This is a genomic window from Corynebacterium segmentosum, assembly GCF_900637825.1.
GTDB lineage: Bacteria > Actinomycetota > Actinomycetes > Mycobacteriales > Mycobacteriaceae > Corynebacterium > Corynebacterium accolens.
The window spans coordinates 1,267,104-1,497,789 of record NZ_LR134408.1 but is presented as its reverse complement, the minus strand read 5'-3'; the positions used below and the strand labels follow the sequence as shown (position 1 = coordinate 1,497,789).

211 protein-coding genes, 7 tRNA genes and 2 pseudogenes (1 of these 220 running past the window's edge) are annotated in these 230,686 nt (G+C 59.5%); 150 read left to right on the top strand and 70 right to left on the bottom strand.

The window, feature by feature from the left end; all coding sequences use genetic code 11:
• The 4 genes in view from EL217_RS07190 to EL217_RS07175 are tightly spaced (at most 59 nt apart) and all read left to right on the top strand, a layout consistent with a single transcriptional unit that may run on beyond the window.
• Positions 1-1,081: the 3' portion of a sensor histidine kinase gene (locus EL217_RS07190; RefSeq protein ID WP_126319274.1), read on the top strand. The gene continues 101 nt to the left of window position 1, outside the view; only the last 1,081 of its 1,182 coding nucleotides appear in the window; the start codon falls outside the window, past its left edge; its stop codon occupies positions 1,079-1,081.
• On the top strand, positions 1,074-1,835 hold the full coding sequence (locus tag EL217_RS07185; protein WP_126319272.1) for a response regulator: 762 nt from the start codon (positions 1,074-1,076) through the stop codon (positions 1,833-1,835). The genes EL217_RS07190 and EL217_RS07185 overlap by 8 nt, the downstream gene beginning before the upstream one ends.
• A gap of 59 nt (positions 1,836-1,894) precedes the next feature.
• Positions 1,895-2,794, top strand: a complete 900-nt coding sequence (locus EL217_RS07180; RefSeq protein WP_126319270.1) for an ABC transporter ATP-binding protein — start codon at positions 1,895-1,897, stop codon at positions 2,792-2,794.
• A gap of 38 nt (positions 2,795-2,832) precedes the next feature.
• A complete protein-coding gene (locus EL217_RS07175) occupies positions 2,833-3,570 on the top strand; it encodes an ABC transporter permease (protein WP_126319268.1) in 738 nt (245 codons plus the stop codon).
• Between the two features lie 22 nt (positions 3,571-3,592).
• Here the strand turns inward: EL217_RS07175 and yaaA are convergent, their stop codons facing one another.
• On the bottom strand, positions 3,593-4,315 hold the full coding sequence (gene yaaA / locus EL217_RS07170) for a peroxide stress protein YaaA (protein WP_126319265.1): 723 nt from the start codon (positions 4,313-4,315) through the stop codon (positions 3,593-3,595).
• Between the two features lie 30 nt (positions 4,316-4,345).
• Here yaaA and EL217_RS07165 point away from each other — a divergent pair, with 30 nt between their 5' ends.
• A complete protein-coding gene (locus EL217_RS07165) occupies positions 4,346-6,115 on the top strand; it encodes a proline--tRNA ligase (RefSeq protein ID WP_039885997.1) in 1,770 nt (589 codons plus the stop codon).
• Positions 6,116-6,174: 59 nt separating this feature from the next.
• Positions 6,175-6,537, top strand: a complete 363-nt coding sequence (locus EL217_RS07160; protein WP_005283569.1) for a hypothetical protein — start codon at positions 6,175-6,177, stop codon at positions 6,535-6,537.
• Between the two features lie 127 nt (positions 6,538-6,664).
• On the opposite strand, the gene EL217_RS07155 is transcribed toward EL217_RS07160, so the two are convergent.
• Both EL217_RS07155 and EL217_RS07150 read right to left on the bottom strand, forming a co-directional pair.
• Entirely contained in the window at positions 6,665-6,994 is a 330-nt protein-coding gene (locus EL217_RS07155) for a transglycosylase family protein (protein ID WP_005278755.1), read from the bottom strand.
• Between the two features lie 177 nt (positions 6,995-7,171).
• Complete coding sequence (locus EL217_RS07150) at positions 7,172-8,020, bottom strand: DUF4439 domain-containing protein (RefSeq protein ID WP_232018222.1); 849 nt, start codon at positions 8,018-8,020, stop codon at positions 7,172-7,174.
• A gap of 38 nt (positions 8,021-8,058) precedes the next feature.
• Here EL217_RS07150 and rimP point away from each other — a divergent pair, with 38 nt between their 5' ends.
• The 9 genes from rimP to EL217_RS07105 all read left to right on the top strand — a co-directional run bounded on the left by rimP (position 8,059) and on the right by EL217_RS07105 (position 17,554).
• The gene (gene rimP / locus EL217_RS07145; RefSeq protein ID WP_034658273.1) at positions 8,059-8,598 is read left to right on the top strand and encodes a ribosome maturation factor RimP; all 540 of its coding nucleotides are present in this window, start codon (positions 8,059-8,061) and stop codon (positions 8,596-8,598) included.
• Positions 8,599-8,621: 23 nt separating this feature from the next.
• Positions 8,622-9,638 (top strand): transcription termination factor NusA, encoded by a 1,017-nt coding sequence (nusA, locus tag EL217_RS07140; protein WP_005278763.1) that lies wholly within the window; start codon positions 8,622-8,624, stop codon positions 9,636-9,638.
• An 84-nt stretch (positions 9,639-9,722) separates the two neighbouring features.
• Entirely contained in the window at positions 9,723-10,085 is a 363-nt protein-coding gene (locus EL217_RS07135; RefSeq protein ID WP_005278765.1) for a YlxR family protein, read from the top strand.
• 107 nt (positions 10,086-10,192) lie between these two features.
• A complete protein-coding gene (infB, locus tag EL217_RS07130) occupies positions 10,193-13,063 on the top strand; it encodes a translation initiation factor IF-2 (protein WP_126319263.1) in 2,871 nt (956 codons plus the stop codon).
• Positions 13,064-13,284: 221 nt separating this feature from the next.
• On the top strand, positions 13,285-13,728 hold the full coding sequence (gene rbfA, locus EL217_RS07125) for a 30S ribosome-binding factor RbfA (RefSeq protein ID WP_005278773.1): 444 nt from the start codon (positions 13,285-13,287) through the stop codon (positions 13,726-13,728).
• Positions 13,729-14,697, top strand: coding sequence for a DHH family phosphoesterase (locus tag EL217_RS07120; RefSeq protein ID WP_126319261.1), 969 nt, complete (start codon positions 13,729-13,731; stop codon positions 14,695-14,697).
• Entirely contained in the window at positions 14,687-15,997 is a 1,311-nt protein-coding gene (locus EL217_RS07115) for an MATE family efflux transporter (RefSeq protein WP_023017326.1), read from the top strand. Before EL217_RS07120 ends, EL217_RS07115 begins: the two co-directional genes overlap by 11 nt.
• 76 nt (positions 15,998-16,073) lie before the next feature.
• Positions 16,074-16,880 carry a metallophosphoesterase family protein gene (locus tag EL217_RS07110; protein WP_005278781.1) on the top strand — a complete coding sequence of 269 codons (807 nt, stop codon included), beginning with the start codon at positions 16,074-16,076 and terminating at the stop codon, positions 16,878-16,880.
• Positions 16,880-17,554 (top strand): 4'-phosphopantetheinyl transferase family protein, encoded by a 675-nt coding sequence (locus tag EL217_RS07105; RefSeq protein WP_023030580.1) that lies wholly within the window; start codon positions 16,880-16,882, stop codon positions 17,552-17,554. Before EL217_RS07110 ends, EL217_RS07105 begins: the two co-directional genes overlap by 1 nt.
• A gap of 47 nt (positions 17,555-17,601) precedes the next feature.
• On the opposite strand, the gene truB is transcribed toward EL217_RS07105, so the two are convergent.
• Positions 17,602-18,495, bottom strand: a complete 894-nt coding sequence (gene truB / locus EL217_RS07100) for a tRNA pseudouridine(55) synthase TruB (RefSeq protein ID WP_023022829.1) — start codon at positions 18,493-18,495, stop codon at positions 17,602-17,604.
• 23 nt (positions 18,496-18,518) lie between these two features.
• Between truB and EL217_RS07095 the strand changes: the two genes are divergently transcribed.
• The 4 genes from EL217_RS07095 (at position 18,519) to EL217_RS07080 (ending at position 23,362) form a co-directional block, all read left to right on the top strand.
• Entirely contained in the window at positions 18,519-19,541 is a 1,023-nt protein-coding gene (locus tag EL217_RS07095) for a bifunctional riboflavin kinase/FAD synthetase (RefSeq protein WP_126319259.1), read from the top strand.
• Complete coding sequence (locus EL217_RS07090; RefSeq protein WP_126319257.1) at positions 19,542-20,483, top strand: nucleoside hydrolase; 942 nt, start codon at positions 19,542-19,544, stop codon at positions 20,481-20,483.
• A gap of 149 nt (positions 20,484-20,632) precedes the next feature.
• Entirely contained in the window at positions 20,633-20,902 is a 270-nt protein-coding gene (gene rpsO / locus EL217_RS07085; RefSeq protein ID WP_005278802.1) for a 30S ribosomal protein S15, read from the top strand.
• A 213-nt stretch (positions 20,903-21,115) separates the two neighbouring features.
• The gene (locus EL217_RS07080; protein WP_126319255.1) at positions 21,116-23,362 is read left to right on the top strand and encodes a polyribonucleotide nucleotidyltransferase; all 2,247 of its coding nucleotides are present in this window, start codon (positions 21,116-21,118) and stop codon (positions 23,360-23,362) included.
• 86 nt (positions 23,363-23,448) lie between these two features.
• Here the strand turns inward: EL217_RS07080 and EL217_RS07075 are convergent, their stop codons facing one another.
• A complete protein-coding gene (locus EL217_RS07075; protein ID WP_023028899.1) occupies positions 23,449-24,180 on the bottom strand; it encodes an AMIN-like domain-containing (lipo)protein in 732 nt (243 codons plus the stop codon).
• Positions 24,181-24,297: 117 nt separating this feature from the next.
• Positions 24,298-24,687 carry a VOC family protein gene (locus tag EL217_RS07070; RefSeq protein WP_005278808.1) on the bottom strand — a complete coding sequence of 130 codons (390 nt, stop codon included), beginning with the start codon at positions 24,685-24,687 and terminating at the stop codon, positions 24,298-24,300.
• Between the two features lie 124 nt (positions 24,688-24,811).
• Between EL217_RS07070 and dapB the strand changes: the two genes are divergently transcribed.
• The 7 genes from dapB to EL217_RS07035 all read left to right on the top strand — a co-directional run bounded on the left by dapB (position 24,812) and on the right by EL217_RS07035 (position 34,893).
• Positions 24,812-25,558 carry a 4-hydroxy-tetrahydrodipicolinate reductase gene (gene dapB, locus EL217_RS07065; RefSeq protein WP_005283518.1) on the top strand — a complete coding sequence of 249 codons (747 nt, stop codon included), beginning with the start codon at positions 24,812-24,814 and terminating at the stop codon, positions 25,556-25,558.
• 4 nt (positions 25,559-25,562) lie between these two features.
• Positions 25,563-26,309 (top strand): FAD-dependent thymidylate synthase, encoded by a 747-nt coding sequence (gene thyX, locus EL217_RS07060; RefSeq protein WP_023022818.1) that lies wholly within the window; start codon positions 25,563-25,565, stop codon positions 26,307-26,309.
• Between the two features lie 54 nt (positions 26,310-26,363).
• Complete coding sequence (dapA, locus tag EL217_RS07055; RefSeq protein WP_126319253.1) at positions 26,364-27,272, top strand: 4-hydroxy-tetrahydrodipicolinate synthase; 909 nt, start codon at positions 26,364-26,366, stop codon at positions 27,270-27,272.
• Positions 27,273-27,274: 2 nt separating this feature from the next.
• The gene (locus EL217_RS07050; protein WP_172596719.1) at positions 27,275-29,419 is read left to right on the top strand and encodes a ribonuclease J; all 2,145 of its coding nucleotides are present in this window, start codon (positions 27,275-27,277) and stop codon (positions 29,417-29,419) included.
• A 65-nt stretch (positions 29,420-29,484) separates the two neighbouring features.
• Positions 29,485-30,123 (top strand): TIGR03085 family metal-binding protein, encoded by a 639-nt coding sequence (locus EL217_RS07045; RefSeq protein WP_126320045.1) that lies wholly within the window; start codon positions 29,485-29,487, stop codon positions 30,121-30,123.
• A gap of 272 nt (positions 30,124-30,395) precedes the next feature.
• A complete protein-coding gene (locus EL217_RS07040) occupies positions 30,396-33,602 on the top strand; it encodes a DNA translocase FtsK 4TM domain-containing protein (protein WP_420026262.1) in 3,207 nt (1,068 codons plus the stop codon).
• A 169-nt stretch (positions 33,603-33,771) separates the two neighbouring features.
• The gene (locus EL217_RS07035; protein ID WP_126319249.1) at positions 33,772-34,893 is read left to right on the top strand and encodes a TerC family protein; all 1,122 of its coding nucleotides are present in this window, start codon (positions 33,772-33,774) and stop codon (positions 34,891-34,893) included.
• Positions 34,894-34,903: 10 nt separating this feature from the next.
• On the opposite strand, the gene EL217_RS07030 is transcribed toward EL217_RS07035, so the two are convergent.
• Positions 34,904-35,194, bottom strand: coding sequence for a YciI family protein (locus tag EL217_RS07030; RefSeq protein ID WP_126319247.1), 291 nt, complete (start codon positions 35,192-35,194; stop codon positions 34,904-34,906).
• Positions 35,195-35,253: 59 nt separating this feature from the next.
• On the opposite strand from EL217_RS07030, the gene pgsA (EL217_RS07025) reads away from it, so the two are divergent.
• From pgsA (EL217_RS07025) to EL217_RS07010, 4 genes are all read left to right on the top strand, one after another.
• On the top strand, positions 35,254-35,838 hold the full coding sequence (gene pgsA, locus EL217_RS07025; RefSeq protein WP_005278833.1) for a CDP-diacylglycerol--glycerol-3-phosphate 3-phosphatidyltransferase: 585 nt from the start codon (positions 35,254-35,256) through the stop codon (positions 35,836-35,838).
• A gap of 5 nt (positions 35,839-35,843) precedes the next feature.
• Complete coding sequence (locus EL217_RS07020) at positions 35,844-36,359, top strand: nicotinamide-nucleotide amidohydrolase family protein (RefSeq protein ID WP_126319245.1); 516 nt, start codon at positions 35,844-35,846, stop codon at positions 36,357-36,359.
• Positions 36,360-36,367: 8 nt separating this feature from the next.
• The gene (locus tag EL217_RS07015) at positions 36,368-36,745 is read left to right on the top strand and encodes a helix-turn-helix domain-containing protein (RefSeq protein ID WP_126319243.1); all 378 of its coding nucleotides are present in this window, start codon (positions 36,368-36,370) and stop codon (positions 36,743-36,745) included.
• A gap of 133 nt (positions 36,746-36,878) precedes the next feature.
• Entirely contained in the window at positions 36,879-37,736 is an 858-nt protein-coding gene (locus EL217_RS07010) for a PspA/IM30 family protein (protein WP_126319241.1), read from the top strand.
• Between the two features lie 124 nt (positions 37,737-37,860).
• On the opposite strand, the gene EL217_RS07005 is transcribed toward EL217_RS07010, so the two are convergent.
• The 3 genes from EL217_RS07005 to EL217_RS06995 form a co-directional block, all read right to left on the bottom strand.
• Complete coding sequence (locus tag EL217_RS07005; protein WP_232018410.1) at positions 37,861-38,418, bottom strand: energy-coupling factor transporter transmembrane component T family protein; 558 nt, start codon at positions 38,416-38,418, stop codon at positions 37,861-37,863.
• A 79-nt stretch (positions 38,419-38,497) separates the two neighbouring features.
• The gene (locus tag EL217_RS07000) at positions 38,498-39,190 is read right to left on the bottom strand and encodes an energy-coupling factor ABC transporter ATP-binding protein (RefSeq protein ID WP_126319237.1); all 693 of its coding nucleotides are present in this window, start codon (positions 39,188-39,190) and stop codon (positions 38,498-38,500) included.
• A complete protein-coding gene (locus EL217_RS06995; protein WP_023017346.1) occupies positions 39,190-39,753 on the bottom strand; it encodes a biotin transporter BioY in 564 nt (187 codons plus the stop codon). The genes EL217_RS07000 and EL217_RS06995 overlap by 1 nt, the downstream gene beginning before the upstream one ends.
• Before the next feature lie 130 nt (positions 39,754-39,883).
• Between EL217_RS06995 and EL217_RS06990 the strand changes: the two genes are divergently transcribed.
• The 5 genes from EL217_RS06990 (at position 39,884) to EL217_RS06970 (ending at position 44,414) form a co-directional block, all read left to right on the top strand.
• Positions 39,884-40,099: a DUF3046 domain-containing protein gene (locus EL217_RS06990; protein WP_023017347.1), complete on the top strand. Its 216-nt coding sequence runs from the start codon at positions 39,884-39,886 to the stop codon at positions 40,097-40,099.
• Positions 40,100-40,279: 180 nt separating this feature from the next.
• Positions 40,280-41,416: a recombinase RecA gene (recA, locus tag EL217_RS06985; RefSeq protein ID WP_005283473.1), complete on the top strand. Its 1,137-nt coding sequence runs from the start codon at positions 40,280-40,282 to the stop codon at positions 41,414-41,416.
• Between the two features lie 39 nt (positions 41,417-41,455).
• A complete protein-coding gene (gene recX, locus EL217_RS06980) occupies positions 41,456-42,055 on the top strand; it encodes a recombination regulator RecX (RefSeq protein ID WP_126319235.1) in 600 nt (199 codons plus the stop codon).
• A 240-nt stretch (positions 42,056-42,295) separates the two neighbouring features.
• Positions 42,296-43,765 (top strand): tRNA (N6-isopentenyl adenosine(37)-C2)-methylthiotransferase MiaB, encoded by a 1,470-nt coding sequence (miaB, locus tag EL217_RS06975; RefSeq protein ID WP_232018409.1) that lies wholly within the window; start codon positions 42,296-42,298, stop codon positions 43,763-43,765.
• Positions 43,766-43,787: 22 nt separating this feature from the next.
• Complete coding sequence (locus tag EL217_RS06970; RefSeq protein ID WP_126319231.1) at positions 43,788-44,414, top strand: hypothetical protein; 627 nt, start codon at positions 43,788-43,790, stop codon at positions 44,412-44,414.
• Here EL217_RS06970 and EL217_RS06965 read toward each other — a convergent pair.
• Complete coding sequence (locus tag EL217_RS06965) at positions 44,411-45,511, bottom strand: GNAT family N-acetyltransferase (protein ID WP_126319229.1); 1,101 nt, start codon at positions 45,509-45,511, stop codon at positions 44,411-44,413. The genes EL217_RS06970 and EL217_RS06965 overlap by 4 nt on opposite strands.
• Positions 45,511-46,815, bottom strand: coding sequence for a DUF349 domain-containing protein (locus EL217_RS06960; protein WP_005278868.1), 1,305 nt, complete (start codon positions 46,813-46,815; stop codon positions 45,511-45,513). Before EL217_RS06960 ends, EL217_RS06965 begins: the two co-directional genes overlap by 1 nt.
• Before the next feature lie 136 nt (positions 46,816-46,951).
• Here EL217_RS06960 and EL217_RS06955 point away from each other — a divergent pair, with 136 nt between their 5' ends.
• The 3 genes from EL217_RS06955 to dapF are packed head-to-tail and all read left to right on the top strand — an operon-like array spanning position 46,952 to position 49,309.
• On the top strand, positions 46,952-47,572 hold the full coding sequence (locus tag EL217_RS06955) for a hypothetical protein (protein ID WP_126319227.1): 621 nt from the start codon (positions 46,952-46,954) through the stop codon (positions 47,570-47,572).
• Positions 47,554-48,453, top strand: a complete 900-nt coding sequence (miaA, locus tag EL217_RS06950) for a tRNA (adenosine(37)-N6)-dimethylallyltransferase MiaA (protein WP_126319225.1) — start codon at positions 47,554-47,556, stop codon at positions 48,451-48,453. The genes EL217_RS06955 and miaA overlap by 19 nt, the downstream gene beginning before the upstream one ends.
• Before the next feature lie 10 nt (positions 48,454-48,463).
• The gene (gene dapF / locus EL217_RS06945; RefSeq protein WP_126319223.1) at positions 48,464-49,309 is read left to right on the top strand and encodes a diaminopimelate epimerase; all 846 of its coding nucleotides are present in this window, start codon (positions 48,464-48,466) and stop codon (positions 49,307-49,309) included.
• Between the two features lie 5 nt (positions 49,310-49,314).
• Here the strand turns inward: dapF and EL217_RS06940 are convergent, their stop codons facing one another.
• Together EL217_RS06940 and EL217_RS06935 are read right to left on the bottom strand one after the other, a co-directional pair.
• On the bottom strand, positions 49,315-49,863 hold the full coding sequence (locus EL217_RS06940; protein ID WP_023017356.1) for a hypothetical protein: 549 nt from the start codon (positions 49,861-49,863) through the stop codon (positions 49,315-49,317).
• Positions 49,864-49,875: 12 nt separating this feature from the next.
• Positions 49,876-50,685, bottom strand: a complete 810-nt coding sequence (locus EL217_RS06935) for a hypothetical protein (RefSeq protein ID WP_023028880.1) — start codon at positions 50,683-50,685, stop codon at positions 49,876-49,878.
• Positions 50,686-50,760: 75 nt separating this feature from the next.
• Here EL217_RS06935 and hflX point away from each other — a divergent pair, with 75 nt between their 5' ends.
• The 3 genes from hflX (at position 50,761) to EL217_RS06920 (ending at position 54,740) form a co-directional block, all read left to right on the top strand.
• Positions 50,761-52,269: a GTPase HflX gene (hflX, locus tag EL217_RS06930; protein WP_126319221.1), complete on the top strand. Its 1,509-nt coding sequence runs from the start codon at positions 50,761-50,763 to the stop codon at positions 52,267-52,269.
• A 32-nt stretch (positions 52,270-52,301) separates the two neighbouring features.
• Entirely contained in the window at positions 52,302-53,582 is a 1,281-nt protein-coding gene (locus tag EL217_RS06925) for a uracil-xanthine permease family protein (protein WP_005283439.1), read from the top strand.
• A gap of 126 nt (positions 53,583-53,708) precedes the next feature.
• Positions 53,709-54,740, top strand: a complete 1,032-nt coding sequence (locus EL217_RS06920; protein WP_023030608.1) for an HNH endonuclease signature motif containing protein — start codon at positions 53,709-53,711, stop codon at positions 54,738-54,740.
• A 222-nt stretch (positions 54,741-54,962) separates the two neighbouring features.
• Here EL217_RS06920 and EL217_RS11350 read toward each other — a convergent pair whose 3' ends face one another.
• The 3 genes and pseudogenes from EL217_RS11350 to EL217_RS06910 form a co-directional block, all read right to left on the bottom strand.
• On the bottom strand, positions 54,963-55,235 hold the full coding sequence (locus EL217_RS11350; protein ID WP_005278890.1) for an HPr family phosphocarrier protein: 273 nt from the start codon (positions 55,233-55,235) through the stop codon (positions 54,963-54,965).
• Between the two features lie 111 nt (positions 55,236-55,346).
• A pseudogene (locus tag EL217_RS06915) lies at positions 55,347-57,386 on the bottom strand (PTS fructose transporter subunit IIABC); the annotation flags it as partial.
• Positions 57,387-57,404: 18 nt separating this feature from the next.
• Positions 57,405-58,367: a 1-phosphofructokinase family hexose kinase gene (locus EL217_RS06910; protein WP_126319219.1), complete on the bottom strand. Its 963-nt coding sequence runs from the start codon at positions 58,365-58,367 to the stop codon at positions 57,405-57,407.
• A gap of 209 nt (positions 58,368-58,576) precedes the next feature.
• Between EL217_RS06910 and ptsP the strand changes: the two genes are divergently transcribed.
• On the top strand, positions 58,577-60,265 hold the full coding sequence (gene ptsP / locus EL217_RS06905; RefSeq protein WP_126319217.1) for a phosphoenolpyruvate--protein phosphotransferase: 1,689 nt from the start codon (positions 58,577-58,579) through the stop codon (positions 60,263-60,265).
• A 69-nt stretch (positions 60,266-60,334) separates the two neighbouring features.
• Here the strand turns inward: ptsP and EL217_RS06900 are convergent, their stop codons facing one another.
• Positions 60,335-61,117: a DeoR/GlpR family DNA-binding transcription regulator gene (locus EL217_RS06900; RefSeq protein WP_005278900.1), complete on the bottom strand. Its 783-nt coding sequence runs from the start codon at positions 61,115-61,117 to the stop codon at positions 60,335-60,337.
• A gap of 483 nt (positions 61,118-61,600) precedes the next feature.
• A complete protein-coding gene (gene lexA, locus EL217_RS06895) occupies positions 61,601-62,311 on the bottom strand; it encodes a transcriptional repressor LexA (RefSeq protein WP_005278903.1) in 711 nt (236 codons plus the stop codon).
• 253 nt (positions 62,312-62,564) lie between these two features.
• Here lexA and EL217_RS06890 point away from each other — a divergent pair, with 253 nt between their 5' ends.
• Complete coding sequence (locus EL217_RS06890; protein ID WP_023017362.1) at positions 62,565-62,969, top strand: hypothetical protein; 405 nt, start codon at positions 62,565-62,567, stop codon at positions 62,967-62,969.
• A gap of 207 nt (positions 62,970-63,176) precedes the next feature.
• Entirely contained in the window at positions 63,177-63,635 is a 459-nt protein-coding gene (nrdR, locus tag EL217_RS06885) for a transcriptional regulator NrdR (RefSeq protein WP_023017363.1), read from the top strand.
• Between the two features lie 192 nt (positions 63,636-63,827).
• Here nrdR and hrpA read toward each other — a convergent pair whose 3' ends face one another.
• Positions 63,828-67,730: an ATP-dependent RNA helicase HrpA gene (hrpA, locus tag EL217_RS06880; protein ID WP_126319215.1), complete on the bottom strand. Its 3,903-nt coding sequence runs from the start codon at positions 67,728-67,730 to the stop codon at positions 63,828-63,830.
• A gap of 121 nt (positions 67,731-67,851) precedes the next feature.
• On the opposite strand from hrpA, the gene EL217_RS06875 reads away from it, so the two are divergent.
• Positions 67,852-68,769 carry a hypothetical protein gene (locus EL217_RS06875; protein WP_126319213.1) on the top strand — a complete coding sequence of 306 codons (918 nt, stop codon included), beginning with the start codon at positions 67,852-67,854 and terminating at the stop codon, positions 68,767-68,769.
• Between the two features lie 109 nt (positions 68,770-68,878).
• Here EL217_RS06875 and EL217_RS06870 read toward each other — a convergent pair whose 3' ends face one another.
• Positions 68,879-69,826: a hydrogen peroxide-inducible genes activator gene (locus EL217_RS06870; protein ID WP_126319211.1), complete on the bottom strand. Its 948-nt coding sequence runs from the start codon at positions 69,824-69,826 to the stop codon at positions 68,879-68,881.
• Between the two features lie 162 nt (positions 69,827-69,988).
• Between EL217_RS06870 and EL217_RS06865 the strand changes: the two genes are divergently transcribed.
• Both EL217_RS06865 and EL217_RS06860 read left to right on the top strand, forming a co-directional pair.
• On the top strand, positions 69,989-70,582 hold the full coding sequence (locus EL217_RS06865; RefSeq protein WP_023017366.1) for a peroxiredoxin: 594 nt from the start codon (positions 69,989-69,991) through the stop codon (positions 70,580-70,582).
• Between the two features lie 102 nt (positions 70,583-70,684).
• A complete protein-coding gene (locus EL217_RS06860; protein ID WP_126319209.1) occupies positions 70,685-71,209 on the top strand; it encodes a carboxymuconolactone decarboxylase family protein in 525 nt (174 codons plus the stop codon).
• Positions 71,210-71,333: 124 nt separating this feature from the next.
• Here EL217_RS06860 and EL217_RS06855 read toward each other — a convergent pair whose 3' ends face one another.
• Entirely contained in the window at positions 71,334-73,877 is a 2,544-nt protein-coding gene (locus EL217_RS06855; protein WP_126319207.1) for a DEAD/DEAH box helicase, read from the bottom strand.
• A 34-nt stretch (positions 73,878-73,911) separates the two neighbouring features.
• Positions 73,912-74,922, bottom strand: coding sequence for a PAC2 family protein (locus EL217_RS06850; protein WP_126319205.1), 1,011 nt, complete (start codon positions 74,920-74,922; stop codon positions 73,912-73,914).
• Positions 74,923-75,182: 260 nt separating this feature from the next.
• Between EL217_RS06850 and EL217_RS06845 the strand changes: the two genes are divergently transcribed.
• Entirely contained in the window at positions 75,183-76,268 is a 1,086-nt protein-coding gene (locus EL217_RS06845) for a DUF4192 domain-containing protein (RefSeq protein WP_232018221.1), read from the top strand.
• Between the two features lie 9 nt (positions 76,269-76,277).
• Here the strand turns inward: EL217_RS06845 and galE are convergent, their stop codons facing one another.
• From galE to EL217_RS06800, 9 genes are all read right to left on the bottom strand, one after another.
• The gene (gene galE, locus EL217_RS06840) at positions 76,278-77,261 is read right to left on the bottom strand and encodes a UDP-glucose 4-epimerase GalE (RefSeq protein WP_005278922.1); all 984 of its coding nucleotides are present in this window, start codon (positions 77,259-77,261) and stop codon (positions 76,278-76,280) included.
• Positions 77,262-77,264: 3 nt separating this feature from the next.
• Entirely contained in the window at positions 77,265-77,942 is a 678-nt protein-coding gene (locus tag EL217_RS06835; RefSeq protein WP_126319201.1) for a metal-dependent transcriptional regulator, read from the bottom strand.
• Between the two features lie 234 nt (positions 77,943-78,176).
• Positions 78,177-79,190, bottom strand: coding sequence for a sigma-70 family RNA polymerase sigma factor (locus EL217_RS06830; RefSeq protein WP_005278926.1), 1,014 nt, complete (start codon positions 79,188-79,190; stop codon positions 78,177-78,179).
• Positions 79,191-79,383: 193 nt separating this feature from the next.
• The gene (locus EL217_RS06825; RefSeq protein ID WP_232018220.1) at positions 79,384-80,136 is read right to left on the bottom strand and encodes a helix-turn-helix transcriptional regulator; all 753 of its coding nucleotides are present in this window, start codon (positions 80,134-80,136) and stop codon (positions 79,384-79,386) included.
• A 140-nt stretch (positions 80,137-80,276) separates the two neighbouring features.
• Complete coding sequence (locus EL217_RS06820; protein WP_126319199.1) at positions 80,277-81,650, bottom strand: L-serine ammonia-lyase; 1,374 nt, start codon at positions 81,648-81,650, stop codon at positions 80,277-80,279.
• Between the two features lie 37 nt (positions 81,651-81,687).
• Positions 81,688-83,082, bottom strand: coding sequence for an HAAAP family serine/threonine permease (locus tag EL217_RS06815; RefSeq protein ID WP_005278931.1), 1,395 nt, complete (start codon positions 83,080-83,082; stop codon positions 81,688-81,690).
• Between the two features lie 360 nt (positions 83,083-83,442).
• Positions 83,443-83,886: a D-aminoacyl-tRNA deacylase gene (dtd, locus tag EL217_RS06810; RefSeq protein ID WP_126319197.1), complete on the bottom strand. Its 444-nt coding sequence runs from the start codon at positions 83,884-83,886 to the stop codon at positions 83,443-83,445.
• Between the two features lie 35 nt (positions 83,887-83,921).
• Positions 83,922-85,505, bottom strand: a complete 1,584-nt coding sequence (locus tag EL217_RS06805; RefSeq protein ID WP_126319195.1) for a DUF7059 domain-containing protein — start codon at positions 85,503-85,505, stop codon at positions 83,922-83,924.
• Positions 85,506-85,544: 39 nt separating this feature from the next.
• Positions 85,545-85,928, bottom strand: a complete 384-nt coding sequence (locus EL217_RS06800) for a DUF3099 domain-containing protein (protein ID WP_023017374.1) — start codon at positions 85,926-85,928, stop codon at positions 85,545-85,547.
• 138 nt (positions 85,929-86,066) lie between these two features.
• Between EL217_RS06800 and EL217_RS06795 the strand changes: the two genes are divergently transcribed.
• Positions 86,067-86,318 (top strand): DUF3039 domain-containing protein, encoded by a 252-nt coding sequence (locus EL217_RS06795; protein WP_005278940.1) that lies wholly within the window; start codon positions 86,067-86,069, stop codon positions 86,316-86,318.
• Entirely contained in the window at positions 86,315-88,078 is a 1,764-nt protein-coding gene (locus EL217_RS06790; RefSeq protein WP_126319193.1) for a DEAD/DEAH box helicase, read from the top strand. The genes EL217_RS06795 and EL217_RS06790 overlap by 4 nt, the downstream gene beginning before the upstream one ends.
• A gap of 145 nt (positions 88,079-88,223) precedes the next feature.
• On the opposite strand, the gene EL217_RS06785 is transcribed toward EL217_RS06790, so the two are convergent.
• Together EL217_RS06785 and ppgK are read right to left on the bottom strand one after the other, a co-directional pair.
• Positions 88,224-89,642 carry an RNA polymerase sigma factor gene (locus tag EL217_RS06785; RefSeq protein WP_126319191.1) on the bottom strand — a complete coding sequence of 473 codons (1,419 nt, stop codon included), beginning with the start codon at positions 89,640-89,642 and terminating at the stop codon, positions 88,224-88,226.
• A 197-nt stretch (positions 89,643-89,839) separates the two neighbouring features.
• Positions 89,840-90,598, bottom strand: coding sequence for a polyphosphate--glucose phosphotransferase (ppgK, locus tag EL217_RS06780; RefSeq protein ID WP_126319190.1), 759 nt, complete (start codon positions 90,596-90,598; stop codon positions 89,840-89,842).
• Here ppgK and EL217_RS06775 point away from each other — a divergent pair.
• Together EL217_RS06775 and EL217_RS06770 are read left to right on the top strand one after the other, a co-directional pair.
• On the top strand, positions 90,597-91,484 hold the full coding sequence (locus EL217_RS06775) for an inositol monophosphatase family protein (protein WP_126319188.1): 888 nt from the start codon (positions 90,597-90,599) through the stop codon (positions 91,482-91,484). The two genes, ppgK and EL217_RS06775, sit on opposite strands and share 2 nt — an antisense overlap.
• Positions 91,485-91,595: 111 nt before the next feature.
• Positions 91,596-91,886: a DUF4193 domain-containing protein gene (locus tag EL217_RS06770; RefSeq protein ID WP_005278945.1), complete on the top strand. Its 291-nt coding sequence runs from the start codon at positions 91,596-91,598 to the stop codon at positions 91,884-91,886.
• Between the two features lie 191 nt (positions 91,887-92,077).
• Here EL217_RS06770 and EL217_RS06765 read toward each other — a convergent pair whose 3' ends face one another.
• Both EL217_RS06765 and EL217_RS06760 read right to left on the bottom strand, forming a co-directional pair.
• Positions 92,078-92,320 carry a cell division protein FtsW gene (locus EL217_RS06765; RefSeq protein ID WP_126319186.1) on the bottom strand — a complete coding sequence of 81 codons (243 nt, stop codon included), beginning with the start codon at positions 92,318-92,320 and terminating at the stop codon, positions 92,078-92,080.
• A gap of 274 nt (positions 92,321-92,594) precedes the next feature.
• Positions 92,595-93,056 carry a DUF3093 domain-containing protein gene (locus tag EL217_RS06760; protein WP_005278947.1) on the bottom strand — a complete coding sequence of 154 codons (462 nt, stop codon included), beginning with the start codon at positions 93,054-93,056 and terminating at the stop codon, positions 92,595-92,597.
• Positions 93,057-93,240: 184 nt separating this feature from the next.
• Between EL217_RS06760 and dut the strand changes: the two genes are divergently transcribed.
• The 5 genes from dut (at position 93,241) to dxs (ending at position 98,610) form a co-directional block, all read left to right on the top strand.
• Positions 93,241-93,633 carry a dUTP diphosphatase gene (gene dut / locus EL217_RS06755; protein ID WP_005278948.1) on the top strand — a complete coding sequence of 131 codons (393 nt, stop codon included), beginning with the start codon at positions 93,241-93,243 and terminating at the stop codon, positions 93,631-93,633.
• A gap of 14 nt (positions 93,634-93,647) precedes the next feature.
• Positions 93,648-94,619 (top strand): DUF3710 domain-containing protein, encoded by a 972-nt coding sequence (locus EL217_RS06750; protein ID WP_005278949.1) that lies wholly within the window; start codon positions 93,648-93,650, stop codon positions 94,617-94,619.
• Between the two features lie 29 nt (positions 94,620-94,648).
• Positions 94,649-95,356, top strand: a complete 708-nt coding sequence (locus tag EL217_RS06745; RefSeq protein WP_126320044.1) for a DUF3159 domain-containing protein — start codon at positions 94,649-94,651, stop codon at positions 95,354-95,356.
• On the top strand, positions 95,349-96,605 hold the full coding sequence (locus EL217_RS06740) for a class I SAM-dependent RNA methyltransferase (protein ID WP_126319184.1): 1,257 nt from the start codon (positions 95,349-95,351) through the stop codon (positions 96,603-96,605). Before EL217_RS06745 ends, EL217_RS06740 begins: the two co-directional genes overlap by 8 nt.
• 106 nt (positions 96,606-96,711) lie before the next feature.
• Positions 96,712-98,610: a 1-deoxy-D-xylulose-5-phosphate synthase gene (gene dxs, locus EL217_RS06735; protein WP_126319182.1), complete on the top strand. Its 1,899-nt coding sequence runs from the start codon at positions 96,712-96,714 to the stop codon at positions 98,608-98,610.
• Here the strand turns inward: dxs and EL217_RS06730 are convergent.
• Together EL217_RS06730 and EL217_RS06725 are read right to left on the bottom strand one after the other, a co-directional pair.
• Complete coding sequence (locus tag EL217_RS06730) at positions 98,607-99,827, bottom strand: HRDC domain-containing protein (RefSeq protein WP_126319181.1); 1,221 nt, start codon at positions 99,825-99,827, stop codon at positions 98,607-98,609. The two genes, dxs and EL217_RS06730, sit on opposite strands and share 4 nt — an antisense overlap.
• Before the next feature lies 1 nt (position 99,828).
• Entirely contained in the window at positions 99,829-100,503 is a 675-nt protein-coding gene (locus EL217_RS06725; RefSeq protein WP_023022634.1) for a DUF3000 domain-containing protein, read from the bottom strand.
• Positions 100,504-100,653: 150 nt separating this feature from the next.
• On the opposite strand from EL217_RS06725, the gene hemQ reads away from it, so the two are divergent.
• The gene (gene hemQ, locus EL217_RS06720; RefSeq protein WP_023017388.1) at positions 100,654-101,355 is read left to right on the top strand and encodes a hydrogen peroxide-dependent heme synthase; all 702 of its coding nucleotides are present in this window, start codon (positions 100,654-100,656) and stop codon (positions 101,353-101,355) included.
• 91 nt (positions 101,356-101,446) lie between these two features.
• Here hemQ and msrB read toward each other — a convergent pair whose 3' ends face one another.
• From msrB to EL217_RS06695, 5 genes are all read right to left on the bottom strand, one after another.
• Positions 101,447-101,863: a peptide-methionine (R)-S-oxide reductase MsrB gene (gene msrB / locus EL217_RS06715; RefSeq protein WP_005283348.1), complete on the bottom strand. Its 417-nt coding sequence runs from the start codon at positions 101,861-101,863 to the stop codon at positions 101,447-101,449.
• Between the two features lie 10 nt (positions 101,864-101,873).
• Positions 101,874-103,025: a glycosyltransferase family 87 protein gene (locus EL217_RS06710; RefSeq protein ID WP_126319179.1), complete on the bottom strand. Its 1,152-nt coding sequence runs from the start codon at positions 103,023-103,025 to the stop codon at positions 101,874-101,876.
• Between the two features lie 6 nt (positions 103,026-103,031).
• Positions 103,032-103,730: a pyrimidine reductase family protein gene (locus EL217_RS06705; protein ID WP_126319177.1), complete on the bottom strand. Its 699-nt coding sequence runs from the start codon at positions 103,728-103,730 to the stop codon at positions 103,032-103,034.
• 45 nt (positions 103,731-103,775) lie between these two features.
• On the bottom strand, positions 103,776-104,678 hold the full coding sequence (locus EL217_RS06700) for a DMT family transporter (protein WP_126319175.1): 903 nt from the start codon (positions 104,676-104,678) through the stop codon (positions 103,776-103,778).
• A gap of 88 nt (positions 104,679-104,766) precedes the next feature.
• Positions 104,767-104,841: transfer RNA gene (locus tag EL217_RS06695), tRNA-Val, on the bottom strand.
• A 256-nt stretch (positions 104,842-105,097) separates the two neighbouring features.
• Between EL217_RS06695 and EL217_RS06690 the strand changes: the two genes are divergently transcribed.
• The 15 genes from EL217_RS06690 to EL217_RS06620 all read left to right on the top strand — a co-directional run bounded on the left by EL217_RS06690 (position 105,098) and on the right by EL217_RS06620 (position 114,293).
• Positions 105,098-105,173 (top strand) — tRNA-Gly (locus EL217_RS06690).
• A 53-nt stretch (positions 105,174-105,226) separates the two neighbouring features.
• A tRNA-Val gene (locus EL217_RS06685) sits at positions 105,227-105,298 on the top strand.
• Between the two features lie 38 nt (positions 105,299-105,336).
• A tRNA-Gly gene (locus EL217_RS06680) sits at positions 105,337-105,412 on the top strand.
• Positions 105,413-105,442: 30 nt separating this feature from the next.
• A tRNA-Cys gene (locus EL217_RS06675) sits at positions 105,443-105,513 on the top strand.
• A 27-nt stretch (positions 105,514-105,540) separates the two neighbouring features.
• Positions 105,541-105,612, top strand: a tRNA-Val gene (locus tag EL217_RS06670).
• A gap of 43 nt (positions 105,613-105,655) precedes the next feature.
• Positions 105,656-105,731: transfer RNA gene (locus EL217_RS06665), tRNA-Gly, on the top strand.
• Between the two features lie 187 nt (positions 105,732-105,918).
• A complete protein-coding gene (locus EL217_RS06660; protein ID WP_023017392.1) occupies positions 105,919-106,527 on the top strand; it encodes a copper resistance CopC family protein in 609 nt (202 codons plus the stop codon).
• Positions 106,527-107,213, top strand: a complete 687-nt coding sequence (locus EL217_RS06655) for a copper chaperone PCu(A)C (RefSeq protein WP_023017393.1) — start codon at positions 106,527-106,529, stop codon at positions 107,211-107,213. Before EL217_RS06660 ends, EL217_RS06655 begins: the two co-directional genes overlap by 1 nt.
• Positions 107,214-107,215: 2 nt before the next feature.
• On the top strand, positions 107,216-108,442 hold the full coding sequence (locus EL217_RS06650; RefSeq protein WP_126319173.1) for a Dyp-type peroxidase: 1,227 nt from the start codon (positions 107,216-107,218) through the stop codon (positions 108,440-108,442).
• Between the two features lie 77 nt (positions 108,443-108,519).
• Entirely contained in the window at positions 108,520-110,583 is a 2,064-nt protein-coding gene (gene thrS / locus EL217_RS06645; RefSeq protein WP_126319171.1) for a threonine--tRNA ligase, read from the top strand.
• Positions 110,570-111,139: an HIT family protein gene (locus EL217_RS06640; protein WP_126319169.1), complete on the top strand. Its 570-nt coding sequence runs from the start codon at positions 110,570-110,572 to the stop codon at positions 111,137-111,139. The genes thrS and EL217_RS06640 overlap by 14 nt, the downstream gene beginning before the upstream one ends.
• Positions 111,132-111,740 carry a phosphatidylinositol phosphate synthase gene (gene pgsA, locus EL217_RS06635; protein ID WP_005278979.1) on the top strand — a complete coding sequence of 203 codons (609 nt, stop codon included), beginning with the start codon at positions 111,132-111,134 and terminating at the stop codon, positions 111,738-111,740. The genes EL217_RS06640 and pgsA (EL217_RS06635) overlap by 8 nt, the downstream gene beginning before the upstream one ends.
• A gap of 86 nt (positions 111,741-111,826) precedes the next feature.
• On the top strand, positions 111,827-112,729 hold the full coding sequence (locus tag EL217_RS06630; RefSeq protein ID WP_126319167.1) for a phosphatidylinositol mannoside acyltransferase: 903 nt from the start codon (positions 111,827-111,829) through the stop codon (positions 112,727-112,729).
• Entirely contained in the window at positions 112,729-113,832 is a 1,104-nt protein-coding gene (locus EL217_RS06625) for a glycosyltransferase family 4 protein (RefSeq protein WP_126319165.1), read from the top strand. The genes EL217_RS06630 and EL217_RS06625 overlap by 1 nt, the downstream gene beginning before the upstream one ends.
• Positions 113,832-114,293 carry a hypothetical protein gene (locus EL217_RS06620; RefSeq protein ID WP_034658282.1) on the top strand — a complete coding sequence of 154 codons (462 nt, stop codon included), beginning with the start codon at positions 113,832-113,834 and terminating at the stop codon, positions 114,291-114,293. Before EL217_RS06625 ends, EL217_RS06620 begins: the two co-directional genes overlap by 1 nt.
• A gap of 4 nt (positions 114,294-114,297) precedes the next feature.
• Here EL217_RS06620 and EL217_RS06615 read toward each other — a convergent pair whose 3' ends face one another.
• On the bottom strand, positions 114,298-115,695 hold the full coding sequence (locus tag EL217_RS06615) for a DUF2029 domain-containing protein (protein WP_126319163.1): 1,398 nt from the start codon (positions 115,693-115,695) through the stop codon (positions 114,298-114,300).
• Positions 115,696-115,837: 142 nt separating this feature from the next.
• Here EL217_RS06615 and EL217_RS06610 point away from each other — a divergent pair, with 142 nt between their 5' ends.
• From EL217_RS06610 to EL217_RS06555, 12 genes are all read left to right on the top strand, one after another.
• Positions 115,838-116,716 carry an acyl-CoA thioesterase gene (locus EL217_RS06610; RefSeq protein WP_084538535.1) on the top strand — a complete coding sequence of 293 codons (879 nt, stop codon included), beginning with the start codon at positions 115,838-115,840 and terminating at the stop codon, positions 116,714-116,716.
• 92 nt (positions 116,717-116,808) lie between these two features.
• Entirely contained in the window at positions 116,809-117,564 is a 756-nt protein-coding gene (locus tag EL217_RS06605) for a YebC/PmpR family DNA-binding transcriptional regulator (protein WP_023030649.1), read from the top strand.
• Between the two features lie 188 nt (positions 117,565-117,752).
• Positions 117,753-118,325, top strand: a complete 573-nt coding sequence (gene ruvC / locus EL217_RS06600; protein ID WP_005283305.1) for a crossover junction endodeoxyribonuclease RuvC — start codon at positions 117,753-117,755, stop codon at positions 118,323-118,325.
• Between the two features lie 82 nt (positions 118,326-118,407).
• Positions 118,408-119,016, top strand: coding sequence for a Holliday junction branch migration protein RuvA (gene ruvA, locus EL217_RS06595; protein ID WP_126319161.1), 609 nt, complete (start codon positions 118,408-118,410; stop codon positions 119,014-119,016).
• Positions 119,017-119,052: 36 nt separating this feature from the next.
• Positions 119,053-120,132 (top strand): Holliday junction branch migration DNA helicase RuvB, encoded by a 1,080-nt coding sequence (gene ruvB / locus EL217_RS06590; RefSeq protein ID WP_005278995.1) that lies wholly within the window; start codon positions 119,053-119,055, stop codon positions 120,130-120,132.
• An 89-nt stretch (positions 120,133-120,221) separates the two neighbouring features.
• Positions 120,222-120,596: a preprotein translocase subunit YajC gene (gene yajC, locus EL217_RS06585; RefSeq protein ID WP_005283298.1), complete on the top strand. Its 375-nt coding sequence runs from the start codon at positions 120,222-120,224 to the stop codon at positions 120,594-120,596.
• 281 nt (positions 120,597-120,877) lie between these two features.
• Positions 120,878-122,761 carry a protein translocase subunit SecD gene (gene secD, locus EL217_RS06580; protein ID WP_005278998.1) on the top strand — a complete coding sequence of 628 codons (1,884 nt, stop codon included), beginning with the start codon at positions 120,878-120,880 and terminating at the stop codon, positions 122,759-122,761.
• A 2-nt stretch (positions 122,762-122,763) separates the two neighbouring features.
• Complete coding sequence (gene secF, locus EL217_RS06575; protein WP_023030653.1) at positions 122,764-123,936, top strand: protein translocase subunit SecF; 1,173 nt, start codon at positions 122,764-122,766, stop codon at positions 123,934-123,936.
• A gap of 64 nt (positions 123,937-124,000) precedes the next feature.
• The gene (locus tag EL217_RS06570) at positions 124,001-125,752 is read left to right on the top strand and encodes an ABC transporter substrate-binding protein (protein WP_126319159.1); all 1,752 of its coding nucleotides are present in this window, start codon (positions 124,001-124,003) and stop codon (positions 125,750-125,752) included.
• Between the two features lie 51 nt (positions 125,753-125,803).
• Entirely contained in the window at positions 125,804-126,349 is a 546-nt protein-coding gene (locus EL217_RS06565) for an adenine phosphoribosyltransferase (protein ID WP_023017406.1), read from the top strand.
• An 85-nt stretch (positions 126,350-126,434) separates the two neighbouring features.
• Complete coding sequence (locus tag EL217_RS06560; protein ID WP_126319157.1) at positions 126,435-128,729, top strand: RelA/SpoT family protein; 2,295 nt, start codon at positions 126,435-126,437, stop codon at positions 128,727-128,729.
• Positions 128,730-128,922: 193 nt separating this feature from the next.
• Positions 128,923-131,022: a bifunctional metallophosphatase/5'-nucleotidase gene (locus EL217_RS06555; protein WP_126319155.1), complete on the top strand. Its 2,100-nt coding sequence runs from the start codon at positions 128,923-128,925 to the stop codon at positions 131,020-131,022.
• A 204-nt stretch (positions 131,023-131,226) separates the two neighbouring features.
• On the opposite strand, the gene EL217_RS06550 is transcribed toward EL217_RS06555, so the two are convergent.
• Positions 131,227-132,435, bottom strand: a complete 1,209-nt coding sequence (locus tag EL217_RS06550; protein WP_126318860.1) for an IS110 family transposase — start codon at positions 132,433-132,435, stop codon at positions 131,227-131,229.
• 396 nt (positions 132,436-132,831) lie between these two features.
• Here EL217_RS06550 and EL217_RS06545 point away from each other — a divergent pair, with 396 nt between their 5' ends.
• On the top strand, positions 132,832-133,404 hold the full coding sequence (locus EL217_RS06545) for a DUF421 domain-containing protein (RefSeq protein WP_420026250.1): 573 nt from the start codon (positions 132,832-132,834) through the stop codon (positions 133,402-133,404).
• Between the two features lie 134 nt (positions 133,405-133,538).
• Here EL217_RS06545 and EL217_RS06540 read toward each other — a convergent pair whose 3' ends face one another.
• Both EL217_RS06540 and EL217_RS06535 read right to left on the bottom strand, forming a co-directional pair.
• Positions 133,539-133,889, bottom strand: coding sequence for a hypothetical protein (locus EL217_RS06540; RefSeq protein ID WP_126319151.1), 351 nt, complete (start codon positions 133,887-133,889; stop codon positions 133,539-133,541).
• 358 nt (positions 133,890-134,247) lie between these two features.
• Positions 134,248-135,129 (bottom strand): peptidylprolyl isomerase, encoded by an 882-nt coding sequence (locus tag EL217_RS06535; protein ID WP_023017413.1) that lies wholly within the window; start codon positions 135,127-135,129, stop codon positions 134,248-134,250.
• Positions 135,130-135,285: 156 nt separating this feature from the next.
• On the opposite strand from EL217_RS06535, the gene tpx reads away from it, so the two are divergent.
• From tpx to hisS, 3 genes are all read left to right on the top strand, one after another.
• Positions 135,286-135,783: a thiol peroxidase gene (gene tpx, locus EL217_RS06530; RefSeq protein WP_005279015.1), complete on the top strand. Its 498-nt coding sequence runs from the start codon at positions 135,286-135,288 to the stop codon at positions 135,781-135,783.
• A 166-nt stretch (positions 135,784-135,949) separates the two neighbouring features.
• The gene (locus tag EL217_RS06525) at positions 135,950-136,585 is read left to right on the top strand and encodes an MBL fold metallo-hydrolase (protein WP_126319149.1); all 636 of its coding nucleotides are present in this window, start codon (positions 135,950-135,952) and stop codon (positions 136,583-136,585) included.
• A 5-nt stretch (positions 136,586-136,590) separates the two neighbouring features.
• On the top strand, positions 136,591-137,874 hold the full coding sequence (hisS, locus tag EL217_RS06520) for a histidine--tRNA ligase (protein WP_023030665.1): 1,284 nt from the start codon (positions 136,591-136,593) through the stop codon (positions 137,872-137,874).
• Positions 137,875-137,938: 64 nt separating this feature from the next.
• Here the strand turns inward: hisS and EL217_RS06515 are convergent, their stop codons facing one another.
• The 4 genes from EL217_RS06515 to EL217_RS06500 form a co-directional block, all read right to left on the bottom strand.
• Positions 137,939-139,348: an L-serine ammonia-lyase gene (locus EL217_RS06515; RefSeq protein WP_126319147.1), complete on the bottom strand. Its 1,410-nt coding sequence runs from the start codon at positions 139,346-139,348 to the stop codon at positions 137,939-137,941.
• 168 nt (positions 139,349-139,516) lie between these two features.
• On the bottom strand, positions 139,517-140,185 hold the full coding sequence (locus EL217_RS06510; RefSeq protein WP_126319145.1) for an FMN reductase: 669 nt from the start codon (positions 140,183-140,185) through the stop codon (positions 139,517-139,519).
• 3 nt (positions 140,186-140,188) lie between these two features.
• Complete coding sequence (locus EL217_RS06505; protein WP_126319143.1) at positions 140,189-141,301, bottom strand: LLM class flavin-dependent oxidoreductase; 1,113 nt, start codon at positions 141,299-141,301, stop codon at positions 140,189-140,191.
• A gap of 105 nt (positions 141,302-141,406) precedes the next feature.
• Entirely contained in the window at positions 141,407-142,288 is an 882-nt protein-coding gene (locus tag EL217_RS06500) for a neutral zinc metallopeptidase (RefSeq protein ID WP_126319141.1), read from the bottom strand.
• A gap of 241 nt (positions 142,289-142,529) precedes the next feature.
• Here EL217_RS06500 and aspS point away from each other — a divergent pair, with 241 nt between their 5' ends.
• The 16 genes from aspS to EL217_RS06420 all read left to right on the top strand — a co-directional run bounded on the left by aspS (position 142,530) and on the right by EL217_RS06420 (position 159,956).
• Positions 142,530-144,356 (top strand): aspartate--tRNA ligase, encoded by a 1,827-nt coding sequence (gene aspS / locus EL217_RS06495; RefSeq protein ID WP_126319139.1) that lies wholly within the window; start codon positions 142,530-142,532, stop codon positions 144,354-144,356.
• A gap of 125 nt (positions 144,357-144,481) precedes the next feature.
• Positions 144,482-145,696 carry a phosphotransferase family protein gene (locus EL217_RS06490; RefSeq protein ID WP_126319137.1) on the top strand — a complete coding sequence of 405 codons (1,215 nt, stop codon included), beginning with the start codon at positions 144,482-144,484 and terminating at the stop codon, positions 145,694-145,696.
• 31 nt (positions 145,697-145,727) lie between these two features.
• Positions 145,728-147,113, top strand: coding sequence for a replication-associated recombination protein A (locus EL217_RS06485; protein ID WP_023017422.1), 1,386 nt, complete (start codon positions 145,728-145,730; stop codon positions 147,111-147,113).
• A gap of 127 nt (positions 147,114-147,240) precedes the next feature.
• Positions 147,241-149,925 carry an alanine--tRNA ligase gene (gene alaS / locus EL217_RS06480; protein WP_126319135.1) on the top strand — a complete coding sequence of 895 codons (2,685 nt, stop codon included), beginning with the start codon at positions 147,241-147,243 and terminating at the stop codon, positions 149,923-149,925.
• A 9-nt stretch (positions 149,926-149,934) separates the two neighbouring features.
• Entirely contained in the window at positions 149,935-150,486 is a 552-nt protein-coding gene (ruvX, locus tag EL217_RS06475; protein ID WP_005283223.1) for a Holliday junction resolvase RuvX, read from the top strand.
• Between the two features lie 37 nt (positions 150,487-150,523).
• Entirely contained in the window at positions 150,524-151,717 is a 1,194-nt protein-coding gene (gene mltG, locus EL217_RS06470; RefSeq protein ID WP_005283219.1) for an endolytic transglycosylase MltG, read from the top strand.
• A 35-nt stretch (positions 151,718-151,752) separates the two neighbouring features.
• On the top strand, positions 151,753-152,571 hold the full coding sequence (locus EL217_RS06465; RefSeq protein WP_126319133.1) for a shikimate dehydrogenase: 819 nt from the start codon (positions 151,753-151,755) through the stop codon (positions 152,569-152,571).
• 71 nt (positions 152,572-152,642) lie between these two features.
• Positions 152,643-153,083, top strand: a complete 441-nt coding sequence (locus EL217_RS06460) for an A24 family peptidase (protein WP_126319131.1) — start codon at positions 152,643-152,645, stop codon at positions 153,081-153,083.
• A 21-nt stretch (positions 153,084-153,104) separates the two neighbouring features.
• Complete coding sequence (gene aroC, locus EL217_RS06455; protein ID WP_126319129.1) at positions 153,105-154,316, top strand: chorismate synthase; 1,212 nt, start codon at positions 153,105-153,107, stop codon at positions 154,314-154,316.
• Positions 154,317-154,856 (top strand): shikimate kinase, encoded by a 540-nt coding sequence (locus EL217_RS06450; RefSeq protein WP_126319127.1) that lies wholly within the window; start codon positions 154,317-154,319, stop codon positions 154,854-154,856.
• A 63-nt stretch (positions 154,857-154,919) separates the two neighbouring features.
• Positions 154,920-155,990 carry a 3-dehydroquinate synthase gene (gene aroB / locus EL217_RS06445; RefSeq protein WP_126319125.1) on the top strand — a complete coding sequence of 357 codons (1,071 nt, stop codon included), beginning with the start codon at positions 154,920-154,922 and terminating at the stop codon, positions 155,988-155,990.
• Positions 155,991-155,992: 2 nt separating this feature from the next.
• On the top strand, positions 155,993-156,421 hold the full coding sequence (gene aroQ / locus EL217_RS06440) for a type II 3-dehydroquinate dehydratase (RefSeq protein ID WP_126319123.1): 429 nt from the start codon (positions 155,993-155,995) through the stop codon (positions 156,419-156,421).
• Positions 156,422-156,556: 135 nt separating this feature from the next.
• Positions 156,557-157,663, top strand: coding sequence for a M24 family metallopeptidase (locus EL217_RS06435; protein ID WP_126319121.1), 1,107 nt, complete (start codon positions 156,557-156,559; stop codon positions 157,661-157,663).
• Positions 157,664-157,804: 141 nt separating this feature from the next.
• Positions 157,805-158,368, top strand: a complete 564-nt coding sequence (gene efp / locus EL217_RS06430; RefSeq protein WP_005283196.1) for an elongation factor P — start codon at positions 157,805-157,807, stop codon at positions 158,366-158,368.
• A 36-nt stretch (positions 158,369-158,404) separates the two neighbouring features.
• Positions 158,405-159,016, top strand: coding sequence for a transcription antitermination factor NusB (gene nusB, locus EL217_RS06425; RefSeq protein ID WP_420026261.1), 612 nt, complete (start codon positions 158,405-158,407; stop codon positions 159,014-159,016).
• An 85-nt stretch (positions 159,017-159,101) separates the two neighbouring features.
• Positions 159,102-159,956 carry a PPK2 family polyphosphate kinase gene (locus tag EL217_RS06420; RefSeq protein ID WP_126319118.1) on the top strand — a complete coding sequence of 285 codons (855 nt, stop codon included), beginning with the start codon at positions 159,102-159,104 and terminating at the stop codon, positions 159,954-159,956.
• A 100-nt stretch (positions 159,957-160,056) separates the two neighbouring features.
• Here the strand turns inward: EL217_RS06420 and EL217_RS06415 are convergent, their stop codons facing one another.
• From EL217_RS06415 to EL217_RS06405, 3 genes are all read right to left on the bottom strand, one after another.
• Complete coding sequence (locus tag EL217_RS06415) at positions 160,057-160,578, bottom strand: YbjN domain-containing protein (RefSeq protein ID WP_005283188.1); 522 nt, start codon at positions 160,576-160,578, stop codon at positions 160,057-160,059.
• Positions 160,571-161,062 (bottom strand): YbjN domain-containing protein, encoded by a 492-nt coding sequence (locus tag EL217_RS06410; RefSeq protein WP_005283185.1) that lies wholly within the window; start codon positions 161,060-161,062, stop codon positions 160,571-160,573. The genes EL217_RS06415 and EL217_RS06410 overlap by 8 nt, the downstream gene beginning before the upstream one ends.
• A gap of 74 nt (positions 161,063-161,136) precedes the next feature.
• The gene (locus tag EL217_RS06405) at positions 161,137-162,489 is read right to left on the bottom strand and encodes a TIGR01777 family oxidoreductase (protein ID WP_126319116.1); all 1,353 of its coding nucleotides are present in this window, start codon (positions 162,487-162,489) and stop codon (positions 161,137-161,139) included.
• A 145-nt stretch (positions 162,490-162,634) separates the two neighbouring features.
• On the opposite strand from EL217_RS06405, the gene pyrR reads away from it, so the two are divergent.
• The 25 genes from pyrR to whiA all read left to right on the top strand — a co-directional run bounded on the left by pyrR (position 162,635) and on the right by whiA (position 190,278).
• Positions 162,635-163,243, top strand: coding sequence for a bifunctional pyr operon transcriptional regulator/uracil phosphoribosyltransferase PyrR (pyrR, locus tag EL217_RS06400; RefSeq protein ID WP_126319114.1), 609 nt, complete (start codon positions 162,635-162,637; stop codon positions 163,241-163,243).
• On the top strand, positions 163,240-164,196 hold the full coding sequence (locus tag EL217_RS06395; RefSeq protein ID WP_005279061.1) for an aspartate carbamoyltransferase catalytic subunit: 957 nt from the start codon (positions 163,240-163,242) through the stop codon (positions 164,194-164,196). The genes pyrR and EL217_RS06395 overlap by 4 nt, the downstream gene beginning before the upstream one ends.
• Before the next feature lie 36 nt (positions 164,197-164,232).
• Positions 164,233-165,573 (top strand): dihydroorotase, encoded by a 1,341-nt coding sequence (locus EL217_RS06390; protein ID WP_126319112.1) that lies wholly within the window; start codon positions 164,233-164,235, stop codon positions 165,571-165,573.
• A 42-nt stretch (positions 165,574-165,615) separates the two neighbouring features.
• Positions 165,616-166,776, top strand: coding sequence for a glutamine-hydrolyzing carbamoyl-phosphate synthase small subunit (carA, locus tag EL217_RS06385; protein WP_023030688.1), 1,161 nt, complete (start codon positions 165,616-165,618; stop codon positions 166,774-166,776).
• Between the two features lie 25 nt (positions 166,777-166,801).
• Entirely contained in the window at positions 166,802-170,143 is a 3,342-nt protein-coding gene (gene carB / locus EL217_RS06380) for a carbamoyl-phosphate synthase large subunit (protein ID WP_023030689.1), read from the top strand.
• Complete coding sequence (gene pyrF, locus EL217_RS06375) at positions 170,127-170,966, top strand: orotidine-5'-phosphate decarboxylase (protein ID WP_126319110.1); 840 nt, start codon at positions 170,127-170,129, stop codon at positions 170,964-170,966. The genes carB and pyrF overlap by 17 nt, the downstream gene beginning before the upstream one ends.
• A gap of 259 nt (positions 170,967-171,225) precedes the next feature.
• Positions 171,226-171,549, top strand: a complete 324-nt coding sequence (gene mihF / locus EL217_RS06370; RefSeq protein WP_023017443.1) for an integration host factor, actinobacterial type — start codon at positions 171,226-171,228, stop codon at positions 171,547-171,549.
• Positions 171,550-171,557: 8 nt separating this feature from the next.
• Positions 171,558-172,127: a guanylate kinase gene (gene gmk / locus EL217_RS06365; RefSeq protein ID WP_005283138.1), complete on the top strand. Its 570-nt coding sequence runs from the start codon at positions 171,558-171,560 to the stop codon at positions 172,125-172,127.
• 40 nt (positions 172,128-172,167) lie between these two features.
• Positions 172,168-172,470, top strand: a complete 303-nt coding sequence (gene rpoZ, locus EL217_RS06360; RefSeq protein WP_005279075.1) for a DNA-directed RNA polymerase subunit omega — start codon at positions 172,168-172,170, stop codon at positions 172,468-172,470.
• Positions 172,471-172,606: 136 nt separating this feature from the next.
• On the top strand, positions 172,607-173,860 hold the full coding sequence (gene coaBC, locus EL217_RS06355) for a bifunctional phosphopantothenoylcysteine decarboxylase/phosphopantothenate--cysteine ligase CoaBC (RefSeq protein ID WP_126319108.1): 1,254 nt from the start codon (positions 172,607-172,609) through the stop codon (positions 173,858-173,860).
• Positions 173,861-173,957: 97 nt separating this feature from the next.
• The gene (gene metK, locus EL217_RS06350) at positions 173,958-175,190 is read left to right on the top strand and encodes a methionine adenosyltransferase (RefSeq protein WP_005283131.1); all 1,233 of its coding nucleotides are present in this window, start codon (positions 173,958-173,960) and stop codon (positions 175,188-175,190) included.
• A gap of 11 nt (positions 175,191-175,201) precedes the next feature.
• Positions 175,202-177,232 (top strand): primosomal protein N', encoded by a 2,031-nt coding sequence (locus EL217_RS06345; RefSeq protein ID WP_126319106.1) that lies wholly within the window; start codon positions 175,202-175,204, stop codon positions 177,230-177,232.
• A 52-nt stretch (positions 177,233-177,284) separates the two neighbouring features.
• The gene (def, locus tag EL217_RS06340; protein ID WP_126319104.1) at positions 177,285-177,800 is read left to right on the top strand and encodes a peptide deformylase; all 516 of its coding nucleotides are present in this window, start codon (positions 177,285-177,287) and stop codon (positions 177,798-177,800) included.
• A gap of 75 nt (positions 177,801-177,875) precedes the next feature.
• Complete coding sequence (gene fmt / locus EL217_RS06335) at positions 177,876-178,817, top strand: methionyl-tRNA formyltransferase (RefSeq protein WP_005279087.1); 942 nt, start codon at positions 177,876-177,878, stop codon at positions 178,815-178,817.
• Complete coding sequence (locus EL217_RS06330; protein ID WP_172596718.1) at positions 178,814-180,439, top strand: RsmB/NOP family class I SAM-dependent RNA methyltransferase; 1,626 nt, start codon at positions 178,814-178,816, stop codon at positions 180,437-180,439. The genes fmt and EL217_RS06330 overlap by 4 nt, the downstream gene beginning before the upstream one ends.
• Positions 180,440-180,449: 10 nt before the next feature.
• A complete protein-coding gene (rpe, locus tag EL217_RS06325; protein WP_232018217.1) occupies positions 180,450-181,118 on the top strand; it encodes a ribulose-phosphate 3-epimerase in 669 nt (222 codons plus the stop codon).
• 11 nt (positions 181,119-181,129) lie between these two features.
• Positions 181,130-182,152 (top strand): bifunctional diaminohydroxyphosphoribosylaminopyrimidine deaminase/5-amino-6-(5-phosphoribosylamino)uracil reductase RibD, encoded by a 1,023-nt coding sequence (gene ribD, locus EL217_RS06320; protein ID WP_232018215.1) that lies wholly within the window; start codon positions 181,130-181,132, stop codon positions 182,150-182,152.
• A 38-nt stretch (positions 182,153-182,190) separates the two neighbouring features.
• Positions 182,191-182,805 (top strand): riboflavin synthase, encoded by a 615-nt coding sequence (locus EL217_RS06315; protein WP_126319098.1) that lies wholly within the window; start codon positions 182,191-182,193, stop codon positions 182,803-182,805.
• Between the two features lie 11 nt (positions 182,806-182,816).
• The gene (locus tag EL217_RS06310) at positions 182,817-184,094 is read left to right on the top strand and encodes a bifunctional 3,4-dihydroxy-2-butanone-4-phosphate synthase/GTP cyclohydrolase II (RefSeq protein WP_126319096.1); all 1,278 of its coding nucleotides are present in this window, start codon (positions 182,817-182,819) and stop codon (positions 184,092-184,094) included.
• Positions 184,091-184,564 carry a 6,7-dimethyl-8-ribityllumazine synthase gene (gene ribH, locus EL217_RS06305; RefSeq protein WP_023030700.1) on the top strand — a complete coding sequence of 158 codons (474 nt, stop codon included), beginning with the start codon at positions 184,091-184,093 and terminating at the stop codon, positions 184,562-184,564. The genes EL217_RS06310 and ribH overlap by 4 nt, the downstream gene beginning before the upstream one ends.
• A gap of 32 nt (positions 184,565-184,596) precedes the next feature.
• Complete coding sequence (locus EL217_RS06300) at positions 184,597-185,145, top strand: PH domain-containing protein (protein ID WP_005279101.1); 549 nt, start codon at positions 184,597-184,599, stop codon at positions 185,143-185,145.
• 3 nt (positions 185,146-185,148) lie between these two features.
• Entirely contained in the window at positions 185,149-187,218 is a 2,070-nt protein-coding gene (uvrC, locus tag EL217_RS06295) for an excinuclease ABC subunit UvrC (RefSeq protein ID WP_126319094.1), read from the top strand.
• A 44-nt stretch (positions 187,219-187,262) separates the two neighbouring features.
• On the top strand, positions 187,263-188,144 hold the full coding sequence (gene rapZ / locus EL217_RS06290) for an RNase adapter RapZ (RefSeq protein WP_172596749.1): 882 nt from the start codon (positions 187,263-187,265) through the stop codon (positions 188,142-188,144).
• Positions 188,145-188,167: 23 nt separating this feature from the next.
• A complete protein-coding gene (locus EL217_RS06285) occupies positions 188,168-189,145 on the top strand; it encodes a gluconeogenesis factor YvcK family protein (RefSeq protein ID WP_023017457.1) in 978 nt (325 codons plus the stop codon).
• A gap of 155 nt (positions 189,146-189,300) precedes the next feature.
• A complete protein-coding gene (gene whiA / locus EL217_RS06280; RefSeq protein ID WP_084538544.1) occupies positions 189,301-190,278 on the top strand; it encodes a DNA-binding protein WhiA in 978 nt (325 codons plus the stop codon).
• Positions 190,279-190,454: 176 nt separating this feature from the next.
• Here whiA and EL217_RS06275 read toward each other — a convergent pair whose 3' ends face one another.
• The gene (locus EL217_RS06275) at positions 190,455-192,101 is read right to left on the bottom strand and encodes an L-lactate permease (protein ID WP_005279111.1); all 1,647 of its coding nucleotides are present in this window, start codon (positions 192,099-192,101) and stop codon (positions 190,455-190,457) included.
• Positions 192,102-192,646: 545 nt separating this feature from the next.
• On the opposite strand from EL217_RS06275, the gene gap reads away from it, so the two are divergent.
• The 4 genes from gap (at position 192,647) to secG (ending at position 196,265) form a co-directional block, all read left to right on the top strand.
• Positions 192,647-193,654 carry a type I glyceraldehyde-3-phosphate dehydrogenase gene (gap, locus tag EL217_RS06270; protein ID WP_023028837.1) on the top strand — a complete coding sequence of 336 codons (1,008 nt, stop codon included), beginning with the start codon at positions 192,647-192,649 and terminating at the stop codon, positions 193,652-193,654.
• A 129-nt stretch (positions 193,655-193,783) separates the two neighbouring features.
• Positions 193,784-195,001, top strand: coding sequence for a phosphoglycerate kinase (locus EL217_RS06265; protein ID WP_126319092.1), 1,218 nt, complete (start codon positions 193,784-193,786; stop codon positions 194,999-195,001).
• Positions 195,002-195,047: 46 nt separating this feature from the next.
• Positions 195,048-195,830, top strand: coding sequence for a triose-phosphate isomerase (gene tpiA / locus EL217_RS06260; RefSeq protein ID WP_126319090.1), 783 nt, complete (start codon positions 195,048-195,050; stop codon positions 195,828-195,830).
• 198 nt (positions 195,831-196,028) lie between these two features.
• Complete coding sequence (secG, locus tag EL217_RS06255) at positions 196,029-196,265, top strand: preprotein translocase subunit SecG (RefSeq protein WP_005279116.1); 237 nt, start codon at positions 196,029-196,031, stop codon at positions 196,263-196,265.
• 123 nt (positions 196,266-196,388) lie between these two features.
• Here the strand turns inward: secG and pgl are convergent, their stop codons facing one another.
• The 5 genes from pgl to tkt all read right to left on the bottom strand — a co-directional run bounded on the left by pgl (position 196,389) and on the right by tkt (position 202,972).
• Positions 196,389-197,150, bottom strand: coding sequence for a 6-phosphogluconolactonase (gene pgl, locus EL217_RS06250; protein WP_126319087.1), 762 nt, complete (start codon positions 197,148-197,150; stop codon positions 196,389-196,391).
• Positions 197,151-197,197: 47 nt separating this feature from the next.
• Positions 197,198-198,133 carry a glucose-6-phosphate dehydrogenase assembly protein OpcA gene (locus tag EL217_RS06245; RefSeq protein ID WP_005279118.1) on the bottom strand — a complete coding sequence of 312 codons (936 nt, stop codon included), beginning with the start codon at positions 198,131-198,133 and terminating at the stop codon, positions 197,198-197,200.
• A gap of 14 nt (positions 198,134-198,147) precedes the next feature.
• Positions 198,148-199,680, bottom strand: coding sequence for a glucose-6-phosphate dehydrogenase (gene zwf, locus EL217_RS06240; RefSeq protein WP_126319085.1), 1,533 nt, complete (start codon positions 199,678-199,680; stop codon positions 198,148-198,150).
• A gap of 99 nt (positions 199,681-199,779) precedes the next feature.
• Positions 199,780-200,868: a transaldolase gene (gene tal / locus EL217_RS06235; RefSeq protein ID WP_023030708.1), complete on the bottom strand. Its 1,089-nt coding sequence runs from the start codon at positions 200,866-200,868 to the stop codon at positions 199,780-199,782.
• A gap of 31 nt (positions 200,869-200,899) precedes the next feature.
• Positions 200,900-202,972 carry a transketolase gene (gene tkt / locus EL217_RS06230; protein ID WP_172596747.1) on the bottom strand — a complete coding sequence of 691 codons (2,073 nt, stop codon included), beginning with the start codon at positions 202,970-202,972 and terminating at the stop codon, positions 200,900-200,902.
• Between the two features lie 364 nt (positions 202,973-203,336).
• On the opposite strand from tkt, the gene EL217_RS06225 reads away from it, so the two are divergent.
• Entirely contained in the window at positions 203,337-204,281 is a 945-nt protein-coding gene (locus EL217_RS06225; RefSeq protein WP_005279123.1) for a heme o synthase, read from the top strand.
• Positions 204,282-204,334: 53 nt separating this feature from the next.
• Here the strand turns inward: EL217_RS06225 and EL217_RS06220 are convergent, their stop codons facing one another.
• The 5 genes from EL217_RS06220 to mptB all read right to left on the bottom strand — a co-directional run bounded on the left by EL217_RS06220 (position 204,335) and on the right by mptB (position 209,970).
• Positions 204,335-205,303 (bottom strand): quinone oxidoreductase family protein, encoded by a 969-nt coding sequence (locus EL217_RS06220; protein ID WP_126319081.1) that lies wholly within the window; start codon positions 205,301-205,303, stop codon positions 204,335-204,337.
• Between the two features lie 57 nt (positions 205,304-205,360).
• Positions 205,361-206,389, bottom strand: a complete 1,029-nt coding sequence (locus EL217_RS06215; protein WP_126319079.1) for a COX15/CtaA family protein — start codon at positions 206,387-206,389, stop codon at positions 205,361-205,363.
• Positions 206,390-206,459: 70 nt separating this feature from the next.
• Positions 206,460-207,224, bottom strand: coding sequence for an ABC transporter permease (locus EL217_RS06210; RefSeq protein WP_005279129.1), 765 nt, complete (start codon positions 207,222-207,224; stop codon positions 206,460-206,462).
• Positions 207,225-207,309: 85 nt separating this feature from the next.
• Positions 207,310-208,239, bottom strand: a complete 930-nt coding sequence (locus EL217_RS06205) for an ABC transporter ATP-binding protein (RefSeq protein ID WP_126319077.1) — start codon at positions 208,237-208,239, stop codon at positions 207,310-207,312.
• Between the two features lie 6 nt (positions 208,240-208,245).
• Positions 208,246-209,970 (bottom strand): polyprenol phosphomannose-dependent alpha 1,6 mannosyltransferase MptB, encoded by a 1,725-nt coding sequence (gene mptB, locus EL217_RS06200; RefSeq protein WP_126319075.1) that lies wholly within the window; start codon positions 209,968-209,970, stop codon positions 208,246-208,248.
• A 215-nt stretch (positions 209,971-210,185) separates the two neighbouring features.
• Between mptB and EL217_RS06195 the strand changes: the two genes are divergently transcribed.
• The 9 genes from EL217_RS06195 (at position 210,186) to EL217_RS06155 (ending at position 219,516) form a co-directional block, all read left to right on the top strand.
• The gene (locus EL217_RS06195) at positions 210,186-210,923 is read left to right on the top strand and encodes a helix-turn-helix transcriptional regulator (protein WP_005279134.1); all 738 of its coding nucleotides are present in this window, start codon (positions 210,186-210,188) and stop codon (positions 210,921-210,923) included.
• The gene (sufB, locus tag EL217_RS06190; protein WP_023022420.1) at positions 210,920-212,359 is read left to right on the top strand and encodes a Fe-S cluster assembly protein SufB; all 1,440 of its coding nucleotides are present in this window, start codon (positions 210,920-210,922) and stop codon (positions 212,357-212,359) included. The genes EL217_RS06195 and sufB overlap by 4 nt, the downstream gene beginning before the upstream one ends.
• 4 nt (positions 212,360-212,363) lie before the next feature.
• Complete coding sequence (sufD, locus tag EL217_RS06185; RefSeq protein WP_126319073.1) at positions 212,364-213,518, top strand: Fe-S cluster assembly protein SufD; 1,155 nt, start codon at positions 212,364-212,366, stop codon at positions 213,516-213,518.
• A gap of 29 nt (positions 213,519-213,547) precedes the next feature.
• On the top strand, positions 213,548-214,306 hold the full coding sequence (sufC, locus tag EL217_RS06180; RefSeq protein ID WP_005279139.1) for a Fe-S cluster assembly ATPase SufC: 759 nt from the start codon (positions 213,548-213,550) through the stop codon (positions 214,304-214,306).
• Between the two features lie 46 nt (positions 214,307-214,352).
• Positions 214,353-215,597: a cysteine desulfurase gene (locus EL217_RS06175; RefSeq protein WP_126319072.1), complete on the top strand. Its 1,245-nt coding sequence runs from the start codon at positions 214,353-214,355 to the stop codon at positions 215,595-215,597.
• Complete coding sequence (sufU, locus tag EL217_RS06170; RefSeq protein WP_005279143.1) at positions 215,597-216,049, top strand: Fe-S cluster assembly sulfur transfer protein SufU; 453 nt, start codon at positions 215,597-215,599, stop codon at positions 216,047-216,049. Before EL217_RS06175 ends, sufU begins: the two co-directional genes overlap by 1 nt.
• The gene (locus EL217_RS06165) at positions 216,050-216,457 is read left to right on the top strand and encodes a metal-sulfur cluster assembly factor (protein WP_005279145.1); all 408 of its coding nucleotides are present in this window, start codon (positions 216,050-216,052) and stop codon (positions 216,455-216,457) included.
• Positions 216,458-216,550: 93 nt separating this feature from the next.
• Positions 216,551-218,182: an ABC-F family ATP-binding cassette domain-containing protein gene (locus EL217_RS06160; protein WP_023030716.1), complete on the top strand. Its 1,632-nt coding sequence runs from the start codon at positions 216,551-216,553 to the stop codon at positions 218,180-218,182.
• Positions 218,183-218,187: 5 nt separating this feature from the next.
• Positions 218,188-219,516: a DUF2254 domain-containing protein gene (locus EL217_RS06155; protein ID WP_126319071.1), complete on the top strand. Its 1,329-nt coding sequence runs from the start codon at positions 218,188-218,190 to the stop codon at positions 219,514-219,516.
• 61 nt (positions 219,517-219,577) lie between these two features.
• Here EL217_RS06155 and EL217_RS06150 read toward each other — a convergent pair whose 3' ends face one another.
• Positions 219,578-220,942, bottom strand: coding sequence for a PFL family protein (locus EL217_RS06150; RefSeq protein WP_023017471.1), 1,365 nt, complete (start codon positions 220,940-220,942; stop codon positions 219,578-219,580).
• 1 nt (position 220,943) lies between these two features.
• Positions 220,944-221,213, bottom strand: a complete 270-nt coding sequence (locus EL217_RS06145; RefSeq protein WP_034654051.1) for an ACT domain-containing protein — start codon at positions 221,211-221,213, stop codon at positions 220,944-220,946.
• A gap of 115 nt (positions 221,214-221,328) precedes the next feature.
• Here EL217_RS06145 and EL217_RS06140 point away from each other — a divergent pair, with 115 nt between their 5' ends.
• From EL217_RS06140 to EL217_RS06120, 5 genes are all read left to right on the top strand, one after another.
• The gene (locus EL217_RS06140) at positions 221,329-221,997 is read left to right on the top strand and encodes an NAD(P)-binding oxidoreductase (RefSeq protein ID WP_126319070.1); all 669 of its coding nucleotides are present in this window, start codon (positions 221,329-221,331) and stop codon (positions 221,995-221,997) included.
• 18 nt (positions 221,998-222,015) lie between these two features.
• On the top strand, positions 222,016-222,993 hold the full coding sequence (locus EL217_RS06135; protein WP_126319068.1) for a nucleoside hydrolase: 978 nt from the start codon (positions 222,016-222,018) through the stop codon (positions 222,991-222,993).
• A 123-nt stretch (positions 222,994-223,116) separates the two neighbouring features.
• A complete protein-coding gene (locus EL217_RS06130; protein WP_126319066.1) occupies positions 223,117-223,863 on the top strand; it encodes an ECF transporter S component in 747 nt (248 codons plus the stop codon).
• Positions 223,863-224,555 carry an energy-coupling factor transporter transmembrane component T family protein gene (locus tag EL217_RS06125; RefSeq protein ID WP_232018213.1) on the top strand — a complete coding sequence of 231 codons (693 nt, stop codon included), beginning with the start codon at positions 223,863-223,865 and terminating at the stop codon, positions 224,553-224,555. Before EL217_RS06130 ends, EL217_RS06125 begins: the two co-directional genes overlap by 1 nt.
• Positions 224,546-225,700 carry an ATP-binding cassette domain-containing protein gene (locus tag EL217_RS06120; protein ID WP_126319064.1) on the top strand — a complete coding sequence of 385 codons (1,155 nt, stop codon included), beginning with the start codon at positions 224,546-224,548 and terminating at the stop codon, positions 225,698-225,700. The genes EL217_RS06125 and EL217_RS06120 overlap by 10 nt, the downstream gene beginning before the upstream one ends.
• Before the next feature lie 205 nt (positions 225,701-225,905).
• On the opposite strand, the pseudogene EL217_RS06115 reads toward EL217_RS06120, so the two are convergent.
• The 3 genes and pseudogenes from EL217_RS06115 to can form a co-directional block, all read right to left on the bottom strand.
• Positions 225,906-226,043: pseudogene (locus tag EL217_RS06115) on the bottom strand (IS110 family transposase); the annotation flags it as partial.
• Positions 226,044-226,123: 80 nt separating this feature from the next.
• The gene (locus EL217_RS06110) at positions 226,124-226,699 is read right to left on the bottom strand and encodes a TetR/AcrR family transcriptional regulator (RefSeq protein ID WP_005279159.1); all 576 of its coding nucleotides are present in this window, start codon (positions 226,697-226,699) and stop codon (positions 226,124-226,126) included.
• Positions 226,700-226,893: 194 nt separating this feature from the next.
• Positions 226,894-229,710, bottom strand: a complete 2,817-nt coding sequence (gene can / locus EL217_RS06105; RefSeq protein ID WP_023017477.1) for an aconitate hydratase — start codon at positions 229,708-229,710, stop codon at positions 226,894-226,896.
• 374 nt (positions 229,711-230,084) lie between these two features.
• Here can and EL217_RS06100 point away from each other — a divergent pair, with 374 nt between their 5' ends.
• On the top strand, positions 230,085-230,558 hold the full coding sequence (locus EL217_RS06100) for a DUF6676 family protein (protein WP_126319063.1): 474 nt from the start codon (positions 230,085-230,087) through the stop codon (positions 230,556-230,558).
• The last annotated feature ends 128 nt before the right edge of the window (positions 230,559-230,686 follow it).

The window sequence follows — 230,686 nt, the reverse complement described above, 5'->3', positions numbered from 1 at the left end:
CTTTTTGCACACCGATTCACCCTTCCAGGCCATCGTGGCGGTCTTGTACACCGTCGGCATCCCGCTGGCGCTGTGGCTGCATCCCAAGCTGCAAGAAAAGTCCATTTTCTTCATCGCCGGCACCATGACGCTGTGCATTTTCACGCCCTTGGCCTCCCTGGAGAACTTCCACGCCCCGATTTTCGCCTACACGGCTTTTCTCATCGGCACGCACTCGCGCAAGCGCTTGCGCTATATCTGGCTTGCCTGGATTGCCCTGGGCTCGCTGGCGGGAACCACCGCAAGCCTATTTGGGGAAAAGGTCTTCGCGGGCAGCGATATCGGCTTGGGCGATGCGACCATGAGCCCGCTGCTTGTCTATGCTGGCACGGTCCTGCTCGGCTGGCCGGTCCTCGGCTTTTTCTACCTGCTCGGCACCAATAACCGGAAGCGCCGGGAGGGCCAACAGCTGCTCATCGAGCGCGCGGAGATGGCCGGCGCCGTGGAGCGCAATCGCATCGCCCGCGAGATGCATGACATCGTCGCCCACAATCTCGCCGGCGTCATCGCGCTTGCCGATGGCGCCCGGTTCGCCGCCGCCAAAGACCCCAAGGTAGCAACGGAGGCACTCGATACCATCGCCTCTACTTCCCGCGAATCCTTAAAACAGATGCGCAGCCTGCTTTCCGTCTTGCGCGAAGAAGACGCGCGCGGGGAAACCAAGGCCCCAGGCACCTCAGACATCGCAGGTCTGTTTTCGGAAGCCCGGCGCGCCGGCTTCGATATCACCGTCTACGGCATGGAAAAGCTACCCGCCGATAGCGATGAGCTCTATCAATTCACCATCTACCGCATCGTGCAGGAGATGCTGACCAATATGCTCAAATACTCCAGCCAGAATAGGGGTACCCTGCGCTTTCGCAGCGATAAGTCGGGGCTCACCATCGAAGGGCACAACCCCATGGCGCAGCCGGACGAGGACCACAGCCCAGGCTATGGGCTCATCGGGATGAAAGAGCGCGTAAAGGCCTATGGTGGCAGTGTGTCCACCAAGACCGAGGATGGAACGTTTGCAATCACCGTGGAGGTACCGCATGTCTAATCCGGAACAGGAACTTGAGCCCATTCGCATTGCGCTTGTTGATGACCAACCGCTCCTGCGCGCCGGGTTCGCCATGCTGATCGGCTCGCAGGAGGATATGAGCGTGGCCTGGCAGGCCTCCGATGGCGATGAGGTACTGGACCTAGCCCGGCAAGAGCCCGTCGATATCATCCTCATGGACGTGCAGATGGCGCGGGTCAACGGCATTGCGGCCACGGAGGAAGTGCTCCCTGAATTCCCGGATACCAAGGTCATCATGTTGACCACCTTTGATGATCACAACTTTGTCCACGGTGCAATCTCTGCAGGGGCATCGGGATTTTTGCTCAAAGACGTCGAGCCCGAAGAGCTGCTCTCAGCCATTCGCACCGTGCACTCGGGCGAGGCCGTGCTTTCGCCGCGCATTACCGCCCAGGTGCTCCAACAAGTCCGCAGCGAGGAGGGTGGGGATAGCGGGAAGGAGCACTCGGCTTCGCATAGCGCCGCGGCAGCGCAGCCCGGTGCCACCACCGCTACGGCCCCGCCGTCCGCGGAACTTACCCCGCGCGAGATGGATATTTTAAGGCTCATGGCGCTGGGGTATTCCAATACCGAAATATCCGAAGAGGAATTTGTCTCCATGGCCACGGTCAAGACCCACGTGCGCCACGTGCTGACCAAGACTGGGTCCCGCGACCGCGTCCAAGCCGTGCTGTATGCCTATACCCATGGGGTGGTCACCGTAGAAGAACTGCTTTCTCATCCCCAGGGATGAACGACTAAATCCGCCTCGAGGATGGTTACTTCGCGCCGGGAAAGCGACACGATAAAACCATGCTCACAGTCACACAGCTTTCCAAGAAATACGGTTCCTTTACAGCAGTAGACAACCTTTCCTTCGAGGTTCCCGATGGCCAAGTCACCGGGTTCTTAGGGCCCAATGGGTCCGGCAAATCCACCACGATGCGCAGGTGCGTGGGGCTAGAAAATCCCACCTCCGGCACCGCCACATTCGATGGCACCCCATTTCGCGAACTACCCGATCCCGCCTCCACAGTAGGCACCTTGCTTGATGCCAACTGGTTCCACCCCGGCCGCAGTGCTCGCGCGCACCTGGGCTATATGGCAGCACTCCAGGGAGTATCGATGAACCACGTCGATGACACCCTGGAGCGAGTCGGGCTCGGAAAGGTGGCGAAAAAGCGCATCGGGGGCTATTCGCTTGGCATGAAGCAGCGCCTGGGCCTCGCCTGCGCCATGATGGGACAGCCCAAGCACTTGCTTCTCGATGAACCCGTCAACGGCCTGGACCCTGAAGGCGTGCACTGGATGCGCGACCGCATCCGGGAATTCGCCGCCGGGGGATGCGCCGTGCTGGTGTCGTCCCACCTGCTTTCAGAAATGCAGCTCACGGCGGACCGCCTAGTGGTCATCGGCAAGGGCAAGCTCGTTGGTGAAGGAACGGTAGAAGAATTCGTCAATGCCTCCGGTGCTACCACCGTGGAGGTCGTGGTGGACCAGCCAGAAAAGCTGGCCCGCCTGCTGCACGATTCGCAGGCAGAGACCTCCTTTGATGGGGAGGTTCTGCGCATTACCGGCTTAGACCGCGACGAGGTCGGCCAATTGTGCTTTGACCACCGCATTCGCATCAGCAGCCTTGAGGTCAAGCATCCCTCCTTGGAAGATGCCTTCCTCGGTGCTACCGCAGACCACCTGGATTACCGCTCCGCATAACCCCCCGTTATCCGTTATCGAAAGGCAGAGTACGAGCCATGAACACCATCGTTTCTGAATCCCGCAAGATATTTTCCCTGCGCTCAACGTGGGTCTACCTCGCTATCATCACCGTTGGGCTAACAGCCGCCAACGTGCTGATGGGGGCTATCCGCACTGACGACAGCGCCCTCCAATCCTCCGACCTAGCCATCGGCGCCATCTTCGCCGTGGTCATCATGATCTTTTCCTCGGCCACGCTCGTCGGCGGCGACCTCCAAAAAGGCACCGTCGCCTGGAGCTACCTATCTACCAACCGGCGCATGCGGGTGCTCTCGAGCCAAATACTCGTCATCACCGTGGCCAACGTCGCCGCGGCGGCCCTGGCGGGCATACTCGGAATGTTATTTAACGCTGCGCTCGGCAGCTCGTATGACTTCTCTAGCTTCGTCCACTACCCGGATAATGCGGTGTTCCTTTTCACCTTCGTGGAATACATCGTCTACACCCTGCTCGCTACCGGCCTGGCATATATCCTGCGCAGCGGGACCTTTGCGGCCATGCTGCTGATAATCGAGTACTTCGTCATCGAAAGCGTGCTGACCTCGCTGGACATGGGCTGGGCCAAATACATCTTGCAGATTCTGCCCGATGCCAACCTGCGTACCTTTTTCCAAGGCCAAGACACCTTCGGCCTTATGGCCCCGCAATGGGCATCCGGCGTCATTGTCTTGGCCATGGTGGTGGCGGTCCTCGGCGGGGCCGCAGCCGTTCAGCGCCGCCGCGCCGTAGTTTAGGCTCCCCGCAGGCGCTCGCGCCTTATGGGGATACGACGAGGGTGAGCTCCCGTGAGCCGTGCGGTGGCTCCTCCACCGTCATCCCGGCCGCGCGGGCGATAGCGGCGACATCGGCGGCGCTGAAGGCATCGGCAGGCGAGAACGCCAGCTCCCGGGCCAGCAGGCCCTTGTAGTGCTTGTTAAAGTGGCTGACCACCTTGCGCGAGCCACCTGGTTGCACGCTTTCTACCCGCACCGTCACCGCCGAAGGCAGCCGGCCCAATTGCTGGTAGGTGCCCGAGCGGAGATCCACAACCAGCTCGTCGATGTTTTCTAGCGCCTGCGTTATCTGCTTGCCCCAAAAAGACTTCATGGTGTGACCGTCCAGCTTGGAACCGCCCGATAAGCGGTAATGGGGGATGGGGTCGTCCGCGCGCAGGAGGCCGAAGAGGGCATCGCCAATAGCAAGGCGGCTCCACGAGGGAAGGGTGGACGCCGAAAGTGCATCAAAAAGCACGCCAGTATAGCGCTCCACCGCTGGCATGGTGGGGGTGGTAAATAGCTGGCTGTTGGATTCGGCCTCACCGCGCAGCTTCTCCGAGAGCTTCAGCGCCACCATCGCCTCATCAATGGGAAGAGACTGCAGCTCAGCGGCGATTTCGCGCCGGGTATCGGTAAGTTCCGGAAAAGATAGGTTGGCAAAATCAAGCGGCTTTCCGGTGCCGCCATGGGCCTTGGTTTCTGAAGGAGGGAGGACAATGAGCATATAGCTAGGGTAGCGATGTATATTTTGACCATGATTACCCGCCTTTCTGAACTATTTCTCCGCACCCTTCGCGAGGACCCAGCCGATGCCGAGGTCCCCAGCCACAAGCTGCTGGTGCGTGCCGGTTACGTGCGCCGCGTCGCGCCGGGCATCTACACCTGGCTGCCGTTGGGTCTGCGCACCCTGCGCAAGATCGAAGACGTAGTACGCCAAGAAATGGACGCCATTGGCGGGCAAGAGATGCTTTTCCCGGCCCTGCTGCCGCGCGAGCCCTATGAAAAGACCAACCGGTGGGTGGAATACGGCCCCAACCTATTCCGGCTGCAGGACCGCAAGAATGCGGACTTGCTGCTCGGGCCAACACACGAGGAAATGTTCGCCAACGCCGTCAAGGACATGTATTCCTCGTACAAGGATTTCCCGGTCACCTTGTATCAGATTCAGACGAAGTACCGCGATGAGGAACGCCCCCGCGCCGGGGTGCTGCGCGGGCGCGAGTTCGTGATGAAGGATTCCTACTCCTTCGATATGAACGATGAGGGGCTCGATTCCTCCTACGCCCGCCACCGCAAGGCGTATCAGAATGTTTTTGACCGCTTAGAAATCGATTACGCCATTTGTAAGGCCACCTCTGGCGCGATGGGCGGGTCCGCCTCCGAGGAGTTCTTGGCGCTTTCTGAGGTGGGCGAAGACCTCTTCGTGCGCTCCACCGAGGGCGATTATGCGGCCAATGTAGAGGCGGTCGTGACCCAAGCGCCCCCAGAAAAAGATATTGCGGGCCAGCCCGCGGCGAAGGAGTACCGTACCCCGGATGCCGCCACCATTGAAGCGCTTGTGCACTGGGCGAAGACCGAGGACATCGCCGTCGACGGCCATGAGGTCCGAGCCGCCGATATCCTTAAATGCGTCATGGTGGAGGTAACCCACCCGGCGCTTGAGGACGCTGAAGAGAAGAAGGAATTAGCGGCCGTGCTGATTCCGGGCGATCGCGAACTAGATCCCAAGCGCCTTGAGGCAGCCTTAGAGCCTGCGGAATTCACCCTGGCCAGTGATAAGATTTTTGCGCAATACGATTTCTTGGAGCAGGGCTTTGTGGGCCCGCGCGCGCTGAACTCGAACGGCGTGAAGGTCTTTGCAGATCCCCGCGTGGTGAAGGGCTCTTCCTGGATCACCGGTGCCGATGCGCAAAACTGCTACGTCGTGGGCTGCGTGGCCGGCCGCGATTTCCACGTCGATGAGTTCGTGGAAGCAGCAGAGGTGAAAGAGGGCGATCCCGCACCGGATAACCAGGGCACCTTGGCCTTGCAGCGCGGCATCGAGCTGGGTCATATCTTCCAGTTGGGCCGCAAGTACACCGAGGCCTTTGACGTGCAAATCCTCGATGAAAACGGCAAGCGCGCCATCCCCACGATGGGCTCTTATGGCATCGGCATCTCCCGCATGCTGGCCGTGCTGGCAGAACAACGCCACGATGATAAGGGCCTGAATTGGCCGGTGGCGGTAGCGCCGTACCAGGTGCACGTGGCGGTGGCGAATAAGGATGCCGCGGCCATGGAGGCCGGCGATAAGCTGGTAGAAGAGCTATCCCAGGCGGGCCTTGAGGTGCTTTTCGATGACCGCCCCAAGGTCTCCCCGGGCGTGAAGTTCAAGGACGCAGAGCTACTCGGCATGCCGTTTGTGGCCATCGTGGGCCGCGCCTTCAAAGACGGCATCATCGAGCTGCGCATCCGCGGCCAAGAAACGCTGGAGGTACCTGCGGATGAGATCGTGGACAAACTCCTCGAGTTGGTGCGGGCCTAGCTTAAAGCACCGCGCTAAAGCCCGGCGCCTATAAGCACCGGCAGGGTAGCGTGGGAAGCATGAGACTTAATAAAAACGTGCTCCCCACAGCCCTTATCACGATGGGCACGCTGCATTTCCTGCGCGCCAAAACCTTCGAATCCATTGTGCCGCCACAGCTGCCGGGCTCGCCGCGGTTGTATAACTTCGCCTCCGGCGCCTGGGAGATAGCTACCGGTTATTTGCTCACCGATCGCGCCACCCGCGAATCCGGCGGCGCCTCTGCCGCGGCGCTATTTCTTGCCGTGTGGCCGGCGAATATGTATCACGCCTGGATCGAGCGCGATGCGCGATGGCCGAAGAAGCTCTATCACATCATTCGTCTGCCGCTGCAGATTCCGTTGATTCGCTACGCATGGAAGATCGCGCAGGGTAGGGCATAAAATCTAAAAAGAACCGACTTCCCAATTTTCCCAGGGAATAGATCCCAAGTGGAAAATGGGGGAGTCGGTTGCTTGCGCGATGCTGCGCTCAAGGCGGCATCACGCTACCGCTGTATAAGGAAGCCGATTAGCCGGCCACGGGGCCGCCGCAATTAGGCCATGCGCCAGCTCCCTGGGTGGCAAGGACGTTTTCAGCGATTTCAATCTGCTGTTCCTTGGTGGCTTGGTCAGCGGTGGGCGCGTACTGGGTGCCGCCGCTACCGGCCCAGGTTTGCTGCGAGAACTGCAGTCCGCCGTGGTAGCCGTTGCCGGTGTTGATGTGCCAGTCACCGCCGGATTCGCACGCGGCGACCTGGTCCCACGCGCTTTCCGGGGCGGCGTTGGCGGCAGGGGCGGCAATGCCCGCGATGCCCAACGTAGCTGCTGCCATAGTGAGCAAGGTCTTCTTAGTACGCATTGAGAAAGCACTCCTTCTCATTGTTTTGGCTCGTGGAATCTCCAACAAGCACGTAATCCACCAAATTACGTAGGGTCCGGAGGCATTAGCAATGAATATCGTCCTATAATTCGCTGATTTTTCACTGCCCGCCGGCCAGTGAATCTTCAGGCTGGGGATGTAAGGCAACGCTGGGCGCTATGCGGCCTGGGATTCGGCGGCGATGCCGATAAGCCAGTTCAGCCACTCCTGGTTTGGGCTTTCCTCTTGCGCCGCGGCCACTGCGGCAGCGTGCCACTTATCCGCGTCCTGCTCCATCAAGGTATCCAGGAATGCGGCAGCGGAATCCGCATCGCTGGGAAGCGTTGTTCCACCGGAGGAATAGGCAGGCTCCGGTTGCGGAACCTCACCGTTTTGGCTCAGCGCCTCTTGCAGTTGGTCGATGCGGTGGTGATGGAGGCTTAAGAGCTTATCGATGCGCCCCTCGGCAGCAGGATCGCTATAGGCCCGCGCGAAATCCAAGCCAAAGACCTGCTCGTATTCCCACTGCAGCAAATCGGTGGCGCTTTCGCGCTGGGGTTGGGAGAGCGTGGGGATATCGGGGGCATCGCCAGGCAGCCAGGCATTGAGCGTAATGGCCTGTTGGGTAACTATCGGCCGCGACTCAGAACTGACCTCATCGGCGGCTTCCGTGGTGGCCGAGGCGGCCTCCTCTAGCACCTGGGAGGAATCTGTGGCAGGAGGTGCCTGCGTGGGCCGTTCCACCTCACAGCTGTGCGGGACATTGCCTTGGTCATCGGTGCCGCAGAGGCGCGCAATTTCCGCAAACAGCGCATCGGCCTGGGAGCTGCGCATATCCGCGGCTTCATCGTCGACCCCTTGGAGGGCGAGTCCATCGCTCGCGGCGGCCACGGCGAGGCGCTCGAGTGCGTCTTCTGGGCGCGGGCCAAAATAGTCGACGACGGAATCGACTGCGGAACAACCCGCAAGCGCGGGCAGGGTGGCAGTCGAGGCTACACAGGTTAAAGCAATACGTCGGCGGTTCACCCAAAAGACTGTACCTCGAAGGACGTAGGCTAGTGGGCATGGCTTTCCCAGATGCACAACAATTAACTGATTTGCTCCAACCTCGCCTTGCAGCCCGCGGGCTCGACGTGGAGGATATTAAAACCACCAAGGCGGGAAAGAAATCACAGGTCATCATCCGCATCGATGGTGATAAGCGGCCTAGCTCCGATGTCTTGGAAGAGGTCTCCGACGATATCTCGGCCTTCTTCGATGAGAAAGAGGAAACGGGTGAGCTGAATTTTGGCGCCGGATATACCTTGGAGGTCTCCACCCCAGGCGTGGATCTGCCGCTGACCGCACCGCGCCACTGGCGCCGCAATCAGGGGCGGAAGGTGACCTTTAATCGCGGCGATGACAAGAGCCACACCGCGCGCATCGGTGCGCTCAACGCGGCCGAAGATGCCGTTGTCCTTATCACCTCTGAGAAAAACGAGGTGCATACAGAAGTGGAGCGATTGGAAAACATTGCCCACGCAGTGGTAGAAATTGAATTTGCACAGCCATCACAGCGTGAGCTAGACGCCGTGCACCAGCCATTTGCAGAAGCCGAGAGCTAACCGGCAATCGAGAGGACAGACAAGTGAATATTGATCTTGAGGCACTTCGCACCATCGAATCCGAACGACAGGTCCCCGTCAATGACCTGTTGGAGGCGATTGCGAGTGCCTTGTTGTATTCCTACCTGGATTACCGCGAATCCACCGCGGAGGGTAAGGCCGAAGGCACCAAGTCCCGGGTAGACATCGATACCACCACCGGTGCCGTCAGCGTCATCGTTACTGAGCGTGACCCCGAAACCGGGGAAGTAACCAGTGAGTACGATGACACCCCGGATAACTTTGGCCGCGTGGGTGCACGCGCCGTACGCGAAGCCATTTTGCGCAAGCTGCGCGAGGCCGAAGCCGAGCGCACCTTTGATTCCTATTCGGAGCTTAGCGGGCGCGTTGTCAGTGGCATCGTCCAGCGCGATGCGCATGCCAATGCCCGCGGCATCGTCGTGGTCCAGCTCGGCTCTGAACTGGAATCGCAGGACGGCATCCTGCTTCCCGCAGAACAAATCCCCGGGGAAAAGCTGCAGCACGGTGACCGCATCAAGGCTTATGTGGTGGGGGTAAACCGCAATGGCGCCAATGTGCAGATCAACTTGTCCAGGACCCACCCGGAGCTGGTGCGCGGTCTTTTTGAACTGGAAGTTCCGGAAGTTGCGGATGGCAGCGTGGAAATGATCGCCATTGCCCGCGAAGCTGGGCACCGCTCGAAGGTCGCCGTCATCGGTCATGCGAAGGGCCTGAACGCCAAGGGTGCGTGCATCGGCCCGCGCGGCCAGCGCGTGAATAACATCATGCGCCAGCTGGGTGGGGAAAAAATCGACATCATCGATTACAGCGAGGATCCCACCGTGTATGTGGGCAATGCTTTGGCCCCCTCGAAGGTGATCAAGGTGACCGTGCTCGATAGTGAAGAGCAGGTGGCGCGCGTCATCGTCCCTGACTATCAGCTATCCCTTGCCATTGGTAAGGAAGGCCAGAACGCGCGCCTAGCCGCCCGATTGACCGGATGGAAGATCGATATTCATTCAGACGCGGACGCGAATTAAGGAATTGCGGATATATAGCGTAGGCTAGTAAACGGCCCAGATGCAGAAAGGGACATGAAGACGCAGCGAAAGTTAAGGAGTTCGATGTCGCAGACTCAACGGCTTCGTACTTGCATCGCTACGCGTCAACGCATGCCCGATACGGAGTTGCTGCGGGTGGTCATTGATGCCAATGATCCCCACGGCAGCCGTGCGGTGGCGGATCCATTCCGGCGGCTTCCCGGCCGCGGCGCATGGATTAGCCCCACGCTTTCTGCACTCGAGCTAGCTGAGCGCAAACATGCTTTCAAGCGCGCGCTCCGCACGTCCGCATCCGTGGACACAGGTCAGGTACGTAGGTACTTGGAAGCACAGTGCGAAAATGTACAGGGCGAAAAAGTACCGTGTGCGGAACAACCTGCACAAGATTCGTACACACCAGAGTTAAAAAGGAAGACCGAACACTGATGAGCGCACAACGATGAAGCATCAGCGATGAAAGTCCAGAACGTTTAACTAGGAGTCAGGCCAGTTTTTCGCGGCCTTGGCTCCTAGGCGATACCAAGAGGAGACAAGTGCCCGGAAAGCTACGTGTTCACGAGTTGGCAAAACAGCTCGGAGTAACCAGCAAGGAACTGCTCGCCACCCTGAAGGAACAAGGCGAGTTCGTTAAAACCGCATCCTCGACCATCGAACCACCGGTGGTCAAGAAGATGCGTGCTCACTATGAAGCACAGTCCGGTGGCGATGCCACCGAAGGCAAGGCAGACAAAGCTGAGAAGGCTGCCAAGCCCGCTAAGCCCGGCCAGGGCAACGCCAAGAAGCCGGCATCGTCTGCGCCGAAGCCAGGTCAAGGTGCACAGGGCGGCGCGAAATCCGCTGCGCCGAAGCCCGGCGCCCCTAAGCCAGGTACACAGGCACCGAAGCCATCCGACGCTGCGCCGAAGCCCGGCGCAGGGTCCGCTAAGGCTGCCCCCAAGCCAGGTCAGGCAGCACCAAAGCCAGGCGCTGCCGCTGGAAAGACAGCGCCAAAGCCTGGCCAAGGTGCACCGAAGCCAGGCCAGAACGCGGGTCAAGGCGATGCCAAGAAGTCGGGCGAGCGCCCGACCCCAGGCAACGCCATGCCGCGACCGATGCCTAAGCCCGGCGGATCCCGCCGCGTGGCCAATAACCCATTTTCCACGGGTGGCGGGGACAACCGCCCAGGCCCACGCCCCGGTGGCTCTAAGGGCCAGCGCGGCAACCGCCCCGGCGATAACCGTGGTGGAAAGCGCGGCGGCCGCAACGAAGGCGGTAATAACCGTCAGGGCCAGGATCAGAACCAAGGCCAGGGTGGCGGCGGTGGACGTCGTCCATCGCCTGCCATGATGCCTTCGCATCCGAACCCAGCCTCGATGCCGTCCAAGGCACCGAGCGGTGGCGGACGCGGTGGCCGCGGTCGCGGTGGCCACGGCGGACCTGGTGGTCCAGGTGGCCCAGGTGGCGGTCGTCCCGGCGGCTTCCGCGGTGGACGCGGTGGGCGTCGCGGCGGTACCGCCGGTGCATTCGGCCGTCCAGGTGGCGCACCACGCAAGGGCAAGAAGTCGAAGCGGCAAAAGCGCCATGAGTTTGAAGAGCAGCAGAAGCACGTCGTAGGCGGCGTCCGCTTGCCAGATGGCAAGGGGCAGACCGTCCGCCTGCGCCGCGGCGCTTCGCTGTCTGACTTCGCGGAGAAGATCGGTGCCGATCCAGCAGCATTGGTGCAGGCACTGTTCAACCTGGGTGAGATGGTCACCGCAACCGCATCCGTATCGGAAGATACGCTGCAGCTGCTCGGTGACGAGATCAACTACAAGGTAGAGGTCGTCTCCCCAGAAGACGAGGACCGCGAGCTGCTCGAGTCCTTCGACCTGCAATTCGGCGAGGACGAAGGCGGCGAAGAGGCCCTCGAACATCGCCCTCCAGTCGTCTCCGTCATGGGCCACGTTGACCACGGTAAGACCCGCCTGTTGGATACCATCCGTAAGACCAATGAGGCAGCCGGCGAGGCCGGCGGTATTACCCAGGGAATCGGTGCTTACCAGACCACGGTTGACGTGGATGGCGAGCGCACCATTACCTTCCTGGATACCCCTGGTCACGAGGCCTTTACCGCCATGCGTGCCCGCGGTGCGAAGTCCACCGACTTGGCCATCTTGGTTGTCGCCGCCGATGACGGCGTCATGCCACAGACGGTTGAGGCCATCAACCACGCCAAGGCTGCCGATATCCCGGTTGTCGTGGCCGTGAACAAGGTGGATAAGCCGGAGGCCCAGCCGGAAAAGATCCGTGGCCAGCTCACGGAGTATGGCTTGGTGCCTGAAGAGTACGGCGGCGACACGATGTTCGTGGATATCTCTGCTAAGCAGGGCCAGAACATCGACCAGCTGCTGGAGTCTGTCATCCTGACTGCCGATGCCGCCCTCGAGCTCACGGCTAACCCAGAGATGGATGCCCAGGGCGTGGCCATCGAGGCCCACTTGGACCGCGGTCGCGGCCCGGTGGCTACGGTCATCGTTCAGCGCGGTACGCTGCACGTCGGCGATTCCATCGTGGTAGGCGATGCGCATGGTCGCGTGCGCCGCATGCTCGATGAGTTTGGCGAGGACGTTAAGGAAGCCGGTCCTTCCCGCCCGGTACAGGTACAAGGCCTGTCCGGCGTGCCGGGTGCTGGCGATAACCTGCTCGTGGTCGATGATGACCGTGTGGCCCGCCAGATTGCCAACCAGCGCGATGCTCGTAAGCGTTCTGCTTTGCAGGCAAAGCAGCGCAAGCGCGTGTCCCTGGAGGATCTGGACAAGGTATTGCAGGAGACTTCGACCCTCAACCTCATCCTCAAGGGCGACAATGCCGGCTCCGTCGAGGCGCTGGAAGATGCCCTGTTGGATATCAAGACCGAGGACGAAGTCGAGCTCAACATCATCGACCGCGGTGTTGGTGCCGTAACGGAGACCAATATTTCCTTGGCCGCCGCTTCCGATGCCGTCATCATTGCCTTCAACGTTCGCGCGGAGGGCAAGGCCACGGAAATCGCCACCCAAGAGGGCGTGGATATCCGCTACTACACGGTTATCTACAAGGCCATCGAGGAAGTCGAGGCCGCTCTCAAGGGCATGCTCAAGCCGATTTACGAGGAACGCGACACCGGTGCGGCCGAAATCCGCGCCCTGTTCAAGTCCTCCTCGGTGGGTACCATCGCAGGCTGTATGGTCACCGATGGCAAGGTTGTCCGTAACGGCAAGGTTCGCTTGCTCCGCGATAACAACGTCATTACTACCGATGCCAAGATCGAGTCCCTGCGTCACGAGAAGGACGACGCGACCGAGATCAAGGCCGGCTATGAGTGCGGTATGGTGCTGTCCTACCCGGATATCCAGGTAGGCGATATCATCCAGGCTTATGAAGAAGTCGAGGTACCGCGCGACTAGTCGCTGCTAGTTACGGCCCGCTGTACGTGCCCGCCTTGAGGGCCTTTCTCCACGGAGTTTGGCCATTAGGTGAGGCAGGTATCACGGGCCGTTTCGCGTTTTCGCGTGCGGGATTTTCAAGCGGTTTCCATTGGGTGCGGTGAGTTACTAAACTGGTAGTTTCTGATACCGCGACACGGTAATTTAGGAATAAATTTTTCCCCTTTAGCTTGGAGGTTCTCATGGTCGATCACGCACGTGCGGCGCGGCTAGCAAAACGAATTCAGGAAATCGTGGCTAGCGCGATTGAGCTGCAGATTAAGGATCGCCGCCTGGAGATGGTCACCGTGACCGACGCCCGCGTCACCGGTGATTTGCACGACGCTACCGTCTTTTACACGGTGCGCGGCCACGATATCGAGGCAGAACCCGATTATGACCAGGCTGAGGAAGCACTCAAGCGCGCGAAGGGGCAGTTGCGCAAGATCGTTGGCGATCAGCTCTCCGTGCGCTTTACCCCAACCCTGACTTTTGAGCTCGATACCGTCCCAGAGGCCTCCGCGCACATGGAAGAGCTTTTGGCGCGCGCTCGGGCTCGCGATGAAGAGCTAGCGAAGCTGAAGGAAAATGCCCAGCCCGCGGGTGAGGCCAACCCATATAAGACCTCCGATGAAGACGAGGCTTAAGTGACCCGCAAGGAATATCAGGACGCAGTCGATGCCATCTCCGGCGCGCAAAGCATCTGTATTATCACCCACTTGCGCCCGGATGCCGATGCCATTGGTTCGGCCACGGCACTGCTCTTAGCCATGCAGCAAAGCGGGAAGGATGCCTGCGCGGTCATCGGCCAGGATAAGGACTTTGCGCCTAACCTTTACTCCATTCCAGGAGCGGATCAGGTCAAGGTTACCCGAGAGCTACCGCAGGGCTATGACGTTTATGTCACCGTGGATTGCGGGTCGATCGACCGCACCGGCCTATTTTCCGCAGACATCGCCGAGCTGGCGGCGGCAGGGCGCGTGTTGTGCATCGATCACCACTCATCCAATCCTGGATTTGGCTCCGTGAACTTGGTTGATTCAGAGTGCGAGTCCACCACGGTGGCCATCTTGACCATCCTGGACATGCTGTCGGTGCAGATAGAAAACACCATCGCGCATTGCCTGTACGTCGGCCTTTTGACCGATACGGGTAGTTTCCGGTGGGGCAGGCCCGCCATGCACGATGTGGCCACCCGTTTGATGCACTATGGCCTGGACACCAAGCAGATCGCCACGGATTTACTCGATGCCACGACCCCTGATGATCTGCAGATGGTCGGCCGCGTGCTCGCGGGACTGCGCATTGAACATGCCGGTGAGCTGGGCATAGGTATCCTCATCGCGGGCCTAGCCGATATCGAAGGTCATTCGGACTCCGCAGTGGAATCCCTGGTGGATTTCGTGCGCGCCCTTGAGGGCACGCAGTTGGGCGTGGTCTTTAAGGAGCAGTCGGCCGGGATTTGGGCGGTATCGCTGCGTTCGACGGCGATTAATTGCGCAGAACTTGCAGCCCAATTTGGCGGCGGCGGGCATGTTCCGGCTGCCGGGTACATGACACAGGGAAGCGAAGAAGCCATCGTTGCGGAGCTGGTGAGTGCCATCGATGAGCACTAGGCAGTCAACCCCCACGACAGTAAGCGCACGCGAGGTCTTTGGCCTCGCGTTTCCTGCGCTTGGCGTCCTGGCCGCGATGCCGCTCTACCTCCTGCTCGATACCGCAGTGGTGGGGCGCTTGGGTGCCCAGGAACTGGCTTCGCTCGCCGCGGCAACCACGATCCATACCGTGGTGACCACGCAGCTGACCTTCTTGTCCTACGGCACTACGGCCCGCTCGTCCCGCCTGTTTGGCGCTGGAAAGCGCGCCGAGGCTGTAGCGGAAGGCGTGCAAGCTACCTATGTGGCTTTAGGCGTCGGCGGGCTTTTGGCCATTATTATGTGGATCTTCGGCGGCGTATTTGCCCAGTGGCTTACCGGAGATCCCACTACGGCGGCCGGCACCGCGCTGTGGCTGCGGATTGCCGCGCTGGCCATTCCCGTAACACTGGTGGAAATGGCCGGAAATGGCTGGATGCGCGGCGTACAAAATACCAAGAAGCCGCTCTATTTCACCCTCGCCGGAATGATTCCCGGCGCCATTGCTGTACCCGCATTCGTGTACTGGTGGGGCCTTGCCGGTTCTGCCATCGCCACCGTAATGGGAATGAGCATTATCGCGAGCCTCTTCGTGCGCGAGCTGTATAAACAGCACGAAGGCTCGTGGGCATTTCGTTGGCACATCGTGCGCGAACAGCTCATCTTGGGCCGCGATCTGATCTTGCGCTCCGCCAGCTTCCAGGTGGCCTTTCTTACCGCCACGGCCGTGGTGTCCCGCGTGGGCACTGCGGCCTTGGGTGGCCACCAAATCATGATGCAGCTGTGGAATTTCATGTCGCTGATTTTGGACTCCCTGGCTATTGCCGCCCAGGCCTTGACCGGCGCAGCTTTGGGCGCTGGTTCGGCGCGCCACGCGCGCAGCGTGGGAAGCAAGGTAGTGATGTATTCCACCATCTTTTCCGCCTTCCTCGCCTTGGTTTTCGCCGCCGGGGCCGGGGTCATCCCGCGCGTGTTTACCTCCTCGCAGGAGGTCATTGATGCCATGAGCCAACCGTGGTGGATCCTCGTTGGCATGGTCATCGCCGGCGGCGTGGTCTTTGCCCTCGACGGTGTTTTGCTGGGAGCAGGGGACGCGGCATTCCTGCGCAGCCTGACTATCGCCTCGGTTCTTCTGGGATTTTTGCCCGGCGTGCTCCTCGCTCATGCCATGGGCACGGGCCTTACCGGTGTGTGGTGCGGCTTGGCCGCGTTCATTTCCTTCCGCCTGATTGGCGTGGTCTACCGCTTCTATTCTATGAAATGGGCTGTAATAGCAGAGTAGTACCTGCGCTACAGTGGCTGTAGCGAGTAATAACAGCACTTTAGAAGATGAATGAGGAAGGCGGGTGGGAGCGGCAATGCCAACGTTATGGGCAGTAGCAGACCTGCACGGCGCGATCAGTGACAACTTTGCGCGCATTGCAGAGCTAGCCCCACCAGATCCCGCAGATTGGCTCATTGTGGCAGGCGATGTTGCAGAGCGCAGCGAGCTTATCGTGCGCATCTTGCGGGACTTGGCCGCGCGCTATGACACCGTTATTTGGGCGCCGGGCAATCACGAGTTATTTTCCCGTTCCCAAGACCAGTACAAGGGGCGCGAAAAATACGATCACCTGGTTGCCGCCTGCCGGGAGATCGGCGTTATCACCCCGGAGGACCCTTACCCGGTCTTTAACGGAATAACGATCGTGCCACTTTTTACCCTGTATGACTACAGCTTCCGCCCACCGGGGACCTCGGTGGAAGAAGCGGTGCAGCAGGCGCGCGCCAAAAAGCTTGTCATGACCGATGAGGTAGCTATCGCCCCTTTTGTAGACGTGCGCGCGTGGTGTTGGGACCGCTTGGCGTATTCCATTAAGCGTTTATCCCGAGTGCAGGGCCCAACCATCTTGATCAACCACTGGCCATTGGTGCAAGAGCCCACGATGGTGCTGCGCTTCCCGGAAATCGCCCTGTGGAGCGGCTCGCGCCATACGCGTTCGTGGCCGCGTCGATACAAGGCAGAGGCAGTCATTTACGGCCACCTGCACATGCCCTCAAAGATGAATGTGGATGGGGTAGACCATATCGAAGTCTCCCTAGGTTACCCGCGCGAATGGCGTAACCAGCCGCACCGTATTGCCTGGCCATACCCAGTTACCTCAACCTTTGGGGAGGTGAATTAATGCTTTATCCCGACCTATTCCCAGAAACTACCCGTTATTGCTATGTGCGTACGGATGCCCGCGAGTCCGATCTGCTCAACTATGAGCATCTTGACCCTAAAGAACAGTCCATAGTCTCGCACGCGGTTGATATCCGGAAATCCGAATTTGGCGATGCCCGCTGGTGTGCGCACCAGGCCCTGCGCGAGCTGGGCTTTACAGGCTCGAACCCGATCCTGCGCGGGGAGCGGGGCATGCCGCTGTGGCCCGAAGGATTTATTGGATCCATGACGCATACGGAGGGCCTGCGCGCAGCGGTGGTGGCCTCCACCATGGATTTTCGCTCCATTGGCCTTGATGCGGAGCCGGCGCAGCGCCTGCCCGATCACGTCTTGACCATGATCGCTCGGGCCGGGGAAATGCCGCAGCTGCCGCGCCTAGAAAAGGCGGGGGTGCACTGCCCAGACCGCCTGCTGTTTTGCGCCAAGGAGGCGACCTATAAGGCGTGGTTTCCCATGACACATCGGTGGCTCGATTTCGATCAAGCAGAGATCGATATCCGCGAGGATGGCACCTTCATTTCCTATATCCTAGCCCGCCCCACGCCAGTGCCGTTTATCACCGGGAAGTGGATTCTAGAGGGCGGTTATGTCGTGGTTTCTACGCTGGTTCCGGCCCTTGATTTTTCAGCCTGAACAGAAACCCGCTCAGATCTCCTCGAGCAATGCCCTCAGCCACCGACTTAGAGGGTGGACGGCCGCGCCACAAAGACCGTGGCCAGCCTTTTGCCCTTCTCCTTAATGAGCGCGATGGCCTGGCCATTGGGGGCTACCGCCGCATGAACCCCGGACAGCCCGCGCGGCTCTAACCATTTGCCCATCGCTAAAGCGGCGGCCTCGTCCTCGGTGACGGGCAGGACGGGGAAACTGCGCTTGAGCGCCTCATCGAGGCTCAAGGATAGGCTGGGGTTTTCGGCAAGATCGTCGAGCATGTGGGCATCGGCAAGCGCAAAGGGCCCCACCGTAGTGCGGCGCAGGGCGGTTAAATGCCCGCCGACGCCCAGGGCCTCGCCCATATCGCGCGCCAAGGAGCGGATATAGGTGCCGGAGGAACACTCCACGGATACATCGAGGTCAATAAAATCGCCCTCGGCGCGCAGGTCATGAATATCAAAGCTGTGGACGGTGACCGGGCGGGTCGGGATATCTACCTCTTTGCCCTCCCGCACCAATTCATGCGCCCTTTTGCCTTTGATCTTGATGGCGGACACCGCGGCGGGCTTTTGCATAATCTCGCCGGTCAATGCGGCAACTTCGGCCTCGATGGCGGAACGGTGCAGTGCGGCCGCAGGCTTGCCCCAGCGAAATTCGCCCTCGGCATCATCGGTGGTGGTAGAAGCGCCGAGGCGGATGGTAGCTGAATAAGACTTGGTGGAGGCGACCATGTGCGCGAGGAATTTGGTGCCGCGTTCGATGCCGAGGACCAGCACCCCTGTCGCCATGGGATCCAGGGTGCCGGCATGGCCGACCTTTTTAGTGTGAAAATACCTGCGTAGGCGGTTAACAACATCGTGAGAGGTCATGCCGGCAGGCTTATCAACGATGACAAGTCCGGAATGTGCGAGCGCATCAGTCATAGGGTACAAGTCTATGCTCTACGATGGATTTCGTGGATATTTGTTACGGAATCGATGACATCCCCGCGGATGTGGGGCCGACCTCGGTAACCATTGGCGTCTTCGATGGCTTGCACCGCGGCCACCAACAGCTCGTTTCTGCCTGCGTGGAGCATGCGCGGGCGAATAATCAGGTCCCCGTCATGGTGACCTTTGACCCGCACCCGGTCTCGGTTTTCTTGCCGGAGCGCGCCCCGGTGTCCGTGGTGAGCTTCGAGCGCAGGCTGGAGCTCGCGGAAGAAATGGGCATCGAGATGGTGCTTGTCATTGACTTCACCAAGGAGCTTGAGGGCGTGGAACCGCGGCCCTATGTGCGCGACCTCTTGGTGGGAAAACTCCATGCGCAGCACGTGGTGGTGGGGGAGAACTTTACCTTCGGCGCTGGTGCCAGCGGCACCGCGGAAGCCATGCGGCAGCTGGGCGAGGAGTTTGGATTCAGCGTCGATATCATCCCGCTGCTGGATGAAGACGGCGTTCAGATTTGTTCCACCTATATTCGCCAGAGCCTGTCCCGGGGCGCAATAGAATCGGCGAATTGGGCGCTTGGCCGGCACTTTACGGTGACCGGACCCGTGGTGTGCGGTGCGGGGCGCGGCGGCAAGGAGCTGGGCTTTCCTACGGCCAACCAGTATTTCCCGGATACCGTTGCCATTCCCGCGGACGGTGTCTATGCCGGTTGGTTCATTGTGCATTCTGATTCGCCCCTCGATGGGGATATGCAGCCCGAAGTAGCCTATGCTGCGGCGATTTCCGTCGGTACGAATCCCACTTTTGGTGATGAAGAGCGGTCCGTGGAGTCTTTTGTCTTGGACCGCGATGCCGATCTTTATGGCTATGAGGCAACTGTGAAATTCGTGGGCCACCTGCGCGATATGGTGAAGTTCCATTCCGTCGATGAGCTTTTGGAAGCCATGGCCCAAGACGTCGCAGCCGCCCGCACGGTGCTGGCTGCCGATGCCCGTGCGCAGGGCTGCGATAGCGAAGACTATTTCTTAAAGGAGAAGTAAATGAAGGCCATCCTCGATCTTGATACCGGCATTGATGATGCTTTGGCCTTGGCTTATGCCCTGGCCCACCCCGATCTTGAGCTCATTGGAGTGACCTGCACTTATGGCAACGTCACGGTGCCGCTGGCGGTGCGCAATACCCTGGCGCTGCTGGAATTGCTAGATAGGCCCGATATCCCGGTCTTTGCCGGCCCCAGCCCGGACGGTTTCCAGCCCAGCGAGATTTCCTCGTTCATTCACGGCCAGAATGGCGTGGGCGAGGTCGCGCTTACCCCGTCCGATAAGACCGAGGACGCCCAGTCGGCCACGGATTTCCTCTTGCAGGCCGTGCGCGATTACGGTGATGACCTGGTCATTATTCCCACAGGTCCGTCGACGACCATCGCCCAGGCTATGCTTGCCGATGCCACCTTTGCCGCCAACGCCCACATCGTCATGATGGGCGGGGCGCTGACCGTTCCTGGCAACGTCTCCGCGTGGGCAGAGGCCAATATTTCCCAAGACCCGGATGCCACCGATTACCTCTTCCGACACAGCCAAGATGTCATCATGGTCGGCCTTGATGTCACCTTGCGCACCCTCTTGACGGAAAAAGAAACCGCGCGCTGGCGGGCAACCGGAACGACCGCGGGCGAGGTTTTCGCCGATATGGTGGATTACTACATTCGCGCTTATGCCACCACGGCTCCTCACCTGGGCGGTTGCGGCCTGCACGATCCGCTGGCCGTGGCGGTAGCCGCAGATCCGTCGTTGGTAGAGGTCATCGAAACCAATATGAAAACGGATACGCAAGGCCCCACCCGCGGGCGCACCATTGCCGATGAAACCCGGCTGAGCCAGGAACCTACCGCGAAGGTGGCCGTGGGCGTGGACAACGAGCGCTTTGTCCGTGAATTCGTGGACCGCCTCGAGGAACTTTTCCGCACGGTGGGCGCCAAGTAGTGCAGCGTTTTGATTTGCCACGCTAATTGGCTGTAAGATGACCAGTTGGCTTAGCGACTGTGGTTCACGACAGTTGCGGCACGCGGAGCTCGCCACGGCGGCGCTGCGCGTTGAAGAATAGTGTGGACTGAAATAAAGGAGAAATACTCATGGCATTGACCACTGAGAAGAAGGCCGAAATCCTCAAGGAGTACGGCCTGCACGAGACCGACACCGGTTCCCCCGAGGCACAGGTTGCCCTGCTGACCTCCCGCATCAACACTTTGACGGAGCACCTGAAGTTCCACAAGCACGATCACCACTCCCGTCGTGGTCTGCTGCTGATGGTTGGTCGTCGTCGTGGCCTGCTGAAGTACTTGGCAGAAAACAACGTGGATCGTTACCGTGATCTGATTTCCCGCCTGGGCCTGCGCCGCTAATTGCGACGCGGCTGCAGCCGAATTTTTCCCCTTGCCCTGCGGCAAGGGGAATTAGTGGTTTTATACCCTCTTAATCCTTGTAGGGAGCAGGGGCGATTGCGGTTGCCGTAGCTCAGAAGTGCGGAATCTCTGTTAGAATTTTCACCGTTGTCAAAAACAATGTGGAAAAGGCGGCACCGACGATCGCCTAAAACATTCAAGGAGAATTACTAGATGAGCGTTCAGAACTCCGTAGAGTTCAATATCGATGAAGAATTCGGTATTACCGAAGCTATCGCCGTCCTCGACAACGGGGACTTTGGCACCCGCACGGTACGTTTCGAAACCGGCCAGCTGGCCCGCCAAGCAGATGGTTCCGTAACTACGTACCTCGATGATGACACGATGCTGCTGGCCACCACGACTGCCTCGAACCAGCCGCGCGAGAACTTTGACTTCTTCCCACTTACCGTGGACGTGGAAGAGCGCATGTACGCAGCCGGCAAGATCCCCGGCTCCTTCTTCCGCCGCGAGGGGCGTCCCTCCACCGAGGCCATCTTGGCCTGCCGCCTCATCGACCGCCCGCTGCGCCCCACCTTTGTCAAGGGCCTGCGCAACGAAGTGCAGGTGGTCATCACCGTCCTGTCGCAGGACCCAGAAGAGTACTACGACGTCGTAGCCATCAACGGCGCGTCCGCAGCAACCCAGCTTTCCGGCCTGCCGGTCTCCGGCGCCGTCGGCGGCGTGCGCATGGCGCTCATCGCTGATGACAAGCACCCAGAAGGCCAGTGGGTGGCGTTCCCGAACCACGAGCAGCACGAGCGCGCGCTGTTTGAAATGGTGGTCGCAGGCCGCATCGTTACTAAGGGCCGTAAAGAAGACGTCGCCATCATGATGGTGGAAGCTGGCGCCGGCACCAACGTTGCTGAGCGCATTGCCGATGGCGCCCCGGCACCGCAAGAAGCCGCCGTTGCCGAGGGCCTCGAGGCAGCCAAGCCGTTCATTAAGACCCTGTGTGAGGCCCAGAACGGCCTGGCAGAGCGCACCGCCAAGGAGACCCAGGAGTTCCCGCTCTTCCCAGCGTATGAAGACGATGTCTTCGCCGCCGTGGAAAAGGCCGCTTCCAAGAAGCTGGAGAGCTTGCTGACGATCCCGGGCAAGCAGGAGCGCGACGAGGCCACGAACGAACACATGGAGCAGGTCGAACAAGACCTGCTGCCGCAGTTTGCTGACCTGGAAGAGGCAGTGGCCTCCAAGCAGATTCGCGCTGCTTATAACGAGGTCATGAAGAAGATCGTGCGCCGCAAGATCTTGACCGATGGCTTCCGCATCGATGGCCGCGGGCTAACCGATATCCGCGACCTGTCCGTTGAAGTTGACTTGGTACCACGCGCGCACGGTTCTTCCTTGTTCGAGCGCGGTGAGACGCAGATCCTCGGTGTCACCACCCTGGATATGTTGAAGATGGAGCAGCAGATCGACTCGCTTACTCCTATCGAGTCCAAGCGTTACATGCACCACTACAACTTCCCGCCATTTTCTACCGGTGAGACCGGCCGCGTGGGCTCACCCAAGCGCCGCGAAATCGGCCACGGTGCGCTCGCCGAGCGCGCCCTGCTTCCGGTCATCCCGTCGCGCGAGGATTTCCCGTATGCCATCCGCCAGGTCTCTGAGGCACTCGGCTCCAATGGTTCCACCTCCATGGGCTCAGTCTGCGCATCCACCCTGTCCCTCTACAACGCGGGTGTTCCGCTCAAGGCGCCGGTAGCCGGCATCGCCATGGGCTTGGTCTCCGGTGAGGTCAAGGGCAAGGAAAAGTTCGTGGCACTGACCGATATCCTCGGCGCCGAAGATGTCTTCGGCGACATGGACTTCAAGGTTGCAGGTACCTCCGAATTCATCACTGCGTTGCAGCTGGACACGAAGCTGGACGGCATTCCTTCTAAGGTCTTGGCCCAGGCGCTCGAACAGGCCCGCGATGCCCGCGCGACCATTCTGGAAACCATGGCTGAGGTCATCGATTCCCCAGATGAGATGTCTGGCCTAGCCCCGAAGATCACCTCGGTGAAGATTCCGGTCAACAAGATCGGTGAGCTCATCGGCCCTAAGGGCAAGACCATCAACCAGATCACCGAAGATACCGGTGCTGATGTCTCGATTGAGGACGATGGCACGGTCTACATCTCTGCAGTTACTGGCGAGGCCGCAGACGCTGCGATCGAAAAGGTTAACTCCATTGCCAACCCGCAGTTGCCCAAGGTGGGCGAGCGCTTTCTCGGCACGGTAGTCAAGACCGTTCCATTCGGCGCCTTCGTTTCCTTGACCCCAGGCCGCGATGGATTGATCCACATCTCCAACCTGGGTGGGGACGAGCGCATCGAGAAGGTCGAAGATGTCGTAAACGTTGGCGATAAGGTACAGGTAGAAATCGCGGATATTGATAACCGCGGCAAGATCTCCTTGGTGCCAGTAGAGGACTAATCCCTCAGACGCTCTTTAGAGCAGTGGCCCTGTTTCCCGGATATGGTGGGAAACAGGGCCATTTTCTATGCCTGCGCCGTGATCACTTAGTTTTGGAAATCAAGCACGAGGCGTTTGGGGTTCTGCAAGAAGGTCACGGAATAAGGCGTTTGCTTCTTTAACCCGATGACCAACTGCGTTTGCGCCTCGAAGGTGGTGGTGTAGTTGATCTCTTGCACGACACCGGCACCTGGGGTGATGCCAGAATCCATGAACCTTTGCTCTAACTCTGGTGTTGATGGCCACGGGGTGCCCTCGATACCAAGATTGAGGAATGTAGCGCCTTTGACCTCGACCGGAAGTCCCGATGCCTGGTGGGCGGGCTGATCCGTATAGGTAGTAAACCACCCGGCTTCGCCGTCACCTTCAAGATCAACCACGACGCGGGTAAAAGAGTCATGCGCGGCTACCCGTATCCCAGTGGGAACGAGGCCACCCAGGCCAGGAGGCAGGTGGCGCTGATCCTCGAGGGAGGGCGTGCCCATGCCGCCGAAAGCAGGTTTTGGATCATTGCCCTGCGCGTGTTGCTGATGATGGCTTAACGGGGCAGTGTCTTCTACCGTCTTGGTTGGGTCATCGGCGGTGTTCGTTGTGGAAGGCTCTGATTTCTTTGCCGAAGACGTGGTCGATTCCGCCGTGGAGCTGGTGGATTCCTGCTGCGTAGCGAATGAGGCATCGGCGGCCTCGTCATCGCTGGGGTTAGCGCAAGCAGCCAGCGAGAGCATGCAGCTCATGCCGGCGCCAGCAGCGATAACGCGGGTGAGAGTAGATCGAGACATTGTGACCACTTCCTAGGTTGTCTACCTTGTTGTCTCTTTCAATTCTACCGGTACACAAGTGGCCCAACTGGGGAAGTGATGCAATTGTTGTACAAGGGAAACTAGCGAAGGTGTGGCCTAACGCTTCAATTGGACGAGCTGGATGAGGTTACCCACGGTATCGTCAAAGACTGCGATAATGGAGGGGCCAACGTCGGTGGGCTCCATGGTAAAGTCCACGCCCTTGTCCTTTAGCTCAGCGTATTCTTTTTCCACATCCTGCGATAAGAATTGGGTGACCGGGATATTATCCGCCTTCAGCGCCTCGGTGTACGTCTTAGCGGCAGGGTGGCCCTTGGGCTCAAGGAGCAGTTCAACGCTGCCATCGCCGTCCGCGTTGGTGACCGTAAGCCACCGGAAATCGCCGTGTGTGACGTCATCTTTTACCCGGAAACCTAGGACATCGACATAAAAATCGTGGGCGCGAGCAACGTCATCTACTGGAACGGACGCAATATAAATCTGCATGACGCCCAGTCTAGCAGTGGTATTTTTGCCGTTCGGACGCCCGCCCGCCCCGGATGGGCGAGCGCGATAGGATGGGAAAGAAACAAAGGATTTACTCAAAGTCGTTAAGAAAGTGAGACCCGCAATGGCGATCAAAGTAGGAGTCTTGGGAGCGCAAGGGCGCGTCGGCAAGGCGATTGTTGAAGGCGTTAATGCCGAAGATGACTTAGAGCTCGTAGCGGAAATTAGCCGCGGGGATGACCTGCAGCAATTGGTTGATAATCACGCAGAGGTCATCGTAGATTTCACCCAGCCTGATTCAGTGATGGGGAACCTGGAGTTTTGCATCGCGAACGGCATTCACTGCGTGGTGGGCACCACTGGCTTTGATAAAGAGCGCTTGGACCAGGTGGAGCAGTGGACCCGCCAAGAGGGTGCTGGAAACGTGCTGATCGCACCGAATTTCGCCATCTCTGCCGTGATGACCATGGTGCTTGCCAAGCAGGCAGCGAAGTTCTTCGAGACCGCAGAGGTCGTGGAGTTTCACCACCCCACTAAGCTGGATGCGCCTTCCGGTACCGCCATCCACACCGCAGAGGCCATTGCTCAGGCGCGCCGCGATGCCGAATTGGGCGAGATGCCGGATGCGACGGAAAAGTCCCTCGAGGGCGCGCGTGGTGCGAATGTAGACGGAATCCCAGTACATGCCGTGCGTACCCGCGGCATGGTGGCCCACGAAGAGGTTATTTTCGGTGCGCAGGGGCAATCCCTGACCATCCGCCAGGATTCCTACGACCGTTCCTCCTTTACTCCTGGCGTTTTGGTCGGCGTGCGCGAGATTGCGCAGCACCCGGGATTGGTCGTCGGGCTAGACAAGTACCTGGGGCTGTAACGGTATGGCCACTGCGAGTGAGCTAAAAATCCAGCTCATTGCCGCCACCGAGTTTCACCCGCCGCAGGGAACGCAGTGGCGTGCCGATGAGACGGCGACCGATGGCGAGGCCCTCGTCGAATTCGCGGGACGGGCGTGTTATGAGTCTTTTGACAAACCCAACCCGCGGACCGCGACGAACTCCGCCTACCTGCACCACATTATGGAGGTAGGACATACTGCGTTGTTGGAACACGCCACGGCAACGATGTACATTACGGGGCTCTCGCGCTCAGCCAGCCATGAATTGGTGCGCCACCGGCACTTTTCCTTTTCGCAGCTATCCCAGCGCTTTGTGCATCCCAATGAGATGCACGTAGCGCTGCCCAAGCTGGTGGAAGAAGATGAACAATTGCGCCGGTTGGTCATGCAGGCCGTGGATGACACCCGTTTTGTCTACGATGAGCTGCTCGAGGCCTTGGAAGAAAAGCTGGATGAGCCGAATGCGCTGCTGCGAAAGAAGCAGGCGCGGCAGGCGGCGCGCGCGGTTTTGCCCAATGCGACGGAAACGAGGCTCGTCGTTACCGGCAATTACCGCGCGTGGCGCCACTTCATTGGGGCGCGGGCGGCCGAGCACGCTGATACGGAATTGCGCGAAGTGGCGGTAGAGTGCTTGAAGCATTTGCAAGACCAAGCACCAGCGCTTTTCGATGACTTCCATATCACCACGTTGGCCGATGGAACGCAGATGGCCGCAAGCCCTTACGCTTAACACGCGCCACCCCGATGCGGCCAAAAGGTGCCCTAGCGGGTAACCTTGACGGCTATGAGCACAGGTATGACAGCAAAGACTGGCGTTGACACCTTCGGTCGCATTGGCGTCGCCATGGTCACTCCGTTTGATCGTGACGGTGCGCTGGATGTAGAAGCGGGTCGCCGCCTGGCAGCTCATCTCGTAGACAACGGCGTGGATTCACTCATCTTGGGTGGAACGACGGGCGAGTCTCCTACCACGTCCTTGGACGAAAAGTTGGAGCTGCTCAAGGCCGTAAAAGAGGAAGTGGGAGACCGCGTCCGGATCTGTGCGGGCGCCGGAACGAATAACACCGCAACCTCGATCGAGGTTGCCCAAGCGTCCGCCGCCGCAGGAGCCGATAGCTTGCTCGTGGTGACTCCGTATTATTCCAAGCCCTCCCAACAGGGCGTCTACGAGCATTTTGCCGCAGTTGCTGATTCAACGGATCTGCCGATTTGCGTCTATGACATCCCTGGCCGCTCGGGCATCCCAGTGGCGTCGGATACGCTCCGCCGCCTTGCGGAATTGCCGACTATCCAAGCCGTGAAAGACGCCAAGGGCGATCTTTCCGCGGCCGCAGAACTCATCCAAGAAACCGACTTGGCGTGGTACTCCGGTGATGATCCGATTAACCTGCCGTGGCTATCCCTCGGCGCTTCGGGTTTCATCTCCGTCATCGGCCACGCTGCACCTCGTGCCTTGGTAGAACTCTATGAAGCTTTCGATGCGGGCGATTTGGCCCGCGCGCAAGAAATAAATTACTCAACGCTTCTTCCACTGACCCGCGCTCAGGCGCGGTTGGGCGGAGCGACATTTGCAAAGGAAGCTCTGCGCCTGCAGGGCTTTGAAGTTGGCGATCCCCGCCTTCCTGTTACCGCCGCGAGCGAGGAGGAACGCGAGGTACTTCGCCGTGATTTGGAACAATCTGGAGTCCTTTAAGAATGACTGAACCCCGTAACCGTTCCCGCAAGGTCACCCGCAAGGCGGGTCCACCTTCGGAAACTGAGACCGCCTCCAATGAGGCGGCTTCGCCCGTATTTCAGGCCCCTGCCAATAACGCCGGCACTGCCGGAAATGAGGAGCAGGGCAACTCTGGCAAGAATAACTCTGCCGATAATAAGAACGACGGCGATAACAACGGCCGCCGCTCGCGTTCCCGTGGCGGCCGCGGCCGTGGCCGTGGCGGAAACGGCAATAATGGCAATGGCCAAGGTGGCAATAACCACGGCGGCAATAACAAGAACAACAGCGGTGGCAACGGAAAGAACGGCAATGGCAAGGGCCGTGGCCGCAATAACAATAACCGCGGCCGCCGCAACGTGCCGAAGTCGATGCAGGGCGCTGATTTGACCAAGCGCCTGCCGGAACCGCCTAAGCAGGCGAAGGATACCCTGCGCATCTACGCCTTGGGCGGTATCTCCGAAATCGGCCGCAACATGACCGTCTTTGAATACGGCGATGAGCTGCTCATCATTGACTGCGGCGTGCTCTTCCCGTCGTCTGGCGAGCCTGGCGTGGACCTCATCCTGCCGGACTTCGGGCCGATTGAAAAAAAGATCGACAAGGTCAAGGCCCTCGTGGTCACCCACGCCCACGAAGACCACATCGGTGCCATCCCGTGGCTGCTGAAGCTGCGCCCGGATATCCCCATCGTGGCCTCCCGTTTCACCATCGCGCTCATTGCGGCCAAGTGTAAGGAACACCGCCAGAAGCCGAAGTTCGTTGAGGTCAACGAAAAGTCTGACGTGACCTACGGCTGCTTCCGCGTTCGCTTCTGGGCGGTTAACCACTCCGTGCCGGATGCGCTCGGCATCATGCTAGGCACCCCGGCCGGGAATATCATCCACACCGGTGATATCAAGCTGGACCAAACCCCGTTGGATAACCGTCCGACCGACCTTCCGGCGCTGTCTCGTTACGGCGACGAGGGCGTTGACCTCATGCTGTGCGATTCCACCAACGCCACCGTGCCGGGCGTATCCGCCTCCGAGGGCGATATCCCAGCCAACTTCAAGCGCTTGGTGGCTAATGCGAAGCAGCGCGTCATCTTGGCCTCCTTCGCCTCGAACGTCTACCGCGTGCAGGCTGCCATCGATGCTGCCGTGGCCAATGGCCGCAAGGTGGCCTTCAATGGCCGATCGATGATGCGCAATATGGAGATCGCGGAAAAGATGGGCTTTTTGAAGGTCCCTCGCGGCACCATCATCCCCATCGATGAGGCCGCGAAGATGGCCCCGCACAAGACCATGCTCATTACCACCGGTACGCAAGGTGAGCCAATGGCTGCGCTGTCCCGCATGGCCCGCCGCGAGCACCGCCAGATTACGGTGCGCGATGGCGATACCATCATCTTCTCTTCCTCGCTCATCCCGGGCAACGAAGAGGCCGTCTTCGGCGTTATCAATATGCTGTCCCAGATTGGTGCCAACGTCATCACCAACCAGGACGTCAAGGTCCACGCATCTGGCCACGGCTACTCCGGCGAGCTGCTCTTCCTGTACAACGCGGCGCGCCCGCGCAATGCCATGCCGGTCCACGGCGAGTGGCGCCACCTGCGCGCCAATAAGGAATTGGCGATTTCCACCGGCGTGGCCCGCGACCGGACGGTCTTGGCGCAAAACGGCGTTGTGGTGGATCTGCGCAAGGGCCGCGCGGAGGTCGTCGGGCAGCTGCAGGTTGGCCACCTCTACGTCGATGGCGTGTCCATGGGCGATGTCGATGCCGATACCTTGGCAGACCGCACCAACCTGGGCGCCGGCGGCGTGGTATCCATTACCTGCGTGATTGATAACCGCACTTCCCGCCTGCTCGAGCACCCAACCGTGGCAACCACCGGTTTCTCCGATGATGACCGGGGTGTTGTGCCCGAGGTTGCGGAGATGGTGGAAAACACCATGAATGATCTCGCCGCAGAGGGCGAGAATGACACCTACCGGATGGTGCAAAAGCTGCGCCGCAAGGTCTCCAAGCTCATGGATTCCAAGTACAAGCGCGAGCCGGTCATTTTGCCCACCATCGTGCCGACGAATTCAGGCACGCTGCTTGCTGATGACGCCGATGTCGACGCCAGCCGCGAGTCCCTGTAGGTTCTGCTACAAAAGGATTTAATTCCGGCATAGTTTCTGTGCCCCAGCATTTCGATGTCCTCGGTATGCTGGGGCACATGTCGTTTTCATCTTCCGAACGCGCCAAGATGGTCGCGCTTTTTCATCAGCTAGGTCCAGACGCCCCCACGCTGTGTGAGGGTTGGACCACGCGTGACTTAGTTGCCCACCTGTGGGTGCGGGAAAACCGTCCCGATGCCGCAGCGGGCATGTTCCTTTCGGTCCTGCAGCCCCACTTGGAAAAGGAATCCGCCAAGGTTGCCCGCCGCGATTTCGATGAGCTTGTCGATGCCTGGGGGAGGGGGCCGGCAAAGTTTAACCCCGCACGTTTTCTCGATGCCCAGCAAAATTTGGGCGAACATTTCATCCACCACGAGGATATCCGCCGCGCCAATGGCCAGACCGAACCCCGTGATTTTTCTGTGGCCGTGCAGAAGAAGCTGCACCGTTTTTTGAAGATCTGGGCCAAATTGAGCCTGCGTAAATCCACCCAGCCGGTGATCCTGCAGCCGGACGGGATGCAGCGCATCGTCGTGGCAGACAAGCACGGGGTAGCCGATCGCGGCGATCGCGTGGTCCGCGTAAGCGGAGAGGTTGGCGAACTCCTGCTGTGGGCGTACGGGCGCGATGTCGTGCAGGTCGCCATCAATGGCGACGAGTCAGCCATCAAGATGTCAACCCTGTAGGCTAGAAAAAGCCGCTTTTGCGGCCTGTGCTGCACCTTTTTAGCCCGAACTCGGGACATTTCTCGGTTAACTAGTTCTGCCACGCGTGTGGCGTATGTGATTTGTGGGGTTTTCCGGTTAAGGTAAATGACATGTCTGTCAAAAATGCCTCCTCTCGCGGATCGCGCCGGAACCAGACGCGAGCATCAAAAAGCGCGCCTGGCCGGAAAGCGAACCGGTCGCGGCCGTCTGGCCGCAGCCAGTCCAGCGCCGGTGTGCCAGAGACGCTGGAGATGACCTCGTCTGGGCGCGCGGCAGGAACGACGCAAGAGCGTACGGGGAGCGCATTTCGGGCCGTCGGCAAGGGGCTTGGCTCTGCATTTGGTGCCACCGCGCGCGGAATGGGCAATGTTGCCCGCGGCCTAGGCAATGGCCTTGCGGGCCTGAAGCCGAGCCAGGATGTAACTGCTGACGGCACGGAGGATTTCGAGAGAACAAGGGAGCCACAGGAAATTTCTGATAGCGCCGGGAAAAAGAAGAAAAGTAAGGTAACTCGCGCGCGCGATATCGCAGCCGAGGAGGAGGCACAGGCTGCCGAGGAGGCGGCGACTCCTTCTCAGGGCGGGTTGCGAGTCAATAATCCGGATGCGGTTGCCCTGGTGCTCATCGGCGTAGCCATCGTCCTCGCCGCCACCGTATGGTTTGGCGTCGCCGGCCAGGTGGGCGCCTGGGTGGGCAACCTGGTGCGCTACGTCATCGGCGCCGGCGCGTGGGTGCTTCCCATTGCGCTCGTCGCGCTGGCCATTTCGCTCATGATGGAAATGGATGGTCCATCCGGGCGCATTAATCCGCGCATTGCGGGCGGCACGACGATCATCGTGCTGGCGATGCTGAGCCTCATCCACATCTTTGCCGGTAATCCGCCGCTCGGATTTACCACCGATACCGCGGGCGGGGCCGGCGGTATCGTCGGCTTTGCAATCGGCGGGATTCTGGATGCCGCGTTTACCTCGTATGTTGCAGTACCCCTGCTCTTCCTCGTCATCATTTACGGCGCGCTGCTGGTTACGGGTATTACCATCCGCGAGGCCTATGAACTCGTAGCTGATTCGCTGCGTTCGGCCTTTTCCCGCTTTGGCGGCAGCGATGCGGACTATGAGGACGCAGACGAGGACGATCTCTACGGCCACGTGTCTGGCGATATCGACGATATTGCACATGGCCGCGAGCGCTCCGAGCGTCCTGCGCCGAAGCGTCGCGGCACGTCCGCCCTGCGCAAGACCGGCAGCTCCTATCCGGTGCAGTCGCTTGACGATGCCCCCGCAGACGACCACACCGTCGCCTTCAACACCCCAGTCCGTGCGGGTTATGAGCCCGTAGACCGCAGCGACGAAGAACTGGGATACGGCACGGATTCCAGCATGGGGGATACCGATGCCTTCCCGGCAGTAGATGACGCCGAATACGCAGACGACACGGAATCCGCCCAACCTGCGCTGCCAGAAAGCGAACCCACCCGCGTCTTGGGTTCTGCCACTGGTGGTTCTTCCGCCGGCCGCAAGAAGGGCGATGCAGCTTCACGCGTTGGTCGCGCCGCGGGTACCGCTGGTGCTGCTGCTTCTGGGGCGGCCGGGGCTGCTGGTGCCGCGGGCAAGGCCAAGGGTGCCGCTGCCGCTGGTGCCGCTGGAGCCGCCGCAAGTGCTGCCAAGGCCGGCTCCGATGCCGTGTCTTCGGCGCACGAGGAAGCCCGGCGCCTATTCCGCGAGCGCTCTGGGCGCGATGCGGCCACCGGCGCAAAGGTGGAATCCACCGCGGCGGCGGAACAGCCTGCCACACAGCCCCAAGCGCCCGCGCCTGCGCAATTTGGCAACGACAACTATGCGGTGCCCTCTACCGATCTGCTAACCCCAGGCACGCCTGCGAAGGAACGCACCGAGATCAATGACCGCATCATCGAGGCCATTACCGATGTCTTCGAAGAGTTCAACGTCAATGCTCAGGTAACTGGCTTTAGCCGTGGCCCCACGGTGACCCGCTATGAGATTGAGCTTGGACCAGGCGTTAAGGTTTCGAAGATTACGAACCTGCAATCCAACCTGGCCTATGCCGTGGCTACCGATAACCTGCGCTTGCTCACCCCGATTCCGGGCAAGTCCGCAGTGGGTATTGAGGTTCCTAACCCAGACCGCGAAATGGTCCACCTGCGCGAGGTCTTGGACGCGCCCAACATGACGTCTTCCCCGGACCCAATGTTGATTGGCCTGGGCAAGGATATCGAGGGCGAATACACGTCCTTTTCCGTGCAGAAGATGCCGCACCTGCTGGTTGCCGGCGCTACCGGTTCCGGTAAGTCCGCGTTCGTGAACTCCATGCTGGTCTCGCTGCTTACCCGCGCCACCCCGGAGCAGGTACGCCTGATCCTTGTCGATCCAAAGATGGTGGAGCTCACGCCGTATGAGGGCATCCCGCACCTGATTACGCCCATCATTACCCAGCCGAAGAAGGCCGCCGCGGCCCTCCAGTGGCTGGTGGAAGAGATGGAGCAGCGGTACATGGATATGAAGGCCGCGCGCGTGCGCAAGATCGAGGACTATAACCGCAAGGTAGTCTCCGGCGAATACCAGGCACCGGCAGGTTCCGAGCGCGAGGTCCGGCCGTACCCTTATATCGTCTGCGTCGTCGACGAGCTGGCGGACTTGATGATGACCGCCCCGAAGGAGATCGAGGACTCCATCGTCCGCATCACCCAGAAGGCCCGCGCTGCCGGCATTCACTTGGTGCTGGCCACCCAGCGCCCGTCCGTCGATGTGGTCACCGGCCTCATCAAGACCAACGTGCCTTCCCGCTTGGCCTTTGCCACCTCGTCCTTGACCGACTCCCGTGTCATCTTGGACCAAGGCGGTGCGGAAAAGCTCATCGGCATGGGCGATGGTCTATTTATCCCGCAGGGCAAGCGCCCAGTGCGCATGCAGGGTGCATTCGTTTCCGATGACGAGGTCATGGATGTCGTCGAGGCCGCTAAATCCCAGGCCGCCCCGAACTACACCGAGGGCGTGACCGAGGAAAAGCAGTCTGAGGCGAAGAAGGAGATCGACGATGACATTGGCAAGGACATGGATGACCTCCTCGAGGCCGTCGAGCTGGTGGTCACCGCCCAGTTGGGTTCCACCTCGATGCTGCAGCGCAAGCTGCGCATTGGCTTTGCCAAGGCCGGCCGCCTGATGGACCTGATGGAATCGCGCGGCGTCGTCGGGCCATCGGAAGGCTCCAAGGCTCGCGAGGTGCTGGTCAAGCCAGAAGAGCTCGACACCATCCTGTGGATGATTAAGGGTGCCGACCCTGCCGATGCCCCCAAGGAAATCCAGGACGAGATGAACCAGGAAGAAGACGATGATGCTGGTGATTTCGCAGATTCCGCTCTTTCCGATGCCCCCGACTCGCCCGATTCCGATACGCGGACGGTGCAAGCGACCTATAACCCATCGTCCGGGGCCTTCTAAGTAGTGTAAGATGGTCACGGTCTTGGAGGGGAGTACCCCACATTCGGCATAGATCGTCAACACGGTAGCTGTGCGCTCCCGGTCGTGTCGGCCCAGCGAGGAATATCCGCTGGGCGGGGGAGACCTCCGGTCACTTTCTTAAAGTAAATTCGACCGGAGGGATCTCGCGATGAACGTCCCATTGTGGGTGTGGCTGGTTACCGGTGCGGTGATTTTAGCCTTTTTTATATTCGACTTTTATTCTCACGTGCGCAGTCCACATGAGCCCACCCTGAAAGAGTCGGGCCTGTGGACCCTTTTCTATATTTGCGTCGCCGTAGTTTTTGGCGGCGTCGTGTGGGCCGTGTGGGGCCACGAGCACGGCATCCAATTCTTTACCGGTTATGTCACTGAGCAGGCGCTTTCCGTGGATAACCTCTTCGTATTTGCGCTTATCATGGGATCCTTTAAAATCCCGCGCAAGTACCAGCAAAAGGTGCTGCTCATCGGCATCATCATCGCCCTCGTCTTCCGCCTCGTATTCATCCTGTTGGGCGCGGCGGTTATCGCGGCGTGGTCCGATATCTTCTATCTCTTTGCCATCTTCCTGCTCTACACCGCCATCAAGTTGGTCATCGATGAGATTCGGGACGCGCCGGAGACCAACCCGAACGATATGGCCATCATCAAGCTCGTGCGCAAGGCGGTAGATGTTACCCCGCAGTACCACGGGGATAAGCTCACCCACCGCGTGGACGATGGCTCTAAGAAGGGCAAGTTCGCCTTCACGCCGTTATTCGTCGCGCTGGTATCCATTGGGCTTATCGATGTCATGTTTGCCTTCGACTCCATCCCGGCAATCTACGGCATTACCTCAGAGGCGTTTTTGGTCTTTACCACCAACGCATTCGCGTTGATGGGCCTGCGCCAAATGTACTTTCTTATCGATGGCCTCTTGGACCGCCTCGTCTACCTGCCTTATGGCCTGGGCATCATCTTGGGCTTCATCGGCGTCAAGCTGCTTTTCCACGCGTTGCACGAGAATAACCTGCCGTTTATCAATGGCGGCGACAACATTGAATCCGTGCCAGAAATCTCCACGATCGGCTCGCTGGTGGTTATCGTTGGAGTCTTGGTCATCACGGTTCTTGCATCGGTTATCAAGAACATGCGCGATAAAACCCAAGGCGTAGTGGCTGTATCCCACAACCACTACGACTGGGACGAGGAAGGAAATAAGATCGTGCGTAATACGCGCGGCGATTACCTGGGCAGGGCCGAGGATCTGTCCAAGGAAGACCTACCCAACTAGGGGAGAGAGCCTAGAAGCGGGCTTTAACCGGATTCCACTCGCGGAAGCTGCGGCCCTGGAGGCAGCCTTCTTGATAGAAGGGATCATCGTTCATCAGCTGGATGACATCGGCTACCTCGGTGTCATCATTGTTAAAGCGCACAATGATGAGCGCGCCGCCTTGGGAATCCGTGAACGGTCCCGAGGCCACGATGGTGCCCTCATCAAATAGTTTCCCGGTGAACTCGCGGTGGGCCGGGCGGACCTTCGCTATCTCTGGGTTGGCCGGGTTGTATTCATAATTGACTGCAAAATATTTCATACCGGACAGTATAAATTCTCGGGGGAGTGTGCCGCGAGACCATAACCTTAGCGGGTAGTATGTATAGGGTGAATCAACCCGGAGCACAGTCAGCGCAGTCCTCGGAAGTGAATCCGCAGGTCTCTAATTGGAATCTGCCAAATTTCCTCACCTGCCTGCGTATCGTTTTCATTCCGGTCTTTGCATGGCTGGTCATCGGCGGCCACCAGTGGTGGTCTTTTGGCGTCTTCGCCGCCTTAATGCTCACGGATAAGCTCGATGGCGATATTGCCCGCGCCCGCGGGTTGATTACCGATTTTGGCAAGATTGCCGACCCCATTGCTGATAAAGCGCTCATGACCACAGCGCTTGTCTGCCTCAATATCGTCGATCAGCTTTCGGTCTGGGTCACCGTCATTATTCTGATCCGGGAATTCGGCATCACCATCTGGCGCATGGCCTTGCTGCGCCGCGGAAAAGTTGTCCCAGCCTCTAAAGGCGGCAAGCTAAAGACCGTCCTGCAGTCCTTCGCCGTGGGCTTATACTTGTGGCCGCTTCCCTCGTGGATGGATATTCCTACCTCCTTCATCATGTGGATGGCCGTCGTGGTTACGGTCGTTACCGGCGTGCAGTATCTCATCGATGGACAAAAGCAAAATAGCTAAACGCAATGACCTTTACAGAATCTGACCTCGTTGCCTTATTAACAGAGCGCCACGAAACCGTGGCTTTTTGCGAGTCGCTGACTGCCGGCTTAGCCAGCGCTACTATCGCTTCGGTGCCAGGCGCGTCTGCCGTCTTGCGCGGTGGCCTTATCACCTATGCCACCGAGGTGAAATCTCACTTTCTGGACAAACCAGTCTCAGAGATCGAGCGCGTAGGCGTCGTCTCTGGCGAAACTGCAGTTGATATGGCTCGCGCCGCTGCTGCGGAAACCGGGGCGGATTGGGGTTTAGGGCTTACCGGCGTCGCTGGGCCCGATAAACAAGAAGGAAAAGAACCCGGCACGGTATTTTTAGGAATCTATTCCGCCGGGCGCATAGCGCAGTCTTTTTGCTTGCGTGACTTGGGCACTGAACGAAACCAAATTAGAAAGGCCACGGTAGGAGTTGCGATCGCCCAACTTGGTGCGATCATCAAAAATTTTCCTACCAGTGGGGAACAAATTTCATCGAAGGAGCGTTAAAACTTACGATGAACATTTCTACAGCAGTCCTCGACAACTCGGCGCAGACTGCCGCGGAACCTGCGGCAGCGGCACCATCGGCGCCACAACCTGCCCGTGCCCCCGAGCCACTTTTGCGTGAAGCATTGGGCTTGACTCTGCGCGCATTCCGCGCGGATAAGTCAGTTACCCTGCGCGAATTGGCTAGCGTCGCCCGCGTGTCACCGGGCTACTTGTCAGAGCTCGAGCGAGGCCGCAAGGAAGTTTCTTCTGAGCTATTGGCCTCCGTGTGCCATGCGCTCGACGCGTCTGTGTCTGACGTCTTGATCGAGGCTGCCGGTTATATGGCTCTGCCGTCGATGGATGAAGAGCTCGCGCATACCGCGCCGGCTGCTTCTGAGCTTTAACGCGTGCGGGATTCTGAAAAGAATAGCCGCGGTGGATACCTGCGATTAGTAGCGGCAGAGCCCTAGGCGTTGGGTTACTATGAACACGACAACGCGACGCATTACCACATTCCCTAGAAAGGTCTAGAGCATAATGGCGAATCCATTTGTTAAGGGTTGGAAGTACCTGATGGCACTGTTCGATAATAAAATCGAAGAGAATGCCGATCCGAAAATTCAGATTGAGCAGGCCATCGAAGATGCCCAACGTCAGCACCAAGAGCTTTCGCAGCAGGCCGCGGCGGTCATTGGCAATCAGCGCCAGCTGGAGATGCAACTTAACCGTCGCCTAGCCGAGGTCGAAAAGCTGCAGGGCAATACCCGCCAGGCGCTCGAGCTTGCGGATAAGGCACGCGCCAATGGTGATGAAAACAAGGCCGTGGAGTACGAGAACGCCGCCGAGGCCTTTGCCGCTCAGCTGGTGACCGCAGAGGAGTCCGTGGAGGACACGAAGAAGCTTCACGACCAGGCGTTGCAACAAGCTGAGCAAGCGAAGCGCGCTGTTGAGCGCAATAATGCCGCCCTGCGCCAGAAGGTTGATGAGCGTTCGAAGCTGCTATCGCAGCTGGAGCAGGCAAAGATGCAGGAAAAGGTTTCCGAGTCTTTGAACTCCATGAACGAGCTTTCTGCAGGCGGCAACACGCCTTCGCTCGATGCCGTGCGCGATAAGATTGAGCGCCGTTACTCCAAGGCTCTGGGCCAAGCGGAGTTGGCGGAAAATTCCGTCGAAAACCGTATGGCCGAGGTGCAGCAGGCGGGCATCCAGATGGCCGGCCACTCCCGCTTGGAGCAGATCCGTAGCGAGATGAACTCCACGAAGTCCGTAGAATCTAACCGCACCCAGGCCATCGAGGGCAATAAGGCCTCTGGCTCTGCTGCGGATCAGGCAGCGCAGCCGACCTCGAATGATGATGCCGTCCAGGCTCGCTTGCGAGAGCTGCGTGGAGAGTAACTTCCTCATCCCGCGCTTGTCGTAGCGCTAATTGAAAAATAGCCTCCGATCTTTCCTTTGCCGCGTTTAGCGGTGGGGAAGTCGGAGGCTTTGTGGCGCTAGCAGTGTATGTGCCTAAGTTTTCTTAGTCACCGACGCCGCGGGCCTGAAGGGCTTCGCCAATGGCCCGAGCGCGCCGAATTGAGCGAATGATGACGGGCGTGACAAAGGCCGAGGGGGAGAAGCCAGCGCCGCGAGCCTTGCGGGCATCGAGAACCTCGTAGACCGTTTCGAACATGAGGGGGATGAGGCGGATAGTCAGGGACATCGCCAAGCTGATGTTTTCTACCGGGACGCCGAAACGATTCAGTGGCTGGAGGGATTCTTCCAGCGACTCCATGATGGCGTCGACGGTCGAAGTGAGCGTCAGCAAAAAGGCCAAAATCATGGCCGCCAAGATATTGAGGAACATCACCGCGGCGTAGTCAAAATCCTTGGCCCACCATTGGAAACCTGCTAGGGGAATGAGTATGACCAGGGGCGGCCAGAGTTGGCTCCAAGCAATTCGTGGGGGGATGCGGGCGATGATATAGGTTAGCGCTGCGGCGATCACCGCACCGCCTGCCCACGGCAGAGAGTTGAAAAAGATGCTGGTAACCAGGATAAATACCAGCAAGATGAGTATCTTCCAGCTGGGCTTCATCCGGTGGATTACCGTCGTGCCCGGAACGTACACGGAAAGCGGAATATTGGTTCTGCGTCGGGTCATTGGAGGTGGCTTTCTAGAGTGGCCGCTGCGCCATGAGATCTCTGTAAAAATCGATGACCTCCTGGGGAGCACCATCGGCGGCAACCTTATGGTCATCGATGCAAATGACACGGTCGAAATCCATGAGGAATTCCAGATCGTGAGTAACCACGATGAGCTGCTGGTCAAGCTGCGCGAACTCGCGCTTAATGCGGTCGCGATTGCGAAGGTCCAGCAGCGTCGTTGGCTCATCGGCGATGATGAGCACCGGGTCGATGACCAGCACTGCGGCTAAGGCGAGCAATTGCTTTTGTCCACCAGAAAGAGTGTGCGGGGAGCGCTCGGCGAAATCTAAAAGCCCGAATCGTTCCAAGGCAGCGTCTACGCGGGCATTGCGCTCGTCCTTAGGCAGCTTGAAGCGGCGCAGGGAAAAAGCGATGTCATCGCGCACATTAGGCATGACGATCTGATTTTCGGCGTCGGAAAAGACGAACCCCACCTTTTCGCGCACCTTTTTGCCCTGCTCGCTGGGATTGATGCCGTCGACGGTGACGGCGCCCGCGGTGGGCTCACCCAGGCCATTGATAAGCCGAGTCAAAGTGGACTTTCCGCCGCCATTTTGACCGATGACGCCGATCCGCTGCTCGCTTAAAGTGAGGTTGATGTCATCGAGAACCACCGTCTCATCAAAAGCTACCGTGACCGAGGAAAAGTCGATGGTGGGCACTAGGAGGCCTTTCTACCCATCAGGTCGGGGAATGCGGAGTGAACGCCAACGGCGATGATAACCGCTACGATGAGCTTTGCGGTGTCAACGAGGACGAACGGGCCTTGCGCCGCGATGGCCGGGCCGACCTCCAACCCGGAGCGAAGCATCAAGCCGATCGCGCCACAGGTGTATTGCACGAGAAGGCCTACGATGGCGGCGATAGCGAAAACCACGGTCATGCCGCCCTTTCCGCGCGGGGCGCGGTAGGCAATGGCGCCGGCTGCGATGGGGGAGAGCACATAACCGATGATGTATCCCACGGTGGGGCCGGCAAGCGCGCGGAGCGTGGTGCCGCCGCCTGCCAATACGGGCAATGCCAAACCGATAAAGAGGAATAGCAAGCCAACGTAGCCGCCGCGTTTTCCGCCCAAGATGAGGCCGGACAAAATGAGCGCGGCGTTTTGCAAGACGATGGGGACGCCGGCGGTGCCTACGGGGATAGAAACGAAGGCTAAAACGATAACGAGGGCGGTAAATACCGCTACATAGGCAATGGTGGTTGCCACGGAGTTCTTCTGCATGGGAAAAGATTAGCACCTTGGAGAAAAACGCTGTAGACACACCAATTTGAACGTCGTTCAAGGAGGCTAATTCTGGGGTCCTGGTAAAAGTTTTGGAAATATTTCCGTGGTGGTGGGTAGGATTGCGCGCATGCGATTGACGGAGTACCACCAACTGGTTGTGGATGAATTTGGCGAATCAAAAGGGGCGTGGATTAGCCATTCGCATGTTTTATCAGAGCTCAATGGAACGCCGGATGAGCTTATCGAACGTGGCGTCGATCCCCGTCGTGTCTGGATAGGGCTGTGCAATGACTTTGATGTCCCTCAAGAACGACGTCTCGGCGTAGATTACCCATCCTTATAGGCCCAAGAGAGCCTGAAAAGGCGTGTCCATTTTCGATATTCGAACAGATGTATGTACTCTAGTTGGGGTGTCGGTGTGGGCGACTACAGTGGGATTGCGTTGAGGGCGGAACCATTTAGGGTTCTGCAGCAGTCTAATTAAGTGTTCACGCAGCGTCGTACGAGATAAGGATTTATAACAATGGCAACGAAAAAGAAATCATCCTCCGCCGCAACCAAGGGAGATGACCGCCAGAAGGCGCTAGATGCAGCGATGGCCATGATCGAAAAGGATTATGGCAAGGGCGCCGTTATGCGCTTGGGTGATGATGACCGCCCTCCCATCAAGGCCATTTCTTCCGGCAACACGGCAATCGACGTGGCGCTGGGCATCGGTGGCTTCCCGCGCGGGCGAATTGTGGAAATCTATGGCCCAGAGTCTTCCGGTAAGACGACGGTGGCGTTGCATGCCATCGCCTCGGCACAAAAAGATGGCGGCATTGCAGCGTTTATCGATGCCGAGCACGCCCTCGACCCCCAATATGCACGCCTGCTAGGCGTCGACACCGATAACCTCCTCGTGTCCCAGCCAGATACCGGTGAGCAGGCCCTAGAAATCGCGGACATGCTGGTGCGCTCCGGCGCCATCGACATTATCGTCGTGGACTCCGTGGCAGCTCTGACCCCTAAGGCGGAAATCGAAGGCGAGATGGGCGATAGCCACGTCGGCCTGCAAGCCCGCCTGATGTCCCAGGCCTTGCGCAAGATGACCGGTGCGCTATACAACTCCGGCACCACCGCAATCTTCATCAACCAGCTGCGCGAAAAGATCGGCGTGATGTTCGGTTCCCCGGAGACCACCACCGGTGGTAAAGCGCTGAAGTTCTACTCCTCCGTGCGCTGCGATATCCGCCGTATCCAGACGCTGAAGGATGGCCAGGATGCCATTGGTAACCGCACGAAGCTCAAGGTGGTAAAGAATAAGGTTTCCCCGCCGTTCAAGATCGCCGAGTTCGACATCATGTACGGCGAGGGCATTTCTCGCGAGTCCTCCATCATCGATCTCGGCGTAGAAAACGGTTTCATCCGCAAGTCCGGCTCCTGGTTTACCTATGAGGGCGACCAGCTGGGTCAAGGTAAGGAGAAGGCTCGTTCCTTCTTGAAGGATAACCCTGACCTTGCCAATGAGATCGAAAAGAAGATCTTCCAAAAACTCGGCATTGGGGAAGAGGCGGCAAATGGTGAAGAAGCTACCGCCATGGATGTCCCCGGTTCCGATGATCCATTGACGGATGAATCCGTAGATTTGGTCCCGAACGTCGACTTCGATGACGATTAAGCCTGTCCACCAACACTCCCACCGCTTAACACCCGCGCTATGAATCAACCCGCCCCTGAAAAGCTAGAGCAACTCCGCCAGGCCCTTGAAGCCTATGAAAAAGGAGAAGCCGGGGGCGGGCTTTTTGATCGGGAGGCCGAAGAGGCAAAGTCAAAGGTTCGGTCCCGCGCATTGGGCTTGCTTGACCAGCGTTCGCGGTCCCGCCAGGAATTGTATGACCGTTTGGTTCAGGCCGAATTCGCCCCTGAGGTGGTTGATGAGGTCCTCGATGACTTGGCCCATGCGGGCCTCATTGACGACGCCGCCTTCGCCGCCGAATGGGTGCGGCAGCGGCATAAGCGGCGAGGAAAATCGCGCAGCGTCCTCGACCGCGAGCTTCGGGAAAAGGGCATAAGCCAAGAAGACAGAGACGAAGCCCTTGCCCAAATTGACTCCGCCGATGAAGAGGCGATGGCCCGCGCCTTGGCGGAAAAGAAGGCGCGCAGCGTGAAATCCGTTCCTGCGGATAGGAAGGAACGGGAAAAGGCCTTGCGCAGGATCGTGGGAGTATTGGCGCGCCGTGGATTCAACGAGGGGATGTCTTTGAACATTGCCATTAGCGCCCTCGAGGAACGGTGCGAGGAGCTGTCTTCTCCTTAAATCCGGCGGATGGGGCTTAGTGCCTTGTTGGCTCCAACCTTGTGACTCGCACACGCGCCCCACCCACCGCGGGCCCGCGCCCCGACGCGCCGCACTATGCGCCCATTCTGGCCCACTTGCTGTCACGGGCGCCGAGCAGCGACGGTTATGAGTTGTTCTGGGTGATGGCTAGACTATGCCGACGTGGAGCAGACAATTCCTGAAACCCGTACCTATGAAGTCCGAACCTTCGGCTGCCAGATGAATGTGCACGATTCCGAGCGCATTTCCGGCCTGCTGGAGGAAGCTGGCTACGCGGCCGCAGACGAGGCCACGGAGCCGGATCTCATCGTCTTTAACACGTGCGCAGTCCGCGAAAACGCCGACAAGCGCCTCTACGGCACGCTGGGCGCATTGAAGAAGACGAAGGAGAACCATCCCGGCATGCAAATCGCTGTGGGCGGTTGCCTTGCACAAAAGGATAAGGACACCGTCCTCGACAATGCGCCGTGGGTTGATGCCGTCTTCGGAACCCACAATATGGCAGCGTTGCCCACCCTCCTCGAGCGCGCCCGCCATAACGAGGAAGCTCAGGTAGAAATCGTCGATTCGCTAGAGGCATTCCCCTCGGTATTGCCCGCTAAGCGCGAATCCGCCTACGCGGGTTGGGTATCGGTGTCCGTGGGCTGCAATAACACCTGCACCTTCTGCATCGTTCCCTCCCTGCGCGGTAAGGAAGAGGACCGCCGGCCGGGCGATATTCTGGCCGAGGTACAGGCGCTGGTGGATCAGGGAGTTTCTGAGGTCACCCTCTTGGGCCAAAACGTCAACGCCTATGGCGTGAATTTCGCCGATCCAGAAATGCCGCGCGATCGCTTTGCTTTCTCGAAGCTGCTGCGCGAAGTGGGCAAGATCGACGGCCTCGAGCGCCTGCGGTTTACCTCCCCGCACCCGGCGGAATTTACCTCGGATGTCATCGACGCCATGGCGGAAACCCCGGCGGTGTGCCCGCAGTTGCACATGCCGCTGCAGTCCGGCTCGGATAAGGTCTTGAAGGACATGCGCCGTTCCTACCGCACGAAGAAGTTCCTGCGCATCCTCGATGAGGTCCGCGAGAAGATTCCGAATGCTGCGATTACCACCGATATTATCGTCGGTTTCCCGGGCGAGACCGAAGAGGATTTCCAGGACACCATGGACTTGGTCCGCCGCGCCCGCTTTGCCTCGGCATTTACCTTCCAGTATTCCCCGCGCCCGGGCACCCCTGCGGCGGAGATGGACAACCAGGTCCCCAAGGAAGTCGTCCAGGACCGCTTCGAGCGGCTCGTTGCGCTGCAAGATAGCATCCAGGCAGAAGAGAACCAGAAGTTCGTGGGCACTGAGGTGGAGCTCTTGGTCCAGGCTGAGGGCGGACGCAAGAACGATGAGACCCACCGCATGTCGGGTCGAGCTCGGGATGGGCGCCTCGTGCACTTTAGCCCCATTGATGCCAACGGCGCGGATATCTCGGCCGAGATTCGCCCCGGCGACGTCGTGCGCACCAAGGTCACGGGTGCAGGCTCGTTCTTCTTGCTTGCCGATGCCGCAGTAGCCACCCACACCCGCACCAAGGCCGGCGACATGTCGGCTTCGGGCCAAACCCCCACTACCGCTCCCATCGGGGTGGGCTTGGGGCTGCCGGGCATCGGCAAGCCTGCTGGCGCTGCCGCAGCGGATTCTTGCGGCTGCTAACCGGGGAGTAGGCTAGGGTGCCATGAGAGAGCGAAATACCACCACCGCCGCCCAGGAGGCGGCACAGGCGGAGCGCCGAGCAGCACAAACCATGGATCTGCGTGGGCAGAAAGTGACGCTGTGGATCGCTGTGGCGGCCTATATTGTCTACCTCATCGTTCCTTATGCCGGCTCCGCCCACGGGTGGCAGGCCTTAAGCTTTGGCACCACCGAGGATGGGGTGAAGATCTCGCTGATGGAGACCGTCTCCGCGTGGCTCGCGCTACTTGGCGTGGGCGTGCTGACGACGGCAACCCTGCTGACCCGCCGCGCCACGCTCGGTCTGATTGCGTGGATGATGGTGACGGTTTCTTTCTTCGTTAACCTGTGGGGCTTTTGGTACCGCGGCTCCACCGCGGACGGCCCGGCCATTGGCATGTGGGTGGGCATGCTGGCGACCTTCCTGGCCTTCTTGGGCTTTAGTCTCGTCGCCCTGCGCCGCAGCCCGGAACAACGCGCGGCAGAAGAAAAGGTTCGCGCCTCGGCGGGCCAGCTGGATGAGGTAGGCAAATTCCAGTCCGATATTGCGTCCCCGCAGCCGCAGGAATTGCTTGTCGATGACCGCCGGAAAAAGGCCGCCGAGCGCCACCGCCACCAGCAGGAGGGCTAAAGGTGCAGCTCCCAGGCTGAAGATTGGGAGATTTCCCGCGCCCCGAGCCGTGCGTATAGCGCGTTCATAGCTGCGTCACCGGCGGCGACGGAACAATAGCAGCGGCGCACCTGCGGCCACGCTCGGTTGACCTCGTGCAGGGCGGTGAGTTTTGCTAATTGTGCTAAGCCTTGCCGGCGGTGGTCGCGGTCGGTGACGGTGAGGGTCCATTCGCAGACCTCCGGATCCGCGGCCTCGTGCCGCGCCAGCTCGGTAAGCGCCACGATGTCCCCAGCATTATCGATGAGCGCCACGAGCAGCGTATGCCCGCGCCGCGAGCGCAGGCGTTGGTGCGCTTCTTCCAACCGCTGCCGGGACCACACGATGGGCTCGGTGGATAAGGTGCCGGTATCGGCATCCGCCGAGGCGACCGTTAAAAGGCGCATGACATCGTCGATATGTGCCTCCGGAATGGCATAGTCCTGCCAAACCGCGGCCGAAAGCCCGGGCGGAAAGAGGGCGGCAGCCGGGTGCTCTGGAATATCGATGGCCAATTGCCGCTCGCTATGGCGCCGCGTAAAGCCCAGGGATTGGTAGACCGCCGCCATCGCGTCGTACTCCGGCGAAGTCTCCGGCGGGTGCAGCAGGCCTACGTGCGCGACGCTGCGTCCGAGCTGTTGGGTGATTTTTAAGGCGGTATCTCCCATCCAGGTAGCCACCTTGTGCCCCTCGGCATCAAGGGGGTCACCGGGCAGCGGGAGGTCGCACAGGACGCACTCGATTTCCGCGGCATTGCGCTCTTCTAAAAGTGGCAGGCTGATGTGGATAAATCCCACGTAGTCCAGCTCGGGGCTCGGTGCGGTAGCGGGAATTTGGGGCAGACCGAGCTCGGAGACGGGCCCGAGCGTCGCCGGGCCATCGACCACCGCGAAAAGGTAAGTCTGCGATTCGCCCGAACCCTGCAGGCGGTGCACCACGCGGCTAGGCGAGGTCGAGGCCGCCGCATCCCCGCTTGCTTCCTGCGCCGCCAGGTTTGCCCAGAAAACAAAGGAACGGATACAATCCGCCGGTTCAGCCTCGGCTACCTGGGTCGGGCGCGCAATCTGAACGAGGTGCACTATTTATCGTTGACGGCATTGGCAGCGGCATCGGCAAATTCCTGCCATTGCTCCGCCTGCGCGCGCAGCTCCGCGGCCTTCTTCTCCTTGCCCTTAGCCTCCGCAGCCGCGGACTGGGCCTTGAAGTCTTCCACCTTGGCCTGGAATTGGGCCACGCGAGCCTGCGCTTCAGGGTCGGTGCGCCGCCATTCGGATTCTTCCGCTTGGGTGACGCGCTTTTCTAGCTGCTCAATTTTGGATTCGTACTCGCGCACCTGGTTGCGGGGCACGAAGCCGATTTCCTCCCACTTTTCCTGCAGTTCGCGCAGCTTAGCCTTGGCCTTGTCCATGCTTTGCGATGGGTCAATCAGGCTATCGTATTCCGCAAGCAGCGCGTCCTTTGCCTTGGCGTTTTCGGCGAACTCGCGGTCTCGCTCGTCGTTGACCGCATTGCGGGCATCAAAGAAGCGGTCCTGCGCCGCGCGGAACTTCGCCCACAGCTGGTCATCGACCTCGCGCGGGGCGCGGCCGGCCGCCTTCCACTCCGCCATCAGATCGCGGTAGGCGCGGGCGGTAGGGCCCCAATCGGTGGAGTCCTGGATGGCCTCGGCGCGCTCGACGAGTTCTTCTTTCTTCTTTCGCGCGGCCGCGCGGGCGCGATCGAGATCCGCAAAGTGCGAACCGCGGCGCCGATTAAAGGAATCGCGGGCGCGCGAATAGCGCTTCCACAGGCCGTCATCGGTCTTCTTATCGATGCCCTTAATCTGCTTCCACTCTTCCAAAATGGCGCGGATGCGGTCGCCGGCGGCCTTCCACTCGGTGGAATTCTCGGCAATCTCTTCAGCCTCGGCGGCGAGCTTTTCCTTCGCCGCAATCGCATCCTGCCGGCGCTTTTCCCGCTCCGCCTGCGCCTGTTCCCCGGCCACAACGGAGTGATCAATAACCGCCGCGAGGCGGCGATCCAGCGCCGCGATATCGCCAATGACCGCAGCGGTAGGCAGGGTCTCGCGGAGTTCGGCGGCGGTCTGCTTGATTCCTGCGGCCTCGCTGGGGTTGGCGCGCAGGCGAGCCTCTAGGAGCTCGATCTCGGTGGCTAGGTCATCATACCGGGCGCCGAAGTGCTCGAGGCCCTCTTGCGCAGAGCCTGCCTGCCATTCCCCAATCTTGCGCTCGCCCTCGGGGGCGGACACGAAGACGGACCCATCGGCATCGACGCGCCCCCACTTGGCCGGATCGTTCTTGCTCGGAGATTGCACGGGCACGGGCTTGGCTGTGGGGCGGGGGCCCTTCTTGGGCATGGAACCTGGGGTAGGGGTGGGAGACATGGAAAGCCCTCCTAGACATATATCGCCGCGCGTCACGGCTGCCGGATGAAATCACTGGTTACATTACCGTGAAAAATCGCTGTGTGCCTAGAATCTATTTAATTACCTCCTCTTGGGTAGATAGTATGGAGGAATAATGTTCAATCTCATGGTTATGCCCGCCTCGCCGGCGCTGACAGTCGAGCTAGCTCCCAACGATGCCGCCTCGCGGGCGCTGCTGGCAGCGGCGCGCACGCTGGCGGTTGAAGCCGCTGCCGCCGGCATGGAGGAGGCAGAAATTATCGGATCCCGCTCCTCCCGGTGGCATACCCGCCACACGGGAAGTCTGCGCGCCTGGGGAGCCCACCAGGTACACGTGGGCGCGGGAGACTACCTGCCAGAAATCATGGCCCACTACGTCCTGTCTACGGTCCCACAGATAACGGTGCGCGATAGCCGCGACCGCCTAGGCACGCCAGACCCAAAGGTACTTAGCATCGTGGTTGCGGACGGCAGCGCGGGCCTTACTGAGAGGGCACCGCTGGCGCTTATCCCCGGCGCGCAGGAGGCGCATCGGTGGTGCGAGGAGGTGTTGATGGGGGCATCGGCAAGCAGCGAGGCTGAGTGGCTGAAGCAACGCGGCGTGGAAGAGCCGGCGCTCTGGCTGGAGCTTGCCGGCTGCACGCCCAAGCGCGCGCAGGTCCGGGCGACGGACGCCACCCTCGGGGTAGGCCGCTACGTGGCAGGTTGGGAGGTAACATGCGCCCCATCGCAGTAGTTGGCCCCACCGCATCCGGCAAATCCGCGCTCGGGCTGGCCCTTGCCCATGAACTAGATGGGGAAGTGGTCAATGTCGATTCCATGCAGCTATACCGCGGCATGGATATCGGGACCGCGAAGCTTTCCCCCGCAGAGCGCGAGGGCATTCCGCACCACCAGCTCGATGTCTGGGACGTGACGGAGACTGCTTCCGTGGCGCGCTATCAGCAGGCGGCCTTGCGCGATATCGAGGACATCATGTCCCGCGGCAAGACTCCGATCCTCGTCGGCGGATCCATGCTCTATGCCCAGGCGTTGGTGGATGACTGGCAATTCCCGCCCACCGATCCGCAGGTGCGGGCCAAATACGAGGCCCGCCGCGCCGATATCGGAACCGACGCACTCCACGCGGAGCTCGCGCGCGTCGATCCGGCAGCCGCCGCCATCATCGAGGATAAAGACCCCCGCCGCACCGTCAGGGCGCTCGAGGTCATCGAGCTGACCGGCAAGCCCTTTAAAGCCAGCCAGCCGCCGAAGAACGGCCCGCCCCGGTGGGGGACCAGGTTGCTGGGGCTGCGCACGGATAGCGAGTGGTTGAACCCGCGCATCGAAAAGCGCACGCACCTCATGTTTGAGCAAGGTCTTGTCGAGGAAGTCGAGCGCCTGCAGGATAAGGGGCTTGTGGCCGATTCCACCGCGGGCCGCGCGATTGGCTATGTGCAGGTTCTACAAGCCCAGCGCGGCGAACTGACCTGGGAGGACGCCGTGGAGCGCACGATTACTGGCACCCGCCGGTACGTGCGCCGCCAGCGTTCCTGGTTTAACCGCGATAAGCGCATTACCTGGCTCGATGCCGCAGGCGATACCACCGCCCGAGCTTTGTACGTGCTTGGGCGCTAGGGTAGAGGCTATGAAATTTGCCAAAGGCCATGGAACCGAAAATGACTTCGTCATCGTAGAAGACTTCGACGCCGAGGCGCCGCTCTCACCAGAGCGCGTGGCGGCGCTGTGTGACCGCCGGGCGGGCATCGGCGGCGATGGCCTATTGCGCGTTGTGCGCGCCGGCGCCCTCGTGGACGCGGGCGAGTTGGCGGCACTTCCGGACGGGGTGGATTCCGCCGACTGGTTTATGGATTACCGCAACGCCGATGGGTCCGTGGCGGAAATGTGCGGCAATGGCACCCGCGTCTTTGCCCACTGGCTGCGCTCGCACGACTTGGTGGGCAAGGACGCATTCACCATCGGCACTCGGGCGGGTGCCAAGCAGGTGACGGTGCATTCCTGTAACGCTACCGCCGCGAGCGTCACCGTGGAGATGGGCCCCGCGCGCGTGACCGGAGTATCTACCGCGTCCGTGGGCGGTGAGTCCTACGCCGGCCTCGGGGTGGATATGGGTAACCCGCACCTCGCGGCCGTCATCCCAGGCCTGGAACCGGAAGCATTGGCCGCCAAGGACCTCACGGCGCCTGTCTACGACGAGTCCTTCTTTCCCGGCGGGGTGAATTTTGAGCTGGTGACCCCGCTGCGGGAGGGGCACGTGCATATGCGCGTCTTCGAGCGCGGGGTTGGGGAGACGCAGTCGTGCGGTACGGGCACGGTCGCGGCAGCTACCGCCGCGCTTGCCGATGCCGCCCAAGCCCTCGGCACCGTCCACGTCCACGTTCCCGGCGGCGAGGTCACCGTCGAGGTCTATGACGGCGGCACGCGCTTGACGGGCCCGTCCGCCATCGTCGCGACGGGTGAAACGAGCCTGTAAGGGCCTTAGTTTTCGTCGTCGATTTGCCGCGTGCGGTAATCCGGGCCGAGCCGGAAGGCCGCGCGGCGGGCCGCCAGCCACGATTCTTTCAGCTCGCGGGCGCGCTCATCGGTGACGCGGAGGAGGGCTTCCAAGTCCTGCGTGCGCATGCCGTGGGCGTGGATACGGATGTTGAGGCGGCGGAGGAAGCGGCGCGCCCCAGCCAATTCGTAGTGGAACGCATCGATGGCGGGGTGGGAACAGTCGAGGTCCAGCAGTGCTGGCCGGTACAGCGTTCGATCCGCCAGCGACTCGGCCTCCGTGGAGGTTTCGAATTCTTCGAATTCGGCGATGACGTCCTGGATATCGTCCGCCGAAAGCGAAATGGAGCTGCGCAGGGCCTTTCTTTCCGCGGTATCGGGGCGCGTGCGCAGCATGAACCAGCCCGCGCCCACCAGCATGGCGGCGATGATGAGTCCGGGCAGTTTTAGCGTTACAACGATCGCGATCGCGCAAAGGACCAGGAGGATAAAGACAAGTGTCCTCCGGTTTTGTGGATCGCTAAGGAAAGGCATGGCCTAAAAAATCTAGTGCCCGCCGCAGCCGCAACCGCCGGATCCACAACCGCATCCGCCATCGCCGCAGCCGCCGGACGGCATGTCAATAGCGGCGGTGAGCAGGGCCGTACCGGAGATCACGGAATCCTTGGCCGGCAATTCGCCACTGTCCGCCGGCAGGCAGAGATCGAAGGGGAAAAGCCCGTCCATGACGAGGTGCGCGAATTTCTCGCCGGTGAGTTCATTGGTGCGCCACTCGGCTTCCATCACCCGGGCGGCAAAGGTAGCCGCCGGCGTGGGGGCCTGTGCGCCGGAGCCAGAGGCGATGACGCGGGCGCCCTCGGATTCAAAGAGGGCGGGGTATTCGCCGTGTTCGGCCTCGTAGGCAGCCGGGGACTCGTAGGTAGTGATATCAAGGCCCATGGCGGTCAGCGATACCTGCTGCCATTCCTGCCGCGGTTCTTCTGCCAACAGTGGCCCCTGCGCGAGGTTCGCCGTGACCTGGGCCAGCGGTGTGCCGAAGGGATCGATGATGTCCATGATCGCTAGAACGTCATTGAACATCTCCACGTGGGCAAAACCCTGCGTGACCGCATCGAAGCCGATAAAGGTGGCGTAGGGCTCTACCGCCAAGATATTAAGCTGGGCGCCCGAGGGGTCGCCGTATTGAATGAGCTGGCCACCGCGGACCTCGCCGGTAACGGCAAGGCGGTCCGTGGCGATGGCTGCCTCGACCGCGTCCTGCCAGCGTTCGAAATCCAGGCCGATCGCCTGCATTTCGGTATTCTTCTTCTGGGTAGTAGTCGTTGGCCTAGGCTGCGTCGTTTCCATAGCCACCATTGTATCGCTTTGTCCAGTAAGCCCGGAAACCGCAATTCCCGTTTTGCGGCCTAACGTGCCAAAATAGATAGCAATATGAACAAATTTTCCCCGCAGAATTCTGATAGCTCGGCGAGCAAGGACGAACTTCTCGCCCAGGCCTTCCGCGACCACGCGGACACCCCGCAGGAAACCACGCCCACCAGCGGCGATCTAGATTTGGCCGAGCGCAACGCCTTCCGCCGCGTTACCCGCGAGACCTCCATCCGCGCCGAGGACACCACCGATGGCTACGAGGTGGAATACCGAAAACTGCGCCTCGAGCGCGTCATCCTCGTGGGCGTGTGGACCGAAGGCACCGTAGCGGAGGTTGAGGCCACGATGGATGAGCTGGCCGCCCTGACCGAGACCGCCGGTGCCGACGTAGTCGAAATGATTTACCAAAAGCGCGATAAACCGGATTCTGGTACTTTCATCGGCTCGGGCAAGGTAAAAGAGCTCCACGATATCGTCGAGGCCACCGGGGCCGATACCGTCGTGTGCGATGGTGAGCTGAACCCCGGCCAGCTCACAGCATTAGAGCGCGCGCTCAATACCAAGGTCATCGACCGCACCATGCTCATCTTGGACATCTTTGCCCAACACGCAAAGTCCAAGGAGGGCAAGGCGCAGGTCTCGCTGGCGCAGCTGGAATACCTCTATACCCACACCCGCGGTTGGGGCGGCAACCTTTCGCGCCAGGCCGGCGGCCGCGCCGGTTCCAATGGCGGCGTCGGCCTGCGCGGTCCCGGTGAAACCAAGATCGAGACCGACCGCCGGCGCATCCGCACCGAAATGGCGCGCCTGCGCAAGGAACTGCGCGGGATGAAAACCGCCCGCGAGGTCAAGCGCTCCAGGCGCCAGTCCTCCACGATCGCCCAGATCGCCATCGCCGGCTACACCAACGCCGGCAAATCTTCGCTCATTAATGCCATGACGAACGCGGGCGTGCTTGTGGAAGACGCACTTTTTGCCACCTTGGATCCCACCACGCGCCGCGCCTCGCTTGCCGATGGCCGCCAGGTCGTCTTCACCGATACCGTCGGCTTCGTTCGCCACCTGCCTACCCAGCTGGTGGAGGCCTTCAAGTCCACCCTGGAAGAGGTGCTCGCCGCCGATATCATGCTGCATGTCGTGGACGGATCGGACCCGTTCCCGCTCAAGCAAATCGAGGCGGTCAATAAGGTCATCTACGATATCGTCAGCGAGACTGGTGAGCAGGCCCCGCCGGAAATCATCGTGATCAATAAGATCGACCAGGCCGATCCGCTTGTGCTCGCGGAGCTGCGCCACGTCCTGGATCATGAGGACGTCGTCTATGTTTCGGCGCGCACGGGGGAGGGCATCGACGAGCTGAGCGCGCGCGTGGAGCTCTTCCTCAACTCCCGCGATAGCCACGTTAATCTGCAGGTTCCCTTCACCCGCGGCGATGTCGTCTCGCGCGTGCACGCCGAGGGCACGGTGCGCAGCGAGGAATACACCGAGGACGGCACGCTTGTCGATGTCCGCCTGCCCGCCACCACCGCCCGCGAGCTCGCCGAATTCATCGTGGAGGAAGATTCCTAAAATTCGTGCTCCATGGGCCATAATGGTGGTTCGTGAGCATACTAGGTTGGACCGTCCACGGCGACGGTAAGAAGATTGCACCAGGCGCCGTGGTCGCGCCCGAGGAACGACTAAGTTGGGGCCGAACCATTGGCATCGGCATGCAGCACGTGGTGGCGATGTTCGGTGCTACGCTGCTGGTGCCCACCCTGACCGGCTTTCCGGTCAATACCACGCTGCTATTTTCCGGCATCGGCACCATCCTCTTCCTGCTGATTACGCGCAATCGCCTGCCGTCCTACCTGGGGTCGTCGTTCGCCTTCATCGCCCCGCTGACCGCCTCGCAGCAATACGGGATTGCGGCGCAGGCCGGATCCATTCTGGTGACCGGTTTGGTGCTGGTGGCGGTCGGATTCGTGGTCAAGGCTGCCGGCAGGCGGGTGCTCGATGCGGTGATGCCGCCGGCGGTTACCGGCGCCATCGTCGCGCTCATCGGGCTTAATTTGGCGCCGAATGCGGCCGAGAACTTCGCCAGCCAGCCCTTGGTCGCAGGCATCACGCTGCTGGTTATTCTCCTAGCCACCGTCGCCGGGCGCGGCATGGTTTCGCGCCTGTCCATCCTCATCGGCGTGGTCGTCGGCTGGGTTTTCGCTGCCCTGACCGGTAATTTGGGCGAGGATGCCAAGGCTGCCATCGATGCCGCACCGTGGGTAGGCCTGCCCGAATTCCACGCCCCAGAGTTCCATCTTTCCGCGATCGCCGTGGCCTTGCCGGTGCTCGTGGTGCTGATTGCGGAAAACGTCGGCCACGTCAAAGCCGTCTCCGAGATGACCAACCGCGACTTGGACGACCTCGCCGGCGATGCCCTGATTGCCGATGGCCTCGCCTCCTCCCTCGCCGGTGGCTTCGGCGGCTCCGGTACCACGACCTACGCTGAGAATATCGGCGTTATGGCCGCCACGCGCGTCTATTCCACCGCCGCGTATTGGGTTGCGGCCCTAACCGCCATCCTATTGGCCTTCGTCCCGAAGTTCGGCGCGCTGATTTTCACCATCCCCACCGGCGTGCTCGGCGGGGCCACCCTCGTGCTCTATGGTCTTATCGGCATGCTGGGCGTGCGCATCTGGATGGATAATGAGGTCAACTTCAATAACCCGGTGAACCTGACGGCGGCTGCGGTGGCTTTGATCGCGGGCATCGGCAACCTGACCCTGACCGTGGGTGGGGTGAGCCTGGAGGGCATCGCCTGGGGCTCTGTCGGCATCATCGTTGCATATCCCATCATGCGGCGCCTGTACGAAAGCGTGGGCGAAGGCCACGACGCCAAGTACTAAATTCTGTGGATAACTTTGTTGACCCTGCCGCGAAATAGCGCCTTGGTGGCAAGGTTCGCCGCGTAATCCACAGGCCTTCGTGCGTGCGGTCGCCGTTGCACCGGGTTGTGCGCTGTACTAGGCGGCATGAACGCACTCGACCGTTATTTAACTGCGCTGGGCCAAGGGATGGACATCATCGCCGCCGCTCAGGGCTTAAGCGAGCGCGACTTGGTGCAGCGTGGCGCCAGCGACGTCGCCGCGCGCGAGGTGGTGCATCTTTGCGATGTCTATTTTGGCCGCTGTGCCTTTAGCGCCAAGCAACGCACGGCGCGCTCGACGACGCACCCGCTCGACGTGCTCAGCCTCATCGAAAAGTTCGCGCTGCGCGCTCGCACCCAGCGCGATGCCTGGGTCGTACGCTCCGAGTTATGCGAGTTCCGCGGAAGCGCCACGGCATTGCGCAAGCGGGCGCGCGCCCTCTTGCGGGAGCTGCAACCGCCCCGCACTCCCAAGAAAGGCGTGCGGATCACCCGCCGGCCGCGCGGACCGTGGTCGTTGACCATCACCGGGGAATCCGCCGACGTCGCCGATATGCACTCTGCTCTTGATAACGAGCGCCCACTGGAGTCCGTTAAATCCATCTTCTTCGGCGGGAAGTCCGGAGCGCGCACCACTGCGACTACGCAGGTGGTTATCACCTTGGACGAGCTCGACCGCATCGTCGATGGCGATGGTGAGGAAATAACCCTGCAGCTCACCAATGGCTCGCGCATCAGCGGCGCTGACCTCGCGAGTCGCGTCTTAAGCGATCACGGATACATCACGCTTGTGCATCCCGTTGAGGGGCCGGTCAACTTATACCGCACGTCCCGGTTTGCCAATGCGAAGCAGCGCTTGATGGCGGCCGCCGTCAATCCTGTATGCCCCTGGGAAAAGTGCAATTATCCTGCCGATGAGTGCCAGATCCACCACCTAGACAGCTGGCAGCACGGTGGCAATACCAATGCCGCTAACCTCGCGACCTGCTGCCCGTACCATAACGGCGTCAACGATGATGACCCGCAGGCCCCGCCGCGGCGCGGGCGATTGGCCCGAATACAAGGAAAGGTCCGCTGGCTTCCGCCGTGGGCCACGAACCCCGGCAGCCCGAACGAAAACGACCGGCCGCCATCCTAAGAATCCGGGCCAAGAGAATTAGCGCAAAAGGATTCGCGCGCCCGCACCGATCCACAGGTTCAGGGTCAAAAACCCTAGCGACTGCGCTAATGCGCCGCACGAGCGAGCTGAATAGCTGGCGCAATGGGCACTGGGAAACGGCCTATGGATCGCAAAAGCTCCCCGCCAACAAGGCGAGGAGCCTACTAGTCGTGTTTAAACGCTAGTTATGAGCAGCAGCGCTTAGGAAGCGTCGAGATCCTGCTCGATGAGGCCGGCGATCTTCTCAACGGCTTCTTCGTTATCAGAGGTAACTGTGACCTCGTCGCCCTGCTCGGCACCGAGGGCCATGATCATCAGGGAAGAAGCGGCGTCGGTTTCGTTATCGTCATCTTCTTCACCAACGAGGCTCAGGAAGATGTCCTCGTCGTATTCGCCAGCGGCGTCAGCGATGATGGAGGCAGGACGTGCGTGCAGTCCTACAGAGGAGCCAACCTTTACAGTCTTGGAAGCCATGGAAATTATCCTTTCTGTAGTTAATTTATCGTGATCCAGTGTACGAGCGTTTGATTTATGCCGCCACGTTCTGGGAAGCGGTTTTGGACCCTGGAGCGGCCTTTTGGGCAGCTCCTGGACGGTCTTATTAGGCCAGAATTGCTTCATGGCCAAGACCGCGACGGTAGATACCGCCACGCCGGCAAGGATGGCTACCAGGTAGGCCCAGAACGGGTCGATAGCAAAGGCAACGAAGATACCACCGTGCGGGGCGCGCGACTCGACCGACAGCGCCATGGAGATAGCACCCGTCACGGCGCCACCGGCCATCATGGAAGGGATGACGCGGAACGGATCGGCTGCGGCGAAGGGGATGGCGCCTTCGGAGACGAAGGACAAGCCGAGTAACCAAGCGGACTTACCGTTTTCCTGCTCGGCAGGGGTAAATAGCGACTTGCGGATGAAGGTTGCCAAGGACAGCGCGATGGGCGGAACCATGCCGGCGGCCATAACAGCGGCCATGATTTGCATGGAGGCTGCGTCGCCGGTGGACAACCCGGCGGTGGCAAAGAGGTATGCGGCCTTGTTGACCGGGCCGCCCAGGTCGACGCACATCATCAGGCCCAAGATGATGCCGAGCACTACGGCAGAAGAGCCAGACATGGAAGACAGCCAATCTTGCAGGCCCTCCATCAGCGCGGCCAGTGGGGCGCCCAAGAGCAGGTACATCGACAGGCCAACGACGAGGGAAGTCAAAAGCGGAATGATGACCACCGGCATAAGGGAACCGAGCCAGCGTGGGACCTTCCAATTGCCAATCCACAGTGCGATAAAGCCTGCCAACAAACCGGTGACCAAGCCACCGATAAAGCCCGCGTCGAGGGTCACGGCGATAGCACCGCCGACAAAGCCCGGCGCAATACCAGGGCGCCCGGCCAGGGCGTAGGCGATGTATCCAGATAACGCGGCAACAATAAAGCCCATTGCAGCCTGGCCGATGGCAAAGAGCACTGCGCCTATATAGAGCCCGAACCCGGAGTTCTCGAACGACATGGTCTCGCCGTCGACGGTAATCTCATTTCCCGGCAGGTTGGACAGGGAATAATCCGTGGAAAGCGCCTGCCAGCCATTGGCCATATCGGCGCCGCCGAAGAGGAATCCGAGGGCCAAGAGAAGGCCGCCGGCGGCAACGAACGGCACCATGTAGGACACACCGGTCATAATCGCCTGCTGGATGCGCTTGCCCCAACCCAGCGATTTTCCTTCCTCTTCGGCGGAGGAGGAAGAGGCGGTGCCAGAGACCTTTCGGGCATTCGGGTTCTTCGCCGCCGCGATGGCTTCATCGAGCATCTTGCCGGGTTCGTTGATGGCGCGCTTGACGCCGGATTCGATGACGGGTTTGCCCGCGAAGCGCTCGCGGTCGCGCACTCCGACGTCCGTGGCGAAGATGACCGCATCGGCAGCGTCGATGGTGGACTGCGAGACCGATTCATTATTGGACGAGCCCTGGGTTTCGACGGTGAGATCGACGTCGTCGCGCTCGCCGGCGGTTTGGGTGAGGGCATCGGCAGCCATGTAGGTGTGTGCGATGCCGGTTGGGCAGGCGGTGATGGCAACGATGCGGGTAGCTTGTGCCGAAGCACCTGCGCTTGCCGATGCCCCTTCCGCAGCCCCAGCTGCAGCCTCCGCGGTGTCCTGCTTTTTCTTCTTCGTTTTTTCCGCGTTGACGACAGCGAGGATTTCCTTGACAATTTCTTCCTTCGTCGACGCGGTGCGCAGGGCCTCTAAAAAGTCCTTGCGCACGAGGGCGCGGGCGAGCTTGGAAAGAATCTGCAAGTGGGCTTTGCCACCGCCGGCGGGTGCGGCGATGAGGAAGACCAACTGGGCGTCGCCGTCTGGGCCGGAAAAATCTACGCCGCGGGTAAGGCGGGCGAAAGCTAGGGTCGGTTCGGTGACGGCCTCGGAACGGCAGTGGGGGATGGCCACGCCGCCGGGCACGCCGGTGCCGGCCTTGGCCTCGCGGTCGATGGCGGGCTGGGCGAGGCCTGCGACCTCGGTTGCGCGTCCGGTGTCGTGCACCAAGGTGGCAAGGTTGGTGATAACGGAGTCGACGCTATTGCCAAAGTCGGCGTCAAGCGCGACAAGTTCTGTGGTGATGAGATCGGATGCCATGATGGAAGGCTCCTTTAGCTATAGAGCAGAGATGGAGGTATGGGCGGTATCGAGTTCTTCGGGGCGGGGGAATTGGGTGCCGGGCTTTGCGGCCGCAGCGGTGCCATAAGCCACCGAGAGCGCGAGGGAGTCTGCTGGTCCGTGCCCCTGCGTGCGCCCCAGGAGGTATCCGGCCAATGCGGCATCACCTGCGCCAACCGTGGATTTCACCGTGGCGGGAGGCGGGGTGGCAGCCCATGCGCCTTCTGCGTTTACCAGCACGGCACCGGCGCCGCCGAGGGTGACAAGGACTTCCTTGATGCCGCGACCCACGACATCCCTTGCAGCCTCCACGACCGGGCTATAATCCCCGGCCGCAGCGGCGCGCTCGAGGGCGAGGCCGTCCTGGCCGGTCAGCTGCCCCAGTTCGAAACCGTTGGGTTTGATGAGATCCGGGGCGGCGGTAGCGAGCTGCTTGGCGATGGCCTTCATCGGAGCATCAGAGGTGTCCACGGCGATGCGCGCCTGCGGGGCGGCAGTGCGGATCTCCTTGATGAGCTCGGTATACCAGCCAGTATCAACGCCCTTGGGCAGCGATCCGGCAAGGGCTACCCAATCGGCGGATTGGGCGTGGTGAGTAAGGGTGGAAATGAGGTGGTTTTGGGTGGCATCGGAAAGCAGCGGGCCAGGGCCGTTGACCTTGGTGGTCGTGCCATCTGGCTCGGTGATGGTGGTATTGACGCGGACGCCACCGTCCATGTCCACGTGGGCGTAGGGGAGGTGGACCTCCTGGATGAGGTTGATGAACGGATCGGCCGCGCGGGCGGGGAAGAGGGCGAGGGTTTCTTTCCCGGCGAGGTGCACGGCGTGGGCAACGTTGACGCCTTTGCCACCGGCAACCTGGGTAACACTGGCGGCGCGGTGGACATCGCCTGAGGTCAGTTGCTGATTGAGCGCCAGGGTGGCGTCAATGCTTGGGTTTGGGGTGAGCGTGAGGATCATCGAGAACTTATCCCTTTCGCAGAGTGCGTATATTGGGGGCCACACGCAGTCGGTCCGGTTGAAACTCGCGCTTAAGCCCGCCGTAAATGTTTATTCTTGCCCGATTGTGTTGGAAAGTCAATAGAAACCGTGTGGCATACATTGCATTTCTGTTGGATTTGTGATGATCTGGAAATAAATAAGCCGCTATCTTCGAAGGAAGTATCGCCATGGAAAATACGCTTCAGTCCACTGTTAAAGGAACCGGCGTTGTCGCTGGAGTTGCCTATGCAGAAGCCGTATGGGTGCGCCCCCGCCCGGACCTGCCCACTGAAGGAAGTATTGACCAAGAGGCCAGCAGCGAAGCCGAATACGATCGCTTCCTCGAGGCAGTCGATGTCGTCGCCAGCCGCTTGGAAAACCGCGCCGCAGCCGCCGAGGGCCAAGCCTCGGAAGTGCTGACCGCAACCGCCGGCATGGTCAAGGACCGCGGGTGGCACAAGGCCGTGCGCAAAAACATCCGTTCCGGCAAGAATGCCGAGTTCGCTACGGTGGGAGCCACGGATAAGTTCGTCACCATGTTTGAGGCGGCCGGCGGCGTCATGGCCGAGCGCACCACCGATCTGAAGGACGTGCGCGACCGCGTCATCGCCCAGCTGCGCGGCGAGCAGGAGCCTGGTTTGCCCATGGTGGAGGGCCAAGCGGTGCTTTTTGCCGATGACCTCGCGCCCGCCGATACCGCCACCCTGGATACCGCGCATATTCGCGCGCTCGTTACCGAGCTGGGCGGGCCCACCAGCCACACCGCGATCATCGCCCGCCAGCTCGATATTCCGTGCATCGTCGCCGTGGGAAATAAGCTGCGGGAGATTGACAGCGGCACGCTGGTCTTCGTCGACGGTGCGCTTGGAACCGTGACGCTGGGCGCGGACGAGGAAGAATCCACTAAGGCGGTCGCGGAATACCGCGAGCGCGCCGCCCGCGTGGCCGAATGGACTGGGCCGGCGCAAACCAAGGATGGCCACCGCGTGCAGCTGTTGGCTAACGTGGCCGATGGCAACGCCGCCCGCATCGCTTCCGACTCGCAGGCAGAGGGCATTGGCCTCTACCGCACGGAGTTGTCGTTCCTGTCCGCGAGCGAGGAGTCTTCCGTTGACGAGCAGACAAAAATCTACAAGAAGGTCTTTAACGCCTACCCCAATTCCAAGGTCGTGGTGCGCACCTTGGATGCTGGCTCCGATAAGCCGATTTCTTATGCCACGTTGTCCTCTGAGGAGAACCCTGCGCTGGGTGTGCGCGGTCTGCGCATTGCCCGCGATAACGAGTCCCTGTTGACGCGCCAGTTGGACGCCATCGCCCAGGCCGCGGAGTCCCGCGGCGACGATGCCGAAACCTGGGTCATGGCACCGATGGTGGCGACGTCGAAGGAAGCCCAGTGGTTTGCGGAGCTGTGCCGGGAGCGCGGCCTGACCGCGGGCGCGATGATTGAGGTGCCCGCAGCAGCGCTGATGGCAGATAAGATCATGCCGCATCTGGACTTCGTATCCATCGGCACCAATGACCTCACCCAGTACACGATGGCCGCTGACCGCCTGTCACCGCAGCTTGCGTACCTCACCGACCCCTGGCAGCCGGCCGTGCTGCGGCTTATCCAGCACACCTGCATTGCGGGGCACGAATACAACGTACCGGTTGGCGTGTGCGGCGAGGCCGCGGCCGATCCGCTATTGGCCTGCGTATTGACCGGCCTAGGCGTCAACTCCTTGTCTGCTGCATCGACCGCAGTCGCCGGCGTTGGTGCCCAATTGGCCGAGCTGACCTTTGACCAGTGCCAACAGCTTGCCGATGCCGCCCTCAACTCCGAAGGCCCATCCGCCGCCCGCGCCGCAGCGATGGAGCAGATAGAAAAGTTCAACTAACGGCAAAAGGTTTCGCCCTCCCTGCCTAGATGTCAACGTAGGGAGGGCGAAGTCGTGCGCATGCTGGAGCTATTCGCTGGCGAGCACGACATCGATCTCTCGCTCGCGCAGGGCATCGACGAAGGATTCCGGCGCGCCGGAATCGGTGATGACGACATCGATATCTGCAATGGAGGCGAAGCTCACCAGGTAGTCGTTGCCCAATTTGCTGGAATCACACATGACCACGACCTTGTGGGCATTCGTGACGAAGGCGGATTTGATGGCTGCTTCTTGGGAATCGGCTGTCGACAAGCCGTGATCGAGGGTCAACGCATTGGTACCGATGAAGGCGACATCGGCGCGCATGAGCGCCATGGTGCGCAGGGCGGTATCGCCGACGACGGCCTGGGTGATAGCGCGTACGGTCCCGCCGAGAAGCTGGACATCGGGAACGCCGCTATTGGCTAGCGACAGTGCGATGGGCAGGCTATTGGAGACGATATTGAACTGCGCCTGCGGGTATTGCTGGCTAATGAGCTCGGCAAAGGTATTAATCGTGGTGCCGGCGTCCAGGAATATGCTGCCGCCGCCAGGGGGAAGGAAGTCGAGCGCGGCGTGCGCGATGGCGGCCTTGGCCCCAGATGCGGAACGCTGGCGGGTATCGAGGGTGAGCTCCGCGGTCTGGAAGGCTTGCGAAGCCACGGCGCCGCCGTGAACGCGGTGGACAACGCCCTCACGATCCAGTACGGCTAGGTCGCGCCGAATGGTTTCAGCAGTCACCTCGAAACGCTCTGATAAATCGGTTACGTTAACGCGACCCTCAACTGCAGTTTGGGACGCGATCTGGCGGCGTCGCTCCTCTGCGTACACGGACCCTCCTTGCTCCTCGCCTTCGGCCGGGCGGTTACTCCATCTGCGAATGCAGGCGCTCGGTGAAAGCTAACTGATGTGGGATTTCTCCCTCCATTGTGTCAAAATTCGGCGGTAATCGGACGAAAACAAAAATTAAGGTGTGCGCTGTTGTCTGGTTTGGGATAAAAGCCGCAGGTCAGTCAGCTTTATTTGCCCTAGTTGAAAGCCAACCCTAGTAGCGCTTAACTTACGGATCCGTTATTTCGGGGGTGCTTTCTCAATAAACCCCGCGCGCTTAAGTTGGCTTTTTGGGGCGCGATTGCGAGGCAGAAAGGCGTGGAATGCGTTAAAACTCGTATGGCCCTGCTCCCTATGCGGGGAACAGGGCAGCGTACGAAGTGCAAAGAGCGGGTTTCAAGAAAGCGGGCGCAGAGTGTCGGCGGCGACAACAACCGCAGGCGAACACCCGCGTGCGGCTTGGTTAAAGTAGCTGGCCGGGGCCTAGAGTTTGCGGAAGACGGATACTACCTTGCCCATAATTTCCGCATCATCGCCGTTGATGGGCGGATAGGCATCGTTGTGCGGAAGGAGCCATACGCCAGAGGAATCGCGGTGGAATTCCTTGACGGTGGCCTCGGAGCCATCGAGAAGCGCGGCGACAAACTCGCCTTCCTCAGCCACCGATTGCGACCGGATGATGACCCAGTCGCCGTTGAGGATGCCGGCATCCTGCATGGAATCGCCCACGACCTGCAGCATATAAAGCTCTCCTCCGCCGACGACCTCGTCTGGCATGGGGAAATACGTGTCGATATTTTCCTCTGCAGTGATTGGTGCACCGGCGGCGATGCGGCCAACGACGGGAATATAAGCTACGGCGGCAGACTCTTCAGGGCCGCGGGCAGAGGTATCGGGGACGTCCTTAGCCTTGCGGCCCGGCTTCTTTTCGGCGTCGTCAGTGTTGAGGTGGCGTACGTCGACCGCGCGGGGTTTATTGGGATCGCGGCGCAAGAAGCCCTTTTCCTCCAGTTGCTTGAGCTGATAGGCCACGGACGAGGTGGATTGCAGGCCGGCGGCGTCACCAATTTCGCGGATGCTGGGCGGGTAACCGCGGAGCATCACTGCATCGCTGATGACGTTAAGGATGCGGCGTTGCCTTTCGGAAAGGGAGGCGTAATCGTTCTTTGCGGTGCTTGCTTTCTTGCGGCCCATGTGCGGCTCCTAGCTAAGGGGTCTGAGGTTCTGCGTTCGTAGCTTGAAAAGGGACTGGGTGACACCTGCGTGCCATAACTCATTTGTAGCACGAAAAGTACAAGCGTTCGAGATTTACGCGAAAAACTGGACAGGTTTTCGAAGTGGTGCTATAAATCGAACATAGAAACAATCTCGAACACAGGAGCGACATTGAGCTCTTGTTGTGTCAAGGGGCCGCTTTAGACTTACGGCGGTCGTCGAAAGGAAAGCAATGTCTCAACTACTTCACTCTCGCAATAACATGGTCAAACAGCGCGCGGCACGTCCACAGATCGTCCCTTCAGCGGCTATTTGGGATATTGATGATCAAAGCTGGGGCGTGCAGCATTCTCCTTCCGAAAAGGGGGAAATCAGGACTTTAAATTCCGTATATCGAACGAACCGTGAAGGTTATTCGAATACGTGGACTGATGAACGTTCCTTACCTGATTTCGCGAACAGGCCGATGGAAGAAGACGATGCGCATAGTTCGCGCAAGAATTACCTCCTCGGTGCAGTATTTGGTGCTGCCGTATTTTTCGGCACGGTTGCCGGCGGGCTGATGGGTACGAGCGCTGAAACGCCGACTGATCCTGGCGCTTCGGTACAGCAAGTAGAAGCAGCGATCGGACAGTAGTGCTGCGTGTACAAAAGCAGGCACTTCGGGGGTTTAAGGCTTAGAGCCTTTTAGGCAGCAGCTTGTCTTCCCGGCCGCAGATAAGGCCCGCTTGCTTCACGGAGACAGGCACTCGAGTAGGAGGAGTCTGGCGCAATGGTGTCAGGTTTTTGGCTTGGCCGTGGGAGGTAAACTAAACCGAGAAGCTAAATTAGCGAAAGGACTAGTGTGTACTGCCCGTTTTGCCATAACGAACAATCCCGCGTTATTGACTCGCGCGTGGTTGATGCCGGCGCATCGATACGGCGCCGGCGGGAGTGTGCTTCCTGTAAGGGACGCTTCACCACTGTGGAAAAGGCCGTACTGCTGGTTGTTAAGAGAAATGGCCTCGCTGAGCCATTTAGCCGGGATAAACTCATTCGGGGGGTTAGGCGCGCATGCCAGGGTCGCGACGTTAGCGATGATGCCTTAAAAAAGTTGGCCCAAGAGGTTGAGGAAACGGTGCGGGGGCACGGGTCCTCGCAGGTAAACGCCAACGAAATCGGGCTAGCGATTCTCGAGCCACTGCGTGACCTAGACGAGGTCGCATATCTGCGCTTCGCCTCGGTGTATAAATCATTCGAGAGCGCGGATGACTTTGAATCGGAGATTCGTTTGATGCGGCGCCGCGATCGCGGGGACCTTTAAACTGCGCAGTGTAGGACGATTTCTCAGCAGTTATACAACCGTTCTTGCGCAGGATCGAAGCAGCCTTAACTGGCATTTTGTGCGCATGATTTCGCTAGGGCCAGCCCAATGTTCACGCCGCCGGCGGCCGAGTAAGCAGATTTTTAGCTTAAGTATGGCCGGCCGGGCGGCGGGAACGTGAGGTTGGGGAGACTAGCGCAGCTTGTCCACCGCTTTTTGAATCCTCCGCAGGGATACTGCGTGGGCTGTGCCGAGGCGTTGGGCAAAGAGCGAGACCCGCAATTCCTCGATCATCCAGTGGATGTCCTTGACCTCGCGTGTCTTTTCGCGACCCGCGGGAAGGTTGCGCAGCCGGTTTGCCAGGTAGGCCTTGGCATTATCGACCTCGGCCTGGCGGTCGGCATCGCGATCCGGATCGAGCGAGAGGTCTTCCAAGCGGATCCGCATTGCCTGGATGTAGCGGGGAAGGTGTCGCAGGTGTGCGGATCCGTGCACGGTGATGGCATTCGGCGGAAGGAGGAAAGCGAATTGCTTTTCCATATCGTCGATGGCGGGACCGTCCCAGTGGGAAAGCTCGGCGCGGAGATTGGAATACTCAGCTAAGCCAGGTGCGATCGAGACTATTGATTGCCGCACGCGGCCGGGGACCTGCGGTTTCACGGAGTCCTTGAGCTCGGTAAACACCTCTGGCGAGCGCACGGGGCCGCCAGCTTCGAGCATGAGGTCGCGGATCGCCGCGACGCGGGCGTCATTGACCAGGCCGTCGGCGCCGCCATGCGGATAAGAATCCACGGCGACGCGCTGCTGCAAGGGAAGCCCCTTGACCATTTGCGCGGTCGAGACGGAAATTTCGCGCATCAAAAGCGTGAGGGTGGTAGTGACCATGGCGGCATCGGCAGCTGCCTTGGTGGGATGAACCTTAAGCTCAACGCCTTCCTTGGTGGCCACCAACGCTGGGTAAGCGGTGACCTCGTGGCCATCGACGGTGGTGGTGATGGTCTCGTCAACGGTGCCGAGGGTATCGTCGGTCCACTCGCTGACCGCGGTGGATTCTGCGGTGCGGCTTACCCGTGAGACGGACGATTTAATGTGGCCGGCCTGGCGCTCGCGCAGGGCGGCAAGGTCCCTATCGGAATCGATGATGGTGCCACTCTTGTCGATGGCCGCGTAGTTCATCCGCAAATGGTCCGGCAGCTTGTCCGGTTGGAAGTCGGAGGCGTTGATGCCGTGCCCGCCGAGCTCGCGCAGGACATCGGCAAGCTGCTGGGTAAGGGGGCCTTCGAAGGGAATGAGGCGTTCCATGGCGCGCTCGGCAAATTCCGGGGCGGGCACGACGGTGCGCCGCAGGGCCTTGGGAAGGGAACGAATAAGCTCGTTGACGAGCTCGAATCGCAGGCCGGGAACGAGCCAATCGAAGCCTTCGATATCGAGGCCGGCAAGCATGGGAACGGGCACCATGACGGTGACGCCATCAAGGGGATCGCCGGGTTCGAATTTATAAGTCAGCTCGTAATCGATGGAGCCTTTGCGCCAGTGATCGGGGAAGGAGACTTCGGTGACGTCGTGGGAGTCATCGACAAGCGTGGCTGGATCGAAATTCAGCAGATCGGGTTCCTGGCGGCGCTTTTTCTTCCACCAGGAATCGAAATGACGGCCCGTGGTGACCTTGGCGGGAATGCGCTGGTCATAGAAATCAAAGAGGGTATCCTCATCCACGATGAGGCCGCGGCGGCGGGCCTTTTCCTCGTATTCGGCCGCCTCATCAAGGGCCTGCGCGTTTGCCTTGAGGAAGTGATGATGCGCATTCCACTCGCCGGCGATAAGCGCATTGCGGATGAACATATCGCGCGCCGCGACGGGGTCCACGCGGTGATATGGCACGGTACGGTCCGCGACGATGGGCACGCCGTAGAGCGTGGACTTCTGGTGCGCGATGGCGGCCGCGCGCTTGCGGGACCACGTGGGATCGGAATAGTTGTGTTTGAGCAGGTCCGCGCCGAGCTCTTCCACCCACGCCGGATCGATGGCGGCAACGTCGCGTGCCCAAAGCCGAGAGGTTTCGACGAGCTCTGCCGCCATGACGAACTCGGGTGGCTTTTTGGCCAAGGCGGAGCCTGGAAAGACAAGGAAGCGGGTATTGCGCGCGCCGTGGAACTCCTTGGAATTGCCGTCGCGGGCGCCGATATTGGACAGCAGGCCAGATAGCAGCGCGATGTGAATATCGTCGGCGCGGCGTTCGGTGCCTTCTTGGTAATCCCACCCCAGCTGCTTGGAGACGTCTTTGAGCTGGCGGACCAGGTCGAACCACTCGCGGATGCGCATGTAGTGGAGGAACTCCTGCTTCATGCGCTTGCGGAACCTATTGCCCGATTGCTCATTGCGGGTCTGTTTGATGTAATCCCACAACTTCAGCATGGACAAAAAGTCAGAGGTTTTGTCTTTAAAGCGCGCGTGCGCCTGATCGGCTTGCGCTTGGTACTCCAGCGGGCGTTCGCGCACGTCTTGGATGGTCATGGCGGCAACGATGACGATGACATCGTGGAGGCAGCCGTTGGTATGGGCCTCGATAAGCATGCGCGCCATGCGCGGATCGAGTGGGATGCGGGCCAAGTTGCGGCCGGTTTCGGTCAGCGCCGGTTTCTCGTGCTTGTCCTGGAGCGCACCGAGCTCGTGGAGGAGGTTGAGGCCATCGCGAATGGCCTTGAACTCGGGTGGCTGGAGGAAAGGGAATTGCTCGATATCGCCGAGCTTGAGCGAGACCATCTGCAAAATGACGCTGGCGAGGTTGGTGCGCAGGATTTCCGGGTCAGTAAATTCCGGGCGGCTTTGAAAGTCCTGCTCGCTATAGAGGCGGATAGCGATGCCATCGGCGACGCGGCCGCACCTACCCGAGCGCTGATTAGCAGAGGCCTGCGAAATGGGCTCGATAGGCAGGCGCTGCACCTTGGTTCGCGTGGAATAGCGCGAGATACGCGCGGTGCCGGTATCCACGACGTAGCGGATTCCGGGTACGGTCAGCGAGGTTTCGGCGATATTGGTGGCCAAAACGATGCGCCTTCCGCGGTGATTGCTAAATACGCGGTGCTGTTCCTGGTTGGATAGGCGCCCGAAGAGGGGCGCGACCTCGACGTTTTTCCATTTTTTGGCCTCGATTGTTTCCATGGCATCGCGGATATCGCGCTCGCCCGGGAAAAAGCAGAGGATATCGCCGTCGCCTTCTGCCATGAGCTCCTCGATGGCCTCGGTTAAGCCATCGAGCGGGTCTTGATCCACCAGCTTTCCACCCGCCTCGAATTCGAGGGGGCGGTAACGAATCTCCACCGGGTAGGTGCGTCCGGATACCTCGATGATGGGGGCAGGAGTGCCATCGGGTTCGGCGAAGTGCTCGGCGAAACTTTCCGGATCAATCGTCGCGGAGGTGATAATCACCTTGAGCTCGGGCCGCTTGGGAAGAATCCGCTTGAGATACCCCAAGAGGAAGTCAATATTCAGTGAGCGCTCGTGCGCCTCATCGATGATGATGGTGTCGTATTTATTAAGGAAGCGATCGCGCTGCATTTCTGCTAGCAGAATGCCGTCCGTCATAAGTTTCACCGCGGTGGTATCAGAGACTTTGTCATCGAAGCGGATGGCGTAGCCTACAGATTCCCCGATGTCTTGGTCGAGCTCGGAGGCGATGCGCTCGGCGACGGTCCGTGCGGCAATGCGGCGCGGCTGGGTGTGGCCGATAAGTCCCCGGCGACCCCGGCCGATGTCGAGGCAGATCTTGGGGATCTGCGTGGTCTTACCAGAGCCGGTTTCGCCGGCAATGATGACGACCTGGTTTTCTTCAATGGCGGCGGCAATATCGTCCTTGCGGCCACTGACGGGCAAGGAATCGGGATAGGTGAGTTGGGGCACGGCGGCATCGACAAGCGCAAGGCGGTCTGCGGCAGCCTGGATATCCTGGCCGATTTCGCGCAGGGCCTTGGGGGCGCGTGCCTTCGATAGGCGGCGCCGGAAGCTGCGGGCCTCGGCGATGGTGACGTTGTCTAATGCTGCAAAAAATTCATCGCGGCTAGGGGCCTGCGATGTCGTGGTTTCATGCTGTGTCATGGCTAATTTATGAGCTTACCCCGGTTACGTGGAGTGGAAAAAGTTGCTATTGTGAAAATACTTATCGCAACGATACTTTTCTCGTTGCGCCCAACCCGAATACAGAAGGAAGGCACCGCTGATGAACGACGATAAATCCGGTGGAAATGACGATTTTCCGCGCTATGAACCGACTAACCACCCAGAGGACCAGCCAAGCTACGGCAACCTGCCCTCCTATGGCGGTAGCCACGAGAGCTCCGGTAATCAAGGATATGCGGGCTACCAAGCACAGGACAACACCGTAAACAACGGCGGGTTTACCGGAAAACCCTCGGCCATCGATTCTATTTCGTGGGCCTTTCGTACGGTATTTAAGAATTGGAAATTGTGGATCCTCGGTAGCTTGCTCGTTGGCGTGATTGCCATCGCTTTCTCCATCGTGGGCGCGGCCGTTGCTCCATCAGAGGGTGCGGAGGCCTTCGGTGGAGGAGCCATTGTGCAGATCGTGTCCTATGTGTTCGTGGCCGTCATTAGCCTGATGGCGCTGCGACTGGCGCTATTCCAAATCGATGATCCGCGCACTGGGTGGAACTATGTGGGCAAGAATGTGCGGTGGTGGCAGCCGCTGGCGATCATGATCATCATCGGCATTATTACCTGGTTAGTAATGTTCATCTTCGTTGGTGGTTCATTCTTCCTTAGCCCTGATATGGGGACCGGTGCCACAGAGGAAGAGGCGTTGGAATCCATGGCAGGCCTTTTCGGAGTTGTGGCTTTATTGACTCTCATCGGCCTGTTTATTCAGCCGCTTTATATGTTGATGCAGTGGTTTGCGGCCGATGGCGACGGAGTTGGCCAAGCCATCAAGAACGGTTTTAAGGCCGGTAAAGGAAACTACGGCCAGCTTTTGCTGCTAACGGTGCTTAACATGCTGATTATAATTGGCGGCTTCATCGTATTCCTTGTTGGGTTGATTGTTGCTGTACCGGTTACCTTACTGTCTACGGCTTATTTGTTCCGCCAGTGTGCAGGCCGCGCAGTCGACCAACCTGCGTAATGGCTTTGCCATTGTTTACGGCCACCGAGGCACTGCTTCGGTGGCCTTAAACTTATGTGGCGGGAGTAATTGAGCCGAGGGGCCGTGGGGAATCGAAGACGCTTAAGTTTTAGCCCTCCAGCGAGCGGGCGAGGGCATTTTCATAAGCGGCGGTAATCAGGGTGCCGAATTCGCGGAACTCTTCACTGCGTGCGGCAGAGGAGCGGAAGACGAGGCCGACTTCGCGTTCTGCGGTGACATCGGGGGCAAAGTAGGCCACTCCGAGGTTCTTGCCGTGGCATTCGGTGGCCAACGCGGACTTGGGTACGAGGGTACAGCCGAGCCCACCCATGACCAGTTGCATAATAGTGGTCAATGATGAGGCGCGCGTGACGGAATTTGTTGCCTCTGCAGGGTTGACGTGGGCATGCCGGCAGAGATCGACGACTTGGTCGCGGAGACAGGGGCCATCGTCAAGCAGCAGCAGGTCCAAGTCCCGCAGCTCTGCAACTTGCACGTCTGTACGCCCGGCAATGGGGTGATCGGGCGGGCTGACGATGGCGAAGTCCTCGGTGTACAGCGAGCTGTCGACCATGCCCGTGGCCTCCGAAGGCAGGGCGAGGATGGCTAAATCGAGGTTGCCGTTGCGCAGGCGCGCGATAAGGTGCTGGGTTTGCTCTTCCACAAAGCGCGGCTCAAGCTCCGGGTAGGTCTCTGTAATCATCGCCAGTAAGTCTGGGAGGATATACGGGGCGATAGTCGGGATAACGCCAATGGTAAGCGGGCCAGACAGAGTGCCATGGGCGCCCCGGGCATGTGCGAGGAAGGTATCGGCGGCCTCAAGGGTGGATTTGGCGTAGGGCAAAAGGGTTTCGCCGGCTGAGGTTACAATGACCTTGCGGGTGGAGCGCTCGATGAGCTGGACGCCGAGCCCCTGCTCGAGCGCCACGAGGCCCTGGGAGAGGGAAGGCTGAGAGATCTCCAGCTTGGCGGCAGCGGTGCCGAAGTGCTTGTTTTCCGCCACGGTGACAAACGTACGCAGCTGGGCAAGTGTTGGTCGATACTCTTTATTATGCATGCCTATCACTCTAACATTTATCTATAGGATTAGCTATTGACGTGACCGGAATTAATGGTATTGTCTTTGGTGTTGGGCCGGAGAGGGTCCGGCCCGTGGTCCTCGGCACAGGACTGTCGGAAACTTGAAAAAGATTACCCTTTTAAGAAGGAGTTGAAGAACATGCCTATCATGACCGTTGGCGAAAAGTTCCCAGAATTCGACCTCACCGCCCTGACCGGCGGCGACCTGCACAACGTTAACGCTAGCCAGCCAGAGGACTACTTTGAGCAGGTTTCCTTGGACAAGTATGAGGGCAAGTGGAAGGTCGTCTTCTTCTACCCCAAGGACTTCACCTTCGTGTGCCCGACCGAAATCGCTGCCTTTGGCAAGCTGGACGAAGAGTTCCAGGACCGCGACACCCAGGTACTGGGCGGCTCCACCGATAACGAGTTCGCTCACTTCAACTGGCGCGCAACCCACCCGGACCTGAAGGACGTTCCGTTCCCGATGTTCTCCGACGTGCGCCACGACCTGATCCGCGCACTGGGCGTAGAAAACGCCGACGGCGTTGCCGATCGCGCAACCTTCATCATCGACCCAGATGGCGTCATCCAGTTCGTCTCCGTTACCCCGGACGCTGTGGGCCGCAACGTTGACGAGGTCCTGCGTGTCCTCGACGCCCTGCAGTCCGAAGAGGTCTGCGCCTGCAACTGGGAGAAGAACGACCCAACCAAGAACATCGACAAGATGGACGTCGTCCAGTCCCAGCTTTAAGCCTTAGTTATGAGTGAATGCTTTCCCTGCCGCTCAGGCAGGGAAGCAGGCACCTTACTTGCAATTTAAGTTACTGAGAAAAGATTTAGAAGGAGAAAGACTGTGTCTATCGAGAACTTGAAGTCAGCACTGCCTGAGTACGCCAAGGATCAGAAGCTCAACCTCGGCGCGTTGACCCGCACCACCGAGCTGGATGAAGAGCAGCTGTGGGGCACCCTGTTGGCTTCGGCGGCAGCTACCCGCAATGACACCGTGATTTCTGAAATCGCGGAAGAGGCGCAAGAGCACCTCTCTGAGGAAGCTATCAACGCCGCTTACGGCGCTGCCACCGTCATGGCAATGAACAACGTTGCCTACCGCGCCAAGAGCTGGTTGGGCGATGACTACGCACAGGTCAAGTTCGGCCTGCGGATGAACTTCATCTCCAAGCCTGGCGTGGAAGACGCTAACTTCGAGCTGTGGAATATCGCCGTGTCCGCTATCAACGGCTGCGAGCACTGCTTGGGCGCACACACCCAGAAGCTCAACGATACTGGCGCGACCAAGGAGCAGGTCTGGGAGGCCATCAAGGTTGCTTCTGTCATTCAGGCAGTCGCACAGGCCGTCCAGATTGAGGCTGCACGCTAAAAGCGCTGCTTAATTAGCCTTTGGAATAAGCCACCCCCGCGCGCTGCTTCCCTCGGTGTCCCCCATAGGACGCCGGGTACAGCGCAGGGGGTGGCTTTTATCGTTTTAGCTAACCCGCGTGTGATTAATACTCGACGCGCAACTCTGACAGGCGGACTTCGCCGGCTTCATCGGAGGCGTCCAGATCAACCGTGGCGACAAATTGATAGGCGCGATCTCCTGCTGGGTCCTTGATAATTTGCCGCACGGGCCAGCTGCGGGAGCTGGATTCTTCCAACCGGAAGTACTCGGGTCCGCGCGCCTCAGGGCCGGTATCAATGTCGTCGTATTCGTCAAAGTAGTCATCCAAGACGGCGCCAAAATCGGGGACCTCGTCCAGATAATCCAATACCTCGGCCAGGCGGTCTTCTTCCTCCAGCGCGAAGAGCTGCGCGAGGCGGAACATGTAATTGCGTACCATGATGCCAAAGGCGCGTCGGTTAGCGGTAAGCGCAGTAGGATCTTCGACGCCGAAGGCCAGCTCGCGGTCGAGCGTATCTTGATCGATGGGGGAGTCTTCGCCGGCCATCTGCGCCCATTCATCGACAAGCGAAGAATCCACCTGGCGGATGAGCTCGCCTAACCAGACGATGATGTCTTCAATTTGGGGCGTCGTGTATTCATCGGGGATGGACTGTTTAAGGGTGCGCCAGGCATCGGTGAGATAGCGGAGGATAACGCCCTCAGAGCGGGCTAAGCCGTAAGTGGCCACCAAGTCCGAGAAGGTCATGGCGTTTTCCACCATGTCGCGCACCACGGATTTGGGCCGCAGCTCGAATTCCTTTACCCACGCATTGGTCTCCGCGAAGGTATCGTAGGCCTGCTCGAGTAGCTCCTCTAGAGGCTTGGGCCAGGTAATATCCTCCACGATATTCATGCGGTCGGTGTAGTCCACCCCGTCCGCCTTGAGCGCGGCAATTTCTTCCCCGCGCCGCTTCTTCTGCTGGGCCTGTAGCACCTGCCGGGGATCATCGAGGATCGCCTCAAAGATAGAGATTACGTCAAGGTGATAGCTGTCTGCCTCTGGGTCCAACAGGGAGAGCGCGGCCAAGGCAAAGGGCCCGAGAGGCTGGTTCAGGGCAAAGTCGCGCGGCAATTCCCGCACGAGGTGGTAGGGGCGGCCGTAGATATCCAGCCCCTTGGTGGATTTTTGGACCACGCCGGAATCCACCAATCCGCGGAAGAGGTCGAGGGCGGTGAGGATATCCTTGTTTTGCTTGCTGCGGGGATCGTGATTATCGCGCAAGAGGTGGCGCATATGCGCATAGCCGTCGCCGTGGCGGGCTAAGACATTCAGCAGCATCGAATTCGACACCCGGAATTGCGAGGTCAACTGCTCCGGTTCTGCTTCTGTGAGCCGCGCAAAGGTCTTCTCGGACCAAGAGACTTCGCCCTCGCGTGCGGATTTCTTCTTCAGCTTTTTCAGCCGCTTCGGGTCATCGCCAATGCGCCTGCGGGCCTTTGCATTTTCAATCTCGTGCTCGGGGGCCTCGACGACGACGGTGCCTTCCGTGTCATAGCCCGCGCGCCCAGCGCGTCCTGCGATCTGGTGGAATTCGCGGGATTTCAAGATGCGCTGGCGTTGCCCATCAAACTTGGCCAGGCCGGTCATCAATACGGTGCGGATGGGCACGTTGATGCCCACGCCCAAGGTATCGGTGCCGCAAATAACCTTGAGGAGGCCGCGCTGCGCGAGGCGCTCCACAAGTCGTCGGTACTTGGGCAGCATTCCCGCATGGTGAATGCCAATGCCCTTGCGAAGCAACTTTGAGAGGTCCTTACCAAAGGCAGTGGTAAAGCGGAAGCCGCCGATTTCTTCAGCGATGTCCTCTTTTTCCTCTTTGTTAATGATGCCAGACAGCGAGGTCAGGGCTTGGGCCCGCTCGGCGGCCTCGCGCTGGGAAAAGTGCACGACATAAATGGGCGCCTTATTATCGGCAAGCAGTTCTTCGATGGTTTCGTGCACCGCGCTAAAAACATACGAGAAATCCAGCGGCACCGGGCGGGTGGACCCGGCCACGAGGCTGGTCTCTCGCCCCGTGCGGCGGGTGAGATCCTCCTGCAGCCAGTCGGTATCACCGAGCGTGGCGGACATTAAGAGGAATTGCGCCTTGGGCAGCTCCAAGAGCGGCACCTGCCAGGCCCAGCCGCGATCTGGATCGGAGTAGTAGTGGAATTCGTCCATGACCACTTGGTCGATATTGGCCTCGGCGCCATCGCGAAGCGCGATATTGGCAACGATCTCAGCGGTGGCGGCGATGATGGGGGCATTGCCGTTTACGGTGGCATCGCCAGTCATCATGCCCACGTTCTCTGCGCCGAAGATTTCACACAGCGCAAAGAACTTCTCGCTTACCAGCGCCTTAATAGGCGCGGTATAAAAACTCCGCTGCCCGCGGGCGAGGGCGATGAAATGTGCGGCGTTGGCCACCATGGACTTGCCCGAACCCGTAGGGGTCGCGAGGATGACATTATCTCCGGCCAAGATGCCGAGCGAGGCCTCCTCCTGCGCGGGATATAGATTGATTCCCTTGCTGGTGGTCCACGAGTTAAAAGTATCCCAAATGGCCTCATCAATGAGGGACTCGGGGACTTCCGTTAAATCTGGCAGCTGTTGAGATAAGTTCACCCCCACCACCTTAGCGGCGATGGGGGCGGGTTCGTTAGATATCGTCGCCTAAGTCTCTGTCATCGTCAGAGTCTTCGCGGTCATCAATATCAGTATGGATAATCTCCTCGCTATCGGACTCATCGAGCGAGGCGAGGAAGGCCTCGAATTCTTCGCTGATTTCCTCAGCGCTGGGCACGGCTTCCTCGCCCGGCATGATGGCCTGCGGGTGCTCTTCGCGGTAGCGGTCCATGAAGGCATCGTATTGCTGCTCCAATTGCTGGACCACGCCCTCAATCTCTTCCGAGCCATTGACCTGCTCATCCAGCTGGCCCTCGACGCGGGAAATATCCGCCTCGATGCTGCCCAGCGGAATATTCAGTTGAGCAGCCTTAGCCACGGAATCGAGGAGCTCCAGCGTTGCCTGCGGGTACGGGGACGCAGCCAAATAGTGCGGCACGTGCGCGGTATAGCCCGCCACCGTCCGGCCCTTATCCGCTAGGGCCTTTTCTATATAGAGCGCCGCGGCGCCAGGAACCATCATGGTCGAATCCATCTTGACCATGCTGTCCGTCAGGCGGGAGGCGGTACCGTGCGCGGTGACCACGGTGGGGCGAGTGTGCGGCACGGGCATCGGCGCGGCGTAGAGCATGATGGTGTCTTCAATATCGAATTTCTCCACCAGCTTGACCACCGCCGTGGTAAATGCTTCCCAGCGCATATCCGGCTCTGGGCCAGACAGAAGAAGGAAGGACTTGCCGGAATTATCCCGGAGCACCTTCAAGCCCAAATCCATGGGTTCAACCTCGAGGGCCCGGTCATTATCGATGGTGACGGCGGGGCGGCGGGAGCGATAATCGATGAGCTCATCAGAGTTAAAGGAGGCTAGCTGGCGGTTTTCCAGCGCGGCCTTGAGGTGATCGGCGCTCGACTCAACGGCCTGGCCCGCATCGGCATAGCCGTGCATGGCAACAATCATGGTGGGGCCTTTTCCTTCACCGGAATTGTCCTTGACCACCGGAGCGGGGTACTCCAATTCGTACATGCTGCGCTCTTCTTCGTGCATGATGTGTTACCTCCTTGGTCTCTTAATCTAGATCAACGACCGCCAGGACCGCACTATTCCCACACGCACTCAGGTCAGTGTTCGCGGAGTAGTTAAATAACCCATTATGCCCTAACGAAGCAACCTGCGCTAGGCCCGGTGCGGTGGGCCTGTGCATAACTGCTTGCCGATGCCCCCTTCCACCCACCTTATCCACAGATTTCGGACCTCTGCCTGTTGTGGGCTTTCGGTACTTGCCGCAGGCCCCGAAGCTAGGAGTCATGAAGATCACAACACCACAACAGCCCATCCGTACACCCGGCGATATCCTTGCCAATATTCCAGGAATCCTTGGATTCTTCCCAGCAGAATCCATTGTCCTCATCTCCATCGAACCAACCTCAGCAGGCCGCACCATGGGGCCAGTTGCACGCATAGACCTGTCCGATGTCCCCGACGCCCTCCCAGAGATCATGAGCGCCTTTCATTGCGGTAATCCGGAAGTCGTTCTCGGCTTTATCATCTCCCAACGCGAGGAAGTAGAGCTCTGGGAGATGATCGAGGCGCTCTACCACTTCGAAGATGACAAGGGCACCGGAATCGATGCCTGCTGGCTTGTGGAAGAAATCGCTACGTCCACCGCCTACGACCTCGTCTTTGGCTTTGGCACCGGCAATGGCAAGGGCCCTATGCACGCTTGGACCGAAGGAACCATTCCCGCTATTTCCACCAGTTCCTCTATGCGCGCCTGCGTAGAAAACGGTACCTTGCCGGAGCTTTCCCGCGATGAGCTGGTCCAGCAATTTGCCCCGCACAACCCGTACTTCGGGCACGAAGAAATCGTGTCCATGCAGCGCTGCGCCGAGGAATTGTCCCGGCAAACGCGTGCCGGCCACGGGTATGGCTCAACGAATCCAACCCGGGTGGTCCAGCACCTCATCGCGGATGCGCAGTACGTATTAAGCGAGGTAGAAACCTTGGAAGAGACCCTGGATAACGAAGAATTACTCTGCGTGGGGGCAATGTGGATGTCAACGACGTGGATGCGCGACTTGGTCATCCGAGACCTCGTCGAATCCCCGCACGCGGCCGGTACCTTGCTCCTAGCCACGGCGCGCACCTTTGGCGGCACCATCCGCTATAACGCCTTGGCGCTGTTTGCAGCGACCCAGGTGGCGCAGAAATTCGGGCTTTACGCCGGTCCGGCGCTGACCGTCGCCATCGATGAGGCACCGGGCCACAATTTAAGCCAGCTCATCGCTCAGGCCTATCGCAGCGGAATGGGGGAACGCCTCATTACCAGCCTAAGCCGTGGTTGCGACGCGGCGCGGGAAGCAGCGGGGATTGATGCCGATGGCTTTGTGTAGCCCCGCGCTTTAGCGCCGCGCCGAATGCGCCCGGTCGCCCAGCTGGCGCGTGAAATTCCACGCGTCGGTCACGATGGTTTCCAAGTCAGTGCGCTGGGGATTCCAGTCCAGCTCCCGCTTGATCTTGTCTGAGGATGCAATCAGCGTGGCTGGGTCTCCGGCACGACGCGGGGCGATCTCCGCCGGAATCTCGTGGCCGGTGACTTTCCGGCACATCTCGATGACTTGCTTGACAGAGTATCCCTCGCCGGAACCCAAGTTATAGATCCGGTGGGTGCCGGGAGCATTGCTGTGGAGGGCAAGCACGTGGGCATCGGCAAGATCGCGGATGTGGATGTAGTCGCGCACCGGCGTGCCATCCGGGGTATCCCAATCCGTGCCAAACATGAAAATCTTATCGCGGTGCCCCAGAGCAACCTGCAGGACAATGGGGATGAGGTGGGTTTCAATCTCGCGGTTTTCGCCGATGGAGCCGTAGGCACCGGCGACGTTGAAATAGCGCAGAGACGTTGCCGCGAGCCCAAAGGCCTGTGCAAAAGAGGTAATCATGTAGTCGATAGCTAATTTGCTAGCGCCATAGGGGTTCGTGGGCTGGGTCGGCATGTCCTCAGTAATAGGGACCTGCTCCGGTTCGCCGTAGGTGGCTGCGGTGGAAGAAAAGACGAGGCTTTTGACATCGTTATTGCGCATGGCGTTGAGCAAGCGCAGCGTGGTCACGACGTTGTGCTGCCAATATTCGTCCGGCTTTTCCACGGATTCACCGACCAGCGAGCGGGCGGCGAAGTGGAGGACCCCCTCAAAGCCGCCTTCGCCCAGTACCTCTGCCGCCTTGTCTGCCACATCGCCTTCTACCACGCGGGCTGCGGGCGGCACGGCATCCCTATTACCCGTGGAAAAGTTATCGATGATGGTGACATCGTGGCCCTGCTCTACGAGGACTGCGGAACACACGCTGCCGACATAGCCGGCACCGCCAGTAACCAAAAGCTTCATGGCCTAGACCTCCACGCGCACGGCGTGTGCGAGATCATCTGCCAAGGTGATGACCTTACCCGAGGGAGTGGTAAGCGAAATCGTGCCGCCATTATTGACCACGGTGACCTCGGTACCGATGCGGATGCCAGCCTCTGCGAGTTCCCGGAAGGTGGCCTCATCCACCTGCAGGATCTCGTTAATCTGGATAATCTTTGCGGACTTCTTTTCGCCATCGGGGAGATCGATAGCCCGCGTCCCAATCGATGGCTCGGGGACCTGGAAACCCAGTTCCGCTAGCGCCGGAATGGGGTTGCCAAAAGGCGAGCGGCTGGGGTCATCGAGGACCGATACCATGCGCTTTTCCACCTCTTCGCTCATCACGTGCTCCCAGCGGCAGGCCTCATCGTGGACCTTGCTGATATCGAGCCCGAGGACATCAGTAAGCAAACGCTCCGCGAGTCGGTGCTTGCGCATCACTGCCGTGGCCAATTCGCGTCCCTTTTCGGTTAGATCCAAGCTCCTGTCCGAACGAACGTGGAGGAGGCCATCGCGCTCCATGCGAGCAACGGTTTGGGATACGGTAGGTCCGGACTGCTCTAGGCGTTCCGCAATCCGGGCGCGCAGGGGAGTGATGCCTTCTTCTTCCAATTCATAAATGGTCCGAAGGTACATCTCAGTAGTATCAACGAGGTCCCTCACGTGGGCATACCTTTCTTTGAAAACAGTAATGCGTGCCGTGCGCAAAGCAGACAGCGCTTTTTACATTCTGTATCCAGACTAGCTTAAGTTGCCCTAAGTTTGCTGGAGAGATTTTAAGGAGACGAGTTCGTACTCGCCGCTTGCATAGAGAATGCGACCTCGAAAGTACACTGGAAAAATTCTCGGCGGCACAGTCGAGGTCGCGATTAAATAAGGTTCAGGAGGCGAAAAGTTTTACAGCGCGTACTCGCGCAGGCGGTCGGCGCGGTTGCCATCGCGCAACTTTGCCATGACCTCACGCTCGATTTGGCGTACGCGTTCGCGGGAGAGCCCGAACCGGCGACCAATCTGGTCGAGGGTGCGTGGCACGCCGTCATCCAAGCCGTAGCGCAGGCGAATGACGTCCTGCTCGCGCTTTTCTAGCGTATCGATGACACCGCGAATATCGGAGTGGCGCATGGAGGCCACGACGGCGGTCTCAGCATCGGTAGCCTCAGCATCCTCGATGAAGTCACCCAATGGGGCTTCCTCGTCGGTGCCGACGGGCATATCGAGCGAGACGGGATCGCGGGACTGGCGCAGCAGCATCTCGATCTTGTTCTCATCAATGCCGGATTCCTCAGACAGTTCCTCATTGGTCGCCTCGCGGCCCAAGGACTGATACATCTCACGCTTGATGCGGGAAAGCTTATTGACCTGTTCCACCAGGTGGACCGGCAGGCGGATGGTGCGCGATTGGTCGGCCATGCCGCGGGTAATGGCCTGGCGGATCCACCACGTCGCGTAGGTGGAGAACTTAAAGCCCTTGGCGTAATCGAACTTTTCCATGGCGCGGATAAGGCCCAGGTTTCCCTCTTGGATGAGGTCCAAAAGCGGCATTCCGCGGCCGGTGTAGCGCTTGGCCAGGGAGACTACGAGACGAAGGTTCGCCTCCAGCAGGTGGGAGCGGGCCTTCTTGCCTTCGCGAGCCAAGATCTTCAGGTCGCGCTTTTCTGCGCGCGTTAGCTTCTCTGCATTATTGAGCTTGTATTCTGCATACAGGCCTACCTCGATGGTTTGCGCGAGTTCAACCTCATCCTCTGCGCTGAGCAGGTCGGTCTTACCGATTCCGTTGAGGTAGACGCGTACCAAGTCCGCGGAGGGATTGTCATTGGTTTGATTGCGGCGAGACCCGCGGTCTACTTCCTGTTCCTCATCAGTAGTGGCAGTCGAAGTGCCATTGGCGGTGTTGGCAGATGGATTCGTCATCTTTTCAGCCTCCTGAAATTGTCGCCTGTTTCAAAAAGTACAACGGTGTGAGGACGCATTTAGTTCCCGCCCATCCTGAACTGTTTAAAACAGCGACGTGCCGGCCGCTTTGGTCCACCTTTTTGGGGGCGTCGGCAAGCGCAGGCGCCACGTGGATGCAGTAAAACCGCTACATCCACGTGGCGGGGTAGTCTTAGCCGCGGACCTGTACGAGGTAGCGATAGACCGTGGGCTCAGATACGCCGAGCCGGGTGGCCGCCGCGGCGATGCCGCCTTTGAGGAGGAAGAAGCCAGCATCCTCGAGGGAAGCGATGACCTCTAGCCGTTCGTGGCGCTGCATCGACTCGACCGGGGTGGAGTGCGTGGAAATCGCGGAATCCAGCATGGAGTCCAAGAGGTGCTCGACGTTGGAGCGCAGCGATTCGCTGTAGGGCGCCTCCGGCTCTTTCTGCGCGGGCGCTTCTGGGGCGGGAGTGCGCTGCGGTGCGGTGGTGCCGGGGTAGCCGCCGAAGGCCTTTGCCTTATCGATGGCCGGCTCGGTACCGCCTATCAACGCGTTAGCGGCATCGCGGATCTGGATAAGCTCGGATAATTCCACATTGATACAAAGCATGCCGCGCATATGGCCGGTGGTATCGCGCAGGAAATAGCTCGAGGAGCGGCAGACTTTTCCCTCGCTATTGACCGCGCGGTATCCGGTCATCATAGGAACGGCCGCGGCGTCGCCCTGTTTCATGAACCAGAGCGCAAAGTCTGTGACCGGGCCGCCTAGTTCGCGGCCGGAGATGTGTCCATTGGCAATGGCGATGATGGATTTATCGGGTACATCGAGATCATGGAGCACGATTTCGGTGTTGGGGCCCATGGCCTGACCGAGGAAATCGACGAGTGGTATGTACTGCTCGAGGAAGTTTTCTTCGGGGGCATGGCTGCTAGAAAGATTCATCAGCTGAAGCATGTCCTTATAATTCCTGTCAGATTATTGATAAGGTACCACAAAGTAACGACAAAGAAGGCGAGTACCCGGCCGTGCCCAAGTACTCGCCTCCTTTAAAGGCGCTCTTTCCGGAGCCTAGGTTGCCGGCATTAACCACATACCGGAATGGGCGGGTGCACCGCTAGGGCTAGGCCGCCCTGTGAGGTCTCCCGGTATTTGGCGTTGATGTCCTTACCGGTGTTGTACATGGTCCAGATGACCTCATCGAGGCTGACACACGGCTTGCTTTCGCGGTCCAGGGCCATGCGTGCGCTGGTAATGGCGTCTACCGCAGCTACGGCGTTGCGCTCGATGCAGGGGACTTGCACCTGGCCTAGGACTGGGTCACACGTCAGGCCCAATTTGTGTTCCATACCGATTTCGGCAGCCACGCACACCTGTTCCGGTGTCGCCTCCATCAGTTGGGCCAGCCCGGCTGCTGCCATGGAGCAGGCGACGCCAATTTCTCCTTGGCAGCCAACTTCCGCACCGGAAATGGAGGCGTTCATCTTGTAGAGCGCGGCAATGTGGTTGCAGGCGAAGATATAGTCCGCGAACATGCTCGGGGTGACTGGCTCGACGAATTCATCGAAATAGGCCAGCACCGCAGGCACGACGCCGCATGCGCCGTTGGTGGGTGCGGTGACGACGCGGCCACAGGCGGCATTTTCCTCCGAAATGGCTAGGGCAAACATGTTTACCCAGCTCAAAATGTTGAGGCCATCGTGGGGGTCGGATTGCTCCAGCCTGCGCTTCAGGGCGGCGGCGCGGCGCGGTACGAGCAGGGCGCCGGGGAGCGGGCCATCGGTGGTGGAGCCGCGCTTGATGCCGGTGTACATGACATCGCGGACCTTGCGCAGGTGCTCGTCGATGTCCTCATCGCTGTGCAGCGCCCTTTCATTGGCCCGACCGAGCTCCGGCAGCGTCATATTATTCGTTTCGCACAGCGCCAGTAGTTCTTCCGCGCTGGAATAAGCGAATGGTACATCGACGGTATCTTGGGTGCGCATGGCGAAGTCTTCTTGCTTGACGATGAACCCGCCGCCTACCGAGTAGTAGGTCTTGTGCAGGATGTCTTCCTTGCCGGCGAAGGCGATAAGGCACATGCCGTTTTCGTGCATGGGGAGGTATTCATCGTGGAAGTAAAAGCCGCCGTCCTTGGGGAAGCTCACCGTGTGGGTGCCGCCGAGAAGGAGCGTTTCGCTTTGGTTGACCTCTTTCATGAAGGCGGAGATGCCGTCGATATCGACCGTTTCTGGTTCTTCGCCGGCCAGGCCCAACAGGATGGCCTTATCGGTGGAGTGGCCCACACCGGTCAAGGAGAGGGAGCCGTAGACGTTGGCCTGGACGCGGGTGACCTTATCCATGAGGCCTTTTTCTTTGAGTTCGTCGACGAAGGCCTTGCCGGCTTTCATTGGCCCAAGCGTGTGTGAGCTTGAGGGGCCGATGCCGATCTTGAACATATCGAAGATGCTGATGAACATGGTTTTCTCCTGGAAAATCCTGAGAGGCAAGTGCTGCTTAGAAAGCCTGCACGATGGAGTAGATGATGGTGGCCAGGGCAACAAGGCCCATGATGAAGACGAAGTAGTTGGAGGCTTTGCCCTTGAAGCGGGCGAGTGCTGGGACCTTGTGGATGGCAATCATCGGGATAAGGAACAGCATGATGGCGATGGTCGGGCCGCAGAGCGTCTCGATCATGCCGAGGATGGAAGGATCCGCCCAGGCAACGAGCCATGCGGTTACCAGCATGAAGACGAGCGTGATGGTGTCGAGCTTGTGGCTGGATTCTGCATCATCTTTATTGGCATTTTTGCTGCCTTTGACCAGGAGGCCTTCAAAGCCTTCTGCAGCGCCGAGGTAGTGGCCCAAGAAGGACTTGGCTACGGCAATCATGGCGATGATGGGGGCAATCCACTGGATGAGGGGGTTGTCAAAGTGGTTGGCCAGGTAAGACAGGATGGTGATGTTTTGTTCCTTAGCCTCGGCCATATCTGCAGGAGAAAGGCTGAGCGCGCAGGAGAAGACGAAGAACATCACGACGACGACCATGAGGATTTCCGCGCGGAGCAAGATCTTGCGGGACTTGTATTCCGCGTACTTGCCGTAGGTTTGGCGGCGGTCGACGGCGAAGGAAGAAATCATGGGCGAATGGTTAAAGGAGAAGACCATGACCGGGACCAAGAGCATCAAGGTAATGCCCATGCTGTGGCCGGAGGCTTCGCGCGCGACGCTGAGGTCGAAGCTGTCAAAGAGTGCGGTATTCCACTTGGGGATGAGGTATAGCGAGAGTAGTACCAGGATGCCGATGAATGGGTAGACCAAGTAGGACATGACGTGGACGACCACGTTTTTACCCATGCGCACGACGAGGATGAGGCCGCCGACGAGAACCAGCGAGGTAAGCCAGCGATCTGGAGGGGTGATACCTAGCTGGTGATCCAGGAAGGAGTTCACCGTGTTGGTGATGGTTACCGAGTACACCAAGAGGATGGGGTAGACGGAGAGGAAGTAGAGGATATTCATCAACACGCCGGCTTTAACGCCGAAGTGTTCTTCCACGACGTCGGTGAGATCGCCGTCTGGCTTTGAGCTGGAGAGGACCAGGCGGGTCATGCCGCGGTGGGCCCAGTAGGTCATCGGCAAGGCGACGACGGTCATGATAAGAAGCGGGATGATGCCGCCGATGCCCGCGTTGATGGGAAGGAAGAGCACGCCGGCACCAATGGCGGTGCCGAATAGGGAGAGCATCCATACGGTGTCTTCCTTGTTCCACGCTGGGGCGCCTTCTTGGCCCGCAAATGGCGTTTCTATGCCGTCAGCGGGTGGCTTTTCTTCTGCGGGTAGTTGTTCCGGAATTTGCGCGTCGTGTTCCGGGTGTTCGACTTGTCCGTGGCGCAAGAGCTTGTGGGACATTTTCTCTCCTCCTCTGCATGGGGTTGACCGAAGCTTGAGGGCTCCTGTCACCCTGGAGTGAGAAAAGATTTTCTCTCACCAGCGTGCGAGGGAAAGGGACTGAAATTATTTTTTCAGCTTGTATCCAGCCCATTCGCTTCGTTACACGTTAAGTATAAGCCCGCGATGATGCCACGTGATAATAATTTATTGTATTCCGGGTAGGTTAATTATCACTCTGAAAAAGCTTGCGCGACACCCAGAGATATGCATTGTTGAACAAAGTTGCCCATTGTGCGATCTAGCTCATAGATAATTCTGGGTGTGAGTGGGTGCTCGCGCAGGTAGACGCCGGATGAAGAGAAAATGCAGGAGAGGAAATTAGGTCTCGACCAAAACCGTAAATGGGCCTTCGTTGACGGAAGACACGCGCATCATAGCCCCGAATTGGCCTGATTCGACCGCGATATTGCGCTCGCGGAGGCGCTCGATGATGTACTCGATGACCGGCTCGGCCTCTTCTCCCGGTGCAGCATCGGCCCACGATGGGCGCCGCCCCTTGGCGGTGCGACCATACAGCGTGAACTGGCTGACCACCAAGACTGGGGCTCCGGCATCTGCAACCGATACTTCACCGTCTAGGATGCGCAGCTCCGCTATCTTGCGGGCCATCTTTTCTGCACGCGGTTTCCAATCGGCTAAATCCTCCCGGGAGACACCGACGAGGGCTAAAAGCCCGCCCGTCTCCGGGCAGTCGATGGCGCCGACGGTCTCGCCCGCAACGGTGACAGCTGCTTCGGATACGCGGGTTAGTACTGCGCGCATGCCTGTACCTTCCTTTCCTGGCTATTCAGTGCTCTTCAGTGCTCTTCAGTGTGGGCAGCCGGGGAAGCATCATCCTCGAGCAGCAGATCGGCGGGGATGAGCAGGCCGTGGCGAACCATATCGATGATGGCGGGAAGCGCGGCCGCGGTCAGTTCTGCCTCATCGAAGCCGTGCGCCACCGCATACAGGCCAACGGTCTCTCCAAGGTTGAGCCCATGGGGAGATAAGCCAGCTACGATTGCTGCCAAGTGTTCATCGACTTCGTGGCTCCACCGGGGCCCATCGGTACGCGTCAAGCGGATAACCGCCCGGCTAAATCCTTGTTTATTATCGGTATCGGCCACGCTGACTTCTTCCTTGGCCACTTGAGGGCGCACCTGGAAGTGCTTTCCCTCCAACTCACCAGGAACCAAGTCGCGCAGCCATGCCACGCGGGCGAAGTATTCCTCCACCTCGGGTCCCAATGGGTCACTAAAGTGCTGCGGCATTTCCTCGGCCAAGATATCGGAGGGCGCGTCTTCGGCAATTTTTTGAATGGCGACGAACCCAAACCCGATACCTGTGACATCGTGGTGGTGGAAATGATCCAGCCAGGGCTTTGAGCGCGCCTTGCCCTCATCGCTGCGCACATCCAGCGATTCGTCCTTGAGCCAGGTGGATACGTAGAGGGAAGGATCGGCGACATCCCGCTGAATGATCCAGGCAGCCACGCCCTTATCCGGCAGCCACGAGGCCACGCGCTGCTGCCAAGTCTGCCCACCGGTATGCACCCAGGCGGCGAGCAAATGCGCGGTTCCGCCCGGGGTGAGGTGATCCACTGCCTGGGATACCACCAATTCGCTAGCCCCATCCAAGTTCAGGCCAGAATCGCGGTAGACATGGCCCACCTCAGGGAGGCCAACGACGAATGGTGGGTTGGCAACAATGCGGTCAAAGGTGCGCCCCGCAACGGGCTCGAACCACGAGCCCTCAACTAGCTCTACCTCTGTACTAGTCCCTGAGGCAGCGACGGTGGCGCCGGCCAAATCAAGCGCGCGCCGGTGGACATCTGTCGCGGTAATGCTGTGTGCGCACTTGAGCTGACCAAGCAACTGCACTCCCGAACCTGTGCCCAGATCGAGCACCGTTGATACCGGGCTTACCGGCGTCGATTGCAAAAGCGAGAGGCTTGCCGCCCCGACGCCCAAGACGTGATCCGCGCCGGGGACGTGGTCCACCAGCGAGGCATCGACATCGGAAAAGACGAGGCGGTTGGAGCCGACGATGATATGGGGCCGGATATCGAGGGCAATGTAGATGCTGCCGCGATCATCGGAAAGTGCCACGCCGGCATCCAGGAGCTTGGCGGCAAGGCGGGCCCCGAGGGCATCGGCAAGCAGCGTGGCCGGCAGATGCTCATGCAGCAGGAAGAAGCGGATGAGCGTATCCAGCTGGGAATTACCGGCGGTGCCGCGCGCCACCGCGGCAGGCTCACCGCGGTAGAGGGCCTCCGTAAGCTCCGGACCCAAATGCCCAGCTAAACCATCGGTAGTAAAACTGGCCTGCGAAAAAGCCTCCGCTAGCTCCGGGGCAAGATCGCGCAGCGCGGCGGCATCGAAATGAGGGCCAAAGGACGTCATGCTGGGAGAAGATCCTTTCCAGTCGTGCTGATGATGTGGCTAGTCGGAGGCTGCATCGTCATGGTCAATAACGGAATGCTGAGATTCGATTGCTTTGGAGCCACCGCGGGAAATCTGTTGGTTCTGATACTGCGAATATAGCTGACGATTCATCGCGGGTTTATAGACATTCTTATCCCGCTTGTCCTTCTTCTCACCGCGGCTATTGCCAATGACCACGGCAATCCACGGCAAAGGAAAGGTCACGCCCACGATAATCGCCGCGAGCAACCACCAATGCATGTACAAAAAGACCCCGGCAATGAGCAGGGACGGCACGCGCAGGAATTGGAAAAATCCGTACCACAGCTCCCGGCGCCTGCGATCTTGTGCGGGCGAGAGCTTGGCATCCGTGATGAGAAAACGTTCCTTTTTGCCAAACACTTAAATTACGCACCTCCCTGGAGCGCGGCGCGTAACCCTACAACAGGGGAGAGGAGAGCCGGCATTGGAGTGCGTAGAGTGTGCATGTTCTCCAAGGGTAGACGCATGACTCGCAAAGTTCGATGCTGATGCGGCAAAATGGGGTGCGTGACTACGACTACGAAGACAATTGAACGGCCAGATATTCGTGAAGACACTTCGACGACGGATAATGACACGCCGAAGTTCTTCCACTACGTCAAAAAGGATCAGATTCTCGATTCCGCGGTCAACGGAAAATACGTCGTTGCTCTGTGCGGTGAGACCTTCCCGGTAACCAAACAGGCAAAGCCGGGCTCGCCGGTATGCCCCGATTGCGAACGCGTTTTTAAGGGTCTTCGCCGCAAGTGAGGACGTTTAAGAAGACGAACCTCCGCGCGTGGCAGCAATCAGCCCTCGATAAATTCCTCGCCACCAAGCCACAAGATTTTATGGCCGTGGCGACCCCAGGTGCGGGTAAAACCACCTTTGCTCTGCGCATCGCGACGGAGCTTATGGAAGACCGCACGGTAGAACGCGTCATCGTCGTGGTGCCTACCGAGCACCTGAAGACGCAGTGGTCTGCCGCCGCCGCGCGGGTGGGCTTGGCCTTGGATCCTGCCTTCACGAACTCCTCTGCGGTCAACCCCAGCATGGACGGCATCGTGGTGACCTATGCCCAAGTGGGCATGCACCCCTTCAAGCACCGCGCCGTTGCCTCCGCGCGGCGCACCTTGGTGATCTTGGACGAGATCCACCACGCCGGCGATGCCAAAAGCTGGGGCGATGGCGTCAAGGAAGCCTACGACGACGTCAACCACCGCCTCGCGCTGACCGGTACGCCGTTTCGCTCCGATGAATCGCCCATCCCCTTTGTGCGCTATGAGGACGATGGGGAAGGCCACAAGGTCTCGCGCGCCGACCACACTTACGATTACGGCGATGCGCTTGCCGATGGCGTCGTGCGCCCCGTCGTCTTCCTGTCCTACTCCGGTGAGGCTCGCTGGCGGGACTCCGCCGGGGAGGAGCACTCCGCGCGACTGGGTGACATCATGAACGTGGAACAAACCGCGCGCGCCTGGCGCACCGCGCTCGACCCCAAGGGCGAATGGATCCCCGCCGTGCTGCAGGCGGCGCATACCCGCTTGATGCAGATGCGGCGCAATATGCCGGATGCCGGCGGGCTCGTGCTCGCTTCCGATACCACCACCGCCCGCGCCTACGCGAAAATCCTCAAGCAACTCTCCAATACCCCAGTCTCGGTTATTTTGTCCGATGACCCAGGTTCCTCGGACCGCATTCAAGAATTTGCGGACTCCACCGATGAATGGATGGTTGCCGTACGCATGGTGTCTGAGGGCGTCGACGTGCCCCGCCTCGCGGTCGGAGTCTACGCCACGTCCGCGTCGACCCCCTTGTTCTTCGCCCAGGCAATCGGCCGCTTTGTGCGCTCCCGCATGCCTGGCGAAACCGCCTCGGTCTTCCTTCCCTCCGTTCCCGTGCTGCTCGGCCTTGCAGAGCACATGGAAAAATCCCGCGATCACGTCCTCGGCAAAGAAAAGACGGAGAAAGAAGGCTGGGACGACGAGCTACTCGAGCAGGCAAACCAGAAAAAGACCGAACCGGACATGCTGGAAAAGTCCTACGAGTCTTTAGGCGCCGAAGCCGAATTTTCTGGCCTGCTCTATAACGGCTCGCAGTTTAATACCGGCGATATGACCTCTGATGAGGAAGCCGATTTCCTCGGCATCCCCGGGCTCCTCGATGCCGACCAGGTCAAAGACCTCCTGCGCAAGAAACAATCCGAGGAAATGGACCGCCGCGAGGCCGAGGAAAAGGCGCGCCGGGCCGCCGAGGCAGAAGAGGCCCACCGCCGCAAGATTTACGGCATGGGTCATGCGCCTGCCGCGAAGCAGCAAGAGTCCGATGGCGCAGAGGATACCGGCGTGGTGGATGAGCTCGGCGCGCTGCGCAAGGAGCTCAACACGGTGGTCTCCATTGCCGCGCAGAGCTCCGGCCGGCCGCACGGTGCCATCCACACCGAGGTCCGCAAGGCCTGCGGCGGACCGCCCACCGCGTTGTGTAGCGCGGACCAATTGCGCGAGCGCATCAACTACTTGCGCAAGTGGTAGCAAGCCTCCTTATCGCCGGTTGGCTGTCGGCCGGCTTGCTGGCGCTGCGCTTCTTTCGCGACGCCAGCCCCGCAGGAGGGAAAGGCACATAAAAGGCCGCACCACCGTGGTGCGGCCTTAATGCTGTGCGAGGCGGGCGAGTTATCTAGTCGAGGTAATCGCGCAATACCTGCGAACGAGAGGGGTGACGCAGCTTTGACATCGTCTTGGACTCGATCTGACGGATGCGCTCGCGGGTAACTCCGTAGACCTGGCCGATCTCGTCTAAAGTGCGCGGCATGCCATCGGTAAGCCCGAAGCGCAGGCGCACGACGCCAGCTTCGCGCTCGGACAACGTGGTCAGCACGTCCTGGAGCTGGTCCTGCAGCAAGGTGAAGGACACGGCATCGACGGCGATGACGGCCTCAGAGTCCTCGATGAAGTCACCCAACTGAGAATCGCCCTCATCACCGATGGTCTGGTCCAGCGAGATGGGCTCACGCGCATACTGCTGAATCTCCATCACCTTTTCTTCGGTGATGTCCATTTCCTTCGCGAGCTCCTGTGGGGTGGGCTCGCGGCCCAAGTCCTGGAGCAGCTCGCGCTGGATGCGGCCCAGCTTGTTGATGACCTCCACCATGTGTACCGGGATGCGGATGGTGCGGGCCTGGTCTGCCATGGCGCGGGTAATGGCCTGGCGGATCCACCACGTGGCATAGGTAGAGAACTTGTAGCCCTTGGTGTAGTCGAACTTTTCTACCGCACGGATAAGGCCCAAGTTGCCTTCCTGGATAAGGTCCAAGAACGCCATGCCGCGGCCGGTGTAGCGCTTGGCCAAGGAGACCACAAGGCGAAGGTTGGCCTCCAACAGGTGGTTCTTAGCCTTGCGCCCGTCCCTTGCGATGCTACGCAGGTCGCGCTTTTCCATGGGGGAGAGCTTGGCAGCCTTATCGCCCTCCGCGCGAGCCTTTTCCATCTCATCCATGCGGTGCTGTGCGTACAGGCCAGCCTCAATGCGCTTTGCCAACGAGACCTCCTGCTCAGCATTCAGCAGGGCAACCTTACCGATCTGCTTGAGGTACGCACGCACGGAGTCGGCGGAGGCGGTCAGCTGAGCATCCTTGCGTGCCTGGCGCAGGGCGACGGATTCTTCCTCATCCCAGACAGAGGACGTATCTTCTACTTCGTCCTCGTCTTCTTCTTCGCCCAACTCTTCCTGAATATCGTCTTCATCGAGGTCAGTGGGGGCATCGAATTCGTCCTCTTCGATGTCCTCATGAGTTGGGTCGAAGTCGACGTCATCCGCAGGGGCATCTTGCTCAACGGAATCGAGCTGATCCTCTGCGTCCTCAGCCTCCGACGGCGGTTTCTCCGCGAAGTTTGCAGGGGAGTCTTGCGGTTCCGCCGCAGAGGCTCGCACGGTCTTCTTGACAGCTTTCTTGGCTGATTTCTTCGCCGACTTCTTGGCGGTTTTCTTCGCCGTTTTCTTTGCCGTCTTTTTGGCGGTCTTCTTTGCAGGAGTAGATGCCTCGACAGACTTATCGTCCTCGCCGAGTGCCTGGTCTGAAGAATCAGTGGCTGCCACGTACGCCCTTTCGACTTACTACTTGATGGGAATAGCTCACCGCACCCGCACAGGGTGGCTATAGCATTAAGAAATGCTAGCGGGTGTAGGCCTTATGCAGGTCAGACACGCCCGAGAGCCATGCAATTTTGGATCGACCGCCCAGTATAGGCGATTTTTGCACAATGCCGGTAGATAGGGTTAATGCAACGGCGATTTTATGGCTCTAGGCCTTCTAATACCGCCATCGCTGCACCTACAATACCCGCACGATTTTGCAACTGTGCAGGCATAACGGGGGTATCAATGGTTAAGTGGGGTCCCCATTTGTGGAATTTGCGAGATATGCCACCCCCGATCAGGAATGCTTGCGGGTTAAATAATTTCTCGTATTCTTGCAGCACTCGATTGAGCCGAGGCGCCCACTCCTTGTACTTCAGCCCTTCGCGTTCCTTGGCGGCGGAGGACGCGATCACCTCGGCTTCGTTAGTTCCCACCGTGAGGTGGCCAAGCTCGGTATTGGGGAAGAGCTGCCCGTTGAGGAAGAAAGCCGATCCGATACCGGTTCCCAGCGTCAAAAAGATGACTGGCCCGGTTTTAGCCAACTCGTTTCCATACGCGACTTCCGCAAGTCCTGCGGCATCGGCATCATTTAAGACCACAAAGTCAACGTCTAGATAACGCGAAAACAACTCGGTGGTATCTACTCCGATCCACTCAGGTGAGATATTGGCAGCAGAGTGCACCGTGTGCTTGGACACTACCGAGGGCAACGTGATGCCGACGGGCTTGTCCCACTCTTTTTCGCGCACAATTTGGGCTACTACCGTGGCTACCTCATGTGGCGTAGACGGCTGTGGGGTAGGGATCTTTAGCCGCGGACCCACGAATTCACCGTTTTTGAGGTCGACTTCTGCGCCCTTAATGCCGGAGCCGCCGATATCGATGCCAAATGAGTGGCCAGTATGAGTAGTCATGCTCGCAAGTGTAGAAGAAGGCACAATGGTTGGCATGGATCATGACATAGATTTTCTGCAGTTGCGAGATTTTGCGGAATCTACCGCACTGCGTGCGGCTGAACTTATTCGCGCGCGCCGTGCGGACTTGGTTGCTGGCGACGGTATTGCGGCACATACTCAGACGAAATCGAGCGCCGTCGACCCGGTGACGGAGGTCGACACCGCCACTGAGGAATTCATTACGCGCACGCTTAAGGAAAGCCGCCCTGGCGATGGCTTATTAGGTGAGGAAGGCGCGAGCTTCGACGGGACAACCGGGGTCAGGTGGATCGTGGACCCCATCGACGGCACGGTCAATTTCCTTTACGGCATTCCGGACTACGCAGTCTCCATCGGTGCGGAATACGATGGCCGCCTGGTAGCGGGTGCAGTGGTCAATGTGGCGCGGAGGCAGGTGTATTCCGCAGCGGCAGGCGAGGGTGCCACGGTTACCACTGCGGATGGCACGCGGTCCTTGCTACGGTGCGGTGAACAAGATGACCCCGCCCTTTCCTTGGTTGCGACGGGATTTGGCTATGGCGCACAGCGGCGCAAGCAACAGGCGGAACTGCTGACCAAGTTGCTGCCGCAGGTCCGCGATATCCGCCGCATCGGCGCAGCCGCCCTTGATTTGTGCCGCGTGGCCGAGGGGAGCGTAGATGCCTATTTCGAGCACGGCATTAACGCTTGGGATTTTGCCGCCGGTGCTCTCATCGCCCGCGAGGCAGGAGCTAAAGTCCACCATCCAGGGCTGGACAAGGGGTCCGCCGATGGTGAATTAACCTGGGCTGCGGGGGTGAATTTGGCACCCGCATTTGAGGAACTTTTGGCAGCACATGGTGCTAAGGAAGCGATGCGGGGGTGAAGGATCTAAGAATTTCTTAGCAGCAGGATGACATATCGGTGTTTGTCCTTTACTATGCGCGATCGATAAACAACTATTCCTAAAGCAACTCGACTTATAGGGGCGTGCAGTATGGCCACCGATTATGACGCACCGCGCCGCGGTGCAGAAGACGAACTTGAAACTGACTCTTTAGAGGGACTGAAAGCAGCTGAACCCGAAAGCAATGGCATGGATGACGATGGCGAAATCGTCGAAGCATTCCAGCCGCCATCAGTTGACCTCACCGGCGAGGAACTCAACGTACAGGTCGTTCCCCGCCAAGAAGACGAATTTACCTGCGGATCCTGCTTTTTGGTCCAGTCCAATAAGCGTTACTCGCACGAAGAAGATGGCATGCCCATCTGTAAGGATTGTGCCTAAACAGCCAGTATTGGCCTAGCTAGCCGTTACTGCGCACAACCCAAATAAAGATTCACCCCGCCGCAGTTTGCACAGGCAAACGTGGCGGGGTGTGAAGTTTTCCTTGTTTAGCAGACACCTACTGTGCGCGGGAGCTAACTCCCCGGGGCCTCTACTTTCGGGGGCAGGCCCCCTCAGTTATCCAGCTATATCTAAGGCTGTTCGTCTTTGCCCTTTTCATCCGGTTCGCTTCCTTGCTTTTGCCGTTTCTCCCATAGGTATCGACGAACCAAGAAGATGGGCAGTACTAGAACGAGGTAAAAAGCCATGTACCCCACTACGTGAAGGACGATGCCGTCAGAGCTCACTGCGCTCCAAGAGACTCCTTCCACGTTGGATGAGGACACTCCCCGCCAACCGGTTACTTGGCTGACATAAAATTCAGCGATGACCATTAGCGGCAGTAGCACAAAGGAGAACCACCAAGGAGGTATCCAGGGTTTCCCATCTTTTTGAGTTCTGCCTAAAGCTCCTCCGAAACCCATTGTGATCTCTTCCTAGTCCAACTTTTCACTGACGGTACAAGAACCCGCGTAAGGTGCGACCGAAAGTCTGCTTTAATGCTGTCATGCGGGCTTGCTCGGGGGGATGCAGTAGCACGGAAAACACCAACGGCACTCTCACAGGTGATGCCTTCTAAAAAGCAGCGACCCCTAGAATCTACGAATTTTACGCGTGCTGCTCTGGCAGGAAGGCGCGGAGCAGTTGGTCTGGATCTTTCGAGGCAATGAGCCAATATGGGGTGTCATCTTCCGGATCATTGAGGACCATCATGGCGTGCTCGTCAATCCAGGCATGAGAGACCAAGAATGCGGCCGGATCGAATTGCGGGCCCAGTGCGTTATGGCGCGCAGACTTTGGAACGGTAATCGAACGAGAGACAACCTCATTGGGTAGCTGTGCGTCTTTGACGAGCAGCCACCGCGTGCCATCTTCATCTTGTTCTACTTGCACAACGGTCCCAGACCACGTGATGAGCACCCAGATAGCGATGGCTCCGAGCAGGACCGCGGGAATGATGGTCCACCACACAGAGCGGTTGAGTCCGGCCGTAGCTGAGGTTAAAGCCACAACGATTGCTGCAAAAATCCAGAAGTACCACGGCACCCATTGGCGTTCGCGATACAACACTTTCGGGTCAGCGGGTTGAGGAGCAGAAATATCAGACACGTCTAGGCAGTCTAGTCCACTCCAGGCGCAGAATGAACCGGCTGGGGCAGGTAGGATTGGCTAAGTGACTGATTCGAATTCGCTACCGCAGGAACTAACGCCAGTAGGAGACGTCAAAATTAAGCGCCTCGATAAAGGGCTGCCGATGCCATTTCGGGCCCATCGGGGTGACGCCGGCGCCGATCTTTATGCTGCCGAGGCGCTTACCCTCCAACCTGGCGAACGCGCCCTCGTTGGCACCGGTATAGCCATGGCCTTGCCGCTGGGCACCGTCGGCTTAATCCATCCGAGGTCTGGCCTAGCAGCTAAACACGGGCTGTCCATTGTCAATACGCCGGGTACCGTGGATGCTGACTACCGCGGGGAGATCAAGGTGTGCCTGATCAACCACGATTCCCACACCCCGATCGAGATCGAGCGCGGCATGCGCATCGCTCAACTCGTGGTACAGCGTGTAGAACTAATGGATTTTAGCGAAGTAGAAGACTTGGATGAGACCGACCGCGGTACCGGCGGCTACGGATCAACCGGGGTATAGAAAGGTTTAAACACATGGGTATTTGGCCATTTGGCAAAAAGAAAAACGATGACAACCGGAAGGAAGAGCCGGAGGCCTCACGGCAATCGCAGCCGCAAGAGCCTGCCGCTGATTCCGCAGGATCGGCTTCGGCTGAATCGAATTCCTTTGCATCCGTAAAAGATACGGCTGCCGATGCCGCCGCAGCTTCGGGACAGGTGCCAACGGAGTTTGCCCACGACGCCGTAAATGGCGAAACCGGCCCCTTCGATGGCGATTCCGTCAATATCGAAGACTTTGACTTTTCTGATTCTTCCATCGGCATCCTTGACCTTGGCTCGATGCGCATTCCGCTGCCCAAGGATTCCCAGGTCCAGGTAGAAATGGGCGAACAAGGCCCGAAGATGCTGCACATTGTAACCAAGGCGGGCCGTATTACTCCCGTTGCCTTCGCAGCTCCACGCAAGCCTGGCCAGTGGGCTGAATCCGTGGAAGAAATCAAGGAAGGCATGAGCCGCGATGGGCTATCCGTCACCACGGAGCAAGGCCCTTGGGGGCTGGAAATCGTTGGCAAAAATGACAACGGCCAACTGCGCGTCATTGGCGCCGAGGGCCCGCGGTGGATGCTGCGCTTAACTCTTGCAGCACCTACCGGCCTTGAAGAAGATTTAGCGCAGATCGCGCGCGATGTAGCATCGCGAACCTTTGTCTACCGCGGTGAAGATCCCATTTTGGCGGGCAATGCACTGCCGGTCATCATGCCCAAGCAGCTGGTGGAGCAGGTCAAACAAGCCATGGAAAAGCGTCAGCAGGACCAATCAGGCGCAAATTCCCAGGGGCAGGCGGCCCAAGGTCACCCAGAAAACGGGGTAGGAGGCCCCGATCCCGCAGCTGAGGCGGAAGCCGAACAGCAACTGCGCGATTTGGGCGCGCAGCCACCCAAGGGGGACAATGAATCTCCCGCACATGACAAAGACAAGGGGTCTAACCCCGATACCGATAAGTAAGTAAAGCAGAACGCTACGTGAGTAACTCTTTGCCGGAGCCGCAGGCTCCTCAGCTAAGCGACGACCAGGACCGCGATACTGAGCCAACTTTGTTGGAACAAATGGGAGGCCTTCCCGGCCTCGTCGCGGCCACGTTGCCCATTGTCGTCCTTATTCCAGTTAATAGCCTTTATGGCCTCACCCCAGCGCTGATCTCCGCGCTGGGTGTGGCGGTAGTGATCGCCATATGGCGCATCGTTCGCAAACAGACCATTCAGCCGGCCATCTCTGGCCTTATCGGGGTGGCCATTTGCGCCGCCATCGCCTGGTTTACCGGCGATGCCAAAGGCTACTTCCTATACGGCATTTGGATGTCACTGGCCCTGTTTATCGCCGCGTCGCTATCAATTCTCTTCCGGTGGCCGGCCGTTGGCGTTATCTGGAAGGGCTTGAACGGCGATGATATGGCCTGGCAGAAGGTAAAGCTTGCGCGCAGGGCCTATTCCATTGCCACCGCCGGGTGGGCCGTTATCTTCTTAGCGCGGTTTATCATCCAGCGGGCGATTTATGATGCCGGGGAGACGACCGCCTTGGGCATTACCAGGATCGTCATGGGCTGGCCCTTGACGCTATTGGTGACCGCATTGACCGTGTGGATGGTGCGCCGCGCAGATGCCGCGGTAGAAGCGGCAGAAAATGCCGGGCTTGCCACAAGTTCAGATCGCAGTACACAAGAGTTTGAGGCAGAAAATGAATGAGTCCGCTCTATCTCGCGGAGACACCCTGGAGGTCACCATTGACCGCATGGCCCATGGTGGACTTGGCATCGGCCACGCCTCAGACGGGCGCGTCGTCTTCGTTCCCCGGGCTTTTCCGGGGGACACGGTTCGCGCAACCGCCGGTAAGGTGAAAAAGTCCTTTATCAAGGGCGAACTCGATAGCATCGTGACTGCGGGTGAGCTGCGCGTACCCAGTAGTTGCCCCGCCGCGGAGCTTGGTGCTGGGTGCTGCGATTTTGCAGAGTTGGATCCCGCAGCGGAACTAGACATCAAGATGGACGTTCTCCGCGAACAGCTGCGCCGTAGCGGCATAGAAGGGCTCGAGTCCCTCGCTATTGAACAACACGACCTGCCGCCCGTACGGGGCTGGCGGACGAGGGTCAGGTTGGGCATCGACAAGCAAGGCCGCGCCGGATTGCGGAAGTACCGCTCGAATGAGCTGGTGACTTCTGTCGGTTGTACCCAACTAGCAGATGGCTTGATTGATGGTTTGGTAGGCGACGGCGCGCGGCGTTTTACCCCGGGGGCCGAAATCGTCGCGGTTCTCGATGGCGCGGGTAACCGGCATGTGGTGGAAACGCGCAAGGCACCGCGGGGCAGGCGCGTGGAGACCATTCGCGAGGTCATCGAGGGCTCTGGCACCGTGGTCGAATACGTCAATGGCCGCGAGTTTTCCTTCCCTGCCACGGCCTTTTGGCAAGCGCATGTTGCGGCGCCGGAGATTTATAGCGCTGCGGCGGGGCAGTGGCTGGCCGGCCGGAATTACCAGCAGAAGATTGCCTGGGATTTGTACGGCGGCGTCGGTTTATTCGCGCCCGCGCTATCAGAAGCCACCGGCGGAAAAGTCATTTCCGTGGACTATTCGCCCGCGGCAACGGCGACTACGCAGCCGGGGTTGCGTGATATCGATATTGCAGTCAAATCCGCGAAGGTAGAACAGGTTGCTGCGCAATTGCCCCAACCTGGTGCCGTGGTGCTCGATCCGCCGCGAACCGGGGCGGGCGAGCAGGTTATCCGCGCCGTGGCGGAGGCAAAGCCGCAGGCCGTGGTTCATGTGGGCTGCGATCCCGCAACCTTTGCCCGCGATCTATCCCTGTGGCACAGCGCTGGGTACAAGCCTGAGAAAATGGCGCTAATCAATGCCTTTCCTGGCACCCATCACTTTGAGGTTATCGCTCTTATTACCCCAGATAAGGAAGCAGATAAGCCGGCGCAGAGTTCCGTTTAACGCGAAAATACCTCGCCTGAAGTAATGAGCCGATATAAAAGAAAATACGGACCACGGGTACGGTGGATAGGAAGAACTAAGCACAGAAGGAGTTGAAGGCCGCTCCATGACTATCTTGGATACCATAAACTCGCCGCAAGACCTGAAGGCACTGCCTGCAGATAAGTTGGAGGAACTTGCGGCGGATATTCGCCAGCGCCTCATCGATAAGGTATCGGTGACTGGTGGGCACTTGGGGCCCAATTTGGGCGTGGTGGAATTGACCATTGCGCTGCACCGGGTCTTTGATTCCCCGCGCGAGCCCATCATCTTCGATACCTCCCACCAGTCTTATGTGCACAAAATGCTCACTGGCCGCACGGCCCAATTCGATACCCTGCGCCAAAAGGGTGGCCTGTCCGGTTATACGGACCGCGGTGAGTCCGAGCACGACTGGACGGAATCCTCGCATGCTTCCGCCTCGCTATCGACTGTGGATGGACTCTCTAAGGCCTTCAAGATTCGCGGGGAAGGCCACCGCAACGTCATCGGCATCGTCGGCGATGGCGCGCTTACCGGCGGCATGTGCTGGGAAGCGCTCAATAATATCTCTGAAGATAAAAAGCGCAATGCGGTCATCGTGGTCAATGACAACGGCCGCAGCTATTCGCCCACGATCGGCGGCATTTCTGAAAACCTGGGGCGCATTCGTTCCCAGCATGGCTACGACGAGCTCATGGAGCAGGGCAAGCGCCGCTTAAAATCCATGGGGTGGGTAGGCGAGCGCGCCTTTGATGCGCTCCATGCCATGAAAGAAGGCGTCAAGTCCACGGTCTTGCCCACGGAGATTTTCCCGGAGCTGGGCATTAAATATATTGGCCCCATCTACGGCCATGACATCGATGGTTTGGTGCATGCGCTTTCCTATGCCCGCGATTATGAGGGCCCCATTATCGTGCATGTGGTCACGGAAAAAGGCCACGGGTTTGCGCCTGCGGTCAATGAGCCGAAGGACCAGATGCACTCGACCGGTGCCATCGACCCAGTAACCGGCGTTGCCAAGGGCACCAAGCAGCCGGGGTGGACGGCCGCATTTTCTGAAGAATTGATCGCGGCGGCGGAAACGCGCGATGACATCGTTGCAATCACTGCAGCCATGGCGGGTCCTACGGGGTTGGCTCCCTTCCAGGAGCGTTTCCCAGAGCGGTTCTTTGACGTGGGCATCGCCGAGCAGCATGCGATGGCCTCTGCCTCTGGTTTGGCTTTGGGCGGCATGCACCCCGTGGTGGCTGTGTATTCCACGTTCCTGAATAGGGCTGTGGATCAGGTGATCATGGATATTGCCTTGCTCAAGCTGCCGGTGACCATCGTGCTGGACCGCGCGGGCGTGACGGGATCTGATGGCGCCTCCCACAACGGAATTTGGGATATGTCCTTAATGAGCGTTGTCCCAGGTATGCACATCGCCGCCCCGCGCGATGGTGCGCGCCTGCGCGAGCTCTTTCACGAATCTCTGGACATTGATTCTGGGCCTTCAGTCGTCCGGTTCCCCAAGGGAAACTTGCTGCCCGATATGGAAGCCGTGGATACGCTTGCCGATGGCGTCGATATCCTCTACTACGGCGAGGCTGACGCCGGTGAGGATACCCCCGAGGTCCTCATCGTTTCTATCGGTGCGATGTCCGCACGGAGCATTAAGGCCGCGCAAGAGCTGGAGAAGCAGGGGCTCAACGTCACGGTCATTGACCCGCGATGGGTCGCGCCAGTGGCAAGCTCCGTCATCGCTATGGCGGCAGATCACGATCTGGTGGTGACGGTAGAAGACGGCCTCATTCGCGGCGGCATCGGGTCCATGATTGCTGAGGCTCTCGGAGCCGCAGAGGTGGATACCCCGGTGCGGCGCCTTGGCGTTCCTGGCTACTTCCCCAAGCACGGTTCCCGCGGCGAGGTTTTGGAAGAGTTTGGCCTAAGCCCAGAGCTCATTGCTGCATCGATTACCGAGTGGGTAGACAACCTCACCGATTAGTGCGGCTGGGAAAATAGGCTCGCGATCAATGCCGGGGCAACGAGGTTGACCTGCCATGACCGCGCGCCTTCGCTTTCTAGGAAGGCGGGCACGTCTTCAGGCTGGCTGATGGTGCCGCTCCCACCAATCGCCGCCCACACGGCAGCGCGGAGGGTAGCGGGTCGCAGTAGCAGCTCCGATGGTAGCCCGAGCTCTTCGGCGATGTCCCCAACGGCGGCGCGGATTTGCTGATACTCCTCCCACAGTTCTGGATACTCCCTGGACCACACCGATTTGGAGGGAACGGTTCTTTCCTCACGGAGCGAACCCGGGCGCCCCCGCGGTGGAATTTTCTGGGACTGCTGCACCGCCCGCAACCAGCGCTGCGCGGCACCCTTGCGCCGCCGCGGAAACCCCTTGATGCGGGTGAGCTGCGGTTGCGTGCTGGGCAAAACCCGGGCTATCTCTACCAGCACCTTATTGGGCAGTACCCGCCCAGGCGCGGTATCGGTTCGCCGACTAATATCATCGCGCAGGTTCCACAGTGATTGCGCCGCGGCGCGCTGCTTCCCATTCTTTAAGCTCGATACTCCCTTGATATCGCGCCAGGAGCCCGGCTGTGGGGAGGTGTCATGTGCATGCTTGGCGACGATTGCCGCGCACTCCTCCAGCATCCACTCCAGCTTTTCTTGTTCGGCCAAGATATCGCGCAGCGTCGTAGCTAGTTCCAGCAGGAGCTCGACATCGAGTGCGGCATAAGCGCGCATTTCTTCACTCAACTGCGGGATGGACCAGTCATCGTCGCCGTGGCCCTTTTCTAACTGGACATCGAAAAGCTCCGCGATAATGGCGCCCAAATTGGTGCGGTGAAAGCCAGCAAACCGGGCGGCCAATTCCGTATCGAAAAGGGCGCCGGGGAAAAGCCCGAGCCACCCAAGAGAGGGGAGATCCGAGGGGGCGGCGTGAATGATCCAGTGCTGACCATTGAGCACCGGGGCCAGCACCTGGGTTAACTCCGCGCGGTGGCCTTCTGGAGCAAAAAGCATCGTCCCGGCGCCGTTACGGCGAATCTGGATGAGAAAGGCGCGGTCATCGTACCGGTAACCTGAGGCGCGTTCGGTATCGATGGCAAAGGCCCCGGTGCCCGCCTGCAATCGCGCGGCCGCCTCGGCAAATTCCGCCGGGGTGGATAAGACCTTCGGAATACCCTCCTTCGGACGCTTCCGAAATTCCACCATCTTAGCGGCCGAGCTCAGTAACGCCTTCAGGCGGCAGGCCCGCGACGTTGGCTAAGACTTGTGCAAAGGCCTGCACGTGCGGTGCTAAATCTAGTCCCTCCGCGGTCCACGATGCGCGCATTTCAATCTGATAAGCGCGCGGGGGACCGCCGATCTCTCCGAAGCGGACCGAAGCGGTGGAGGTGACGGTGCCGCCGAGGTTGGTAAGCTCCGCGCCCTCTTTTTCTAAGCCTTCATTGAGCCACTGCCAGGCGACGTCCGGCAGCAACGGATCTCCTGCTACCGAATCATCCATATCGGCCTGGATATACGCCACTAGGCGCATCGCGCCCTCCCAGGCCTCTTCCGCGCCTGGGTCATGGAGGAGGATGAGGCGCCCGAAGGCATCGCCATCTGAATCGGTGGCGATAATATCGGGCTCCTCTTCCGTGCCCACCTCAAGGCCAATGGCGTGGCTAAAGGGGGCTAGCCGCTGCGGTGGGCGAATGGACCCGAGGCTAATCTCAGGGCGAAGAGCGGCCGCGTGCATGGACTCTACCGCCTGAGTAAATGCCGGCGGCGTCGTCGGCTCTTGTGCCTCGTCGTTGCGGCGTAGGGAGGTAAAGGCTGCACCATCTCCGGAGTTGCCTCCGGCATTCTTACCGGCGCTGGGCGTGGTCGATTCGGAATTACTCACCTTGATAAAGCTATAGTTTCACCACCTTGAGCTGGCGGAGGCGCGCCGATAGTGGGAGGCACACAGGGGAGAGGGATGACAATCGGTGTAACTCCAACTTATGATGGATATGTCCGAATATTCGAATAAGCTTCTGCAAAGGAGAAGGCAATGGCGAAGCTCGATTTCAAGGAACTCAACGAAGTACAGCAGTACTCCCAACACGCCGTTTTTAAGGTGATTCCAGGCGGTCTGGGCACCGAGCGCGAGGAGATTATCTCCCAAGCCCAAGAATTCTTTGCGGAGCTAGAAAAGGACAATAAGGTCACCGTTCGCGGCGTCTACGATCTGACCGCGATGCGCGATTCTGCAGACTTCATGATCTGGTGGCACGCTGAGGAATTTTCCGATATCCAAAAAGCCTTCGGCGATTTCCGCCGGGAGACCACCTTGGGCCAGGTAAGCGAGGTGACCTGGATTGGAAACGCCTTGCACCGGCCGGCCGAGTTCAATAAATCCCACTTGCCTTCCTTCATCATGGGGGAAGAGCCCAAGGAGTGGATTGCCGTCTACCCCTTCGTGCGTTCTTATGACTGGTACACGATGGACGAACAAAAGCGCCGCCGCATTTTGATGGAACACGGCATGCAGGCACGCGACTACCCCGATGTGCGCGCCAATACTGTGCCGGCATTCGCGCTTGGGGATTATGAGTGGGTGCTAGCCTTTGAGGCCGACGAGCTGCACCGCATCGTGGACCTGATGTATAAGATGCGCTATACCGAAGCCCGCCACCACGTCCGCGAGGAAATTCCTTTCCACACCGGACGCCGCGTAAAAGACATCGCAGAACTCATTAAGGTTTTGCCTTAAGATGTGAAACAAAAACAGCGCTGGGAGCACCCTTTACTGGAGCGAGCTCCCAGCGCTGTCATTTGATCTCACTGCGCGTGGTAGTGAAATCTTAGTTTTCCTCGATGGGCTTTTCTTCCAGGTTCAAGGAAATAGAGTTGATGCAGTAGCGCAGGTCAGTCGGGGTATCGTAGCCTTCGCCTTCAAAAACGTGGCCCAAGTGGGACTCGCAGTTGGCGCATAGTACCTCGATGCGGCGCATGCCCAAGGAGTTATCTTCCCGCTCGATGATCTTGTCACCGGCTAGCGGGGAGAAGAAGGAAGGCCAACCACAGTGGGAATCGAACTTCTCGGTGGAACGGAATAGCTCCTCGCCGCAGGCCTTGCAGGAGTAGACACCTTCTGTGGTGGTATCGGTGTATTTGCCCACGTGCGGAGGCTCCGTACCAGCTTCGCGCAATACGTAATATTCTTCGGGGCTAAGGCGCTTTTGCCAGTCGGCATCAGCAATGAGCTTAAAATCAGTCATGACTTTAAGTTTAATCCTTTATTTGCGTTGCACGCCACCATCCGGCAACGCAGGCGAAGATGATGACGATGAGCAGGCTCCATCCCACGGTGCCGGAGAAGAAGTTCATCCACCGCCCAGCATCCGGGTGCGCGTGCGATGTCCACGACACAGGCGCCAAGAACAGGAACGCGGCCACCCATGCGCCCACTGAGTGAAAGACGGAGCGCGGCAGGACCACGGTGAATATCAGCGGGAATAGCCACATTGAATAATATTGCTGTCCTAGCGAGGACAAGAAGAAGATCCCCACCATAATCGCGCCACTCGTCGTCAGCGCCCAAAACACCGGTTCGGATTGTCGCCACCGCAATAGCCCAAGCACCGCGCAGCCGATCAAGGCAGCGAAGATTACCCACACCACCCAGTAGAGGACTGGTCCAAATTCCACATAGGCGCGTAATCCCGCCCAGGAGGAATTGGCATAATCGCGGGTCGTGGACAGATAGGGCACAAGCTTGTCCAGGTAACCGCTTGCACCGGGCACCAGGGGCCACGCGAGGAGGTTAAGCACCACTGGAATCCCCAGCCCCGCGAGGAGGTTGCGCCACTGCAGCTTGACTAGGGGCAAGAAGAGGAGGGGCGCGAATTGGGGCTTAATCAAAATGGCTAGCCCAATGGCTATGCCGGAAACCCACGCGAGCTGCGGGGTGCGCTCAGCCTCTAAGAAAGCCCACAGGAAAAGCACCATGCAGAATAAGAGCACACCGTTGATATTGGTAAACGCCAAAGTATTGGTGACAGATTCGGTGGCGAAGGCTAAAGCGATAGAGACCGGAAACACCGGCGAGGTGAGCTTTCTTCCCACCACGTGGGTCAGCAGTGCTAATGCGGCAATGATGGCAAGGGCATTGACCACGATGAAAAGCCCGCGCGCTGGGCCAAAATCGAGCCACGCTAAAGGCGATAGGAATAGCGTTGCACCCGGGGTGTAGAGATACAACGGATCCACATGGTTATAGGCCTGCTCATACACCGGAATACCGTCGACCATGCGCCTTAGCGCGCTATAGACCGTGGTGAAATCATCAGTCAGCGTCCCATTGCGCGCGACGATGAAAACGCGCTGAATGACGAGGAGAACGGCAATAGGCCATGCGGCGGCGTTTATTCGAGCAGACACGACCTTTTAGTCTACGGGTTCAGACGCGCGCGAGTATCGCAGAAACACCGTGCTATCAGTATCTGCGGCAATATTTTCTAGGTGCATTCGGCGGTGGGAGTGCGTGCCATGAAAGGTAGCCACGGGCTTTTCCACGCCGGTGGACAGGTGGGGATCCAAGGTGAGATACATCTGGTCGATGGCATCGATATGCACCAGCTGGCCGAGCATTCCTGGCCCACCCTCGCAAAGGATGCGCTGAAATCCCCGCTCCCGCAATACGCGGAGGTAGTCCTGCATGGTGCCTTCACCTGCATCGATTACCTCTGCGCCTGCCGCCTCAAGAGGACCTTTCCTCGCGGACACCTCCGGGTTCTGCAGCGCCGCGTGGGGGACAAGGAAGAGCGGGGCGGTGGTGAAGTGGGTTAAGAATTTCGAGTCCGGCTCAAACTTCAAGCTTTGCGTGGGTACGGCAATGGGAGCGGGAGGCGAATCGGGAGAGTGTTGCTCTACTCCCGAATAATCTTCTGACCTGACCGTTTGCCCACCCACAAAAACAACGTCCGCCCAGCCACGCAGGGCCTGGAAAAGCTTTCCGTCGGTGTCATTGCCCATGGCCTCAGAAAGGTCGTTGATGGTGGCAGACCCGGTGAGGGTAGAAACCATATTGGCCCGGAGGGCGGGTAGGTAAGAGGGCTCGGGCCCTAAAAGCGAAGTGATGTCCATGCTCTGCCAGTGTAATGGTTCTGCCGGGGTGAATCGCCCTGTCAGCTACACCAGCCGAATGAGCACCACACCGGTTAAAAGGAGGGCAATGCCAAGCACCTGGCGGGATTTAATGGGGGCGCCGCTTACGCGGTCAATGATGAGCGAGCCCAGCATCGAGCCAAGCAGGCCGGCAACCACGGTGAGACCGGTACCAATCTGCGGAACGAGGGCGGCGTTGCCGAAGATGAAAAGCGCGCCCAAGACGCCGCCAATCCACATCCACCACGGGTTGGGTTTTCCTTCCGGGCGCTCGATGCGCGGGCGCCAGCGCAACACGATATTGACGATGACCAGGGCGGTAACGCCGACGGCGAAAGAAACCAGCGCAGCACTGACCGGAGAGCCCGTGACCTGGCCCAGATGTCCGTTGATAGCGGACTGGCTGGCGGTGAAACAGCCAAAGATAAACCCGGCGAGCCGCCAGAGCCACAGGGCGGTCGCGGAATCCTCGCTACTTGTTGCAGCGCTCGGGGTAGCTACCACCGCAATCACGCCGATAAGCACGATAATGGCACCGATGGCGCGCACTGCTGTGAGAGAAGATTGAGGGGACTCGAAGAGCCCGAAGTGGTCAACTATAAGACCCATGATGACTTGCCCCGCGATGGGTAAGACTACGGTCTGGACCGCGCCCAGGTGTGGAAAGAGAAGAATATTTCCGGTCAAAGCGACAACACCTAGCAAACCGCCGAACCAAATCCAGAGTGGTTCATCAAAGGCCCGCGCAATGCCGTAGTTACCGCCGGTAACGGCGGTGGCCACGATGAGCAGGGTTACCGTTCCTACGGCGAAGGAAATCATCGAGGAGGAAAACGGGGTGCCGGTGGAAGCGCGAAGGCGAGTATTAACCAGCGTTTGTATCGGTAAAACCAGACCAGCAAGAATTCCCAAAAGTATCCACAACACGGGTGGACACTTTACTTAGATAAGCCAAAAAGCCTACTTGAATGGGAAAAGCCCATCTAAGCAAACGAAATTAAGCTTAGGTGGGCGGTGGTGGTCCTAACTGGGATTGAACCAGTGACCTTTCCGGTGTGAACGGAACGCTCTCCCACTGAGCTATAGGACCTTGCGGGGGATAAATCTACACCCGGTGCATTCCATTTTCCTAATTGGCTGGATGGAGGGCGCGGAAGGTGGGGTTAAAGCGGATATGTCTGGGAAGGTGAGCGCGCGGGTTAAATGACAACCCTGCAATTCACACCGTCGATAAGTGAGTGATTTACGCCGCGCAATAGGTGTGCTGGGCTGGGGATTTGGAAACTAGCAGGGAGCACGATAATGTTTGTTCACGCACCGCAAAGCATTAAGCACTGCGGCGCGATGCGGATGTAGCGCAGTTGGTAGCGCATCACCTTGCCAAGGTGAGGGTCGCGAGTTCGAGTCTCGTCATCCGCTCCACGCTTTTCTAGAGGGTATTATGCCACCAAGGAAAGTGGAACTAAATGAATAGCGCGCGATTAGCTCAGTGGGAGAGCGCTTCCCTGACACGGAAGAGGTCACTGGTTCAATCCCAGTATCGCGCACAAGGACTTTGTCCTAGAAACCGGGCCTGGTTTCGCATGCGGATGTAGCGCAGTTGGTAGCGCATCACCTTGCCAAGGTGAGGGTCGCGAGTTCGAGTCTCGTCATCCGCTCCAGCACTGTATTGTGTGAGGCGGTATCGCCACGGTGGAATGGCCGAGTGGTGAGGCAACGGTCTGCAAAACCGTGCACACGGGTTCGATTCCCGTTTCCACCTCAACGTCTTAATGCCTTCGGGCATTAGGCGCGATTAGCTCAGTGGGAGAGCGCTTCCCTGACACGGAAGAGGTCACTGGTTCAATCCCAGTATCGCGCACGAGGGTCATCTTGTGGCCCTTGGTGAATCTTTTGATTTACCTGCGGATGTAGCGCAGTTGGTAGCGCATCACCTTGCCAAGGTGAGGGTCGCGAGTTCGAGTCTCGTCATCCGCTCCATTCAAGCCGCCTTGTTAGCAAGGCGGCTTTTTGCATGCGGCAATCTCAAAGCTTCTGTAGTGATAGAGATCGCAGACTTTTTCGCTTCGGTGCGGAACTATGGGGATATGGTTCCCGACTATTGATAGAGACACCCTGATGACCACGATTGTCACCAAGGCATTCGGTGGGATTAGGATGTCTTTGCATGTACACGCAAAATTCAGAACTGAAGGAGCTGAAAATGAGCCATCGCGTACCTTGGTTGCGCCGCACGGCAGTGGCAGTGGGAGCTACCGCGCTTATCGCGGGCGGATCCGCACCCGTAGCACTGGCGCACGATTCCGTCGTGGGCGGAACCGTAAAGGAGGGCGACCAGCTCGAGGAGTTTCCTGAGGAAATTACCCTGGAGTTCTCCGGCATCCCTAAAGACCAGTTCAACACCTTTGCGGTAACCAATAAGGACACTGGGGAACAGATCTTTAGCCAGGAGCCGGAGCTCGATGAACGCGATCTGACGATCACAACTCCAGATGATGTGGATCCCGGCCCAGGTAACTACCAGGTGGGCTACAACATCACCTCCTCGGATGGACACGCAACGCGCGGTGGGGTCTCATTTACGGTCACAGGTGGGGATAGCGATGATGCTTCCTCCACCGACGCTGCAGATGCAGATGGAGCTGCAGATTCTTCAAGCGATATGCCCACGTCGGTGAAAATCATCCTGGCAGTGGGCGGTGTGCTGGCCATAGCGGCCGTTCTGGCTTTGCTGATTGCTAAAACCCGTCGAAACGACTCGAAAGGTCACAAATAATGACTAAGAAAATTTCCCACCTGATTGCCGGCGTATCCCTCAGCGCCCTGGTTCTTGCTGGTTGCTCCCCGGATAACGAGAGCGATTCCAGCAACTCGGAGTCGACTTCGGCCGCTTCTTCCACCGCAGAAACCAGTAAATCTACCGCTGCAGCGGATAAGGACCTGACCTTCGAGGACGCCGTCGTCCGCGCCAACGAAGACAAGGACATGACCGCCATCTTCGGTACGTTGGTCAACCACTCGGATAAAGACATCGAGATCACCGGTTTCTCCACGAGCCTGGACGCAGAGATGAACCAGATTCACGAGACCGTCGATGGCCAGATGCGCGAAAAGTCCAGCCCCTTGGTTGTCAAGGCCGGCGAGAGCCACGAGCTTGCTCCTGGCGGTGACCACTTCATGCTGATGGGCATGAAGGAAGGCATCATGCCTGGTGATTCGCTCGAGATGACGGTCACCCTGTCTGACGGCGAGGAGCTTGACCTGGGCACCATCCAGGCCCGCACCATGGGTGCTGGCGATGAGGACTACGGCGACATGGAGGGCATGGACCACGGTCACGCAGGCCACGATCACTCCGATCACGCCGGCCATGACCACTCCGGTCACGATCACTCTGGCCACGACCACTCCGGTCACGACCACTCCAGCAAGGACGACGAGAAAGAAAACCACAAGCACTAATCATGACGGGATTCAGCAGAAGGGGATTTCTCACCGGCGCTGCAGTGTCTACCAGCGCCATTGCGCTGGTGGGATGCAACTCGGATAAATCAACACCACACGCTGAAGCGGAGGAGCAGCCCCCGCTTGCCGATGCCACCGTGGCTTTCGACGGCCCACACCAGGCCGGGATTGACACGCCGGAGCAAGCGCACCTGAACTTGGTGGGCTTTGATCTTAAAAGGGGCATCGGCAAGCAGGGCTTTGCCCGGCTCATGAAGCTGTGGACTGAGGACGCGCGAGCGCTGTGCACGGGCCAGCCGCCGTTGGGGACCTTGGAACCGGAAATGGTGCGCCAGCCTGCGAACCTCACCATTACGTGTGGGCTGGGCGAGCGCATTTTCTCCCTGCTGGGCGTGGATAAGCCGAAGTGGCTTGGCGATGTCCGCGCCTATTCCCGCGACCAATTAGATGACAAGTGGGGCCAAACTGACATCGTCCTGCAGATTTGCAGCGATGACCCGCTGATGAATACCTATGCGCTGCGGCACATGGTGCGCTCTGGCGAGCACTATGCCGAAGTTAGCTGGCTGCAGCAGGGCTTTATCAACGCCTACGGCAGCCACGAAAAGGGCGCGACCGCGCGCAATATGTTTGGCCAAAAAGATGGCACCGTGAACCCGCGCGGCGATGAACAATTCGCTGACCAAGTCTGGATCGAGGATGGCCCGAAGTGGCAGCAGGGTGGTGCGGCCATGGTGGTGCGCCGCATCCGCATGAACCTCGATACCTGGGAAAAGCTGGACCGCTCCTCCCGTGAAAATGCGGTGGGCCGCAAGCTGGAAAACGGGGCACCGCTTACGGGTGATAAGGAATTCGATGAGGCGGACTTTAAGGCCACGGATGAGTATGGCCTGCCGGTCATCGATAAGAACTCCCACATGGCGCGGGCGACTGCGCCGAAGGACCACCCGGAGCAAAAGATCTTGCGCCGGCCCTATAACTACGAATTGCCGCCGGATGGCAAGGATGGCCAACTATCCAATATTGGCCAGATTTTCATCTGTTACCAGCAGGATCCCACCAAGCAATTCGAGCCCATTCAGGCGCGCCTTGATGAGGCGGACCTGCTGAATGAGTGGCTGACCCATATTGGCTCGGCAATGTATTTCTGCCCGCCGGGAACCAAAGGCAGCGATGGCAAAGAAACGTGGTGGGCGGAATCGCTTTGCACACATGCTGGCCTGTAGAATGACGATCCGTAAATTTAACTAGTGGATGCGGCCAGGTATGCCGTATCTGCGCGAGCGCAAAAAGGAGCGCGAATATGGCGGAACTTATTCCCGCAGCACCGGTAAATTACGAATCCTTCACCGTGCCGGCCGGGCAAGCGGTTGGTGCGGCCCTCCGCGAGCTGAACCTTCCCAATAAGGGTCCAGAGGCAGTCGTGGTAGTCCGCGGCGTGGACGGTACCCTGTATGACCTTTCGCACACCCCGGATGAGGAATCGACATTTGTCCCGGTAGCCGCCTGTGAGGAAGATGGCCGCGCCGTCATTCGCCACTCCTGCGCCCACGTCATGGCCCAGGCCGTACAGGCCGAGTTCCCCGGCACCAAGCTGGGCATTGGCCCGTCCATTGAAAACGGCTTCTACTTCGATTTCCAGACCGCTGAGCCCTTCACCCCGGAGGATCTCAAGAACCTGGAAAAGCGGATGAAGAAGATCGTCAAGGGAGGCCAGCGCTTCGAGCGCCACACCTATGCGTCTACGGCAGAGGCGGAACAGGCCTTGCAGGATGAGCCCTTCAAGCTGGAGCTTATCCAGGACAAGGGCAACGTGGACCCGGATTCCGATGAGGCCGCTGAGGTGGGTGCCGGCGATCTGACGCACTATGACAACGTGAACCCGCGCACCAACGAGGTGGAATGGTTCGACCTGTGCCGCGGCCCGCACGTTCCCACCACGAAATACATTCCGGCCTTTGCCCTGACTCGGTCGTCCGCCGCCTACTGGCGCGGTGACCAGGCCAACGCCGGCCTGCAGCGCATCTACGGCACCGCCTTTGAGTCCAAGGACGCACTGGCTGCCTACCAGACCATGGTGGAAGAGGCAGAAAAGCGCGATCACCGCCGCTTGGGCCAGGAACTGGATCTCTTCTCCTTCCCGGATGAGATCGGTTCTGGTTTCCCCGTATTCCACCCCAATGGCGCGACCGTGCGCATGGAGATGGAAAACCACTCCCGCAACCGCCACGTGCAGGCGGGATACTCCTTTGTCAATACCCCGCACATCACCAAGGGCGACCTCTTCCGTAAATCCGGCCACCTTGATTTCTACTCAGATGGCATGTTCCCGCCGATGCAGCTCGATGGCGAGTATGACGCCGAGGGAAATACCGTCAAGGAGCCGCAGGACTACTACGCCAAGCCGATGAACTGCCCGATGCATAACCTGATCTTTGCATCCCGCGGCCGTTCCTACCGCGAGCTGCCGCTGCGACTGTTTGAATTCGGTACGGTCTACCGCTACGAAAAGTCCGGCGTGGTGCATGGCTTGACGCGTGCGCGCGGTTTTACCCAGGACGATGCCCACATTTACTGCACCGAAGAGCAGCTGGAAGAAGAACTCACCCAGGTTCTAGACTTCATCATCTCGCTGCTTGAGGATTACGGCCTCTCCGATTTCTATCTGGAGCTTTCCACCAAGGATCCCAATAAGTTCGTCGGCTCCGATGAGATTTGGGAGCGCTCGACCGCCATCTTGCAGTCCGTGGCAGAAAAATCCGGGTTCGAGCTCGTTCCTGATCCTGAGGGCGCCGCGTTCTACGGGCCAAAGATTTCCGTCCAGGCCCGCGATGCCATTGGACGTACCTGGCAGATGTCCACGGTGCAGCTGGACTTCAACCTGCCGGAGCGCTTCGAGCTGGAATACACCGCATCCGATGGCACGAAGAAGCGCCCGATCATGATCCACCGTGCCCTCTTCGGCTCCATCGAGCGCTTCTTCGGTGTGCTTCTTGAGCACTACGCGGGCGCATTCCCAGCGTGGTTGGCACCGCACCAGGTCATGGGCATTCCAGTCGCGGATGACTTCGTGCCGCATCTGGAGGGCGTCGCCGCAAAGCTGCGCCGCAAGGGCATTCGCGCGGATGTAGATACCTCCGATGACCGCATGCAGAAGAAGATCCGCAATCACACGACGGGCAAAGTGCCCTTCATGCTGGTCGCCGGCGCCCGCGACGTGGAAGCCGGTGCGGTCTCCTTCCGTTTCCTGGATGGCACGCAGGTCAACGGCGTGCCGGTCGATGAAGCCGTTGAGCTCATCTCCACGTGGGTAGCAGAGCGCACCAACGAGCAGCCGACAGAAGAGCTCATTCGTGCCCGGCGCTAATCCGCAGAAGGGGCAAAGCGAGGAAACATTCGTCGATACCGGTGCCGGTGAGCCGGACCGGTTGGAGCGACTGTGGGCACCGTACCGGATGGCCTATATCGCGCAGCGGTCCGAGGATCCCTTCGTGGAAGCCCCGAAGGGCAGCGATGAGGACGGGCTCATTATCGCCCGCGGTAAGACGGTCTATGCGCTGCTCAACCTGTTTCCCTATAACGCCGGCCACCTCATGGTGGTTCCGTACCGCAAGGAATCCGAGCTGGAAAACCTCACCGAGGAAGAATCCCACGAGCTTATGGCCTTTGCCCAAAAGGCGGTGCGGGTGCTCAAGCGTGTGTCACGCCCAGAGGCCATTAACGTGGGCTTTAATCTGGGGCGCGCGTCCGGCGGCTCGGTGGGAGACCACCTGCATTTGCATGTGGTGCCAAGGTGGCCCGGGGATAGTAACTTTATGACTGTCCTCGATGGGACTAAGGTATTACCGCAACTACTGCAAGACACTCGTCGTGTGCTGGCAGAGGGTTGGCGTGACATGGAAGAGGAGGACTCGCGTGCTTAGCGTGCATGGGCGAAAGCCCGCCGCCGTGGTGGTGGAACCTATAGCCAAGACCTTTTTAAAGTTGGGATTGACTCCCAACGTGGTCACGGTTGTAGGCACTATTGTGACCATCGCCATTTCGGTGATCCTCATTCCTACCGGCCACCTGTTTATCGCCGCCGTATTATCCGGCCTCTTTGCCGCCTTTGACATGCTCGATGGCACCATGGCGCGCCTGACCGGTAAATCGAGCGCTTTCGGTGCCACGCTGGATGCCAGTTGCGACCGCATTACCGATGGCGCGTTATTCTGCGCCATCGCCTGGTGGTTGGTGTATACCGCAGACGCGTCCAAATGGACCGTGGCGGCCTGCCTCATTACCTTGGTATGCTCCCAGGTCATTTCCTATATCAAGGCTAGGGGAGAGGCCTCCGGTTTCACCATGGTGGGCGGCCTGATTGAGCGCCCGGAGCGCCTCATCTTGGCGCTGGGCGGAATCGGCCTTGAGGGCCTGGGCGTAGAGTACGCCGCGGCGGTATCGCTGTGGATCTTGGCGGTTGGCTCAATCTTTACCGTGTACCAGCGCATTGCCATTGCAGCGCGCCAAGATGCCGGAGTATAACTTAAGCGACCTTGGGCGCAGCGGGGGACTATCGTTCCGGCTAGTTCGTGGATTGCGCACACACTTTTCTGGAGGATCCGGCCACCATGTGGGATAAAGAAGACGTAGCAGCCGCTGGGTATTTGGCGGGCTGGAAGGTAGTTCGCCGGTTGCCCCAGCCGGTAGCGCGCACCATCTTCCGGTGGGTCGCGGATTATGCGAGCGATCGCGGGCGCGGCATGGATGGCCTGCGGCGAAATCTTACCCGCGTGGTAGGGGCAGAAAACGTCACGCGCGAATTGGTGCGCGATTCCATGCGCTCGTATATGCGCTATTGGATGGAGGCGTTTCGCCTTCCCGCGATTCATGCGGATCCCCAGCTGCACGAGCGCCTCATGAGCGGCCTGGAGGGCCTCGAGCACTTTGATGCCTCCGCGCAGTCGGGCCGCGGCGTCATCTTGGCGCTGCCACACTCCGGCAACTGGGATATGGCCGGGGTCTTCCTGGTGGGCCATTACGGGCAATTTACCACCGTGGCAGAGCGGTTAAAGCCAGAGGTGCTTTTTGATGCCTTCGTGGATTACCGCGAGGAATTAGGCTTTGAGGTCCTGCCGCTTACCGGTGGGGCGGTTACCCCCTTTGCGCGGCTGAAGGAGGCCCTTGAGGAGGGCGGGGTGGTCTGCCTATTGGCAGAGCGCGATATCACCCGCAGCGGCGTCACGGTAGATTTCATGGGCGAGGAAGCCAATATGGCGGCAGGTCCTGCGCAGCTGGCCATCGAAACCGGTGCGGCACTCCACGTGGTGCACTCCTGGTTTGAAGGCGATGGCTGGGGATTGTCGGTGTCGCCAGAAGTAGAGGTCACCGATATTCAGGAGACCACCCAGCGCATGGCGGATGGATTTGCGGCCAATATCCGGCGCCACCCCGCAGACTGGCACATGTTGCAGCCGCAATGGAACGAGGATGTGGAGCGGCGCCGGCAAGCGCGAAAGGAACGTTCCCGTTAATGCGCATCGGTATCATTTGCCCGTATTCTTTTGATGAACCCGGTGGCGTGCAGGCCCATATCCTTGACCTAGCCACCGTTTTCATAGAACAGGGCCACTTTGTTCAGGTCCTTGGACCCGCCGCGGAGTCCACACCGCTGCCGGATTTCGTGGTCAAGGGCGGCCCGGCTTTCCCGATTGCGTATAACGGTTCGGTGGCGCGCTTGTCTGTGGGGCCTAAGGTAACCCGCAAGGTCAAGCGCTTCATTCACGCCGGCGATTTTGACGTTTTGCATATCCACGAGCCCAATTCCCCGAGCTTTTCCATGACCGCCTTGGCCGTGGCGCACGGCCCCATGGTGGCGACGTACCACGCCTCGGCGGCCAATTCCCTCATCCTCACCTTGGCCAAGCCGCTGCTCGTACCCTTTTTGGAAAAGATTCGCGGCGGCATCGCGGTATCGGATATGGCGCGGCGCTGGCAGGTGGAGCAATTGGGCGGCGATCCCGTCCTGATTCCCAACGGCGTCGATACCTCCGTCTATGCGCTTGCGCGCAAGAAAAGCCAGCCCGCGCTTGCCGATGCCCCACTCGAGGTCGTCTTCCTCGGCCGCCTCGACGAGCCACGCAAGGGCCTGGATATTCTGTTAGCAGCATTGCGCCAAGTCAACAAGAATATCCGCGTTACCATTATGGGCGGCGGCCGCGCCCGCGAGGTCGAGGGCGTGGACTTCGTGGGGCGCGTTAGCGATGCAGAAAAGGCGCAGATCTTGGGCCGGGCCGATGTTTACGTGGCGCCGAATACGGGCGGGGAGAGCTTTGGCATCGTCCTGGTAGAGGCCATGGCCGCCGGTGCCGCCGTCGTGGCTTCCGATCTGGAGGCCTTTCGCGCGGTGTGCAACGCGGAATCGGATGAACCCGCGGGAGCGCTTTTCCGCACCGGCGATGCCTCCGACTTGGCGCGTGTGCTCAACCAGGTCTTGGATGATGCCGATTACCGGCGGCGCTTGGTGCGCAATGGCGTCCAACGCGCCCAGATGTATGACTGGGACCATGTCGCCGCAGCGGTCATGCAGGTCTATGAAACGGTCCAAGACGGCACGAAGGTAAGGGTGAAGCGATGATGGGGATTGAGATAACCATTGCGCTCGTCATCCTCATACTTTTAGGATCGTGGGCCATTTTTACCGCGCAGCGGCTAAACTTCCTGCACATTCGCACCGATGCCGCACTGGCGCAGCTGCAGGCGGCACTAGACCGGCGCGCGGCGGTAACGGCGGCGGTCTCCCCGGATCTTGCCGCCTTGGCGCAAAAGGCCGAATCCACGGAGCTTTCGCATGGGCATTTTCAAGCCCGCACCATGGTAGAACGCGAGCTCTCGGCCGCCATTGTGCGCGATTTTCCGGTAGGCCAGCGCCCGGCCGCCTTGGCGGATGCAGAAGGCCGCATCCAATTGGCGCATCGCTTTTATAACGAGGCAGTCAGCGATACGCGCGCGCTGCGCCTGCGCCCAGCGGTGCGCTTTTTCCACCTCGGCGGAACCGCTAAATTACCCGAGTACTTCGACTACATGCTGGCAGATTGAAAATCTAGCCGCGCGGCACCTGCGTGGTGACATCGGTGCTCGCGTCAGGATCGGCGTCGGCATCGGCATCGGCGGTGTCGGAGCCCGGAACGTTGATTCGCCCGGTATCTGGTGAGGGCGCGGGCTCTGCGGCGGCTTCCTGGGCTTGCTCCAGGCCGCTTGCTGCCACGATGGCCTTTTCTATGCGGCGCGACAGGCTTATCTCAAGGATGAACCAAATGAGCGCGATGAGGACCATGACGAGGATGAGCACGTTGCGGGCCACGAGTACGTAGACCGGAGTAAGGTCTGCGCCCACGTACTTCCACAGGTAGTCATAGTGGAGCGGGTAGACGTAGGTGCCCAGCGCAGCGGCGGCGACCGCGCATACAGCGAGAAGGCCCTGGCAGATCTTGATGGGGACGAACCCGGCGGGGAGCTGTTGGCGTACGACCACCGCGAATAGCGGGCCGAGCCAGATGATGTACTGGGGCGAAAATACCTTATTGGTGGCAATGAGCAGCAGCACCATGAGGGTGAAGAAGGCGACGGTGGTGCGCGAGGTCCACCCTCCGGCGAAGAAACGGTATAGAGCCCAGCCCAAGGCGAATACCAGCATCCCGGCTGTAGCGACGGTGCTCCACATGATGGCGGTATCCACGCCCGGGCCGGAAATCTCGAAGCTCTTGGATGGCGCATATCCTAGATGCCATGTGCCCGGGTTGAGGTGCGCCTGCAAGAGCAAGTATGTCGCCGGAATGGATTCGAGTTGGAGCCCGCGCACCCCCTGATAATCCAGCGGGGAAAGGAGCCGGTCCATGCCGGAGGTGACAACCGTTAGCGCTGATAGGGCTGCGACGGAGCCGAAAAAGGACACCAGGCGGAGCCAGGAATTAGCGCTATTAAACCGCCCTACTAGGCCTGCGGCGAGGACTCCTGGCCAGAGCTTCATGGTGGTGGCGAAGCCCAAAAGGGCGGCACCGGTCTTGGGATGAGAAATAAGGAGCGCGGCGGCACCGGCGACGGCGACCGCGGGGAAGATATCGAGGCGCCATACAAAGACGTGTCCTGCGGCCGTGCCGAAGAAGACCCAGAACCAGCTTGCGAGGAAAACACGCATATTGCGCTGGTGGTGGCGCAGCAGGAGGGCGAGGAAGGTGGCATCGATAAGCAGCGTCATGATGGTAAAGCCGATGTAGAACACGCCGCGGTCCCCACCGGTAAACCAACTTAAGATGATGGTGGGCCACGTTCCCGCATGGGGGTATTCGGTCATTAGCGTGGGATCGTCGCCATAAAGCCCAGCGAAATAATAGGCAACATCGCCGCGTGCACTGTGGTCGAGCTTCAAGAAATAGACCAATACCAAGCGGGCGAGAACCCAGCCCACCCATACTGCAGGAACTGACGCGATTCTTTTCACCCAAAAGATTCTAGGAAAAAATTTGGGCAGTGGGTAGTTCGAATCAGGTTGCTAGCCACTGGGGTTGGACCGGCTAGGGAGTAGGGTGGCAAGGCAGATAAGAAGTTACGTGATATAGCGCATAGTAGGCGCATAAGGAAGGATGACTGTGGGCACCATTTCTGAGGTTTTGGCATTAGAAGGCACCCAAGAAGCGGATGTCTTTTCTGGCCCGGCGATTCCCTCGCAGATTGAGCGCACCTTTGGCGGGCAGGTGGCAGCGCAAGCGCTAGCCGCGGCGCAAAGGACTGTAGATAATAAGCAGGTGCATTCCCTTCACGGCTATTTCGTTGGACCCGGTGATACGAAAAAGCCGCTGGAGTTGCGGGTGGAAAGGCTGCGCGATGGCCGTTCCTTTGCCAGCCGGCAGGTTCGGGTCATCCAAGATGGCCGCCTCGTCTTTATCATGCTGGCTAGTTTCCACCGCGATGGTGATACAGGGCCCGAGCATCAGGATGTGGCACCGCAGGTATTAAGCCCCGATGAAGCCGCGCGCCGCGGTGGCGGGGCGCCCTATTCCACCCGAATCATCTTGAAGGAGTGGACCGATTGGGATATCCGTTTGGTCCCCGATGAAGGCCGCGATGATGCCGCCGCGGAGGTAACCGGTGCCGGATACCGCCATATTTGGTTCCGCAATACCGGCGAGCTTGGGAGTGATCCCGACTTTCACCGCGCTGCCTTGACGTATATGTCCGATATGACCCTCATTCGGTCGGCGCTCATTCCGCACCAGGGGGAGAAGATCCAATTGGCCAGCCTTGACCATGCGGTGTGGTTTCTCCGTCCTTTCCGCGTGGATGAGTGGCTGCTTTATGAGCAGGTATCGCCCACAGCGTCGCAAGGCACGGCCATCGCGCGCGGTAAATTATTCACTGAACAGGGAGAACTCGTTGCGTTGGTCAACCAGGAGGGCTTGACGCGGTTCCTTGATGAAAACTTGGGCAGTGGTTCTGCCCACGGTAATTGGCATAACGTCTAGAAACGCTTGCGTATCCTGGGGGCGCTTTTCCCAGTTCGTGCAGGGCACGTATAATTGTCAACAGATTTAGAACCCAATTAGAAAGGGACTTAATGTCAGGCCACTCAAAATGGGCAACTACCAAGCACAAGAAGGCTGCCAATGACGCCAAGCGCGGCAAGGAATTTGCCAAGCTCATTAAGAACATTGAAGTGGCGGCGCGAACCGGCGGTGGTGATCCTGCGGCCAACCCAACGCTCGATGACATGATTAAGAAGGCCAAAAAGGCCTCCGTCCCCAATGACAACATCGAACGCGCCCGCAAGCGCGGTTCTGGTGAAGAAGCCGGTGGTGCCGACTGGGAGACCATCATGTACGAGGGCTATGGCCCCAACGGTGTCGCAATGCTGATTGAATGCTTGACCGATAACCGCAACCGCGCGGCTACCGATGTCCGCACCGCGATGAGCAAGAATGGCGGCAACCTGGGTGAATCCGGCTCGGTTGCGTATATGTTCTCCCGCACCGGTTATGTCTTGGTGGAAAAGGGCGAGCTGAGCGAGGACGACGTCTTGATGGCGGTCCTCGACGCCGGCGCCGAAGAGGTTAAAGACCAGGGCGAGAAATTCGAGATCGTCTGCGCCCCCACGGATGTGCAGGCCGTCAAGGAGGCTCTCAAGGAAGCTGACATCGAGGTCGATGACTCCGATAATGATTTCCGTGCTTCCGTTGAGGTTCCCCTCGAGGCTAATGACGCGAAGAAGATCTTCCGCCTCATCGATGTCTTGGAAGACTCCGACGACGTCCAGAACGTATATACCAATATGGACCTATCCGATGAGGTCTTAGCGGAGCTCAATGCAGAGTAAGGATACTGCTCTTATTAGGCACTAGCTCGGTGGCGGCTCTTCGCGGATGCGGAGATGTCGGCGCCGGGCTTTTTATTGTGCTCTATTAGGGTCCTAAGTTCTCGCCGTGTTGTAGAACATGTGTGTGTAAGACATAATAGGGAAGCAAGATTGGTAACGACGAGGCCGCGGAACGGGAGTGGGCGGATGTGAATATCGAAGGCATGCGCGTGATGGGCATAGATCCCGGGCTCACCCGCTGTGGCCTGTCCGTAGTTCAAGCAGGGCGCGGGCGCGCGATCCTTCCCGTCTCCGTGGGAGTGGTGCGGACTCCCAGCGATAAGGATCTGACCGAACGGCTTTTGCGGCTATCCGTGGCGGCCAAGGAATGGATGGACGATTATTCGCCGGATGTGGTGGCCATAGAGCGCGTCTTCGAACGCGGCCAGGTTTCAACCGTCATGCAGACCGCGCACGTCGTAGGGGTTCTGGTACTCGCGGCCGCCGAGCGGGATATTCCGGTGTACATGTACACCCCATCCGAAGTGAAAAAGGCTATTTCTGGCAATGGGCGCGCGGATAAGAAGCAAATGACGACCATGATCACCCGTATCCTGGGGCTTACGGAGCCGCCCAAGCCGGCGGATGCGGCGGATGCATTGGCGCTGGCCGTCTGCCACTGCTGGCGGGCGCCAGCGATCGTGAGAATGGATAGTACCGGTTTAGGGCTCGGCGCAAAGACCAGCGGCGTCCGCGGGCGGGGGAAGGGTGTTCAGCCTTAGCTCGCCACACCCCCCACAGGTTAAGTTTGTTCATTATTAGGTCATGTTGAAAGCGCACACAGGTAGGAAGGCACGGTAGAAAATGATTGCGGCATTGCGGGGAGAAGTCCTCCACATTGGTTTAGACCACGGCGTTATTGAATGCGGCGGGGTGGGCTATAAGTTCTTAGCCACCGCAAAGACGTTGGGAACCTTGCGCCGCGGAGAAACTGCTTTTGTGCTCACGACCTTGGTAGTCAAGGAAGACGCATTGACCTTATACGGTTTTACCAGCGACGATGACCGCGAAATGTTCCAAGTGCTGCAATCTGTGTCTGGCTTGGGGCCCAAACTCGCCTTGGCCGCGTTATCCGTCATGGGGGCAGAAGAACTGGCCGCAGCGATTGGCGGGGAGGATGTGAAGGCGCTGCAGTCTATCCCGGGCGTCGGCAAGCGCATGGCCCAACGCCTTACCCTGGAGCTCAAGGATAAGGTAAAGCGCTTTGCTGGAGCTCCCGCGTCCGATGCTGCGCCGGAGGCAACAGGTGCCGGTGGCCCAGTCGTCGATAGTGTCACTGAAGCCCTCTTGGGCCTAGGATTTACTGAGAAGGCGGCTCGCCCCGTGGTGGAGGCGGCATACGCCGAAGCCCCTGCGGCGGATACGTCAACCTTGCTGCGCGCGGCCCTGGCCCGGTTGGGCAAGCAGGGTTAAAAGAACACGACGTCAAGAAGACACAAAGGCTACAGCATGTCCGATATTGAGCGCACCGAGTTCAACCTCCCAGAGGGGATGAGTAAGGCGCACGAATCCCAGCACAATAGTGATGTGGAAGCCACCGCTCACGCTGAAGAACACGATATTGAACGCTCCCTGCGCCCCAAGTCCCTGACGGAATTCATTGGGCAGCCTAAGGTGAGGGAGCAGCTCTCCCTCGTGCTTACCGGCGCGAAGAACCGCGGGGTCACCCCGGACCACGTCCTGTTATCGGGGCCGCCCGGCCTGGGTAAGACCACGATGGCGATGATCATTTCGCAGGAACTCGGCACCTCGTTGCGCATGACCTCTGGGCCGGCGCTGGAGAGGGCGGGCGACCTGGCGGCGATGCTCTCGAACCTCATGGAAGGCGACGTGCTTTTTATCGATGAGATCCACCGCATTGCTCGGCCCGCCGAAGAGATGCTTTATATGGCCATGGAGGATTTCCGCATTGATGTGATTGTGGGCAAGGGGCCGGGTGCTACCTCGATTCCCTTGGAGATTCCGCCGTTTACGCTGGTCGGGGCGACAACGCGAGCGGGAATGCTTACCGGTCCGCTGCGGGATCGCTTCGGTTTTACCGCCCAAATGGAGTACTACAGCACCGAGGATCTCACCCGCGTGATCAAGCGTGCGGCGCATATCTTGGACGTTGCCATCGATGACGATGCCGCCGTGGAAATCGGCTCCCGCTCGCGCGGCACCCCGCGCATTGCCAACCGCCTGCTGCGCCGCGTGCGCGACTATGCAGAGGTCAATGGCACCGGACGCATCGATCTGTCCGCAGCACAAGGGGCGCTGGAGGTATTCGACGTCGATGAAATGGGCCTAGACCGACTAGACCGCGCCGTCCTCAATGCCCTGATTAACGGCCACGGCGGCGGGCCGGTGGGTGTGAATACCTTGGCCATCGCCGTGGGCGAGGAACCCTCCACCGTGGAGGAGGTATGTGAGCCGTACTTGGTTCGCGCCGGCATGATTTCGCGCACTGGGCGGGGCAGGGTCGCCACCGCCGCCGCCTGGCAACACCTCGGCCTGACGCCTCCCGATGGCGCGATTGGGCTGTTTTAGGCAAGCGTCGGCACCGCGCTGGAGCGGCCGCAGAGGTGGAACCGGCTCATGGTTTTTGTGAACGAAACGGTCTGGCATACTGGAAAGTTATGGAAATCATCTTTCTCATCATCATTGTCATTTTGTTCATCATTCCTTCCTTTATGGCGATGCGTAAGCAACGCCAGCGTCAGAACGATATGCAATCGCTGCAAAACTCCCTACAGAATGGGGATCGCATCGTCACCGCCGGCGGTGTCCACGGCGTGGTGCGCGGAACCACGGATACCAGCGTGGACCTCGAGGTTTCCCCGGGCGTTACCCTCACCTTTGACAAGATGGCGGTGGTGCGCACCGAAAGCGAGGCCCAGAAGCTTGACCGCGGTGGTGCAAACAATGCCGTAGAGGCGCAGCGCGACAACGGTGAGAACAATAATGATGATGGATTCAACGGCGGGGAAGGCGAGCAGCCCTCTAGCCGTTAAGTCCTTGTTACCGCCCGCGCCCTCTGTGGAGGAAGACGCGGGCGCACCCCCTGTGTACACGTGGGGGAGTTCTCTGGGGATGCCATGGGCTTATGAGAAACGTAGAACCTGACACATTTTCGCTGAATCGCGGACCCCGTTAAGGAAAATGTTGTTCCATGACGTACGATTGTGCGTTGTTAACGTGCCCGCGCCGAATCGGGCGGGCCGTATTTATTGTTTAATCACCCTGGTTTGCAGTGCACAGGAGAATATCGTTGTCCGCATCATCTCGAGGCGCTATGAAAAATAGCAACCGCCAATGGCCCAAGCGTGCCCTCGCGCTCTTTGGGCTCATCGTGGTTGTTATCTATGCGCTGGTCTTTTTTACCGGAAATCGCCAAGCCACCCCGAAGCTAGGCATTGACCTGCAGGGCGGCACCCGCGTTACCTTGGCGCCACAAGGTGAAGACCCCACCCAGGATCAGCTACGGCAGGCGCGCAATATTTTGGAACAGCGCGTCAACGGTATGGGTGTTTCAGGTTCCGAGGTCGTCATCAACGGCAATACCCTCGTCATCACCGTGCCGGGCGAGGATGCGTCCCAAGCCCAGGCGGTAGGGCAGACCTCCCAGCTGTACTTCCGCCCAGTGGCACAACCCTCCGCGCCGGATCTGGAAAAGCTCGACAAAGAGCTGGAAGATATGGCTAACCGGTGGGTCAAATACGGCGTCCTAGATAAGGACGAGGCCAATAAGAAGCTGGAAGACGTCACCAATGCCGTTGCCCAGCAAGAGGCGCAGGCGGAAGGCAAGGAACCGAAGGACGTCAAGGCGCCGAAGGTCTCCGCCAAGCCCTTGGACGAGCCTTCCAACTCCATTGAGCAGACCGAGCGCCGCGACGAAGTCACTGAGATGTTGTTGGAGGACCGCCAATCGGACGATCCGACAACGCAGGCAGCGGCCTCGTCGCTCTTGACCTGCCAAGGTTCCGCCGACCCACTGGCTGGTGCGGACGATCCGTCCAAGCCTTTCGTGACCTGTGATTACGACAGCGGCACCCCTTATGTCTTGGAGCCAGCGCCGTTGCTCAACGGCGTTGAGGATGAAGACGGTACCCGTTTGACGGGTAATGAGATTGATACCAATTCCCCGATTAATGGCGGCCTGAACCCGCAGTCCGGCCAGATGGAGATTAGCTTCTCCTTCAAGACCGGCAATGGCCCGAACGGTTCCCAGACCTGGGCTGACCTCACGCGGGAGCATCTGAACGACCAGATTGCCATCACCCTTGACTCGGCCGTCATTTCGGCGCCGGTTATCCAGGGCGCTACCCCGTACGGCTCTGCCACCTCCATTAACGGTGACTTTAGCCAGGAAGAAGCCAATAACCTGGCCAATAACCTGCGTTATGGTGCACTGCCGCTGTCCTTTGCCGGCGAAAACGGCGAGCCCGGCGGCACGGTAGAGTCCATTCCGCCGACACTGGGTAAGGCAGCGCTCGAGGCCGGCCTGTGGGCAGGCTTGGCAGGTTTGATTTTGGTCATCCTGTACTCGCTGTACTACTTCCGCGCGCTCAGCGGTGTGTCCGTCATCTTCTTGCTTGGCTCCGGCCTGCTGACCTACGGCGCCATCGTCCTGCTGGGGCGTTGGATCGGGTACTCGCTCGACCTGTCCGGTATCGCCGGTCTAGTCATCGGTGTCGGTGCGACCGCGGACTCGTTCGTGGTCTACTACGAACGCATCAAGGATGAGCTCCTAGAGGGTAGAACCTTCAGGTCAGCAACGCAGAAGGCGTGGGAGCGTTCGCGTAGCACCATCGTGACCGGTAACGCGGTGACGTTGATTGGTTCTGTCATTGTCTACTTCCTCGCCATCGGTGAGGTAAAGGGCTTCGCGTTCACCTTGGGCTTGACCACGATCTTCGACCTCGTCGTGTCCTTCCTGGTCATGGCGCCGTTGATGCAGATCATCGGCCGCCGCCCAGCGGCAGCCAAGCCATCGATGAATGGCTTGGGCGGAATTTACGCGCTGATTGAAGAGCGACGCGAACGCGGCTACTACGCGGAGTCCCGCGGCGTTGCTACCGCATCGCAGGCGCGCGCCACTGACAATTCGGCATCCGCTAGCGCCGATTCGTCTGAGAGCTCAGCGCCCTCAGCAGCTGCGGAAGATGAGGAGAAATAATCATGGCCGTATCTACTAAACACAAGATTTCGCGTTTGGATCGTCTCTATGAAGACGAGCGTGGCTATGACTTCATTGGCCACACCAAACGGTGGTACGCGATTACCGCCGCGCTCCTCGTCGGCGCCATCGCCGCCATTTTGATTCGCGGGTTCACGCTCTCCCTCGATTTTGAGGGAGGTACCACCTTGTCCATGCCCGCTGGGGACTTGAAAGAGGACGAGGTAGCTACCGTCTTTGAGGACTCCACCGGCGTTGAACCCGAGCAGGTGCGCATCGTCGGCGCCGGCGATTCTGAGACGCTCGAAATCACCTCTGAGCGCTTGAGCCAAGAAGAGGTAGACAGCGCCCGCTCCGCAATCTACGAGGAATTCCAGCCGAAGGACGAAAACGGGGAGGCCACCCCGGACGCCATTGGTTCCTCCACCGTGTCCGAGTCCTGGGGTTCTTCCATTACCCAGCGCATGATTCTGGCCATGGTCGTATTCCTTGTTGCAGCGACCATCTATGTGGCGGTGCGCTTGCAAAAGATCATGGCGTTTGCTGCCATCTCGGCGCTTATTATCGATGGCATCGTCATCGCCGGCATCTACGCCCTCTTTGGGTTTGAAGTTTCTCCCGCCGTCATCATCGGTTTGCTCACCGTCTTGACCTTCTCCATCTATGACTCCGTCATCGTCTTTGACAAGGTCAATGAGAATACTGCGGGTTTGGAAGGCCAACGATCAAAGACCTATGGGGAGCTTGCCAATCTGGCGATTAACCAGACGGTCATGCGCTCTATTTCTACGTCCATCATTTCCGCGCTGCCTATTATCGCCCTGTTCGTCATCGCTGTATGGCTTATGGGCATCGGTACGCTGCGCGATCTGGCGCTGATCCAGCTCATCGGCGTTATCGAGGGCATTTTCTCTTCGATCTTCTTGGCCACCCCGTTGGTGGTGACGTTTGCTAATTGGACCAAGCGCGTCAAACAGCACACGCAGCGTGTGCTGGATTACCGCGCGGGTAAGTCTGAGGATGGTGAACCGGCGCAAGAGGGTTCTGCGAAGCGCAAGGTGGTAACGCCTTCTGATGCGGGCGCCAAGACGCACAAGGAAGTAGCAGAAGAGCAATCTGATCACGGCAGCAGCGCCTCCGGTCATACCGGTGCTACCTGGCGCCCAGGCCGCTAAGTGCTCTGAAACACGTCATAATCAGACGGGGTAAGGCTCGGTCTTTGAAGGAGAAGAGGGGGTTGTGCGTACCGTGGAACGCAGACTAGGCACCACACGGTGGTGGGGTCGCCGTCCCAAAATCACGGCGGTTGTGGCGGGGCTTTCCGCCCTCGCGCTGGTAGCGGCCTCGTGCAGCAGCGAGAAATCCGATAGCGGTGACCATGCAGCGCCCAGCGATCCGGAGTCCTATAACTACCCCGGTTATATGGTCAACTCCCAGCTGGCAACGACGAATGCCGGTACCGCCTTCGGCAGCACCACCTCCGCGGCGCAGCTTTCGACGCGCCTTTATCCCGGCCTTTTCGTGCCGGGCCCCTCCGGACAGCTCATTCCCAACGCGGATTTGGTCGAGACCGAAAAGCTTCCGCCCGCAGCAGATAGCGACCAGGAAAGCGTGCGTTTGACGCTTGCCGATGACGCCACATTTTCCGACGGCGCTCCCGTCACCTGCGATGATTACCTGCTTGCCTATACGGCCGGTACGCACCCGGTGGAATTTGCCTCGCATATGCCGCTGATGAATGACATCGCGGACATCGAGTGCGCACCGCACAGCAAGGCCTTTACGCTGACCTTTTATAAAGACCAAGGCCACCGCTGGCGCCAGATGTTTGGCCCTGGCACCGTCATGCCTGCGCACGCGCTTGCACAGAAAACGGACATGAGCATGGAGGATCTCAACGCGGCCCTGCATGCAGAAGACATGGCGGCGCTGCAGCCAGTGGCTGAGTTGTGGCGCTATGGCTTTTCCACCGCCAAGGATGATTTTGATCCCGAGCTGCAGGTGTCTTACGGCCCCTTCACCGCAGAAAAGGTCGGCGATTCTGGCGAGGTTTTCTTAAAGGCCAATGAGCAGTATCGCGGCGATAAGCCTGCCTTGGATCGCCTCGTCGTGTGGCCGAGTAGCGCCGACGCGCAGGAGCTCGCGGATAAGGGCGTACTCAAGGTGGCAGATTCCGCGACCGCGGCGCCCGGCTGGCTCTCCGGGAACGCGGGGGAGGACGCAGAATCCGCGGAAGGCAAAGATCTAGACAACGACTCCGCTGGGGAGGACTCCGCGGGCGCAGACAATAACGAGTTTGAAACGACCACCAAGGTGGGCCTGCAAACCGATACGCTGACGCTGTCACAGGCCGGGATCTTCGCAGAGCCTTCTGCCAGAAAGGCATTTGCCGCCTGCGTTGACCAAGCGGCGCTCGCACACAAGAGCTCCGAAATATCTGGCGTCGACGTCCCGCCGGCGTATGTCCGCACCGTGTCCGTACAGGATCCGGTGGCCCAAACGCTCAGCTCGGTGGCGAAGGACCACGAGGGAACGGACATGGCCGCGGCCGGCCAGTTGAACGGCACTACCATCAAGGTGGGCTACGTTGGCCCGGATAAGCGCTACCAGGCAATGGTCGAGGCACTGCGCGCCTCCTGCGAACCGGCGGGCATTACCATTGAGGATGCTGCGGACGAACAGTTATCGCAGTTCTATCTCAATCCCAATCCGGAAACGGGTGAGCCCACCATTGATGCCTTCTTGGGCCCGGTCGACCCGCTGACCGAGTACTCCGCGGCAGATTCCAGCATTAAAAACTCCGTGCAGCTCAAGGAGCAGGAAGAGCAGCTGTGGGACAGCGTTCCCTCCATTCCTATTGCCGCGCAGCCGCGCGTGTTCATCGTTCACCGCGACGTGGAGGGTGTCCTGCCGTACACTGGCATCTCGGGCATCGGCTGGAACATGGACCGTTGGCACGTGCCGGCACAAGAACCTGTGGAAAAGGCCTAGGCCTTTTTCGCTCTCAAATTATTTCTCGCTATTTATTTCTCAAGGAAGATGATGAGTTCCCAGTACGAATCAGCAGCACAAGCTTTGCACGACAAGGTGCGCCTCGTTCAGGATTTTCCAGAGGAAGGAATCCTCTTTGAAGATCTCACCCCGGTATTGGCCGATCCTGAGGCATTTCAGGCCGTCGTTGATGGCCTAGCGGCCGCCTGCGAGGAGCTGGGCGCGGATCTTATCGGCGGCCTGGATGCCCGCGGATTCCTGCTGGGCTCCGCCGTGGCATACAAGTTGGGCTTGGGCATTTTGGCCATTCGTAAAAAGGGCAAGCTTCCGCCGCCGGTATATACCGAAGAATACGAGCTGGAGTATGGCTCGGCCGCGTTGGAGATTCCCGCCAGCGGCGTTGATGTGAAGGGCAAGCGCGTGGTGCTTGTCGATGACGTCCTGGCTACCGGTGGCACCCTCCACGGCGCCAAGCTGCTGCTTGAGTCCGCCGGCGCCGAGGTTGCGGGCAACGTCGTGGTGTTAGAGGTAAAGGGCCTGAACGGCCGAGAGCGCTTATCGGGCCCGCCGCTCATTGTGCTGGATGACGCTGACTAAGATGGTGTGTCTAAGCTAGATCACACGATCTGGAAAGGCGCCGCAGCCAGCACAATAGGCTGCGGCATTGTGAAGGGCGGTAGAGATGGCCACTGATAAGTCAGCAAAACGCCAGGCTAATAACGGGATGCGGAGCATGTCTGCCCGCCTTGCCCGGTCACTGACCGGCGGGCGGGTCAAGATTAACCCCGTGCTCGATCCCCTCATGTCCATTCACCGGAAATTCCACCCCAAAGCGGATGCGGAATTACTCAACGCTGCCTATAACACCGCAGAAAAGCTGCATGAGGGAGTATTCCGTAAGTCGGGCGAGCCGTATATTACCCACCCGCTAGCCGTGGCTACGATCGCCGCGGAAATCGGCATGGATACCACCACCATCGTTGCAGCGCTCCTGCACGATACGGTGGAGGATACCGATTACACGCTGGAGGATCTGACCCGCGACTTCGGGCCCGAGGTTGCCCGGCTCGTTGATGGCGTGACCAAGCTGGACAAGGTGGCCCTGGGTGCTGCGGCGGAAGCCGAGACCATCCGGAAGATGATCGTCGCCATGGCCAACGATCCGCGCGTGCTGGTCATCAAGGTCAGCGACCGTCTGCACAATATGCGCACCATGCGCTTTTTGCCGCCGGAAAAGCAAGCAAAGAAGGCGCGCCAAACACTAGAGGTCATCGCCCCCTTGGCCCACCGGTTGGGCATGGCCAGCGTGAAATGGGAACTAGAGGATCTGTCTTTTGCCATCCTCTATCCCAAAAAGTACGACGAAATCGTGCGCATGGTGGCAGAGCGCGCGCCCTCGCGCGATCGCGCCTTGAAGGAAATCATCAACCAAGTCAGTGCCGCCTTAAAGGAAAACGGCATCGAGGCCGAGGTAATGGGCCGGCCGAAGCACTACTGGTCCATCTATCAAAAGATGGTCGTGCGCGGCCGCGAGTTCGCGGAGATCTTTGACCTTGTGGGCATCCGCGTACTGGTGGATGACATCAATAGCTGTTACGCCGCCATTGGCGTCGTGCACTCCATTTACCAGGCCTTGCCTGGGCGTTTTAAGGATTATATTTCCTCCCCGCGCTTCGGCGTCTACCAGTCTCTGCACACCACGGTGCTAGCAGACGGCGGAGCAACACTGGAGGTACAGGTCCGCACGCACGAGATGCACTACAACGCCGAATTCGGCGTCGCCGCGCACTGGCGCTATAAGGAAACCAAGGGCAAGAATTCTGGGCACCAAGAAGAGGTGGACCAGATGGCTTGGATGCGTCAGCTGCTGGACTGGCAGAAGGAAGCGGCAGATCCCAATGAGTTCCTCGATTCCTTGCGCTATGACCTGACGGCGCGTCAGATCTTTGCCTTTACCCCAAAGGGCGATGTGGTGGATTTGCCGGCGGGTTCCACCCCGGTGGATTTTGCCTACGCCGTGCATACGGAGGTTGGCCACCGCTGCATTGGCGCCAAGGTTAACGGCAAATTGGTGGCGCTAGAATCGCCGCTGAAATCCGGCGACAAGGTAGAAATCTTTACTTCCAAGGATCCCAACGCCGGCCCATCGCGCGATTGGCAGGAATTCTTGGTCTCGCCGCGGGCCAAGGCGAAGGTGCGCCAGTGGTTTGCCAAGGAAAGGCGCGAGGAGCACCTCGAAGCCGGGCGCGATGCCTTGGCCTCTGAGGTGCAGCGCGGCGGCTTGCCGATGCACCGCCTGTTTACCGCCAGCTCCATGAAGCAGGTCGCAGAACAGCTGCACCATTCCGATGTCGATGCCCTGTACACGGCCATCGGCGCAGGCCACGTCTCCGCACAGCACGTGGCCAACCAATTGGTGGCCATGTTCGGCGACCGCGATGATGCCGTAGATGCCCTTGCTTCCCGCACCCCACTCTCGGAGCTCGAGCAGTCCCGCGCGCAGCATACTAAGGACTCCGCCTCCGGCACCGGCATCTTGGTGGAGGGAAGCCCCGATGTCATGGCTAAGCTTGCGAAGTGCTGCCAGCCGGTGCCTGGGGACGCCATTTTTGGCTTTGTCACCCGTGGCGGGGGAGTATCCGTACACCGCGCGGACTGCGCCAACGCGGAAAAGCTCAAATCTGAGCCGGAGCGCATGCTGAAGGTGGAGTGGTCCTCTGGCACCTCTTCTACCGGCGCCTTTTCCGCCACGCTGCAGCTTGAGGCGTTGGACCGCCAGGGCCTGCTGTCTGAGCTAACGCGGGTATTAAGCGATCAGAACATCAATGTGTTGACTATGAATTCGAACCGCGGCGAGGACCAAATTGCCACGATGCGTTTTACCTTCTCCGTATCGGATACCAAACAGCTGGGGTCCTTGATGACGACGTTGCGCAATACCGAGGGCGTCTTTGACGTCTACCGCGTGACTGCCTAACCGCCTTCCCGCGCGGCTACCTCCCTGTGCGGTTGCTTGATAGAGCAACGCGCGGGCTACGCGCACGTGACGATTGCGTGAACTCTTGGCGGAGGAAAGGTAAAAGCCCAGTTCACGGGCTTTATGCTTCCTGCGAATTCGTTAAGAAAGCGGTATATATTGTCTGAATGCTTTCTACGACACAGGAGTAATTATGCAGTTCCGTCGCATTGGCCAGTTGGTGGCCGCTACCACCGTTACCGCCGTCGCGCTTTCTGGCACACACGCCCTAGCGCAGGAGGATACGACCACCATCTCGGTCACCAATATCACTGACCTGCACGGCCACTTGGAAGATGGCCTGAGCGACCCTGCTAAGGCGGGCGATGAGATTGGCGTGGCCCGCCTGCAATCGCTTATCAAGCAGGTCAACGAAGGCCAAAAGTTCAACCTCACCTCTTCGGGCGATAACGTGGGCGGTTCTGCATTCGTCTCGGCCATCTCGGATGACAAGTACACTCTGGAGGCGCTCAATGCCATGGGGATGAAGGTCACCGCAGTGGGCAACCACGAATTCGACAAGGGCACCGAGGACCTAACGGACCGTATTGAGCCAGCTTCTGACTATCCCATCCTCGGCGCCAATGTATTAAAAGACGGCAAGCCGCTCTTGGATGCCTCTCATGTGGAAGAAATCGACGGCGTGAAGGTCGGCTACGTCGGCACCGTCACCCAAAACACCAAATTCAAGGTATCTGCGGCAAAGATTCCGGGCGTTACCTTTACCGATCCCGTTGAGGCAACGAACAAGGAAGCCACCCGTTTGAAGGAAAGCGGCGAGGCGGATGTCGTGGTTTCCCTCTTCCACGAGGATGCGGAGGAATATGCGGAAGGCTTCAACAAAGACGTTGATATCCTCTTCGGTGGCGATACCCACCAGACCACCCAGGGCACGGTAGAGCGTGAGGGCGCACTGCCACTGCAGTGGGCGCAAGGCTACGAGTACGGCAAGCTGCTTAACGATGCCGATATTACCTACGACAAGGCCGCCCGCAAGGTAAAAAGCATTGAGCTCAAGCAGTACGATGCGACTGCTGCCGCGCAGGTAGAGCCGGATGCTGAGATTGCGGGCATCGTTAAGAAGGCACAGGATGAGGCCGAGGTTAAAGGCTCAAAGACCGCCGGCGCAGTCGAAACCGACTTGTTCCGCGGCTCCGATGAGGGGCAAAAGCCAGGTTCCAACCGCGGTGTCGAGTCCACCCTGAATAACTTCATCGCGGAAGGGCAGCGTTATGCCATGAGCAAGCAGGTGGGCGAGGACATTGACCTCGGCGTCATGAACGCCGGCGGCGTGCGCGCCGATTTGCAGGGCGGCGACGTCACCTACAAGGACATCTTCGAAGTTCAGCCATTTGGTAACTCTGTTATTACCGCGAAGGTATCCGGCAAGGACTTCATCACTGCGCTGGAAAACCAGTGGCAAGAGGGCAGTAGCCGGCCGCGTCTTGCCATGGGGCTATCCAATAACGTGCAGGTGGTCTATGACTACAAGGCAGCCCAGGGCGAGCGCGTCAAGTCCGTCACCATCAACGGCGAGCCCCTTGACCCGAACAAAGACTATTCCATCGCGCTTTCTTCCTTCCTCGCGTCCAGCGACAGCGAAAAGGGCGGCGATGGCTACTTTGAGGCAGGCTCCATCAAGGACAAGAACGATGTGGGATACATGGACGCCCAGGCCATGATTGACTACATCGCCTCCGGTGAGTCCGAGGTCCGCAAGGGACAGGGCCAAATTGGCGCCCACATCGAGGGCGATATTGTCCCAGGTAAAGAAATCACCGTCGATCTGTCCAGCTTGAACTACACCAGCGAGGGCGAGCCCATGGCCAAGACCGTCACGGTGAAGCTAGGAGATGAGGAAGCAACCGCCGATATCGATAATTCCAAGCAGGAAGGCGATGACCAATTTGGCGAGCGCGGACGCGCGCAGGTAAAGCTGACCGTTCCAGAGGACCTGACCGGCTCTCAGAACCTGGAAATCACCACCGATGCCGGCACTCAAGCCATCCTGCCCGTGGAAGTGGGCGAAGCTGGCGGCGACGAGTCCGGTTCTCAAGAGTCTGGCTCCCACGAGGACGGTTCCGATGGGGAGGATTCTCCTAAGCTTCCGCAAGGCTCCTCCTTTGGTGGCGCGGCCCTTGCCATCGTTGCGGCACTAGCGGCAGGTATCGCCTTTATAGGTCTAAACCCTCAGGTGCTCCCAGCACCGCTGCGGGCCATCTTTGATGACCTGCGCAAGACCTTTCACATCTAAATAGGAATCCAAATCCTGCGGATGCATTAAAAGCGCTTTTCCTCGCTTACAGGGGGGTGTTCCTATATAGTTTGTCAATTCCGTGGGTGAGTTTGTTGGGGGTGTGAAGGGTTTCTGCTTTTCCTTGTGGATGTTGTTTTCGGGCACGGTGAGGAGCCGATTGGGCTTGCTGTGCAATCGGCTTGAGGTGAGGGTCTGTTGGTTCTAGGCTGCTGCGGCCTCCTGGACTGTGGAGATGTCTCGGTAGAGCTCGCCGTTTCGCATCATGGCGAAGAGAACGTTGAGGCGCCGGCGTGCGAGTGCGACGACTGCGGCGTTGTGTCTTTTGCCTTCTTTGCGTTTTCGTTCATAGAATTGCCGGGAACGCTCGTGGAATCTGATCGATGCAAAAGACGATTGCCATAGGGCGTTCTTTAATTTTTTGTTGCCAGCCCGGTTAGGCGAATTCGACATGATAGACGTTCCTGACTGATTCGTCCGCGGTGATAGCCCTGCATAGGATGCTAGGTGCGCTGCATCGGGGAAGTCGGACATATCGCCAACAGTCATGAGGATCTGCGCTGCACTACGCGGGCCGATACCAGGCATGGATAAAAGAATCTCGGTCTGCGGAATGTCCTGAATCAGCTTGAGTACCTGCGCTTCGATTTCTTTACGATGCTCGAGTTTGGCTAGTGCATCTGTGGCGGACATTGCTACGCCAAGTTCGGCGTATTCTGCGCCGGCAATGGATACGGTCTGTTCGTGGATGGCAGCAAGCATGGCATCGATGACAGGCTCAGGATTGCGTGCCCTGTGTTTGCGTGCAAAGGCTTTCAGGCGTGTTCTACCGATGCGTCGAATCTTGGTGGGGCCACCGTATTTTGCAAGTAGGTGGAGGATCCACTTTCGGTGAATCATCTGTCCGCGCAGGACATGTTCGAATGCAGGATAGGTTCCTACGAGCGCGGATCGCATCTGGTTAATCAGGCGTGTGTAGGCCCGGGCGAGGTCTTCGTCGATACCGTTGAGAACTTTCAGCTGGATAAAGACGTCCTCAACGCGGTCGACACTGCGCAAGGAATCTGGAAGGTTAAGACCGGCATGGGCGATAACGTAGGCGTCGCGTACATCGGTCTTGGAGTTGCCGACGTGGATGCGAGAAAGCTGTCGCATCGCAAGTCCTGGTAGATAGCGAACGTCGACGCCCATGTCTTGGGCGACTGCGACGGTTAACCGGCCGATGTTGTTGGGTTGATCGACAATGACAAGGACCGAGGCGTCGTCAGCGAGGAATTGGCCAAAGAGCTTGCGTAGCGAGCCTTCATGCTGGTTGATGCGTTTGGACAGGACTTGCCTGCCTTGGGGATCGAGGGCGCAGGCGTGGTGGAAGTATTTGCCGACGTCCACGCCAATGACGAAGTCATAGGCCATGGGTGTATGCCTCCTAGCGATGAATTAGAAGTTGGATTATTTGAGCTTCATCGCTGGGTTGGTCGGACATACTTCACGCTGGCATCCACATTACTGTGAGACCTCATACCACCTGGGCTGGGTCAGGTTCCTATTAGCAGTCTGGAGTATGTCACTGTCTTCGGCGGCATCACCCCCCGGATCATTGTCAGACAGGGACGAAAATAAGCCATACCGAAGCCAGCGACTAGTTCCACTGTCCTTTCAGACGGAGGGAACGGAAATAAACATAACCCGCCCAATCGGGTGGACAGGCTATGAATCTTCGGCGCCCTGAGGTGGAACTGCTAACAACGTAATGGGGGAAAGCGCTTATTTTTCTGTGCTGTGTCTTTTAGCCTAGTAATCTCAAAAGCCGTGGATATCTTTGAACGGTTTTTACGCGAGGCTACTTTTCAACTAGGAATCGAGCTACATCGAGTTCCTGTGGTCATGTTGTCTACCTTAGGCATCTATCTTGCCTTTATGGTCTTGGTAAAGCTGTTTGGCTCCCGCGTATTGACCTCCATGACGGCCTCTGACGCGATCATCATCATTATGTTCGGTGCCGTCGCCGGGCGTGTGATTATTGGTGTTCCGCCCACATTAGCCGCGGGCGTTATTGGCCTGACAACGCTCATGGCCCTGGAAGCCGCGTTCGGTACCATCCGCAAAGTGGTGAAGTGGACGCGGTTTTTAGATCGCCGGCCCGTTCTCATCGTCTTTCAGGGCGAGATGATCGACGATAATCTCACCGTTTCCCACATCACTCGCTCTGACGTGTATTCCGCAGTGCGCAAGTCTGGCCTCGGCCGCATGGAAGACGTCCAGGTCATGGTTTTAGAACCTACCGGCCACATCTCCGTGATTAAGAATGGCCAAGAAATCGAACCCGAGATTTTCAATGACCTCGTTGGCTCTGGATACATCAGGCGGGCAAAGGAATCTTAAAGGGTTCTGAGCAGGGGGCGCAGAACCGGTGCGAAGGTCCATCCGGGTAGTGCTCTGGCTGCCCCAGAATATGCGAAACCGCTGTGCCCAGATTTAGGGCACAGCGGTTAAAAGCGCTTAAGAAGCGTGAAAGATTAGAAAGGAAGCTTGAAGTTCTTCATGAAGTCGTCGATGTTGAGGTACTTGTTAGCGAAAGCGAAGAGAGTACCCAATGCGCCGATAGCAGCGGTGAAGACGCCGATCCAGGCCTGGACTTCCTTAGCCTTCTCCTGAGAAGTCTTTTCGGGCTGAGGCTTCTTCTTAGGATCCTCGTTGGCGTCACCGGTGCCCTTGCCGTTAGCGTACGGCTGCGTTGCTGCGCCCTTCTCGATGGAGGAGGACAGGGTGGTGGGTACCTCAGCAGCGGTGGCCACTGCGGTGCCAGCGAAGGTGACGGACAGGGCGGTTGCGCCGGCAACGAGAGCCTTGCGGGAGATAAGCTTCATATCTTGCTTCCTAACGAGCTTGTGGTGTTCAAAGACTCCTTAGATATTAGACAGCCGTATTACGGTCTGCAACAGATCGTGCAAACTTTTATTAAAAAAGATTGTCAAAACGTATCGGGCTGTGTGGTAGTTGACGCTTAATGTTGATGGTGTGAATGGCTAGGGGAGATATTAGATCCTTAAGCGCAGGTAGAGGGTTATATTGAGCGGAGAAATGGGCCTGAAAAATCCCCAACGTTGAGCACTGAAATGATCCGTTCACGACGCTGGGGAGTTCCCACTAACCCCTAAATGGGGTTAGTAAGTGAAGGAGGCGGGAGGCAGTAGGGGGGGCATCGGCAAGCGCCGATGCCACAGACTAAGCCTTGACCGTGGCCTTTTTGATCTTTACCTCTTCTGCAGGCTTGCCGTCTTCTTGGCCTGGGTGACCGCCCTGATCGCCGGTGTCTACGCCGGCCTCGGCAATCTTGTCCAGGGTCTTCAGGCCTTCTTCGGAGATGGTGCCGAAGTAGGTGTAGTTAGGGGCAAGCTCCGAGTCATCGTAGTTAAGGAAGAACTGGGAGCCGTTGGTATCCGGACCGCTATTGGCCATAGCGACGGAACCGCGTGGGTAGACAACGGGGTTCTGTGCGTCCTTGGCATCGGTTTCATCGGCGGGGTATTCATCGTCAAACTTGAAGCCTGGGCCGCCGGAACCGGAACCGGTGGGATCGCCGCACTGGAGCACGTTCAACACGCCAGAGGTCATGCGGTGGCAAACGGTGTCATCGTAGAAGCCGGATTCAGCCAGTTCCGAAATGGCGTGGGTGGTACACGGCGCAGCGGCGCGGTCCAGGTCCATCTCAATCGGGCCCTGGGTGGTATCGAAGGAGACGGTGACGGTGCCCTCGGTGGAAATATCCTTGCCGTCGGGCTTCTTCGCGCCGTGGCCATCCTGGCCATTGTCCTCGTAGTTGCACTGGACGGTGGCTGGCAGGGCTTCCGCGCGCTTGCCGCTCAAGGGTTCAGCCTTGGGGGCTTCCTGCGTGGTCTGTGCCTCAGAGGTATCTTCTGCCTGGATGTCGCCCTCAGAGCCATCGCGGGTGGACAGGAAGTAGATTCCTCCGGCGATGCCAAGGATGACGACGAGCGAGGCTGCGGCGACACCAAAAGGACGAGTCTTTTGCTTGCGGTCACGGGACTTTAGCTCACGATCGAGCTTGTGCAGCGCGTCTTCTCCGCGCTTTTTATTATCTGGCACCGTGGGACAACCTTTCTAGCGATTATCGGTGACGTGTCTCAACTTGGACGATTTTAGCGGCTTTGCGGACACGGGGCTGACTTGGCTCGGGGATTGGGTTGAGCAATAAACGGTGAGCTATAGCGGCGAAGCAAAAGTATCAGTACGCTCGGGGCCATGGCTGAAGTTAAATTTTCTGACGAACCTACCCAAACCGCTGGTGAACTTCCCGCAGTAGGGGAGTCCATCCCAGAGTTCACACTCGTTGGCACCGACCTTTCTGAGGTCACCAATAAGGATTTCGAGGGCAAGCGCCTCGTTATCTCGATTTTCCCTTCCATCGATACCGGCGTGTGCCAGCAGCAGCTGCGCACCTTTAATGAAAAGGCCGCGGGCCTGGACAACACCGTTGTCTTGTCTGTCTCCCGCGACCTGCCCTTCGCGCTGGATCGTTTCTGCGCCGCAGAGGGTATTGAGAACGTAGAAACCGCGTCCGATTTCCGCTCCGATTTTGGCGAGAAGTTCGGCGTGACCCTGCAGGGTTCCCCGCTTAAGGGCCTGTTGGCGCGCTCCGTTGTGGTCACCGACGCTGACCACAAGGTCATCTACAACGAGTTGGTGCCAGAGGTAACCACCGAGCCGGATTACGAGAAGGCTCTTGCCGCCCTGCAATAAGGCTTTAAGCCGGCAGGATCATTAAATCCAGCACCCAGTCTTTCTCCATAACCCACCGTGGGTGTGGGCGCTAAGGCTGGGTGCTTTTTGCATGGTTATGTGGCTTGAATCCAGAGGCCACTGCGTTCAGGGGCGCGATGGGGGCGAGCCTCGTTAGACTTAAATCATGGATATTCAAGGATTTACCGCGGGCCCATTTCGCACGAATACCTATATCGCGGCGGAGGGAAACCGCGCCTTCATCGTGGATCCGGGCATGGATTCCATGTCACAGGTTCTCGCGCACGACTATGACTATGAAGCCATTGTGCTCACACACGGCCACATCGACCACACCCGCGAGGCCGGTGAATTGGCACAGGAGCTCGATATCCCCGTTTATATTCATCCCGCAGATAAGTTCATGTTGGATTCTGGGGAGGGTGTTTCCGCCCAGGCGCAGGAGCTATTCCAGGCTTCGCGCATGGTGCCCATTTCCGATCTCCGCGAACTCCACGGTGGGGAGGAACTGGAGCTAATCGGGCATACATTTACCCTCCAGCACGCCCCTGGGCATTCGCCGGGGTGCGTTCTGATCATTTCGGATACTTTTGCCCTTACCGGTGACGTACTTTTTGCCGGGGGAATGGGGCGGGTCGATCTGCCGGATTCTAATCCGCAGGCCATGCTGGATTCATTGGCGGGCCCGGTGTGGGATTTGGACGATGAGCTGGACATTCTTCCCGGCCACGGCCCAAGCTCAACCATGCGTCAGGAGAGGGCGACCAACCCATTCCTGCGAAAATCCCATGGGGTAGTCTAGTGACCATGAGTGAAGAGAAGCGGTTCCAGGCACTGTCCGCACCGAAGGGTGTGCCAGATTATTACCCACCAGAGTCTGCGACTTTTTATAAGGTCCGCCAGACCATGGTGGAACAGGCGCATCTTTCCGGTTTTCAGCACATTGAATTGCCCATTTTTGAAGATACCGCGCTCTTTGCCCGCGGGGTGGGCGAATCTACCGACGTGGTCTCCAAGGAGATGTACACTTTCGCGGATCGCGGTGAGCGCTCCGTGACCCTGCGCCCGGAGGGAACTGCGGGCGTGATGCGCTCGGTCATTCAACACAATTTGGATCGCGGTCAGCTGCCGGTAAAGCTGAACTACAGCGGCCCGTTCTTCCGCTATGAGCGCCCGCAGGCAGGCCGCTACCGTCAGCTTCAGCAGGTTGGCGTGGAGGCCATTGGCGTCGACGATCCAGCACTGGATGCGGAGGTCATCGCCTTGGCGGATCGCTCCTACAGAGCTCTGGGGCTTTCCGGGTTCCGCCTGGAATTGACCAGCTTGGGCGACCGCAATTGCCGGCCCGCCTACCGCGAAAAGCTGCAGGAATTCTTGTTTAAGCTGGACTTGGATGAGGAGACCCGCCGCCGCGCGGAGATCAATCCTTTGCGCGTCTTGGATGATAAGCGCCCGGAGATGCAGGAGCAGCTTGCCGATGCCCCCTTGATGCTCGACTACCTCAACGCCGAGTGCCGCGAGCACTTTGAGACCGTGACGGGCATGCTGGATGATATGGGCGTTGCCTACGAAATTAACCCGCGCATGGTGCGTGGCTTGGACTACTACACCAAGACCTGCTTTGAATTCGTCCACGATGGCCTGGGGGCCCAATCCGGCATTGGCGGCGGTGGCCGCTACGACGGGTTGATGGCGCAGCTGGGCGGACAGGATCTTTCGGGCATCGGCTATGGCTTAGGCGTTGACCGCGCCATCCTCGCCCTCGAGACGGAGGGCATCACCTTAGAAGGCAGTGACTCCCGCGTGGATGTCTACGGCATTGCCTTGGGCGCTGCGGCCAAGCGCCGCATGACCGGCATCATCAACGACCTGCGGAAGGCGGGAATCGCAGCGGACATGTCCTTTGGTGATCGCGGCCTTAAGGGCGCGATGAAGGGTGCCGACCGCGCGGGCGCGCGCTTTGCTTTGGTCTTGGGAGATCAAGAACTAGAAAACGGCACCGTTGCCGTGAAGGACTTGGCCGCCCACGAGCAGCGCGACGTAGAGCTATCGCAGCTGGTTGCCATTCTGGCACGGGATCTAGAAGGCTAAGCGCAGGATCAAAAAGGAAGCACCGAGTAAATTCGGTGCCTCCTTTTTGTATGTGTTCAGCTGATTAGCACTCCACCTGGGAAACGCTAAAGCCCATCGTCTTGGCCAAGCCGCCGAGGGAGGTCTCCTTGTACTTGGAGTGCATATCGCGACCCGTATCCGCCATGGTTTGCACGGCGTTATCGAGGGTGACGTGGTGGGTGCCTTCACCCATCATCGCCATGCGGGCGGCGTTAATGGATTTCACCGCGCCAATGGCATTGCGCTCAATACACGGGATTTGCACGAGGCCGCCGACCGGATCGCAGGTGAGGCCGAGGTTGTGCTCAAGGGCGATCTCTGCCGCATTTTCCACCTGGGCTGGGGTAGCACCGAGGAGTGCCGCCATTCCCGCAGCGGACATGGACGAGGCGGAGCCGACCTCGCCCTGGCAGCCCACCTCGGCGCCGGAAATGGAGGCGTTCTGTTTGATGATCATGCCGATGGCGCCGGCGGTGAGCAGGTAACGGCGTGCGGATTCGCGGCAGAAGCCACCGTGGAAGTCGCGCGCATAGTGCAGCACTGCGGGAATGATGCCGCAGGCGCCGTTGGTGGGCGCGGTAATAACGCGGCCGCCCGCAGCGTTTTGCTCGTTGACCGCTAAGGCGAAGAGATTGACCCATTCCATGGCGGAAAAGCCAGAGTGTGGGTCATTTTTCTGCTCGAGCAGCTGCGCATACATCTTGGGGGCGCGCCGCGGCACGCGGAGGCCACCGGGCAGCAGGCCCTTGGTGGAAATGCCATCGGTCACGCATTCGCGCATGATGTCCCATACAAGATCCAAGTGGCGCAGGACATAATCCGCGCCGCCGTCCTCTTTGTGGAGCACTTCCTCATTGGCAAGGACGATTTCCCAAATATCTTTGTCGTTGGCCTCGCACAGATTGAGTAGTTCTTCGCCGGTGGTGAATTCATAGGGCACGGTATCTTCTACGGTTGCTGCGGCAACGCCGGCGGGTACTTCGTGGCTATCGGCCATCTCTGCGTCGAGCTCTTTGCGGGAGAGGATGAAGCCACCGCCGACAGAGAAGTACTGTTCGTCTTCAGCCAGGATATTGCCCTCTGCGTCCCAGGCCTTAAAGATCATGCCATTGGGGTGCTGGGGTAGTGGCTCGTTATCAAAGGTGATTTCGTAGTCGACGGTGCCAGACGGGCCAGAGATGGTGCCTTCGCTGGGGATTGTGCCGCCGGCTTGCGGCTCGGCATCGATGGGAACGGTCAGCGGCTCCCAGCCGGCGAGTCCTAGGATGACGGCGCGGTCGGAGGCGTGGCCGCGCCCAGTGGCGGACAGCGAACCGCGCAGCTCAGCGGACACGCGGGCCGGATGGGTATCAAGGGAATCGAGGAATTGCTTCGCGGCGCGCATCGGCCCAACCGTGTGAGAGGAGGATGGACCAATGCCGATGGCGAAAATGTCAGTAACGCTAATAGTCATGGTGAAAGCCTTAAGAAACCTTTCTTCGTAGCAAGAGAGTTATCGGTCCAAGAGCATGAAAAAGAGATTTTCTCAGGCGCGGGGATTCGGGTCGAACATTCTAAAATTCAAGCGTAGAGAAATATGTGACATGTATCAATTTTAGAATATGCGATAGGTATTGCGGCGCTAGTGCTTTCCGTCGTATTGGGACAAAATTTTCTCGAAAGGCAGAAACTCTTCGTCCACTCCGATTCCGGTAGGGCGGGAATGGGGGCTGGGTTTGGGGGCATCGGCAAGCCCGGCGACCCGATCCGTGGGGCGGATCATCTGATCAGCAAGTTGCGTTGCGGCGCGCTCGATACGGCTGCGAATGCGCGCGCCCTCGGCGGTGCCCAGATCCTCGGTTGCCTGGAATATGCCGGTCGGAACGACGTGGGCGTGCAGGTAATTCAACAGGGGGCGCAGCGCATAGTCCAAGATGAGCGCGTGGCGCGGGGAACCGCCCGTAGCGGCAACGATGGTAGGCAGTTCCTCCAAGGCGTGGGCATCCAGAACATCAAAAAACATCTTGAACAGCCCGGAGTAGCTGCCTTGGAAGGCAGGGGTGACGGCGATAAAGCCATCGGCCGTGGAAAGCAGCTCTTTTGCTTCATCCAATTGGGGCGTTGGGGCCGCCCAATTGGTCATGGCCGTGGCCAATTCAGAAGCAAGGGTGCGCACCTCAATGATGTGAGTGTTCACGCCTTCACCGCGCGCGGAAATCTTCGCCTCGGTGGCTTCTGCAATGGTCTCAGCCAATTGCCGGGTAGATGATGGTTCCGAGAGCCCGGCCGTGAGGACAACTAAAGAGCGCATTGCTTAGTCCTCCTTTCCAGGGCTTACGCGAAAGTGCGGGGAATCTGGGTGCTGCTTGAGCGTGGCATGCGTTGGCGGATCCGAGGGTACATGCTCTGGTCGTCGCTGCTCAAAGCGCCGACGAAGCTCCGGTACTACTTGTGTGCCAAGAATTTCTATCTGCTTGAGCACCACTTCTTGTGGCAGCCCGGCGTGATCGATGAGGAAGAGCTGGCGTTGGTAATCGCCCACGTAGTCCGCAAATTTCAGGGTGCGCTCAATAACCTGCTCTGCGGTACCCACGGTCAGCGGGGTGTAGTCAGTAAATTCCTCCAGGCTAGGCCCGTGCCCGTACACGGGGGCGTTATCGAAGTACGGGCGGAAGAACCTCTTGGCCTCCTCTTCAGTATCGCCGATGAATACCTGGCCGCCGAGCCCCACGATGGCTTGGTCTGCTTGGCCGTGGCCATAGGAAGCAAAGCGACGCCGGTACATGTTGACCATCTTGGCCGTGTGTTCTTGATTCCAGAAGATATTATTGTGAAAGAACCCGTCGCCGTAATAGGCCGCTTGTTCTGCAATCTGGGTAGAACGAATGGAGCCGTGCCATACAAACGGCGGGATGCCATCGAGGGGCGCCGGGGTAGAGGTAAACGCCTGCAACGGGGTGCGGAATTTGCCCTCCCAGTTGACGCTGTTTTCCCGCCACAGGCGGCGCAGCAAGTGGTAATTTTCCACGGCCAACGGGATGCCTTGGCGGATATCTTTGCCAAACCACGGGTAGACGGGGCCGGTATTGCCGCGCCCCATCATCAGATCCACCCGGCCGCCGGAAAGGTGTTGCAAAAAGGCGTAATCTTCGGCGATCTTTACCGGGTCATTGGTGGTAATCAGCGTCGTGGAGGTAGAAAGCTGCAAGCGCTCGGTCTGCGCTGCGATATAGGCTAGGTGGGTCGTCGGGGAGGACGGAACGAAGGGCGGGTTGTGGTGCTCGCCTGTGGCGAAGACATCGAGGCCCACTTCTTCTGCCTTGAGCGCGATTTCCGTAATATTGCGGATTCGCTTCGCCTCTGATGGGGTTTCGCCCGTCGTTGGATCGGTGGTCACATCTCCGACCGTGAAAATGCCAAATTGCATGGTGTCCCTTTCTACTCTTGCTGCGTACCTGTAATCATTGTACGTGACATGTCAACAATGCGGGCAGGGAGATTATTCCCAGCGGGGTAAAGAGGGGGCCGGGAGTTAGCTGTAGACCCCGCGCCCCAAGGTGTCGCACTCAGCCATCTGGCCGGAATTATAACCAGCAAGGAAAGCTCGCTGGCGTTGCTCGGAAGAACCGTGCGTCCACGCATCGGGTTGGACCTGCCCAGTGGAACGGCGCTGAATATTATCGTCACCCACAGCCTGCGCCGCGGTGACTGCGTCAGCCACCTGCTGTTGGGAAATCGGCTCCAGCAGAGCATCCTCGCCCTTATCCGCGTGGGAAGCCCAAATACCGGCGTAGCAATCTGCCTGGAGCTCGATCTTTACCGCATTGGAATCCGCGCCGGGGTCGTTATAGTCAGATAGCTGCAGCGTGCCCTCGAGCTGCTGAATGTGGTGACCAAACTCGTGGGCAACGATGTACATCTGCGCGAACGGGGCATTGTGCGCGCCGTAGTTGCTCAGCGAATTGAAAAACGTGGTGTCAAAATACGCCGATTGGTCGGCGGGGCAATAAAACGGCCCCGTGGCTGAAGACGCAGTGCCGCAGCCGGAATTGGTGGAGCTATTAAAAATCACCCGGCCAGGGTTGGTGTATTCGATGCCGGCTTGCTCGGGTAGCTCGGCGGCCCAGACATTATCCACGCTCATGGCGGTAAACATGACCCGGCAGTCATCGTATTTATTGCCGTCTTCTGCCGTTTGGCAGTGATCGAAGGCGGAATCATCGGCACCGGAGTGGGTGCCGGATTGGGACTTTTCATTGCCCAGGAGGGCGCCAATATCGGAGGGGTTTCCTCCTAATAAGAGGTAGAGCCCGACGAGCACGACGGAGCCGATGCCGCCGCCTATAGCGAGGCCGCCGCCACCGCCGGAGGTTGCGCGCTGGCCATCAAAATCGGCACCAGATTTAAACGTCATGCCTAAATAGTGTCACACCTTTTCGGCGTCTTCAGTGCGTACCGGCCACATTTATGCGCGGTACTGGCAGCGGCGTCCGGTTCGCACCCATGCCTGGTGCCTTAATTGGACTTAATGGGAGAAGAAACGGCGGTGGGATGTAGAATTGGCCAAGTTCCTAGTCTTGTGCTTGGTTGGGCGCGCGCTGTTTACGCGTGGCTGGACCCGCAAGTAACTCCATTTCAGAAGGGATTGAATTATAGTGCTGCGTACCCATTTGGCCGGTGAGCTCCGCAAAGAACTGGCAGAAGAGACCGTAACCCTAACCGGTTGGGTCTCTCGTCGCCGTGACCACGGCGGCGTCATCTTCATCGACCTGCGCGATCGTTCCGGCATCGCCCAGGTGGTCTTCCGCGAATCCGATGTGGCAGAGCGCGCCCACGACCTGCGTTCGGAATACTGCGTCAAGGTAACCGGCGTGGTGGAGCCGCGCCCAGAAGGCTCCGAAAACCCGAACCTGCCTTCCGGAGATATCGAGGTCAACGTCACCGACCTGGAGGTGCTCAACAAATCCGCAGCGCTGCCCTTCCAGGTAGATGATCCTTCCGCCTCTGGCGAGGTAGGCGAGGAGACCCGCCTGAAGTACCGCTACTTGGATCTGCGCCGCGAGCGCCAAGCAAAGGCCCTGCGCCTGCGCTCCGCTGCCAACCGCGCGGCCCGTAACGTGCTGGATAAGCACGATTTCGCCGAAATCGAAACCCCTACCTTGACCCGCTCCACCCCAGAGGGCGCGCGCGACTTTTTGGTCCCTGCCCGCCTGAAGCCGGGTTCTTGGTACGCGCTGCCGCAGTCGCCGCAGCTATTCAAGCAGCTGCTGATGGTGGCCGGCATGGAGCGCTACTACCAAATCGCGCGCTGCTACCGCGATGAGGACTTCCGCGCCGACCGCCAGCCGGAATTTACCCAGTTGGACGTGGAGATGTCCTTCGTGGATCAAGACGATGTCATTGCGCTTGGTGAAGAGATTGTCAAGGAGCTGTGGAAGCTCATCGGCTACGACATTCAGACCCCAATCCCGCGCATGACCTATGCCGATGCCATGAAGTACTACGGCTCCGATAAGCCGGACCTGCGCTTTGACATCAAGATTGTCGAGTGCACGGAGTTCTTCAAGGACACCACCTTCCGGGTCTTCCAGAACGAATACGTCGGTGCCGTAGTCATGGACGGCGGTGCTTCGCAGCCGCGCCGCCAGTTCGATGCATGGCAGGACTGGGCCAAGCAGCGCGGCGCCAAGGGCCTTGCCTACATCACCGTCGCAGAAGACGGCACCCTGGGCGGGCCTGTGGCCAAGAACATTACCGACGCGGAGCGCGAGGGCATCGCCGAGCACGTTGGCGCAAAGCCCGGTGACGCCATCTTCTTTGCCGCCGGCGATACTAAGTCTTCCCGCGCGCTGCTGGGTGCGGCCCGCGGCGAAATTGCCAAGAAGCTCGACCTCATCAAGGAAGGCGACTGGGCCTTTACCTGGGTCGTTGACGCCCCGCTCTTCGAGCCTTCTGCCGATGCCGCCGCGTCCGGCGACGTGGCCTTGGGCCACTCCAAGTGGACCGCGGTGCACCACGCCTTTACCTCGCCGAAGCCGGAGTGGATCGATTCCTTCGACGAGAACCCGGGCGAGGCCACGGCCTATGCCTACGACATCGTTTGCAACGGCAACGAGATCGGCGGCGGTTCCATCCGTATTCACCAAGAAGATGTGCAAAAGCGCGTCTTTGAGGTCATGGGCATCGGCGATGAGGAAGCACAAGAGAAGTTCGGCTTCTTGCTCGACGCCTTCTCCTACGGCGCACCGCCACACGGCGGCATCGCCTTTGGCTGGGACCGCATCGTGTCCCTCTTGGGCGGCTTTGACTCCATCCGCGACGTGATTGCCTTCCCGAAGTCCGGTGGCGGCGTGGATCCGCTTACCGATGCCCCCGCGCCCATCCCCGCCGCACAGCGCAAGGAGACCGGCGTGGACTTCAAGCCGGAGAAGAAAAAGAACGGCGAAGAGGCTAAGGCCGCGAAATCAGAGCAGGAGAACTAGCTCTTAGGCTCGCTATCACGACACCATTTTTAGGGTAAGCGGGGCGCGCGCCCTCGCCGCAGCGGACACTTGTGCGGCGAGGGTGTAGCCCCCGCTTTGTGTTGGCGGGCATACTGGATAGAACTATGGTTGATACACAGACAGTGCTTTCGGCCGATGAGGTCATTGGCGCCGCATCGGAAATGTTGTCGCGCCGCTTTGGTGGCACGCCGGAAATGTCAGACATTGAGGATTTAGGCGGATCTGGCAATGCCTTAGTCCTGCGCGCGAAGGTTGCCCCTAGCGCATTTTTGCCGCATCGCTCTGTGGTCATCAAATACAATCCGGTCACCGGCTACGGCGTGGATGACGCAGCGATGCTGCGCGAGGTCGTGGCCTACCAATTCACCACCGCCTTAGCAGAAGACGTGCGCCCTGGACCCGTGCTGCTCGCCCACGATTTAGACCGGCGCATCATTGTCCTGACGGATTTGGGTGAAGCCGAGACCCTTGCGGATGTGCTCTTAGAATCCGGCGATGAGGATCGCATTCGGATCCTGCGTTCCTTGGGTACGGCATTGGGGCATATCCACGTGGGCACCGCGGATCATGAGCAGGATTTCGAAACCCTGCTCAACCGCACCTTGCGCCATAACCCGGAATACGCCGATCACCAATCCGTGCGCGATCAATCCTTGTATCGCTCCATCGGCATTGGTCTCAATCTGCTGGATGAGGCGGGGCTTGAAGCCCCCGAAAGTTTCCGCAGCTTGGCCAATCAAGCCGCCGAATCCCTCGCCTCTGGCAAGGATAGGGCCTTTACTCCCTTCGATCTTTCGCCGGATAACATCATCGTTTCCAAGCGCTTGCACTTCTTGGATTACGAATGGGCAGGCTTTAGGAACGTGGGCTTCGATGTCGCCTGCGTTATCGCGGGCTTTCCGCAATTCTTGTTTTCTAAGCCAATTACGGATAAGGAAGCAGATACATTCCTCGCCGCATGGTCGCGCGAGGTATCTGAGGTGTGGCCGCGCTTTGCCGATGAAGACGAATTGCACGGACTTATCGTCGCCTCCCTCATCGGCTGGGCTCTGTCCAGCGTGACCACCATGCACGCTGGGGGAATTGAGGGATTGGTTGCTCTTGCTAGCGGGGAAGCGGAGGTTGTCCACGACCCGCAGCGCTCGATCCTGCGCCCACCAGAGAGCGGACCTTTTAATGAGGACGAACTATTCGTGCGCCAAGACCTCTATGAAACCTTTGATGCGCTCGCGCGCTACGCCGCCCAATGCGGGACCGCACCGTGTACGGCCATCGCGGAGTTTGGCAACTTGGTTGCCCGCCGCGTCCACGACGACTAATCACTACACCTTTTTGGGGAGCTAAAACCACATGAGCCAGGATTCTCTCTTCGGCGCCTCTCCCAATGCCGGCGGCAGCATGGGAGGCGATGGCTCGGCATCGTCTTTTCCCACGGCCAATCTCTTTGCCACGCACTCCGGTTCGCCCTTGGCCGCGCGCATGCGCCCGCAGACTTTGGAAGAGGTCGTAGGCCAGGACCACCTCCTTGGCCCCGGCAAGCCGCTGCGCCGCTTGGTCGAAGGATCCGGCGAGGCTTCGGTCATTTTGTATGGGCCGCCCGGTACTGGCAAGACGACGATTGCCTCGCTGATAGCCAGCCAGATGGGCCAAAACTTCGTTGGTCTCTCCGCCCTTGATTCAGGGGTGAAGCAGGTGCGCGAAGTCATTACCCACGCCCGCCAAGAGCTTATCCATGGCCGCCGAACGGTCCTTTTCATCGATGAGGTGCACCGCTTCTCCAAAACCCAGCAGGACGCCTTGCTGGCGGCGGTGGAAAACCGGACGGTTCTGCTCGTTGCAGCGACGACCGAAAACCCGTCATTCTCGGTCGTTTCGCCGTTGCTTTCCCGCTCGCTCCTACTGCAACTGCACTCGCTGAGCGAGGCGGACCTCAAAGGCGTAGCGCGCCGCGCGTTAGACAGCGATCGGGGGCTAGGCGAGCGCGACTTAACCATTACTGATGAGGCATTAAACCAGCTCGTCGTGCTTTCTGGTGGTGATGCCCGGCGCAGCCTGACCTACCTTGAAGCGGCCGCGGAAGCAGTCGACGATGGCGGCGAGATCACCGCGACCACGATTACGGATAACGTGAATCGGGCGGTGGTGCGCTATGACCGCGACGGCGACCAGCACTACGACGTGACCTCCGCCTTCATCAAGTCCATCCGCGGCTCCGATGTCGATGCCGCGCTGCACTACCTAGCGCGCATGGTGGAAGCCGGCGAGGATCCCCGGTTTATCGCCCGCCGCCTGATGGTTCACGCCTCAGAAGATATTGGCATGGCAGATCCCACGGCCTTGCAAGTCGCCGTCGCTGCCGCAGAGGCGGCGCAACTGATCGGCTTGCCGGAAGCGCGCATCCCATTGGCGCAGGCAACGATTCACTTGGCGACGGCGCCGAAATCGCCGTCCGTTATCGCTGCCATTACTAAGGCGCAGGCCGATGTCGCGGCCGGCAAGGTGGGCCACGTGCCGCCGCACCTGCGCGATGGGCACTATGAGGGCGCCAAGCGGCTGGGAAATGCGACGGGGTATTCCTATCCCCACGATGATCCGCGCGGGGTAGTGGAGCAACAATACCTGCCCGATGAGCTCGAGGGCACCGTATATTATGAGCCCACCGAACACGGCGCTGAGAAGAGAATCTTTGACTATATTGGCCGTTTGCGCAGGATACTTCGCGGCAAGCGCCGCTAAGTGCGAACCGGCATGGCCGGTTTTGGCCCCACCGATGGGCACAGCCTGCCCACCAGTAGGTAAAGTTGGGTGGGTTAGAAAGCTTCTTGATGGAAGATAAAAGCTTAGACAGTTAGGATTATTGCTCGTGAAGACTCATGAGATCCGGGAACGGTTTACCCAGCACTTCGTCAATTCTGGTCACGAGGTTGTCCCCAGCGCCTCTTTGATCCTGGATGACCCTAACCTGCTTTTCGTTAACGCGGGCATGGTGCCCTTCAAGCCCTATTTCTTGGGCCAGCAGACCCCACCATTTTCGCAAGGCCTTGCCACCTCTATCCAGAAGTGCGTGCGCACCTTGGATATTGAGGAGGTGGGCATTACCACCCGCCACAACACCTTCTTCCAAATGGCGGGTAACTTCTCCTTTGGCCAGTACTTCAAGGAAGGCGCCATTTCCAATGCATGGAACCTGCTGACCAAAGACGTAGAAGACGGCGGGTTTGGCTTGGACCCAGAGCGCCTATGGGTCACCGTGTACCTCGATGACGATGAGGCAGCGGAAATCTGGCGCGATAAGATCGGCGTGCCAGAAAAGCGCATCCAGCGCCTGGGCATGGAAGATAACTACTGGTCCATGGGCGTGCCGGGACCATGTGGGCCCTGCTCGGAAATCTATTACGATCGCGGGTCCGAATACGGCAAGGACGGCGGCCCGATTGCGGATGATAACCGCTACATGGAGATCTGGAACCTCGTGTTCATGCAAAATGAGCGCGGTGAGGGGACCGGAAAGGGCGATTTTGAGATCGTCGGAGAGCTGCCGAAGAAAAACATCGACACCGGCTTAGGCATCGAGCGCGTCGCCTGCCTCTTGCAGGGGGTAGACAACGTTTACGAGACCGACCTGCTGCGCCCGGTCATTGACGTCGCCGAGGAGCTTACCGGCGCCACCTACGGTGAGAAGGCAACGGAGCAGGATAATATCCGCTTCCGCGTGGTGGCTGACCACTCCCGCACCGGCATGATGCTCATCTTGGATGGTGTTACCCCGGGAAATGAGGGCAGGGGCTATATCCTGCGCCGCTTGCTGCGCCGTATCATTCGCTCAGCAAAGCTGCTCGGCGCCGAGGGCCCCACCATGGAGCGCTTCATGAATACCGTCATGGACACCATGACCCCGTCGTATCCCGAGATCGCGGACAACCGCGAGCGCATCCTGCGCGTGGCCATCAACGAGGAAAAGGCGTTTTTGAAGACGCTGGAGTCTGGCACCAAGCTTTTCGATGAAGCAGTGGAGGACCTGCGCTCCACCCACCGCGCCAAGACCCAAAAGGTGCTTTCCGGTGATAAGGCCTTCGAACTGCACGATACCTACGGTTTCCCCATCGACCTCACCCTGGAAATGGCGCAAGAGGCCGGCCTCGACGTGGACATGGACGGCTTTAATGCCGCCATGGGCGAGCAGCGCCGCCGCGCCAAGGCCGATAACCAGGCCAAGAAGCACGGTCACACCGACCTCTCCTTGTACCGCGACTGGGTGGATAATAACCCCACCGTATTCACCGGCTATGAGGAACTGGTCTCGGGCGCGAACGTCATCGGCCTGGTCAAAGACGGCCAGAAGGTCAACGAGGTACACGAGGGCGATGAGGTTGAGGTCATTTTGGACCACTCGCCGCTCTACGCTGAGTCCGGCGGACAGATGGCTGACCGCGGCCGCATTTCTGCGGGCGAATCCCTCCTGGAGGTCAATGACGTCCAGAAGATTGGCAAGAAGCTGTGGGTACACAAGGCTTCCGTTACCGCCGGCGGGCTCGACCTTGGCATGTCCGTTGAGGCTTCCGTAGATGAGAAGTGGCGCCACGGTGCGACCCAGGCCCACTCGGCCACCCACCTCATTCACGCAGCCCTGCGGCAGGTGCTGGGACCCACCGCAGTGCAGGCAGGCTCCCTTAACCGCCCGGGCTACCTGCGCTTCGACTTCAACTACACCGAGCAGTTGAGCCAAGAGCAAATGGAAGAAATCGCCCTGATTACTAATCAGGCGATCGACTCCAATATGGCCGTCAACACCATCGAGACCTCGCTGGAAGAGGCCAAGGCGATGGGTGCCATGGCCCTGTTCGGTGAAAACTACGGCAACCAGGTGCGCGTGGTGGAAATCGGCGGACCATTTTCCATCGAGCTCTGCGGTGGTACCCACGTTGGTTCCTCGGCAGAAATCGGACCCGTTTCCGTGTTGGGTGAGTCCTCAGTGGGCTCCGGTGCCCGCCGCATCGAGGCCTACTCCGGCATGGATGCCTTCCGGTACTACTCCAAGGAAACCGCGCTGGTAGAAGGCGTTTCCCGCGAGTTGAAGGTGCAATCCGAGGAACTGCCGGAGCGCATTTCGCAGCTTTCGGAGCGGCTCAAGGCGGCCGAAAAGGAAATCGAGGGCCTGCGCAAGGCGCAACTGACCGCGCGCGCCTCTGAAATCATCGACTCGGCTACCGAGGTCAATGGCATCAAGACCATTACGCTCCAGCTTCCCGATGGCACCTCGGGCGGCGACCTGCGCACCGTGGCCACCGATATCCGCAACCGCATGAAGGATACGGCAGCGGTCATCGTGCTCGGCGCGGTGGATAAGGGCAAGTTCCCGTTCATCGCCGCCGCTACGGGCAAGGCTGTGGACGAGGGCGTGAAAGCAGGGGACATCGTCAAGCGCCTCGGCGAATACGTCAACGGTCGCGGCGGCGGCAAGCCAGACATGGCGCAGGGCTCTGGTACCGCGCCGGAAGGTGCGCAGCGCGGCTTTGAGGCCGTCAAGGATCTGTTGCAGTCGCGATAAGGATTCATTGTGGCAAAGGTTGAACCAGATTCCCCCGGAGTGGATGACCCAGGCGAGGGTCGCCGGTTAGCACTCGACGTGGGCACAGTGCGAATTGGCGTCGCGGCATCCAACCGCGAGGCCACCCTCGCTACCCCTGTGGAAACCGTTCCCAGGAAGACCGGCTTCAAAGACCGCGATCAAGAAGACATTGATCGAATTCTCGAGCTTATTGGGGCATATTCCGCGGTAGAAGTCATTGTTGGTTTGCCGCGTGATTTACACGGAAATGGGTCAAAAAGTGTAAAACACGCGAAAGAAATTGCGTTTCGGATTCGACGCCGCTTGAATCAAGATGAAAATATAGATAAAGTTCCACCACCAGTACGCTTGGCTGATGAACGTTTGACGACGGTAGCGGCAACCACCGCGCTGCGCGCGTCCGGCGTGTCCGAAAAGAAGGGCAGAAAAATCATTGACCAAGCTGCAGCGGTGGAAATACTACAGTCCTGGCTGGATGGGCGTGCTAACGCGCTCCGCTCGGATGATGCAGTAGCCCAGCCTTCAAACTCAGGAGACTAAACACGTGAGCCGTAACCAACAACGCCTCGGGCGATCGATGGATGATAAGTACGTCAAGCGGCGCCAGCGCGGCATCGCCGTGGTGGTCGCATCCGTCATCGTTATTCTAGGAGCTCTGATCTACATCGGAGTACGCATCGGCACTTCTTCGGCCGACTACGAAGGGGCCGGTAACGGCACCACGCAATTGGTGGAGGTCCCAGAAGGGTCCTCCATGTCCGAGCTGGGTCCCACGCTCGTGGAAAAGAATGTGGTCAAGACCCAAGAGGCATTCGACTCTGCGGCATCGATGAACCACAGCGCCAGCCAGATTCAACCTGGCTTCTACCGCCTGCAAGAAGAAATGAGTGCGGCGAATGCGGTAGAGGCATTGCTGGATGAAAACAACCGCGTGGACATGCTCGAGGTTCAAGGTGGTGCGACCCTGGAGGATGTCAAGGTCGTCGGTGGTGACGTGCGCTTTGGCATCTACTCTTTGATCTCACAGGTCAGCTGCGATGACGGCAACTGCCTGGAGAAGGAAGAGCTGGAGAAGGCAGCAGCGGAAACCGATCCTAAGGAGCTCGGCGCGCCCGATTGGGCACTGGATGCCATTAAGAAGCGCGGCAATGACCCGAAGCGTATTGAGGGCCTGATTGCCCCTGGTCAGTACGTGCTCGACCCGAATATGAGCGCCAAGGATATCTTGAAGGACCTCATTACCCGCTCTGCCAAGCGCTATGAAGAAACCGACATTGAAAACCGTGCCAAGGCCATTGGTCTTTCGCCGTACGAGCTTTTGACCTCTGCCTCCTTGGTGGAGCGCGAGGCACCTGCCGGCGAATTCGACAAGGTCGCCCGCGTTATCCTGAACCGCTTGGACGAGCCCATGCGCCTCGAGTTCGACTCCACCGTGAACTACGGTCTGGAGGATGTTGAGCTTGCCACCACCGATGAGGCACGTGCGGAGAAGACGCCGTGGAATACCTACGCCAAGGAAGGCCTGCCGGATACGCCGATTTCCTCGCCTTCTGATGAGGCAATCCGCGCCATGGAAGAACCGGCCGAAGGTAATTGGAAGTTCTTCGTCACCGTGGATAAGGACGGCACCACCGTGTTCTCTGATACCTACGATGAGCACCTGGATCGCGTGGACGATGCCATCCGCTCCGGCGTCCTCGACTCGCAGCGCGAGGGCGAAGGGGCAGGTGCCGGCAACGGAGATGCCGCCTCAGATCAACCGGCTGAGTAGGCACTAGGCCGCAGCCAGAAAGGTAGACGCTCTTCATGCCGCGCGCCGCAGTACTCGGTAGCCCCATCGCACACTCGTTATCGCCTATCCTGCACAACGCGGGGTATGCAGCAGTGGGGCTCAAGGAGTGGTCCTATACCCGCTTTGAGGTGACGGCCGATACCCTTGTCCCATTCTTGGAAGAATGCGGCCCCGAGTACCGCGGCTTTTCCGTCACCATGCCCGGTAAGTTCGCCGCGCTCGAGGTTGCGGAAGAACGAAGCGATAGGGCGCAGCTTATCGGGTCCGCCAATACCTTGGTGCGCACCGAACATGGGTGGCGCGCGGACAATACCGATACCGAGGGCGTGCGCGGCGCCTTGCAAGAACTCATTGGGCTCCGCCCCGTGTCTCAGGCCCTTATCATCGGCGCGGGCGGAACTTCCCGTCCAGCGCTGTGGGCTCTGGCAGAACGCGGAATCGACCAAGTCACCATCTTGAACCGCTCGAACCGTCAAGCAGAACTCCAGCCCTTGGCCGAGCGGCTCGGGCTCAATTTGCAGTATGCAACCTTTGACGATGACCTCGAGGACCTTTCCCGCTCCGCGGATTTGATTATTTCCACCGTGCCTTCGGCGGCGTTAGAGGATTATCGCTTCCAGCTTGCCCACGCCCCAGTGCTCGATGTGATTTATCACCCGTGGCCTACGACGCTCGCCGCCTGCGCCGCCGCGAATGGCTACTTCACCGTGGGAGGGCATGTCATGTTGGCACATCAAGCATTTAGCCAATTCGAGCAATTCACCGGGCTTACCGCTCCGCGCGAAGAGATGGTTGCGGCCCTGCAGGAAGAGCTTCGCCTGCGCAACCTATAACCACGCTGGGAATACGCCCATGTGCGCCGTCTTGCCATGAAGAGCGGCAAGGCGGCGCTTAGCCTTATGCCATGGGTATTTTCGGGGGAATAGTTTATGGCCTGTGGGCGTCTGCGCTGTCCTGGTGGGATATCCGTGAGCAGCGCTTGCCCGATGCACTGACCATCCCCGCTGGTGTTCTAGCGGTCACTTTTGCCAATTGGGGCGGGTTATTGTGGCCGTTGTTGTACCTCCTCGTGGCGCTGCGGGGCGCTGGCATCGGCGGGGGAGATATTAAATTGGCCCTGCCATTGGGCATGCTCGTTGGTGCCTCGGCAGGCCCGCTGGCGGTTATCATCGCCTGTGGCGGTGCCGCTGTATTCACGTTGATCGCAAGCGGCATCGCGCGGGCCAAGGCTGGTGTGCCCCACGGGCCCTCGATGCTCGTGGCCGCCGGGCTGGTCATCGCCGTGCATACCCTCTTTGAGGGGGAGGCGAATATATTGGGGTGCCTAGTTATTCCCTGTGGATAGGTGGCGTGCGATAATACCCGCATGCTTCGTTGGACTACCGCTGGTGAATCCCACGGCCAGGCACTGATCTCCATGCTGGAGCACATGCCGGCCGGAGTGCCCATTACCCGTGCTGATATTTCCCATCAGCTTGCGCGGCGCCGCCTTGGATATGGCCGCGGTGCGCGCATGAAGTTTGAAGCGGATGAGGTCACGCTGCTGGGCGGCGTACGCCATGGGCTGACCATTGGTAGCCCCATTGCCATCATGATTGGCAATACCGAGTGGCCGAAGTGGACCACCGTCATGTCCGCAGATCCCATCGATATGGACGATGAGGACGTAGCCAAAGCGATGAATTCGGGCCGGGGTGCGCCCTTGCAGCGCCCGCGGCCAGGCCACGCCGATTTCGCCGGCATGGTGAAATATAACCACAGCGAAGCCCGCCCCATCTTGGAGCGTTCTTCTGCGCGGGAAACCGCCGCACGCGTTGCCGCCGCGACTGTAGCGCGCAACTTCCTGCGGGAAACGCTAGGCGTTGAAGTCTTCTCCCAGGTGATTTCCATCGGCGCATCGCAGCCCTATGTGGGTGCTTCCCCGAGCTTTGCGGATATCGAGGACATCGACAACTCGCCGGTGCGCGCCTTTGACAAGGACGCCGAATCCGCGATGATTTCAGAGATTGAAGCCGCCAAGAAGCAGGGCGATACCTTAGGCGGCATCGTCGAGGTAATCGTCGATGGCCTCCCCATTGGCCTCGGCTCACATATCTCGGGCGATGACCGCTTGGATGCGCAGCTGGCCGGAGCATTGATGGGCATCCAGGCGATTAAGGGCGTTGAAATCGGCGATGGCTTTGAAGAGGCGCGTCGGCGCGGCTCCGAAGCCCACGATGAAATAGTCCGCACCGAGGACGGCGTGACTCGCCTGAGCAACCGTGCCGGCGGCTTGGAAGGCGGCATGACTAACGGGCAGCAATTGCGGGTCCGCGCCGCCATGAAACCGATTTCCACGGTGCCGCGTGCTTTGCAGACGATCGATATGGAATCGGGTGCCGATGCCACCGCAATTCACCAGCGCTCAGATGTTTGCGCCGTGCCGGCAGCAGGAGTTGTGGCTGAGGCCATGGTCTCCCTCGTGCTAGCGCGCGCAGTTTTAGATAAATTTGGCGGGGATAGTTTGAGCGAAACCTCCCGCGCCATTGCTGCATATGAAGAATACGTTTCGCAGCGACTCGCCTTTAACCAGGAGTAAATGATGACAACGCCAACCGATGTAACGGGACAACCGCATCCTTGCGTCGTATTGATTGGCCCGCCCGGGGCGGGAAAGTCCACGATTGGCCGCCGGCTTTCGCATGCGCTGAATTGCGATCTGGTGGATTCGGATCACCTGATCGAAATGGCCGAGGGAAAACCCTGCGGCGAGGTCTTTAGTGAGAAAGGCGAACCGGCGTTTCGCGAGCTCGAGGCCGAACATGTCGCTGAAGCCCTGCAGAAGGGCGGGGTAGTAAGCCTTGGTGGGGGCGCGGTGATGACGGCCTCTACGCGCGAGCTTCTGGAGCGCCACACCGTCGTCTTCCTCGATATTTCCGCAGAAGAAGGCGCGCGCCGCACGGCTGACGATCGCAACCGTCCGGTATTAGCGGCGGATAATCCGGTTGAACATTATCGTTCCATCGTGGAAACGCGTAGGCCCTTTTACCTGGAGGTAGCCGATTTTCGCGTGCGCACGGATGCTCGCTCCCCGCAGCAGGTCGTGGGCGATATCCTGGGCTTTTTAGAAACCCTCTAGGCGGGGCAGTTACACCTATCCGCGCAATCCTGCAGGCTGAAGCTCCGTAGAAAGGACACCATCATGCCTACCATCGCCGTTAACGGACCGAGCCCGTATGAGGTCCGCATTGGAGCGGGTCTTAGCGAAGATATCGCGCGGCGCTGCGCGGACACGGGGGCTGATAAGGCAGCAATCATCTTCCAACCGGCCCTGCGCACCGCAGCAGAAGAGCTCGCGAAATCCGTAGAAGGACAGGGCGTCACCCCCGTCTTGTGCGAGGTGCCGGATGCTGAGGCGGCCAAGCAACTGAGCGTGGTGGGAGGCGTATGGGACCGCCTTGGTGAGGCCGGCTTTAGCCGCAGCGATATCGTCATTGGTGTAGGCGGCGGGGCAACCACGGATATGGCAGGCTTTGTCGCCGCCGGATGGATGCGCGGAATCAAAGTGATTCAGGTCCCTACGACCCTTCTCGCCATGGTTGATGCCGCGGTGGGCGGGAAAACTGGAATTAATACGAAGGCCGGGAAGAACCTCGTCGGCGCCTTCCACGAGCCGGACTCTGTATTCGTTGATCTGGAGCGCCTAGAGACCCTCCCACAGGCGGAGATCGTGGCTGGTTCCGCGGAGATCATTAAGACCGGGTTCATTCATGATCCGGTCATCGTGGAACGTTATGTGGAAAATCCAGGTGCTTGCCTTGACCCACGCGGTGTCCTGCCCGAACTGATTGAGCGGTCCATCGCGGTGAAGGCAGCGGTGGTGGGAGAGGATCTTAAGGAAGCCGGGCTGCGCGAGACCCTCAATTATGGGCATACCTTTGGCCACGCCATAGAAAGGCAGGAAAACTATGCGTGGCGCCACGGCAATGCGGTAGCCGTAGGCATGATGTTCATTGCGAACCTTTCCCACCAGCGGGGCCTGATAGATGCGGAACTCGTGGAATTGCACCGCAGCATCCTGACCAATATCGGCCTGCCTACGACGTATCAATTCGGGAAATTCGCGGAACTATATGAGGCGATGACCCACGATAAGAAAAACCGCGACGGCAAGATCCGCTTCGTGGCGCTAACCGGAATCGGCGCGACGACGCGGATAGAGGGTCCGACGCGCGAAGAACTAGAAGCGGCATATGCCGCTATCACGGAGTAGATATGAAAATCGTTGTTCTCAATGGCCCGAACCTCAATAGGTTGGGCAAGCGCCAACCAGACGTATACGGTTCTACGACGTTAAGCGATGTTGAAAAGCTCGTGTCCGAGCGTGCGGCGAAGCACGGGGCAGAGGTCGAGTTTTTCCAGTCTAATTTTGAAGGCGAGCTCATTGAGAAGGTCCATGCGGCCGCCGATGCCGGCAGCGCGGTCATCATAAACCCAGGTGGGCTGACGCATACCTCCGTTGCCTTGCGCGACGCCCTGGCAGAGATTGCCGATGGCGCCGGTTTCGTGGAGGTGCATATCTCCAACGTGCATGCCCGGGAAGAATTCCGCCATCATTCTTATCTAAGCCCCATTGCCCGCGGCGTCATCGCCGGCCTAGGGGTCTTTGGATACTGCGCCGCGGTGGACTATCTGTGCCAATAAGTACCGGCCAGATCCATGCCCCTCCGGCGCGGATGGAAAGAAGGCTTCGAACCTAGCCACCTGCGCCGCGGAAATAGTTATAGTGGAAGAATAAATTTTTTTAAGCTTCACTACGTTCCCGCAAAGGATGATTTTATGGCACTTGCAGATACCCGTTTCAGCGATCGCCGCCGGAAGCTAGCGGCCGAATTAGCTGGTCAGCGCATTGATGTGGTATTGGTAACCCACTTGATCCACGTCCGCTACTTGTCTGGATTCTCCGGCTCCAACGGTGCGCTATTGCTGCGCAAGGATCTCTCCGCGCTCATGGCTACCGATGGCCGCTATACCACCCAGATTGCCCAGGAAGTCCCGGACCTGGAGGCCGTAGAGGGCCGTGCTGTGGGCAAGGTGCTTCTGCAGCAATTCGACAAGGATGAGACCCCGGTTCGCGTCGGCTTCGAAGCTGACTACATGTCCGTATCGGAACTAGAAGATCTGAAGGATTCCGCACCGGAAGGGGTCACCTTGGTGCCGGTTTCCGGAATCATCGAGGATATCCGCCTTACCAAGGATCCTGTCGAGCTAGAAAAGCTCGAGGAGATCGCGGCGCTTGCTAACCAGGCATTGGAAGATCTTCTTGCCGCCGGCGAGTTGCGGGCGGGCCGCACGGAGCGCGAAGTTGCCGCAGACTTGGAATTCCGCATGCGCATCCTAGGCTCGGAGCGAGTGAGCTTCGATACCATCGTGGCCTCTGGCCCGAACTCCGCCATGCCGCACCACGGCGCGGACGACCGCGTGATCGAGGACGGGGACTTGGTCACCATCGACTTCGGCGCTCACCTGCGCGGATTTAACTCCGACTGCACCCGCACCTATGTCGTGGGCACGGCAAATGACTTTGCCAAGGAGATCTACGATCTGGTGCTGCGCGCCCAGCAGGCTGGCGTGGAGGCTGCGGTAGCGGGCACGTCGCTTTCCGATGTCGACGCCGCCTGCCGCAACGTTATCGCCGACGCCGGATACGGCGACTACTTCGTCCACTCCACCGGACACGGCGTGGGCTTGGACGTGCACGAAGCACCCTTTGCCGCCACGACCGGTAAGGGTGAGCTGGCGCCAGGGATGACGCTGACCATCGAGCCGGGCGTGTATGTGCCGGGCAAGGGCGGTGTGCGCATCGAAGATACGCTGATTATCACCGATGGGGCCCCGAAGATCATTACCGCCGCCTCCAAGGACTTTACTGAGCTACCCGCATAGGTAGGCTTGGCCCCTGCGGCTCCTCCCTTTCCGGGGAGGAGATTTTAGGGGGGTACCGGTGGGCCAGCGGGTGCGGGCTATCCGGTAGGCTTATACTTTGCTTTCAACCTTTCAACCACAATATTCGGGAGTTTAACCGCAATGGCTGATACTACTGATTTCAAGAACGGACTCGTTCTCAAGATTGACAACAAGCTGATGCAGATTACCGAGTTTCAGCATGTGAAGCCGGGCAAGGGCCCAGCATTCGTGCGCACCAAGCTGAAGGACGTTGTCTCCGGAAAGACCGTGGACAAGACCTGGAACTCGGGCGTCAAGGTAGAAACCGCTACGGTGGACCGTCGCGATATGACCTACCTGTACAACGACGGCACCAGCTATGTCGTCATGGATGAAAAGACCTTCGAGCAGTTCGAGCTTTCGCCGGAGAAGTTTGGCGATGCCGCACGTTTCCTGCTGGAAAACATGCGCGTGCAGGTCTCCTTCTACGAGGATGAGGCATTGTTCGCAGAGCTTCCTATCTCCGTCGACCTCAAGGTAGAGCACACCGAGCCAGGCCTGCAGGGGGACCGTTCCTCCGGCGGCACCAAGCCCGCCACGCTGGAGACCGGCGCCGAGATTCAGGTCCCGCTGTTCATTGAAATCGGCAATGTACTAAAGATCGATACCCGCACCGGCGAGTACCTGTCCCGCGTCAACAACTAGGGCCTTATCTTGTCTGATAACACTGCTAAGCGGGATATCAATCATAAACGGCATACCGCGCGCTACCGGGCGCGCCGGCGCGCAGCGGATATCCTCTATGAAGCGGAGAACAGGGACGTTGATCCCGTTGCCATCGTTGAGGACCGCGTTGCCTTGGCGCGCGAGGATCGCCACGCGGTAGCGCCGATCGCGGATTACACCAAGGTCATCGTCCAAGGTGTCGCAGAAGAGCTAGACGCTATCGATGACACGATCTCGCGGTACCTTTCCCAGAACTGGGAGCTGCACCGGATCCCCGCCGTCGATCGCGCAATCTTGCGCCTTTCGGTCTGGGAGCTGTTGTTTAATCCGGACGTTCCCACCGCGACGGCCGTCGTCGAAGGCGTGGAGCTGGCCTCGCAGTATTCCCACGATCAAGCCGCACCGTATATCCACGCGGTCTTGGATGACGTCGCGCAATCTCGTTCTGAGCTAAGCCCGATGAATAACGGCGGCGATGAGGAAGAAAGCGACGCCGCGGAATCCGAAGACTCCCAAGAGGACTCTGCGGACTCGACGCACACAGAGGCGCCAGGGGAGTCCGAGGACAAAGGGGAGTCAGCCCCGGCTGCGGAAGCGGAAGCAGACGCGGAAGAGGAAAACTCTTAGCCCGTTCCCCGTCTCCCGCTGCGCTGTGCCGCGGGAGACAACCGGTTCGCACGGCCCATACCGTGGCGTTTGTACACTGTTTGTCATGGGTAAATTTAAGATCAAAGATGCGCTCGATCTCCGCGCCGGAAAAACCTTCAAGCTTGCCGATGTCGATCCCACGGCGACTCCAGGTTTCGATGGCTCAAAGTCTGACTTAGAAGACCGCTTCAAACGCTATGACAATGAGCTCTATGATTTGCAGGAGCGCCTTTTTGCCAATGGCAGGGCGCATAGCGATGACGCACCTTCGCTCTTAGTGGTCCTGCAAGGCATGGATACCTCCGGCAAAGGCGGGGCGATTCGTCACGTCTTTTCCGTCTTTGATCCGCAGGGCACCAAGACCGTGGGTTTTGGTAAGCCCACGGAAGAGGAAATGGAACACGATTTCCTGTGGCGCATCCGCAAACACGATCCGGTTCCTGGCCAAGTAGTGGCCTTTGATCGTTCCCACTATGAAGACGTCTTGATCCAACGCGTGCACGAGTGGGTAGATGAGGAAGAGATCGATCGCCGCTTCGAGGCGATTCGTGAGTATGAGCAAGAGCTCGCCGGAAAGCGGGTAAAGATCTTGAAGGTCTTTTTGCACATCTCGCCGGATTTCCAAAAGGAAAACCTCATCGAGCGGACCGAGCGCGAGGACAAGTACTGGAAGTACGACCCTTCAGATCTTGAAGAGCGCGGCTATTGGGATAAATACATGGCCGCCTATGAAGATGCCATCCGCCGGACGGATGAGCTCTGGGCACCGTGGTTTGTTATCCCCACGGATAATAAGAAGTACGCGCGCATGGCCTTGAAATATCTCATCGTCGATGCACTGCGGCACCTGAACCTGTCGTGGCCCGCGCCCGAATTCGATCCGGAGGCAGAAAAGCAGCGCATTCTAGATGCGGACTAGGCACTAGCCGCCCAAAAACCCGCACCGTCGCCGCGCCATAGCACGCGAGTGCGCGAGGCGGGCGAAACAAGTGCGGGGAGGCGCTTAGAGAAAAGGCAGGCTAGGCGTTTCCGGACGGCGTGGAGTTGTCCTCGCCGTTATTGCCAGCCTTCGCCGCGGTTTCAGAACCGAGCTTGGCCATTTCTTCGGCGGCAGAAACCATGGCGTCCTGGCCGTTGATGACGGCATCGACGGCCTTCTTCAAAGCGGTGGTGAGTTGCTCATCGGTCATTCCGGCGGCGGCGGGAATATCGCGCTCGGTGCGGACGACGAGCATATCGTCGTGCTCAGAAATAACTGCTCGCGCGCCGAATGCTACAGAGTTGATCTGGTTGGCGGCGAGGAAGAGTCCGGCATCGGCCTTGGAGAACGAGGCATCGGTTGGCACATCGCAGCGCACGATGACAACGGAATCCAGGACCGCAAACATGGTGGGCAGGCCATTGAGGTTGGCGGTGGCGGCGTCAATTTCGCCTTCCACCTTGGTCAGCTCAATGTCGAAGGTGCCCATGGCAGCTACGACGCGGTCTAGATCGACCTCGGGCAAATTGTTTTCGGTAGATGCGGTGGATGCATTAGTCATGGTTATGCTCCTCCCAGGTGACAAGCTGTGGGTAGTGCTCTTCAACAAAAGCCATGGACTGCAGCATGGAGTCCAAGGTGGACATCACGAAGGCACCGATCTGGTTGCGGGACAGGCCATGGGAAATGTTGATTTCGCGCACGCCGGAGACGGCCAGATTGTTTTCGGACGATTCAAAAAAGCGCAGGGTGGGCGCGAAGTGCTGCTGGTTCCACTTATTGAGGACCATGAGCAGTTGCGGGCCTTCCGAGGCTGGGGCGTTGCCGCGCCAGACGGAGTCTGCGACGAGGACATCGTCACGCACCTGCAAGGCAATGGCGATATTGGAAAAGCCGGTGCGCAGGATCTTTACCGTCTCGCCTTCGCCGACGGTCTGTTCTTCTACGCGGTACTCGAGCTTTTCGGAGTCAAAAATTTCACCGATGCGCTCTAGGGTGACATCCTCAATGGGCGTATCGGGATACAGGGTTGGTTCTTCAGACACGTAAGTAGTCTCAATCCATGTACTAATCGGGGATAATGGTCAACCCTGCCTAGTTTACCTAACTCATAGCGCTCCTACGGCGACTCCCACAGGCTTTCGCCGCCGAGTTCGTGCGCCAAGGCGGCGTCGATGGTGGGGTAGCGGAAGGTATGGCTTATGTCCTCGAGCACCTGTGGCTTCACCCGCTGGTCGGCCAAGGCGAGTTCTTGCGCGCCTTGCTTGCCCAGGGGCAAAGCGGGTCCGAATTGGGGGATCGGCAGGATGGTGGGTCGGTGCAATTCGGATCCCAAGGCGGATACGAAGTCCTTATTGAGCACCGGGTTTGGTGATACCCCATTGACCGGACCCTTAAGGTTCTCATCCACGATGGCGCGTATATAGGAGTCGGTGAGATCGTCTAAGGCGACCCAGCTGTACCAAAAGTTGCCGTCACCAAAGGCGCCGCCAAGCCCTGTGGAAAACAGCGCGCGCAACAGCGGTAGCAGGCCGGAATTGCCGGACATCACGATGCCGGTGCGGATATTGACCACGCGCTTCCCGGCCTCGCGGGCGGGGTCGCAGGCTTTCTCCCAGTCCGCTGCGACATCGGCAAGAAAGCCCTCGCCGCGCTCGGCGTCCTCGGTTAGCAGCTCATCGCCGCGCTCGGAACCGTAGAAGCCGATGGCAGAGGCACATACCATGGCCTGCACGGAATCGGTGGCGGCCACTAGGCGGGCGAGGTTTTCGGTGGGGCCCACGCGGGAGTCGCGGATATCGGACTTGTGGCTGTCGTTGAAGCGCCCAAAGATGGGCTCGCCGGCTAGGTGTACGAGCACGTCGACGCCCTCGAGGAGATCGGGCCGCGGGTGGTGCGGGCGCCACTCGCGCTGGCCGTCCTCCGCCGTGCCGCGCACGAGCGGGATCACGGTGTGGCCCAGGGTTTGTAGCTGCGCGGTCAGGGCGCTGCCCACGCTGCCGCGCGAGCCGGTGATGGCGATGGTCAACGGCTTGTGGCCGAGCTGGCCTTCGCGCAGGCGGTTTTCAAAGGCAATATCCTGGATGAGCTGGTGTTGCCGGTAGGCGAATACCGAGGTGAGGGCGGTGGCGGGAATGCGGGTATCTACCTTGTCCGTAATCAGCGTCCCGTCTGGGTGATCGGCAAAACGGTGCGTATGGCGCCACTTGGCAAATTTGCGGATGGGGGCGTTGACGCACACATCGCTGAAACTATAGCCGGCCTGGTAGCGCGCAAGGTCGTGCTGAGCCGTCCACTGCAAACCACCGGGCAGGGCGAGCAGGGAGGTGCCAGTGCCCAGATCGGTGGCCTGCTGCACCGGCTTCAACAAGGTGAAGGGGGCGTTCAGGCGCGTGAGCGCCCCTGGCCGGGTATGCCATTGCCAGACGTGTTCGCGGGAGGCTGGGACTACGTGCTGCGCGGAGAAACTCACTGCGTGATGCACCTCTTTCGGCTAAGCCTCACCCACGGGGTGGGTAAGGTGCTAGAGTAATACGTGTCTATCAGCATAGACGTCTACAAGTTCATTGACAGGCATCCTTTAAGGACCGCACCGTGAGGCGGGGAAGGAGGTCACGATGAGTGGAACTGACGTGAACGCGAACGAATTGGAGCTTTTAAGCGCCGATGATGTCTCGCGTACCGTTGCACGCATCGCGCACCAGATTATTGAAAAGACGGCGCTCGATTCCGCGGAGGCCCCGCGGGTCATTTTGCTGGGCATTCCCTCAGGCGGAGTGCCCCTAGCGGAGCGCCTCGCGCAAAAGATACACGAGTTTTCCGGGGTCCCCGTTCCATGGGGCTCGCTCGACATCACGTTGTACAGGGACGATTTGCGCAATTTCCCGCACCGCGCCCTGCAACCGACCTCCATCCCAGACGGAGGCATCGATAATGCCACGGTCATCTTGGTCGATGATGTCCTTTATTCCGGCCGCACCATCCGCGCCGCCCTCGATGCAGTGGGCGATGTTGGCCGGCCCTCGATTATCCAGTTGGCCGTATTGGTTGACCGCGGGCACCGCGAAGTCCCCATCCGCGCCGATTATGTGGGCAAGAACCTGCCCACGGCGCGGGAAGAGGATGTCTCCGTATATATCCAAGACATTGATGGCCGCGATGCCGTTGTCCTCACCCGCTCTACGTCCGCGGGCGATACCGCGCAGATAAGGGGAACGCACTCATGAAACACCTCATTGATAGCGCGGAACTATCCCGCGCAGAGATCATCGGCCTGCTGGATGAGGCCGATCGCTTCCGCGAGGCGCTCGATGGCCGCGAGGTCAAAAAACTGCCGACGCTGCGCGGGCGCACGATTTATACACTTTTCTATGAAAACTCCACGCGCACGCGCTCGTCCTTTGAAACGGCCGGCAAGTGGATGTCCGCTGATGTTATCAACCTCTCGGCGTCGACCTCCTCTGTGAAAAAGGGCGAGTCCCTCAAAGATACGGGCCTGACGCTGGCGGCCATCGGTGCCGATGCCATCATCATGCGCCACCCGTCCTCCGGCGCGCCGCAACAGCTGGCCCAGTGGGTGGACCCAGATGGCAACGGCCCCGCCGTCATCAACGCCGGCGACGGCGCACACCAGCACCCGACGCAGGCCTTGCTCGATGCCGTCACGATGCGCCAGCGCCTGGGCCTGCGCGGCGATAATGGCTTTGAGGGCCTGAAGGTAAAGATTGTGGGCGATTGCCTGCACTCGCGCGTGGTGCGCTCAAACGTGGATCTCCTGCACACCCTAGGCGCGGAGGTCACCCTCGTGGGACCCGCGACCTTGATGCCGTGGGGTGTGGACAAGTGGCCGGTCCGCGTGTCCTATGACTTTGATGCAGAGCTTGCGGATGCCGATGTCGTGATGATGCTGCGCGTGCAGCAAGAGCGCATGGACGGTGGCTTCTTCCCCTCCCACCGCGAGTACGCGCAGCTCTTTGGGCTCTCGCAGCAGCGCGCCGCGGCGCTGCACAAGGATGCCATTGTCATGCACCCAGGTCCCATGCTGCGCGGCATGGAGATTAACTACGCCGTGGCCGATATGGATAAAACCACGGTATTGCAGCAGGTCAACAACGGTGTCCACATGCGCATGGCAGTGCTTTTTACGCTGCTGACCAATGGGGACAACGCCGGGATTTAATTCGGGCAGACCAAAGCCACGTAAAAGGGAGAGAAAATGACTACGTACCCAGCTACCGGCCGGCTGTCCGCACCGGCCGAGAACCCACTACTGATTAAAAATATTCGCCTGTACGGGGAAGGCGAGCCCACCAACGTCCTCGTCCGCGGTGGCGTTATTGACTCCATCGGCCCCGAGGTGCAGGCAGACGGTGCTGCCGAGACCATTGAGGGCGGCGGCAACGTGTTGCTGCCTGGCCTGGTTGACATGCACGTGCACCTGCGCGAGCCAGGCCGCGAGGATACCGAGACCATCGAGTCCGGTTCCAAGGCCGCGGCCAAGGGCGGGTTTACCGCGGTGTTTACCATGGCCAATACCACGCCTGTGACGGATCAGCCCATCATCGCCGAATCCGTATGGGCAAAGTCCCAGGCACTAGGGCTATGCGATGTCCACCCGGTCGGCTCCATCACCAAGGGCCTGGAAGGCAAGTCCTTGACGGAGTTCGGTATGATGGCGCGCAGCGATGCCAAGGTGCGCATGTTCTCTGATGACGGCAAGTGCGTGCAAAACCCACAGCTCATGCGCCGCGCGCTCGAATACGCCAAGGGCATGGACGTGCTACTGGCCCAGCACGCCGAGGATGACCGCATGACCGGTGGGTCTTCCGCCCACGAGGGCGAAAACGCCGCACGGTTGGGCCTGCGCGGCTGGCCGCGCGTGGCAGAAGAATCCATCGTTGCCCGCGACGCCCTGCTCGCCCGCGATTACGGCAACCGCGTGCACATCTGCCACGCCTCCACGCAGGGCACGGTGGAGCTCCTGCAGTGGGCGAAAGAGCACGATATTCCGCTTACCGCAGAGGTCACCCCGCACCACCTTCTTATGACCGATGACAAGCTGCGCACCTATGACGGCCTTTTCCGCGTGAACCCGCCGCTGCGCGAACAGCGCGATACGCAGGCGCTGCGCCAGGCGCTTCTTGATGGCACCATTGACTGCGTCGCCACGGACCACGCGCCGCACGGCTCCGAAGACAAGTGCGTAGAATTCGAAAATGCGCGCCCCGGAATGCTGGGTTTGGAGTCCTCGCTGGCGGTCATCGCCAAGCTCTTTGTGGAAACCGGCCTGGCGGACTGGCGCTTTATCGCCCGCGTCATGTCTGAGCGCCCCGCCGAAATCACGCGCCTGCCAGGCCACGGTCGCCCCTTGGAAGTGGGGGAGCCTGCCAACCTGACCATCGTTGACCCACAACACCACTGGGTATCCGATTCCGCGCATCTTGCATCCAAGTCCCAGAACAACCCCTATGCGGGCGAGGAATTCGGCGCGCGGGTTACCCACACCATCTTGCGCGGCTCGGTAACGTTCGATCTGAACGCCGCAACCCATGACTAACCTTGCACACAGCACCCAATCAAGGCACAGAAAGGCCACGACGTGACTGATAAAACCCCAGCAATCCTCGTCCTTGCGGATGGGCGTACCTTCCGTGGCTACGGCTTCGGCGCTACCGGCACCACCCTCGGTGAGGCCGTATTTACCACCGCGATGACCGGTTACCAGGAAACGATGACGGATCCGTCCTACCACCGCCAAATCGTCGTTTCCGCCGCCCCGCACATTGGCAATACCGGCTGGAACGATGAGGACAACGAGTCCCACGGCAATAATATTTGGGTCGCAGGCCTGGTTATCCGCGATCTGTCCCGCCGCGTATCCAGCTGGCGCGCCGAGCGCAGCTTGAGCGAAGAAATGCAGGCCCAAGGCGTCATCGGCATCCGCGGCATCGATACCCGCACCCTGGTGCGCCACCTGCGCAACTATGGTTCCATCTCCGCGGGCCTCTTCTCCGGCGAGGCCGCCACCCGGCCCGTCGAGGAACTCCTCGAGGAAGTAAAGAGCCAATCCTCCATGGAGGGCGCGGATCTTGCCGCCGAGGTATCCACCGATAAGCCCTATGTTGTTGAGGCCCAAGGAGAAAAGAAGCATACCATCGTCGCCTTTGACATGGGCGTGAAGTCCGCAACGCCGCGCTACCTCTCCCAGCGCGGCATCGAGACCATCGTAGTGCCGTCAACGACCACCTTTGCAGAAGTTCAGTCCTATAACCCGGATGGCGTCTTTGTCTCCAACGGCCCGGGTGACCCAGCTACCGCCGATGACACCGTTGCCACCATCAAAAAGGTGCTCGCGGCGGACATCCCGTTCTTTGGCATCTGCTTTGGCAACCAGCTGCTCGGGCGCGCGCTGGGCCTAGATACCTACAAGATGAAATTCGGACACCGCGGCATCAACGTCCCGGTACGCAACCTGCTGACTGGCAAGATCGACATCACCTCCCAAAACCACGGCTTCGCGCTGCAGGCGCCAGATAATTACGACCTGGCCGATAAGGACGCCGAATTCGCTTCGGACTTCGGCCCGGCCCACATCACGCACATCTGCTTGAACGATGACACGGTCGAGGGCGTCGCCCTGCGCAATGGCAAGGCTTTTTCGGTGCAGTACCACCCGGAATCCGCTGCCGGCCCGCACGATGCCAACCCGCTTTTTGATCAATTCTTAGAGCTCATGGCCAACCACACCCCGAAAAAGTAGTCACCCAGGAAAAGGAAGAAATATTATGCCAAAGCGCACTGACATTAATCACGTCCTGGTCATCGGCTCCGGGCCCATCGTCATCGGCCAGGCCTGCGAGTTCGACTACTCCGGAACCCAGGCCTGCCGCGTCCTCAAGGACGAAGGCCTGCGCGTGACCCTGGTGAACTCGAACCCGGCCACCATCATGACCGACCCCGAGTTCGCCGACCACACCTACGTCGAGCCCATCGAGCCGGAATACATCGAAAAGATCCTGGTCAAGGAGACCGAGGAAGGCCACCCCATCGACGCCGTGCTGGCTACCTTGGGCGGGCAAACCGCGCTCAACGCCGCGGTGCAGCTGGACCGCCAGGGCATATTGGATAAGTACGATATCGAGCTCATCGGCGCCGATATTGATGCCATCGAGCGCGGCGAAGACCGCCAAAAGTTCAAGGATATCGTGGCCTCGGTAGGCGGGGAATCCGCCCGCTCGGCGGTGTGCCATAACATGGATGAGGTCCACGAGACCGTCGACAAGCTCGGCTTGCCCGTCGTGGTGCGCCCGTCCTTTACCATGGGTGGCCTGGGCTCTGGCCTGGCCTTCAATAACGAGGATCTGGATCGCATCGCCGGCGGCGGTCTTGCGGCCTCGCCGGAGGCCAACGTGCTCATCGAGGAATCCATCCTCGGCTGGAAAGAATTCGAGCTCGAGCTCATGCGCGATGGTGATGACAATGTGGTCGTCGTCGCCTCCATCGAAAACGTCGATGCCCTGGGCGTGCACACCGGTGACTCCGTGACCGTGGCGCCGGCGCTGACGCTGACGGACCGCGAGTTCCAGAAGATGCGCGATCTGGGCATCGACATCATCCGCGAGGTGGGCGTTGATACCGGCGGCTGCAATATCCAGTTCGCCTTGAACCCGGATGATGGCCGCATCATCGTCATCGAGATGAACCCGCGCGTCTCCCGCTCCTCGGCGCTGGCATCCAAGGCCACGGGTTTTCCCATTGCCAAGCTGGCCGCGAAATTGGCCATCGGCTACACCTTGGACGAGGTGCAAAATGACATCACCGGCGAAACCCAGGCGGCGTTCGAGCCGACCTTGGACTATGTCATTGTCAAGGCGCCCCGCTTTGCCTTCGAGAAATTCCCCGGCGCCGATGACACCTTGACCACCACGATGAAATCGGTGGGCGAGGCCATGGGCATCGGCCGCAACTACATCTCCGGCCTGAATAAGGTCATGCGCTCGCTGGAAAACAAGCCCAACGGGTTCTGGACCAAGCCCGATGAGTATTTTGCGGGCGAGCGCGCCGCCGACGTGCAGGCGGTGCTCAAGGATCTCGAGCGCCCCACCGAAGGCCGCATGTACGATATCGAGCTGGCCCTGCGCCTTGGCGCTACGGTCGACGAGGTCCACGAGGCCTCCGGCGTGGACCCATGGTTCATCGCGGAGCTCGAGGGCCTGGTGGAATTCCGCCAGGAGCTTGTCGATGCCCCCGTGCTCACCGAGCAGCTCCTGCGCGAGGCCAAGGTCTTTGGGCTTTCCGATGCCCAAATTGCCGCCCTGCGTCCCGAGTTCAACGGCGAAGACGGCGTGCGCAGCCTGCGCTGGCGCATGGGCATTCGGCCCGTCTTCAAGACCGTCGATACGTGCGCCGGCGAGTTCGAGGCGCAAACGCCGTACCACTACAGCTCTTATGAGCTGGATCCTGATGCCGAAACCGAGGTGCACCCAGCACCGGAAGGCTCGAAGGGCAAGGTCATCATCTTAGGCTCTGGTCCGAACCGCATTGGCCAGGGCATCGAATTCGACTACTCCTGCGTGCACGCCGCCCTTGAGCTTTCCCGCAAGGGCTATGAGACCGTGATGGTCAACTGCAACCCTGAGACGGTATCGACCGACTATGACACCGCTGATCGCCTGTACTTCGAGCCGCTGACCTTCGAAGACGTCATGGAGGTCTACCACGCAGAGGCAGCCTCCGGCGAGGTCGCCGGCGTGTTGGTGCAGCTGGGCGGCCAAACCCCGCTGGGCCTGGCAGAGCGCCTCGACGCCGCCGGCGTGCCCGTGGTGGGCACCAGCCCCGCGGCCATCGACTCCGCCGAGGACCGCGGCGAATTCGGCAAGGTCCTCGATGAAGCAGAGCTGGCAGCGCCATCGTATGGCACCGCCACCTCCTTCGAGGAGGCCCGGAAGGTCGCAGCCTCCATCGGCTATCCGGTTCTGGTTCGTCCTTCCTACGTCTTGGGCGGCAGCGGCATGGAAATCGTCTACGATGAGCAGTCGCTGGAGAACTATATCGAGCGCGCCACCGAGCTCTCCCCAGACCACCCGGTCTTGGTGGACCGCTTCTTGGACTCGGCCATCGAGATCGATGTCGACGCCCTGTGCGACGGCAACGAGGTCTACTTGGGCGGCGTGATGGAGCACATCGAGGAAGCCGGCGTTCACTCCGGCGACTCCTCGTGCGCCCTGCCGCCGATGACGCTGGGGCCAGAGGACATCGACAAGGTGCGCGAATCCACGCGCCGCTTGGCCGAGGGCATTGGCGTGAAGGGCCTGATGAACGTCCAGTTCGCCTTGAAGGACGATGTCCTTTATGTCATCGAGGCCAACCCGCGCGCCTCGCGCACCGTTCCGTTCGTGTCCAAGGCGACCGGCGTGCCGCTGGCTAAGGCTGCCGCCCGCATCATGATGGGATCCACCATCGCGGAGCTGCGGGAAGAAGGCCTAATCCCATCGGCCTACGATGGCGGCTCCTTGCCGCTTGACCACCCGATTGCGGTCAAGGAAGCGGTCTTGCCCTTCGAGCGCTTCCGCCGGCCAGACGGTAGCCTGCTGGATACCCTGTTGTCGCCGGAGATGAAGTCCACCGGTGAGGTGATGGGCCTAGCCACCAACTTCGGTGCAGCCTACGCCAAGGGCGAAATCGCTGCCTTTGCCGTGCCACCCACGGAAGGAACCATCTTCGTCTCCGTGGCCAACCGGGATAAGCGCACCCTGATTTTCCCCATCCAGCGCTTGGCGCGCATGGGATACAACATCGTCGCCACCGCCGGTACCGCGCAAATGCTGCGCCGCAACGGCATCGAGTGCGAGGTTGCCGTCAAGGTCTCTGAGGCCAAGGAAGGCGAAGAATCCATCGTGGACAAGATTTTCAACGGCGAGATTGACTGGATCCTCAATACGCCGGCCGGCTCTGCCGGTGCGCGCCACGACGGCTACGATATCCGCGCCGCAGCGGTGCACATGGGCCTACCGCTCGTCACGGTGGTCCAGGGCATTACGGCGGCGGTGCAGGGCATCGAGGCGCTGCGCCAGGGTGATTTGCAGGTCCGCGCACTTCAGGAGCTTGAGCATGGCCCACGCAACTAAATCCTTCGGCCAGCGCCTAGTAGACGCCGGCCGCGAGCGCGGGCGGCTTTGCGTAGGCATCGACCCGCACCCGTACCTCTTAGAGCACTGGGGGCTGGATAATACCGCGGAGGGCCTGCGCACCTTCAGCCTGCGCTGCGTCGAGGCCTTTGCAGATACCGCTGCCTTGGTAAAGCCGCAGGTGGCCTTCTTCGAACGCTTCGGTGCCGCAGGCTTTGCGGTCTTGGAAGAAACGCTGGCCGGCCTGCGCGAGGCAGGGTGCCTCACGGTAGCAGATGCCAAGCGCGGCGATATCGGCTCCACCATGGAAGGCTATGGCGATGCCTGGCTAGGGGAGACCTCGCCGCTGCGCGCTGATTCGGTGACCTTATCGCCGTATCTCGGCGTAGGGGCGCTGGGCGCGGCCATTGCCACAGCACTAGAAAACAACCGCGGCGTCTTCGTCTTGGCGGCCACCTCTAATCCAGAGGCGCGCGCCATTCAAGCGGTTCCTGCGGGCACGGCGGACTCGATTGCCCAGGCCGTGGTGGACGAGTGCGCCACCTTCAATGCCACAGCACTTGAGGCCGGCGTGGCTGGAAGCGTGGGCGTTGTGGTGGGCGCGACCGTCGAGAACCCACCCCGCTTGGACGCGCTTAATGGCCCGGTGCTGCTTCCCGGCGTCGGCGCCCAGGGGGCGGGTCCCGCGCAGGTGCACTCCATTGTGTCTGCGTGCCCGCAGCTTGGGTTCGCCAATGTCTCGCGCGCCGTTTTGCAACGCGGCCCCCAGGTCGATGACCTGCGCAAAGCGGTGATCGATACCGCAGACCAATTCCGGGATTAGAACACGCGGCGGGGCCAATTAACGGCCGCGCCGTTTACCTGGTATTTTGGTCTAGGCATGTGCGTTGACGTGCTAAAACGAGAGGCCCATCTGGGTCGCCTATCGTCATCGTGTCACTAGCGGTGCTAGGATAATCAGAAGTCGGTGTGCTCGAAGGTTCAGGGTAACTTTCCGCGGTATTTCCATCGCGTTTGGCAACCGGAATCTGGTACCAAGTATCAGAAGTAATAGAAGCAATCTAATGAATCGGAGGAAACTCGTGGCCCTTCCAAAGTTGACTGATGAGCAGCGTAAGGAAGCTCTCGCAAAGGCCGCTGAGGCCCGCAAGGCTCGCGCTGAGCTCAAGGCTGCGCTTAAGCGCGGCGAGACCGACCTGAAGGACGTGCTGGAAAAGGCTGAGACCGATGAGATCATCGGCAAGACCAAGGTTTCCGCACTCCTCGAGGCTCTGCCTAAGGTTGGCAAGGTCAAGGCCAAGGAAATCATGGAAGATCTGGAGATTGCGCAGACCCGTCGCCTGCGCGGTCTGGGTGAGCGCCAGCGTCGTGCTCTGCTTGAGCGCTTCGGTTACGACGACGAATAATCACGTCTATGGCTGACGCAACTGCTCGCGGTCGCCTCGTCGTGTTGGCGGGTCCTTCCGCAGTGGGGAAATCCACCGTAGTCTCGCGTCTACGGCATGACGTCGAGGGGCTGTATTTCAGCGTGTCTATGACAACGCGCCAGCCCCGCCCCGGGGAGCAAGATGGCGTGGATTATTTCTTCGTCACCCCTGAGGCCTTTCAGGAACGCATTGATGCCGGTGAGATGCTCGAATGGGCAGATATTCACGGCGGATTGCAGCGTTCCGGAACACCCGCCCGGCCCGTAGAAGAGGCCTTGGACGCCGGTCGCCCGGTTCTCGTCGAGGTCGATTTGGCCGGTGCGCGCAGCGTTCGCAAGGCCTTGCCGGAAGCGGATTTGGTCTTCTTGGCACCGCCTTCGTGGGAGGTGTTAGTAGAGCGCCTGACCGGTCGCGGTACCGAACCGCAAGACGTCATTGATCGTAGGTTGCACACTGCGTACGAGGAACTAGCTGCACAGGATGAGTTTGATCACGTTGTGGTCAATGAAAACCTAGATGAGGCAGTGGCCGCCATTAGTGATATCCTGCGTGGATAGACTCTTCTTTTGACCATCTTCAACCAATGTAAAGGTGCATGTGACTAACGTGACCACCCCTTCTAACACTGAATCCGCGAAGTCGGAACCGGTATTTGATGACCCGATTGGCATTACGGACCCGCCAATCGATGAGCTGTTGGACAAGGTTTCTTCCAAGTACGCCTTGGTAATTTTCGCTGCCAAGCGTGCGCGCCAGATCAATAGCTACTACCAAGAGCAAGATGAAGGCGTCTTTGAGTTCGTCGGCCCACTGGTTAACCCAGAGCCCGGCGAGAAGCCACTGTCCATCGCGCTGCGCGAAATCGACGCAGGTCTGTTGGACCACGAGGAAGGCAAGTAAGTAGCGCGCTTTTGCGTGCGCACCTTGTGCCTCATTTCAGCCCCGTCCGGCCAAGCCCACTTGGTTTCACTTCTGTGGAACTAACGTGGTGGCCGGGCGGGGCTCTTGTCATGCCTGCACGGTACGATTGTGCGATGTGACTGACTTAAATTCTCCTCGCAATATCGTGTTGGGCGTTGCCGGTGGCATCGCCGCGTATAAGGCTTGCCACTTGGTGCGCAATTTCAAAGAACATGGCGATAATGTCCGCGTCGTTCCTACACAAAGCGCATTGAACTTCGTAGGGGCCGCCACTTTTGAGGCATTATCCGGAAATCCCGTCTCAACGAGTGTTTTTGAGGCGGTCGAGGACGTTCAACACGTAGCTGTAGGCCAGGAAGCCGATGCCGTGGTCATCGCCCCTGCCACGGCTGACCTCATTGCGCGCTTGGCTGCGGGCCGCGCCGATGATCTCTTGACCGCGACCGTGCTGGTGGCAACGTGTCCCATCATCGTGGCGCCCGCCATGCACACCGAAATGTGGAATAACCCAGCGACACAAGACAACGTAAAGACCCTGCGCCGGCGCGGAATTACCGTCATGGAACCAGCGCACGGGCGCCTTACGGGTAAGGATACGGGCGCAGGCAGGCTGCCGGATCCAGAACAGATTGCGGCCATCGCGCGAACCGAGCTCGCGGGTTTTCATATCGATCACAGCTGGGCGGGGCTGAAGGTGGTCATTTCTGCCGGTGGCACCCAAGAGGAATTGGACCCGGTTCGCTATTTAGGAAACCGTTCCTCCGGCAGGCAGGGGTATGCGCTGGCAGAGGTGGCCGCACACAAGGGCGCGGATGTCACGATTGTGGCCGGCAATACCGCGGAGTTGCCGGTACCGAGCGGGGCTACGATCCGGAATATCGTTTCCGCCCAAGACTTGGAGGCCGCGATGCGCGAGGAATCCCGCGATGCCGATATCGTCATCATGGCCGCGGCGGTCGCGGATTACCGGCCCGCGAACGTGGCTGAGTCCAAAATGAAAAAGGGCAAGGCGGATGATGCGCTCGCGACGCTAGAGATGGTGGAAAACCCAGATATCTTGAAGTCTCTCGTGGCAGCGCGCGAGGAGGGCGAGGTGCCGCAAAAGTGCGTCATCGTCGGTTTCGCGGCCGAGACGGGGGATGGCGATTCTTCGGCGCTGGATTACGCGAAAGAAAAGTTTGCGCGCAAGGGGTGCGACGTACTGATGGCCAATGAGGTGGGCCGCGGCGTGACCTTTGGCCAGGAAAACAGCGAGGGGTGGATTCTGCGGCGAAACGAGGAACCGCAGCGCGTAGAGCACGGATCTAAGCAGGTCGTCGCGGCGCAGATTCTGGCCGCCGTGAATGAAATGATTGAACCGGGAAATTAAATATTGCGTTTATAGACCGCTTGGTCTAGGGTTGCCTTGTAATGGGTTGGGGCAGAATGCCTCGGTATCGAATACGTAATAATCAAAGGAAGTTTTTGTGACTGATAACGCTGCAGTGGAAGCTCGTCTTTTTACAAGCGAGTCCGTTACTGAGGGGCACCCGGATAAAATCTGTGACGCCATCTCGGATGCCATCTTGGATGCACTTTTAGAAAAGGATCCGGAGTCTCGCGTCGCCGTGGAAACGCTGGTTACCACCGGCCAGGTACACGTCGTGGGCGAGGTCCGCACCAACGCCTACGTGGAAATTCCGGCCCTTGTGCGCGAGACCCTTAAGTCCATCGGCTTTACCTCTTCCGATGTGGGCTTTGATGGCAATACCTGTGGCGTCAATATCGCCATCGGCGAGCAGTCGCAGGAAATCGGTGCCGGCGTGGATACCTCCACCGAGGCGCGCGACCAGGGCGCGGATTATGACGAGGAAAATGACACCGCCGGCGCCGGCGACCAGGGCCTGATGTTTGGTTACGCGTCGAATGAAACCGCGGAGTACATGCCGTTGCCCATCGCCTTGGCGCACCGCCTGTCCCGCCGCCTGACCCAGGTGCGCAAAGAGGGCATTGTGGACCACCTGCGCCCGGATGGTAAGACCCAGGTGACCTTCGCTTATAACGATAATAATGAGCCGTCTCACCTGGATACGGTCGTTATTTCTACCCAGCACGATCCTGAGGTTGATAGCCAGTGGCTAGAAACCCACCTGCGCAGCGAGGTGCTGGACTGGGTCATTAAGGATGCCGGGCTCGATAAGTACTACACCGATGAGACCAACCTCTTGGTCAATCCTTCCGGCTCCTTCATCTTGGGCGGCCCAATGGGCGATGCAGGCCTTACCGGCCGCAAGATCATCGTGGATACCTACGGTGGCATGGCCCGCCACGGCGGCGGTGCCTTCTCCGGCAAGGACCCCAGCAAGGTGGACCGCTCTGCGGCCTACGCCATGCGCTGGGTGGCCAAGAATATCGTCGCCGCGGGCCTGGCGGATCGCGCAGAGGTGCAGGTGGCCTACGCCATCGGTCGCGCCAAGCCGGTTGGCCTCTACGTCGAGACCTTCGGAACCGCGAAGCAGAACTTGACCGATGAGCAGATCCAGGCTGCCGTCAATAAGGTCTTTGACCTTCGCCCGGCGGCCATTATCCGCGAATTGGATCTGCTGCGTCCTATTTACGCCCAGACCGCCGCCTACGGTCACTTCGGCCGCACCGACGTTGACCTGCCGTGGGAGCAGTTGGACCGAGTGGAGGAATTGCGCGCTGCCGCTGGTCTGTAGAATGTGGGCTTATGCCTAAGAAAACACCCGCCGCCCGGAAACCGGTCGCGCGGGTGTTGCCTCTTTTAGGGGTTGCCCACCTCGATCGGGGCTTTGATTACCTGGTAGATGAGGCCGAATCTGATAGCGCCCAAGCTGGGGTGAAGGTGCGCATTCGGTTTAATGGGCGCTTGGTGGATGCGATCATCGTCGAGCGCAAGCATGAGTCCGATTTTGGCGGGCAGCTGCGCTTTATCGAGCGGGTCATCTCCCCATTCCAGGTTTATCCACCGCAGCTGTCCCGGCTGGTGGAAGCCCTTGCGGATCGCTATGGCGGAATTTGCTCCGATATCATTCGCTCCGCCATTCCGCCGCGGCACGCAAAGGCAGAAGAAGCGGATTTGGATACGCCGTGGGAAGAACTCGGCGCCGCCAGCGAGACCGATTTATCCGGGTGGTCTGCCTATCAACATGGGGAAACTTTTGTTGATTCCATCTTGGGCGGGAAATTGGCCCGCGCCGCGTGGCAAATCGCTCCCGGCGATGAATGGGAAGATGCACTCGCGGCCTTAGCGGCCAAGGTTGCCCTGGGTGGGGGAGGCGTCCTTATCGTGGTCCCAGACCAAAAGGTAGTGGACGCCCTTGAAAATGCCCTGCGCGGTGTTGTGGGGCCGAAACAAATCACGGTGCTCACCAATAGCATGGGCCCGCAAGCGCGCTATCGCCGCTATCTTTCGGCCTTGGTGGGGCAGGCGCGAATCGTCATTGGAACACGCTCGGCGGCTTTTACCCCCGTGGACAACCTGCAGCTGGCCGTTATTTTTGATGATGGTAACGATAACTTGGTGGATAATATTAAGCCCTACGTCCACGCCCGGGAGGTGCTTACCACCCGCTCTGCCTTTGAAAATTGCAGCTTCATTGCGGCGAACCACTCGCGCACGGCGGAAACCCAATTATTGGTGGATTCAGGGTGGGCACACGACCTCATACCGAGCGCCTCAACCATAGAGGCACGCCGGCCGGATATTTTGGCCATTGGCGCCTACGGGCTGTCCATTTCCAGGGAGTTAGAGGGCGGTACGACCTCTGTGCAGGCGCCGGCCTTTCAGGCGGCGCAGCAGGCCCTCGACCGCGGCGAACCAGTGCTAGTGCAGGCCCCGCGCAAGGGGTATGCGCCTATTTTGGCTTGTGGAAAGTGCCATTCTCCCGCGCGGTGCCGTCACTGTAACGGGCCATTGGGGTTGCCTCCGAGCTCGGAGCGCTCAAGCGAGGAAGCCGTCATGCCTACCTGCCGTTGGTGCGGGCGCATTGCCACCAATCATCGCTGTACCGAGTGCGGTTCGCCGCGCCTGCGCGCCATCGTTTTAGGCTCTGAACGCACCGCGGAGGAATTGGGGCGCGCCTTTCCTAATACGTCCGTCGTGGTTTCTGGCGGCAATAAGGTCGTGGGCTCAATTGAAAATGCCCCGGCATTAGTGATTGCTACCCCTGGCGCCGAGCCGCGGGTGAATGGCGGCGCCTATGGCGCGGCGCTGCTATTGGACGCGGGCACCTTATTAAACCGGCAAGACTTGCGCGCCACCGAGGACTGCCTGGCCAAATGGGCGCAGGCGGCCACCATGGTCAGGCCGCATTTTAAGGGCGGGCGCGTCATCATCGCCGCGGATCCGGAACTTCCCGTCGTCCGCCACTTCATGAGCTGGGACATGGTCGCGGCCGCGGTAGAGGAATTGCGGGCCCGGCGCGAGGTGCGCTTTCCGCCGGCCGTGCACTTCGCCGCCATCGATGGGGCGGACGCGGCTCTGGATTCCTTCGAACAGTTGGTGGACCTGCCAGAGCACGCCGAGGTCTTAGGCCCGGTTCCGCTCCCGCCAGGGGACAGCCTCCCCGGGGAATACGATGCGGACCGCTTTGGCCCACCCCAACGCCTAGTGGTGCGCGCCCCGCTGGGGCCGCGATCGCAGTTGGGACGCGCGCTGCGCAAGGCTAATGCGGCGCGCAGCGCAAGAAAAGATGAATTGCCGCTTCGCATCACGGTCGATCCCATTCACGTGGGTTAGAAGTGCGCATAGACTTACCCGATTAGGCAGTACAAGAGAAAGGGACAAATCAGTGGCGGAATTAGACATCAGGCTCTACGGGGATCCCGTATTAAGCTCGCGGGCAGAAGAGATTACGACCTTTGACTCCAGCCTGCGCACGCTGGCGCAGAACATGTTGGAGACCATGGATGCCGCCGGCGGGGTGGGGCTCGCGGCGAATCAGGTGGGCATACTCAAGCGCATCTTTGTCTATGACTGTTCGCCTATCCAGGCCGGATTGCGCGGGGTTCTCATCAACCCCGTGTGGACGCCGCTGGGAGAAGACATGCAGGTTGGCCCGGAAGGATGCCTATCCATCCCGGGGATTAGCGCCGATACCCCGCGGCACAACCGGGTATTTGTCTCTGGGCGCGATGTAGAAGGCAGGCCGGTGGGGATGGTCGCCTCGGGGCTTTTGGCTCGGTGCATTCAGCATGAAACCGATCACCTTGATGGAGTGTTATTCCTGCGCCGGCTTGGCGATGCCGACCGCAAGGCCGCCATGCGTACCATCCGCGAAGCCGATTGGTTTAATAGCGCGGGGTAGGCGAGCTTCGGCAACGCAGGCAGGCTCGTTGTACCCTAGAATTTTCACCCGAGACCTCGAGGAGACTCATCCAGTATGCGGATTATTTTTGCCGGCACCCCAGAGCCGGCGGTGGTGGCATTGGAGAAATTGCTTGCCTCCAGCCACGAAGTGGTAGCGGTCATTACCCGGCCCGATGCGAAGAAGGGCAGGGGCCGCAGCCTTCACCCGAGCCCGGTAAAGGCGCTGGCGCAAGAACACGGCATCGAGGTGTTGACCCCGACCACGCTGCGGCCTGGCACGGAGGATGGCGATAACCTGCGTGAGCGCCTGGCGGAGCTGCAGCCCGAGGCCATTCCGGTGGTGGCCTATGGCAATCTCATTAGCAAGGATCTCTTGGATGTCGCGCGCCATGGCTGGGTCAACCTGCACTTTTCCCTTCTTCCCGCCTGGCGCGGCGCGGCGCCGGTGCAGGCGGCTATCGCGGCAGGCGATGATATTACCGGCGCGTCCACCTTCCGGATTGAAGAAGGCCTGGATACGGGACCGGTCTTCGGCACGGTCACAGAAGCCATCACTGGGACGGATACCGCGGACGATCTGCTCACGCGGCTGGCGTATTCCGGGGCGGATCTCCTGGTAGCCACCATGGATGGGCTGGAGGCCGGCACGCTTGAGCCGCAGGCCCAAAGCGGCGAGGCCACTTATGCGCCGAAGATTTCCACGGCCGCAGCCCGCATTGACTGGGCGCAGCCTGCCTTCTCCATCGACCGGCATATCCGCGCCCACACCCCAGGCCCGGGCGCGTGGACGCTGCTTGACGATGCCCGCCTCAAGCTCGGCCCGGTGAGTCTCACCGAGGGCATCGGCAAGCAGCTGCATCCGGGCGAGGCGCTGATTAGCAAGGACGCGGTGTACATCGGGACCGCGACGCAACCGGTGCAGCTGGATAGGATTCAGCCGCCGGGCAAAAAGATGATGAATGCGGCCGATTGGGCGCGTGGATTAGGAAAGAACGCAGAGGTGAGGTTCCAGTGACTGGTGGATTCCGCTCCCGCAGTAAGTCCGGCGACAAGGCGCCGGAGGCTACACAACACGGCAAGAACGGCGCGCCCCAGCGCGGCGGTGGGCAGCGAGGCAATGCGCAGCGTGGCCAAGACAATCGCGGCCAAGCTCAGCGTGGATCCGCACAGCGTGGTCGCGGCATGCAGGACCAGCGCAACCGCGACCACCGGGATAACCGAGGAAACCGAGGTGATCGGAATGCGGGCACAAAGAACACGGGCGCGGGGAAAACACTGGTGCAGGCCGCCATCGACCAGGGCGTGGATCCGGCCCGCGCCGTTGCCTTCGATGTGGTGCGCCGGGTAAGCGAAGAGGATGCGTTTGCCAACCTTGTCCTGCCCAAGGCGCTGCGCAAGCAGAAACTTACTGGCCGCGATGCCGCATTTGCCACGGAGATTACCTATGGCACCCTGCGCACCTTGGGCGTGCTCGATGCGGTAATCGCGCAGTGCTCCTCGCGCGAGTTGGAGGCAATCTCGCCGGTGGTCATCGATGCCCTGCGCCTGGGCACCTACCAGGTGCTCTATACGCGCGTGGAATCCCACGCTGCGGTAGATACCTCCGTCCGGCTCGTCGTGGCGGGCGGGGAGGAAAAAGCCAAAGGGTTTGCCAATGGCATTTTGCGCACCATTACCCGCACGCCGCCGAATGAGTGGCTCAAGCGCCTTGCCCCAGAAGGTGAGATTGCGGGCCTGGCCTTTAGGCATGCGCACCCAACGTGGATCGCGGAGTCTTTTGCCCGCGTTGTCGACCCCGAGGAATTGCCGGCTGTCCTAGCGGCGGATTCCGAGCGCCCGAGCGTGCACCTGGTGGCGCGGCCGGGCGAAATTTCCGCCGAGGAACTGGCACTGATTACCGGAAACGAAGAAGGTACCTACTCGCCCTACGCGGTGTATATGGATTCCGGGGACCCAGGCCAATTGGAACCGGTCCAGCAGGGCATGGCCGCGGTGCAGGATGAAGGCTCGCAGCTTATCGCCCGCGCGGTCTGCGAGGTGCCCGTCAGCGGTACCGACCAGGGCCGCTGGCTCGACCTATGCGCGGGCCCGGGTGGCAAGGCGGCCCTGATGGGGGCCTTGGCGCGCATCGAGTCCGCGCACGTTGATGCCGTGGAAGTATCACCGCACCGCGCGAAACTGATTGAAAAGACCGTGCAAGGGCTGCCGGTGACCGTCCACGTGGCCGATGGCCGCAACCCGCAGGTGGGCTCGGGATTCGATCGCATCTTGGTGGACGCGCCGTGTTCAGGGCTGGGCGCTTTGCGGCGCCGCCCAGAGGCACGCTGGCGGAAATCTGAAGCCGATATTGCCGAGCTTTCGACACTTCAATTCGAGCTATTGTCCTCTGCTCTCAAGCTCGTGCGGCCGGGCGGGGTCGTGGTGTATTCCACGTGTTCGCCGGACCTGCGCGAAACCCGTGACATCGTCGACCAAGCGGTAGAAAAGCTGGGCGCGCAGGAGCTAGATGCGCGGGAATTTATCCCAGATATGGGCAATGTGGGCAAAGAAAAATCCGTCCAAATGTGGCCGCACCGCCACGGGACCGATGCCATGTTCATGGCGGTATTGCGGCGCGGCGATGAGGAAGGGCGCTAGGATTAAAGGTATGCCTGCACCACTTATTTCTCCGTCAATTTTGGCTGCTGACTTCGCGCGGCTAGGTGAACAACTAGAGGCCATCTCGAATGCCGATTGGATCCATGTAGACATCATGGACGGGCACTTTGTGCCCAATCTTTCCTTCGGTCCGGATATTACGGCCACGGTGAAAAGGTCCACGGATAAGCCGCTTGACGTGCACCTGATGATTGAGGAGCCGGCGAAATGGGTGGAGACCTATATCAAGGCCGGTGCCACCACCATCATTTTTCATGTGGAAGCGGTTGAGAGTGAGGTAGCCGCGGTGGAATTGGCAGAAAAAATCCGGGATTTGGGCGCGCGTGCGGCCTTTTCCATCAAGCCGGATACGCCCATTGAGCCGTGGCTGGATAAGCTGCACCATTTTGATGAGGTGCTGGTCATGTCCGTGGAACCAGGTTTCGGCGGGCAGAAATTTATGCCCGCCATGCTGGAGAAGGTCCGCGCCCTGCGCGAGAGCATTGACCAGCAGAACCTGGATACCGTCATTGAAATCGATGGCGGCATCGATCCGGAAACCATTGGCTTGGCCGCGGAGGCCGGGTGCGATTCCTTCGTGGCGGGTTCGGCCGTATTCAAAAGCGATGATCCAGCGCAGGCGGTGGAAGAACTGCGCGCGCTTGCAGCACGGTCATAATGGCCGGCGCGATGGATGCAACGAATATTTCCGGAGCTTTGGTTCAGGCCATGCAGGCCGGCGCGGCGGTGCGCGGTACCACAAGCCCCAATCCACCCGTAGGCGCGGTGATTTTATCCGCAACCGGTGACGTTGTGGGGCGCGGTGCGACCCAGCCGGTGGGCGGTGCTCACGCGGAAGTCATGGCGCTGCGCGCGGCCGGCGAGAAAGCCCGCGGCGGTACGGCCGTTGTTACCCTGGAGCCCTGCGCGCATACGGGAAGGACGGGGCCTTGCGCTACGGCGCTTATCGATGCCGGAATTGCTCGCGTGTTCTACCTCCATCCCGATCCGACGCCCCAAGCAGGCGGCGGCGCGCAGGCCTTGGCCGCAGCCGGGGTAGAAGTGGGCCGGCTCACCGCGCCGGATGGCGTCGAAGACGCGGTGCGTGCTTGGTTGCGCGCGGTAAAGCTGCAGCGCCCGCACGTGACCCTGAAATTCGCACAGACCTTGGATGGGTTTACCGCTGCGGCCGATGGCACGAGCCAATGGATCACCAGCCCCGAGGCCCGCGAGTGGGTCCATGCCGATAGGGCGCGGCGCGATGCCATCATCATCGGCACTGGCACTGCGCTTGCCGATAACCCCTCGCTTACCGCACGTTGTAGCGATGGGCGTTTGCGGGAGCACCAGCCGCGCCGCGTGGTCATCGGCAAGCGCGATCTCCAAGCCGCGGGGGAGAAGGCCTCTCACCTGCAGCAGCTGGGATTTGAGCAATATGACACCATCGAGGGCGCGCTCGACGAGCTGTATACCAGCGGCGCCCGCGACGTCTTGGTGGAAGGTGGGGCGGGACTGGCCCAGAGCTTCATCGAGGCCGGTGTCGTGGACGCGCTGGCGGCGTATATTGCCCCCATCCTGCTCGGCCAAGGGCGCGGAATTCTGGCGAATGCGGTGGCGCATACGCTTGCCGATGCCCCACGTTTTACCACCGTGCGCACCACCAGCCTCGGGCCCGATGTCCTCGTCGAATACGAGGCGCGGAACGAGCGTTAAAAGATTAGATACTTAAGAGACAAATACAAGGGGTTTCATTGTTTACAGGGCTAGTACAAGAACTCGGCACGGTAGCCGCGCTCGAGCAACAGGCGGATGCGCTGCGGCTGAGCATTCGCGCGCCGCAGACGGTGAGTGACGCGCGCCTAGGGGATTCCATCGCCATCAATGGCGTGTGCCTTACCATCGCGGAATTGGATGGGGATATTTTCTGCGCTGATGTGATGCAAGAGTCATTGGACCGGACGGGACTCGGTCAGCTGAAAGAGGGCGCGCGGGTGAACGTTGAGTCGGCATTGCTGCCGACCACGCGGCTGGGTGGACACATGATGCAGGGCCATGTCGATGACACGGCGCGCTTGGTCTCGCGCGAGCACTCGGAGCACTGGGACGTGCTGCGCTTTAGCTTGCCCCGCGATCTTGCTCGGTACGTCGTGGAAAAGGGCTCCATCGCGGTCAACGGCACGTCCTTGACCGTCAGCGCCGTAGGCGAAGATTGGTTCGAGGTCTCCCTCATCCCAACCACCTTGCGGGAGACGACGCACGGTGAATCCAAGGTTGGCGATATCGTAAACCTCGAGGTGGATGTGCTGGCGAAGTACGTGGAAAAGATGCTTCACCCCGAATCCGGAAGTGCTCAAGCAAAGGACTAGACTGCTAGGTTATGTTCGCGACTGAAGAGAGCATCCATTTTGATGCCATCGATCACGCCATTGCGGAGATTGCCGCCGGCAAGCCGGTCATCGTCATGGATGATGAAGGACGGGAAAACGAAGGGGATCTGATCTTTGCCGCGGAGCTGGCAACCCCGGAACTGGTCGCGTTTATGGTGCGGTATTCCTCCGGATACGTGTGCGCCTCGCTATTGCCGGAAGATTGCCAGCGGCTCGATTTGCCGCCGATGATGGCGCAGAATCAGGACGTGCGCCAGACCGCTTATACGGTCACCGTGGATGCGGCAACGGGCTCTACCGGAATTTCTGCGGCCTCCCGCGCGGAAACCATCCGCCGCTTGGCGGATCCTTCGACCCGGTCCAGCGACTTTACCCGGCCAGGACACGTCGTTCCCCTGCGCGCACGGCCCGGTGGGGTGCTGGAGCGCGATGGGCACACGGAAGCCGCCGTCGATTTGGCGCGCCTTGCTGGCCTTCGTCCTGCGGGCGTGCTGTGTGAAGTCGTATCAGAAGAAGACCCGACGGATATGGCCCGCGGGCCGGAGCTGCGCCGCTTTGCCGATAAGCACGGCCTCGCCCTGATTTCTATCGCGCAGCTCATCGAGTGGCGCCGCCACCATGAGGTGCAAACCCAGCGCGCGGTGGAAACCCGCTTGCCCACCGAGTATGGCGAATTCACCGCGATTGGTTACCGCCATGACCTCGATGGCCAAGAGCACATCGCCTTGATCGCCGGCGATCCCGCGCAGCTTCGCGGCGCCCGCGATGTTGTGGTGCGCGTGCATTCCGAGTGCCTGACCGGAGACGTCTTTGGCTCGCGCCGCTGCGATTGCGGCCCCCAATTGCAGGAATCCCTGCGCAAGGTGCAGGAAGCCGGCAGCGGGGTGGTAATTTACCTGCGCGGCCACGAGGGCCGCGGGATCGGGTTGGTGCACAAGCTGCAGGCGTACCGGCTCCAGGACGAGGGCTGGGATACAGTCGATGCCAACCTGGAACAAGGGCTGCCCGAAGACGCCCGCGAGTATTCCGTGGCCGGCCAGATCCTGAAGGACCTTGGGGTGGAATCGGCGCAGCTGTTGACCAATAACCCACACAAGGGCGAAGGCCTTGCCGGCTTTGGTATCGAGGTCAGCCGGCACACCCCGCTGACCATCGCGGCAAATGCCGATAATATTCGGTATTTGCGGACTAAACGCGACCGCATGGGCCACAATCTTCCGCAGGTGGCACAGTGGGACGCGCAGCACGAAGGAGAATTAGGCAAATGAGTAAAGAAGGATTACCGGCTATCGCGCAGGTAGATGCGCGCGGCCTGCGCGTCGCGGTGGTGACCGCGACGTGGAACGAAGAGGTCTGCGATCAGTTGCACCAACAAGCGGTGGACACTGCGCGTGCTAATGGGGCAGAGGTCGCGGAGTTCCGCGTCGTCGGCTCCCTGGAACTGGGCGTGGTTGTCCAAGCAGCCGCGCGGAAATTCGATGCCGTCGTTGCCTTGGGCTGCGTCATCCGTGGCGGTACTCCGCACTTCGATTATGTCTGCGATTCCGTCACCCAAGCTCTCACGCGCATCTCCTTGGATGAATCGACGCCGATTGGCAATGGGGTATTGACGGTCAATGACCAGCAGCAGGCCATCGATCGCGCAGGTTTTCCTGACTCGGCGGAAAACAAGGGCGCAGAATCCATGATTGCGGCTTTAGATACCGCGCTGCAATTGCGTAGACTAAACGCAGATTAAAGGCAGGCAGGACTTCCGGAGGAGTAAAGCACATGAATGAGGCCGCAGCCTCGAATGAATCCCACCCGCGCCGCTCTCTCAGCGATGCAGAGGTATTGGCCTATACCAGCGCGGATCCCTTCGCACGGACCACGTCGAAGCCGTGGGAATATACCGCTAAGTCCCCGTTCTTGCGCAAGATCGCCATCGGCTGGGTCATCCTAGTCATGGCCATCCATATTTTCATGGGTGTCACGCTCGATATCTCCTTTACCGGCGCGCACGTGACCACCATCGATAAATTCGCTTTCCCCGGTGTGGGCGTAGTCATTTCCATCTTGTCCTGGATTGCGCTGAACCGGCCGCGGTTGCAGGCCAATGAGGATGGGGTAGAGGTCCGCAATATCATCGGCACGCGCTTTTACCCGTGGCAGGTGGTCTACGGGCTGTCTTTCCCCGTCGGCCAGCGCATGGCCCGCCTTGAGCTGCCAGAGTTTGAGGCCGTGCCCGTGTGGGCATTGCAATCCGGCGATAAGGATACCGTGATCACAAAAGTCCGTGACTTCCGCGATCTGGAAGCCAAATACATGCCGCAGGATTAAGCATTGGCAGATCCAACAACCTATCGCCCCGCCCCGGGAACCATTCCGACGGAGCCGGGTGTCTATAAGTTCCGCGATGAGAACCGGCGCGTCATTTACGTAGGCAAGGCCAAAAACCTGCGGGCGCGCTTGTCCAATTATTTCCAAGACATTACGCAGCTGCACCCGCGCACGCGGCAGATGGTGCTGACCGCCAGCTCCGTGGAGTGGACGGTTGTTGCCAGCGAAGTTGAAGCCCTGCAGCTGGAATATACCTGGATTAAGCGGTTCGACCCGCACTTCAACGTCATGTACCGCGATGACAAGACGTATCCCATGCTTGCCGTCTCGGTGGGAGAGGTTGTCCCGCGCGCCTTTTTCTACCGCGGCCCCCGCCGTAAGGGGGTGCGCTACTTCGGGCCCTATTCCCATGCATGGGCGGTGCGCGAAAGCCTGGATCTACTCACCCGCGTCTTTCCCATGCGCACCTGTTCAAAGGGTGTATATAACCGGCATGAGCGGCTGGGGCGGCCGTGCCTTTTGGGCTACATCGGCAAGTGCGATGCGCCCTGTATCGGGCGGGTAAGCAAGGAAGAACACCGCGAGACCGTCAATGAGTTGGTCTCGTTCATGAACGGCAACACGGCGGGCGTTAGGCGCAAGCTGGTCAAGGACATGGAGGCTGCCGCCGAAAACCTGGAATTTGAGCGCGCGGCGCGGCTGCGCGATGACCTTGGGGCCATCGATAAGATTATGGAGCAACAAGCGGTTGTCTTCGCCGATGGCACCGATGCCGATCTGATTGCGTTTAATTCCGATGAATTAGAAGCCGCCGTCCAAATCTTTCACGTCCGCGGCGGCAGGATCCGCGGCCAGCGCGGCTGGGTCGTTGAACGCGCCGGCGACCAGGCAACCTCTGAGCCCATTGAGGAGGGCCAACCCGATCCCGCCTTGCCCGCCCTGGTGCAAAACTTCCTCATCCAATTTTACTCGGATGCCGTGGAGCGCGAAGAACAAGAAGCCCGCGAAGATGCGGCTTTAGCTGCGGATGTGCCACGGCGCGGGGTGGACCAGGAATCGCACATGGAACAGCGCCACGTCCACGTCATCCCGCGCGAGATTCTGGTCCAGGCCATGCCGGAGGAATCCGAACAAGTGGTGTCCCTCTTGGAAGACCTGCGTGGTGCGCGCGTCGATCTCCGCGTTCCCCAACGCGGCGATAAACGCTCCCTTATGGATACCGTGGAGAAGAACGCCAAGGAGCAGCTGCGCCAGCACAAGCTGAAGCGCGTGGGCGACCTCACCGCGCGGTCTGCGGCGCTGCAGGATATCCAGGATGCTTTGGGAATGGACCAAGCGCCGCTGCGCATTGAGTGCACCGATATTTCGCATATCCAAGGCACCGATGTCGTCGCCTCCCTGGTGGTTTTTGAAGACGGTATCCCGAAGAAATCCGATTACCGGCGCTACCGCATCAAGGAAGCCGCCGGCGACGGGCATTCCAATGACGTCGGCTCCATTGCAGAAATCACGCGGCGCCGGTTTAAGCGCCACAACCAAGATAAGTTGGCGAACCCAGACGAGGAAAAGGAAGAGTCTTCGTTCGCGGAAGAAAAGGTGGCGGAAGAATCCGCCGAGGCAGGCCGCCGCTTTGCCTATCCTCCTCAGTTGTTCATCGTGGACGGCGGCGCGCCCCAGGTGGCCGCGGCGCAAGAGGTATTCGATGAACTGGGCATTGTCGATGTCACCCTCGTGGGGCTGGCCAAGCGCTTGGAAGAAATTTGGGTGCCAGGCGATAATGAACCGGTGATTTTGCCGCGCAATTCCCAGGCCCTGTTCTTGCTGCAGCAGATTCGCGATGAGGCGCACCGCTTTGCCATTACCTACCACCGGCAACAACGGTCTAAGCGCATGCGCTCTTCGGCGCTCGATGCAATTCCTGGTCTCGGTCCACAGCGCCGGACGGATTTGGTCAAGCATTTTGGCTCCGTCAAAAAGCTCAAGGCTGCTTCGGTGGATGAGCTCTGCGAGGTCAACGGCTTCGGGCCGAAGCTGGCTCAGACCGTCTACGATAAGTTGCACGACGCACAGTAAATAAGCAGCATTCTGGCAGAAGTGTAGAGCGCGAAAACGCTAGACTGGTGTGCATGACGCACTTCGAGACTCCGCCCATCTTGATTACCGGCATGTCCGGCGGCGGGTTGAGTTCCGCCGCCAAGGTTTTTGAGGATAAGGGCTACTACGTGGCGCATAATATCCCGCCGCGCGCCATCGTGGACCTGTGGAAATTGTGCAACCAGGAAGAAACGCCCGTTGAAAAGGTTGCGGCGGTAACGGACGTGCGTTCCCGCATGTTTCCGGGGTCCCTCATGGAGACCATCGATGAGCTAACGGCATTGGGTATGAAGCCCACCGTGCTCTTCCTCGATGCCCGCGATGATGTGCTCATCCGTCGCTTCGACTCTGTGCGGCGCACCCACCCCTTGCAGGGCGAAGATACCTTGAAGGTGGGCATTCAACGCGAACGCCAAGCGGTGGCGGAGATTCGGGATCGCTCCGATATCATCATCGATTCCACGAACCTCTCGATTCATGACTTGCGCCGGGCTATCGAAGCTGCATTTGGCGAATTTCAGAATACGAACCAGCACGTCACGGTGGAATCCTTCGGATTTAAAAACGGTTCCCCGCGCGATGCCGACATCGTTGTCGACGTACGCTTTTTGCCCAATCCCTACTGGATTCCGGAGCTGCGCGGCTGCCGCGGTACGGATGCGCCTGTGGCCGATTATGTCCTGTCGCAACCGGCCGCCCAGAAATTTGTGGATAATTTTGTCGCCATGTTTTCCACCATGCTCGAGGGATACCGGCACGAGGGCAAGAACTTCATCACCGTGGGCGTCGGCTGTACCGGCGGGCATCACCGCTCGGTTGCGGTAGCTGAGGACATCGCCAAGCGCCTGCGCGCCAATGACACCCTTGACGTCAGCATTTTGCACCGGGATATCGCCCGCAATTAGGGCTGAGGAGCATTAAAAACTGTATGGAACACCCTTCTCATATGGTCTGCCTTGGCGGCGGCCATGGTCTTTATCAAACCCTTTTATCCGCGCGGCGCAGCAATGCAGCGGATATTTCTGCCATCGTGACGGTTGCCGATGATGGCGGATCTTCGGGGCGCCTGCGCCGGGAATTGGATATCATTCCACCCGGTGACCTGCGCATGGCTTTGGCGGCGCTAGCCGATGACAATCGGATAGGCGAGCTGTGGGGCAAGACCCTCCAGCATCGCTTTGGCGGCAATGGCGCTATGGCAGGCCATGCCGTGGGCAACCTCATGATCGCCGGTTTGACCGGGGTTTTGGGCGATTACCAGGCCGCCTTGGACGCGGTGGCGGAGCTTACCCACTCGCACGGGCGGGTCATCCCCGTGGTCCCGCATCCCCTAGAAATTGAGGCCGATGTCTCAGGGCTTGACGATGACCCCCGGGTCATGCGCCAGGTCCGCGGCCAGGTCGCGGTGGCATCGACGCCGGGGCATGTGCGGCGCGTGCGAATCCTGCCTGAAGCCCCACAAGCCAATCCCGCCGCGCTGGAGGCCATTAGACAAGCTGATCTTATTACCATCGGTCCGGGATCCTGGTTTAGCTCCGTGCTGCCACATACGTTGGTGCCAGAGATCGTCCAGGCCATTTCTGAATCCAATGCCTTGCGCGTCGTCATGCTCAACCTGTCGGCCGAACCGGGAGAAACCCAAGGCTTTTCTGCGGAGCGCCACGTGCACGTTCTTGCCCGTCACGCACCGAATTTGCGCATCGATCGCATCGTGGTGGATGCGGCAGCGCTGCCGAATGAGAGCGAACGGGTTTATGTGCAGCGCGCCGCGCAAGCCTTGGGGGCGCGCGCGGTATTTGCGGATGTCAGCATTCAGGATGACAATGGACAGCGATTGATGAAACACGATCCAGACAAACTTTCTTCTGTCATCGTGGATCTTTATAACGAGTACCGGCGGGCCTAATTAAAATCAGGCCAGCCAGTCCTCAATGCGCGGGGCACGGTAAAATAAGAAAATTCAGTTTCCCACGCAGTAGTTGGTGTGCGTGGGGCCGTGCATTGCACAAGCGTCATTCGTGACTGTGACAGAGAAATGGGGCGAACTAGGTGACCACACCGTTGACCGAACAGGTCAAAGAAGAACTAGCGGCGGTAGGCGTAACCCGTCAGTCCGCGCGCGCAGCGGAGCTCGCATCGATTCTGCGCTTTGCCGGAGAGGTAGACGTCTCTGGGGACAGCATGGCCTATGAGCTCGAGCTCGATAACCAGGCTATTGCGCAGCGCATCCTCGTGGCTTTGGACGAGCTCTACGGGATCGAAGCGGAAAGCCATGTTGTTGGCCCTGCGGGGACGGCGAAGAAATCCCGCGTCATCGTGCGCATCACCAAAGGAGCGAAGGAGCTAACCCGCCGCCTGGGCCTGATCACCCGTTCCGGTCACGCCGTGGTGGGGCTTCCCCCGCAGGTCATTTCCGGCACGGTGGCAGATAGCGAGGCCGCGTGGAGGGGTGCCTTCCTTGCCCACGGCAGCCTGACGGAGCCAGGGCGTTCTTCGGCGCTGGAAGTAACCTGCCCCTGCCAAGAGGCCGCGTTGGCACTCGTGGGCTGCGCGCGGCGCCTGGGGATTTCCGCGAAGACAAAAGAGACCCGCGGCGAGGATCGGGTCGTTGTTCGCGACGGCGATGCCATTGGCGCGCTGCTGACCCGCATGGGCGCTCAGGTGACCCGCTTGTCTTGGGAAAAGAAGCGGGTAAAGCGCGAAGCGCACGATACATCGCGCCGGTTGGATAACTTTGATGATGCCAACCTGCGCCGTTCCGCACGGGCCGCCGTGACCGCCGCGGCGCGCGTGGATAGGGCGATGGAAATCTTGGGTGATGACGTTCCCGAGCACCTGGCCGATGCCGGCCGCCTGCGCGTGCAGCACCGCGAGGCCTCCTTGGAGGAGCTCGGCCGGCTGGCGGATCCGCCCATGACCAAGGATGCGGTGGCCGGGCGCATTCGGCGCCTATTGTCCATGGCGGATAAGCGGGCCGAAGAACTGGATATCCCCGATACTAACGAGTCCATCTCGGACGATCTTTTTGGTGACTCTTAGGCGCTGGGTACGATTGGCTCCGGCTCTTTGAACCACGAAAGGCGGGAAGGAGACAGCACTGAGGTGCTTGTCCTTCCCGCCTTGTGTTGTGCCGCGGCCCAGCACCGAGGATGATTTGGTGCTAGGCGGGGGCAGGGGCTTAAAGCCGGTGGCGGCCTAAGCTTTATGGGACCGCCTTATGGGACCAAGAAGCCCAAGACGTTGGTCATCAAGAAGACGATGACACAGACAACGGCCAAGAACGCGATGGAGTAGCCCACGACGTTCTTCAAGATGACGGATTCCTTGCCCTCCATGGATACGGCGGTTGCCGCAATGGCCAGGGACTGTGGCGAAATCATCTTACCCACAACACCACCGGCGGTATTGGCGGCCAGCATGAGGTCAGGGTTGACGCCAATGCGGTCAGCGGCGGCGACCTGGAGGTTGCCAAAGAGCGCGTTCGCGGAGGTATCGGAGCCGGTCACCGCGGTACCGATCCAGCCCAGCACGGGAGCGAAGAGAGCGAAGATGGAACCGGCGGAAGATACGAATTCACCGATGGCGATGGTCTGACCCGAGTAGTTCATCGTGTAGGCCAAAGCGAGGACCAAGACAATGGTCAGTCCGGAGAACTTCATGCGGTTGGCAACTTCACCAAAAGCTTGCACGGGTTGGGCGAAGCTGAGCTTGTAGCGGCCGTTTTCGTTGCAGAAGTGATAAACAATGGCCACGATAATGCCGGAGAGCAAGAGCAAGGTACCGGGGTTGCCAAAGACATTGAAGCTAAAGCTGGTGTCCATGGCCTCGCCGTTGGTGCCGATGACGGTGCCATCCAGCAGCGGCCACGCGAACTTCAGCTTCCAGAAGCCGAAGATCGCCGGTGCTGCGGTCGCGATGGCAAATACGGCGGTAACGACGGCGTAGGGCAGCAGGGCCATCCAGATGCGGCGGCCATTGAGGTCGGTCGACGTTTCTGCGGCGGGCAGCTCCATGCGCTCGCGCAGCTGCGCGACGCCGCGTGGCTTCCAGACGCGGAGGAAGATGAAGGCGGCACCCAGGGAGACGATGCAGGCAATAACGTTGGTGAGCTGGTAAGCAAAGAAGGTGGCGGTCAGCCACTGTGCGGCGGCAAAGGAAATGCCGATGACCGCGGCGGCGGGCGCCGTTTCCTTCACGCCGCGCATGCCGTCCAGGATGAATGCGATGAGGAACGGAACAATCGCGGCAATGACCAAGACCTGCAGGGCGATAAGGCCGGCGATATCTTGGGTTTGCTCGGCGGTACGTCCGCCAACCTCACCGGCGGTGGTGACCGGAATACCAACCGCGCCGAATGCCACCGGAGCGGTATTGGCAATAAGAACGACCGTCGCAGCGCGCAGCGGCTTGACGCCGAGCGCCATAATCATGGTGGCGGTGATGGCCACCGGGGCGCCGAAACCCGCAAGGGCTTCAAGGAGGCCACCGAAACAGAAGGCGATGAGCATCGACTGGATGCGGATATCGCCATCGCCTAAGAGGTCGAAGGTCTTACGCAAATCTTCGAAGCGGCCCGAGGCGACCGTGATTTCGTAAAACCAAATCGCCGTAATAATGACCCAAACAATGGGCAGGAGGCCGAAGAGCCCACCGCGGACCGCGGAGGACAGTGCCATATCCACGGGCATCGAAAAGGCAACTATGGCCAGGATGATGGAGGTCGCAAGGGCAACGGCTCCTGAAGTATGTGCACGGGCTTTAAAGCCCATCAACATAATGAAGAAAGCCACGAGGGGGAGAATTGCCACGAGCGCGGTGAGCCCAAGACTGTCTCCCACAACAGAGGTATTTATCTCAAACATTGAGTATCCTCGATTCTAACGGGGGTACTATCGCAGGCGCATTCGGTCTGCGGGGGACTTAAATTAGTTGCCCACGCGTTTCAGGCGAGAGCTAGCGCCGAGCGAATGCCCGAGTGCTACCTGGAACACAGTGAGTTAGCGTAAGCATATCGCGTCATAAACGCGGTCGTGTGATTTGGCCCAAGTTAATTTATGTCACCGTCTCTGTGGGGAGTCAGTGTGCGAGCAGGCAGCGGAATACTCCGTACAGTGATATATCACACATTAATGGTGTAAAGTCCACAAGAACCAACTTAAACGGGCTTGAACTGCCGGATAATTTGGGAGAAACAAAAATACTCGGGAAGATTGTACGCCTAGATCGGAAAACTTTCAGATACTTTTCTGGCAGCCTTGCAGCCCACTGCACGCGCTATAAAGGCTCTGTAGTATTGCGGTTGTTGGGCAAAGCCTCGGGCACCTTACTCACCCAGAGCAGTAAAGTACTCGAAGGACCCGCGGTAGGCCCATAGAAATTATTACTCGACTTTTTGAGGAGATTTACAGTGACTACCCGCGTAGGCATTAACGGCTTTGGCCGCATTGGTCGTAACTTCTTCCACGCAGTTAACCGGACCGACAACGACCTTGAGATCGTTGCCGTCAACGACCTGACCGATAACCAGACTCTCTCTAACCTGTTGAAGTACGACTCTGTACTGGGGCGCTTCGACGGCGAGATTACCTACGACGATGACTCCATCACCGTCAACGGCAACCGCATCCAGGTCTTCAACGAGAAGGATCCGAAGAACCTGAAGTGGGGCGAGCTGGACGTGGACCTTGTTATCGAGTCCACCGGCCTGTTCACCAACGGCAACGACGCAAAGGCTCACATTGAGGCCGGCGCCAAGAAGGTCATCATCTCTGCTCCGGGCAAGGAAGTTGACGCAACTTTCGTCTACGGTGTTAACTCCGACACTTACGACCCAGCTAACCACGACGTTATTTCCGCAGCTTCCTGCACCACCAACTGCCTGGCTCCTATGGCCAAGGTCTTGAATGATAAGTTCGGTGTGGAAAAGGGCCTGATGACCACCGTTCACGCTTATACCGGTGACCAGCGCCTGCAGGACGCTCCTCACAAGGACCTGCGCCGCGCCCGCGCCGCAGCGGTCAACCTGGTTCCTACCTCCACCGGTGCAGCTAAGGCCGTCTCCTTGGTCCTGCCTGAGCTGGAAGGCAAGCTGGACGGCTACGCAATGCGCGTTCCGGTCATCACCGGTTCCGCAACGGACCTGACCTTCACCGCTTCCCGCGACGTCACCGTTGAGGAGATCAACGCCGCACTCAAGGAAGCAGCTGAAGGCGAGCTGAAGGACACCCTCGCATACACCGAGGATCCCCTGGTTTCCACCGACATCGTCACCTCCCCGCACGGCTGCATCTTCGATGCCGGCATGACCAAGGTCTCCAACGGCAACCTGGTCAAGGTGCTGGGTTGGTACGACAACGAGTGGGGCTACACCTCCCAGCTCGTCCGTATGACCAACTTGGTTGCAGAAAAGCTCTAAAGTTCTAATACAGAGCAGCCCTTAATGCGATACCGGCCACAACGAACGCCCCTGACGGCACGACGTTGTGGCCGGTATCCTTTTATGTAGGAACCTCAACTGCAGAGTTCACTTTAAAAGGAGTAACACATGGCTTTTAAGACCCTAGATAACCTGCTAGAAGAAGGCGTAGAGGACCGCCACATTCTGGTTCGTTCTGACTTCAACGTGCCGCTGGATGATGATGGAAATATCACCGATCCCGGCCGCATTACCGCATCTCTTCCCACCATCAAGGCTCTTGTCGATGGCGGCGCGAAGGTCATCCTTTCCGCACACCTCGGCCGCCCCAAGGGTGAGGTAAATTCCAAGTACTCCCTGGCTCCGGTCGCAGAAGCGCTGTCTGAGGCCCTAGGCCAGTACGTTGCCTTGGCCAACGACGTCACCGGCGAAGACGCCCACGAGCGCGCCAACGGACTAAATAGCGGCGATGTCATGCTGGTAGAAAATGTCCGCTTTGACCCACGCGAGACCTCTAAGGATGAGGCAGAGCGCGGCGAATTCGCCGACGAGCTCGTCGCCCTGGCTGCCGATAACGGCGCCTTCGTCTCCGACGGCTTCGGCGTTGTTCACCGCGCACAGACGTCTGTGTATGACGTCGCCAAGCGCCTGCCCGCCTACGCCGGCAAGCTGGTGGAAAAGGAATTGGACGTATTGTCCACCGTGGCCAAGGATCCAGCGCACCCTTACGTCGTCGTTCTGGGCGGTGCAAAGGTTTCCGACAAGCTCGGTGTTATCGAAGCCCTTGCCGGAAAGGCCGACAAGATCATCATCGGCGGTGGCATGTGCTACACCCTTCTGGCCGCTAAGGGCTACAACGTTCAGGAGTCTTTGCTGCAAGAGGACCAGATCGAAAACTGCAAGAGCCTGCTGGAGCGCTTCGGCGACAAGATCGTCCTTCCGGTAGACCTCACCGCCGCCAGCGAGTTCGCCGCAGACGCTGAGACCAAGGTTGTTGAGCTCGATGGCATCCCTGAGGGCTGGATGTCCCTGGACATCGGACCCAAGTCCGTCGAGAAATTTGCCGACGTACTGGCAGATTCCAAGACCGTATTCTGGAACGGCCCCATGGGCGTATTCGAAATGGAAGCCTTCTCCAAGGGCACCGCTGGGGTGGCGCAGGCGATTATCGATGCCACCTCCTCCAACGGTTCCTTCTCCGTCGTCGGCGGCGGCGACTCCGCAGCCTCCGTGCGCACCCTGGGCCTCGACGAGGATGGCTTTAGCCACATCTCCACCGGCGGCGGCGCATCCCTCGAATATCTCGAGGACAAGGAGCTGCCGGGCGTTTCCGTGCTCGAGGCATAAACCGCCTGAACTAGCTCAATATAGGCGTACACAGAAAGGATCAATCATGGCACGTACACCACTTATTGCTGGCAACTGGAAGATGAACCTCGATCACATCGAGGCCATCGGTTCCGTTCAAAAGTTTGCCTTCTCCCTGCCGGAGGATTACTACGATAAGGTCGATGTAGCCTACATGGTTCCATTTACCGATATCCGCACCATTCAGACCCTCGTTGAGGGCGATAAGCTGAAGATCACCTACGGTGCGCAGGACATCTCCAAGCACGAATCCGGCGCCTACACCGGTGAGGTATCCGGTCAGATGCTGAGCAAACTGGGCTGCAGCTGGGCAGTCGTCGGCCACTCCGAGCGCCGCGAATACCACGGCGAAACCGACCAGCTGGTCGCTGAGAAGGCCGCAGCGGCCCTGGAGAATGGCATCAGCCCCATCGTCTGCGTGGGCGAGCCGCTCGACGTGCGCGAGGCCGGAACCCACGTTGACTACGTGGTAAACCAGACCCGTGATTCCCTGCAGAGCCTGAGCGCCGAGCAGCTATCCAAGACGGTTATCGCCTACGAGCCCGTGTGGGCCATCGGCACCGGCAAGGTTGCCTCCGCTGATGACGCGCAGGAAGTCTGCGCTGCAATCCGCGGCTTGGTCAAGGAGCTGGCAGGCGACGAGGTCGCCGAGGGCATCCGCATCCTGTACGGCGGTTCCGTGAAGGTTGACTCCGTTGCTGATATCGTCAGCAAGCCCGACGTGGACGGTGGCCTGATTGGCGGTGCTTCCTTGGTAGGAGAGGACTTTGCCAAGTTGGCCGCCAATGCCGCTAATGCCGTTAGTTAACATGCGTTAACAACCATCACAAGGTCACTGTTGTGCCGCGGGTTGGGGTGAGCCCCGCCCGCGGCATGGTGTACAGTAGGCGCTTGTGATTGCTTTGCGTAGGCAAAGCCGGAAAGTACTTCGCGCCGGTGGCTAACGTGACTTTCGGTAGTACATCGAAGGTGCCACTGGGCGCACGTTGAGAAAAGGAAGAACCTCATGGTCTTAGCACTGGAAATCATTTTGCTAATTTCAGCTATTTTGATGTCCATCTTTGTGCTTTTACACAAGGGCAAAGGCGGCGGCCTGTCTAGCCTTTTCGGCGGCGGTGTGCAATCGAACCTGTCCGGTTCGACCGTGGTGGAAAAGAACCTAGACCGCTATACCGTCGTCATGGTGATTATCTGGTTGGCCTGCATCGTTGGCCTTAACCTTATCCAGGCCTACGCTTCTTAGGAAGCACGCGGCAGGCCACCGCTAACCACTAGCGGCGGCCAACCGCGCAAAACAGCGCCGGTACTTCAGTCACATAACCCTTCGTAGAGAAGGGAAAGGACCGAGGTACCGGCGTTGCTGGCTTTACAGCTCCTGGGCGGCATCGTCTGCAAGGAAGAGGATCGTTTCCTTCGTCCCTTGTGCACCAGCGGCCGGGCACTCTTCAGCGTCGACGCCGTCCACGATGCTTTTTGCGGCAGCGGCCTTTTCCTCCCCGGCGACCAAGAGCCAGACGCGCTCAGACCTATTGACCGCAGGTAACGTCAGGGTGATGCGCTCGCTGGGTGGCTTCGGCGAATCGTGTACCGGTACCGCTAGTTCTTTCTGCTCACGGACGGCAGGAGAGTGGGGGAACATGGAGTTAATGTGGCCTTCTGCACCCATGCCCAAAAGGTGGAGGTCGAAGCCTAAAGGCGCGAAGTCCTTCAACTCTGGCTCGTAGGCATTGGCGGCCGCCTCCATGGAGACCGCACCGAGGTCGAACCCGTGGATATTCTGATCTGGGATATCCACGTGATCGAGCAGCGCGGAACGCGCTTGGCCTTCGTTGGAATCTGGGTCGCTGACCGGGACATTGCGCTCATCGCCAAAGAAGATGTGCACGCGGGACCAATCGATGCGCAAGGCGGGGTAGTTCTCGCCTTGCTGCTGTGCGGCGAAGTCCAAGCGCGCGAGCTCGTGCAGCAGCCCAATTCCTGCGCCCCCGCCAGTTAGTACGACTCTTGCCACGCCGTCACCATGGAGGCCACCGTTGCCGGCCTGAATACCGGCGATGGTCTCAATGAATTTGAGTGCGGCTTGGGAAATAAGGTCATCTACATCGCTGACGCGGTGAAGCGTTACCATTCGGTATCAGAATCCTTTGCAAAGAATCGGTATGAGCAAGTGCGCTATTAAAGCTTACTGTAGTCTACTTCTCCCAGAGCACGCAGCGCCTGAGCATAAGTTTTATCGGCGTCGAGGTGCCGCAATTCCTCCGAGAGGATTTCGGTTTGCGTGCGCGGGCTCAAGCTGACCAGTGAGTCTGGCGTGCCAGGCACGCGCACCCGCACGGTGCGCTCGTCCACGACATCCACATCCACGTGGGTCGTCTCCCGGTTAAAGCGCAGGTGGGTAACCGGGAAATAGTCACTATTGGTTTCCTCGGCCATGCGCTGTACTGGGACGCTCAGGCGGTCAAGCAGCCACCCCGCAGCGAAGTTAGGTGCCGGATGCCCGGCGGGGCCGGCGACCTCTACCGATTGCACCTTTTCATGGGGATGATGGTCGAGCGCCGATGCGACGACGCCGCGCCACAAGGTGATGGAGGCCCAGGACATATCGGAATCGCCGGGGGAGTAGCCATGAGAAAGCGCGCGCAGATCCTGCTCACCCACGGTGCCTTTATGCGCCACATTCGTGATGCGGCGCTGCGCTAACTTGCCCACGGGGCTTTCGGAGGGAACCTGCGGGCACAGGTTTGGCCACCACGCGACCAGCGGGGTATCCGGCAGCAAGAGCGGTGTGAGCACGGACTCGGCTTGATCCGCGAGCGCACCGTGCAATTGCATGACGACGGTCTCGGAGGCACCGGCCTCGCCACCGACGCGGAGCTGGGCATCGAGCTGGGTATCAGAATTCGGATCTCCGGGGACCACGACGAGCACGCGGGAGGGGTGCTCATGAGAGGCATCGCGCACAGAGGAAAGGATCTGTTCCAGATCGTCGCCTTCTTGTGCCTCCACGATCAGGGTGAGCACCCGGCCGGTGGTGCGGGTGTAGTGCTCCTGGGCATCGACAAGCTTCTTGGCAATTTCACCGGTGGTGGTATTAGGCAATGGAATAATCATTGACTACGTCCCTTCTACGGGCGACGCCAGGAATGACCCCGGCGGCGCAGCATCTTATCGGCTGTGGTGGGCCCCCATGTGCCCGCCTTATAATCTTCGGGCTCGCCATGCTTGGACCAGTAATCGATGATCGGATCCAAAATCGACCACGAAAGTTCGACTTCTTCATTGGTGGGGAACAGCGATGATTCATCGAGGAGGGCATCCAAGATGAGGCGCTCATAGGCCTCGGGAGATTCCTCGGTGAATGCCTCGGCGTAGGCGAAGTCCATGTTTACATCGCGGACTTCCATGGTGGAACCAGGCACCTTTGAGCCAAAGCGCATGGTCACGCCCTCATCGGGCTGAACGCGGATAACCACGGCGTTTTGGCCAAGGGCATCGGTTTCGCCATCGACAAAAGGCTGGTTCGGCGCGGCCTTGAAGACTAAGGCGATCTCGGTGACGCGACGCCCCAGCCGCTTGCCCGTGCGCAGGTAGAAAGGCACGCCTCCCCAACGCCGCGAATTGACCTCCAACGTGCACGCCGCATAGGTCTCTGTGGTGGAGGCGGGATCGAAGCCCTCCTCCTCGCGCAAGCCCTTCACGTATTCCGAGCCCTGCCAGCCGGCGGTGTACTGACCACGGGCGGTGGTTTTATTGAGCGGATGGACCGGCTGCGTAGCGCGCAGCACCTTGACCTTTTCAGCGCGCAGCGCCTCCGGCTCGAAGGAAGAAGGCTCTTCCATTGCCACGAGGGCGAGCAGCTGCAGCAGGTGGTTCTGAATGACGTCTCGGGCCGCACCGATTCCGTCATAATAGCCAGCGCGACCGCCAAGCCCAATATCTTCGGCCATGGTGATTTGCACGTGGTCGATATAGTGCGCGTTCCACATCGGCTCAAAAATCTGGTTGGCAAACCGCAGCGCCATGATGTTTTGCACGGTCTCTTTGCCCAGGTAGTGATCGATGCGGAAGACGGCCGATTCTGGGAAGACCGCGTTGACGATCTCATTGAGCTCGCGCGCGGATTCCTGGTCGTGGCCAAAGGGCTTTTCGATGATCACTCGGCGCCACGAGTCCTCCATGGAATTGGCCATGCCCACGCGTTCCAACTGGTGGCAGATATCGGAGAAGAACTCTGGCGGCACCGAAAGGTAGTATGCCCAATTGCTTCCCGTACCGCGGGCCTTATCCAGCTCGGCCAACCGCGCAGAAAGCCTGTCAAAGCCCTCATCATCAAAGGAACCTTGCACGAACTCGATTCCTTGGGATAAGTGCTCCCACACGTCGTGGTTAAAGTCAGTGCGGGCGCCGGCTTCTACCGCGCTGCGAAAATAATCGCAGAAGTCCGCGTTATCCCAGTCCCTGCGGCCATAGCCGACGAGCGTGAAGCCAGCGGGCAAGAGACCGCGGCTGGCAAGGTCATAGATGGCCGGCAGGAGCTTTTTGAAAGCTAAATCGCCGGTCACACCAAAGATGACCATGCCCGCGGGGCCCGCGATGCGTGGCAATCGTTTATCGGCGGCATTACGCAAGGGATTGACCCAAGCGGCTGAGTCCGTCACGGATTATCCTTCCTGGAGGGAAAAGCTATGTAGTCTTTCAACTAGTGGCGGCATAATGCCCCGCCGGCTATCCGGCGGGGCTAGGACCACGGTCGTAGTTTACGCGAGTCGTTGTTTGAGGGAATCAAGGAGGTCATTCCACGCGGCGACGAACTTATCGACGCCCTCGCGCTCCAGGACTGCAAAGACATCTTCTAGGTCAATGCCCACCGATTCGAGCTGGGAGAAGACCTTCTCGGCTTCTTCGCCGGCAGTGGAGAGGGTATCGCCGTGGAAACCACCCTCCTGCAGGACCGCATCAATGGTCTTTTCCGGCATGGTATTTACCGTGTGCGGGCCAGCCAGCTCGGTCACGTACAGCGTTGCTGGGTAGTCAGGGTTCTTCACGCCGGTAGAAGCCCACAGCGGGCGCTGAATGGGCGCGCCTTCTGGGAGGCCGTTGTTGTCACCGAGCAATTCTTCCTGGAAGAGGGCGTAGGCACGCTGCGCGTTAGCGACACCGGCCTTGCCTCGCAAGGACAGGGCCTCATCGGAACCGATAGCTTCCAAGCGCTTATCCACTTCCGTATCCAGGCGGGAGACGAAGAACGATGCGACCGAGTGAATCTTGGTGACGTCCTTGCCACCCTCGGCTGCGCGCTTGAGCCCAGCCTGGAATGCGGCGATGACCTCGCGGTAGCGGGCGACCGAGAAGATCAGGGTGACGTTGACGCTGATTCCCTCTGCCAAGGCATCCTCGATAGCGGGGAGGGAGCCCTTGGTAGCCGGGACCTTGATCATCGCATTGGGGCGGTCCACCTGGTCCCACAGTTCGCGGGCCTGCTTGAGGGTTGCCGCGGCATCGTCGGAGATGCGCGGATCCACCTCGATGGATACGCGGCCATCCTGGCCGTCGGACTCGGCATAAATATCGGCAAAAAGGTCACAGGCGTTTTGTACGTCCGTAATTGCCAGGGAGTAGACGGCTTCATCGGCCGAAGCGTTCTTCTCCTTCAAGGCTGCCAGGTCTTCGTCATAGGCCGTGCCGCTGGTCATGGCGGTGGCAAAGATAGCCGGGTTGGTGGTCACACCCACGATGGACTTGGAGGAAATAATCTCCTTCAAGTTTCCAGATTCCAAGCGCTGGCGCGAGAGATCATCGAGCCACGTGGAGGTGCCCAATTGGGCAAGTTCAGAAATGTTGTTCATAGTCATTCCTTTTAGCGTCGGTGAGGTGGGCTTAGCTTTGGGCTTCGGCGATGCTTTCGCGTGCAGCATCGGCAACCGCAGCAGAGGTAAAGCCAAACTTTTCGAAGAGCTCGTCGCCGGGAGCGGAGGCCCCGTAGTGCTCTAGGGAGACGTTGCGGCCGAAAGTACCGGTGTACTTGTGCCAGGCCTGAGCGAGGCCGGCTTCGACGGAAACGCGGGCTCTCACGCTGCTGGGCAGGACCGATTCGCGGTATTCTGCGTCCTGCTCGTCGAACCACTCCAAGCACGGCGCCGATACCACGCGGGCTGCCGTGCCTTCGCTTTCGAGCTGGTTGGCTGCCTCCACCGCGAGCTGTACCTCCGAGCCAGTGGCCAGCAAGATAACATCGGGCTCGTCCTTGGAGCCTTCGACCAAGGTGTAGGCGCCGCGGCGAACGCCATCGCGTGCCTTTTCCTTGGTGCCTTCCAAAATAGGGAGGTTCTGGCGGCTAAGCGCAAGTCCCTTCGGGGCTGCCTTGTATTCCATCGCTGCGGCCCAGGCCTGTGCGGTTTCATTGGCATCGGCAGGCCGGATTACAGACAGGTTCGGAATGGCGCGCAAGGCCGACAGGGTTTCTACCGGCTGGTGGGTAGGGCCGTCTTCGCCCAAGCCAATAGAGTCGTGCGTCCACACGTAGTAAGTATCGGTAGACATCAGCGAGCCGAGGCGCACGGCTGGGTACTGATATTCGGAGAAGATCAGGAAGGTACCGCCATACACGCGGGTATTTCCGTGGAGGGCGATGCCGTTCATGATGGCGGACATCGCGTGCTCGCGGATGCCAAAGTGGAGGTTGCGGCCATAAGGCTGCGCGGACCACTTATTGGTGGTGATGTTTTCAGGACCGAAGGAATCCGCGCCCTTAATCACGGTGTTATTGGAACCCGCCAGGTCGGCCGAGCCGCCCCACATTTCCGGCAAGGCAGCAGCCAGCGCCTGGATGGTCGCCTCAGAGGCTTTACGGGTGGCAATCGCATCGCCTGGCTCCCATACGGGGAGCTCGGCATCGAAGCTCTCCGGCAATTCGCGGGCGCTCATGCGGTCAAAGAGCGCCTTATTCTCGGCGTTGTCCGCCGCCCACGCGTCGAACTTTTCTTGCCACTGCGCGTGCTTTTTGGCGCCGCGCTCGCGCAGCTTGCGGGTGTGGGCCAAGACCTCATTATCGATGTGGAAGGTTTTTTCTGGGTCGAAGCCGAGGACTTCCTTGGTGGCGGCAACTTCGTCATCGCCAAGCGCCGCGCCGTGCACGCCGCCGGTGTTCATCTTGGTCGGGGCAGGGTAGCCAATGACCGTCTTCACGCGGATGAAGGAGGGGCGCTCCGTTTCCTGCTGGGCATTGCGCACTGCCTCTTCAATGGCAACGACGTCCTCGCCGGATTCCACGGTCTGGACGTGCCAACCGTATGCCTCATAGCGCGCAGCGACGTCCTCATTGAAGGCGATATTGGTGTCATCCTCGATGGAAATGCGGTTGTCATCCCAGAAGACAATCAGGTTGCCCAGCTTCTGGGTGCCAGCCAAAGACGATGCCTCAGCGGTAACGCCTTCCTGCAGGTCGCCGTCGGAGGCAATGGTGTAGACGTAGTGATCAAAGGGGGATTGGCCGACCGGTGCCTCAGGATCGAAGAGGCCGCGCTCCTTGCGGGCGGCCATGGCCATGCCTACAGATGATGCCAGACCCTGGCCGAGTGGGCCGGTGGTGATCTCCACGCCATCGGTGTGGTGCACCTCAGGGTGGCCCGGGGTGAGAGAGCCCCAGGTGCGCAGCTGCTGGAGATCTTTCATCTCCAAGCCGAACCCACCCAAGAAAAGCTGGATGTACAGGGTCAGGGAAGAGTGGCCGACAGACAACACGAAGCGGTCGCGGCCGGCCCATTTCACGTCATTGGGGTCGTGATTGAGGACGCGCTGGTAGAGCGTATAGGCGAGGGGAGCCAGCGACATCGCCGTGCCTGGGTGCCCGGAGCCGCAGTTTTGGACGGCATCGGCAGCAAGCACGCGCACAGTGTCGACCGCGCGAGTATCGGTGTCTGTCCAGTCGTCCGGATAACGGCGCTCGACCATAGCTTGCAGGTCTGGGGACAAATTATCTTTCGACACGGTATAAGGCCTCGCTTAAATCTAGGCGTTTATTACTGAACTCCACACAGTCTAGTTACTTTTTTGACGGCGGTGCGGAATTATTGAAAGCTGCGGGGAACCGGTAAGCTGGCATGGCTAAGCGGTGTACGGCACAGCATTAGTTACTCTCTGCGTTTCCGCTGCATTGCTACGATCCATGTGTAGCGCATTTTATATGTAAGCCATAGTGTGAATTAATTCTCCGGAACTTTTGTGCCGGAGTGTGCGACCACTACACCGTGGGCATAGCGCACTGTGTAGCGTGTGTGCTGTAGATCAACGTCTGTTCAGATAGTGGAGGAATTCCTTGGAGACCATCAAGGCCTATTTTGCGCTAACGAAGCCGAGGATTATTGAACTCCTCCTCGTGGCCGCAATTCCGGCGATGCTCCAAGCGCAACGGGGCGTTGAGGCGGTTTCTGAGAATATCTGGCTCATCATTTCCACCATTTTCGGCGGATGGATGGGCGCTGCGGCCGCCCATACCTTTAATAACGTGGTCGATTATGAAATTGACCAGAAGATGCAACGCACCCGCGCGCGCCCACTTGTGCGCGCCACGATTTCGAAGCGGAACGCGGCGATCTTTGCCTGGATCATGCTCGTGGTGTCGGTGCTCTGGCTGGGAATCCTGGCCAATTCTTGGTTGGCCGCGTTCTTCGTCATCCTCACGAACTTTTTCTACGTCTTCGTCTACACCAAGTTTTTGAAGATGCGCAATGCCCAAAACATCGTGTGGGGCGGTTTAGCAGGGTGCATGCCGGCCATGGTGGGCTGGGCAGTCATCCGCGATAACGCGCCAGCGGGCGAGCCCGACCGCTGGTGGCAGGCAATAGTCCTATTCCTCATTATCTTTTTCTGGACCCCGCCACATACCTGGGCCTTGGCCATGAAATACAAGGAAGATTACCGCAAGGCCGGGGTGCCGATGCTGCCGGTCGTGGCGACGGAACAAGAAGTAACCCGCCAAATCGTGTGGTATTCCGTTGGCACGGTCATCGTCACGCTGCTGATCGTCCCCGCGGCATCGTGGATTTACCTCATTGCCGCCGTAACTTCTGGCGCGGTCTTCTTATGGCTAGCCATCCGCCTGCACCAAGGCGTAAAGAAAGGCGCAAAGGTAAAACCCATGCGCCTGTTTATCTATTCAAATAACTACCTGTCGGTACTCTTTATTGGCCTGTCCATCGATGCCGTCATAGGTTGGGAGCCAATCGGCCGGATGCTTGGTTGGTCCGCCACCCTGTTCTAAATCCCGGTAGCACGCTGAAGCGCGAGCCTTCGTGGCTCGCGCTTCTTTTTGTCTTAATCCTGCTTTACCCGCAGAACAATAGAACCGGTGGTGCTGCGCGATTGTAGGTCGCGGTGGGCCTGCTCTGCTTCTTCCAAGGGATAGGAGGCCGATACGTTGAACTTGAGGTCTCCGTCCATCACGGCCTGGACGACCGCTTGCGCGCGCATCTGGAATTCGCCCTCTTGCGCCGTCCACGCGCCGAGCGAAGGCCGGGTCAAGAAGATGGAGCCATGCTTATTGAGCAGCTGCGGATCGATGGGCTCAACAGGGCCAGAAGCGGCGCCAAAGAGTGCAACAGTGCCGCGCGGGCGAACGGCCTCGAGCGATTCGAAGAAGGTGGATTGGCCCACGCCGTCATAGACCACATCGACGCCCCGTCCGCCATTAAACCGGCGAACCTGCTCGCCCAGACCATCGCTGTAACGGAAGACGTGGTCGGCGCCGCACTTGTACGAGATCTCTTCCTTTTCATCGGTGGAAACGACCGTATAAACAGTTGCGCCCAAAGAGGAAGCCATTTGGGTCAACAGTTGGCCCACACCGCCCGCACCAGCGGTGATGAGGCACGTGGCGCCTTTACCAAGCTCATACACGCCGTGGGAAAGGAAGTGGGCGGTCATGCCTTGTAGCAGCATGGAGGCAGCGATCTCGGTGGGGAAATCATCCGGTACAGCGACAAGGCCGTTCCGGGGGACGCAGACCTGCTCGGCATAGGAGCCAAAGGCGTGGTGCCATGCCACCAGGGAGCCTTCCGCAATTTCCCCCTTGGGATCGTGGACAACGCGCCCCGTTCCCTCAAAACCAGGGATAAAAGGCGTCTGGGCGTTATAGATACCCTCGCGGTAGTAGGTATCGATATAGTTCACGCCCGCCACGGTGACATCGACTAAGACTTCGTCCTCACTAGGCGTGGGCGCAGGAACCTCGGCGTAGCGCAGGACTTCCGGCCCGCCCGTTTCTGTGATCTGGATAGCATGCATAAGGCCATGCTATCCCACAACGCCCACTAGCTGCAGAAAAATGGTGCTGCCTAAATCCTAGACGGCGGCGCGTTCCTCATTTAGTGATTGCTGGCGAACGGCGTATTTATCGTCGCCTGCGGGAGAGCCTGAGATGAGGTCTGGCGTGCCGCCGACGCGGTGGCGCCCGTGTGCCCAGAGCAGGGCGGTAAAGCCGGTGACCACGGCGGACATACCGATGTGGAAGGGGACCGTCCACCGAGGCACGCCCAGGTAGAACTGCAAGACGCCCACGGCCCACTGGATGAGGATGCAGACGATAAGGACCCACCCGGCCTTCTTGGTCTCCTGCGGCGCGCGGTGCTTGTACAACAGGAAGACGGTGATGGCGGTAAAGATGAGGTAGACGTACATGCACATGGCGTGGGCGATGGCCATGGACTCGGTATCCACATCCAAGCGGCCTTCCATTCCCACTCCGGAGTCGCCGGAATGCACGCCGGAACCGGTCACCATGGTGCCGGTAATCAGGACAACCGATAGGGCGATGGTCGCGATGACGGCGATAATGCGAATTGCCTGCGGGAACCGCGGCTGGGCGGTGCCATCATCGGGTTCTTTGATGCGGGCATACAGCATGCAGGCAAGCCACACCAGCACCATGGAAGGCAGGAAGTGAAGCGCCACGGACCACCAGCGCAGATCCAGGTGCACGGAGATGCCGCCGATGACGGCCTGCAGGACGATGCCGGCCACGTTGAGCCATGCATAGACCCTGAGCTCAGGGCGGCGGCACGCCATATACATGGCGATGACTGCCGCGCCTGCTGCGGCGGAATCGACGAAAGTGAGTAGGCGGTTACCAAACTCAATGATCTGGTGGATTGCCGGCGCGGCGCCTTCTACCGGTACCAAGGAACCAGGCTGACATTGGGGCCAAGTGGGGCAGCCCAGGCCGGAGCCAGTGACGCGGACAATGGAACCAGATACGGTGATGCCGCCTTGGCAGAAGATCAGGATCAGCGCGATGAGGCGCTGTTGCTCCACGGTAGGGACGGCTTCTTTAAAAAAGCGTTTAGTTCTGGTCCAGTAATTCACAAGGTGCATCTTACTAGGGGGTGTGTGGCGAGCCGAAACCTTTGGCTCTATTTCGCGGGGAACTGGGTATAACTCACATTTAGCCGTCGAAACGGAACCAACGAACGGCCGCATACGACGCCACCGCTAGCCACGCGGTCAAGGAAATGAGCTCGATGCCAGGAAAGGTGGAATTGGAGGCATCGGCAAGCGCGCCCGCTAGCGCCACGGTGGGCACGATGTTGAGCAGGCCATTATCGCCCAAACCCTGGGAATACAGGGCCCAGCCGACGATCGCCAGCAGGATAAACCAAATGAGGTTAGCCAGCGCTAGTACGGCCTCAGAGCTAAGGGTGCCGCCAAGCACCAAACCCATGGCGGTAAAGGCGGCGACGCCGAAAATGAGCGAGACGATCATGAGCAGGATGCCGGGCGCACTGATGCGCAGGCCCAAGGCAAAGGCCGTGGCACCGAGCACGAGAATCTGGAATACCACCATCGTCAGCACGCCGATAATCTTGCCGCCGATGATCGCCCACGCCGGTACGCCGGAGGCGCCGGTGCGCTTTAAGGCCCCGTAGCGGCGGTCAAAGGCGAGGGAGATGGCTTGCCCGGTAAAACCAGCCGAGGTTGCCGCCACCGCGAGCACCATGGGAAAGACCTCGTGCAGCCCATGCCCGGTGGATGATTCCAGGCGGGCGGTCCCAATCAGGATGGCGAGCGGGATAATGATGCTGAGCAATTGTTGCTCCCCGTGGCGCAGCATGAGCTTGGCCTCCATGCCGCCTTGGGCAAAGATGATGGCGCCCGCACTCGCTCGTTTGGGTGCCGGGCTGAAGGTGCCGGGGGAAAACGTTGCGCTCATAATCGGGGGCCTATTCCTTGAAAAATTTGAAGTGGCGATTGTAGGTACTGGTGATTTTAGGATGAAGACAGGACACAGGGTTTTATCAACTGCGCAAGTGCCTGCCTGTGAGGTCGAGGAATACTTCCTCGAGGTTCCGGTGGTGGGATTCCAGGCTTCGCAAAAGCACGCCTTGGCGGGCGAGCTCGGCGGCGAGGGCGGAAATTAGTTCCGGCGAACTGGGCTGGCTCACCCTGTAGTGCAGCGGCCGCGAGGCGGTCGTGGGGATGTCAATTCGCTGCAAGGCGTCCAGGTCAACTGCGGAGTTGGCGCTAAAACTAAACCCGGCGCTCTCGCCCTGGGAGGTAAGTTCTGCTGGGGTTCCCTGCGCCACGAGCGCGCCGTGATCCATGATGGCGATGTGATCTGCCAGCGATTCGGCCTCATCCATCAGGTGGGTGGTCAATATCACGGTGACCCCGTCGCGCTTCAGGGCGCGGATCAAATCCCACACGGCGAGCCGGGATTGGGCGTCCATGCCCGCGGTGGGTTCATCGAGGAACACCAGCTCGGGCCTGCCGATGACCGCGAGCGCGAGCGATAGCCGCTGCTGCTGCCCGCCGGAAAGCCGCCGATAAGGCGTGCGCGCAACGCCTTGCAGGCCCAAGGTTTCGAGCAGCCATTCCGGCGGTAGAGGATTGGCGTTATAGCGCGCGGTCAATTCCAACATCTCTAGCACGCGGATGCCGGAATAAGAACCGCCGCCTTGCAGCATGATTCCCACCTTTTCGCGCACCCTATCTGGCTCGGTGCTGGGATCAAGGCCTAAGACCTTAATGGATCCGGCGGTGGGGTGGATAAAGCCTTCAGACATTTCGATGGTGGTGGATTTACCAGCACCATTGGGGCCGAGCAGGCAAAATATTTCGCCGTGTGCAACGCTCAGGCTGAGCCCATTGACGGCTGCCGTGGGGCCAAATTTCTTTACCACACCATCCAAGGACAGGGCGGGGCTTTCAGCTGGAATTGCATTCACGGGTGCCTAGTTTAAGACACGGATTCCGTTTCGGCGCATTGCACCCCACCACACTCCGGCTACCACGGCGAATGCGCAGGCAGCGGCGATATAGATGGAAAGCACCGTCCCAGCGGGCAGGCCCAAGCCGCGCGGAAGGACGAAAAAGCTCATCGCGCCGGTATAGGCAACGACGCTAAACCGGAAGATGTGCCGGTTCGCCCACGCCGCCAACGGCAAAACGGCCCAGAGGATGTACCACGGGTGGACCACTGGGAAGAAGATAACGAGCACGAGGGTAGAGATTCCCAGCCCGCCCACGGGGTGGATATATCCGCGCAGCGTGGCAAAGAGCATGCGGGACATGAAGGCGACGGCGACCAAGACGCCGAAACTGCGCGTGATGGTCAATATGGCATCGGTGTGGTCCCCAAGGCCTAAAAACATGCCGAGGAAACCGGCGCCCACTCCCACCGCCGTGGACAGGGAAAGACAGGAGCGAATCGTGGCGGCTCCGCCTTGCCCGGTAATCCACCCGAGGTTAATGCCCGTGATGAGGCTGATGACCGCAATGGTGACTACGAGCACCGCGCCCTGCACGGCAATGGCTATAAATAAAGCCCGCCAGCGCGGTACGCGCGCCTGCACGTGCAGGTGGCGGGCATACGCCATGCCGATAAAGCCGAGCCCAATAAAGCCGGTGACCTTGACCATTCCGGCGCAGGACAGGAAAACCCCAGAGGCTATTAGCGCAACGTAGGCTCCTCTTTTATCCTGCCCCAGCTTATCGATGCCCCTTAATCCAAGCTCCATGCCCAGTAACGACAATCCAAGCATGATGGATTCATTATGGATACCGCCGACGAGGTGAAGGATGGTCAGCGGGTTCAAGATGCCGAGCCATAGTGCGGAGGCAGGGGAGACGCGGCATCGCTGAGCAAGCTGCGTGATGGCCCAGCCGGCCACGATGATGCCCACGATGGAAAGTAGGCGGTGGGTGATGACGCCTAAGACAATGGAATTTCCGGTGATGATGCTGACGATGGCCGCCAGCCCCAAGGCAACGGGCCCATATGGTGACGGTGAATTCGCCCAGATAAACGGAACGGAGCGCGCGAGCTCGTTGCCAGCGCCCAAGAGCTGAACTGGGCCGGCGGAATAGGGATCCATCCCTTTGGCCACGATGGAGCCATTGGCCAAATAAGAATAGATGTCTTGGGTAAATAAGGGTGCGGTAAAGATGAGGGGGATGATCCACCCAGCCCACGTGATCCACAGCTGGCGCGGGGAGACCAGCCGGCGGGAGCGATCGCTGGCGGGCTCGCCGGGTCGCGCCTGGCGCAGCGGGGTGCCCACGAAGGGGGCGAGGAAAATCCAGGCCGTTACTAAAAGCCCCACGCCCACCATGACGAGCGCAGACGAGGTCTGGAGCATACGCGACATGAGGGAGCCGAAGGGCACATTGTCATAGGGGTTGCCCACTACAGGCAGTGCGCCTGCTCCCAAAGCGCCAAAGGCAATGAGGAGGGAACCGACGGTTCCGGCCCACCGCAAGATGAAAAAGGTGCGCTTTTGGGAGACCGTGGTGTGCTGCAGTTCCTCTGGCGCCTGGGTGATGAAATCGTAGCGAGTATCCCCGGCTTGCGCGCCGGTGCCTTCGGCGTGCAGCTGCGCGGAACGAGAACCTGCGGTGCCCAAGCGCGGCAATTCTGCCTTTACGCTCTCGAGCACTCCCCGTAGTTTCCCTTTCATGGCTTAAGACCTTACGCGAGGACCGTGGGGTGGGAAATTCACCCCCGCCGCCACGCCCGGTGACTGCAGTGGTGGCATTCCGGAATGAATTAAGGAACACTAGTGTTGTCTAATGATGAAAGCGCAGTTATGGCGCTTGCGTAGCGACGGCATTTCCGGCGCGACGGAGCACGGTGACTGCAGGCAACTGACCTAAGGAAGGGAGGTTTTAGGGCATGGCTAACTCACAGCGCGCGGCAGCGGCGCATGTGGCGGTGAAAGAATCACGGTCCACGGATGGTGATACCCGCCGCCAGGTACTGCTGCTATTGCTTAAGGACGGCCCTGTAACCGCCTCTTACCTGGGTGAGCGCCTTGGTCTTTCGACCGCCGGGATCCGCCGGCATTTAGACATTCTGGTGGAAGAAGAACTAACGGAAGTTGTCGAGCGCCGTCCAGCTTCTCGTTCGCGGATGCACTCCGGAGCGGGTCGTGGGCGACCGGCAAAGCACTTCCGCCTGACGGATCGTGGGCGTGCGCAATTTGGCCACGCCTATGATGAATTGGCTTCTGAAGCGTTGACCGCGCTGCGCTCTGCGGGCGGTTCAGAGGCTGTGAAGAACTTCGCTAAGGCTCGGTTTGAGCGCATTATCGCCGATGTGCGTCCCTTCGTGGACGCGGAAGAATCGGTCGAGGAAGTAGCGCGCAAACTGGCTGAAACCCTGGATAAGCACGGGTACGCCGCAACCGTGGACCGTGCGGGCCAGGGCGTGCAAATCTGTCAACACCACTGCCCGGTTGCCCATGTGGCGGCCGAGCACCCTGAACTGTGCGAGGCAGAGCAGGAAGTCTTTTCCGCCCTCTTAGGCAAACACGTACAACCTTTGGCTTCTATCGCAGATGGCCACGGAATTTGTACCACGAATATCCCCTTGACACCTGTCAAAACTAATACTGAAAGGAGCGAGTCATGACCCAGGCACAATCGGCACCTGATAACAAGATGACCGATGATGAGATCATCGATTCTATTGGTGCGTATGAGTACGGCTGGCACGACTCGGACTCGGCCGGCGCTTCTGCCGCCCGTGGCCTGAACGAGGACGTTGTCCGCGATATTTCCGCAAAGAAGGGCGAGCCCGAGTGGATGCTGAACCAGCGTCTCAAGGCCCTGGATATCTTTGATAAGAAGCCCATTCCCACTTGGGGCGCGGATCTCTCCGGCATCGACTTTGACCAGATCAAGTACTACGTCAAGTCCACCGAAGAGCAGGCGCAGACCTGGGACGACCTCCCGGATGATATTAAGGCCACCTACGATAAGCTGGGCATCCCTGAGGCAGAAAAGCAGCGTTTGGTTGCCGGCGTGGCCGCACAGTACGAGTCTGAGGTTGTCTACCACCAGATTCGCGAAGACCTGGAAAGCCAGGGCGTTATCTTCGTCGATACCGATACCGCGCTGCGCGATTACCCAGAGCTTTTTAAGGAACACTTCGGCACCGTTATTCCTGCCGGTGACAATAAGTTCTCCGCGCTTAACTCTGCAGTGTGGTCCGGCGGCTCCTTCATTTACGTCCCGAAGGGCGTGCACGTTGACATCCCGCTGCAGGCCTACTTCCGTATTAATACCGAGAACATGGGCCAGTTCGAGCGCACCCTTATCATCGTGGATGAGGATGCCTACGTTCACTACGTGGAAGGCTGCACCGCGCCCATCTACAAGTCGGACTCCCTGCACTCCGCAGTAGTTGAGATCATCGTGAAGAAGGGCGGCCGCTGCCGCTATACGACGATTCAGAACTGGTCCAGCAACGTCTACAACCTGGTGACCAAGCGCACCAAGGTGGAAGAGGGCGGCACCATGGAATGGGTCGATGGCAATATCGGCTCCAAGGTCACCATGAAGTACCCGGCCGTGTGGATGACCGGTCCGCACGCTAAGGGTGAGGTGCTTTCCGTCGCCTTCGCTGGCGAAGGACAGTTCCAGGACACCGGTGCAAAGATGACGCACATGGCGCCCTACACCTCCTCCAATATCGTCTCCAAGTCCGTTGCCCGTGCCGGCGGCCGCGCTGCTTACCGCGGCTTGGTGCAGGTTAACCAGAATGCGCACCACTCCACGTCCAACGTGGAATGCGACGCCCTGCTCGTGGACAATATCTCGCGTTCGGACACATACCCGTATAACGACATCCGCAACGAGTACGTCACGCTGGGCCACGAGGCAACCGTGTCGCAGGTTTCTGAAGAGCAGCTGTTCTACCTCATGTCCCGCGGCATTGCGGAAGAAGAAGCAATGGCAATGATCGTGCGTGGCTTCGTTGAGCCGATTGCTAAGGAGCTGCCGATGGAGTACGCCCTCGAGCTCAACCGCCTCATCGAACTGCAAATGGAAGGATCGGTCGGCTAAAGAAATGGTCGCTTCGAACGAATTCAATCCGGATAAGATCACCAAGGGTGACGTCTTTACCTCTACCAACGTGGAGGATTTCCCGGTACCGCACGGCCGCGACGAGGTCTGGCGCTTTGTTTCCCTGCGCAAGCTGCGGGGCCTGCACAACGGGGAATTTGCTCAAGCGGTTGCCCAGGACGTCAAGGTAAGCAAGCACCCAGGTGTTTCTGCGGAGACTGTAGACCGCGACGATGAGCGCCTTGGCCGCGTGGGCAAGCCTTCTGACCGCGTGGCCGCCCAGGCATGGACCGCCATGCCGGAAGGTCAAGTGGTAACCGTTGACCCTGAGGTGCAGGTGGAAGATCCCATCACCATTACCTTTACGGGCAAGGGCGAGGACGTGACCTCATTCGGTGCCACCTCCATCGAGGTTGGCCACCATGCGGAGGCCACCGTTGTGTTAAAGTACGTCGGCTCGGGCACCCACGCGGATAACGTGGAGTTCATCCTTGGCGATGGCGCACACCTGACCGTCATCGTGGACGTCGACTGGGAAAACGACGCGGTGCACCTGTCTAACCAGGTGGCCCAGGTGGGACGCGATGCCGTGCTGCGCCACAACTCCGCCATCTTCGGCGGCGAGGTCGTGCGCATCGTCCCGCGCGTGAACTTCACCGCTCCCGGCGGCGACGCCGAGTTGTTGGGCGTGTATTTCGCGGACTCTGGTCAGTACTTCGAAAACCGCATGCTCGTGGATCACTCGGTTCCTAATTGCCGCTCCAATGTCCTGTACAAGGGCGCCTTGCAGGGTGAGAAGAAGAACGAGGCTCGTACCTGCTGGGTAGGAGACGTGCTTATCCGCTCCAACGCACAGGGCACCGATACCTATGAGACGAATAATAACCTCATCCTCACGGACGGTGCGCGCGCAGACGCCATTCCGAACTTGGAGATTGAGACCGGTGAAATCACCGGCGCCGGCCACGCCGCCACGGTTGGACGCTTTGACGATATCGAGCTGTTCTACCTGATGTCGCGCGGTATTCCGGAGGCAGAGGCTCGTCGCCTCATCATTCGTGGCTTCTTCAATGAGGTCATCCACCGCATTCCGGTGCAATCCCTGTCCGAGGAACTGGAAAACCGCATTTCCGAAGAACTGGAAAAGATCTCCGCTTAACGCACTTACAGAAGGAAACCCACAAAACTATGTCTACTCTGGAAATTAAGAATCTCCACGCCCAGGTTCTGCCGAATGAAGAAAACGGCGAGCCCAAGGAAATCCTCAAGGGCGTCAACCTCACCATCAACTCCGGCGAGATCCACGCCATCATGGGCCCGAACGGCTCCGGCAAGTCCACCTTGTCCTACACCATTGCTGGTCACCCGAAGTACGAGGTCACCGAGGGCGAGGTGCTTCTCGATGGCGAGAACCTCCTCGACATGCCCGTTGACGAGCGCGCTCGCGCCGGCCTGTTTTTGGCCATGCAGTACCCCACCGAGGTGCCGGGCGTAAAGGTATCGCAGTTCATGCGCTCCGCCGTGACCTCTATCCGCGGCGAGGCTCCCAAGCTGCGCGAGTGGAATAAGGAACTCACTGAGGCTCGCGAGAACCTGAAGATTGATAAGTCCTTCATCTCCCGCTCCGTCAACGAGGGCTTTTCCGGTGGCGAGAAGAAGCGCCACGAGGTCATGCAGTTGGACATCCTAAAGCCCAAGTTCGCGGTCATGGATGAGACCGACTCCGGCTTGGACGTTGACGCGCTGCGCATTGTTTCTGATGGCATCAACCGCTACCAGGATGACACCAATGGCGGCATCTTGATGATTACCCACTACAAGCGCATCTTGAACTACGTGCAGCCTGATTTCGTGCACGTATTCGCTAACGGCCAGGTTGTAAAGACCGGCGGGGCCGAGCTGGCAGACCAGCTTGAGTCTGACGGCTACGACCAGTTCCTGCAGTAAAGACCAGCCCAGCGCTGGTTCATCCTCGATGAATCGAAGAAGTTTTATGTCTGGATTTGATGTAAACGCAATTAGGGAGCAGTTCCCGATCCTGCAGCGCACCGTGCGCGGCGATAAACCGCTGGTGTACCTGGATTCGGGGGCTACCTCCCAGCGCCCACTGCCGGTGTGGAAGGCAGAGGAGGAGTTCGTTCTCCATACCAACGCCCCCGTCCACCGCGGCTCGTATCAGCTGGCCGAGGAGGCGGATAACGCCTATGAGTCGGCCCGTCAGGCCATCGCGGCCTTCGTTGGCGCGGACCGCGATGAGATTGCCTTTGCCAAAAACGCCACCGAGGCGCTCAATGAGGTTGCCTATACGCTTTCCGATGAGCGCGCGGGCGAGCTCTACGTGGGAGAGGGCGATACCGTCGTCATCACGGAGCTTGAGCACCATGCCAATCTCGTGCCGTGGCAGGAGCTCTGTGAGCGCACCGGTGCCACCTTGAAGTGGTACTCGTTGACTGACGATGGCCGCATCGACTTGGATTCGCTCGAGCTCGATGAATCCGTCAAGGTTGTTGCGTTTACTCATCAGTCCAATGTGACTGGCGCGGTTTCCGATGTCGAGGAAATGGTGCGCCGTGCTCGCGAGGTCGGCGCCATGGTGGTGCTCGATGCCTGCCAGTCCGTCCCGCACATGCCGGTGGATTTCCACGCCTTGGATGTGGATTTTGCCGCATTCTCGGGCCACAAGATGTGTGGTCCCAATGGCGTGGGAGTGCTTTACGGCAAGGACGAATTGCTGCGCAAGCTTCCCCCGTTCCTCACGGGTGGCTCCATGATCGAGGTAGTGAAGATGGAAGGAACCACCTTCGCGGAACCGCCCACGCGCTTTGAAGCGGGAACCCAGATGACCAGCCAGGTCGTCGGCCTCGGCGCCGCGGTGAAGTTCCTCGAGGAGGTGGGGATGGATAATATCCATGCCCACGAGCAGAAGCTCACCGCCTATGCCTTGGAACAGCTTCGTGAGATTCCGGGGCTGCGCATTATCGGCCCAGAAACGGCTGAGAACCGCGGCGCGGCCATCTCCTTTACCGTGGAAGGCGTGCATCCGCACGATCTGGGTCAGGTTCTGGATGACCAAGGCGTATCCATTCGCGTTGGCCACCACTGCGCGTGGCCGCTGCACCGCGCCTGCGGTGCGCAATCTACCGCACGCGCTAGCTTTTACCTGTACAACACGGAAGCCGAAGTGGATAAGCTGGTAGAAGCCATTAAGGCCGCCCGCGATTTCTTTGGAGTTGCCTAATGAATCTAGATTCGATGTACCAAGACGTGATCTTGGATCACTATAAAAATCCGCAACACGCGGGGTTGCGCGAGCCGTTCCAAGCAGAGGTTCACCACGTGAACCCCTCGTGCGGCGATGAGCTCACGTTGCGCGTCAACCTTTCCGCGGATGGCAAGACCGTTGAAGATGTGTCCTACGACGCCGAAGGTTGTTCCATCTCGCAGGCATCGACGTCCGTCATGGCGGAAGAGATCGTCGGCTTGCCCTTGGAGGAAGCCAATAAGAAGCTTGCCGAGTTTGAAAAGATGGTCACCTCGCGTGGCCAGGACGAAGGCGATGAGGACATCATCGGCGATGGTGTTGCCTTTGCAGGTGTTTCTCAATACCCGGCACGAGTTAAATGCGCGCTGCTAGGGTGGAAGGCTTTTCAGGCCGCCACCGCAGATGCGCTCAATGAAGTGGAGAAGTAAATGACCGATCCCGTAGATCCTTACCAGAACGAGAATTCGTCCTTCAGCGCAGGCGGTGAGCGGCCCGAGCAGACGGAAGAACAGCTGTCGAAGGCCTTCGACATCACCGAGTTCATGCGCGATGTCATCGACCCGGAGCTCGGCATCAACGTCGTTGACTTGGGCTTGGTCTATGACCTGTGGCTGGAAGAAGAGGACGGCAAAGAGCTCGCCATGATCAACATGACGTTGACCTCGCCGGCCTGCCCTTTGACCGACGTCATTGCGGAACAGGTTGAGGACATCGTTACCGGCAAGAAGCTTGCCGATGGCGTGCGTATCAACTGGGTGTGGATGCCGCCTTGGGGCCCACACATGATTTCCGAAGAAGGCCGCGAGCAGCTCCAAGCTCTGGGCTTTGCGGTTTAATCACCACGGAATAGTGGGAAAGCGGCGGTAGTATTACCGCCGCTTTTTTGCGTGAATTAGTGCCTTGGCCTTTGGTTGCTAGACTGGCTTGTCGTGATTGTGACCAATGATTTTGAGGTACGCGTAGGCGCCCGGACGCTTCTCGATGCCCCCGGACAGCATCTCCGCGTCCAGCCCGGCGACCGCATCGGGCTCGTGGGCCGCAATGGTGCGGGAAAGACCACGACCATGCGCATCTTGGCCGGCGAGACCGAGCCCTATGGCGGCACGGTGTCTCGCTCGGGTCCGATTGGCTACCTTCCGCAGGATTCGCGCGAAGGCAATATCGAACAAACCGCGCGCGAGCGCGTGCTTTCTGCCCGCGGGCTGGATGATATTAAACGGCGCATGGCCAAGCAGCAAGAGCTGATGGAGACGGCCACGGATGAGAAATTCCGCGATAAGGCCATCCGTAAATACTCCCGCTTGGAAGAACAATTTGACTCCTTGGGCGGCTATGAGGCCGACTCCGAATGCGCCCAAATCTGCGATAACCTAGGCCTGCCTCAGCGCGTTTTAGATCAAAAGCTCAAGACACTATCGGGTGGCCAACGCCGCCGCGTGGAGCTGGCGCAGATCCTTTTTGCAGCCAGCGAAGGCTCGGGTAAATCCCAGACCACGTTGCTCCTGGATGAGCCCACTAACCACCTGGATGCGGACTCCATTGTCTGGCTCCGCCAGTTCCTGTCCAAGCACGAGGGCGGACTGGTCATGATTTCCCACGATGTCGAGTTGCTCGAGGCCGTGTGCAATAAGGTCTGGTTCCTCGACGCGGTGCGCGGCGAGGCGGATGTCTACAACATGGGCTATAAGAAATACCTCGATGCCCGTGCTACCGATGAGGCCCGCCGGCGCCGCGAGCGCGCGAATGCGGAAAAGAAGGCCTCCGCGCTGCAAAAACAGGCCGCGAAATTGGGTGCCAAGGCCACCAAGGCCGCAGCGGCGAAGCAGATGCTAAACCGCGCCGAGCGCATGATGAATGACCTCGATGAGGTGCGCGTTGCGGATAAGGTAGCCAATATTAAATTCCCCGAGCCCGCCCCGTGCGGCAAGACGCCCATGAACGCCAAAGGCTTGACTAAGATGTACGGTTCGTTGGAGGTGTTCGCGGGCGTGGACCTGGCCATTGATAAGGGCTCCCGCGTCGTTGTCCTGGGGTATAACGGTGCCGGTAAGACCACTTTGCTCAAGCTCCTGGCGGGGGAGGAGCGCACCGATGGCGAGGGTGGCATCGTCAGTGGCCATGGTTTGCGCATTGGCTACTTTGCGCAGGAGCACGACAATATCCACCCGGATAAGAGCGTATGGGAAAACACCATCGAGGCCTGCCCCGATGCGGACCAGCAAGAGCTGCGCGGGCTGCTGGGAGCGTTCATGTTTTCCGGCGATAAACTGCAACAGCCTGCCGGAACGCTGTCTGGCGGTGAGAAAACCCGCCTGTCGCTGGCTACGTTGGTCTCCAGCCGTGCAAACGTGCTGCTTCTCGATGAGCCGACCAATAACCTCGACCCCATCTCTCGCGAGCAGGTGCTCGATGCACTCAATACCTACACGGGCGCGGTGGTCTTGGTAACCCACGATCCGGGCGCGGTGAAGGCGCTCGACCCTGAGCGGGTGATCATCATGCCGGATGGCGATGAAGACCTGTGGTCCGATGAGTACATGGAAATCGTCGAGCTGGCTTAAGCCTGATGAAGACGCTGATCGAGAGGATGCCCGCCTGGCGGGATAAGTTTTGGGTTATTCCCGCCGTAGCGGTAGCAGTGGCCGTCGTGGCGGCCGAAGGCATGCTGGCGATCGACCGCAACTTCGATCTGGCGCTCTCTCGACTTTATGACGGCAGCGCGGAAAGTGCCCAGGGCCTGCTCACCGCCGTTGCCACCGCCACGCTGTCTCTGGCCGGCACCCTGTTCTTTATCACCCTGACCGCGCTCTCCGGCGTGGTGACGGTGATGGGCCCCCGCCTATTGCACGAGTTTTTAAAGGACCGTTCCATCCAGTCCACGCTGGGGATCTACCTGGCGACTTTTACCTACTCGCTGCTCTCTCTGCGTGCCGTGCGCGCCGGCGGCGAGGGCAAGCAAGAACACGTTCCCTCGCTCAATGTCGCTGTCGACATCGCCTTGGCGCTTATATGCGTGGTCTTTTTGATTTATTTCATCGTCCACATCGCGCAGTCCATTAGCATGTCTCATGTAGTGCACGTGGTGGCCCAAGATGTGGAAGAGCACATGCGGCGCCTCATTGAGCGCGGCGAAGAAGAAAAGGTTGCAAAGGCACCAGGTTCGGATTTCTATGAATCCGCCGATGCAACCCGCAGCTCCCAAACGGGGTACCTGAAGTTCGTGGACTACGAGTCCATTGCCCAAGCGGCCGCCGAAGAAGAGTGCGCGGTTCACCTGGGTGTTGCCTCGGGCGATCTCGTGCTAGAAGGCGAGGTCATTGCCCACGGCGTGCCGCACATGCCGGAAAACATTGAAAAGCACATCGTGGTCACGCAGCACCGCGAGGATGCCTCTGCGCACGACCCTCGGTTTACTGCCCGGCACCTCGCGGAGATTGCTGCTCGCGCTCTCAGTACCGGCGTCAATGATCCTTATACGGTCATCGACATCATTGACCGCTTCACGCAAATCTTGGTGGTCATTGGGGACAAGCGCTTGCCGCAGGGGATTATGCATATCGATGGCGAGTTCCGCTTGGACTATCAAACCTTTAGCTACGAACAGATCATTGAGGCGATGTTCACCCAAATCCGCCGCGATGCGGCCGATAACGCCGAGATCTATCTGAGCCTGTTGAATAACCTGGCCAAGGTGGTCGCGCTGCTGCGGACCGTGGAACGCCGCAATGTCCTAGATGAAGCGGCGGAGGCCATCTACTCCGATGCGGGCCGCCAGGTCGGCGGCGAGGTGGAGTTGCGCCAGTTAGAAGATTCGTTTCAGCACTTCAAAGCAAACCTCGCCCGGTGGGAAGAATCCGAAAAGCCGGGCGAGGAGAATGAAGACTCCGAGTCCTAAGGGGAGCTTTGCGCGCTTGTCCTAGGCGCGCTTCTCCCCCTAGGTGTGGATTACTCCGCGCCTAGTTGCGGAATCCGTGCACCGGTGCGGGGATAAAGCCACCGCGGTTGATGAACTGCGAATTGCCCACCTGATTGACCGGGATGATCGGTGCGTAGCCCAAAAGCCCACCGAAGCTGACCTCGTCGCCCACCTTGGCGCCAGGTACCGGAATGACGCGCACGGCGGTGGTCTTATGATTCATCACGCCGATCGCGGCTTCATCCGCAATCATGCCGGAGATCGTGGCCGCAGAGGTATCGCCAGGCAGTGCGATCATGTCGAACCCGACCGAGCAGATGGAGGTCATGGCCTCCAACTTGTCCATGGAAATGGAGCCGGACTTTACGGCATCGATCATGCCCCTGTCCTCAGAGACCGGAATGAAGGAACCGGACAATCCGCCCACGCGCGAGCATGCCATCATGCCGCCCTTCTTGACGGCATCGTTAAGCAGCGCCAATGCCGCCGTCGTGCCGTGCGTGCCCACCTGATCGAGGCCCATGTGCTCGAGGATATGTGCCACGGAGTCGCCGAGTTCTGCCGTGGGGGCCAAGGAGAGGTCAATGATGCCGAAGGGAACGCCGAGGCGCTCGGAGGCCATATTGCCCACGAGCTGCCCGGCGCGGGTGATCTTGAAGGCCGCCTTCTTTACTTCCTCAGCCACCTGATCCAGGCTTGCGCCTTCCAAGGAGCCGAGGGCGCGGTCCACCACGCCGGGGCCGGAGACGCCAACGGAGACGACGCAGTCAGGCTCCTCGATGCCGTGGAAGGCGCCGGCCATAAACGGATTATCGCCCACGGAGTTGGCAAAGACGACGAGCTTGGCGCAGGCAATCGCGGAATTATCCTTGGTCAGCTCAGCGGCTTCCTTGATGACCTCGCCCATCTGCTTCGTCGCATCCATGTTGATGCCGGCGCGAGAGCTGGCGATATTGACCGAGGAGCACACTACGTCCGTCTCGGCCAAGGCTTCGGGGATGGAGGAAATGAGCTTTTGCTCTGCGCTCGTCGCACCCTTTTCTACCAGCGCGGAGTAGCCGCCGACGAAGTTAACGCCCACTTCCTTCGCGGCCTTATCCAGCGCCCGCGCGGCATCGACGGGGTTGCCGTCCAAGCCTGCGACAACGAGGGAAATGGGGGTGACGGAGATGCGCTTGTTGACGATCGGGATGCCGAGCTCACCTTCGATGCCCTCGCATACCTCAACCAAGCGGCCCGCTTGCTGCGTTACGCGGTCATAGATGGCCTGGCAGGTTGACTCCATGGTCGAGCGCGTGCATCCCAGCAGGGAAATGCCCATCGTCACGGTGCGGATATCGAGACGATAGTTTTCAATCATCTCGATGGTGTCCAAGATATTGGTGGTATTAAAACGCGTGCTCATGTTAAATCTCGTTCATGGCGGTAAAGAGGTCTTCGGACTGAATGCGGATGGACTGCTGCTTTTCCTCCGCAACCGGGCGCATCCGCTCCTTGATGGTCTGGATGGATACGGCATCCGCATCGAATTCAACGCGGAGGATCATGGTGAAATAGTCACCCATAATGGTCTGCGAGACATCAATGACGTTGATGTCCAGATCAGCAAGAGTCGTGGTCACTGCGGCAATGATTCCGGTGCTATCGGCACCGGTGACGGTCATAATGGCATACATAACCAGTATTCTATCTGGTTCGGTGGGCAACGCTCGCACCACGGTCGCGGCATGTTCTGGCACTGCTGAAAAGAACCGCTGCAGCATAAAAATCGCGCTGTTACCATGGGGCGCTATGGCTGATACCAAGAAAAAGGTTTTGTACATCGGTGGACACGGCAAGGTTGGCCTGCTGGCGGCTCCAAAATTAGCGGAAGCTGGCCACGAGGTTCACTCGCTTATCCGTAACCCAGACCAGAAGGCCGATATTGAGCAGGCCAACGCTACGCCGGTTATTGCAGATATTACCGAGCAGTCCGTTGACCAATGGGCCGAGCTATTCGCAGATTATGACGCAGTTGTATGGGGCGCCGGAAACGGCGGCCGTGGCGGCGCGGAACTGACGTGGGCCGTCGACCGCGACGGCGCATTGGCCGCCATCGAGGCCCTGGAAAAGCTGGGCAAAGACGTTCCTCAGTTCGTCATGATTTCTTATGTCGGCTCCCAGGTTGCGACGACCGATCCAGCCGATGAAAAGTGGTACGCCTATGTGGAGTCCAAGAAGGAAGTGGACAACCGCTTGGCCGATAGCTCTATCCCGCACATTATCCTGAAGCCTGCTGGCCTGACGGAGGAGCCTGCGCAGGGGCTGGAATTTGTTGAGGACAAGATGCTGCAGGAGGGCCAGACCTCTTCCCGCGACTTGGTGGCAGACGTCATCGTAGAAGTACTGGGCCGCGCGGAACTTCCGGAGTCTCCAGTCGTATTCGTTGACGGCGACAAGCCCGTAAGCTCCATCAAGTAATAGTCAACCAGGCTATCTATGAGTCTCTCGCGCCCAGCCGTCTTGCTCGACTGCGATCCAGGAATAGATGACTGCCTCGCCCTGATGTACCTGGCAGGACTGCATCACGCAGGCGAGATCGAATTGGTGGGCGTGAGCACGACTGCTGGAAACGTCGCGGTCCAGCAGACAGCCGCCAATGCACGGTGGATTTTGGATCTTTGTGGATTACCGGAGGTCCCCGTCGCCCCAGGGCGGCCGGACCCGCTTGAGGTCCAGCTGACCACGACACCTGAAACCCACGGGGAGTCCGGCTTGGGTTATCTTTCCGCGCCCAGGCACGACTTCGGCGATATGCAGTGGCAGGAGTTGTGGTCTACCGCCATTGCCCGCAACCCAGGTCTGCACCTCATCATTACTGGGCCGGTAACTAATTTGGCGGACTTCGAGCGGGAGCACGGCGATGCCGTCGCGCGGTGCGGCTCGCTTACCATCATGGGCGGTGCCGTTAATTACCGCGGTAATACGACGCCGACCGCGGAGTGGAATTTCTGGGTAGATCCCCACGCGGCAGCACGTCATTTTTCAGCCTCAGCAGAATTGAACAGTACGCTGTGCTCGCTCGAGGTCACCGAGCAATTTCTCATCACTCCAGAGCGCTTGGCAGAAATTCAAGGGCTTCTTGGTACACACCCAATGGCGGAAAAGCTGCCGGAGCTACTGCGGTTCTACTTCGAATTCCATCAAGCGCAAGAAGAAGGCTACCAAGCCCAGATCCATGACCTGCTGACCTGCATCATCGCGCTAAAGAAGGTGCCGTTCGAGGCGGTAGAAACGACTATTGACGTGGAAGCGGAATCTGCGCTGATGCGCGGGACCAGCGTCGCAGACCTCCGCAATCACTGGCGCCGGCCGGCTAATGCCTCGCTGGTGACCAGCGCGGATATTCCAGCCGCCCACCGTGAATTCGATAGGGCGTTGCGCGCATTGCGCGCGCGTGTTGCTCTAGGCGAATAAATCTTTTACCCTAATCCGCAGCGCATACGCCACATTTTTCCTACGCTGAGGTGACATAGGCTGGGACTACAAGAGCAGTGTGCCCCAATCTCTTTTTACACATTGATGGATTAGGAATACCTTATGCCTCAGCTTTCTCTTACCCCTGCCCGCCGGGGGATGGTCATCGCGGGTGCCGCGCTCGTCGTTGCCACCTGGATCTACTTGGTGCTTTTCCGCCCCACCGATTGGGAGTCCGTAGCGGGCTCCGCCGAAGCGTTGATCACCCTGGCCGGCTACCTCATCGGTGCGGCCTTGCTGCTCGCCGGCACCGTGCCATCCCTGCCGGCTCGCACCATCGCCATTATTCCCATCGCCTTGGTTCTCAACATCGTGGTGGGCCAAATCATTGGGTCGAGCGGCATTCCGCTGTATATCGACTCCGTGGGAACCATCCTGGTGGCGGCACTGGCAGGCCCCATTGCCGGGCTTGCTACCGGTACGCTGTCTTCAGTGGTCTGGGGATTGCTCAACCCGATGGCGCTCCCATTCGCCGCGGTGTCCGCTGCTACCGGCTTCCTTTCCGGCTGGGCCATCCAAAAGGGCGCGTTTAGCAAGATCTGGAAGGTCATCGTCAGCGGCGCCATCATCGGCATCATCTGCGGCATGCTCGCCGCGCCCGTGGCCGCGTTCGTCTACGGCGGTACGGCTGGTGTCGGTACCGGCGCGCTCACGTCCCTCTTCCGCGAACTCGGCAACTCCTTGATTGCGTCCGTGACGATGCAATCACTGATCTCTGACCCATTGGATAAGGCCGTTGTCTTCCTCATCGTGTGGGCTGCCGTGAAATCCTTGCCTAAGCGCACCCGGGAATCCTTGCAGCCTCGCTAATGTATCGCCTTCACCCGTCGACGGTCCTTACCATTGCTGCGTGCGGTTGGCTACTTATCCTTGCTGTCAATAGCCCACTAGCCTCTGCAGTGGTAGCTGGCGCAATGCTTGCCTATGGCGTGTGGGCCACGAGATCCTTTGCGATCGTCTTGGCCTCTGCAGCGCTCTGTGTTCCGGTGGCCTTATCGATGTTGGTGATCCACGCCCCCTATGGCGATAACCAACTGATTCCGCTCGTCACAAGCGATGGCCTGCTCATCGCCGCCACACTAGCCCTGCGCTTTTTCGCACTCATGGTGTGCTTCATCGTGGCGATGTCCGTACTGCGAATCTCCGATATTGCGAAATGGCTACAAGTCTCGCGCGCGGGGCACAAAATCGCCTACATCGTTGGTGCATCATTGCAGTCCTTACCGCAAGGTGCGCAAGCCTGGCGGACCGTCCGCGATGCCAACCAGCTGGCGGGAATCAAGGTGACGTGGCGCAATACCATTTCCCGGGTGGTCATCCCAGTAATTTCGTGCCTCCTGATCCAAGGCACCGAGCGCGGCCACGCCCTTGCCGCCGTGGGCTTTGATGAAGAGGGGACCAGGACCCTTTTGCGGCCGGTGCCGGATTCAAACTTGTCCCGCGTGCTGCGCTACATCGTTCCTCTGGGAACCATAGGAGTCATGGTCTTTGTATGGATATAGACGATATTCAGCCGAGTAAAGGTACCGTCGTCCAAGTACTTGTTCCTTCGGATGCCATCGCCGAAAACGTGGCGCAAGAGCTGGGCGAAAAATTCTCTACGTCTGCCATCATCGGTACTGACTCCTCCGCGCAGATGAGCTATTTGCGCGATACCTGCATCGAAGAAGTGGTCCTAGGATTAGAAAACCAAGGTGAGGACCCAGCCCGCATGCAGATGCGGGGAGAGGAAATGCTTGCGGCGGTGGGGCTTAGCGATTACGCGGAGAAAAACCCCACCCAGCTTTCTGGCGGTCAGACGCGGAGGCTCGCCGCTGCATGCGTCGCCATCCGCGAACCCGAGGTGCTCATTATGTGCGAGCCGAGCGCGGGGCTTGACCCCACATCGTCGGCGATGATGGTGCAGCTATTGCATTCGCTGCGCAATACCTGCGTTCTTGCCGTGTCATCCATGCACTGGCCCGAATTGGGCGGGGAAGTCGTAGGAGAGATCCCACAACCTGCCGCTATACACCTGCAATCGATTTCGGATTATGGGGCGCAAGAATACCTCGGGCCGCTTACTGCGCGCCGCGGACAAGAAAAGAAGCGCTGGTGGCAATCGGCGAAGCCTTCCGGCAATACCTTTAGCGTCGGACCGGTAACCATCCCCATTCGCGGCGGGGGCGTGACCTGGTTGCGCGGGGCAAACGGAACCGGAAAAACGTCGCTCCTGCGCGCCGCCGCCGGCCTTGATGGGGCACAGCGCCCAGCAGAGCCTCTGGGATTGGTCCTACAATCTCCTTATGACCAGGTAATATATTCCGCTTTGGGGGATTTTGTTCCCGATCCCGCGTTACGAGAGCTGCTGGAACTTGATGCCGATGAGCACCCATTGGATCTATCCGCTTCCCGGCTAAGGCTGGCCCAAACGGCACATGTGGTGGGGATGGGCCACGCCATCTTGCTCATGGATGAGCCGGATAGCTTGCTGTCCCTAACGGATCGAGCGCTGATGCATCAACTGATTCATAAGACGCTGGACTCAGGAACGGCAATCGTCCTTACGTGCCACGATCCAGGGTTCGTTGCAGAGATAGCGCAGTATGTCAGCGTCCAGGAAGTGGAGCTTTCCACTGCCGGCGGCTTGGCAGAGGGCACCGACTAACCGAGTCTGCGTTCAGCTGGCGCCTTCTCCTCCCAGTGAGAAAAGCGGAGTGACGAAAGCAGGGGTATTCCTATATAGTTTGTCAGTCTCGCGGATGGGGTTGACGGGGGTGGATCCTCAACTCGGGATTTTTAGGTGTGTTGTTTTGCACGCGACTGGTAGCCGACTGGGATTTTTCCCAGTCGGCTTGTTTCGTTGTTAGGGGTTAGGCTGCTGCGGCTTCCTTTGCTGGGGCGGGGTCGCGGTAATACTCGTGGTTTCGCATCATGGCGTAGAGGACGTTGATTCGTCTGCGGGCGAGTGCTACGACTGCGGCGTTGTGACGCTTGCCTTCCTTGCGCTTTCGTTCAAAGAATTGCGGGCCTAACCCCCGACGTGTCCACTTTCCGGGGTCAGGCCCCAAGAGCAACGTAATGGGCTCGGTTAGCGCTGTGGAGACCTAGAACTCCGAATGGATTGCTCCACCAGATCGAGGACACGCTCTAGGCCATCCGTATCCCCTAAGGCGAGCCTATTAATGAACCCATCCATGAAGGTTTCCAAATAGCACACCAGGGTATCTATATCGACATCGTCTCGCAGACGGCCTTGTTCCGCGTTGGAAGCGAGGCGGGCGCGGATAGCCTCGTCACGAATGGACTGGTGTTCTTTCCACCGAGCAGCAAACGATGGGTCCGTGCGCAAGAGGGAAGTGATCTCCAGACGCGTGGCAAGCCAATCGTGGCGTTCTGGGTGACGCAACATCTCCCGCATAACCTCGACGAGGCCGTTATTGGCCACTACTTCTGCCTGGCGTGCGGCATCCTCGCGGGCTAAAGAGAGGAATAAGGACTCCTTGTCCCCAAAGTGGTGGAATATGGCGCCGCGTGATTTCCCCGTGGCTTGTTCTAAGAGGCGGACAGTCGCGCCCTCATAGCCATGTTCGGCAAAGCACCGGCGAGCTCCGACGAGAATTTCGTGCCTGCGCCGATTTAACTCAGATTCACTCACGATTGGCATGGTGAGGTCGTCTCCTTTTAGGAATGTTTAATGCTTCAAGTTAAGTATGTTCTAAAACGAACATAGAACGACAACGAAGAAACGCGGGGCCGCAGAGCCCTCTACGGGAGAGAGCGGTGCGACCCCGCGTCTTCAAGCTCAGCGACGAGTACTAAGCCCAAGGGACTTAGTACTTTGTCGTCGCATCAAATGGCTTAGTTCTTCACCATCTGGCGCAGCACGTACTGCAGGATGCCGCCGTGGCGGAAGTACTCTGCCTCACCCGGGGTGTCGATACGTACGTTAGCGTCGAACTCGACGGCGTCGTCGGAGTCCTGCTTGGTAGCGGTGACGTGAACAGTCTTCGGGATGGAGCCGTCGTTGAATCCGGTGATGCCTTCGATGTCGAAGGTCTCCGTGCCGTCCAGACCCAGGGACTCGTGGGACTCGCCCTCAGGGAACTGCAGCGGGATAACGCCCATACCGATGAGGTTCGAGCGGTGGATGCGCTCGAAGGACTCGGTGATGACTGCCTTAACACCCAGGAGGTTGGTGCCCTTTGCAGCCCAGTCACGGGAAGAACCGGTGCCGTATTCCTTACCAGCGATAACGACCAGTGGGATGCCGGCTTCCTTGTAGTTCTCGCATGCATCGTAGATGTATGCCTGCGGTGCTCCCTCTTGGGTGAAGTCGCGGGTGTAACCACCGGTCTCATCCACCAGCTGGTTAGCCAGGCGGATGTTGGCGAAGGTACCGCGCATCATGACCTCGTGGTTACCGCGGCGGGAACCCAAGGAGTTGTAGTCAGAGCGGGACACGCCGTTCTCATCCAGGTACTGCGCGGCTGGGGTGCCCGGCTTGATGGCAGAAGCAGGGGAGATGTGGTCGGTGGTGACGGAATCGCCCAGCTTCGCAAGAACGCGAGCGCCCTTGATGTCCTCAACTGGGTCCGGTTCGGTCGGCATGCCCTCGAAGTACGGAGCCTTGCGGATGTAGGTGGAGTCCTCATCCCACTCGAAGGTCTCGCCCTCTGGAACATCCAGGTTGCGCCATGCGTCGTCGCCCTTGAAGACGTCGGCGTAGTCGGCCTCGTACATCTCGCGGGAGATGGCGGACTGGATGGTGTCCTCGATCTCCTGCGGGGTTGGCCAGATGTCCTTCAGGAAGACATCGTTGCCGTCTTCGTCCTGACCCAGCGGCTGGTTGTCGAAGTCGAAGTCCATGGTGCCGGCGATAGCGTAGGCGATAACCATGATTGGGGATGCCAAGTAGTTCATCTTGACGTCCGGGGAGATACGACCCTCGAAGTTGCGGTTACCGGACAGAACTGCGGTAGCTGCCAAGTCGTTCTCGTTGATAGCTGCAGAAACTTCCTCTGGCAGCGGGCCGGAGTTACCAATGCAGGTGGTGCAGCCGAAGCCGGACAGGTAGAAGCCCATAGCCTCGAGGTCCTTCCAGAGGTCTGCACGCTGGAAGTAGCCATCGACAACCTGGGAACCAGGTGCACAAATGGTCTTGACCCATGGCTTGGAGCGCAGGCCCTTTTCAGCGGCCTTACGTGCAATCAAACCTGCACCCACCATGACGGATGGGTTGGAGGTGTTGGTGCACGAGGTGATGGAGGCAATGGCCACCATGCCGTGGTCAAGGGTGTACTCGCCGCCGTTGTCAGGTTCAACGGTGATCGGGTTGGAGTGACGTCCCTTAGCGCCAACCGCGGCGGATTCGCCGTGGCCCTCGCGAGACTTGTTCAAGCCACCGGTGACATCATCGTCGCCAGGCGCGCCGCCTTCACCGGACATGCGCTTAGCCTCAACGGAGGAGTCGTCGACGCATACTTCGTCGGTGGTGTAGTTGGACAGATCCTTACGGAACTGCTCCTTGGCCTCCGAAAGAAGGATGCGGTCCTGCGGGCGCTTCGGGCCGGCGATGGACGGCTCAACGGTGGACAGGTCGAGCTCGATGTACTCGGAGTACTCCGGCTCCGGAGTGTCCTCTGCCAGCCACATGCCCTGGGCCTTGGCGTACTGCTCCACGCGGTCGATCTGCTCTTGCGGGCGACCGGTGAGCTCGAGGTACTTGGTGGTCTCTTCGTCGATGGGGAAGATGGCCGCGGTGGAACCGAATTCAGGCGACATGTTGCCGATGGTGGCGCGGTTAGCCAGCGGGACGGACTTAACGCCGTTGCCATAGAACTCTACGAACTTCTGGACAACGCCGTGCTCACGCAGCATCTCCGTAATGGTCAAGACGACGTCGGTTGCGGTAACGCCGGTCGGGATTTCGCCGGTCAGCTTGAAGCCGACGACCTTCGGGATGAGCATAGATACCGGCTGGCCGAGCATGGCAGCCTCTGCCTCGATGCCGCCAACGCCCCAACCCAGGATGCCCAGGCCGTTTTCCATGGTGGTGTGGGAATCGGTACCGATACAGGTATCCGGGTATGCAAGGCCCTCGTTGTCAAAGACAACGCGGGACAGGTACTCGATGTTGACCTGGTGGACAATACCGGTTCCCGGAGGAACAACGCGGAAGTTGGAGAAGTTCTCAGCACCCCAACGCAGGAACTGGTAGCGCTCTTCGTTGCGCTGGTACTCGATTTCGACGTTCTTCTCAAGAGCGTCGGTGGAACCAAAGGCCTCAACGATAACGGAGTGGTCAATAACCATCTCGGCAGGGTTCAGCGGGTTCACCTGGTCTGGCGTGCCGCCAAGAGCGGACACGGCCTCACGCATGGTTGCGAGGTCGACGACACAGGGAACGCCGGTGAAGTCCTGCATGAGGACGCGGGCCGGGGTGAACTGGATTTCAGTATCCGGCTCGGACTTTGGGTCCCAATTGGCAAGGGCCTTGATGTGGTCCTCGTTTACATTCTTGCCATCCTCATTGCGCAGCAGGTTTTCTGCCAGCACCTTGAGGGAGTACGGCAACTTCTCCATGCCAGGAACCGTGTTGATGTCGAAGTAGTCGTAAGACTTACCGTTGACATCAAGGGTCTTCTTGGCGTCGAAGGAGTTCAAGCTTTCAGTCACAGGGAGCTCCATTCCTTGTTGATAAACAGTGTGTTCTGTTTTGTACTCGCCGCCTGCTGGAGTTGCGGGATAAGCAAAAGGCGTGCGACCAATTGATGGTTGCGACGAAGCCATGGGGCCCGCAGTGCCAAAGACGGCAAAGAACGCGATGGTTCACCTATTTATTGTAGAGGTAAAAACCTTCCGTTGCTCTCATTGTAACGGGACAAGCGTTCTGTTTAAAGTTATTGGCGGCTCTCGGCGCGTTAACTGCGCGAACGGCCGCGGTAACCTTTATCTTTAGAAAAGATTGGCCCAGGCACAAGCGCAGTGCACAACCCCCGATCTCGGGTGCGCAAGCCCCTGTAATAGGAAAGAAGAGGGAAGGGGATTGAATGGTTCCACATGAAGTGGACATCCCGCAGCTGGCTCAGCAGCTCAAGCAGGACGGCGTGGCCTACTCCGCCCCCTCCTTGGAATCGGATGCTCAGCTGAATGAACACGTCGCCGAACAACTGCGTGAGGGTGACGGGCTCGCTGTCGTTGATGTTTTTGTCTCCAAGGCTGCGGACGTGCGCGATATTGCACAAGAGCTTTATGACGTTACGGATCTGCAGACCGTCATCGTGCAGACCCCACGCCATGTTTCCTCGGTCAGCGAGAACTATAGCCGCGCGGATATTGAATCCACCCAAGCTCAGTTAACGCCGGGGCTCAATCAGGTCGATCTCCTAGAGCGGTACTACGCGGGGCTTGAGCACAGCAGCTTTCCGATGATCGCGATCGTCGCCGCCGTCTTAATTCTTGCCCTAGTTTTTGGCGGCCTAAGTTACCGGCGCGCCTCCCAGCATCGCGAGACGCGAGGGTAAGTAGCACCCCTCAGGGGAGGCAGGAGTAGGAAGAAAAGCGGCCTTAAAACTAGCCAGCTTCCGAATATGTTTGTTCGAAAAAATAGTGGACATTTTCCGTTCTTTGAGCCTCTAGTGCGGCCCAAAAT

What these genes read in the sequence shown, in the direction of transcription:
- galE (WP_005278922.1), bottom strand. Translation starts at nt 77,261, where the DNA reads ATGAAGCTTTTGGTTACTGGCGGTGCCGGCTATGTCGGCAGCGTGTGT.
- recX (WP_126319235.1), top strand. Translation starts at nt 41,456, where the DNA reads ATGAATCAACCCGCCCCTGAAAAGCTAGAGCAACTCCGCCAGGCCCTT.
- ribD (WP_232018215.1), top strand. Translation starts at nt 181,130, where the DNA reads ATGGATGCAACGAATATTTCCGGAGCTTTGGTTCAGGCCATGCAGGCC.
- EL217_RS07045 (WP_126320045.1), top strand. Translation starts at nt 29,485, where the DNA reads ATGCTGGGGCACATGTCGTTTTCATCTTCCGAACGCGCCAAGATGGTC.
- ruvA (WP_126319161.1), top strand. Translation starts at nt 118,408, where the DNA reads ATGATTGCGGCATTGCGGGGAGAAGTCCTCCACATTGGTTTAGACCAC.
- EL217_RS06805 (WP_126319195.1), bottom strand. Translation starts at nt 85,505, where the DNA reads ATGACGTCCTTTGGCCCTCATTTCGATGCCGCCGCGCTGCGCGATCTT.
- EL217_RS06155 (WP_126319071.1), top strand. Translation starts at nt 218,188, where the DNA reads ATGAAGACGCTGATCGAGAGGATGCCCGCCTGGCGGGATAAGTTTTGG.
- EL217_RS06655 (WP_023017393.1), top strand. Translation starts at nt 106,527, where the DNA reads ATGACTAAGAAAATTTCCCACCTGATTGCCGGCGTATCCCTCAGCGCC.
- EL217_RS06525 (WP_126319149.1), top strand. Translation starts at nt 135,950, where the DNA reads ATGGATATTCAAGGATTTACCGCGGGCCCATTTCGCACGAATACCTAT.
- EL217_RS06990 (WP_023017347.1), top strand. Translation starts at nt 39,884, where the DNA reads ATGCGATTGACGGAGTACCACCAACTGGTTGTGGATGAATTTGGCGAA.
- EL217_RS07050 (WP_172596719.1), top strand. Translation starts at nt 27,275, where the DNA reads ATGACTGAACCCCGTAACCGTTCCCGCAAGGTCACCCGCAAGGCGGGT.
- hflX (WP_126319221.1), top strand. Translation starts at nt 50,761, where the DNA reads ATGAACAAATTTTCCCCGCAGAATTCTGATAGCTCGGCGAGCAAGGAC.
- EL217_RS07030 (WP_126319247.1), bottom strand. Translation starts at nt 35,194, where the DNA reads ATGAAATATTTTGCAGTCAATTATGAATACAACCCGGCCAACCCAGAG.
- EL217_RS07075 (WP_023028899.1), bottom strand. Translation starts at nt 24,180, where the DNA reads ATGTCTCGATCTACTCTCACCCGCGTTATCGCTGCTGGCGCCGGCATG.
- EL217_RS06555 (WP_126319155.1), top strand. Translation starts at nt 128,923, where the DNA reads ATGCAGTTCCGTCGCATTGGCCAGTTGGTGGCCGCTACCACCGTTACC.
- pgl (WP_126319087.1), bottom strand. Translation starts at nt 197,150, where the DNA reads ATGGTAACGCTTCACCGCGTCAGCGATGTAGATGACCTTATTTCCCAA.
- mltG (WP_005283219.1), top strand. Translation starts at nt 150,524, where the DNA reads ATGGATGATAAGTACGTCAAGCGGCGCCAGCGCGGCATCGCCGTGGTG.
- EL217_RS06505 (WP_126319143.1), bottom strand. Translation starts at nt 141,301, where the DNA reads ATGCAATTTGGCATTTTCACGGTCGGAGATGTGACCACCGATCCAACG.
- EL217_RS07110 (WP_005278781.1), top strand. Translation starts at nt 16,074, where the DNA reads ATGCCAACGTTATGGGCAGTAGCAGACCTGCACGGCGCGATCAGTGAC.
- EL217_RS06435 (WP_126319121.1), top strand. Translation starts at nt 156,557, where the DNA reads ATGGCACTTGCAGATACCCGTTTCAGCGATCGCCGCCGGAAGCTAGCG.
- EL217_RS06970 (WP_126319231.1), top strand. Translation starts at nt 43,788, where the DNA reads ATGAGAGAGCGAAATACCACCACCGCCGCCCAGGAGGCGGCACAGGCG.
- EL217_RS07165 (WP_039885997.1), top strand. Translation starts at nt 4,346, where the DNA reads ATGATTACCCGCCTTTCTGAACTATTTCTCCGCACCCTTCGCGAGGAC.
- EL217_RS06550 (WP_126318860.1), bottom strand. Translation starts at nt 132,435, where the DNA reads ATGGCCTATGACTTCGTCATTGGCGTGGACGTCGGCAAATACTTCCAC.
- EL217_RS06610 (WP_084538535.1), top strand. Translation starts at nt 115,838, where the DNA reads ATGACTGTGGGCACCATTTCTGAGGTTTTGGCATTAGAAGGCACCCAA.
- EL217_RS06165 (WP_005279145.1), top strand. Translation starts at nt 216,050, where the DNA reads ATGACCGATCCCGTAGATCCTTACCAGAACGAGAATTCGTCCTTCAGC.
- EL217_RS06515 (WP_126319147.1), bottom strand. Translation starts at nt 139,348, where the DNA reads ATGACTATTAGCGTTACTGACATTTTCGCCATCGGCATTGGTCCATCC.
- EL217_RS06795 (WP_005278940.1), top strand. Translation starts at nt 86,067, where the DNA reads ATGGGGTGCGTGACTACGACTACGAAGACAATTGAACGGCCAGATATT.
- EL217_RS06740 (WP_126319184.1), top strand. Translation starts at nt 95,349, where the DNA reads ATGAATGAGTCCGCTCTATCTCGCGGAGACACCCTGGAGGTCACCATT.
- EL217_RS06140 (WP_126319070.1), top strand. Translation starts at nt 221,329, where the DNA reads ATGGCTGATACCAAGAAAAAGGTTTTGTACATCGGTGGACACGGCAAG.
- gmk (WP_005283138.1), top strand. Translation starts at nt 171,558, where the DNA reads ATGGCTGACGCAACTGCTCGCGGTCGCCTCGTCGTGTTGGCGGGTCCT.
- aroQ (WP_126319123.1), top strand. Translation starts at nt 155,993, where the DNA reads ATGAAAATCGTTGTTCTCAATGGCCCGAACCTCAATAGGTTGGGCAAG.
- ppgK (WP_126319190.1), bottom strand. Translation starts at nt 90,598, where the DNA reads ATGACTACTCATACTGGCCACTCATTTGGCATCGATATCGGCGGCTCC.
- EL217_RS06775 (WP_126319188.1), top strand. Translation starts at nt 90,597, where the DNA reads ATGCTCGCAAGTGTAGAAGAAGGCACAATGGTTGGCATGGATCATGAC.
- EL217_RS06825 (WP_232018220.1), bottom strand. Translation starts at nt 80,136, where the DNA reads ATGAATCTTTCTAGCAGCCATGCCCCCGAAGAAAACTTCCTCGAGCAG.
- hrpA (WP_126319215.1), bottom strand. Translation starts at nt 67,730, where the DNA reads ATGACACAGCATGAAACCACGACATCGCAGGCCCCTAGCCGCGATGAA.
- EL217_RS07070 (WP_005278808.1), bottom strand. Translation starts at nt 24,687, where the DNA reads ATGCAGATTTATATTGCGTCCGTTCCAGTAGATGACGTTGCTCGCGCC.
- secG (WP_005279116.1), top strand. Translation starts at nt 196,029, where the DNA reads ATGGTCTTAGCACTGGAAATCATTTTGCTAATTTCAGCTATTTTGATG.
- rpsO (WP_005278802.1), top strand. Translation starts at nt 20,633, where the DNA reads ATGGCATTGACCACTGAGAAGAAGGCCGAAATCCTCAAGGAGTACGGC.
- EL217_RS06875 (WP_126319213.1), top strand. Translation starts at nt 67,852, where the DNA reads ATGAACGACGATAAATCCGGTGGAAATGACGATTTTCCGCGCTATGAA.
- lexA (WP_005278903.1), bottom strand. Translation starts at nt 62,311, where the DNA reads ATGGGCCGCAAGAAAGCAAGCACCGCAAAGAACGATTACGCCTCCCTT.
- EL217_RS06770 (WP_005278945.1), top strand. Translation starts at nt 91,596, where the DNA reads ATGGCCACCGATTATGACGCACCGCGCCGCGGTGCAGAAGACGAACTT.
- pgsA (WP_005278833.1), top strand. Translation starts at nt 35,254, where the DNA reads ATGTATAGGGTGAATCAACCCGGAGCACAGTCAGCGCAGTCCTCGGAA.
- EL217_RS06630 (WP_126319167.1), top strand. Translation starts at nt 111,827, where the DNA reads ATGTGGGATAAAGAAGACGTAGCAGCCGCTGGGTATTTGGCGGGCTGG.
- tkt (WP_172596747.1), bottom strand. Translation starts at nt 202,972, where the DNA reads ATGGTCGAGCGCCGTTATCCGGACGACTGGACAGACACCGATACTCGC.
- EL217_RS06830 (WP_005278926.1), bottom strand. Translation starts at nt 79,190, where the DNA reads ATGACGAATCCATCTGCCAACACCGCCAATGGCACTTCGACTGCCACT.
- EL217_RS06890 (WP_023017362.1), top strand. Translation starts at nt 62,565, where the DNA reads ATGTCTCAACTACTTCACTCTCGCAATAACATGGTCAAACAGCGCGCG.
- sufC (WP_005279139.1), top strand. Translation starts at nt 213,548, where the DNA reads ATGTCTACTCTGGAAATTAAGAATCTCCACGCCCAGGTTCTGCCGAAT.
- truB (WP_023022829.1), bottom strand. Translation starts at nt 18,495, where the DNA reads ATGACTGATGCGCTCGCACATTCCGGACTTGTCATCGTTGATAAGCCT.
- recA (WP_005283473.1), top strand. Translation starts at nt 40,280, where the DNA reads ATGGCAACGAAAAAGAAATCATCCTCCGCCGCAACCAAGGGAGATGAC.
- miaA (WP_126319225.1), top strand. Translation starts at nt 47,554, where the DNA reads ATGCGCCCCATCGCAGTAGTTGGCCCCACCGCATCCGGCAAATCCGCG.
- EL217_RS06420 (WP_126319118.1), top strand. Translation starts at nt 159,102, where the DNA reads ATGGGTAAATTTAAGATCAAAGATGCGCTCGATCTCCGCGCCGGAAAA.
- EL217_RS06135 (WP_126319068.1), top strand. Translation starts at nt 222,016, where the DNA reads ATGAGTCTCTCGCGCCCAGCCGTCTTGCTCGACTGCGATCCAGGAATA.
- EL217_RS06175 (WP_126319072.1), top strand. Translation starts at nt 214,353, where the DNA reads ATGTCTGGATTTGATGTAAACGCAATTAGGGAGCAGTTCCCGATCCTG.
- efp (WP_005283196.1), top strand. Translation starts at nt 157,805, where the DNA reads ATGGCTGATACTACTGATTTCAAGAACGGACTCGTTCTCAAGATTGAC.
- EL217_RS06955 (WP_126319227.1), top strand. Translation starts at nt 46,952, where the DNA reads ATGTTCAATCTCATGGTTATGCCCGCCTCGCCGGCGCTGACAGTCGAG.
- EL217_RS06120 (WP_126319064.1), top strand. Translation starts at nt 224,546, where the DNA reads ATGGATATAGACGATATTCAGCCGAGTAAAGGTACCGTCGTCCAAGTA.
- dapB (WP_005283518.1), top strand. Translation starts at nt 24,812, where the DNA reads ATGGCGATCAAAGTAGGAGTCTTGGGAGCGCAAGGGCGCGTCGGCAAG.
- EL217_RS06145 (WP_034654051.1), bottom strand. Translation starts at nt 221,213, where the DNA reads ATGTATGCCATTATGACCGTCACCGGTGCCGATAGCACCGGAATCATT.
- EL217_RS06605 (WP_023030649.1), top strand. Translation starts at nt 116,809, where the DNA reads ATGTCAGGCCACTCAAAATGGGCAACTACCAAGCACAAGAAGGCTGCC.
- EL217_RS11350 (WP_005278890.1), bottom strand. Translation starts at nt 55,235, where the DNA reads ATGGCTTCCAAGACTGTAAAGGTTGGCTCCTCTGTAGGACTGCACGCA.
- EL217_RS07080 (WP_126319255.1), top strand. Translation starts at nt 21,116, where the DNA reads ATGAGCGTTCAGAACTCCGTAGAGTTCAATATCGATGAAGAATTCGGT.
- EL217_RS06450 (WP_126319127.1), top strand. Translation starts at nt 154,317, where the DNA reads ATGATGACAACGCCAACCGATGTAACGGGACAACCGCATCCTTGCGTC.
- EL217_RS06310 (WP_126319096.1), top strand. Translation starts at nt 182,817, where the DNA reads ATGTTCGCGACTGAAGAGAGCATCCATTTTGATGCCATCGATCACGCC.
- tpx (WP_005279015.1), top strand. Translation starts at nt 135,286, where the DNA reads ATGGCTGAAGTTAAATTTTCTGACGAACCTACCCAAACCGCTGGTGAA.
- rpe (WP_232018217.1), top strand. Translation starts at nt 180,450, where the DNA reads ATGCCTGCACCACTTATTTCTCCGTCAATTTTGGCTGCTGACTTCGCG.
- dapF (WP_126319223.1), top strand. Translation starts at nt 48,464, where the DNA reads ATGAAATTTGCCAAAGGCCATGGAACCGAAAATGACTTCGTCATCGTA.
- EL217_RS06765 (WP_126319186.1), bottom strand. Translation starts at nt 92,320, where the DNA reads ATGGTCATCGCTGAATTTTATGTCAGCCAAGTAACCGGTTGGCGGGGA.
- EL217_RS06865 (WP_023017366.1), top strand. Translation starts at nt 69,989, where the DNA reads ATGCCTATCATGACCGTTGGCGAAAAGTTCCCAGAATTCGACCTCACC.
- EL217_RS06265 (WP_126319092.1), top strand. Translation starts at nt 193,784, where the DNA reads ATGGCTTTTAAGACCCTAGATAACCTGCTAGAAGAAGGCGTAGAGGAC.
- ruvB (WP_005278995.1), top strand. Translation starts at nt 119,053, where the DNA reads ATGTCCGATATTGAGCGCACCGAGTTCAACCTCCCAGAGGGGATGAGT.
- dut (WP_005278948.1), top strand. Translation starts at nt 93,241, where the DNA reads ATGCCATTTCGGGCCCATCGGGGTGACGCCGGCGCCGATCTTTATGCT.
- EL217_RS06125 (WP_232018213.1), top strand. Translation starts at nt 223,863, where the DNA reads ATGTATCGCCTTCACCCGTCGACGGTCCTTACCATTGCTGCGTGCGGT.
- EL217_RS07020 (WP_126319245.1), top strand. Translation starts at nt 35,844, where the DNA reads ATGACCTTTACAGAATCTGACCTCGTTGCCTTATTAACAGAGCGCCAC.
- dxs (WP_126319182.1), top strand. Translation starts at nt 96,712, where the DNA reads ATGACTATCTTGGATACCATAAACTCGCCGCAAGACCTGAAGGCACTG.
- EL217_RS07135 (WP_005278765.1), top strand. Translation starts at nt 9,723, where the DNA reads ATGTCGCAGACTCAACGGCTTCGTACTTGCATCGCTACGCGTCAACGC.
- EL217_RS06490 (WP_126319137.1), top strand. Translation starts at nt 144,482, where the DNA reads ATGGTTGATACACAGACAGTGCTTTCGGCCGATGAGGTCATTGGCGCC.
- EL217_RS06620 (WP_034658282.1), top strand. Translation starts at nt 113,832, where the DNA reads ATGGGGATTGAGATAACCATTGCGCTCGTCATCCTCATACTTTTAGGA.
- EL217_RS06465 (WP_126319133.1), top strand. Translation starts at nt 151,753, where the DNA reads ATGCCGCGCGCCGCAGTACTCGGTAGCCCCATCGCACACTCGTTATCG.
- EL217_RS06210 (WP_005279129.1), bottom strand. Translation starts at nt 207,224, where the DNA reads ATGAGCGCAACGTTTTCCCCCGGCACCTTCAGCCCGGCACCCAAACGA.
- secD (WP_005278998.1), top strand. Translation starts at nt 120,878, where the DNA reads ATGAAAAATAGCAACCGCCAATGGCCCAAGCGTGCCCTCGCGCTCTTT.
- hisS (WP_023030665.1), top strand. Translation starts at nt 136,591, where the DNA reads ATGAGTGAAGAGAAGCGGTTCCAGGCACTGTCCGCACCGAAGGGTGTG.
- EL217_RS07095 (WP_126319259.1), top strand. Translation starts at nt 18,519, where the DNA reads ATGGATTTCGTGGATATTTGTTACGGAATCGATGACATCCCCGCGGAT.
- EL217_RS06660 (WP_023017392.1), top strand. Translation starts at nt 105,919, where the DNA reads ATGTACACGCAAAATTCAGAACTGAAGGAGCTGAAAATGAGCCATCGC.
- EL217_RS06920 (WP_023030608.1), top strand. Translation starts at nt 53,709, where the DNA reads ATGAACGCACTCGACCGTTATTTAACTGCGCTGGGCCAAGGGATGGAC.
- EL217_RS06130 (WP_126319066.1), top strand. Translation starts at nt 223,117, where the DNA reads ATGCCTCAGCTTTCTCTTACCCCTGCCCGCCGGGGGATGGTCATCGCG.
- EL217_RS06650 (WP_126319173.1), top strand. Translation starts at nt 107,216, where the DNA reads ATGACGGGATTCAGCAGAAGGGGATTTCTCACCGGCGCTGCAGTGTCT.
- EL217_RS06390 (WP_126319112.1), top strand. Translation starts at nt 164,233, where the DNA reads ATGACTACGTACCCAGCTACCGGCCGGCTGTCCGCACCGGCCGAGAAC.
- aroB (WP_126319125.1), top strand. Translation starts at nt 154,920, where the DNA reads ATGCCTACCATCGCCGTTAACGGACCGAGCCCGTATGAGGTCCGCATT.
- mptB (WP_126319075.1), bottom strand. Translation starts at nt 209,970, where the DNA reads ATGAAAGGGAAACTACGGGGAGTGCTCGAGAGCGTAAAGGCAGAATTG.
- EL217_RS06460 (WP_126319131.1), top strand. Translation starts at nt 152,643, where the DNA reads ATGGGTATTTTCGGGGGAATAGTTTATGGCCTGTGGGCGTCTGCGCTG.
- EL217_RS06820 (WP_126319199.1), bottom strand. Translation starts at nt 81,650, where the DNA reads ATGTTCATCAGCATCTTCGATATGTTCAAGATCGGCATCGGCCCCTCA.
- thyX (WP_023022818.1), top strand. Translation starts at nt 25,563, where the DNA reads ATGGCCACTGCGAGTGAGCTAAAAATCCAGCTCATTGCCGCCACCGAG.
- EL217_RS07175 (WP_126319268.1), top strand. Translation starts at nt 2,833, where the DNA reads ATGAACACCATCGTTTCTGAATCCCGCAAGATATTTTCCCTGCGCTCA.
- miaB (WP_232018409.1), top strand. Translation starts at nt 42,296, where the DNA reads ATGAATGTGCACGATTCCGAGCGCATTTCCGGCCTGCTGGAGGAAGCT.
- fmt (WP_005279087.1), top strand. Translation starts at nt 177,876, where the DNA reads ATGCGGATTATTTTTGCCGGCACCCCAGAGCCGGCGGTGGTGGCATTG.
- EL217_RS06510 (WP_126319145.1), bottom strand. Translation starts at nt 140,185, where the DNA reads ATGCGCTCTTTAGTTGTCCTCACGGCCGGGCTCTCGGAACCATCATCT.
- EL217_RS06870 (WP_126319211.1), bottom strand. Translation starts at nt 69,826, where the DNA reads ATGCATAATAAAGAGTATCGACCAACACTTGCCCAGCTGCGTACGTTT.
- EL217_RS06500 (WP_126319141.1), bottom strand. Translation starts at nt 142,288, where the DNA reads ATGACGTTTAAATCTGGTGCCGATTTTGATGGCCAGCGCGCAACCTCC.
- EL217_RS07015 (WP_126319243.1), top strand. Translation starts at nt 36,368, where the DNA reads ATGAACATTTCTACAGCAGTCCTCGACAACTCGGCGCAGACTGCCGCG.
- tal (WP_023030708.1), bottom strand. Translation starts at nt 200,868, where the DNA reads ATGAACAACATTTCTGAACTTGCCCAATTGGGCACCTCCACGTGGCTC.
- EL217_RS07035 (WP_126319249.1), top strand. Translation starts at nt 33,772, where the DNA reads ATGAACGTCCCATTGTGGGTGTGGCTGGTTACCGGTGCGGTGATTTTA.
- EL217_RS06750 (WP_005278949.1), top strand. Translation starts at nt 93,648, where the DNA reads ATGGGTATTTGGCCATTTGGCAAAAAGAAAAACGATGACAACCGGAAG.
- EL217_RS06850 (WP_126319205.1), bottom strand. Translation starts at nt 74,922, where the DNA reads ATGCACGAAGAAGAGCGCAGCATGTACGAATTGGAGTACCCCGCTCCG.
- EL217_RS06110 (WP_005279159.1), bottom strand. Translation starts at nt 226,699, where the DNA reads ATGCCAATCGTGAGTGAATCTGAGTTAAATCGGCGCAGGCACGAAATT.
- EL217_RS07105 (WP_023030580.1), top strand. Translation starts at nt 16,880, where the DNA reads ATGCTTTATCCCGACCTATTCCCAGAAACTACCCGTTATTGCTATGTG.
- EL217_RS06815 (WP_005278931.1), bottom strand. Translation starts at nt 83,082, where the DNA reads ATGTCCCACAAGCTCTTGCGCCACGGACAAGTCGAACACCCGGAACAC.
- EL217_RS06960 (WP_005278868.1), bottom strand. Translation starts at nt 46,815, where the DNA reads ATGTCTCCCACCCCTACCCCAGGTTCCATGCCCAAGAAGGGCCCCCGC.
- sufB (WP_023022420.1), top strand. Translation starts at nt 210,920, where the DNA reads ATGACCCAGGCACAATCGGCACCTGATAACAAGATGACCGATGATGAG.
- EL217_RS06275 (WP_005279111.1), bottom strand. Translation starts at nt 192,101, where the DNA reads ATGTTTGAGATAAATACCTCTGTTGTGGGAGACAGTCTTGGGCTCACC.
- EL217_RS06935 (WP_023028880.1), bottom strand. Translation starts at nt 50,685, where the DNA reads ATGGTGGCTATGGAAACGACGCAGCCTAGGCCAACGACTACTACCCAG.
- EL217_RS07115 (WP_023017326.1), top strand. Translation starts at nt 14,687, where the DNA reads ATGAGCACTAGGCAGTCAACCCCCACGACAGTAAGCGCACGCGAGGTC.
- hemQ (WP_023017388.1), top strand. Translation starts at nt 100,654, where the DNA reads ATGGCGAAGCTCGATTTCAAGGAACTCAACGAAGTACAGCAGTACTCC.
- EL217_RS06845 (WP_232018221.1), top strand. Translation starts at nt 75,183, where the DNA reads ATGAAGATCACAACACCACAACAGCCCATCCGTACACCCGGCGATATC.
- EL217_RS06560 (WP_126319157.1), top strand. Translation starts at nt 126,435, where the DNA reads ATGGCCACTGATAAGTCAGCAAAACGCCAGGCTAATAACGGGATGCGG.
- EL217_RS07090 (WP_126319257.1), top strand. Translation starts at nt 19,542, where the DNA reads ATGAAGGCCATCCTCGATCTTGATACCGGCATTGATGATGCTTTGGCC.
- EL217_RS07155 (WP_005278755.1), bottom strand. Translation starts at nt 6,994, where the DNA reads ATGCGTACTAAGAAGACCTTGCTCACTATGGCAGCAGCTACGTTGGGC.
- EL217_RS06705 (WP_126319177.1), bottom strand. Translation starts at nt 103,730, where the DNA reads ATGGACATCACTTCGCTTTTAGGGCCCGAGCCCTCTTACCTACCCGCC.
- EL217_RS06995 (WP_023017346.1), bottom strand. Translation starts at nt 39,753, where the DNA reads ATGCAGAAGAACTCCGTGGCAACCACCATTGCCTATGTAGCGGTATTT.
- EL217_RS06195 (WP_005279134.1), top strand. Translation starts at nt 210,186, where the DNA reads ATGGCTAACTCACAGCGCGCGGCAGCGGCGCATGTGGCGGTGAAAGAA.
- EL217_RS06345 (WP_126319106.1), top strand. Translation starts at nt 175,202, where the DNA reads ATGCCTAAGAAAACACCCGCCGCCCGGAAACCGGTCGCGCGGGTGTTG.
- pyrR (WP_126319114.1), top strand. Translation starts at nt 162,635, where the DNA reads ATGAGTGGAACTGACGTGAACGCGAACGAATTGGAGCTTTTAAGCGCC.
- yaaA (WP_126319265.1), bottom strand. Translation starts at nt 4,315, where the DNA reads ATGCTCATTGTCCTCCCTCCTTCAGAAACCAAGGCCCATGGCGGCACC.
- secF (WP_023030653.1), top strand. Translation starts at nt 122,764, where the DNA reads ATGGCCGTATCTACTAAACACAAGATTTCGCGTTTGGATCGTCTCTAT.
- EL217_RS06540 (WP_126319151.1), bottom strand. Translation starts at nt 133,889, where the DNA reads ATGAAGCTTATCTCCCGCAAGGCTCTCGTTGCCGGCGCAACCGCCCTG.
- yajC (WP_005283298.1), top strand. Translation starts at nt 120,222, where the DNA reads ATGGAAATCATCTTTCTCATCATCATTGTCATTTTGTTCATCATTCCT.
- EL217_RS06245 (WP_005279118.1), bottom strand. Translation starts at nt 198,133, where the DNA reads ATGATTATTCCATTGCCTAATACCACCACCGGTGAAATTGCCAAGAAG.
- dtd (WP_126319197.1), bottom strand. Translation starts at nt 83,886, where the DNA reads ATGCGCGCAGTACTAACCCGCGTATCCGAAGCAGCTGTCACCGTTGCG.
- EL217_RS06215 (WP_126319079.1), bottom strand. Translation starts at nt 206,389, where the DNA reads ATGCACCTTGTGAATTACTGGACCAGAACTAAACGCTTTTTTAAAGAA.
- EL217_RS06625 (WP_126319165.1), top strand. Translation starts at nt 112,729, where the DNA reads ATGCGCATCGGTATCATTTGCCCGTATTCTTTTGATGAACCCGGTGGC.
- EL217_RS06300 (WP_005279101.1), top strand. Translation starts at nt 184,597, where the DNA reads ATGAATGAGGCCGCAGCCTCGAATGAATCCCACCCGCGCCGCTCTCTC.
- EL217_RS06730 (WP_126319181.1), bottom strand. Translation starts at nt 99,827, where the DNA reads ATGGTGGAATTTCGGAAGCGTCCGAAGGAGGGTATTCCGAAGGTCTTA.
- EL217_RS07010 (WP_126319241.1), top strand. Translation starts at nt 36,879, where the DNA reads ATGGCGAATCCATTTGTTAAGGGTTGGAAGTACCTGATGGCACTGTTC.
- EL217_RS07160 (WP_005283569.1), top strand. Translation starts at nt 6,175, where the DNA reads ATGAGACTTAATAAAAACGTGCTCCCCACAGCCCTTATCACGATGGGC.
- sufD (WP_126319073.1), top strand. Translation starts at nt 212,364, where the DNA reads ATGGTCGCTTCGAACGAATTCAATCCGGATAAGATCACCAAGGGTGAC.
- rimP (WP_034658273.1), top strand. Translation starts at nt 8,059, where the DNA reads ATGGCTTTCCCAGATGCACAACAATTAACTGATTTGCTCCAACCTCGC.
- EL217_RS07185 (WP_126319272.1), top strand. Translation starts at nt 1,074, where the DNA reads ATGTCTAATCCGGAACAGGAACTTGAGCCCATTCGCATTGCGCTTGTT.
- EL217_RS07040 (WP_420026262.1), top strand. Translation starts at nt 30,396, where the DNA reads ATGACCTCGTCTGGGCGCGCGGCAGGAACGACGCAAGAGCGTACGGGG.
- EL217_RS06220 (WP_126319081.1), bottom strand. Translation starts at nt 205,303, where the DNA reads ATGCATGCTATCCAGATCACAGAAACGGGCGGGCCGGAAGTCCTGCGC.
- EL217_RS06485 (WP_023017422.1), top strand. Translation starts at nt 145,728, where the DNA reads ATGAGCCAGGATTCTCTCTTCGGCGCCTCTCCCAATGCCGGCGGCAGC.
- msrB (WP_005283348.1), bottom strand. Translation starts at nt 101,863, where the DNA reads ATGACTGATTTTAAGCTCATTGCTGATGCCGACTGGCAAAAGCGCCTT.
- EL217_RS06150 (WP_023017471.1), bottom strand. Translation starts at nt 220,942, where the DNA reads ATGAGCACGCGTTTTAATACCACCAATATCTTGGACACCATCGAGATG.
- ribH (WP_023030700.1), top strand. Translation starts at nt 184,091, where the DNA reads ATGAGTAAAGAAGGATTACCGGCTATCGCGCAGGTAGATGCGCGCGGC.
- EL217_RS06910 (WP_126319219.1), bottom strand. Translation starts at nt 58,367, where the DNA reads ATGATCCTCACGCTCACCCCAAACCCAAGCATTGACGCCACCCTGGCG.
- EL217_RS06415 (WP_005283188.1), bottom strand. Translation starts at nt 160,578, where the DNA reads ATGACTAATGCATCCACCGCATCTACCGAAAACAATTTGCCCGAGGTC.
- pyrF (WP_126319110.1), top strand. Translation starts at nt 170,127, where the DNA reads ATGGCCCACGCAACTAAATCCTTCGGCCAGCGCCTAGTAGACGCCGGC.
- EL217_RS07005 (WP_232018410.1), bottom strand. Translation starts at nt 38,418, where the DNA reads ATGAAGCCCAGCTGGAAGATACTCATCTTGCTGGTATTTATCCTGGTT.
- EL217_RS06940 (WP_023017356.1), bottom strand. Translation starts at nt 49,863, where the DNA reads ATGCCTTTCCTTAGCGATCCACAAAACCGGAGGACACTTGTCTTTATC.
- EL217_RS06100 (WP_126319063.1), top strand. Translation starts at nt 230,085, where the DNA reads ATGGTTCCACATGAAGTGGACATCCCGCAGCTGGCTCAGCAGCTCAAG.
- thrS (WP_126319171.1), top strand. Translation starts at nt 108,520, where the DNA reads ATGGCGGAACTTATTCCCGCAGCACCGGTAAATTACGAATCCTTCACC.
- aroC (WP_126319129.1), top strand. Translation starts at nt 153,105, where the DNA reads ATGCTTCGTTGGACTACCGCTGGTGAATCCCACGGCCAGGCACTGATC.
- EL217_RS06565 (WP_023017406.1), top strand. Translation starts at nt 125,804, where the DNA reads ATGAGTTCCCAGTACGAATCAGCAGCACAAGCTTTGCACGACAAGGTG.
- EL217_RS06395 (WP_005279061.1), top strand. Translation starts at nt 163,240, where the DNA reads ATGAAACACCTCATTGATAGCGCGGAACTATCCCGCGCAGAGATCATC.
- EL217_RS07180 (WP_126319270.1), top strand. Translation starts at nt 1,895, where the DNA reads ATGCTCACAGTCACACAGCTTTCCAAGAAATACGGTTCCTTTACAGCA.
- EL217_RS06285 (WP_023017457.1), top strand. Translation starts at nt 188,168, where the DNA reads ATGGAACACCCTTCTCATATGGTCTGCCTTGGCGGCGGCCATGGTCTT.
- rbfA (WP_005278773.1), top strand. Translation starts at nt 13,285, where the DNA reads ATGGTCGATCACGCACGTGCGGCGCGGCTAGCAAAACGAATTCAGGAA.
- tpiA (WP_126319090.1), top strand. Translation starts at nt 195,048, where the DNA reads ATGGCACGTACACCACTTATTGCTGGCAACTGGAAGATGAACCTCGAT.
- dapA (WP_126319253.1), top strand. Translation starts at nt 26,364, where the DNA reads ATGAGCACAGGTATGACAGCAAAGACTGGCGTTGACACCTTCGGTCGC.
- sufU (WP_005279143.1), top strand. Translation starts at nt 215,597, where the DNA reads ATGAATCTAGATTCGATGTACCAAGACGTGATCTTGGATCACTATAAA.
- ptsP (WP_126319217.1), top strand. Translation starts at nt 58,577, where the DNA reads ATGGAAAATACGCTTCAGTCCACTGTTAAAGGAACCGGCGTTGTCGCT.
- carB (WP_023030689.1), top strand. Translation starts at nt 166,802, where the DNA reads ATGCCAAAGCGCACTGACATTAATCACGTCCTGGTCATCGGCTCCGGG.